The organism is Escherichia sp. WS568 (assembly GCF_046486085.1).
GTDB classification, from domain to species: Bacteria; Pseudomonadota; Gammaproteobacteria; order Enterobacterales; family Enterobacteriaceae; genus Escherichia; species Escherichia coli.
In genome coordinates this window covers 1-230,686 of the sequence record NZ_JBJQMC010000004.1, presented here as the reverse complement: position 1 = coordinate 230,686, position 230,686 = coordinate 1, and the positions used below count along the sequence as shown (strand labels likewise).

Annotated in this window: 215 protein-coding genes, 3 tRNA genes, 2 pseudogenes, 1 riboswitch and 1 other annotated feature (1 of these 222 cut by a window edge); of the genes and pseudogenes, 97 read left to right on the top strand and 123 right to left on the bottom strand. The window is 51.2% G+C overall.

Annotated features, from left to right (window positions below; translation table 11 throughout):
• The 15 genes from thpR to panC form a co-directional block, all read left to right on the top strand.
• Positions 1-162, top strand: partial view of an RNA 2',3'-cyclic phosphodiesterase gene (gene thpR, locus ACJHWR_RS06740; RefSeq protein ID WP_001294704.1) — the final stretch only. 369 nt of this gene lie to the left of the window's left edge; only the last 162 of its 531 coding nucleotides appear in the window; its start codon lies off the left edge, out of view; its stop codon occupies positions 160-162.
• A 14-nt stretch (positions 163-176) separates the two neighbouring features.
• Positions 177-881 (top strand): DNA/RNA nuclease SfsA, encoded by a 705-nt coding sequence (sfsA, locus tag ACJHWR_RS06735; RefSeq protein WP_000396038.1) that lies wholly within the window; start codon positions 177-179, stop codon positions 879-881.
• Between the two features lie 177 nt (positions 882-1,058).
• Complete coding sequence (dksA, locus tag ACJHWR_RS06730) at positions 1,059-1,514, top strand: RNA polymerase-binding protein DksA (protein ID WP_001155227.1); 456 nt, start codon at positions 1,059-1,061, stop codon at positions 1,512-1,514.
• 66 nt (positions 1,515-1,580) lie between these two features.
• Entirely contained in the window at positions 1,581-2,477 is an 897-nt protein-coding gene (gene gluQRS, locus ACJHWR_RS06725; protein WP_032189010.1) for a tRNA glutamyl-Q(34) synthetase GluQRS, read from the top strand.
• Between the two features lie 59 nt (positions 2,478-2,536).
• Entirely contained in the window at positions 2,537-3,934 is a 1,398-nt protein-coding gene (pcnB, locus tag ACJHWR_RS06720) for a polynucleotide adenylyltransferase PcnB (RefSeq protein ID WP_010723084.1), read from the top strand.
• Positions 3,931-4,410: a 2-amino-4-hydroxy-6-hydroxymethyldihydropteridine diphosphokinase gene (gene folK / locus ACJHWR_RS06715; protein WP_000215148.1), complete on the top strand. Its 480-nt coding sequence runs from the start codon at positions 3,931-3,933 to the stop codon at positions 4,408-4,410. Before pcnB ends, folK begins: the two co-directional genes overlap by 4 nt.
• A gap of 370 nt (positions 4,411-4,780) precedes the next feature.
• On the top strand, positions 4,781-5,365 hold the full coding sequence (locus ACJHWR_RS06710; protein ID WP_000038428.1) for a fimbrial protein: 585 nt from the start codon (positions 4,781-4,783) through the stop codon (positions 5,363-5,365).
• A gap of 97 nt (positions 5,366-5,462) precedes the next feature.
• Positions 5,463-6,203, top strand: coding sequence for a fimbrial chaperone (locus ACJHWR_RS06705; RefSeq protein ID WP_000479539.1), 741 nt, complete (start codon positions 5,463-5,465; stop codon positions 6,201-6,203).
• A gap of 46 nt (positions 6,204-6,249) precedes the next feature.
• Positions 6,250-8,838: an outer membrane usher protein gene (locus ACJHWR_RS06700; protein WP_369770121.1), complete on the top strand. Its 2,589-nt coding sequence runs from the start codon at positions 6,250-6,252 to the stop codon at positions 8,836-8,838.
• 16 nt (positions 8,839-8,854) lie between these two features.
• Positions 8,855-9,424: a fimbrial protein gene (locus ACJHWR_RS06695; RefSeq protein ID WP_024175789.1), complete on the top strand. Its 570-nt coding sequence runs from the start codon at positions 8,855-8,857 to the stop codon at positions 9,422-9,424.
• Positions 9,425-9,438: 14 nt separating this feature from the next.
• Entirely contained in the window at positions 9,439-10,044 is a 606-nt protein-coding gene (gene yadL / locus ACJHWR_RS06690; protein WP_000837847.1) for a fimbrial-like protein YadL, read from the top strand.
• A gap of 26 nt (positions 10,045-10,070) precedes the next feature.
• Positions 10,071-10,667, top strand: a complete 597-nt coding sequence (locus ACJHWR_RS06685; RefSeq protein ID WP_000953151.1) for a fimbrial-like protein — start codon at positions 10,071-10,073, stop codon at positions 10,665-10,667.
• Positions 10,668-10,702: 35 nt separating this feature from the next.
• Positions 10,703-11,992, top strand: coding sequence for a fimbrial-like adhesin (locus tag ACJHWR_RS06680; protein ID WP_223718407.1), 1,290 nt, complete (start codon positions 10,703-10,705; stop codon positions 11,990-11,992).
• A 111-nt stretch (positions 11,993-12,103) separates the two neighbouring features.
• Positions 12,104-12,898 (top strand): 3-methyl-2-oxobutanoate hydroxymethyltransferase, encoded by a 795-nt coding sequence (gene panB, locus ACJHWR_RS06675; protein WP_000805461.1) that lies wholly within the window; start codon positions 12,104-12,106, stop codon positions 12,896-12,898.
• An 11-nt stretch (positions 12,899-12,909) separates the two neighbouring features.
• Positions 12,910-13,761: a pantoate--beta-alanine ligase gene (gene panC / locus ACJHWR_RS06670; protein WP_000905377.1), complete on the top strand. Its 852-nt coding sequence runs from the start codon at positions 12,910-12,912 to the stop codon at positions 13,759-13,761.
• Between the two features lie 81 nt (positions 13,762-13,842).
• Here panC and ACJHWR_RS06665 read toward each other — a convergent pair whose 3' ends face one another.
• Positions 13,843-14,058, bottom strand: a complete 216-nt coding sequence (locus tag ACJHWR_RS06665; protein WP_000404130.1) for a hypothetical protein — start codon at positions 14,056-14,058, stop codon at positions 13,843-13,845.
• Positions 14,059-14,126: 68 nt separating this feature from the next.
• Positions 14,127-15,047: an Rpn family recombination-promoting nuclease/putative transposase gene (locus ACJHWR_RS06660; RefSeq protein WP_000339924.1), complete on the bottom strand. Its 921-nt coding sequence runs from the start codon at positions 15,045-15,047 to the stop codon at positions 14,127-14,129.
• Positions 15,048-15,320: 273 nt separating this feature from the next.
• On the opposite strand from ACJHWR_RS06660, the gene panD reads away from it, so the two are divergent.
• Positions 15,321-15,701: an aspartate 1-decarboxylase gene (panD, locus tag ACJHWR_RS06655; RefSeq protein WP_000621515.1), complete on the top strand. Its 381-nt coding sequence runs from the start codon at positions 15,321-15,323 to the stop codon at positions 15,699-15,701.
• A gap of 3 nt (positions 15,702-15,704) precedes the next feature.
• Here panD and ACJHWR_RS06650 read toward each other — a convergent pair whose 3' ends face one another.
• The 4 genes from ACJHWR_RS06650 to ACJHWR_RS06635 all read right to left on the bottom strand — a co-directional run bounded on the left by ACJHWR_RS06650 (position 15,705) and on the right by ACJHWR_RS06635 (position 19,236).
• Entirely contained in the window at positions 15,705-16,934 is a 1,230-nt protein-coding gene (locus ACJHWR_RS06650; RefSeq protein WP_000277887.1) for a polysaccharide deacetylase family protein, read from the bottom strand.
• Between the two features lie 63 nt (positions 16,935-16,997).
• On the bottom strand, positions 16,998-17,438 hold the full coding sequence (locus tag ACJHWR_RS06645) for a PTS sugar transporter subunit IIA (protein WP_000901977.1): 441 nt from the start codon (positions 17,436-17,438) through the stop codon (positions 16,998-17,000).
• A 104-nt stretch (positions 17,439-17,542) separates the two neighbouring features.
• Complete coding sequence (locus tag ACJHWR_RS06640) at positions 17,543-18,313, bottom strand: ABC transporter permease (protein WP_000972203.1); 771 nt, start codon at positions 18,311-18,313, stop codon at positions 17,543-17,545.
• Positions 18,310-19,236, bottom strand: coding sequence for an ABC transporter ATP-binding protein (locus tag ACJHWR_RS06635; RefSeq protein WP_000150637.1), 927 nt, complete (start codon positions 19,234-19,236; stop codon positions 18,310-18,312). The genes ACJHWR_RS06640 and ACJHWR_RS06635 overlap by 4 nt, the downstream gene beginning before the upstream one ends.
• Positions 19,237-19,344: 108 nt before the next feature.
• Here ACJHWR_RS06635 and can point away from each other — a divergent pair, with 108 nt between their 5' ends.
• The gene (gene can / locus ACJHWR_RS06630; RefSeq protein WP_000651599.1) at positions 19,345-20,007 is read left to right on the top strand and encodes a carbonate dehydratase; all 663 of its coding nucleotides are present in this window, start codon (positions 19,345-19,347) and stop codon (positions 20,005-20,007) included.
• A gap of 40 nt (positions 20,008-20,047) precedes the next feature.
• Here the strand turns inward: can and hpt are convergent, their stop codons facing one another.
• Positions 20,048-20,584 (bottom strand): hypoxanthine phosphoribosyltransferase, encoded by a 537-nt coding sequence (gene hpt / locus ACJHWR_RS06625; RefSeq protein ID WP_012311613.1) that lies wholly within the window; start codon positions 20,582-20,584, stop codon positions 20,048-20,050.
• Positions 20,585-20,789: 205 nt separating this feature from the next.
• On the opposite strand from hpt, the gene gcd reads away from it, so the two are divergent.
• The gene (gcd, locus tag ACJHWR_RS06620) at positions 20,790-23,180 is read left to right on the top strand and encodes a quinoprotein glucose dehydrogenase (protein WP_001306211.1); all 2,391 of its coding nucleotides are present in this window, start codon (positions 20,790-20,792) and stop codon (positions 23,178-23,180) included.
• A 46-nt stretch (positions 23,181-23,226) separates the two neighbouring features.
• On the opposite strand, the gene cueO is transcribed toward gcd, so the two are convergent.
• On the bottom strand, positions 23,227-24,777 hold the full coding sequence (cueO, locus tag ACJHWR_RS06615; RefSeq protein ID WP_001189628.1) for a multicopper oxidase CueO: 1,551 nt from the start codon (positions 24,775-24,777) through the stop codon (positions 23,227-23,229).
• A gap of 165 nt (positions 24,778-24,942) precedes the next feature.
• Between cueO and ACJHWR_RS06610 the strand changes: the two genes are divergently transcribed.
• The 3 genes from ACJHWR_RS06610 (at position 24,943) to speD (ending at position 27,072) form a co-directional block, all read left to right on the top strand.
• Positions 24,943-25,290: a YacC family pilotin-like protein gene (locus ACJHWR_RS06610; protein WP_001295568.1), complete on the top strand. Its 348-nt coding sequence runs from the start codon at positions 24,943-24,945 to the stop codon at positions 25,288-25,290.
• Between the two features lie 105 nt (positions 25,291-25,395).
• Positions 25,396-26,262: a polyamine aminopropyltransferase gene (gene speE / locus ACJHWR_RS06605; RefSeq protein ID WP_000818411.1), complete on the top strand. Its 867-nt coding sequence runs from the start codon at positions 25,396-25,398 to the stop codon at positions 26,260-26,262.
• A gap of 15 nt (positions 26,263-26,277) precedes the next feature.
• Positions 26,278-27,072, top strand: coding sequence for an adenosylmethionine decarboxylase (gene speD / locus ACJHWR_RS06600; RefSeq protein ID WP_000734287.1), 795 nt, complete (start codon positions 26,278-26,280; stop codon positions 27,070-27,072).
• Between the two features lie 37 nt (positions 27,073-27,109).
• Here speD and yacL read toward each other — a convergent pair whose 3' ends face one another.
• Complete coding sequence (gene yacL / locus ACJHWR_RS06595; RefSeq protein ID WP_012311899.1) at positions 27,110-27,472, bottom strand: protein YacL; 363 nt, start codon at positions 27,470-27,472, stop codon at positions 27,110-27,112.
• A gap of 174 nt (positions 27,473-27,646) precedes the next feature.
• Positions 27,647-30,244 (bottom strand): bifunctional aconitate hydratase 2/2-methylisocitrate dehydratase, encoded by a 2,598-nt coding sequence (gene acnB / locus ACJHWR_RS06590; protein ID WP_001303793.1) that lies wholly within the window; start codon positions 30,242-30,244, stop codon positions 27,647-27,649.
• 354 nt (positions 30,245-30,598) lie between these two features.
• On the opposite strand from acnB, the gene ACJHWR_RS06585 reads away from it, so the two are divergent.
• A complete protein-coding gene (locus ACJHWR_RS06585) occupies positions 30,599-32,356 on the top strand; it encodes a DUF3300 domain-containing protein (RefSeq protein WP_000784436.1) in 1,758 nt (585 codons plus the stop codon).
• A gap of 70 nt (positions 32,357-32,426) precedes the next feature.
• Here ACJHWR_RS06585 and lpdA read toward each other — a convergent pair whose 3' ends face one another.
• From lpdA to tssD, 10 genes are all read right to left on the bottom strand, one after another.
• The gene (gene lpdA, locus ACJHWR_RS06580; RefSeq protein ID WP_000102485.1) at positions 32,427-33,851 is read right to left on the bottom strand and encodes a dihydrolipoyl dehydrogenase; all 1,425 of its coding nucleotides are present in this window, start codon (positions 33,849-33,851) and stop codon (positions 32,427-32,429) included.
• Positions 33,852-34,058: 207 nt separating this feature from the next.
• A complete protein-coding gene (gene aceF / locus ACJHWR_RS06575; RefSeq protein ID WP_000963532.1) occupies positions 34,059-35,951 on the bottom strand; it encodes a pyruvate dehydrogenase complex dihydrolipoyllysine-residue acetyltransferase in 1,893 nt (630 codons plus the stop codon).
• A gap of 14 nt (positions 35,952-35,965) precedes the next feature.
• Positions 35,966-38,629, bottom strand: a complete 2,664-nt coding sequence (gene aceE / locus ACJHWR_RS06570) for a pyruvate dehydrogenase (acetyl-transferring), homodimeric type (protein WP_000003820.1) — start codon at positions 38,627-38,629, stop codon at positions 35,966-35,968.
• Positions 38,630-38,789: 160 nt separating this feature from the next.
• A complete protein-coding gene (gene pdhR, locus ACJHWR_RS06565) occupies positions 38,790-39,554 on the bottom strand; it encodes a pyruvate dehydrogenase complex transcriptional repressor PdhR (protein ID WP_000331776.1) in 765 nt (254 codons plus the stop codon).
• Positions 39,555-40,009: 455 nt separating this feature from the next.
• Entirely contained in the window at positions 40,010-40,300 is a 291-nt protein-coding gene (locus tag ACJHWR_RS06560; protein ID WP_000543775.1) for a bacteriocin immunity protein, read from the bottom strand.
• 53 nt (positions 40,301-40,353) lie between these two features.
• Positions 40,354-40,542, bottom strand: a complete 189-nt coding sequence (locus tag ACJHWR_RS06555; RefSeq protein WP_012311815.1) for a hypothetical protein — start codon at positions 40,540-40,542, stop codon at positions 40,354-40,356.
• A gap of 166 nt (positions 40,543-40,708) precedes the next feature.
• Complete coding sequence (locus ACJHWR_RS06550) at positions 40,709-40,999, bottom strand: bacteriocin immunity protein (protein WP_000271873.1); 291 nt, start codon at positions 40,997-40,999, stop codon at positions 40,709-40,711.
• Complete coding sequence (locus ACJHWR_RS06545) at positions 41,000-41,239, bottom strand: hypothetical protein (protein ID WP_001311382.1); 240 nt, start codon at positions 41,237-41,239, stop codon at positions 41,000-41,002.
• Positions 41,240-41,406: 167 nt separating this feature from the next.
• The gene (locus ACJHWR_RS06540; RefSeq protein ID WP_000471928.1) at positions 41,407-41,691 is read right to left on the bottom strand and encodes a bacteriocin immunity protein; all 285 of its coding nucleotides are present in this window, start codon (positions 41,689-41,691) and stop codon (positions 41,407-41,409) included.
• 2 nt (positions 41,692-41,693) lie between these two features.
• Positions 41,694-43,475: a type VI secretion system tube protein TssD gene (gene tssD, locus ACJHWR_RS06535; RefSeq protein ID WP_000502514.1), complete on the bottom strand. Its 1,782-nt coding sequence runs from the start codon at positions 43,473-43,475 to the stop codon at positions 41,694-41,696.
• Positions 43,476-44,000: 525 nt separating this feature from the next.
• Here tssD and aroP point away from each other — a divergent pair.
• A complete protein-coding gene (gene aroP, locus ACJHWR_RS06530; protein WP_000969915.1) occupies positions 44,001-45,374 on the top strand; it encodes an aromatic amino acid transporter AroP in 1,374 nt (457 codons plus the stop codon).
• Between the two features lie 42 nt (positions 45,375-45,416).
• Here the strand turns inward: aroP and ampE are convergent, their stop codons facing one another.
• Together ampE and ampD are read right to left on the bottom strand one after the other, a co-directional pair.
• A complete protein-coding gene (ampE, locus tag ACJHWR_RS06525; RefSeq protein ID WP_000172020.1) occupies positions 45,417-46,271 on the bottom strand; it encodes a beta-lactamase regulator AmpE in 855 nt (284 codons plus the stop codon).
• On the bottom strand, positions 46,268-46,819 hold the full coding sequence (gene ampD, locus ACJHWR_RS06520) for a 1,6-anhydro-N-acetylmuramyl-L-alanine amidase AmpD (protein WP_137494180.1): 552 nt from the start codon (positions 46,817-46,819) through the stop codon (positions 46,268-46,270). Before ampD ends, ampE begins: the two co-directional genes overlap by 4 nt.
• Before the next feature lie 87 nt (positions 46,820-46,906).
• On the opposite strand from ampD, the gene nadC reads away from it, so the two are divergent.
• From nadC to hofC, 4 genes are all read left to right on the top strand, one after another.
• Positions 46,907-47,800, top strand: a complete 894-nt coding sequence (gene nadC, locus ACJHWR_RS06515; protein ID WP_001135167.1) for a carboxylating nicotinate-nucleotide diphosphorylase — start codon at positions 46,907-46,909, stop codon at positions 47,798-47,800.
• A gap of 202 nt (positions 47,801-48,002) precedes the next feature.
• Complete coding sequence (gene ppdD / locus ACJHWR_RS06510; protein ID WP_000360914.1) at positions 48,003-48,443, top strand: prepilin peptidase-dependent pilin; 441 nt, start codon at positions 48,003-48,005, stop codon at positions 48,441-48,443.
• Between the two features lie 9 nt (positions 48,444-48,452).
• On the top strand, positions 48,453-49,580 hold the full coding sequence (locus tag ACJHWR_RS06505; protein WP_410226680.1) for an ATPase, T2SS/T4P/T4SS family: 1,128 nt from the start codon (positions 48,453-48,455) through the stop codon (positions 49,578-49,580).
• The gene (hofC, locus tag ACJHWR_RS06500; RefSeq protein WP_000157219.1) at positions 49,570-50,772 is read left to right on the top strand and encodes a protein transport protein HofC; all 1,203 of its coding nucleotides are present in this window, start codon (positions 49,570-49,572) and stop codon (positions 50,770-50,772) included. Before ACJHWR_RS06505 ends, hofC begins: the two co-directional genes overlap by 11 nt.
• Positions 50,773-50,806: 34 nt before the next feature.
• On the opposite strand, the gene guaC is transcribed toward hofC, so the two are convergent.
• The gene (gene guaC, locus ACJHWR_RS06495; protein ID WP_001217333.1) at positions 50,807-51,850 is read right to left on the bottom strand and encodes a GMP reductase; all 1,044 of its coding nucleotides are present in this window, start codon (positions 51,848-51,850) and stop codon (positions 50,807-50,809) included.
• A gap of 155 nt (positions 51,851-52,005) precedes the next feature.
• Positions 52,006-52,050 carry a protein YacM gene (locus ACJHWR_RS06490; RefSeq protein ID WP_120795372.1) on the bottom strand — a complete coding sequence of 15 codons (45 nt, stop codon included), beginning with the start codon at positions 52,048-52,050 and terminating at the stop codon, positions 52,006-52,008.
• A 24-nt stretch (positions 52,051-52,074) separates the two neighbouring features.
• On the opposite strand from ACJHWR_RS06490, the gene coaE reads away from it, so the two are divergent.
• Genes coaE through yacG form a run of 3 tightly spaced genes read left to right on the top strand, consistent with a single transcriptional unit; the run spans position 52,075 to position 53,645 of the window.
• Positions 52,075-52,695, top strand: coding sequence for a dephospho-CoA kinase (gene coaE / locus ACJHWR_RS06485; RefSeq protein ID WP_001269520.1), 621 nt, complete (start codon positions 52,075-52,077; stop codon positions 52,693-52,695).
• Positions 52,695-53,438 (top strand): cell division protein ZapD, encoded by a 744-nt coding sequence (zapD, locus tag ACJHWR_RS06480; protein WP_001194731.1) that lies wholly within the window; start codon positions 52,695-52,697, stop codon positions 53,436-53,438. Before coaE ends, zapD begins: the two co-directional genes overlap by 1 nt.
• Positions 53,439-53,447: 9 nt before the next feature.
• Positions 53,448-53,645 (top strand): DNA gyrase inhibitor YacG, encoded by a 198-nt coding sequence (gene yacG, locus ACJHWR_RS06475; protein WP_000005042.1) that lies wholly within the window; start codon positions 53,448-53,450, stop codon positions 53,643-53,645.
• Between the two features lie 88 nt (positions 53,646-53,733).
• Here the strand turns inward: yacG and mutT are convergent, their stop codons facing one another.
• The 23 genes from mutT to ilvI all read right to left on the bottom strand — a co-directional run bounded on the left by mutT (position 53,734) and on the right by ilvI (position 79,547).
• Entirely contained in the window at positions 53,734-54,132 is a 399-nt protein-coding gene (gene mutT, locus ACJHWR_RS06470) for an 8-oxo-dGTP diphosphatase MutT (RefSeq protein ID WP_000736040.1), read from the bottom strand.
• A gap of 59 nt (positions 54,133-54,191) precedes the next feature.
• Positions 54,192-56,897, bottom strand: coding sequence for a preprotein translocase subunit SecA (secA, locus tag ACJHWR_RS06465; RefSeq protein WP_000905789.1), 2,706 nt, complete (start codon positions 56,895-56,897; stop codon positions 54,192-54,194).
• A 61-nt stretch (positions 56,898-56,958) separates the two neighbouring features.
• A complete protein-coding gene (gene secM, locus ACJHWR_RS06460) occupies positions 56,959-57,471 on the bottom strand; it encodes a secA translation cis-regulator SecM (protein ID WP_000014324.1) in 513 nt (170 codons plus the stop codon).
• Positions 57,472-57,701: 230 nt separating this feature from the next.
• Positions 57,702-58,619, bottom strand: a complete 918-nt coding sequence (gene lpxC, locus ACJHWR_RS06455) for a UDP-3-O-acyl-N-acetylglucosamine deacetylase (RefSeq protein WP_000595482.1) — start codon at positions 58,617-58,619, stop codon at positions 57,702-57,704.
• Positions 58,620-58,719: 100 nt separating this feature from the next.
• Entirely contained in the window at positions 58,720-59,871 is a 1,152-nt protein-coding gene (gene ftsZ / locus ACJHWR_RS06450; protein WP_000462776.1) for a cell division protein FtsZ, read from the bottom strand.
• A gap of 61 nt (positions 59,872-59,932) precedes the next feature.
• Positions 59,933-61,195 (bottom strand): cell division protein FtsA, encoded by a 1,263-nt coding sequence (ftsA, locus tag ACJHWR_RS06445; protein ID WP_000588474.1) that lies wholly within the window; start codon positions 61,193-61,195, stop codon positions 59,933-59,935.
• Positions 61,192-62,022: a cell division protein FtsQ gene (gene ftsQ / locus ACJHWR_RS06440; protein ID WP_196600619.1), complete on the bottom strand. Its 831-nt coding sequence runs from the start codon at positions 62,020-62,022 to the stop codon at positions 61,192-61,194. Before ftsQ ends, ftsA begins: the two co-directional genes overlap by 4 nt.
• A gap of 1 nt (position 62,023) precedes the next feature.
• The gene (ddlB, locus tag ACJHWR_RS06435) at positions 62,024-62,944 is read right to left on the bottom strand and encodes a D-alanine--D-alanine ligase (RefSeq protein ID WP_000130047.1); all 921 of its coding nucleotides are present in this window, start codon (positions 62,942-62,944) and stop codon (positions 62,024-62,026) included.
• Positions 62,937-64,412 carry a UDP-N-acetylmuramate--L-alanine ligase gene (gene murC, locus ACJHWR_RS06430; RefSeq protein ID WP_001096048.1) on the bottom strand — a complete coding sequence of 492 codons (1,476 nt, stop codon included), beginning with the start codon at positions 64,410-64,412 and terminating at the stop codon, positions 62,937-62,939. Before murC ends, ddlB begins: the two co-directional genes overlap by 8 nt.
• Before the next feature lie 53 nt (positions 64,413-64,465).
• Complete coding sequence (gene murG / locus ACJHWR_RS06425; protein ID WP_000016559.1) at positions 64,466-65,533, bottom strand: undecaprenyldiphospho-muramoylpentapeptide beta-N-acetylglucosaminyltransferase; 1,068 nt, start codon at positions 65,531-65,533, stop codon at positions 64,466-64,468.
• Positions 65,530-66,774, bottom strand: coding sequence for a cell division protein FtsW (ftsW, locus tag ACJHWR_RS06420; RefSeq protein ID WP_001295532.1), 1,245 nt, complete (start codon positions 66,772-66,774; stop codon positions 65,530-65,532). The genes murG and ftsW overlap by 4 nt, the downstream gene beginning before the upstream one ends.
• Complete coding sequence (murD, locus tag ACJHWR_RS06415) at positions 66,774-68,090, bottom strand: UDP-N-acetylmuramoyl-L-alanine--D-glutamate ligase (RefSeq protein ID WP_000796455.1); 1,317 nt, start codon at positions 68,088-68,090, stop codon at positions 66,774-66,776. Before murD ends, ftsW begins: the two co-directional genes overlap by 1 nt.
• 2 nt (positions 68,091-68,092) lie before the next feature.
• Entirely contained in the window at positions 68,093-69,175 is a 1,083-nt protein-coding gene (mraY, locus tag ACJHWR_RS06410) for a phospho-N-acetylmuramoyl-pentapeptide-transferase (RefSeq protein ID WP_000964122.1), read from the bottom strand.
• Positions 69,169-70,527 carry a UDP-N-acetylmuramoyl-tripeptide--D-alanyl-D-alanine ligase gene (murF, locus tag ACJHWR_RS06405; protein ID WP_000626677.1) on the bottom strand — a complete coding sequence of 453 codons (1,359 nt, stop codon included), beginning with the start codon at positions 70,525-70,527 and terminating at the stop codon, positions 69,169-69,171. The genes mraY and murF overlap by 7 nt, the downstream gene beginning before the upstream one ends.
• Complete coding sequence (gene murE / locus ACJHWR_RS06400) at positions 70,524-72,011, bottom strand: UDP-N-acetylmuramoyl-L-alanyl-D-glutamate--2,6-diaminopimelate ligase (RefSeq protein ID WP_000785133.1); 1,488 nt, start codon at positions 72,009-72,011, stop codon at positions 70,524-70,526. Before murE ends, murF begins: the two co-directional genes overlap by 4 nt.
• Positions 71,998-73,764 (bottom strand): peptidoglycan glycosyltransferase FtsI, encoded by a 1,767-nt coding sequence (ftsI, locus tag ACJHWR_RS06395; RefSeq protein ID WP_000642212.1) that lies wholly within the window; start codon positions 73,762-73,764, stop codon positions 71,998-72,000. The genes murE and ftsI overlap by 14 nt, the downstream gene beginning before the upstream one ends.
• A 15-nt stretch (positions 73,765-73,779) precedes the next feature.
• Positions 73,780-74,145, bottom strand: a complete 366-nt coding sequence (gene ftsL / locus ACJHWR_RS06390) for a cell division protein FtsL (RefSeq protein ID WP_000625658.1) — start codon at positions 74,143-74,145, stop codon at positions 73,780-73,782.
• Entirely contained in the window at positions 74,142-75,083 is a 942-nt protein-coding gene (gene rsmH, locus ACJHWR_RS06385) for a 16S rRNA (cytosine(1402)-N(4))-methyltransferase RsmH (RefSeq protein WP_000970479.1), read from the bottom strand. The genes ftsL and rsmH overlap by 4 nt, the downstream gene beginning before the upstream one ends.
• A gap of 1 nt (position 75,084) precedes the next feature.
• Entirely contained in the window at positions 75,085-75,543 is a 459-nt protein-coding gene (gene mraZ, locus ACJHWR_RS06380; RefSeq protein WP_001295770.1) for a division/cell wall cluster transcriptional repressor MraZ, read from the bottom strand.
• A gap of 601 nt (positions 75,544-76,144) precedes the next feature.
• Positions 76,145-77,149 (bottom strand): catabolite repressor/activator, encoded by a 1,005-nt coding sequence (cra, locus tag ACJHWR_RS06375; RefSeq protein WP_000762401.1) that lies wholly within the window; start codon positions 77,147-77,149, stop codon positions 76,145-76,147.
• Positions 77,150-77,230: 81 nt separating this feature from the next.
• Positions 77,231-77,317, bottom strand: a complete 87-nt coding sequence (locus tag ACJHWR_RS06370) for a fruR/shl operon leader peptide (RefSeq protein ID WP_001303787.1) — start codon at positions 77,315-77,317, stop codon at positions 77,231-77,233.
• Between the two features lie 11 nt (positions 77,318-77,328).
• Positions 77,329-77,820, bottom strand: a complete 492-nt coding sequence (gene ilvN, locus ACJHWR_RS06365) for an acetolactate synthase small subunit (protein WP_001353460.1) — start codon at positions 77,818-77,820, stop codon at positions 77,329-77,331.
• 2 nt (positions 77,821-77,822) lie between these two features.
• Positions 77,823-79,547: an acetolactate synthase 3 large subunit gene (gene ilvI, locus ACJHWR_RS06360; protein WP_000425650.1), complete on the bottom strand. Its 1,725-nt coding sequence runs from the start codon at positions 79,545-79,547 to the stop codon at positions 77,823-77,825.
• Positions 79,548-79,665: 118 nt separating this feature from the next.
• Here ilvI and ACJHWR_RS06355 point away from each other — a divergent pair, with 118 nt between their 5' ends.
• On the top strand, positions 79,666-79,710 hold the full coding sequence (locus ACJHWR_RS06355; protein ID WP_120795371.1) for a protein YabR: 45 nt from the start codon (positions 79,666-79,668) through the stop codon (positions 79,708-79,710).
• A 154-nt stretch (positions 79,711-79,864) separates the two neighbouring features.
• Here ACJHWR_RS06355 and leuO read toward each other — a convergent pair whose 3' ends face one another.
• Positions 79,865-80,809 (bottom strand): transcriptional regulator LeuO, encoded by a 945-nt coding sequence (gene leuO / locus ACJHWR_RS06350; protein WP_001361829.1) that lies wholly within the window; start codon positions 80,807-80,809, stop codon positions 79,865-79,867.
• A gap of 658 nt (positions 80,810-81,467) precedes the next feature.
• Here leuO and leuL point away from each other — a divergent pair.
• From leuL to leuD, 5 genes are all read left to right on the top strand, one after another.
• Complete coding sequence (gene leuL, locus ACJHWR_RS06345; protein ID WP_001300467.1) at positions 81,468-81,554, top strand: leu operon leader peptide; 87 nt, start codon at positions 81,468-81,470, stop codon at positions 81,552-81,554.
• Between the two features lie 92 nt (positions 81,555-81,646).
• Positions 81,647-83,218, top strand: coding sequence for a 2-isopropylmalate synthase (leuA, locus tag ACJHWR_RS06340; protein WP_000082807.1), 1,572 nt, complete (start codon positions 81,647-81,649; stop codon positions 83,216-83,218).
• The gene (gene leuB / locus ACJHWR_RS06335) at positions 83,218-84,309 is read left to right on the top strand and encodes a 3-isopropylmalate dehydrogenase (RefSeq protein WP_000042358.1); all 1,092 of its coding nucleotides are present in this window, start codon (positions 83,218-83,220) and stop codon (positions 84,307-84,309) included. The genes leuA and leuB overlap by 1 nt, the downstream gene beginning before the upstream one ends.
• Before the next feature lie 2 nt (positions 84,310-84,311).
• Positions 84,312-85,712, top strand: coding sequence for a 3-isopropylmalate dehydratase large subunit (gene leuC / locus ACJHWR_RS06330; protein WP_001140652.1), 1,401 nt, complete (start codon positions 84,312-84,314; stop codon positions 85,710-85,712).
• A gap of 10 nt (positions 85,713-85,722) precedes the next feature.
• Positions 85,723-86,328, top strand: coding sequence for a 3-isopropylmalate dehydratase small subunit (gene leuD / locus ACJHWR_RS06325; protein ID WP_000818231.1), 606 nt, complete (start codon positions 85,723-85,725; stop codon positions 86,326-86,328).
• 107 nt (positions 86,329-86,435) lie between these two features.
• On the opposite strand, the gene sgrT is transcribed toward leuD, so the two are convergent.
• The gene (gene sgrT, locus ACJHWR_RS06320; RefSeq protein WP_001248768.1) at positions 86,436-86,567 is read right to left on the bottom strand and encodes a glucose uptake inhibitor SgrT; all 132 of its coding nucleotides are present in this window, start codon (positions 86,565-86,567) and stop codon (positions 86,436-86,438) included.
• 88 nt (positions 86,568-86,655) lie between these two features.
• Between sgrT and sgrR the strand changes: the two genes are divergently transcribed.
• Positions 86,656-88,314, top strand: a complete 1,659-nt coding sequence (sgrR, locus tag ACJHWR_RS06315) for a DNA-binding transcriptional regulator SgrR (protein ID WP_001138631.1) — start codon at positions 86,656-86,658, stop codon at positions 88,312-88,314.
• 229 nt (positions 88,315-88,543) lie between these two features.
• Here the strand turns inward: sgrR and espY2 are convergent, their stop codons facing one another.
• On the bottom strand, positions 88,544-89,113 hold the full coding sequence (gene espY2, locus ACJHWR_RS06310) for a T3SS effector EspY2 (protein WP_000868330.1): 570 nt from the start codon (positions 89,111-89,113) through the stop codon (positions 88,544-88,546).
• Positions 89,114-89,353: 240 nt separating this feature from the next.
• A riboswitch (TPP riboswitch) is annotated at positions 89,354-89,453 on the top strand.
• Positions 89,454-89,483: 30 nt separating this feature from the next.
• Here espY2 and thiB point away from each other — a divergent pair.
• Genes thiB through thiQ form a run of 3 tightly spaced genes read left to right on the top strand, consistent with a single transcriptional unit; the run spans position 89,484 to position 92,735 of the window.
• Positions 89,484-90,467 (top strand): thiamine ABC transporter substrate binding subunit, encoded by a 984-nt coding sequence (gene thiB / locus ACJHWR_RS06305; protein WP_012311838.1) that lies wholly within the window; start codon positions 89,484-89,486, stop codon positions 90,465-90,467.
• A complete protein-coding gene (gene thiP, locus ACJHWR_RS06300) occupies positions 90,443-92,053 on the top strand; it encodes a thiamine/thiamine pyrophosphate ABC transporter permease ThiP (RefSeq protein ID WP_000235673.1) in 1,611 nt (536 codons plus the stop codon). The genes thiB and thiP overlap by 25 nt, the downstream gene beginning before the upstream one ends.
• Positions 92,037-92,735 (top strand): thiamine ABC transporter ATP-binding protein ThiQ, encoded by a 699-nt coding sequence (thiQ, locus tag ACJHWR_RS06295; RefSeq protein ID WP_000916300.1) that lies wholly within the window; start codon positions 92,037-92,039, stop codon positions 92,733-92,735. The genes thiP and thiQ overlap by 17 nt, the downstream gene beginning before the upstream one ends.
• Before the next feature lie 69 nt (positions 92,736-92,804).
• Here thiQ and ACJHWR_RS06290 read toward each other — a convergent pair whose 3' ends face one another.
• The 5 genes and pseudogenes from ACJHWR_RS06290 to araC all read right to left on the bottom strand — a co-directional run bounded on the left by ACJHWR_RS06290 (position 92,805) and on the right by araC (position 96,360).
• Positions 92,805-93,569, bottom strand: coding sequence for a DedA family protein (locus ACJHWR_RS06290; protein WP_001148403.1), 765 nt, complete (start codon positions 93,567-93,569; stop codon positions 92,805-92,807).
• A gap of 154 nt (positions 93,570-93,723) precedes the next feature.
• Complete coding sequence (locus tag ACJHWR_RS06285; protein WP_000049680.1) at positions 93,724-94,146, bottom strand: hypothetical protein; 423 nt, start codon at positions 94,144-94,146, stop codon at positions 93,724-93,726.
• A gap of 6 nt (positions 94,147-94,152) precedes the next feature.
• Positions 94,153-95,001 carry a hypothetical protein gene (locus tag ACJHWR_RS06280; RefSeq protein ID WP_000044498.1) on the bottom strand — a complete coding sequence of 283 codons (849 nt, stop codon included), beginning with the start codon at positions 94,999-95,001 and terminating at the stop codon, positions 94,153-94,155.
• Between the two features lie 127 nt (positions 95,002-95,128).
• Positions 95,129-95,268, bottom strand: a pseudogene (locus ACJHWR_RS06275) (IS630 family transposase); the annotation flags it as partial.
• 246 nt (positions 95,269-95,514) lie between these two features.
• Entirely contained in the window at positions 95,515-96,360 is an 846-nt protein-coding gene (gene araC, locus ACJHWR_RS06270; protein ID WP_001361831.1) for an arabinose operon transcriptional regulator AraC, read from the bottom strand.
• Between the two features lie 338 nt (positions 96,361-96,698).
• On the opposite strand from araC, the gene araB reads away from it, so the two are divergent.
• From araB to rluA, 6 genes are all read left to right on the top strand, one after another.
• Positions 96,699-98,399 (top strand): ribulokinase, encoded by a 1,701-nt coding sequence (gene araB, locus ACJHWR_RS06265; protein ID WP_233336586.1) that lies wholly within the window; start codon positions 96,699-96,701, stop codon positions 98,397-98,399.
• 10 nt (positions 98,400-98,409) lie between these two features.
• Entirely contained in the window at positions 98,410-99,912 is a 1,503-nt protein-coding gene (gene araA, locus ACJHWR_RS06260) for an L-arabinose isomerase (protein WP_410226679.1), read from the top strand.
• Between the two features lie 199 nt (positions 99,913-100,111).
• Entirely contained in the window at positions 100,112-100,807 is a 696-nt protein-coding gene (gene araD, locus ACJHWR_RS06255; RefSeq protein WP_000888645.1) for an L-ribulose-5-phosphate 4-epimerase, read from the top strand.
• A 74-nt stretch (positions 100,808-100,881) separates the two neighbouring features.
• Positions 100,882-103,233 carry a DNA polymerase II gene (gene polB / locus ACJHWR_RS06250; protein WP_000035591.1) on the top strand — a complete coding sequence of 784 codons (2,352 nt, stop codon included), beginning with the start codon at positions 100,882-100,884 and terminating at the stop codon, positions 103,231-103,233.
• Between the two features lie 163 nt (positions 103,234-103,396).
• Positions 103,397-106,303 carry an RNA polymerase-associated protein RapA gene (rapA, locus tag ACJHWR_RS06245; RefSeq protein WP_001117001.1) on the top strand — a complete coding sequence of 969 codons (2,907 nt, stop codon included), beginning with the start codon at positions 103,397-103,399 and terminating at the stop codon, positions 106,301-106,303.
• 11 nt (positions 106,304-106,314) lie between these two features.
• The gene (gene rluA, locus ACJHWR_RS06240) at positions 106,315-106,974 is read left to right on the top strand and encodes a bifunctional tRNA pseudouridine(32) synthase/23S rRNA pseudouridine(746) synthase RluA (RefSeq protein WP_000525176.1); all 660 of its coding nucleotides are present in this window, start codon (positions 106,315-106,317) and stop codon (positions 106,972-106,974) included.
• Between the two features lie 117 nt (positions 106,975-107,091).
• Here rluA and djlA read toward each other — a convergent pair whose 3' ends face one another.
• Positions 107,092-107,907, bottom strand: a complete 816-nt coding sequence (gene djlA / locus ACJHWR_RS06235; protein ID WP_001200576.1) for a co-chaperone DjlA — start codon at positions 107,905-107,907, stop codon at positions 107,092-107,094.
• 254 nt (positions 107,908-108,161) lie between these two features.
• Here djlA and lptD point away from each other — a divergent pair, with 254 nt between their 5' ends.
• From lptD to ACJHWR_RS06195, 8 genes are read left to right on the top strand one after another with little or no spacing between them, the layout of a single operon-like run.
• Positions 108,162-110,519: an LPS assembly protein LptD gene (gene lptD, locus ACJHWR_RS06230; RefSeq protein WP_000746172.1), complete on the top strand. Its 2,358-nt coding sequence runs from the start codon at positions 108,162-108,164 to the stop codon at positions 110,517-110,519.
• Positions 110,520-110,571: 52 nt separating this feature from the next.
• Entirely contained in the window at positions 110,572-111,858 is a 1,287-nt protein-coding gene (gene surA / locus ACJHWR_RS06225; RefSeq protein WP_000800457.1) for a peptidylprolyl isomerase SurA, read from the top strand.
• Positions 111,858-112,847 carry a 4-hydroxythreonine-4-phosphate dehydrogenase PdxA gene (gene pdxA / locus ACJHWR_RS06220; RefSeq protein ID WP_000241224.1) on the top strand — a complete coding sequence of 330 codons (990 nt, stop codon included), beginning with the start codon at positions 111,858-111,860 and terminating at the stop codon, positions 112,845-112,847. The genes surA and pdxA overlap by 1 nt, the downstream gene beginning before the upstream one ends.
• A complete protein-coding gene (gene rsmA / locus ACJHWR_RS06215) occupies positions 112,844-113,665 on the top strand; it encodes a 16S rRNA (adenine(1518)-N(6)/adenine(1519)-N(6))-dimethyltransferase RsmA (protein WP_001065381.1) in 822 nt (273 codons plus the stop codon). The genes pdxA and rsmA overlap by 4 nt, the downstream gene beginning before the upstream one ends.
• A 2-nt stretch (positions 113,666-113,667) precedes the next feature.
• Positions 113,668-114,045, top strand: coding sequence for a Co2+/Mg2+ efflux protein ApaG (gene apaG, locus ACJHWR_RS06210; RefSeq protein WP_000610901.1), 378 nt, complete (start codon positions 113,668-113,670; stop codon positions 114,043-114,045).
• Positions 114,046-114,051: 6 nt separating this feature from the next.
• Entirely contained in the window at positions 114,052-114,900 is an 849-nt protein-coding gene (apaH, locus tag ACJHWR_RS06205; protein ID WP_000257195.1) for a bis(5'-nucleosyl)-tetraphosphatase (symmetrical) ApaH, read from the top strand.
• A 24-nt stretch (positions 114,901-114,924) separates the two neighbouring features.
• Positions 114,925-115,524 (top strand): DUF4291 domain-containing protein, encoded by a 600-nt coding sequence (locus ACJHWR_RS06200; protein ID WP_000796361.1) that lies wholly within the window; start codon positions 114,925-114,927, stop codon positions 115,522-115,524.
• A 35-nt stretch (positions 115,525-115,559) separates the two neighbouring features.
• Positions 115,560-116,009 (top strand): hypothetical protein, encoded by a 450-nt coding sequence (locus tag ACJHWR_RS06195; RefSeq protein WP_001248958.1) that lies wholly within the window; start codon positions 115,560-115,562, stop codon positions 116,007-116,009.
• Positions 116,010-116,125: 116 nt separating this feature from the next.
• Here ACJHWR_RS06195 and ACJHWR_RS06190 read toward each other — a convergent pair whose 3' ends face one another.
• From ACJHWR_RS06190 to ACJHWR_RS06150, 9 genes are all read right to left on the bottom strand, one after another.
• Complete coding sequence (locus ACJHWR_RS06190; protein WP_000998552.1) at positions 116,126-116,305, bottom strand: type II toxin-antitoxin system CcdA family antitoxin; 180 nt, start codon at positions 116,303-116,305, stop codon at positions 116,126-116,128.
• A gap of 20 nt (positions 116,306-116,325) precedes the next feature.
• On the bottom strand, positions 116,326-116,805 hold the full coding sequence (folA, locus tag ACJHWR_RS06185) for a type 3 dihydrofolate reductase (protein WP_000624375.1): 480 nt from the start codon (positions 116,803-116,805) through the stop codon (positions 116,326-116,328).
• A gap of 191 nt (positions 116,806-116,996) precedes the next feature.
• The gene (kefC, locus tag ACJHWR_RS06180) at positions 116,997-118,859 is read right to left on the bottom strand and encodes a glutathione-regulated potassium-efflux system protein KefC (protein ID WP_000377114.1); all 1,863 of its coding nucleotides are present in this window, start codon (positions 118,857-118,859) and stop codon (positions 116,997-116,999) included.
• The gene (gene kefF, locus ACJHWR_RS06175) at positions 118,852-119,382 is read right to left on the bottom strand and encodes a glutathione-regulated potassium-efflux system oxidoreductase KefF (protein WP_000600725.1); all 531 of its coding nucleotides are present in this window, start codon (positions 119,380-119,382) and stop codon (positions 118,852-118,854) included. Before kefF ends, kefC begins: the two co-directional genes overlap by 8 nt.
• A gap of 107 nt (positions 119,383-119,489) precedes the next feature.
• Entirely contained in the window at positions 119,490-120,821 is a 1,332-nt protein-coding gene (locus ACJHWR_RS06170; RefSeq protein WP_001183201.1) for an MFS transporter, read from the bottom strand.
• Positions 120,822-120,879: 58 nt separating this feature from the next.
• A complete protein-coding gene (gene fixX, locus ACJHWR_RS06165) occupies positions 120,880-121,167 on the bottom strand; it encodes a ferredoxin-like protein FixX (protein WP_000203741.1) in 288 nt (95 codons plus the stop codon).
• Entirely contained in the window at positions 121,164-122,450 is a 1,287-nt protein-coding gene (locus ACJHWR_RS06160; protein WP_410226678.1) for an FAD-dependent oxidoreductase, read from the bottom strand. The genes fixX and ACJHWR_RS06160 overlap by 4 nt, the downstream gene beginning before the upstream one ends.
• Positions 122,451-122,500: 50 nt before the next feature.
• Positions 122,501-123,442 (bottom strand): electron transfer flavoprotein subunit alpha/FixB family protein, encoded by a 942-nt coding sequence (locus ACJHWR_RS06155; protein WP_001091511.1) that lies wholly within the window; start codon positions 123,440-123,442, stop codon positions 122,501-122,503.
• A 14-nt stretch (positions 123,443-123,456) separates the two neighbouring features.
• Complete coding sequence (locus ACJHWR_RS06150; RefSeq protein WP_000692225.1) at positions 123,457-124,227, bottom strand: electron transfer flavoprotein; 771 nt, start codon at positions 124,225-124,227, stop codon at positions 123,457-123,459.
• 472 nt (positions 124,228-124,699) lie between these two features.
• Between ACJHWR_RS06150 and caiT the strand changes: the two genes are divergently transcribed.
• The 6 genes from caiT (at position 124,700) to caiE (ending at position 131,850) form a co-directional block, all read left to right on the top strand.
• Positions 124,700-126,214, top strand: a complete 1,515-nt coding sequence (caiT, locus tag ACJHWR_RS06145; RefSeq protein WP_000787109.1) for an L-carnitine/gamma-butyrobetaine antiporter — start codon at positions 124,700-124,702, stop codon at positions 126,212-126,214.
• 30 nt (positions 126,215-126,244) lie between these two features.
• On the top strand, positions 126,245-127,387 hold the full coding sequence (caiA, locus tag ACJHWR_RS06140) for a crotonobetainyl-CoA dehydrogenase (RefSeq protein WP_000347117.1): 1,143 nt from the start codon (positions 126,245-126,247) through the stop codon (positions 127,385-127,387).
• Positions 127,388-127,515: 128 nt separating this feature from the next.
• Entirely contained in the window at positions 127,516-128,733 is a 1,218-nt protein-coding gene (caiB, locus tag ACJHWR_RS06135) for an L-carnitine CoA-transferase (protein ID WP_000349942.1), read from the top strand.
• A gap of 73 nt (positions 128,734-128,806) precedes the next feature.
• On the top strand, positions 128,807-130,360 hold the full coding sequence (caiC, locus tag ACJHWR_RS06130) for a crotonobetaine/carnitine-CoA ligase (RefSeq protein ID WP_001361347.1): 1,554 nt from the start codon (positions 128,807-128,809) through the stop codon (positions 130,358-130,360).
• 108 nt (positions 130,361-130,468) lie between these two features.
• Positions 130,469-131,254, top strand: a complete 786-nt coding sequence (gene caiD / locus ACJHWR_RS06125) for a crotonobetainyl-CoA hydratase (RefSeq protein ID WP_001361348.1) — start codon at positions 130,469-130,471, stop codon at positions 131,252-131,254.
• 5 nt (positions 131,255-131,259) lie between these two features.
• Positions 131,260-131,850 carry a carnitine operon protein CaiE gene (caiE, locus tag ACJHWR_RS06120; RefSeq protein WP_000122898.1) on the top strand — a complete coding sequence of 197 codons (591 nt, stop codon included), beginning with the start codon at positions 131,260-131,262 and terminating at the stop codon, positions 131,848-131,850.
• Between the two features lie 118 nt (positions 131,851-131,968).
• Here the strand turns inward: caiE and caiF are convergent, their stop codons facing one another.
• The 11 genes from caiF to ACJHWR_RS06065 all read right to left on the bottom strand — a co-directional run bounded on the left by caiF (position 131,969) and on the right by ACJHWR_RS06065 (position 145,445).
• Entirely contained in the window at positions 131,969-132,364 is a 396-nt protein-coding gene (gene caiF / locus ACJHWR_RS06115; protein ID WP_000333125.1) for a carnitine metabolism transcriptional regulator CaiF, read from the bottom strand.
• A gap of 260 nt (positions 132,365-132,624) precedes the next feature.
• On the bottom strand, positions 132,625-135,846 hold the full coding sequence (gene carB, locus ACJHWR_RS06110; RefSeq protein ID WP_001126397.1) for a carbamoyl-phosphate synthase large subunit: 3,222 nt from the start codon (positions 135,844-135,846) through the stop codon (positions 132,625-132,627).
• 17 nt (positions 135,847-135,863) lie between these two features.
• Positions 135,864-137,012, bottom strand: a complete 1,149-nt coding sequence (gene carA / locus ACJHWR_RS06105) for a glutamine-hydrolyzing carbamoyl-phosphate synthase small subunit (protein ID WP_001445800.1) — start codon at positions 137,010-137,012, stop codon at positions 135,864-135,866.
• A 455-nt stretch (positions 137,013-137,467) separates the two neighbouring features.
• On the bottom strand, positions 137,468-138,289 hold the full coding sequence (gene dapB, locus ACJHWR_RS06100; protein ID WP_000543585.1) for a 4-hydroxy-tetrahydrodipicolinate reductase: 822 nt from the start codon (positions 138,287-138,289) through the stop codon (positions 137,468-137,470).
• A 166-nt stretch (positions 138,290-138,455) separates the two neighbouring features.
• Positions 138,456-139,370 (bottom strand): ribonucleoside hydrolase RihC, encoded by a 915-nt coding sequence (gene rihC / locus ACJHWR_RS06095; RefSeq protein WP_001239161.1) that lies wholly within the window; start codon positions 139,368-139,370, stop codon positions 138,456-138,458.
• A 65-nt stretch (positions 139,371-139,435) separates the two neighbouring features.
• Positions 139,436-140,386, bottom strand: coding sequence for a 4-hydroxy-3-methylbut-2-enyl diphosphate reductase (gene ispH / locus ACJHWR_RS06090; protein ID WP_001166395.1), 951 nt, complete (start codon positions 140,384-140,386; stop codon positions 139,436-139,438).
• A gap of 1 nt (position 140,387) precedes the next feature.
• Complete coding sequence (fkpB, locus tag ACJHWR_RS06085; protein WP_000004655.1) at positions 140,388-140,837, bottom strand: FKBP-type peptidyl-prolyl cis-trans isomerase; 450 nt, start codon at positions 140,835-140,837, stop codon at positions 140,388-140,390.
• 87 nt (positions 140,838-140,924) lie between these two features.
• A complete protein-coding gene (gene lspA / locus ACJHWR_RS06080; protein ID WP_000083369.1) occupies positions 140,925-141,419 on the bottom strand; it encodes a signal peptidase II in 495 nt (164 codons plus the stop codon).
• Positions 141,419-144,235, bottom strand: coding sequence for an isoleucine--tRNA ligase (gene ileS / locus ACJHWR_RS06075; protein ID WP_001286881.1), 2,817 nt, complete (start codon positions 144,233-144,235; stop codon positions 141,419-141,421). The genes lspA and ileS overlap by 1 nt, the downstream gene beginning before the upstream one ends.
• A gap of 42 nt (positions 144,236-144,277) precedes the next feature.
• Complete coding sequence (gene ribF, locus ACJHWR_RS06070; RefSeq protein WP_000767324.1) at positions 144,278-145,219, bottom strand: bifunctional riboflavin kinase/FAD synthetase; 942 nt, start codon at positions 145,217-145,219, stop codon at positions 144,278-144,280.
• Between the two features lie 7 nt (positions 145,220-145,226).
• A complete protein-coding gene (locus tag ACJHWR_RS06065) occupies positions 145,227-145,445 on the bottom strand; it encodes a DUF2575 family protein (protein WP_001300728.1) in 219 nt (72 codons plus the stop codon).
• A 102-nt stretch (positions 145,446-145,547) separates the two neighbouring features.
• Here ACJHWR_RS06065 and rpsT point away from each other — a divergent pair, with 102 nt between their 5' ends.
• The 3 genes from rpsT to ACJHWR_RS06050 all read left to right on the top strand — a co-directional run bounded on the left by rpsT (position 145,548) and on the right by ACJHWR_RS06050 (position 149,671).
• The gene (gene rpsT / locus ACJHWR_RS06060) at positions 145,548-145,811 is read left to right on the top strand and encodes a 30S ribosomal protein S20 (RefSeq protein WP_001274021.1); all 264 of its coding nucleotides are present in this window, start codon (positions 145,548-145,550) and stop codon (positions 145,809-145,811) included.
• A gap of 407 nt (positions 145,812-146,218) precedes the next feature.
• Positions 146,219-147,592 (top strand): MFS transporter, encoded by a 1,374-nt coding sequence (locus ACJHWR_RS06055; RefSeq protein ID WP_000099997.1) that lies wholly within the window; start codon positions 146,219-146,221, stop codon positions 147,590-147,592.
• Positions 147,593-147,631: 39 nt separating this feature from the next.
• On the top strand, positions 147,632-149,671 hold the full coding sequence (locus ACJHWR_RS06050; RefSeq protein WP_000008159.1) for a TIM-barrel domain-containing protein: 2,040 nt from the start codon (positions 147,632-147,634) through the stop codon (positions 149,669-149,671).
• 57 nt (positions 149,672-149,728) lie between these two features.
• Here ACJHWR_RS06050 and nhaR read toward each other — a convergent pair whose 3' ends face one another.
• The 5 genes from nhaR to ACJHWR_RS06025 all read right to left on the bottom strand — a co-directional run bounded on the left by nhaR (position 149,729) and on the right by ACJHWR_RS06025 (position 155,760).
• Positions 149,729-150,628 (bottom strand): transcriptional activator NhaR, encoded by a 900-nt coding sequence (gene nhaR, locus ACJHWR_RS06045; protein WP_001295755.1) that lies wholly within the window; start codon positions 150,626-150,628, stop codon positions 149,729-149,731.
• Between the two features lie 65 nt (positions 150,629-150,693).
• Positions 150,694-151,860, bottom strand: coding sequence for a Na+/H+ antiporter NhaA (nhaA, locus tag ACJHWR_RS06040; RefSeq protein WP_000681353.1), 1,167 nt, complete (start codon positions 151,858-151,860; stop codon positions 150,694-150,696).
• A 251-nt stretch (positions 151,861-152,111) separates the two neighbouring features.
• Positions 152,112-153,356: a hypothetical protein gene (locus tag ACJHWR_RS06035; RefSeq protein WP_012311863.1), complete on the bottom strand. Its 1,245-nt coding sequence runs from the start codon at positions 153,354-153,356 to the stop codon at positions 152,112-152,114.
• A gap of 129 nt (positions 153,357-153,485) precedes the next feature.
• The gene (locus ACJHWR_RS06030) at positions 153,486-154,979 is read right to left on the bottom strand and encodes a sulfatase (protein ID WP_001173013.1); all 1,494 of its coding nucleotides are present in this window, start codon (positions 154,977-154,979) and stop codon (positions 153,486-153,488) included.
• A 19-nt stretch (positions 154,980-154,998) separates the two neighbouring features.
• Positions 154,999-155,760 carry an outer membrane protein OmpK gene (locus ACJHWR_RS06025; RefSeq protein ID WP_001274824.1) on the bottom strand — a complete coding sequence of 254 codons (762 nt, stop codon included), beginning with the start codon at positions 155,758-155,760 and terminating at the stop codon, positions 154,999-155,001.
• A gap of 611 nt (positions 155,761-156,371) precedes the next feature.
• Between ACJHWR_RS06025 and mokC the strand changes: the two genes are divergently transcribed.
• A complete protein-coding gene (gene mokC, locus ACJHWR_RS06020) occupies positions 156,372-156,524 on the top strand; it encodes a type I toxin-antitoxin system toxin MokC (protein WP_000809168.1) in 153 nt (50 codons plus the stop codon).
• 103 nt (positions 156,525-156,627) lie between these two features.
• On the opposite strand, the gene dnaJ is transcribed toward mokC, so the two are convergent.
• Positions 156,628-157,758, bottom strand: coding sequence for a molecular chaperone DnaJ (gene dnaJ / locus ACJHWR_RS06015; protein WP_001118464.1), 1,131 nt, complete (start codon positions 157,756-157,758; stop codon positions 156,628-156,630).
• 88 nt (positions 157,759-157,846) lie between these two features.
• A complete protein-coding gene (dnaK, locus tag ACJHWR_RS06010) occupies positions 157,847-159,763 on the bottom strand; it encodes a molecular chaperone DnaK (RefSeq protein WP_000516135.1) in 1,917 nt (638 codons plus the stop codon).
• Between the two features lie 375 nt (positions 159,764-160,138).
• Here dnaK and ACJHWR_RS06005 point away from each other — a divergent pair, with 375 nt between their 5' ends.
• The 3 genes from ACJHWR_RS06005 to satP all read left to right on the top strand — a co-directional run bounded on the left by ACJHWR_RS06005 (position 160,139) and on the right by satP (position 161,996).
• Positions 160,139-160,543 (top strand): DUF2541 family protein, encoded by a 405-nt coding sequence (locus ACJHWR_RS06005; protein WP_000843576.1) that lies wholly within the window; start codon positions 160,139-160,141, stop codon positions 160,541-160,543.
• A 24-nt stretch (positions 160,544-160,567) separates the two neighbouring features.
• Positions 160,568-161,281 (top strand): acidic protein MsyB, encoded by a 714-nt coding sequence (gene msyB / locus ACJHWR_RS06000; protein WP_001102367.1) that lies wholly within the window; start codon positions 160,568-160,570, stop codon positions 161,279-161,281.
• Between the two features lie 148 nt (positions 161,282-161,429).
• On the top strand, positions 161,430-161,996 hold the full coding sequence (gene satP / locus ACJHWR_RS05995; protein WP_000528541.1) for an acetate uptake transporter: 567 nt from the start codon (positions 161,430-161,432) through the stop codon (positions 161,994-161,996).
• A 34-nt stretch (positions 161,997-162,030) separates the two neighbouring features.
• Here satP and mog read toward each other — a convergent pair whose 3' ends face one another.
• On the bottom strand, positions 162,031-162,618 hold the full coding sequence (gene mog / locus ACJHWR_RS05990) for a molybdopterin adenylyltransferase (RefSeq protein ID WP_001094685.1): 588 nt from the start codon (positions 162,616-162,618) through the stop codon (positions 162,031-162,033).
• Between the two features lie 114 nt (positions 162,619-162,732).
• Positions 162,733-163,686, bottom strand: a complete 954-nt coding sequence (gene tal, locus ACJHWR_RS05985; RefSeq protein ID WP_000130187.1) for a transaldolase — start codon at positions 163,684-163,686, stop codon at positions 162,733-162,735.
• Positions 163,687-163,964: 278 nt separating this feature from the next.
• On the opposite strand from tal, the gene ACJHWR_RS05980 reads away from it, so the two are divergent.
• Together ACJHWR_RS05980 and yaaA are read left to right on the top strand one after the other, a co-directional pair.
• Positions 163,965-165,395 carry an alanine/glycine:cation symporter family protein gene (locus tag ACJHWR_RS05980; protein ID WP_001112574.1) on the top strand — a complete coding sequence of 477 codons (1,431 nt, stop codon included), beginning with the start codon at positions 163,965-163,967 and terminating at the stop codon, positions 165,393-165,395.
• 69 nt (positions 165,396-165,464) lie between these two features.
• On the top strand, positions 165,465-166,241 hold the full coding sequence (gene yaaA / locus ACJHWR_RS05975; RefSeq protein WP_000906177.1) for a peroxide stress protein YaaA: 777 nt from the start codon (positions 165,465-165,467) through the stop codon (positions 166,239-166,241).
• A 39-nt stretch (positions 166,242-166,280) separates the two neighbouring features.
• Here yaaA and ACJHWR_RS05970 read toward each other — a convergent pair whose 3' ends face one another.
• The 7 genes from ACJHWR_RS05970 to yjjY form a co-directional block, all read right to left on the bottom strand.
• Positions 166,281-166,577: a DUF2502 domain-containing protein gene (locus ACJHWR_RS05970; RefSeq protein ID WP_000738728.1), complete on the bottom strand. Its 297-nt coding sequence runs from the start codon at positions 166,575-166,577 to the stop codon at positions 166,281-166,283.
• 213 nt (positions 166,578-166,790) lie between these two features.
• Positions 166,791-168,077, bottom strand: coding sequence for a threonine synthase (thrC, locus tag ACJHWR_RS05965; RefSeq protein ID WP_000781061.1), 1,287 nt, complete (start codon positions 168,075-168,077; stop codon positions 166,791-166,793).
• Positions 168,078-169,010: a homoserine kinase gene (thrB, locus tag ACJHWR_RS05960; protein ID WP_000241661.1), complete on the bottom strand. Its 933-nt coding sequence runs from the start codon at positions 169,008-169,010 to the stop codon at positions 168,078-168,080. It abuts the gene before it with no gap.
• Between the two features lies 1 nt (position 169,011).
• Positions 169,012-171,474 carry a bifunctional aspartate kinase/homoserine dehydrogenase I gene (gene thrA / locus ACJHWR_RS05955; RefSeq protein ID WP_001264706.1) on the bottom strand — a complete coding sequence of 821 codons (2,463 nt, stop codon included), beginning with the start codon at positions 171,472-171,474 and terminating at the stop codon, positions 169,012-169,014.
• Between the two features lie 26 nt (positions 171,475-171,500).
• Positions 171,501-171,620: a sequence feature (Thr leader region), on the bottom strand.
• Positions 171,556-171,621: a thr operon leader peptide gene (thrL, locus tag ACJHWR_RS05950; protein WP_001386572.1), complete on the bottom strand. Its 66-nt coding sequence runs from the start codon at positions 171,619-171,621 to the stop codon at positions 171,556-171,558. (Overlaps the previous feature by 65 nt.)
• Positions 171,622-171,834: 213 nt before the next feature.
• On the bottom strand, positions 171,835-172,521 hold the full coding sequence (locus ACJHWR_RS05945; RefSeq protein WP_001223135.1) for a tRNA/rRNA methyltransferase: 687 nt from the start codon (positions 172,519-172,521) through the stop codon (positions 171,835-171,837).
• A gap of 399 nt (positions 172,522-172,920) precedes the next feature.
• The gene (gene yjjY, locus ACJHWR_RS05940; protein WP_001303782.1) at positions 172,921-173,061 is read right to left on the bottom strand and encodes a protein YjjY; all 141 of its coding nucleotides are present in this window, start codon (positions 173,059-173,061) and stop codon (positions 172,921-172,923) included.
• 95 nt (positions 173,062-173,156) lie between these two features.
• Here yjjY and arcA point away from each other — a divergent pair, with 95 nt between their 5' ends.
• The gene (arcA, locus tag ACJHWR_RS05935) at positions 173,157-173,873 is read left to right on the top strand and encodes a two-component system response regulator ArcA (protein ID WP_001194358.1); all 717 of its coding nucleotides are present in this window, start codon (positions 173,157-173,159) and stop codon (positions 173,871-173,873) included.
• A 58-nt stretch (positions 173,874-173,931) separates the two neighbouring features.
• Here arcA and creD read toward each other — a convergent pair whose 3' ends face one another.
• From creD to creA, 4 genes are read right to left on the bottom strand one after another with little or no spacing between them, the layout of a single operon-like run.
• Positions 173,932-175,284, bottom strand: coding sequence for a cell envelope integrity protein CreD (creD, locus tag ACJHWR_RS05930; protein ID WP_000920325.1), 1,353 nt, complete (start codon positions 175,282-175,284; stop codon positions 173,932-173,934).
• Positions 175,285-175,341: 57 nt separating this feature from the next.
• Entirely contained in the window at positions 175,342-176,766 is a 1,425-nt protein-coding gene (creC, locus tag ACJHWR_RS05925; protein WP_001219590.1) for a two-component system sensor histidine kinase CreC, read from the bottom strand.
• A complete protein-coding gene (gene creB / locus ACJHWR_RS05920) occupies positions 176,766-177,455 on the bottom strand; it encodes a two-component system response regulator CreB (protein ID WP_001250764.1) in 690 nt (229 codons plus the stop codon). The genes creC and creB overlap by 1 nt, the downstream gene beginning before the upstream one ends.
• Positions 177,456-177,467: 12 nt before the next feature.
• Positions 177,468-177,941 (bottom strand): protein CreA, encoded by a 474-nt coding sequence (gene creA, locus ACJHWR_RS05915; protein ID WP_000875487.1) that lies wholly within the window; start codon positions 177,939-177,941, stop codon positions 177,468-177,470.
• Positions 177,942-178,151: 210 nt separating this feature from the next.
• Here creA and robA point away from each other — a divergent pair, with 210 nt between their 5' ends.
• Entirely contained in the window at positions 178,152-179,021 is an 870-nt protein-coding gene (gene robA, locus ACJHWR_RS05910; protein ID WP_000371666.1) for an MDR efflux pump AcrAB transcriptional activator RobA, read from the top strand.
• Here robA and gpmB read toward each other — a convergent pair.
• Complete coding sequence (gene gpmB, locus ACJHWR_RS05905; protein WP_000942344.1) at positions 179,018-179,665, bottom strand: 2,3-diphosphoglycerate-dependent phosphoglycerate mutase GpmB; 648 nt, start codon at positions 179,663-179,665, stop codon at positions 179,018-179,020. The two genes, robA and gpmB, sit on opposite strands and share 4 nt — an antisense overlap.
• A 51-nt stretch (positions 179,666-179,716) precedes the next feature.
• On the opposite strand from gpmB, the gene yjjX reads away from it, so the two are divergent.
• Positions 179,717-180,232 carry an inosine/xanthosine triphosphatase gene (yjjX, locus tag ACJHWR_RS05900; protein ID WP_001570904.1) on the top strand — a complete coding sequence of 172 codons (516 nt, stop codon included), beginning with the start codon at positions 179,717-179,719 and terminating at the stop codon, positions 180,230-180,232.
• Here yjjX and trpR read toward each other — a convergent pair.
• Together trpR and sltY are read right to left on the bottom strand one after the other, a co-directional pair.
• The gene (gene trpR / locus ACJHWR_RS05895) at positions 180,226-180,552 is read right to left on the bottom strand and encodes a trp operon repressor (protein WP_000068676.1); all 327 of its coding nucleotides are present in this window, start codon (positions 180,550-180,552) and stop codon (positions 180,226-180,228) included. The genes yjjX and trpR overlap by 7 nt on opposite strands.
• A gap of 89 nt (positions 180,553-180,641) precedes the next feature.
• Complete coding sequence (sltY, locus tag ACJHWR_RS05890; RefSeq protein ID WP_000409429.1) at positions 180,642-182,579, bottom strand: murein transglycosylase; 1,938 nt, start codon at positions 182,577-182,579, stop codon at positions 180,642-180,644.
• 210 nt (positions 182,580-182,789) lie between these two features.
• On the opposite strand from sltY, the gene ettA reads away from it, so the two are divergent.
• Positions 182,790-184,457 carry an energy-dependent translational throttle protein EttA gene (gene ettA / locus ACJHWR_RS05885; protein ID WP_000046754.1) on the top strand — a complete coding sequence of 556 codons (1,668 nt, stop codon included), beginning with the start codon at positions 182,790-182,792 and terminating at the stop codon, positions 184,455-184,457.
• A 106-nt stretch (positions 184,458-184,563) separates the two neighbouring features.
• Here the strand turns inward: ettA and nadS are convergent, their stop codons facing one another.
• Genes nadS through serB form a run of 4 tightly spaced genes read right to left on the bottom strand, consistent with a single transcriptional unit; the run spans position 184,564 to position 188,417 of the window.
• The gene (gene nadS, locus ACJHWR_RS05880) at positions 184,564-184,731 is read right to left on the bottom strand and encodes a NadS family protein (RefSeq protein ID WP_000007443.1); all 168 of its coding nucleotides are present in this window, start codon (positions 184,729-184,731) and stop codon (positions 184,564-184,566) included.
• Positions 184,732-184,764: 33 nt separating this feature from the next.
• On the bottom strand, positions 184,765-185,997 hold the full coding sequence (gene nadR / locus ACJHWR_RS05875; RefSeq protein ID WP_000093812.1) for a multifunctional transcriptional regulator/nicotinamide-nucleotide adenylyltransferase/ribosylnicotinamide kinase NadR: 1,233 nt from the start codon (positions 185,995-185,997) through the stop codon (positions 184,765-184,767).
• A 20-nt stretch (positions 185,998-186,017) separates the two neighbouring features.
• Positions 186,018-187,400 carry a DNA repair protein RadA gene (gene radA, locus ACJHWR_RS05870; RefSeq protein WP_001029698.1) on the bottom strand — a complete coding sequence of 461 codons (1,383 nt, stop codon included), beginning with the start codon at positions 187,398-187,400 and terminating at the stop codon, positions 186,018-186,020.
• 48 nt (positions 187,401-187,448) lie between these two features.
• Positions 187,449-188,417, bottom strand: coding sequence for a phosphoserine phosphatase (gene serB, locus ACJHWR_RS05865; protein WP_001132944.1), 969 nt, complete (start codon positions 188,415-188,417; stop codon positions 187,449-187,451).
• Positions 188,418-188,522: 105 nt separating this feature from the next.
• Between serB and ACJHWR_RS05860 the strand changes: the two genes are divergently transcribed.
• The 3 genes from ACJHWR_RS05860 to ACJHWR_RS05850 are packed head-to-tail and all read left to right on the top strand — an operon-like array spanning position 188,523 to position 190,506.
• Positions 188,523-189,167, top strand: a complete 645-nt coding sequence (locus ACJHWR_RS05860; protein WP_000124615.1) for a YtjB family periplasmic protein — start codon at positions 188,523-188,525, stop codon at positions 189,165-189,167.
• Between the two features lie 27 nt (positions 189,168-189,194).
• Positions 189,195-190,211 (top strand): lipoate--protein ligase LplA, encoded by a 1,017-nt coding sequence (gene lplA, locus ACJHWR_RS05855; RefSeq protein WP_000105851.1) that lies wholly within the window; start codon positions 189,195-189,197, stop codon positions 190,209-190,211.
• Positions 190,212-190,242: 31 nt separating this feature from the next.
• The gene (locus ACJHWR_RS05850; protein WP_000566145.1) at positions 190,243-190,506 is read left to right on the top strand and encodes a helix-turn-helix domain-containing protein; all 264 of its coding nucleotides are present in this window, start codon (positions 190,243-190,245) and stop codon (positions 190,504-190,506) included.
• 160 nt (positions 190,507-190,666) lie between these two features.
• Here ACJHWR_RS05850 and deoD read toward each other — a convergent pair whose 3' ends face one another.
• From deoD to deoC, 4 genes are all read right to left on the bottom strand, one after another.
• Positions 190,667-191,386, bottom strand: a complete 720-nt coding sequence (deoD, locus tag ACJHWR_RS05845) for a purine-nucleoside phosphorylase (RefSeq protein ID WP_000224877.1) — start codon at positions 191,384-191,386, stop codon at positions 190,667-190,669.
• A gap of 56 nt (positions 191,387-191,442) precedes the next feature.
• Positions 191,443-192,666, bottom strand: a complete 1,224-nt coding sequence (gene deoB / locus ACJHWR_RS05840; RefSeq protein ID WP_000816471.1) for a phosphopentomutase — start codon at positions 192,664-192,666, stop codon at positions 191,443-191,445.
• Between the two features lie 51 nt (positions 192,667-192,717).
• On the bottom strand, positions 192,718-194,040 hold the full coding sequence (gene deoA, locus ACJHWR_RS05835; RefSeq protein ID WP_000477811.1) for a thymidine phosphorylase: 1,323 nt from the start codon (positions 194,038-194,040) through the stop codon (positions 192,718-192,720).
• Between the two features lie 77 nt (positions 194,041-194,117).
• Positions 194,118-194,897, bottom strand: a complete 780-nt coding sequence (gene deoC / locus ACJHWR_RS05830) for a deoxyribose-phosphate aldolase (protein WP_001330391.1) — start codon at positions 194,895-194,897, stop codon at positions 194,118-194,120.
• Positions 194,898-195,154: 257 nt separating this feature from the next.
• Between deoC and ACJHWR_RS05825 the strand changes: the two genes are divergently transcribed.
• Complete coding sequence (locus tag ACJHWR_RS05825; protein WP_001143215.1) at positions 195,155-196,705, top strand: YjjI family glycine radical enzyme; 1,551 nt, start codon at positions 195,155-195,157, stop codon at positions 196,703-196,705.
• Positions 196,677-197,540: a YjjW family glycine radical enzyme activase gene (locus ACJHWR_RS05820; protein WP_001088365.1), complete on the top strand. Its 864-nt coding sequence runs from the start codon at positions 196,677-196,679 to the stop codon at positions 197,538-197,540. The genes ACJHWR_RS05825 and ACJHWR_RS05820 overlap by 29 nt, the downstream gene beginning before the upstream one ends.
• Positions 197,541-197,569: 29 nt before the next feature.
• Here ACJHWR_RS05820 and ACJHWR_RS05815 read toward each other — a convergent pair whose 3' ends face one another.
• The 8 genes from ACJHWR_RS05815 to holD form a co-directional block, all read right to left on the bottom strand.
• The gene (locus ACJHWR_RS05815; RefSeq protein WP_000563051.1) at positions 197,570-198,352 is read right to left on the bottom strand and encodes a metal-dependent hydrolase; all 783 of its coding nucleotides are present in this window, start codon (positions 198,350-198,352) and stop codon (positions 197,570-197,572) included.
• Positions 198,349-199,422, bottom strand: coding sequence for a patatin family protein (locus ACJHWR_RS05810; RefSeq protein WP_001298490.1), 1,074 nt, complete (start codon positions 199,420-199,422; stop codon positions 198,349-198,351). Before ACJHWR_RS05810 ends, ACJHWR_RS05815 begins: the two co-directional genes overlap by 4 nt.
• A gap of 121 nt (positions 199,423-199,543) precedes the next feature.
• Positions 199,544-199,705 carry a DUF1328 domain-containing protein gene (locus ACJHWR_RS05805; RefSeq protein WP_000490275.1) on the bottom strand — a complete coding sequence of 54 codons (162 nt, stop codon included), beginning with the start codon at positions 199,703-199,705 and terminating at the stop codon, positions 199,544-199,546.
• A gap of 126 nt (positions 199,706-199,831) precedes the next feature.
• The gene (gene osmY / locus ACJHWR_RS05800) at positions 199,832-200,437 is read right to left on the bottom strand and encodes a molecular chaperone OsmY (RefSeq protein WP_001385192.1); all 606 of its coding nucleotides are present in this window, start codon (positions 200,435-200,437) and stop codon (positions 199,832-199,834) included.
• Between the two features lie 392 nt (positions 200,438-200,829).
• On the bottom strand, positions 200,830-202,419 hold the full coding sequence (gene prfC, locus ACJHWR_RS05795; protein ID WP_000175940.1) for a peptide chain release factor 3: 1,590 nt from the start codon (positions 202,417-202,419) through the stop codon (positions 200,830-200,832).
• A gap of 90 nt (positions 202,420-202,509) precedes the next feature.
• Positions 202,510-203,187, bottom strand: coding sequence for a pyrimidine 5'-nucleotidase (yjjG, locus tag ACJHWR_RS05790; RefSeq protein ID WP_000870712.1), 678 nt, complete (start codon positions 203,185-203,187; stop codon positions 202,510-202,512).
• A 14-nt stretch (positions 203,188-203,201) separates the two neighbouring features.
• Positions 203,202-203,648, bottom strand: coding sequence for a ribosomal protein S18-alanine N-acetyltransferase (gene rimI, locus ACJHWR_RS05785; RefSeq protein ID WP_001092461.1), 447 nt, complete (start codon positions 203,646-203,648; stop codon positions 203,202-203,204).
• Positions 203,617-204,030, bottom strand: coding sequence for a DNA polymerase III subunit psi (holD, locus tag ACJHWR_RS05780; RefSeq protein ID WP_000204017.1), 414 nt, complete (start codon positions 204,028-204,030; stop codon positions 203,617-203,619). Before holD ends, rimI begins: the two co-directional genes overlap by 32 nt.
• A 102-nt stretch (positions 204,031-204,132) precedes the next feature.
• Between holD and rsmC the strand changes: the two genes are divergently transcribed.
• The 4 genes from rsmC (at position 204,133) to ACJHWR_RS05760 (ending at position 205,787) form a co-directional block, all read left to right on the top strand.
• Positions 204,133-205,164, top strand: a complete 1,032-nt coding sequence (gene rsmC / locus ACJHWR_RS05775) for a 16S rRNA (guanine(1207)-N(2))-methyltransferase RsmC (protein WP_001272340.1) — start codon at positions 204,133-204,135, stop codon at positions 205,162-205,164.
• Positions 205,165-205,464: 300 nt separating this feature from the next.
• Positions 205,465-205,551, top strand: a tRNA-Leu gene (locus tag ACJHWR_RS05770).
• A gap of 28 nt (positions 205,552-205,579) precedes the next feature.
• A tRNA-Leu gene (locus ACJHWR_RS05765) sits at positions 205,580-205,666 on the top strand.
• Between the two features lie 34 nt (positions 205,667-205,700).
• A tRNA-Leu gene (locus ACJHWR_RS05760) sits at positions 205,701-205,787 on the top strand.
• Between the two features lie 38 nt (positions 205,788-205,825).
• On the opposite strand, the gene ACJHWR_RS05755 is transcribed toward ACJHWR_RS05760, so the two are convergent.
• Positions 205,826-206,062 carry a DUF1435 domain-containing protein gene (locus tag ACJHWR_RS05755; protein WP_001577669.1) on the bottom strand — a complete coding sequence of 79 codons (237 nt, stop codon included), beginning with the start codon at positions 206,060-206,062 and terminating at the stop codon, positions 205,826-205,828.
• Between the two features lie 140 nt (positions 206,063-206,202).
• Between ACJHWR_RS05755 and fhuF the strand changes: the two genes are divergently transcribed.
• A complete protein-coding gene (gene fhuF, locus ACJHWR_RS05750) occupies positions 206,203-206,991 on the top strand; it encodes a siderophore-iron reductase FhuF (RefSeq protein ID WP_000331590.1) in 789 nt (262 codons plus the stop codon).
• Positions 206,992-207,029: 38 nt separating this feature from the next.
• Here fhuF and bglJ read toward each other — a convergent pair whose 3' ends face one another.
• Positions 207,030-207,707 carry a DNA-binding transcriptional activator BglJ gene (gene bglJ / locus ACJHWR_RS05745; protein WP_001361357.1) on the bottom strand — a complete coding sequence of 226 codons (678 nt, stop codon included), beginning with the start codon at positions 207,705-207,707 and terminating at the stop codon, positions 207,030-207,032.
• Positions 207,665-208,390, bottom strand: a complete 726-nt coding sequence (locus ACJHWR_RS05740) for a helix-turn-helix domain-containing protein (RefSeq protein ID WP_000936635.1) — start codon at positions 208,388-208,390, stop codon at positions 207,665-207,667. Before ACJHWR_RS05740 ends, bglJ begins: the two co-directional genes overlap by 43 nt.
• Before the next feature lie 617 nt (positions 208,391-209,007).
• Here ACJHWR_RS05740 and ACJHWR_RS05735 point away from each other — a divergent pair.
• From ACJHWR_RS05735 to opgB, 6 genes are all read left to right on the top strand, one after another.
• Positions 209,008-209,778 carry a threonine/serine exporter ThrE family protein gene (locus tag ACJHWR_RS05735; protein WP_024175786.1) on the top strand — a complete coding sequence of 257 codons (771 nt, stop codon included), beginning with the start codon at positions 209,008-209,010 and terminating at the stop codon, positions 209,776-209,778.
• Positions 209,769-210,242, top strand: coding sequence for a threonine/serine exporter (locus ACJHWR_RS05730; RefSeq protein ID WP_000538191.1), 474 nt, complete (start codon positions 209,769-209,771; stop codon positions 210,240-210,242). The genes ACJHWR_RS05735 and ACJHWR_RS05730 overlap by 10 nt, the downstream gene beginning before the upstream one ends.
• 106 nt (positions 210,243-210,348) lie before the next feature.
• Positions 210,349-210,888, top strand: coding sequence for a primosomal protein DnaT (gene dnaT, locus ACJHWR_RS05725; RefSeq protein WP_000098818.1), 540 nt, complete (start codon positions 210,349-210,351; stop codon positions 210,886-210,888).
• A 2-nt stretch (positions 210,889-210,890) separates the two neighbouring features.
• Entirely contained in the window at positions 210,891-211,628 is a 738-nt protein-coding gene (gene dnaC, locus ACJHWR_RS05720; RefSeq protein WP_000799912.1) for a DNA replication protein DnaC, read from the top strand.
• Positions 211,629-211,676: 48 nt separating this feature from the next.
• Positions 211,677-212,171 (top strand): DUF2501 domain-containing protein YjjA, encoded by a 495-nt coding sequence (yjjA, locus tag ACJHWR_RS05715; RefSeq protein WP_001361358.1) that lies wholly within the window; start codon positions 211,677-211,679, stop codon positions 212,169-212,171.
• A 253-nt stretch (positions 212,172-212,424) separates the two neighbouring features.
• Positions 212,425-214,716 (top strand): phosphatidylglycerol--membrane-oligosaccharide glycerophosphotransferase, encoded by a 2,292-nt coding sequence (gene opgB, locus ACJHWR_RS05710; protein WP_001292648.1) that lies wholly within the window; start codon positions 212,425-212,427, stop codon positions 214,714-214,716.
• A 137-nt stretch (positions 214,717-214,853) separates the two neighbouring features.
• Here opgB and lgoD read toward each other — a convergent pair whose 3' ends face one another.
• Complete coding sequence (gene lgoD, locus ACJHWR_RS05705; protein WP_000106033.1) at positions 214,854-215,876, bottom strand: L-galactonate oxidoreductase; 1,023 nt, start codon at positions 215,874-215,876, stop codon at positions 214,854-214,856.
• A gap of 138 nt (positions 215,877-216,014) precedes the next feature.
• Between lgoD and ACJHWR_RS05700 the strand changes: the two genes are divergently transcribed.
• Both ACJHWR_RS05700 and ACJHWR_RS05695 read left to right on the top strand, forming a co-directional pair.
• The gene (locus ACJHWR_RS05700; protein WP_000091572.1) at positions 216,015-216,929 is read left to right on the top strand and encodes a GntR family transcriptional regulator; all 915 of its coding nucleotides are present in this window, start codon (positions 216,015-216,017) and stop codon (positions 216,927-216,929) included.
• Positions 216,930-217,143: 214 nt separating this feature from the next.
• Positions 217,144-218,505, top strand: a complete 1,362-nt coding sequence (locus ACJHWR_RS05695) for an MFS transporter (protein ID WP_000410144.1) — start codon at positions 217,144-217,146, stop codon at positions 218,503-218,505.
• 48 nt (positions 218,506-218,553) lie between these two features.
• Here ACJHWR_RS05695 and tsr read toward each other — a convergent pair whose 3' ends face one another.
• Positions 218,554-220,218: a methyl-accepting chemotaxis protein gene (gene tsr, locus ACJHWR_RS05690; RefSeq protein ID WP_000919560.1), complete on the bottom strand. Its 1,665-nt coding sequence runs from the start codon at positions 220,216-220,218 to the stop codon at positions 218,554-218,556.
• 181 nt (positions 220,219-220,399) lie between these two features.
• On the opposite strand from tsr, the gene ACJHWR_RS05685 reads away from it, so the two are divergent.
• Complete coding sequence (locus ACJHWR_RS05685; protein ID WP_000331734.1) at positions 220,400-221,263, top strand: MurR/RpiR family transcriptional regulator; 864 nt, start codon at positions 220,400-220,402, stop codon at positions 221,261-221,263.
• Between the two features lie 9 nt (positions 221,264-221,272).
• On the opposite strand, the gene ACJHWR_RS05680 is transcribed toward ACJHWR_RS05685, so the two are convergent.
• The 3 genes from ACJHWR_RS05680 to ACJHWR_RS05670 all read right to left on the bottom strand — a co-directional run bounded on the left by ACJHWR_RS05680 (position 221,273) and on the right by ACJHWR_RS05670 (position 224,686).
• Positions 221,273-222,742 carry a sodium:solute symporter family protein gene (locus ACJHWR_RS05680; RefSeq protein ID WP_001084236.1) on the bottom strand — a complete coding sequence of 490 codons (1,470 nt, stop codon included), beginning with the start codon at positions 222,740-222,742 and terminating at the stop codon, positions 221,273-221,275.
• 102 nt (positions 222,743-222,844) lie between these two features.
• The gene (locus ACJHWR_RS05675) at positions 222,845-223,234 is read right to left on the bottom strand and encodes a RidA family protein (RefSeq protein ID WP_000023755.1); all 390 of its coding nucleotides are present in this window, start codon (positions 223,232-223,234) and stop codon (positions 222,845-222,847) included.
• Positions 223,235-223,243: 9 nt separating this feature from the next.
• Complete coding sequence (locus ACJHWR_RS05670) at positions 223,244-224,686, bottom strand: N-acyl-D-amino-acid deacylase family protein (protein ID WP_001195672.1); 1,443 nt, start codon at positions 224,684-224,686, stop codon at positions 223,244-223,246.
• Positions 224,687-224,886: 200 nt separating this feature from the next.
• On the opposite strand from ACJHWR_RS05670, the gene ACJHWR_RS05665 reads away from it, so the two are divergent.
• From ACJHWR_RS05665 to ACJHWR_RS05645, 5 genes and pseudogenes are all read left to right on the top strand, one after another.
• Positions 224,887-226,107 carry an amino acid deaminase gene (locus ACJHWR_RS05665; protein ID WP_000873757.1) on the top strand — a complete coding sequence of 407 codons (1,221 nt, stop codon included), beginning with the start codon at positions 224,887-224,889 and terminating at the stop codon, positions 226,105-226,107.
• Between the two features lie 267 nt (positions 226,108-226,374).
• Positions 226,375-228,525 (top strand): pyruvate/proton symporter BtsT, encoded by a 2,151-nt coding sequence (gene btsT, locus ACJHWR_RS05660; RefSeq protein ID WP_410226676.1) that lies wholly within the window; start codon positions 226,375-226,377, stop codon positions 228,523-228,525.
• Positions 228,526-228,574: 49 nt separating this feature from the next.
• Positions 228,575-228,778: a YbdD/YjiX family protein gene (locus tag ACJHWR_RS05655; protein ID WP_000467859.1), complete on the top strand. Its 204-nt coding sequence runs from the start codon at positions 228,575-228,577 to the stop codon at positions 228,776-228,778.
• A 10-nt stretch (positions 228,779-228,788) separates the two neighbouring features.
• Complete coding sequence (gene yjiA / locus ACJHWR_RS05650; protein WP_001297640.1) at positions 228,789-229,745, top strand: GTPase; 957 nt, start codon at positions 228,789-228,791, stop codon at positions 229,743-229,745.
• A 330-nt stretch (positions 229,746-230,075) separates the two neighbouring features.
• A pseudogene (locus ACJHWR_RS05645) lies at positions 230,076-230,576 on the top strand (nuclease-related domain-containing protein); the annotation flags it as partial.
• Positions 230,577-230,686: the final 110 nt, after the last annotated feature.

Here is a 230,686-nt window from a genome sequence, read left to right as displayed (position 1 = left end):
CCACATATCACCTTATTGCGCGACGCCAGCGAGGCGGTGACAATCCCGCCGCCAGGCTTTAACTGGTCGTATACGGTGACGGAGTTCACCCTTTACGCCTCCTCGTTTGCCCGTGGACGCACACGCTACACGCCGCTAAAACGCTGGGCGCTAACGCAATAACAAGGATTGTTGCAATGGAATTTTCTCCCCCTCTACAGCGCGCGACGCTAATTCAGCGTTACAAACGTTTTTTAGCCGATGTGATCACACCCGATGGTCGCGAATTAACGCTACACTGCCCGAATACGGGTGCGATGACCGGTTGTGCAACGCCTGGCGATACCGTCTGGTATTCAACTTCAGACAACACCAAACGGAAATACCCACACACCTGGGAATTAACTCAAAGCCAGAGCGGCGCATTTATTTGCGTCAATACACTTTGGGCTAACAGGCTGACGAAAGAGGCTATCCTTAATGAATCAATTTCAGAACTGTCAGGCTATAGCTCGCTGAAAAGCGAAGTAAAATACGGCGCAGAACGCAGCCGTATTGACTTTATGTTGCAGGCGGATTCGCGTCCAGACTGCTATATTGAAGTGAAATCGGTTACGTTAGCGGAGAACGAACAGGGATATTTTCCCGATGCGGTCACTGAACGAGGTCAGAAACACCTTCGGGAGTTGATGAGCGTAGCGGCTGAAGGCCAGCGTGCGGTTATCTTTTTCGCCGTGCTGCATTCAGCCATTACACGGTTTTCACCCGCGCGCCACATCGATGAGAAATACGCGCAACTATTGTCAGAAGCTCAACAGAGGGGGGTAGAAATTCTGGCTTACAAAGCGGAACTTTCTGCCGAAGGCATGGCTCTTAAAAAATCACTACCGGTTACATTGTAGTAGAGTAAGTAACTGGTTAATTTACATTCTGGTCGCGTGCGCAAATACGCTTTTCCTCACACAGTTGTCAAGTGTTACGTTTAGATAATTGCTATCCGGAAAAGCATCTGCTATTTATAGCGGCCTCATTTTTCCCCCGAACATGGGGATCGATAGTGCGTGTTAAGGAGAAGCAACATGCAAGAAGGGCAAAACCGTAAAACATCGTCCCTGAGTATTCTCGCCATCGCTGGGGTGGAGCCATATCAGGAGAAGCCGGGCGAAGAGTATATGAATGAAGCCCAGCTGGCGCACTTCCGTCGTATTCTGGAAGCATGGCGTAATCAACTCAGGGATGAAGTCGATCGCACCGTTACACATATGCAGGATGAAGCAGCCAACTTCCCGGACCCGGTAGACCGTGCAGCCCAGGAAGAAGAGTTCAGCCTCGAACTGCGTAACCGCGATCGCGAGCGTAAGCTGATCAAAAAGATCGAGAAGACGCTGAAAAAAGTGGAAGACGAAGATTTCGGCTACTGCGAATCCTGCGGTGTTGAAATTGGTATTCGCCGTCTGGAAGCGCGCCCGACAGCCGATCTGTGCATCGACTGCAAAACGCTGGCTGAAATTCGCGAAAAACAGATGGCTGGCTAATTACAGCCGTTCCATCACGTTTACCACAGGCGGGAAATGCTCCCGCCTTATTTTTTGTTCAAAGAGATGACAGACACACACTATATTGGCCGCTTCGCCCCCTCTCCTTCCGGCGAGCTTCATTTTGGTTCTCTGATTGCCGCGCTTGGCAGCTATTTGCAGGCTCGCGCCCGGCAAGGTCGCTGGCTGGTACGCATAGAAGATATCGACCCGCCTCGTGAAGTTCCCGGTGCCGCAGAGACTATCCTGCGCCAGCTGGAACATTACGGCCTGCACTGGGACGGCGACGTTCTCTGGCAATCGCAACGTCACCACGCCTATCGCGAAGCACTCGCCTGGTTATATGAGCAAGGACTAAGTTATTACTGCACCTGCACGCGTGCGCGTATTCAAAGCATTGGCGGTATTTACGACGGTCATTGCCGGGATTTGCATCATGGACCAGACAACGCGGCTGTGCGAATTCGGCAGTTGCATCCGGTCACGCAGTTTACTGATCAACTACGCGGAATTATTCACGCCGACGAAAAACTGGCGCAAGAAGATTTTATTATTCATCGTCGTGATGGTTTGTTTGCCTATAACCTGGCGGTGGTGGTCGATGATCACTTCCAGGGCGTCACAGAAATTGTTCGTGGGGCAGATTTGATTGAACCGACAGTGCGACAAATCTCGCTGTACCAGCTTTTTGGCTGGAAAGTGCCAGATTACATTCATTTACCGCTGGCGCTTAACACACAAGGCGCTAAACTTTCCAAGCAGAATCATGCGCCTGCGTTGCCGAAAGGCGATCCGCGCCCGGTGTTAATCGCGGCACTTCATTTTCTGGGTCAGCAGGTAGAAACACACTGGCAGGATTTCAGCGTCGAGCAAATCCTTCAGTCAGCCGTCAAAAACTGGACGCTGACTGCCGTGCCTGAGTCGGCAATTGTAAATTCAACATTCTCAAATGCGTCATGCTGAGCTATGATTAGCCGCTATTTTTTTGTCCTGAATGATGTTTGACACTACCGAGGTGTACTATTTTTACCCGAGTCGCTAATTTTTGCCGCAAGGTGCTAAGCCGCGAGGAAAGCGAGGCTGAACAGGCAGTCGCCCGTCCACAGGTGACGGTGATCCCGCGTGAGCAGCATGCTATTTCCCGCAAAGATATCAGTGAAAATGCCCTGAAGGTAATGTACAGGCTCAATAAAGCGGGATACGAAGCCTGGCTGGTTGGCGGCGGCGTGCGCGACCTGTTACTTGGCAAAAAGCCGAAAGATTTTGACGTGACCACCAACGCCACGCCAGAGCAGGTGCGCAAACTGTTCCGTAACTGCCGCCTGGTGGGTCGCCGTTTCCGTCTGGCTCATGTGATGTTTGGCCCGGAGATTATCGAAGTTGCGACCTTCCGTGGACATCACGAAGGTAACGTCAGCGATCGCACGACCTCCCAACGCGGGCAAAACGGTATGTTGCTGCGCGACAACATTTTCGGCTCCATCGAAGAAGACGCCCAGCGCCGCGATTTCACTATCAACAGCCTGTATTACAGCGTGGCAGATTTTACCGTCCGTGATTACGTTGGCGGCATGAAGGATCTGAAAGACGGCGTTATCCGTCTGATTGGTAACCCGGAAACGCGCTACCGTGAAGATCCGGTACGGATGCTTCGCGCGGTTCGTTTTGCCGCCAAATTGGGCATGCGCATCAGCCCGGAAACTGCCGAGCCGATCCCACGCCTGGCAACCTTACTGAACGATATCCCACCGGCACGTCTGTTTGAAGAATCGCTGAAACTGTTGCAAGCGGGCTACGGTTACGAAACTTATAAGCTGCTGTGTGAATATCATCTGTTCCAGCCGCTGTTTCCGACCATTACCCGCTACTTCACGGAAAATGGCGACAGCCCGATGGAGCGGATCATTGAACAGGTGCTGAAGAATACCGATACGCGTATCCATAACGATATGCGCGTGAACCCGGCGTTCCTGTTTGCCGCCATGTTCTGGTACCCATTGCTGGAGACGGCACAGAAGATCGCCCAGGAAAGCGGCCTGACCTATCACGACGCTTTCGCACTGGCGATGAACGACGTGCTGGACGAAGCCTGCCGTTCACTGGCGATCCCGAAACGTCTGACTACGCTAACTCGCGATATCTGGCAGTTGCAGTTGCGTATGTCCCGTCGTCAGGGAAAACGCGCATGGAAACTGCTGGAGCATCCTAAGTTCCGTGCGGCATACGACCTGTTGGCCTTACGAGCCGAAGTTGAGCGTAACGCTGAACTGCAACGTCTGGTGAAATGGTGGGGTGAGTTCCAGGTTTCCGCGCCGCCAGACCAAAAAGGGATGCTTAACGAACTGGATGAAGAACCGTCACCGCGTCGTCGTACTCGTCGTCCACGCAAACGCGCACCGCGTCGTGAGGGTACCGCATGACAGTGGCGTATATTGCCATAGGCAGCAATCTGGCCTCTCCGCTGGAGCAGGTCAATGCTGCTCTGAAAGCATTAGGCGATATTCCAGAAAGCCGCATTCTTGCTGTTTCTTCGTTTTACCGCACCCCACCGCTGGGGCCGCAAGATCAACCCGATTACTTAAATGCAGCCGTCGCGCTGGAAACCACTCTTGCCCCTGAAGAGCTACTCAATCACACACAACGTATCGAATTGCAGCAAGGTCGCGTCCGTAAAGCTGAACGCTGGGGACCGCGCACGCTGGATCTCGACATCATGCTGTTTGGTAATGAAGTAATAAATACCGAACGTCTGACCGTTCCGCACTACGATATGAAAAATCGTGGCTTTATGCTGTGGCCACTGTTTGAAATTGCGCCGGAGTTAGTGTTTCCTGATGGGGAGACGTTGCGTCAAATCTTACATACAAGAGCATTTGAAAAATTAAGCAAATGGTAATTTATTTATATTACGAATATAAATATTTTCTGAAAATCACACCGACTCTCTTTCCTTAATAACGATTTTAGTTTAAAAATTTTTTATAGAAACATAATATAAATTCCCGCTGAGAAATATCAATCCCATCGCCATACCCTAACTAATTGCACTTGTGAACTTAAATTTACTTAATCTTGAATTAAGTAAATTTAATTTGTTCAAAAGCTTCTAAAGTGCACAATAGGCAACCTAATGAACAATGGTTGTAAATTTTGGTAACAAACATCATTGCTCATTAATATCTAACATTTGTTTCTTATATTCGTGTCATGAATAGTTACTCTTCAAACATGTAGTCTGACTAATGGAATTTTATTCAAGGATTTTTATGTCTAAAAAATTAGGTTTTGCCCTGTCTGGTCTTATGCTGGCAATGGTTGCAGGTAATGCTTCTGCTGCACTGGACGGTGGCCAATTAAATATCAGTGGTCTGGTAGTTGATAACACCTGTGAAACCCGTGTTGATGGTGGCAACAAAGATGGCCTGGTGCTTCTGCAAACTGCAACTGTTGCTGAAATCAGTGCTGGCGTACTGAATGACACCGTAGGTGCTAAAGCTAAACCTTTCAGCATCACCGTTGACTGCAGCAATGCAAACCCGAATCCTGGTAGCACCGCAAAAATGACCTTCGGTTCCGTGTTCTTTGGCAACAGCAAAGGGACTCTGAACAACGATATGTCTATTAACACGCCTTCTGACGGCGTAAATATTGCCCTGCACAATATTGATGGTTCCACTATCAAACAGGTTCAAATTAACAACCCAGGCGATATTTACACAAAAACGCTGGACGCTACGACTAAATCTGCAACCTATGATTTTAAAGCATCCTATGTCCGTGCTGAAGCAAGCCAGGCACCAACTGCTGGTTATGTTAAAACCAACACTGCATATACCATTACTTACCAGTAATCCTTCGTTAGATTCATAAACTGAATATCTATGGGAGTAACTTTCTTAATAGTGGAATGTTACTCCCTATTTTAATTAACTCTGTCGGGAATGGTTTATGTTTTTAAACGCTAAACATACTGCAGCTGTATGCTTCGCCACTTGTATGAGCTTAAGCGCATCGGCAATAGCAGATATCGTAATTTCAGGAACTCGCGTAATTTATAAAAGTAATGAAAAAAGCGTTAATGTTCGGCTGGAAAATAAGGGGAATAATCCGTTACTCGTTCAGAGCTGGCTGGATACTGGCGACGATAGTGCTGAACCAGGGAGTATTACTGTCCCATTTACCGCCACCCCTCCTGTTTCGCGAATTGATGCCAAACGTGGTCAAACTATTAAATTGATGTACACGGCTTCCTCACCGCTGCCAAAAGACCGAGAAAGTGTTTTCTGGTTTAACGTACTCGAGGTTCCACCCAAACCTGACGCAGATAAAGTCGCCAACCAGAGTCTTCTGCAATTGGCATTCCGTACGCGTATCAAATTATTTTATCGCCCGGAAGGTTTAAACGGACTGCCATCAGATGCACCCGCAGCACTGAAATGGTCATGGGCAACCTCTGCTGGAAAAACTGCATTGCGCGTCGCAAATCCGACACCGTATCACGTCTCATTCAGTAGTGGTGATTTAGTCGCCAATGGCAAAACCTACCCCCTGGATGTAAAAATGGTAGCCCCGCTGAGTGAAGAAACCTTCGATATAAAAGGCATGAGTGGTAAAGCAAGTTCTGCCAAAGTGCATTTCTTCGCCATAAATGACTTTGGTGGTGCAATTGAAGGCAATGCCAGCCTGTAACTAAATCAGGAATAAACGCAGCAGGAAGCACAACGTGTCCCGAAAAATCATAAAAACGCATAATAACAAACTTACATATATAGCCTCGTTTTGCGCATTGCTATTAAGCCCCTGTGCCATAAGCGCTGAACACGTTGAATATGATAATACCTTTTTGATGGGGCAAGATGCTTTTAACATCGACCTTAGTCGGTATACCGAAGGTAACCCTACCTTGCCCGGCGTGTATGACGTCAGTGTTTATATCAATGATCAACCGGTTATCAACCAAAGCATTTCCTTTATTACCCTCGAAGGTAAGAAGAATGCGCAGGCTTGTATCACCCTGAAGAATTTATTGCAGTTTCACATTAATAAACCAGATATAAATGCCGAGAATTCCATCCTTCTACAGCGCGAAGGCGAACTCGGAGATTGTCTTGATTTAGCAAATATCATTCCTCAGGCCTCGGTTCATTATGACGTCAACGATCAACGACTGGACATCAATGTTCCTCAAGCCTGGGTAATGAAGAATTACCAAAACTATGTTGACTCTTCACTGTGGGAAAACGGTATTAACGCCGCAATGCTAGCCTACAACGTCAACGCATATCACAGCGAAATTCCGGACAGAAAAAACGACAGTGTTTACGCCGCATTTAACGGCGGTATAAATCTGGGGGCATGGCGACTTCGCGCAACCGGCAACTACAACTGGATGACCAATGTAGGCAGTGATTACGATTTTCAGAATCGCTATTTGCAGCGCGACCTGGCCTCTTTGCGTTCACAGTTAATAGTGGGTGAGTCATACACAACTGGGGAAACCTTTGATGCTGTCAGTATTCGCGGTATTCGTTTATACAGCGACAGCCGAATGCTACCGCCTGCGTTAGCTAGTTTTGCGCCTATTATTCATGGTGTCGCTAACACCAACGCAAAAGTCACCATTACCCAGGGCGGGTATAAAATATATGAAACTACTGTACCGCCGGGAGCATTTGTTATTGATGATTTAAGCCCATCAGGCTACGGCAGCGATCTCATTATCACAATCGAAGAATCTGATGGCATAAAACGAACTTTTTCCCAGCCATTTTCTTCGGTAATTCAGATGCAACGCCCTGGTGTTGGAAGATGGGACATCAGTGCTGGTCAGGTATTAAAAGACGATATTCAAAATGAGCCAAATTTGTTCCAGGCCAGCTACTACTATGGTCTGAACAACTATCTTACAGGTTATACCGGTATTCAAATTACCGATAATAACTATACTGCCGGGCTGTTGGGCCTTGGCCTGAATACCGCGTACGGTGCGTTTTCAGTCGATGTAACCCACTCGGATGTGCAAATTCCGGACGATAAAACCTACCGCGGGCAAAGTTATCGCATCTCCTGGAATAAGTTATTTGAAGATACCAGAACCTCGCTCAATATCGCCGCTTACCGTTATTCAACCCAGAATTATCTGGGGCTTAACGATGCACTGACATTGATCGATGAAGTAAAACATCCGGAACAGGACCTGGAACCTAAAAATATGCGTAACTATTCACGCATGAAAAATCAGGTTACGGTTAGTATTAACCAACCCCTCAAGTTTGAAAAGAAAGACTATGGCTCATTCTATCTTGCCGGAAGTTGGTCTGACTATTGGGCGGACGGACAAAATAATACTAACTACTCCATTGGTTATAGTAACAGCGCATCGTGGGGAAGCTACAGCATTAGTGCCCAACGGTCCTGGAGCCAGGACGGCGGTAATGAAGACAGCATCTATCTAAGCTTTAGCATTCCTATCGAAAAGTTACTGGGTTCAGAACATCGCGACTCTGGTTTTCAGAGCATTGATACTCAGTTAAATAGTGATTTCAACGGCAGCAATCAACTCAGTATCAGCAGTAGTGGTTATAGCACCGAAAACCATATCAGTTATAGCGTCAATACAGGCTATTCGATGATGAAATCCAGTGATGATTTGGGCTATATCGGCGGATATGCAAGCTATGAATCTCCCTGGGGAACTCTTTCCAGTTCAGTTTCCGCAAGCAGTGATAATAGCCGTCAAATCTCATTTAATACCGACGGCGGATTTGTTTTACATAGCGGCGGCCTGACCTTCAGTAATGACAGCTTTAGCGACTCAGACACTCTGGCCGTTGTACAAGCGCCAGGAGCTAAAGGGGCGCGTATTAACTATGGTAATAGTACGATAGATCGTTGGGGATATGGTGTTACTAACGCGCTCTCCCCTTATCATGAAAACCGAATTGCACTCGATATTAACGGTCTGGAAAATGACGTTGAATTGAAAAGTACCAGTGCTATTACTGTCCCCCGCCAAGGGTCTGTTGTCTTTGCTGGTTTTGAAACAGTTCAGGGACAATCAGCGATTATGAACATCAAGCGAACTGACGGTAAAAACATTCCGTTTGCCGCAGATATTTATGACGAGAACGGAAATATTATTGGCAATGTAGGGCAAGGTGGTCAGGCCTTTGTTCGAGGTATAGAACAACAAGGTAACATACGTATCAACTGGCTTGACGACGGTAAACCTGTCACTTGCCTTGCTCATTACCAGCAGAGCGCAGCACCAGAAAAAATAGCGCAAACTATTATTCTGAATGGAATTAGTTGTCAGATTCAGTAACAACAGGGAATTTCACATAATGAGAATAACACTGCATAAATTGGCAATACTGACTGGATTATTTTTATCATCCTCTGTACTTGCAACAGACATTAATGTTGATTTTACAGCAACCGTAAAAGCATCAACTTGTAACATTACGTTATCAGGCGACAATGTCACCCCTGATGGGAGTGACACCTACACATTAACTTTCCCAGGAACTATTGGTCTGGACAAAATTGCAAATAAAACGACTCAAGCACAGGCGAATTTTAATCTGGTTGCCAGCGGTTGTACCACAGGCGTCAGCAAAATCAATACCAGGCTCAGTGGGAATGCTTCCGGAACTACTCCCGCATTAATTGTTCCACTCTCTTCTGACACTACATCAACAACTAATTATATTGGTATGGGTATAAAAGCACTTGGTGAAGATGATTCGACATTCTTAATCCCAAACAGTGCGCCGAGTTTTATTCCATGGGAAATTAGTGATACAGACAAAACTCTTGAACTGACCGTTGCACTGCGCGAAACCACGGCTGGCAGTGGTGTTCCTGGCGATTTCCGCGCCCAGGCAACTTTCAATTTCATTTATGAATAACAGGGATGATAATAATGAAATCTAAAACATTATGTTATGGACTGCCCGCTGGTGTTTTTTTTGCGGCATCCCTATTCACCAGCCAATTGTTTGCAGCTACCGATAGCGTTAAGCTGAATGTTAAAGCAACCGTAGAGACGGGAACCTGTACCGCCAGCCTGGTGGATGACAATGATCAGCCTATTTCTGTTATTGCATTTGGGGATGCTTACATTCCTGAAATTGATGCCAAAACAAAAATTAAAATATTTAAGTTACAGTTTAAGGATTGTGCTGGTATTCCTAATAAAAAAGCACTCGTAAAATTAACTAAACGCGCAACTTGTGAAGGAGCAGCCAACGATGGGCCTGGTTTTGCAAACGGCTCCGCCGCTGCTGATAAAGCAAATGCTGTTGCGGTTGAAGTATGGAATACCACGACACCTGGTACAGACGGCAAGACTCAATTTAGCTGCGTAACACCAGTCGCTCAGGAAGTGAATATCTCCACTGCAACAGGAACTACGTCAGTATATCATCCTATGAGTGCACGCCTGGTGGTAGAGAAAAATAAAAGCAAAACCGACATCACTGCCGGTCCGTTTTCCGCACCTGCAACATTTTCTATCACCTATAACTAACAGGCCATTAAAGTCAGGGACCGATTATGCTTTCCTCTCAACTAAAAATTAAGATAAAAACAAGTCTGTTCCTGGCATTATTGTTTGCCACATCCAGTCCTGTATATGCAGGGCTGGATGTGGATATGGTTGCCAATATCAAGAACAGTACATGTAAAAGTGGCCTCAGTAACCTTGGTAATATCGACCTTGGTGTGGTTGGTGTGGATTATTTTTCTGGTAACGTCGCACCTGAAGATGATTATCCGGGTGGGAGAGAGTTCACTATCACTGTGACTGACTGCGCCATCCAGGGTTCTGGAAATGTGTTAAATCAGTTACATATTAACTTTAAACCGCTTAATGGCGTGATGGCGACAGGCTCTCAGCAAATTTTTGCAAATGAAAATGTCGCCGGCGCTCAAAACGTAGGTGTAGTAATATTTTCCACTCAGGACCCGGCTAATATATTTAATGTTCTTACCCCAGCGGGCAGTTCTCGTTCAATTTATCCGGTGATGACTGCTGATTTAAACAATTCATCCTGGAAATTCTATACACGGATGCAAAAAATCAACCCTGTATTAAATGTCATGCCCGGCCAAATCATAAGCCATGTATTAATTGATATTTACTACGAGTAACATACCAAAAACAAATTACTGCGACTATTACAGCAGTGGATGGTGGAGTGAAAATGAAGACATTCTTCAGATATTTTCTTTTTTTAATTCTGTGCTTGAGTTGTTATACCGCGAGTGCTGGCACTGATGATTTCGTAGGATATGTTGTTGGGAATAACTACGGCGTTGGTCCGTCAGATCAAAAATGGAGAGAAACCGGGCCAAATGGAGATGTGACAGTCGTGTTCAGGTATGGTACCAGTACAAATAATTTAGTATTTTATAAACCAACACAACTGGGTCCAACAGGGGTGAAATTACATTGGAGTCAGTTAGATACTGCTTCTGGCGGAGGCTTTCTTTATTGTAACAGAAGCAATAACACCAGTGGCGGGGCAATGCGTATCGAAAATGCAATGGTTGACTCTGGAAAAAGATATGGTAACCATAAACTATTCAATACATCTGTTCCCGGTTTGTATTATACAATATTAATTTCAAATATGTGGTCAGCTTACGGTACTGTAACTAACGTTAGTTCACCAGGAATATATATTGGTGATTCTGCAGAACAATATTTTTCATGGTACAATCCAAGCGAAAGCATATTATACCAAAGTTGTAACAATGCCAACACATCCAGCAAATATTGGGCTGTAGGCGGTATTTATCAAAATCTTACCATCGAATTTTATACAGATACCAACTTTGATCCAACAGTAACTCAACAAGTTTCATTATCGCGCTCATCAAACTATTTATATTCATTTAAAGCTTATGGTGCTGGTATCGGCATTAACGAACACAGCTATTTTCTTCGAGTTGATTTTGACCTACTAAATATTAAATTAAGTAATCCCACTTGTTTTACAGCTATGTTAAGTGGAACATCTGTTACTGGTTCTACGGTAAAAATGGGCGAGTATAGTGAAGCACAAATAAGAAACGGTGCCACACCGGTTCCTTTTGATATTTCACTTCAAAACTGCGTTCGTGTGACTAATATCGAGACAAAATTAGTTTCAACAAAGGTTGGTACTGAAAACAGGCAACTCCTTGGTAACACTCTCACAGGAAATGGCGCAGCAAAAGGCGTTGGGGTATTGATTGAAGGATTAGCAAACAGTAAAAGTGCCCTCATGATACTGAAACCTAATGATTCAACTTCTGTTTATAAAGATAATACGGGCCAGACGCAGAATAACGATTCAGATGCGATTTACCCGGAAGATGACGGTATAACGTATCCACTTCATTTCCAGGCTACATTAAAACAAGACGGGAATATTGCTATTGAACCCGGCGAATTTAAAGCCACCAGCACTTTTCAGGTTACCTACCCCTGATAACACTATCGCACCGCCAGACAACGGCGGTGCGATACGGATAAATCATTGCCCCCACCAATGTGACTGATAAAATGCGAGACAGCACAACATTATTTATCAGGATACGCTATGAAACCAACCACGATTGCTTCATTGCAGAAATGCAAGCAGGACAAAAAACGTTTCGCAACCATCACCGCTTACGACTATAGCTTCGCAAAACTGTTTGCCGAAGAAGGACTTAACGTCATGCTGGTAGGCGATTCACTGGGCATGACGGTTCAGGGGCATGACTCCACGCTACCGGTTACCGTTGCCGATATCGCCTATCACACCGCCGCTGTGCGTCGCGGCGCGCCAAACTGCCTTCTGCTGGCTGACCTGCCATTTATGGCGTATGCCACGCCGGAACAAGCCTTTGAAAACGCCGCAACGGTAATGCGTGCCGGAGCCAACATGGTCAAAATTGAAGGCGGTGAGTGGCTGGTGGAAACCGTACAAATGCTGACCGAACGTGCCGTTCCAGTTTGTGGTCATTTAGGCCTAACCCCACAGTCAGTAAATATTTTCGGTGGCTACAAAGTCCAGGGGCGCGGCGATGAAGCGGGAGATCAACTGCTCAGCGATGCATTGGCATTAGAAGCTGCTGGGGCACAGCTGCTGGTACTGGAGTGCGTGCCGGTTGAGCTGGCAAAACGCATTACCGAAGCACTGGCGATCCCGGTTATCGGTATTGGCGCAGGCAACGTCACTGACGGGCAAATCCTCGTGATGCACGACGCGTTCGGCATTACCGGCGGTCATATTCCTAAATTCGCCAAAAATTTCCTCGCCGAAACGGGCGACATCCGCGCGGCTGTGCGGCAGTATATGGCTGAAGTGGAGTCCGGCGTTTACCCGGGCGAAGAACACAGTTTCCATTAAGGAGTGACGTTGTGTTAATTATCGAAACCCTGCCGCTGCTGCGTCAGCAAATCCGCCGCCTGCGTATGGAAGGTAAGCGCGTGGCGCTGGTGCCCACCATGGGTAACCTGCACGACGGCCATATGAAGCTGGTTGACGAAGCCAAAGCCCGCGCCGATGTGGTCGTCGTCAGTATTTTCGTTAACCCGATGCAGTTTGACCGCCCGGAAGATCTGGCTCGCTACCCACGCACCTTGCAGGAAGACTGCGAGAAGCTAAACAAACGTAAAGTGGATCTGGTTTTCGCTCCCTCGGTAAAAGAGATCTATCCGAACGGTACAGAAACCCACACCTATGTCGATGTTCCAGGCCTTTCCACCATGCTGGAAGGTGCCAGCCGTCCAGGACATTTTCGCGGCGTTTCGACTATTGTCAGCAAGCTTTTCAACCTGGTCCAGCCAGATATCGCTTGCTTCGGTGAAAAAGATTTTCAGCAACTGGCGCTGATCCGCAAAATGGTTGCTGATATGGGCTTTGATATTGAGATTGTCGGCGTACCGATTATGCGCGCCAAAGACGGTCTGGCGCTGAGTTCCCGTAACGGTTATCTGACGGCGGAACAACGCAAAATTGCGCCGGGTCTGTACAAGGTCTTAAGTTCAATTGCCGACAAATTGCAGGCTGGCGAACGGGATCTCGATGAAATTATTGCTATTGCCGGGCAAGAACTGAATGAAAAAGGTTTCCGTTCCGATGATATTCAGATTCGCGATGCCGACACCTTGCTGGAAATCTCTGAAAACAGCAAACGAGCGGTGATCCTGGTAGCCGCCTGGCTTGGCGATGCTCGCCTGATCGACAACAAAATCGTAGAACTGGCGTAATATTTAACTGGCGCTACGGCTGATGGCGCCAGTTATTCATTGCCACGTCATCTGTAAGCAATTATTCATATCGTAGACAACTTAGTTAGAGTTAATTAGCTTATCAATCTCTGCAAGAGATAAAGCTGTCACCTCTGCAACGTCTTCCCGAGACATTCCTTTACTCAGAAGACGCTGGGCCAGTCTTACCTTCTGGAGTCCCTCTTTATATCCCTTCTGAAATCCCTTCTGAAATCCCTTCTCTTCAAACCACTGCGCCAACGTCTGCCAGGTTTCTCTCCGTGTCTTTATTTCCATATGTTCCCTTAATTATCTGGTCAGTTAACAATAACAATTATCTGGCTATAACTGATAATGCAGATAACTTAGCTAATCAGCTTATCAACCTCAGCAAGAGGTAAATTTGCCATCTCTGCAACGTCTTCCCGAGACATCCCTTTACTCAGAAAACGCAGGGCGAATTCCTGTCTTACTTCCTGTCTAACCTCTTGTATTACCTCCTGTCTTACCTCCTGCCTTTCCTCCTGTCTTCCCTTCTCTTCAAACCACTGCGCCAGCGTCATCATAGACTCCCCTCCCGTTTCCCTGTCTCTCAGCACACCATAAAACAAATCCGCTTGTTCAGTATGACCGCGTTGCAGCATATAGTTTTGCATGGCAACTAACTGACTTCCGCTAGTGTACCCTTCGTCTATCAGCGTGACCAGTTGCTCCAGCAATAACATTAAGTCGCGTTGGCGAATATGTTTTTGCAGCAGTTCGAGAATCGCAATCCGCCGATGTTGCATGATTTCGTCATCCGGTGTGATAGTGATATCCACCAGCGGGAAAGGACTGTTATAGACGCGTCGCGCCAGCTCCGGCGAGTAAAACATATCAAACCAGCACATTGAGAGTGGATAAGGCGTGGCCTCGCCCTGATAAAACAAAATCGGCACCACCAGCGGCAGCTTATCGTGATCTGCCTCCAGATGCCGGTGCATGGCAGCAATAGAATAACGCATCATGCGAAAGGCCATTTTTTTGTCCGGCTTGCTTTGGTGTTCAATTACAACATGTAGATAGCCCGTATTACCCTGCATTTGCACGGAATAGAGCACGTCAGTGCTGTGCCCTTTCAGGCTTTCTTCAATAAAACTCCCCGACTCAAGATGCAGCGTGTCGAGGTCACACAGTTCGCGTAGTTCCGCTGGCAAATGGATATCCAGAAAGTCACGAGCCGTTTCCGCATGCATTAAAAATTGTTTAAACACCGCATCATGCGGTGTGGTACTCGGTGCATCCATCTTCCCTGCCTTCTGTGTTGTCTTGCGTGAAGGCAGTATCCAGTCAAGGCGCGCCGTCGTCAGCCGCCTCTTTAGTGTTTACCGAGCAGCGTTCAGATAAATTTCAATTGGTTACAGGCATTACATGGCACGCTTCGGCACGGTTCGCAAACTGCTGATGCAAATGCCGTCAGATGAGTAGACACTAAACAAAAATCGGGCAATACTGCGTGAGAATTTCCTCAAAGCAGGCATCGCCTGCTTCGTTAACGACAGGGTAGAAAGGTAGAAGTTATGATTCGCACGATGCTGCAGGGCAAACTCCACCGCGTGAAAGTGACTCATGCGGACCTGCACTATGAAGGTTCTTGCGCCATTGACCAGGATTTTCTTGACGCAGCTGGTATTCTCGAAAACGAAGCCATTGATATCTGGAATGTGACCAACGGCAAGCGTTTCTCCACCTATGCCATCGCGGCAGAACGCGGTTCGAGAATTATTTCCGTTAACGGTGCGGCGGCCCACTGCGCCAGCGTCGGCGATATTGTCATCATCGCCAGCTTCGTTACCATGCCAGATGAAGAAGCTCGCACCTGGCGACCCAACGTCGCCTATTTTGAAGGCGACAACGAAATGAAACGTACCGCGAAAGCGATTCCGGTACAGGTTGCCTGATTGTTATCCCTGCGGCTGGTTACTCACCAGCCGCGACATCGTCTCCAGCGAATCCGTTCTTAAGATATAAAGTCGTTTTAGTAACAACGGATTATCCCCCGGTTTTACTTTGCCTTTCATGGTCGTCACCGCCAGGTGAAATCCGGCTTCTTTTGCTGCCTTCACGGCTTTGTCATTAAATCCGCCAAATGGATAAGAAAGATACAAAACATGTGGATTAAATTGCGCCAGAGCGCGGCGTGAACGTGCAAAATCAAACAGAATATTGTGCTCACTACGGCTCAGCAATATAGGCCGCCGATAACCATCTATCCGATGCAAAAAATGAGTATGTGACTGGAAATCAAATACATCGCGAATTTCGTTAAGTTCAGAAACGCTCATAAATTGCAGCGATTTTGGGTTCCATTTCTGCGGGTGACGTTTGATGCGCGAGGTAACAATAAACGCCGTCGCCTTCATACCATATTGTTTCAACACAGGATACGCATAGCGGCTCACCGACTTGAGGCCATCATCAAAGGTAATTACCACCGCTCGCGCAGGGAGATTGATCTTATTCTTCACGTAACCTTCCAACTGCGCCATGCTCAGTGTCGCGTATCCCCTGTCGCGCAGCCAGGCCATCTGGTTATTGAAAGCGCGTACCGAGGTGGTCGTCGAAGTATGGCGAAAACGGGTGTTTTCTTCGTCGCGCAAAATATGGTGATAGGTTAGCACCGGCAGGCCATTATCGGGTTGGGCATCCAGCGCGCTGATATAGGCCAGTCGATCGCCAATACGGATCTGATACCAGGTTTGATTTAACCTGTCTTTCAGTTTATGCAAAATCGGGTAGCGCAAATTGTCCGCCAGTACTCCAAATGGCGCACTGCCCACACTCGGTGCGTTATAAACCAGTGTATCTTTCCAGGTTATTAAGTTCTGATTACTCAGCGGCTTGTTGAGGTCACCCAAACCATCTTCAACTTTTTGTCGCCCCTGAACCGGCTCGAGATGGCCTTTATCGATAAACCCTTTACCAAAGCCAAAATTAAATGCGTAATAACTTGCGGCAGTGGGCTCCACGGCAATGATTTGCCCGGCCCGAATATTCCCTACCGTCACCATTTTGTCGCCAATTTGCGCCCAGACCGCGGCATTTTCGATGGTTTGCATATAACGGGCAGGTAATGCGGCACTGACGCTTGCGGTAAACAGCATCAGCAGGAGAATAACAGCTTGTTTGTACATGAAAAAATAACCGAGGGTGAAACAACGCTTTTATTGTAGCAAAAGCGTCATCAGGATCGCGGGTTAATACTCATACAAATTATGTTTGAGGACGAAAGGCGGATTTTTTTGTTGTTGGTGCCAAAGACTACTGACCTCCGGCGCACCCAGTTCGACAATTCGCTCGCGAAACTCAGCGCTGGATAATGTTTCACGGTAGGCCAGCATCTGTTCAACTAACGGTAACGTTACCCCAGAAATCACTTCACAGCGGGAGTGTTTGTGGCTTAATAGCGAAGCCACGCGGTACGGCGGCGCTCCGGCAATATCAGTTAAAAAGATCACCCCATCGCCAGAGTCTGCTTCATGCAGAGCATCGCACATCATACGGCTGAGCATATTAGAACTTAATCCGCGCCAGAAATTCACGGCCCGGCACTGAAGAAGCGCCCCGTGTTTTTTCTCCAGCGCATCCAGTATCTCTTGCGCCCGATCATCGTGACAGGTAATAACCCAACCTAGCATCGCCTTCCTCCTTAGCCGAAAATCAGTCTACCCTGACCATGGTTAATAAAGGGTGATAGTCGTCAAAACTCCTCTCCCCCGAATCCAGAGGAGAGGGAATAGCCTTAGCTACGTAGACCACGCCCACGTTGGATCAGCGACCAGCAAATCAAATAAAACGCCACAATAAAGACCACCAGTACGCCAAAGGTAGTGACCAGCGGCACATCATTGATACCGAGGAAGCCGTAGCGGAAACCACTGATCATATAAACGATCGGGTTCAGGTGCGACAGTCCCTGCCAGAACGGCGGCAGCAAAGTCAGGGAGTAAAAGACCCCGCCCAAATACGTGAGTGGCGTTAACACAAAGGTTGGCACCAGGCTGATGTCATCGAACGTTTTGGCAAACACGCCGTTCAGCAAACCCGCAAGGGAGAATAGCACCGCAGTGAGCACCAGGGTTAAGGCAACGAATACCCACGAATGCACCTGAAACGGCACAAAAAACAGTGAAATTGCCGTCACCAAAATACCAACAAACAAACCACGCGCCACGCCACCACCGACATATCCGGCAATAATGACATGAGTCGGAACCGGCGCTACCAGCAGCTCTTCAATATTACGCTGGAACTTGGCACCAAAAAATGATGACGCGACGTTGGCGTAGGCGTTGGTGATCACCGACATCATGATCAGCCCCGGTACGATGAACTGCATGTAGCTGAAGCCATGCATATCGCCAATACGCGAACCAATCAGGTTACCGAAGATAATAAAGTAAAGGGTCATGGTGATGACTGGCGGCACCAGCGTCTGCACCCAGATACGCATAAAGCGATGGATCTCTTTCGCCCAGATGCTTTTTAGCGCCACCCAGTAAAGATGCATCATGCGCGATCTCCTTGTTTTTCATTAACCAGTGAAACAAACAGCTCTTCCAGACGGTTAGCTTTGTTACGCATACTTAATACCTGAATGCCCTGCTCACTTAACTGCGTGAATACGCTGTTTATCCCCTGCTCACGCAACACTTCAACTTCCAGCGTCGCGGTATCGACCAGTCGATACTGATAGCCATCGAGCTTCGGTAACGGACTTTTCGGCGCGAGATCGAGAATAAAGGTTTCTGATTTCAGCTTCGCCAGCAGCGCCTTCATCGAAGTATTTTCCACCAACTCACCGTGTTGAATAATGCCGATATTGCGGCACAGCATTTCTGCTTCTTCCAGGTAGTGTGTGGTGAGAATGATGGTGGTGCCTTTGTCGTTTAAATCCTTCAAAAAGCCCCACATTGAGCGGCGAAGTTCAATATCCACGCCTGCGGTCGGTTCGTCGAGAATCAGTAGTTTAGGTTCATGCATTAACGCACGGGCAATCATTAAACGGCGCTTCATCCCGCCAGATAACATACGCGCACGTTCGTTGCGTTTTCCCCATAGATCGAGTTGTTTAAGATACTTTTCGCTGCGAATGTACGCTTCTTTGCGCTCCACACCGTAGTACCCTGCCTGATTCACCACAATTTGCTGCACGGTTTCAAACGGGTTGAAGTTAAATTCCTGTGGCACCAGACCCAACTGACGTTTAGCGTTTACGACATCTTTCTCGAGATCGTAACCAAATACGCTGACCCGCCCGGAGGTTTTATTTACCAGAGAGCTGATAATACCGATAGTGGTCGATTTTCCGGCCCCGTTCGGCCCGAGAAGCGCATAAAAATCACCCGCTTCGACCTGCAAATCGATTCCACGAAGCGCCTGAACGCCGCCTGGATAGGTTTTTTTAAGCTGTTGAAGTTCCAGTGCAATGGTCATAAATTTTTACTTACCTTACGTTCTTACACTTTATCTGTGGTTTAAATCGTCCCGGAGTTGCCCTATATTAGCCAAACGTAATTATTTGGTTACAGGTCGTTAACCTCCATGAAAGACATAGATACACTCATCAGCAACAATGCACTATGGTCAAAAATGCTGGTGGAAGAGGATCCCGGGTTTTTTGAGAAACTGGCACAAGCGCAAAAACCGCGCTTTCTATGGATTGGATGTTCCGACAGTCGCGTTCCTGCAGAACGTTTAACCGGTCTTGAGCCGGGCGAACTCTTTGTTCACCGTAATGTTGCTAACCTGGTCATTCACACCGACCTGAACTGCCTTTCCGTGGTTCAGTATGCAGTGGATGTACTCGAAGTTGAACACATTATTATCTGTGGCCACTACGGTTGCGGCGGCGTACAAGCCGCAGTTGAAAACCCGGAACTGGGGCTTATCAACAACTGGCTGCTGCATATCCGCGATATCTGGTTCAAACATAGCTCATTGCTCGGCGAAATGCCGCAAGAGCGCCGTCTGGATACCTTGTGTGAACTGAACGTCATGGAACAGGTGTATAACCTGGGCCACTCCACTATTATGCAATCAGCGTGGAAACGCGGGCAGAAAGTCACCATTCACGGCTGGGCCTACGGCATTCACGACGGCTTGCTGCGTGATCTGGATGTCACAGCGACTAACCGCGAAACCCTTGAGCAACGTTACCGTCACGGGATCTCCAACCTCAAGCTGAAACACGCCAACCACAAATAAAAATGCCATGCCGGATGCAACACATCCGGCAACTTCACACTTACTCGTCCAGCAGAATCACTTTGCCGATATACGGCAGATGACGGTAACGCTGTGCGTAATCAATGCCGTAACCCACCACAAACTCATCCGGGATCGAGAAACCGATAAATTCTACCGGGACGTTCACTTCACGACGGGACGGTTTATCCAGCAGCGTACAAATCGCCAGCGACTTCGGTTCGCGCAGGCTTAAGATCTCACGCACTTTCCACAGTGTATTACCCGAATCGATGATATCTTCAACAATCAGCACGTCCTTGCCACGGATATCTTCATCCAGATCTTTGAGGATTTTCACATCACGGGTGGTGGACATGCCGCTACCGTAGCTGGAGGCGGTCATAAAATCGACTTCATGAGATACCTGAACTTCACGGCACAGGTCCGCCATAAACATAAATGAGCCACGCAGCAGACCCACCAGCACCATATCGCTGCCGCTGTCTTTGTAACGCTCAGTAATCTGACGACCCAGTTCGGCGATACGCGCTTTAATCTCCGCTTCGGGGATCATTACTTCTACAGTATGTTTCATATCTCTAACCATATGATTTAAAAACAAATCACTTCGCACGGGCAGGTTTTGGCACCGCAACAAAGCGCAAGACACGCAGTATACCAGTAAAACTATTCATTCGCGGAATCTGTTAATAAAGCTCGAATTGTGATGACGATCACACATGTTAAAACCTATAATTAATTGCTACTAAAATATTAATGAATTGAAATGGTGTCTCTTTATGGCAATTAACAATACAGGCTCGCGACGATTACTCGTCACGCTAACAGCCCTTTTTGCAGCGCTTTGCGGGCTGTATCTACTCATTGGCGGAGGCTGGCTGGTCGCGATTGGCGGCTCCTGGTACTACCCTATCGCTGGCCTTGTGATGCTCGGCGTCGCCTGGATGCTGTGGCGCAGTAAACGCGCCGCGCTTTGGCTGTACGCCGCCCTGCTGCTCGGCACCATGATTTGGGGCGTCTGGGAAGTTGGTTTCGACTTCTGGGCGCTGACTCCGCGCAGCGACATTCTGGTCTTCTTCGGCATCTGGCTGATCCTGCCGTTTGTCTGGCGTCGCCTGGTCATTCCTGCCAGCGGCGCAGTTGCCGCACTGGTGGTGGCATTGCTGATTAGTGGCGGAATCCTCACCTGGGCGGGATTTAACGATCCGCAGGAAATCAACGGCACCTTAAGCGCCGATGCCACACCTGCCGAAGCTATCTCACCGGTTGCCGATCAGGACTGGCCTGCGTATGGTCGCAATCAGGAAGGTCAACGCTTTTCACCACTGAAGCAAATTAACGCCGATAACGTTCACAACCTGAAAGAAGCCTGGGTGTTCCGTACAGGCGATGTGAAACAGCCGAACGATCCGGGCGAAATCACCAATGAAGTGACGCCGATTAAAGTGGGCGATACGCTTTACTTATGTACCGCTCACCAGCGCCTGTTTGCGCTCGATGCCGCCAGCGGCAAAGAGAAATGGCATTACGATCCTGAACTGAAAACCAACGAGTCCTTCCAGCACGTAACCTGTCGTGGCGTCTCTTATCATGAAGCCAAAGCAGAAACGGCCTCGCCAGAAGTGATGGCGGATTGCCCGCGTCGTATCATTCTTCCGGTCAATGATGGTCGCCTGATTGCGATTAACGCTGAAAACGGCAAGCTGTGCGAAACCTTCGCTAATAAAGGCGTGCTCAATCTGCAAAGCAATATGCCGGACACCAAACCGGGTCTGTATGAGCCGACTTCGCCGCCAATTATCACCGATAAAACCATCGTGATGGCCGGTTCAGTCACCGATAACTTCTCAACCCGCGAAACGTCTGGCGTGATCCGTGGTTTTGATGTCAACACCGGGGAGCTGCTGTGGGCTTTTGATCCGGGCGCGAAAGATCCGAACGCAATCCCGTCTGACGAACACACCTTTACCTTTAACTCACCAAACTCGTGGGCACCAGCGGCCTATGACGCGAAGCTGGATCTGGTGTATCTGCCGATGGGCGTGACCACGCCGGATATCTGGGGCGGTAACCGTACACCGGAACAGGAACGTTATGCCAGCTCGATTCTGGCGCTGAATGCCACTACCGGGAAACTGGCGTGGAGCTACCAGACCGTTCACCACGACCTGTGGGATATGGATCTTCCGGCACAGCCGACGCTGGCGGACATCACCGTTAATGGTCAGAAAGTGCCAGTCATTTATGCTCCGGCGAAAACCGGCAACATTTTTGTGCTCGATCGTCGTAATGGCGAACTGGTGGTTCCGGCACCGGAAAAACCGGTTCCCCAAGGTGCTGCCAAAGGCGATTACGTAACCCCAACTCAACCGTTTTCTGAACTGAGCTTCCGTCCGACGAAAGATTTGAGCGGTGCGGATATGTGGGGAGCCACCATGTTTGACCAGCTGGTGTGCCGCGTGATGTTCCACCAGATGCGCTATGAAGGCATTTTCACCCCGCCATCTGAACAGGGTACGCTGGTCTTCCCGGGTAACCTGGGGATGTTCGAATGGGGCGGGATTTCCGTTGATCCGAATCGTGAAGTGGCGATTGCCAACCCAATGGCACTGCCGTTTGTTTCGAAACTGATCCCACGCGGTCCTGGTAACCCGATGGAACAGCCGAAAGATGCCAAAGGCACGGGTACGGAATCCGGCATTCAGCCACAGTACGGTGTACCGTATGGTGTCACGCTCAACCCGTTCCTCTCACCGTTTGGTCTGCCATGTAAACAGCCAGCATGGGGCTATATCTCGGCATTGGATCTGAAAACCAATGAAGTGGTGTGGAAGAAACGTATTGGTACGCCGCAGGACAGTATGCCATTCCCGATGCCTGTACCGGTGCCGTTCAATATGGGTATGCCGATGCTGGGCGGGCCAATCTCCACAGCGGGTAACGTACTGTTTATCGCCGCTACGGCAGATAACTACCTGCGCGCTTACAACATGAGCAACGGTGAAAAACTGTGGCAGGGCCGTTTACCAGCGGGTGGTCAGGCTACGCCAATGACCTATGAAGTGAATGGCAAGCAGTATGTGGTGATCTCCGCAGGCGGTCACGGTTCATTTGGTACGAAGATGGGCGACTATATTGTGGCTTATGCGCTGCCGGATGATGTGAAGTAACCATAATGCCCGGAGAGATCCGGGCATATTTCCGAATACGGTCTTTTTATACCGTAAACCCTAACATCATCCCCGTATCTTCATGCTCCAGCAGATGGCAGTGCGCCATATAAGCATGTTCTTTCGGTGCATCGTGATTAAACTTCACCAGCACTTCGCTGACATTACCTTCTACCTTAACGGTATCTTTCCAGCCTGCGCGATGAGTCGCTGGCGGTTTGCCATTTTCTGACAAGATACGGAACTGCGTACCGTGGATATGGAACGGATGCAGCATCATGTCGCCCACGCCAGAGATAACCCAACGTTCGTATTGCCCTTTCGCCGCCGCAAACATCGGCTTGTTCATATCAAACGCCTGACCGTTGATTTTATTGGCATGGTGGAAATCGAACTTCCCGCCGTGGTTCATATGATTCATATTGCCGTGCCCCATATGGCCCATCATCTGGCTGTGATCCATCCCGGCCATCGCCTGATCGCCATATTTCTCCATCAGCATCTGCATCCCCATCATATCGAGCATTGGGTCCATAGAAAGTTGCAGCTTGCGTACCGTCAGCCCTTCCAGCGAAGGTAACGCAGGCAGGCTACTTAATGTGTCTGGCAAAGCACCAGAGGCACTAATGGCAATCGGCTGAATCCGCATTACCGGATGCGGCTTGTCAAACGGCGCAATCGCCATCCCCATCTGGCTGACCGGCAGCGTCACCAGGTCAAAGGGTTTGTTGTCGTTAACTTCCACCAGCACTTCAAAACGCTCGCCCATCAGCACTGGCAGCTCGTTCACCTTCACCGGTTCAGGTAGCAGACCACCGTCGCTGGCAATCACATACAGCGGGCGATTGTCGCTGGTGGCGAAATTAAGCGAGCGGGCATTACAGCCATTGAGCAAACGCAGGCGAAGCCAGCCACGCGGGGCAGCGTGTTGCGGGTAGATAGCGCCGTTGGTCAGCAACGTATCACCAAACCAGCCCACGGCGGCGGTCATCACATCCAGTTGATAATCAATCTGCCCGTCAGCGTTAAATTTTTTATCCTGAACAATCACCGGGACATCATCAATACCCCACTGTTTTGGCAGCATTAATTTCAGGATCTCGTCATCTTCAATTACCACCAGCCCAGCCAGCCCCATCGCCACCTGTCGCCCGGTCTTGCCATGTTGATGTGGATGGAACCAGCAGGTAGCGGCAGGTTGATCAACGTTCAACGTCACCGAGCGCTTGCCACCTGGCGGAATAATTCCCTGCGGGCCGCCGTCGACTTCACCCGGTACTTCCAGCCCGTGCCAGTGCAGCGTCGTCTCTTCCGTCAGTTGGTTGTAGATATCAACCGTTACCGCTTTGCCGCGCTGTAATTTCACCGCCGGCCCCAGCAGATTGCCGTTATAGCCCCAGGTAGTTGCGGTTTTCCCGCCAAAGGTGGACTGACCTGCGCCAATAGTTAACTGAATGCGATTACGGGCATCGGTCGTGAGCAAATCAGGGATCGGTAACGTTGGGCGTTCTGCCGCAAATACTGCGCGGCTCCACAGCGGCAAAGCCGAAGCCACACCCAGCGCGACGGAATATTTTAAGAAATCACGACGTTGCATAGTTATTTCCTTATTCTTAAGCAGGCGAAACAAAATCAAACGTTGAGCATAGTCCTTCCCCTTACGGGAAGGTCAAGCCGCAGACACAATTTAATCGACAATAATGGTCGTCGCCTCGCTCGCAGTGTGCTAACGTTTATCTTCTTTAAGCCCCTGGTAGAAGCAATGAAGACGTTTTTCAGAACAGTGTTATTCGGCAGCCTGATGGCCGTTTGCGCAAACAGTTACGCGCTCAGCGAGTCTGAAGCCGAAGATATGGCCGATTTAACGGCAGTTTTTGTCTTTCTGAAGAACGATTGTGGTTACCAGAACTTACCTAACGGGCAAATTCGTCGCGCACTGGTCTTTTTCGCCCAGCAAAACCAGTGGGATCTCAGTAATTACGACACCTTCGACATGAAAGCCCTCGGTGAAGACAGCTACCGCGATCTCAGCGGCATTGGCATTCCCGTCGCTAAAAAATGCAAAGCCCTGGCCCGCGATTCCTTAAGCCTGCTTGCCTACGTCAAATAATCCCTGATACCTTTTTGTAGAAATATTGACCGTGCATCCGCGGTCAATGTTAGCTATTATGTTGCGCCCTTTTTTTACGGGTGTTAACAAAGGAGGTATCAACCCATGGCCGAAAAAAAACAGTGGCATGAAACGCTACACGACCAGTTTGGGCAGTACTTTGCGGTAGATAACGTTCTGTATCATGAAAAGACCGATCACCAGGATCTGATCATTTTTGAGAACGCTGCATTTGGTCGCGTAATGGCGCTGGATGGCGTAGTACAAACCACCGAGCGCGACGAGTTTATCTATCATGAGATGATGACCCATGTTCCGCTACTGGCCCACGGTCACGCGAAACATGTGCTGATTATCGGCGGCGGCGACGGTGCCATGCTGCGTGAAGTAACCCGACATAAAAACGTTGAGTCAATCACGATGGTGGAAATCGATGCGGGTGTCGTATCGTTCTGCCGTCAGTATCTGCCCAACCATAACGCCGGTAGCTACGACGATCCGCGCTTTAAACTGGTGATCGACGATGGCGTCAATTTCGTGAATCAAACCAGCCAGACCTTTGATGTCATTATCTCCGACTGCACCGATCCTATCGGTCCCGGCGAAAGTCTGTTCACCTCAGCATTTTATGAAGGCTGCAAACGTTGCCTGAATCCAGGCGGTATTTTCGTCGCACAAAACGGCGTCTGCTTTTTACAGCAGGAAGAAGCCATCGACAGCCATCGCAAACTCAGCCATTACTTCAGCGACGTTGGCTTTTATCAGGCGGCGATCCCGACCTATTACGGCGGCATCATGACCTTTGCATGGGCGACAGATAACGATGCCTTACGCCATCTCTCAACCGAAATTATTCAGGCGCGTTTTCTCGCTTCTGGCCTGAAATGCCGTTATTACAATCCGGCAATCCATACGGCAGCTTTTGCCTTACCTCAGTATCTGCAAGACGCACTGGCTTCACAGCCGTCCTAAGGAGAAGATAAGAAATTGAAAAAACTGAAACTGCATGGCTTTAATAATCTGACCAAAAGTCTGAGTTTTTGTATTTACGATATCTGCTACGCCAAAACTGCCGAAGAACGCGACGGTTATATTGCTTATATCGATGAACTCTATAATGCCAACCGTCTGACCGAAATCCTGTCAGAAACCTGTTCCATTATCGGGGCCAATATTCTTAACATCGCCCGCCAGGATTACGAACCACAGGGTGCCAGCGTCACTATTCTGGTGAGTGAAGAACCGGTTGACCCGAAACTTATCGACAAAACAGAACACCCCGGCCCACTGCCAGAAACGGTCGTTGCCCATCTCGATAAAAGTCATATTTGCGTACATACCTACCCGGAAAGTCATCCTGAAGGCGGTTTATGTACCTTCCGCGCCGATATTGAAGTCTCCACCTGCGGCGTGATTTCCCCGCTGAAGGCGCTGAATTACCTGATCCACCAGCTTGAGTCCGATATCGTAACCATTGATTATCGCGTGCGCGGTTTTACCCGCGACATTAACGGTATGAAGCACTTTATCGACCATGAGATTAATTCGATTCAGAACTTTATGTCTGACGATATGAAGGCGCTGTATGACATGGTGGATGTGAACGTCTATCAGGAGAATATCTTCCATACCAAGATGTTGCTTAAAGAGTTCGACCTTAAGCACTACATGTTCCACACCAAACCGGAAGATTTAACCGACAGCGAGCGCCAGGAAATTACCGCTGCGCTGTGGAAAGAAATGCGCGAGATTTATTACGGGCGCAATATGCCCGCTGTTTAACGTCTCAGGCGGAGCACGGAGGCTCCGCCTGATTTACTTACTTCTGCTGGACGAAATTACGGTAAGCCGCCACCACCTGAAGAAAATCCTCAACGCCGCATAGCGACAAGCTCTCTTCATCGTAGTAGTTCATCCCCTCTTCCATTTCATCGCCAGCGAATTCCAGTTGATTGGCGCGAACCATCACTTCTTCGCCGTCCATCCACAGGGTGTATTCATGCCCTGCCCGCTGCCAGGAACGTTCGCTGCCTTTGAGCGTGCGCGCTGCGTCTTCCACTTCATCAAGCAAGGCCAGGTTTTCTTTCACCTCTTCATTAAACCAGTGCCCGATGACTTCATGCCCCATGGACATGCGCACCTTTACCACTCCGGTTACATCACGCAGAAATTCGTAATCCATAGTGTGTTCCTCTGCTCCCGGCAATGCGCCGAAATCGCATTGCGCCATTGATGTAATTATCGCAGCCTTACCGGAGAAAAACAGCGGAACGGCGATGGTTTAGAAATAAAAAATGCCCGGGAATCTCATTCACCGGGCATTGTGTCGTTTATGCGCAGCGCGTGCGCTTACTTATTAAACCGCAGTCTGGAAAATCACCCCATCGGCTTTTTCGGTGTACTGAGAAAGCTGGTTGAAGTTCAGATAACGGTAAGTATCAACGGCGGTTTTATCTACTTGCGCCACGTAGGTCTGGTACTCTTCCGGCGTCGGCAGTTTGCCAATCAGCGCCGCAACAGCAGCCAGTTCAGCAGAAGCCAGGAAGACATTCGCGCCAGTACCTAAACGGTTCGGGAAGTTACGGGTAGAGGTGGAAACCACCGTCGCACCGTCTGCTACACGCGCCTGGTTACCCATACACAGGGAACAGCCAGGGATCTCGATACGAGCACCACTCTTACCGAAGACGCTGTAGTAGCCTTCTTCGGTCAGTTGCGCGGCGTCCATACGCGTTGGCGGTGCCACCCACAGGCGGGTCGGCAGTTGACCTTTGTGCGCATCCAGCAGTTTACCAGCAGCACGGAAGTGACCGATGTTAGTCATGCAAGATCCGATAAATACTTCGTCGATCTTCTCGCCCTGTACCGCAGACAGCGGACGTGCGTCGTCCGGGTCATTCGGTGCACAGAGGATTGGCTCTTTGATATCCGCCAGATCGATGTCGATCACTGCCGCGTATTCCGCATCTGCATCGGCTTCCAGCAGCTCAGGATTCGCCAGCCATTTTTCCATGCCCTGAATACGGCGTTCCAGGGTACGACGATCGCCGTAACCTTCCGCGATCATCCACTTCAGCAGGACGATGTTAGAGTTCAGGTATTCGATGATCGGTTCTTTGTTCAGCTTGATAGTACAACCAGCGGCAGAACGCTCAGCGGACGCATCGGTCAGCTCAAAGGCCTGCTCAACTTTCAGATCCGGCAGACCTTCAATTTCCAGAATGCGACCAGAGAAGATGTTTTTCTTGCCTTTCTTCTCAACGGTCAGCAGACCTTGTTTGATTGCATACAGCGGAATGGCGTGAACCAGGTCGCGCAGGGTGATGCCCGGCTGCATTTTGCCTTTGAAGCGCACCAGAACGGATTCCGGCATATCCAGCGGCATTACGCCTGTTGCGGCTGCAAATGCCACCAGACCAGAACCCGCCGGGAAAGAGATACCGATCGGGAAACGGGTATGGGAATCACCACCGGTACCGACGGTATCCGGCAGCAGCATACGGTTCAGCCAGGAGTGGATTACGCCGTCACCCGGACGCAGCGACACACCGCCACGGTTCATAATGAAGTCCGGCAGCGTGTGGTGCGTATTCACGTCAACTGGCTTCGGATACGCCGCGGTGTGGCAGAAAGACTGCATCACCAGGTCAGCCGAGAAGCCCAGGCACGCCAGGTCTTTCAGTTCATCACGGGTCATCGGGCCAGTGGTGTCCTGAGAACCAACAGAAGTCATTTTCGGTTCGCAGTACGCGCCCGGACGAATGCCTTTCACACCGCAGGCACGACCGACCATTTTCTGCGCCAGCGAGAAGCCGCGATCGCTCTCAGCGACATCTTTCGCCTGACGGAACACATCGCTGTGCGGCAGACCAAGTGCTTCACGCGCTTTGGTGGTCAGGCCACGCCCGATAATCAGCGGAATACGACCACCGGCACGCACTTCATCAATCAGCACGTCGGTTTTCAGTTCGAAGGTCGCCAGCAGTTCGCCGGTTTCGTGGTTACGCACTTCACCTTTGTACGGGTAAACGTCAATTACGTCACCCATGTTCAGGTTAGAGACGTCCACTTCAATTGGCAGTGCACCCGCATCTTCCATCGTGTTAAAGAAGATGGGTGCAATTTTACCGCCGAGGCACAAACCACCGCCGCGTTTGTTCGGCACATGTGGAATATCATCGCCCATAAACCACAGAACGGAGTTCGTGGCGGATTTACGCGATGAACCCGTACCCACAACGTCACCGACGTACGCCAGCGGGAAACCTTTCTGTTGCAGAGCTTCAATCTGTTTGATCGGACCAACAACACCAGGCTGATCTGGCTCAATACCTTCACGGGCGTTTTTCAGCATCGCCAGCGCGTGCAGTGGGATATCCGGGCGTGACCACGCATCCGGTGCCGGAGAAAGGTCATCGGTGTTGGTTTCGCCTGTGACTTTGAAGACGGTAACGGTCAGTTTTTCAGCCAGTGCCGGGCGATTCAGGAACCATTCGGCATCTGCCCAGGACTGCATTACCTGCTTCGCATATTCGTTACCTGCTTTGGCTTTCTCTTCTACGTCATAGAAGTTATCGAACATCAGCAGCGTGTGAGAAAGTGCTTTGGCAGCGATCGGTGCCAGTTTGGCATCATCCAGCGCATCGATCAGCGGATGAATGTTGTAACCACCCTGCATGGTGCCCAGCAGTTCGATGGCTTTTTCCGGAGTCAGCAGTGGGGATTTGGCTTCGCCTTTCGCGACAGCAGCCAGGAAGCCTGCTTTGACATAGGCGGCTTCATCGACGCCAGGGGGAACACGGTTGGTTAACAGATCTAACAGGAATTCTTCTTCGCCCGCGGGCGGGTTTTTCAGCAGCTCTACAAGTGCGGCCATTTGGTTTGCATCCAGGGGTTTGGGCGCAATCCCCTCAGCGGCACGCTCAGCTACGTGCTTACGGTATTCTTCTAGCACGACGGTTCTCCTCGCTCTCATTGTCATAGTGCGGCAGGCGATTCTCTTCACGCTCCTGTGAGACAGCAGTTTGTAGGGTAAATGCCCAGTACCGCAACGGGCAGAATAGCAGGATTTTGACGATGTGTTAATCTGTTTACAAAAAAGCAACATAAAAAAGTGGCTGAATCGTTAAGGATAGTCTAGAGAATGTTTCCCTCCGTAAAAACTTCGTTAATTCGCATGGTGATAATCACCTTTCTCAACGAATCCCAAGATTAGTCAAAATTTAAACTACGGCCTCTTTATACTCGGATTCACAGCACCTGCGGGTGGCAGTTCGCCGACCATTGCGATTTCCTTGAGATCCGAATTATGAAAATGACTTTGCCGTTTAAACCCCATGTGCTGGCGCTAATTTGCAGTGCCGGGCTTTGTGCCGCCTCTGCCGGGCTATATATAAAAAGCCGCACAGTGGAAGCGCCTGTGGAATCGCAATCGACACAACAGACTGCGCCTGACATCTCCGCAGTTACGCTTCCTGCAACGGTTTCCGCGCCTCCCGTAACGCCTGCCGTCGTCAAATCTACATTCAGCACTGCACAAATAGATCAATGGGTTGCGCCTGTCGCGCTGTACCCCGACTCTCTGCTTTCACAAGTGTTAATGGCATCAACCTATCCGGCAAACGTTGCGCAAGCAGTGCAATGGTCGCACGATAATCCACTTAAACAAGGCGATGCTGCTATTCAGGCGGTATCTGACCAGCCCTGGGACGCCAGCGTCAAATCACTGGTGGCCTTTCCACAGTTGATGGCATTGATGGGCGAAAACCCGCAATGGGTGCAAAACCTGGGCGATGCTTTTCTGGCGCAGCCGCAGGACGTGATGGACTCGGTACAACGATTGCGGCAACTGGCGCAACAAACCGGTTCGCTAAAGTCATCAACTGAACAAAAGATCATCACGACAACGAAAAAAGTCGTACCGGTAAATCAGCCCGCCAACGCCCCTGTTACACAATCAAATACCGTTTCTACGTCCAGCCCCGTCGTCGCAGAACCTGCACCGACCGTAATAACCATTGAGCCAGCCAATCCGGATGTGGTTTATATTCCGAACTACAACCCAAACGTGGTTTACGGCAGTTGGGCCAATACCGCTTATCCGCCAGTTTATCTGCCGCCGCCAGCCGGAGAACCGTTTGTTGACAGCTTTGTGCGCGGATTCGGCTATAGCATGGGCGTTGCTACCACATACGCACTATTCAGCAGCATCGACTGGGACGACGACGATCATGACCATCATCATCATGACGATGATGATTATCATCACCACGATGGCGGTCATCGTGACGGTAATGACTGGCAACACAACGGCGACAACATCAATATCGACGTCAACAATTTCAACCGTATCACTGGTGAGCATCTTACTGATAAGAATATGGCATGGCGGCACAATCCAAACTACCGTGATGGTGTGCCCTATCATGATCAGGATATGGCAAAGCGGTTTCACCAAACCGATGTCAACGGCGGCATGAGCGCCACGCAGTTACCTGCTCTATCGCGCGACAGTCAGCGTCAGGCAGCAGCAAGTCAGTTTCAGCAACGAACACACACTGCGCCAGTCATTACGCGAGATACTCAACGTCAGGCTGCGGCACAGCGATTTAATGAAGCGGAACATTATGGGAGCTATGACGACTTCCGCGAGTTCAGCCGTCGCCAACCACTGACCCAGCAACAAAAGGACGCTGCTCGTCAGCGTTATCAGTCGGCCTCGCCTGAGCAGCGCCAGGCAGTCCGCGAGAAAATGCAGACTAACCCGCAGAACCAGCAGCGAAGAGAGGTAGCGCGTGAGCGTATTCAGTCTGCAACTCCCGAACAGCGCCAGGTGTTTAAGGAAAAAGTACAGCAGCGCCCACTGAACCAACAGCAACGTGATAACGCCCGCCAGCGTATACAATCGGCATCACCTGAACAACGTCAGGTTTTTCGGGAGAAAGTTCAGGAGAGCCGCCCACAACGTCTAAACGACAGTAACCATACTGTCAGGCTGAATAACGAGCAACGGTCAGCAGTACGCGAACGTCTCTCTGAGCGCGGAGCAAGGCGACTGGAAAGGTAAATTACAGACGTAAAAAAAGCGGCGTGGCTAGCCGCTTTTTTAATTGCCGGATGTTCCGGCAAACGAAAAATTACTTCTTCTTCGCTTTCGGGTTCGGCAGGTCGGTAATGCTACCTTCGAACACTTCTGCCGCCAGGCCCACAGACTCGTGCAGAGTCGGGTGCGCGTGGATGGTCAGTGCGATGTCTTCAGCATCACAACCCATTTCGATTGCCAGACCGATTTCACCCAGCAGCTCGCCGCCGTTAGTACCGACAATCGCACCACCGATCACACGGTGAGATTCTTTGTCGAAAATCAGCTTGGTCATACCATCTGCGCAGTCAGAAGCGATAGCTCGACCAGAAGCAGCCCACGGGAAGGTGGCGGTTTCGTAGCTGATGCCTTTCTCTTTCGCTTCTTTCTCAGTCAGACCCACCCATGCAACTTCTGGTTCGGTATAGGCGATAGACGGGATAACTTTCGGATCGAAGTAGTGTTTCTTACCGGCAATAACTTCAGCGGCAACATGACCTTCGTGAACACCTTTGTGTGCCAGCATCGGCTGACCGACGATATCGCCGATAGCAAAGATGTGCGGTACGTTGGTACGCAGCTGTTTGTCAACGCGGATGAAACCACGGTCGTCCACTTCCACGCCAGCTTTGCCTGCGTCGAGGTTTTTACCGTTCGGCACACGACCAATCGCTACCAGCACGGCGTCGTAACGCTGCGGTTCAGCGGGTGCTTTTTTGCCTTCCATCGTCACATAAATACCGTCTTCTTTCGCTTCAACGGCGGTAACTTTGGTTTCCAGCATCAGGTTGAATTTCTTGCTGATACGCTTGGTGAAGACTTTAACGATGTCTTTATCAGCTGCCGGGATGACCTGGTCGAACATTTCAACCACGTCAATCTGTGAACCCAGCGCGTGGTATACGGTGCCCATTTCCAGACCGATGATACCGCCACCCATTACCAGCAGGCGTTCTGGTACTTCTTTCAGTTCCAGCGCGTCAGTGGAGTCCCAGATACGCGGATCTTCATGCGGAATAAACGGCAGTTGGATCGGGCGAGAACCCGCTGCAATGATCGCGTTGTCGAAGTTGATCACGGTTTTGCCGTTCTCACCTTCAACTTCCAGGGTGTTAGCCCCGGTAAATTTACCCAGACCGTTGACCACTTTGACTTTGCGGCCTTTCGCCATACCAGCCAGACCACCGGTCAGCTGATTGATCACTTTCTCTTTCCAGGTACGAATCTTGTCGATATCGGTTTTCGGTTCGCCGAAGACGATACCGTGTTCAGCCAGCGCTTTGGCTTCTTCGATAACTTTTGCTACGTGCAGCAGTGCTTTAGAAGGGATACAGCCGACGTTCAGGCAAACACCGCCAAGGGTGTTGTAACGTTCTACGATTACGGTTTCCAGACCTAAATCAGCGCAACGGAAGGCAGCGGAGTAACCTGCGGGGCCTGCCCCAAGTACCACGACCTGAGTTTTGATTTCAGTACTCATCATGACCTCTATATATTTATCTCCGGCGGGTCTGACGTTTTTTTTATGACGCCCATTATCCACCGGGTCGTTCTATCCGTCGGTATTTTACAAAATTGTTAACAATTTTTAAACAACAAACGGCAACCGATTTGTCTATTCGCTAATAACCTCAATACATTCATGAGATTACCAGAAAAAAGCCGGCCGTTGGGCCGGCTCTTTTACTTACATCACCAGACGGCGAATGTCAGACAGCGTGTTGTTAATGATGGTAATGAAACGGGCACCATCAGCACCGTCGATCACGCGGTGGTCGAAGGAGAGAGAAATCGGCAGCATCAGACGCGGCACGAACTCTTTACCATTCCACACCGGCTCCATCGCGGACTTGGAAACGCCGAGGATAGCCACTTCCGGCGCGTTCACAATCGGCGCGAAGTGGGTAGTACCCAGGCCGCCGATGCTGGAGATGGTGAAGCAACCGCCCTGCATTTCGCCCGCAGTCAGCTTACCGTCACGCGCTTTCTTAGAAATAGTCATCAGCTCGCGAGACAGCTCGATGATGCCTTTCTTGTTGACGTCTTTGAATACCGGAACAACCAGACCGTTCGGGGTATCCACCGCCACACCGATGTTGATGTATTTCTTCAGGGTCAGACGCTGACCGTCTTCCGACAGCGAACTGTTGAAGCGAGGCATCTGCTCCAGTGCCGCAGCAACGGCTTTCATGATGAAGACAACTGGGGTTATCTTCACATCCAGCTTACGTTTCGCCGCTTCTTCGTTCTGCTGTTTACGGAACGCTTCCAGCTCGGTGATATCGGTTTTGTCGAAGTGAGTAACATGCGGGATCATCACCCAGTTACGGCTCAGGTTCGCACCAGAGATTTTCTGGATACGGCCCAGTTCCACTTCTTCGATTTCACCAAACTTGCTGAAGTCCACCTTCGGCCACGGCAGCATGCCCGGGATACCGCCGCCAGTCGCCGCCGGAGCCGCTTCTGCACGTTTGATAGCTTCTTTCACGTAAGCCTGAACGTCTTCGCGCAGGATACGACCTTTACGGCCAGTGCCCTTCACTTTCGCCAGGTTAACGCCAAACTCGCGTGCCAGACGGCGGATCAGCGGAGTCGCGTGAACGTAAGCGTCATTTTCAGCAAATTCAGATTTGCCTTCCGCTTTCGCAGCCGGAGCTGCTGCCGGAGCTTCAGCTTTTGCTGCCGGAGCCGGCGCTGCCGCTTCCTGTTTCGCAGGAGCTGCCGCAGGCGCTGCGCCTTCAACTTCGAAGATCATAATCAGCGAGCCAGTTTTCACTTTATCGCCAACGTTGACTTTCAGTTCCTTCACGACGCCTGCAAACGGAGCCGGAACTTCCATAGAAGCTTTGTCGCCTTCTACGGTGATCAGTGACTGTTCAGCGGCAACTTTGTCGCCCACTTTCACCATCACTTCGGTCACTTCAACTTCGTCACCACCGATATCCGGAACGTTAACGTCTTTCACGCCAGCCGCTGATGCAGGGGCCGCTGCCGGAGCCGCTTCCTGTTTAGCCGCCGGAGCTGCCGCGCCTGCTTCACCCGCGACTTCGAAGACCATAATCAGCGAGCCGGTAGACACTTTGTCACCCACGTTCACTTTGATCTCTTTCACGGTGCCAGCAAACGGAGCCGGAACTTCCATAGAAGCCTTGTCGCCTTCTACGGTGATCAGCGACTGTTCAGCTTCAACTTTATCGCCAACTTTCACCAGGATTTCGGTCACTTCAACTTCGTCGCTGCCGATATCCGGAACATTAACGTCTTTTGCCGCCGCAGCCGCTGGTGCTGCTGCCGGAGCTGCTTCTTTCTTCTCTTCTGCCTGAGCAGGTGCAGCGTCTGCTGCACCGTCGGCGGAATCGAAAATCATAATCAGTGCGCCGGTCTGGGTTTTATCGCCAACAGAGACTTTGATCTCTTTAACGATACCCGCCTGCGGAGACGGAACTTCCATAGAGGCTTTGTCGCCTTCTACGGTGATCAGCGACTGTTCGGCTTCAACTTTGTCGCCCACTTTGACCAGGATCTCGGTGATTTCAACTTCATCAGCCCCGATGTCCGGTACTTTGATTTCGATAGCCATTATTCTTTTACCTCTTACGCCAGACGCGGGTTAACTTTATCTGCATCGATGTTGAATTTGGCGATTGCGTCAGCAACCACTTTCTTATCGATTTCGCCACGTTTAGCCAGTTCGCCCAGCGCCGCAACCACGACATAAGAAGCATCAACTTCGAAGTGGTGACGCAGGTTCTCACGGCTGTCGGAACGACCGAAGCCATCAGTACCCAGTACGCGGTAGTCGTCAGCCGGTACGTAAGTACGGACCTGCTCAGCGAACAGTTTCATATAGTCGGTAGATGCCACTGCCGGAGCGTCATTCATCACCTGAGCGATATACGGAACGCGCGGAGTTTCCAGCGGGTGCAGCATGTTCCAGCGTTCACAATCCTGACCATCACGCGCCAGTTCGGTGAAGGATGTCACGCTATAAACGTCAGAACCTACGCCGTAATCTTTCGCCAGGATCTCAGCTGCTTCACGGACGTGACGCAGGATAGAACCGGAGCCGAGCAGCTGAACTTTACCTTTGCTACCTTCAATGGTTTCGAGTTTGTAGATACCTTTACGGATACCTTCCTCAGCACCTTCGGGCATTGCCGGCATGTGGTAGTTTTCGTTCAGCGTGGTGATGTAGTAGTAAACGTTCTCTTGTTTTTCACCGTACATACGCTCCAGACCGTCATGCATGATGACAGCAACTTCGTAAGCGTAAGCCGGGTCGTAAGAGATACAGTTCGGGATAGTCAGCGACTGAATGTGGCTGTGACCATCTTCGTGCTGCAGACCTTCGCCGTTCAGGGTGGTACGACCGGAAGTACCGCCGATCAGGAAGCCACGCGCTTGCTGGTCACCAGCCGCCCAGCACAGATCGCCGATACGCTGGAAGCCGAACATCGAGTAATAGATGTAGAACGGAATCATCGGCAGATTGTTGGTGCTGTAAGAGGTCGCCGCTGCCAGCCAGGAACAACCTGCGCCCAGCTCGTTGATCCCTTCCTGCAGAATCTGACCTTTCTCGTCTTCTTTATAGTAAGCAACCTGCTCGCGGTCCTGCGGGGTGTACTGCTGACCGTTCGGGCTGTAAATACCAATCTGACGGAACAGACCTTCCATACCGAAAGTACGCGCTTCGTCGGCGATGATCGGCACCAGTCGGTCTTTGATCGACTTGTTCTTCAGCATCACGTTCAGAGCACGAACGAAAGCGATAGTGGTAGAGATCTCTTTGCTCTGCTCTTCCAGCAGCGCGCCGAAATCTTGCAGGCTCGGCAGCTCAAGCTTCTCGGTGAAGTTCGGCTGACGGCTTGGCAGATAACCGTGCAGTTTCTGACGCTGCGCGTGCAGATAGGTATGCTCTTCAGAACCTTCCGGGAAGGTGATGTACGGCAGTTTTTCGATATCGGCATCAGACACCGGCACATTGAAACGGTCGCGGATGTGACGCACGCCGTCCATGTTCATTTTCTTAACCTGGTGCGCGATGTTTTTACCTTCAGCCGCGTCGCCCATGCCGTAACCTTTAATGGTATGAGCAAGGATTACTGTCGCTTTGCCTTTGGTTTCCTGCGCTTTCTTGAATGCAGCGTAGATTTTCTTCGGATCGTGACCGCCACGGTTCAGTGCCCAGATCTGCTCGTCAGTCCAGTCTGCAACCAGTGCTGCGGTTTCAGGATATTTACCGAAGAAGTGTTCACGAACGTACGCACCATCTTTCGATTTGAAGGTCTGGTAGTCGCCGTCAACGGTTTCGTTCATCAGCTGGATCAGTTTACCGCTGGTATCTTTACGCAGCAGTTCATCCCAACGGCTACCCCACATCACTTTGATCACGTTCCAGCCAGCACCTTCGAAGATGCCTTCCAGTTCGTTGATGATCTTGCCGTTACCGGTGACCGGGCCGTCAAGACGTTGCAGGTTACAGTTGATAACGAAGACCAGGTTATCCAGTTTTTCACGGGTTGCGATGGTGATCGCACCTTTGGATTCCGGTTCGTCCATTTCACCGTCGCCGAGGAATGCGTAAACGGTCTGTTTAGAGGTATCTTTCAGGCCACGGTGTTCCAGATATTTCAGGAACTTAGCCTGGTAAATAGCACCAATCGGACCCAGACCCATAGATACGGTCGGGAACTGCCAGAATTCCGGCATCAGTTTCGGGTGCGGATAGGAAGAGAGGCCATTGCCGTGAACTTCCTGACGGAAGTTATCCAGCTGCTCCTGAGTCAGACGACCTTCCAGGAAAGCACGTGCGTAAACGCCCGGGGAGATGTGGCCCTGGAAGTAAACCAGGTCGCCGCCATCCTGCTCGTTGCGTGCACGGAAGAAGTGGTTAAAGCACACATCATAAATGGTTGCGGAAGACTGGAAGGACGCCATGTGGCCGCCCAGTTCGAGGTCTTTTTTCGACGCACGCAGAACCGTCATGATGGCGTTCCAGCGGATAGCTGAACGAATACGGCGTTCCAGTTCCAGATTACCCGGATACTCCGGTTGTTCTTCAACGGGGATGGTGTTGATGTAGTTGCTGATACCTGTGCCTGCGGCTACGTTGACACCGCCTTTGCGGGCTTCAGCAAGCAGTTGGTCGATCAGATACTGAGCACGCTCAACACCTTCTTCACGGATGACCGATTCGATCGCCTGGAGCCAGTCGCGAGTTTCGATCGGATCCACGTCATTTGGGAAACGTTCTGACATGGGTTATTCCTTATCTATCTAATAACGTTGAGTTTTCTGGAACCTGTCCCATTGAACTCTCGCCGGAAAGCTCAATAAGACAGGTTCTACGTTTAGTTGCCGCGCTTTTATATGCGCTTGATTTACAACATCTTCTGGATAATTTTTACCAGAAAAATCACTAATTCTTTCGTTGCTCCAGACGACGCAGAGAACGCTCACGGCGGCTCTCTTCACGGCTTCTGTCGAGCAAAATTTCTTCGATAAAGGCCAGATGGCGATGCGATGCTTCGCGCGCTTCTTCCGGCTTACCGGCCATAATCGCTTCAAATATGCGGGTGCGGTGACTACTCACCAGCGGCAGCATCTCGCGACGCGAATAGAGCAATTCGAAGTTCTGGCGGACATTCTGGGCCAACATCGGCTCCATACACCTTAGCAGATGAAGCAGAACCACATTGTGGGCCGCTTCGGTGACGGCAATCTGATACTGGAGTACGGCGTTTGATTCCGCGTCCAGATCGCCAGACTGCTGCGCCAGCTCTATAGCGTGGTGGAGTTCACGGATGCGTTCCTTGTCTTCATCGGTACTACGCAGCGCGGCGTAATAAGCGGCGATACCTTCCAGGGCGTGTCGTGTTTCGAGCAAGTCATACTGTGATTCAGGATGGTCGGAGAGCAGCTCCACCAGCGGATCGCTGAAGCTTTGCCATAGGCTGCTCTGGACAAAAGTGCCGCCACCCTGGCGACGAAGCAACAAGCCCTTCGCTTCGAGACGTTGAATCGCCTCACGCAAGGAGGGACGGGAGACGTCAAACTGTTTTGCCAGTTCGCGTTCCGGTGGGAGTTTTTCGCCCGGGCGGAGAGTGCCTTCGAGGATCAAAAACTCCAGTTGCTGCTCAATCACATCGGAGAGTTTTGGTTGGCGGATTTTGCTGTAGGCCATGAGTTCCTGTCTTAAGCCACTTGCCGAAGTCAATTGGTCTTACCAATTTCATGTCTGTGACGCTAAAGTAACAAAGTATTCACCTTATGTCCATACAGGTTTTGATTGAAATCATGAAACTGTGCACATTTTAACAACTTGACATATATAACGTTTCAAAGTTGTAACTATGCACAAATGTTAAATTTACCCACCACGGGTTATGATTAACAGAATTGAAACGAAAAAATATTTCTTCTGAACCGATTCACCAAGCAACAAAACGCATAACAATTCAATTATGTGAATTAATATGTAAAATGAATGTTCAGGGAAGGAGAGAAAGGTAGTATTTACCTATGTTTTCTTTTTACATTGCTTATTATCACTGCAATCGCCACCGTAACCTTCTCGTAGCGAAAATCATCACTTAACCAGAACGTGATGATTTTCAGGTGACAGATTCTGTTTAGAGTTCATTCTGAATCTTTGAACAAAGACAATCCTTGCGAACGCCGCCATTCTTTGACGATTTTCAGGATGTTTTCAGGTTTACCATCTTCTGGGGAATTAGGATAGAAAATGAGATCTCCCTTTTTAGGATGTTCAGTAATTTTAATGAAATGATCCACTAAGGTATCGAGATATTTTTCTAATTTTTTCCCTTTTAGGGATTTATCTTTGCTAGTTGCATTTACTATCTCCTCAAGCATTTCAAGAAATTCACCTTCTGTGTAAAAATATATTTTGTATTTTAAATCATGCATATACATTATCTCCTGTAGTGAATTTCATCATGTAGTCGAGGCGTAACAATCCTTTAATTATCAATATCATAAATTTCGCCACCACATTCAATCGCAACACTATGATATATATGGAATTCTTTAACAATTTCCTTAGAGCCATAATACCAACCTTCAAGAGGCGCTTTTGCGATTAATCCTTGTTTTATACGTGTTTGGTTACCAGTTGAAAACTGCGCTATCAACTCCGGATACTGACTCACCTCCAGCCAAAGGGTATCGGTGAAAGCGGGAAATTGATAAAATAACCTAATGAGATTTCAGTATTTTACCTGTTTTTTAAGAGCACCCACATTATTATTTTATGTTATTAACATCATCGCATTAGCCAGACGCGATGATGTTCCATATATAGTTTTATTATCTACTTTATTTAGAGTCTTTAAACAAGGGTAGCCCCTGTGAACGCCGCCATTCTTTGACAATTTTCAGGATGTTTTCAGGTTCATCATCTCCCTTCTTTGCAGGATAGTAGATAAGATCGCTCATCAACGGATGTTGTGTAATTCTGGTAAGATGTTCTTCTAGATCATCCCAATATTTGTCAAGCTCTTCCCCTTTTAATTGAGCGTTATCCCCGGTTGGATTTGTAAACTCGCCAAGCAACTCAATGAATTCCCGCTCTGTGTAATCTTCTATTTTATTTTTAAAATCATACATTTAACTATCTCCTGTAATAAATTTCATCATGCAAATGAGGTGTGCCCTCCTTAAATTATCAATATCGTAAATTCCGCCACTATATTCAATCGCAACACGATGATATATGTGGAATTTTTTAACGATTTCTTTAGTGCCATAATGCCAACCTTCAAGTGGTGCTTTTGCGATTAATCCTTGTTTTATACGTGTTTGATTACCGCTTGAAAACTGCGCTATCAACTCCGGATACTGACTCACCTCCAGCCAAAGGGTATCGGTAAAAGCGGGAAAATGATAAAATAACCTAATGAGGCTTCAGTATTTTTACCTGTTTTTTAAGAGCAATCACATTATTATTTTATGTCATTAATATCATCGCATTAGCCAGATGCGATGATGTTCCATATATAGTTTTATTATCTACTTTATTTAGAGTCTTTAAACAAGGGTAACCCCTGTGAACGCCGCCATTCTTTGACAATTTTCAGGATGTTTTCAGGCTTATCATCTCCTTGACTTTTAGGGTAGAAAATGAGATCGCTCCCTGACGGATGCTGTGTAATTTCAATAAAATGATCTACTAATGAATCCCAGTACATTTCTAGCTCCTTACCTTTTAAGGATTTCCCATCTTTCATAGATGATCTCAATCCGCCTAAAAAATTAAGAAATTCATCCTCGGTATAATCCTGGAGCTTTTCTTTAAACATATTTATCTCCTGTAGTGAATCTCATCGTGTAGTCTGGGGGTAACAATTCGTAAATTATCAATATCGTATACGCTGCCGCCATATTCAATTGCAACACGATGATGTATCTGGAATTTTTTAACTATTTCTTTAGGGCCATAATGCCAACCGTCAATAGGTGCTTTTGCGGTTAATCCTTGTTTTATACGTGTTTGGTTACCACTTGAAAACTGCGCTATCAACTCCGGATCCTGACTCACCTCCAGCCACAGCGCCTCGCGAAACTCATCAAAGGTTTTAAACTCCCGTCCGCGCAATTTATCAGCAATATGTGCCGGGATTGGTGCGCCGTTGCCGTTATTGGATACCGACATATCCAGCCAGCGAGTTCCTGGTGAAAGCGGGACGCCGCGCCCTGTTACAACACCAGGCAGCTTTCGCGGATCCTCCTTCAGGTAAACATAGATGGGCTTAATACCGGATCCCGCCGGAAAAACCAGAATATAATCGTTGAATTCTTTCGGATCAGGAACCGGGAATGGCGGCGTGCTATAGGTATCAGTGCCGTCCGGAATCGGCGTCACCAGAATGGTGGGCTGCTCCAGCGGCGGCCTGTCGTTACCGGTATGGCCCGGAACATTCCCATGTTCCGGATTTTCCGGCGTCCAGGTAATCAGGGGGCCATCGACATCGTGAGCGGGGGTAAATTCATAACGCTGCGTCTGCTCGTTCCACTGCATGTTCGCCACGCGGACGTTTTCATACGGCGTACCTTCACCCGTATGAACACCATACACCTGAGGCTTGCCGTGAATGTCAGTTCCCCAGAAAAAACGTACCCGGGTGGTGGCGGTACTGCCTGCTAGTGCTTTCTGCTGCAGTTCTTCCTCATACCAGAACTCATCACGTCCGGGCACGCGAGCACTGCCCTCGCCCGCAGAGGGAATATACAAAGCAGATGCCAACGCACCGATGTAAGAGCCGCGGGTTGCACTGAGTATGCCACTGAGCGACCATTTTCCCCATATTTGAGCCGCCAATACGCTACCCGGAAACAGTAGCATGGTTTGAGCTTCTGCGGGTTGCCCGACATCGTTAGCCTCGGGATGGTGGTATCCACAGCAGTCATCAACCACTGGCAGAGCAAAAATCGCTACTTGCCCGAAGTTTTCAGCGGGTTCTTCTGCCGTTCCGGCATCTGTACATCCCTTCTCCTTCAGACAGGATTTGGCATAGACCGGTTTAACCGCTGGTGGAGAGAGTGGAAGGTTAACAACTGGTAGAGGCTCAGGGTTAAGATTACTGGCAGGTGGGTTTTTAGGTGGAATAAATAAGCTATTATGGCCAGCAGGAAAGGCCAACCAGTCAAATTCCGTATTGGCTATTAGATGTTTACATAATATGTAGTCATAATCGACAGTTACACATTCGGTAGGAAGATTATTGTCAGAAATGTTTACATGAATAGCAGTTAATGAAGCATTTCTTAGCTGAATATAATAATACCGTTCCCAGCGCCCGCTTTTATTTATACGATACAAATCGATTTCAATAAATAACCGCTCATTCTGATTGATGGCATTAGACAGTAGCGGTGAGCTTTTATCAATGAGTTTGCAAAATTGTAGCCCCTGCAGATTAACGCCTTTACCAGTACTGGTAATGGTGTTGGTGAGTGCAAAGGCAAAAATTTCATCTTCATGGCCAACCTGCCAGCGATTACCAACCGACGCATACGTCCCACAGCCTGAAGAAATATCGCCCTGCTTCTCACCGATTATTCTCAGGTAAACAATATCGCCCACTTTATTTCATTCCAGTTTATCCTTAACTTATTTGCATTAAATAGAAAACTTATTTCTCGATCAATTATAAACGCTTTTAATGAAAATTTATTTCTTTTACTTAACGTTTTCACTCATCTCGCAATATTATATTTAAATACTTACGTTACAAGCCCACCGCATTATTAACATCTATTTATTTTTATATGACCTTTTGTAAGATTATTGTGCTGGTGGCTAAGGCATGGTGTTCAGCAGGCAGACAAATCCGGCATATAGCTAGTTAAAACAGTATGTTATCAGACTTAAAGTATCTATTAAATGTGATGAAAAACTTACAATTGCTTTTTTTTTATCCAGAAAATCAACACATCTACATAAAGCAGGTGCATTCTCGCGCACATACCATTATCTTGTGATAGTTAAAAGTAGCATTATCATAATTCAGTTACATGAAACGTAAAGAAATCAATACAATAAACGGAATTGCAAACTTACACACGCATCACTGCGTAGATCAAAAAAACAATCACCGCACGAGGTTTCATGATGGAAGGTCAACAGCACGGCGAGCAGCTAAAGCGCGGCCTTAAAAACCGCCATATTCAGCTTATCGCGCTGGGTGGCGCGATAGGGACCGGGTTATTCCTGGGTAGCGCCTCCGTAATACAGTCCGCAGGGCCAGGGATTATCCTGGGTTACGCCATTGCTGGTTTTATCGCCTTTCTGATCATGCGTCAGCTGGGTGAAATGGTGGTCGAAGAACCTGTCGCAGGCTCCTTTAGCCACTTTGCTTATAAATACTGGGGCAGTTTTGCCGGTTTCGCCTCTGGCTGGAACTACTGGGTACTGTACGTTTTAGTTGCCATGGCAGAGCTGACTGCCGTGGGTAAATACATTCAGTTCTGGTATCCGGAAATCCCAACCTGGGTTTCTGCCGCCGTGTTCTTTGTGGTGATCAACGCCATCAACCTGACAAACGTAAAAGTGTTTGGCGAGATGGAGTTCTGGTTTGCCATTATCAAAGTTATCGCGGTGGTAGCGATGATCATCTTCGGCGGCTGGCTGCTATTCAGTGGCAACGGCGGCCCGCAGGCGACCGTTAGCAACCTGTGGGATCAGGGTGGTTTCCTGCCGCACGGCTTCACCGGGCTGGTGATGATGATGGCGATTATCATGTTCTCGTTCGGTGGTCTGGAACTGGTGGGGATCACCGCAGCAGAAGCTGATAACCCGGAGCAAAGTATTCCAAAAGCGACTAACCAGGTTATCTACCGCATCCTGATTTTCTACATTGGTTCGTTAGCCGTTCTGCTCTCACTGATGCCGTGGACACGCGTTACCGCTGACACCAGCCCGTTTGTGCTGATCTTCCACGAGTTAGGCGATACCTTTGTGGCAAATGCGCTGAACATCGTGGTACTGACTGCGGCGCTCTCCGTGTACAACAGCTGCGTATATTGCAACAGCCGTATGCTGTTTGGTCTGGCACAACAGGGCAACGCGCCAAAAGCGCTGGCGTCTGTCGACAAACGCGGTGTACCGGTTAATACTATTCTGGTGTCTGCGCTGGTTACGGCATTGTGCGTGCTGATTAACTACCTTGCACCGGAATCCGCATTCGGCCTGTTAATGGCGCTGGTGGTATCTGCACTGGTCATCAACTGGGCGATGATTAGCCTGGCGCATATGAAATTCCGTCGCGCCAAGCAGGAACAAGGCGTGGTAACTCGCTTCCCTGCTCTGCTTTATCCGCTGGGTAACTGGATCTGCCTGCTGTTTATGGCGGCGGTATTGGTGATTATGCTGATGACCCCAGGAATGGCGATTTCGGTATACCTGATCCCGGTATGGCTGATCGTGTTAGGTATCGGCTATCTGTTTAAAGAGAAAACCGCCAAAGCCGTAAAAGCGCATTAATCTCTCTACGCCCTCACCCGTGCAGGGTGAGGGCAATAATCTTTACACCAACGCCCCGTAAATCGTCAGTAGCGCAATTACCACCACGACCACGAACGAGGTTTTCTTCGCCATGGAAACCGCTGCCTTCGGCGTCTCCACCTTATCGACATGCGGTTCACGCGCCAGAGAGAACTGTGCCAGACGCGTTAATACCTGATATTGCGAAGTATGGAAATCACCCAGCGAAGCAAACCAGGCCGGTAACGCTTTCTCCCCATGACCGATCAAGGCATATACCACACCCGCAAGACGAACCGGCACCCAATCCAGTACATGAAGCACGCCATCAATGCCGGACTGTAAACGATGATGCGGCGTCTGGTAACGCGCCAGCCAGTATTGCCATGCACGCAAAAACGCATACCCCATCAGCGTAACGGGTCCCCAGGTTCCCCCCACAATCAGCCAGAACAGCGGTGCAAGATAAAAACGAAAGTTAATCCACAGCAATGCATTTTGCAGCTCACGCAAATACTCACGTTCATCGCAGCCTGCCGGGACGCCGTGAATCATGGTGAGTTCGCCAGCCATCGTGGCACGGGCATGGCTATCATTACGTGAAGCAGCTGTCAGATAAGCATGATAATGAAGACGAACTTTACCTGCGCCAATACACAGCAAACCAATCAGCAGCCACACCAGCAGCGTGGGAACGTTGAATAATACTCCCTGCAATGTGCGTAACAGTAAAAAAGTCACGCCCATCGCAATAATGGTCATGCCTAATGTGCGCCCGAGAGAAAAATGTTTCACCCGCCGAAAGAACGCTTCAAGACGATGATCAAGCTGCCAGTGCTCGCCCAACTTAAACAGGCGCTCGAAAATTAACACCAGTAAGGTTGTAAATAGCGTCATGTTGTCTCCTTGCTGACCAGTGCACGAAACCGTGCCCAATCAAATGCAGGACCGGGATCGGTTTTCCGATCCGGCGCAATATCACAATGGCCCGTCATGTTATTAGCGATATCTGGATAGCGATCAATCAGTGCCCGCGTAACCGCCGCAAGCTGTTGATACTGCGCATCGGTATACGCCAGCGTATCGGTGCCTTCCAGCTCAATCCCAATAGAAAAATCATTGCAGCGTTCGCGCCCCTGATACTGAGAGACTCCGGCATGCCAGGCACGTTTATCGAAAGGAACATACTGGACTATTTCACCATCGCGGCGAATCAAACAGTGAGCGGAGACGCGCAAATGGGCGATCTCAGCAAAGAAAGGATGTGCCTGCGGCTCAATAGTTCCAGTGAATAATGCGTCGATCCACGGACCGCCAAACTCGCCTGGCGGCAGGCTAATATTGTGCACCACCAGCAGGGTGGGTGTTTCGTCATCCGGGCGGCAATCGTAATGTGGTGAGGGAACGCGGCGCGCGCCAGCCAGCCACCCCTGTTCTAACAACATGCAGGATCTCCTTATATGTGGTGCTAATACCCGGTTCAGAGTAGCATGTTTCTACCTTATGATTCGTTAGCTATCTGGAGTTTTAACATGCCGCCTCGCCGCTATAACCCTGACACCCGACGTGACGAGCTGCTGGAACGCATTAATCTCGATATCCCCGGCGCGGTGGCCCAGGCGCTGCGGGAAGATTTAGGCGGAACAGTCGATGCCAACAATGACATTACGGCAAAACTTTTACCGGAAAACTCTCGCTCTCATGCCACAGTGATCACCCGCGAGAATGGCGTATTTTGCGGCAAACGCTGGGTTGAAGAGGTGTTTATTCAACTGGCAGGCGACGATGTCACCATAATCTGGCATGTGGATGACGGCGATGTCATCAACGCCAATCAACCCTTGTTCGAACTTGAAGGCCCATCTCGCGTGCTGTTAACGGGCGAACGCACTGCGCTTAATTTTGTGCAAACCCTTTCAGGAGTTGCCAGTAAGGTACGCCACTATGTCGAATTACTGGAAGGCACCAACACGCAGCTGTTGGATACGCGCAAAACCTTACCCGGCCTGCGTTCAGCTCTGAAATACGCGGTACTTTGCGGCGGCGGAGCGAATCACCGCCTGGGGCTTTCTGATGCCTTCCTGATCAAAGAAAATCATATTATTGCCTCCGGCTCAGTGCGCCAGGCGGTCGAAAAAGCGTCCTGGTTGCACCCGGATGCGCCAGTAGAAGTCGAAGTAGAGAATCTGGAAGAACTTGATGAAGCCCTGAAAGCAGGTGCCGATATCATCATGCTGGATAACTTCGAAACAGAACAGATGCGCGAAGCCGTCAAACGCACCAACGGCAAGGCGCTACTGGAAGTGTCTGGCAACGTCACTGACAAAACACTGCGCGAATTTGCCGAAACGGGCGTGGACTTTATCTCCGTCGGTGCGCTAACTAAACACGTACAGGCACTCGACCTATCAATGCGTTTTTGCTGATTGCTGACAGATTTATCCGCTCCATCGCGGGCGGATAATCTCCCCTTTCCCAACTTTCTTCGTAACGCCTCGCAAATTTCTTGTCTTTCGCTGCAACGTAATAAAAAACTCCGGAAGCTGCTTTCCCGTTTCGTTTTTTGCCCCTCGCTTGTGCTGATGGCGTTTGCCAAAGTAGCGCCAACCAAATCAAGGAGCGAAACAAATGGACAAGCAACGCGGTTTTACACTTATCGAACTGATGGTGGTTATTGGCATCATTGCCATTTTAAGCGCCATTGGTATTCCCGCTTATCAAAACTACCTGCGCAAAGCCGCACTCACCGACATGCTACAAACCTTTGTGCCTTACCGTACCGCCGTAGAGTTGTGCGCGCTGGAACATGGTGGATTAAATACCTGCGACGGTGGCAGCAATGGTATTCCTTCGCCTACCACCACCCGCTATGTTTCAGCCATGAGTGTGGCAAAGGGCGTGGTGTCGCTGACCGGGCAAGAAAGTCTCAATGGGCTAAGCGTCGTCATGACGCCGGGTTGGGATAACGCAAACGGCGTCACCGGCTGGACGCGCAACTGCAATATTCAAAGTGACAGCGCATTGCAGCAAGCCTGCGAAGATGTCTTCCGCTTTGATGACGCCAACTAAGGAGCGGCAATGAATATTCCACAGCTCACCGCCCTGTGTCTGCGTTATCAGGGAGTCTTGCTGGATGCCAGCGAAGAGGTGGTTCATGTTGCGGTAGTCGATGCACCTTCGCATGAGCTACTGGACGCATTGCATTTCGCTACCACCAAACGTATTGAGATCACCTGCTGGACGCGCCAACAAATGGAAGGTCACGCCAGTCGCACACAACAGACATTGCCCGTAGCTGTTCAGGAGAAGCATCAGCCCAAAGCAGAGTTGCTGACTAGAACGTTACAGTCTGCGCTGGAACAACGCGCGTCTGATATTCATATCGAACCAGCGGACAATGCCTACCGCATCCGCTTGCGTATCGACGGCGTATTGCATCCTTTACCGGTCGTTTCACCGGATGCCGGAGTCGCATTAACCGCCAGATTAAAAGTGCTGGGAAATCTGGATATTGCGGAACATCGCCTGCCGCAGGACGGGCAATTCACTGTCGAACTGGCAGGAAACGCCGTCTCATTTCGTATTGCGACCTTACCATGTCGGGGTGGTGAAAAGGTGGTATTAAGGTTGTTACAGCAGGTGAGCCAGGCACTGGATGTTAACACGCTGGGAATGCAGCCGTTACAACTGGCGGACTTTGCTCATGCATTGCAACAACCACAGGGATTGGTGCTGGTAACTGGCCCTACAGGCAGCGGCAAAACGGTCACGCTTTATAGTGCCCTGCAAACGCTGGTACGTTTACAGCAAATGGGAGTCGCCCGCTGGATGCTATCATCGGCGCTTACGCTGGTAATAGCCCAGCGTCTGGTACGCAAACTTTGCCCGCATTGTCGCCGGCAGCAAGGGGAGCCCATCCATATTCCAGACAATGTATGGCCGTCGCCGCTGCCCCACTGGCAGGCACCCGGTTGTGTACATTGCTACCACGGTTTTTATGGTCGTACGGCCTTATTTGAAGTTCTACCCATAACACCGATCATACGCCAGCTTATTTCCGCTAATACCGACGTTGAATCGCTGGAAACACACGCCCGACAGGCGGGTATGCGTACGCTTTTTGAAAACGGCTGCCTGGCCGTGGAGCAAGGCTTAACCACCTTTGAAGAGTTAATCCGCGTATTGGGGATGCCGCATGGCGAGTAAGCAACTCTGGCGCTGGCATGGCATAACCGGCGACGGCAATGCGCAAGATGGGATGCTATGGGCTGAGAGCCGTGCTTTGCTGCTCATAGCACTACAGCAACAGATGGTTACCCCACTTAGCCTGAAGCGAATCGCCATCAATTCTGCGCAGTGGCGAGGAGATAAAAGCGCGGAAGTCATTCATCAACTGGCGACGCTACTCAAAGCCGGGTTAACGCTTTCTGAAGGGCTGGCACTGCTCGCGGAACAGCATCCCAGTAAGCAATGGCAAGCGTTGCTGCAATCGCTGGCGTACGATCTCGAACAGGGCATTGCTTTTTCCAATGCCTTATTACCCTGGTCAGAGGTATTTCCGCCGCTCTATCAGGCGATGATCCGCACGGGTGAACTGACCGGTAAGCTGGATGAATGCTGCTTTGAACTGGCGCGTCAGCAAAAAGCCCAGCGTCAGTTGACCGACAAAGTGAAATCAGCGTTACGTTATCCCATTATCATTTTAGCGATGGCAATCATGGTGGTTGTGGCAATGCTGCATTTTGTTCTACCGGAGTTTGCCGCTATCTATAAGATCTTTAACACTCCGCTACCGGCGCTAACGCAGGGGATCATGACGCTGGCAAGTTTTAGTGGCGAATGGGGTTGGTTGCTGGTGCTATTCGGCTTTCTGCTGGCGATAGCCAATAAGCTGCTGATGCGCCACCCAACCAGGCTTATCGCACGGCAGAAATTGCTGTTACGCATCCCGATTATGGGTTCACTGATGCGGGGACAAAAACTCACGCAGATCTTTACGATTCTGACGCTGACACAAAGTGCAGGCATTTCTTTTTTACAGGGCGTTGAGAGCGTCAGAGAAACAATGCGCTGCCCGTACTGGGTGCAACTTCTGACACAAATCCAGCACGATATCAGTAACGGTCACCCCATCTGGCTGGCGCTAAAAAATGCCGGTGAGTTTAGCCCGCTCTGTTTGCAATTAGTGAGAACAGGAGAGGCATCCGGCTCGCTGGATCTCATGTTAGACAACCTCGCCCATCATCATCGGGATAACACAATGGCGCTGGCGGATAACCTCGCAGCCTTACTGGAACCGGCGTTGCTGATCATAACGGGAGGAATTATCGGTACGCTGGTGGTGGCAATGTATCTGCCAATTTTCCATTTAGGCGATGCGATGAGTGGAATGGGATAACGCTGGCGTGTTGCTCCACGCCAGCGTTGGTATATTACAGGTTGTTGAAGATGCGGTTTTCTTGTTCCTGCACACGGATAAATGTGGTGCGCTTGGTCAGCTCTTTCAGGCGTGAAGCCCCAACGTATGTACAAGCTGAACGCAGGCCGCCCAAAATATCACGCGCGGTATTTTCAACCGGGCCTCGCAGCGGCAGCTTAACGGTTTTACCTTCTGCTGCGCGATATTCCGCAACGCAGCCAACGTGACGTTTCATCGCAGACTCTGAGCTCATGCCGTAGAACAGCATAAATTTCTCGCCGTTCTCCTCAACGATGCGACCGCCGCTCTCTTCATGGCCCGCCAGCATGCCGCCAAGCATGACGAAATCGGCACCGCCGCCAAAGGCTTTCGCGACATCGCCCGGCGTGGTGCAGCCACCGTCGCTGACGATCATTCCGCCCAGACCGTGCGCAGCATCGGCACATTCGATTACCGCAGAAAGTTGCGGATAACCGACGCCTGTTTTGACGCGAGTTGTACAAACAGAACCTGGGCCAATGCCAACTTTAACGATATCGGCACCGGAGAGGATAAGCTCCTCACACATTTCACCAGTCACTACGTTGCCAGCACAAATGGTTTTGGTCGGCCACGCTTCACGCGCTTTCGCAACGAACTGCACGAAGTGTTCGGAATAACCATTCGCCACGTCAATACAAACGAAGTTTAATGCCGGGTTCAGGTCGAGAATCTGTTTAGTTTTTTCGAAATCCGCATCAGACGTGCCGGTAGAAACCATCACATGTTTCAGCACATCAGCGGAAGAATTGTTGATAAACGCTTGCCACTCTTCGACAGAATAGTGTTTATGCACAGCAGTCAAAATATCAAAAGAAGCCAGCGCAGAGGCCATAGAAAATGTGCCTACGGTGTCCATATTTGCGGCGATAATCGGCACGCCGGACCAGCTCTGACCTGAATGTTTGAAGGTGAATTGACGTTCCAGTTCAACATCGGAACGGCTTTTAAGAGTGGAGCGTTTAGGGCGGATGAGAACGTCTTTAAAACCTAACTTCAGATCTTCTTCAATACGCATGTGCGGATTCCTGGGGTTAATGGCTATAAGGGTAAGAGCGCAACTCCAGTGACGCTATCATACGCACTAATCAATGCGGCGCAAGACTGCGAAATTGTCTTTTTTTACGCTACAATCCCATAAATTTACCTGGTAAATAGTGAGCGAACGTTTCATCAATTTCGCTTTCGTGCGCTCATTTTTAACGTTTTGATAATCATGATGAATTCCCGGGAATATAAATTATGAGGTATATAGTTGCCTTAACGGGAGGCATTGGCAGTGGCAAGAGTACCGTTGCCAATGCGTTTGCTGATCTCGGAATTAACGTCATTGATGCCGATATTATTGCGCGTCAGGTGGTTGAACCAGGTGCACCTGCGCTACATGCCATTGCTGATCACTTTGGCGCTAACATGATTGCTGCTGATGGAACATTGCAGCGCCGGGCCTTGCGCGAGCGGATCTTCGCCAACCCGGAAGAGAAAAACTGGCTTAACGCCCTGCTGCATCCGCTGATTCAGCAAGAGACGCAACACCAGATCCAGCAAGCAACTTCCCCCTATGTACTGTGGGTTGTGCCATTGCTGGTAGAAAACTCACTGTATAAAAAAGCGAATCGAGTGCTGGTGGTGGATGTCAGCCCAGAAACGCAACTTAAGCGCACCATGCAGCGCGACGATGTAACTCGCGAGCATGTCGAACAAATCCTTGCTGCTCAGGCAACGCGCGAAGCTCGCCTTGCCGTGGCAGATGACGTCATTGATAATAACGGCGCACCGGATGCAATCGCATCGGATGTTGCCCGCCTGCACGCACACTATTTGCAGCTTGCGTCGCAGTTTGTCTCACAGGAAAAACCGTAATGCAGACCCAGGTCCTTTTTGAACATCCACTAAATGAAAAAATGCGTACATGGCTGCGCATTGAGTTTTTGATTCAGCAACTCACCGTTAATCTACCCATCGTTGACCACGCTGGCGCGCTGCATTTCTTCCGTAATGTCAGTGAATTACTGGATGTTTTCGAGCGCGGCGAAGTCCGCACTGAGCTGTTGAAAGAACTTGACCGGCAGCAACGTAAACTCCAGACCTGGATTGGCGTGCCTGGCGTGGACCAGAGCCGTATTGAAGCATTAATTCAGCAGTTAAAAGCGGCGGGGAGCGTATTAATTTCCGCGCCGCGTATCGGGCAATTTCTGCGTGAAGATCGTTTGATTGCTCTGGTGCGTCAGCGACTGAGCATCCCAGGCGGCTGTTGTAGCTTTGATTTACCTACATTGCACATTTGGCTGCATCTACCCCAGGCGCAGCGCGACAGCCAGGTAGAAACCTGGATTGCCAGCCTGAACCCGCTCACCCAGGCACTTACCATGGTGCTGGATTTAATTCGCCAGTCGGCCCCCTTCCGTAAACAAACCAGCCTGAATGGTTTTTATCAGGATAACGGTGGCGATGCCGACTTGCTGCGCCTGAATCTGTCACTCGATTCACAGCTTTATCCGCAAATTTCCGGTCATAAGAGCCGTTTTGCCATTCGTTTTATGCCGCTGGACAGTGAAAACGGACAGGTACCAGAACGTCTGGATTTCGAACTGGCCTGTTGCTAAGGAGTAAAAATGTCAGAAACTATTACGGTGAATTGCCCAACCTGCGGGAAAACGGTGGTGTGGGGTGAAATCAGCCCGTTTCGGCCATTTTGTTCCAAACGTTGCCAGCTGATCGACCTCGGAGAATGGGCTGCTGAAGAAAAACGAATCCCCAGCAGTGGCGATCTTTCCGAAAGCGATGACTGGAGCGAAGAGCCAAAGCAGTGACATTTTGTCTGATGCGACGCTGGCCTGATAAGACGCGGGCAGCGTCGCATCAGGCATCGTGTGCAAATGTCGGATGCGGCATAAACACCTATCCGACGTACACGCGCTTAAGCTTCGCAATTACCGGTTCATTGGCTGGCGGAAACTCATCGGCATTAAGACCGACCAGCGACATCCACTTACCGGGTTGCCCTTCTTTACCCCACGGCTCCCCTTCCCAGCTTTCGACCAGCCAGAACCACAGAGTTATATGCCTGTCCGGGAATTCATATTCCAGTTTTTCAAATAGCGAAAAATGTTGTGGGGTAATCCCGACCTCTTCCTGAAGTTCACGCACCACCGCCTGTTCCGGCGTTTCGCTCATTTCAATTTTACCGCCGGGAAACTCCAGTTTATTCGCCATGTGCGCATCTGCTGCGCGACGGGTTATAAAGATTTCATTGTTCTCGTTGCGAATAATACCTACCGCAATTTGCAGCTTTTTCATTGTCTTAAACCTATAAAAAAGGCGCAGAATCCTGCGCCTTTTACTTCAACTGTTAGCTTTTATTGCAGGCGACCATGGCACTGCTTGTATTTTTTACCAGAACCGCACGGGCAAGGATCGTTACGTCCTACTTTGCGCTCACCGGTTTGCGCCGCCAGTGCAGCTGCAGCTGCAGAGTCGTCATCCTGATGGCTAAGCTGCTGCATTTGCGCTAAACGCTCGGCTTCCATACGACGCTGTTGTTCCAGCTCCTCAACCTCTTCAGGCATACGTACCTGAACTTTGCTCAGCGTGCTGATAACTTCATATTTCAACGACTCCAGCATCGCTGCAAACATGGAGAACGATTCACGTTTGTATTCCTGCTTCGGATCTTTCTGTGCATAGCCACGCAGGTGGATACCCTGACGCAGATAGTCCATCGCCGCCAGGTGCTCTTTCCACAGAGAGTCGAGAGTTTGCAGCATGACGCCTTTTTCGAAGTGACGCATCATCTCAGCACCAACCACTTCTTCTTTACGCTGATACACTTCGATGGACTGCGCCAGAATGCGCTCACGCAGCGTCTCTTCATGCAGTTCTGGTTCTTTATCCAGCCACTCGGCAATTGGCAAATCGAGGTCGAAATCGTTCTTCAGACGTTCCTGCAGTCCCGGAATATCCCACATTTCTTCCAGCGACTGTGGCGGAATGTAGGCATCAATGGTCGCTTTGAACACATCTTCACGAATGCTGTTGATGGTTTCGCTCACATCGCTGACATCCAGCAGTTCGTTACGCTGGGAGTAAATGGCGCGACGCTGATCGTTAGCCACGTCATCATATTCCAGCAGTTGCTTACGAATGTCGAAGTTACGACTTTCAACTTTACGCTGGGCGTTGGCAATCGCTTTAGTCACCCACGGGTGTTCAATGGCTTCGCCTGGCTTCATACCCAGTTTACGCATCATGCCGGATACTCGGTCGGAAGCAAAAATACGCATCAGCGCATCTTCCATCGACAGGTAGAAACGGGAAGAACCAGCATCCCCCTGACGACCAGAACGACCGCGCAACTGGTTATCGATACGACGGGATTCGTGACGTTCAGTACCGATGATATGCAGGCCACCTGCTTCCAGTACCGCATCGTGACGAACCTGCCAGTCGGCCTTAATTTTTTCAATTTGCTCTGCGGTCGGATTTTCCAGCGCGGCAACTTCTGCCTGCCAGCTACCACCGAGCACAATATCTGTACCACGACCCGCCATGTTGGTCGCGATAGTCACCGCAGCCGGATAACCTGCCTGAGCAACAATCGCCGCTTCGTTGGCATGGAATTTGGCGTTCAGGACGTTGTGCTTAATACCGGCTTTGGTCAGTTCGTTTGACACCAGCTCAGATTTTTCGATGGAGATAGTACCCACCAGCACCGGCTGGCCTTTCGCAGTACGTTCTTTGATATCTTCAATGATCGCCTGAATTTTTTCCGCTTCAGTCATGTAGACCAGGTCCGGCAGATCTTTACGAATCATTGGACGGTTGGTCGGAACAACGACGGTATCCAGCTTATAGATGGAGCTGAATTCGAAAGCTTCGGTATCAGCAGTACCGGTCATCCCCGCCAGTTTTTCATACAGACGGAAGTAGTTCTGGAAGGTGATCGACGCCAGCGTCTGGTTTTCGTTCTGGATCTGTACACCTTCTTTCGCTTCCACTGCCTGATGCAGGCCATCGGACCAACGACGTCCCTGCATGGTACGACCGGTGTGTTCGTCAACGATGATAACTTCACCATCTTTAACGATGTAGTCGACGTCTCGGGTAAACAGCGCATGAGCGCGCAGCGCCGCCGTTACGTGGTGCATCAGCATGATGTTTGCCGGAGAGTACAGAGACTCCCCTTCATCCATGATGCCTTCTTTCACCAGCAGTTCTTCAATCAGCACCAGACCACGTTCGGTCAGGTTCACCTGGCGAGATTTTTCGTCCACCGAGAAGTGGCCTTCGCCCTGGAAGGTTTCGGAGTCTTCTTTTTCCTGACGGATCAGGTGTGGAATAATTTTATTCACGCGTTTATACATTTCCGAGCTGTCTTCTGCCGGGCCGGAAATGATCAGCGGTGTACGCGCTTCATCGATCAGGATGGAGTCCACTTCGTCCACCAGCGCATAGTGCAGTTTACGCTGTACACGTTCTTCAGGACTGAACGCCATGTTGTCGCGCAGGTAGTCAAAACCGTATTCGTTGTTCGTACCGTAAGTGATGTCAGCTGCGTAAGCTTCACGCTTTGCCGGTGCTGGCATGCCCGGCAGGTTGATACCAACAGTCAGGCCAAGGAATTCAAACAGCGGACGGTTGTTTTCGGCGTCACGTTGCGCCAGGTAGTCGTTGACGGTAACTACATGCACGCCTTTACCGGTTAGTGCGTTCAGGTAAGCAGGCAGCGTTGCGGTCAGGGTTTTACCTTCACCGGTACGCATTTCGGCGATGCAGCGTTCGTTAAGAACCATACCGCCGAGTAACTGAACGTCGAAGTGACGCATACCAAAAACACGCTTACTGGCTTCACGCACCACAGCGAAGGCTTCCGGGATCAAGTTTTCCAGCACTTCGCCTTTTTCCAGACGCGCGCGGAACTCTGCGGTTTTCCCTTTCAGTTCTTCATCGGAGAGTTTTTCCATCTCCGGTTCCATGGCATTGATGATGTTGACCACTTTGCGCATCCGGCGCAGGGTGCGATCGTTACGACTACCGAAAACTTTAGTTAATAATTTGATTAGCATAATAAAATCTCAAACGCCCCGCGTTGCGGAGTCAATAAAATGAAGTAAAGGTTTATTGTTGTTAGCTGAGGCGTTGAGGGCCAGCACGGATGCCTTGCGCCTGGTTTATCCAGACGGGCGTGCTGAATTTTGCTTGCGGGGTAAAATGCGCATAATCAATGCGATAACCCTTTCCAGACGGCGTGCCTTCCTGGGTCAACAGCGCGCTGAGCGTATCCAGTAATGCAAGATGTTGCGCCTGAAGAGGCAAAGATTCTTCAGCAACGGGCAGCGTTTGCGGTGCCATTGCGAAGGAAAGATGGCGGATTACCGTGCGAATGGCATGTTGATGCCAGTAATCAACGGAATAGTTCGAATTCGGGCGGCGCGTGTTCGCTTCCAGCAAGGCCAATTGACCAAAGTTAACTTTGGCTGAAGGCTCGTGGTTGCGGGTTGTCGCTTTTGCGGGCGCGTTTGGTTCGGCGGCATTGCTGAGTGCAGGCAAACCTAAACTCGCCGCGACCATCCCTAATAAGAGATGCGGCCAGAAGTAGCGTTTACCAAACTGTCGCCAGCGCGTCAGTATTCCACTCACGTTATTGCCATCCCGATCGTATTCAAACGTATTTAGCGCACAAATCTTATCATTAAAGCCTGAAGTCCACAGCACGAATGAAGATAAGTTGTGCGTAAAAGTGCTTAATAAAACAGCGTTCGCACCGTTTTTTATAGCTCTTATAAAATTCAAAAAAAAACGACTGGTTCACCTGGCCGGAGAGAGTGCCAGATTTGCCAGTCGAATTTTATACGACAGTATAAATGTCGTTATGCCAGTACGGCTGAAGGCGCTTTGAAGGCCAACGGCAGTTCTGCGTCGTCCTGGAAGGTCACATATTCCCAGGCTTCCTGTTTTGCAAGGACAGCCTGCAGCAGTTTGTTATTCAGTGCATGACCAGATTTATAAGCGGTAAATGCACCAATAATATTGTGACCACACATGAACAAGTCACCGATCGCATCGAGCATTTTGTGACGCACAAATTCGTCTTCAAAACGCAGGCCGTCTTCGTTCAGTACGCGATAATCGTCAACAACGATGGCACAATCGAAGCTGCCGCCCAGGCACAAACCACGGGACTGCAGATATTCGATATCACGCATGAAACCGAACGTACGCGCACGGCTGATCTGGCGCATAAACGCATCAGCGGAGAAGTTCATCGCATAGCGCTGGTTGCTGGAATCAATAGCCGGATGGTTAAAATCGATGGTGAAATCCAGCGAAAAACCATTGTACGGCTTAAATTCAGCCCACTTATCGCCATCTTCGACACGAACAGTCTCTTTGATGCGAACAAATTTCTTGGCGCAGTTCAGCTCGTCGATACCGGCGTCAAGCAGCAGGTATACAAACGGAGCGGCGCTGCCGTCCATGATCGGGATTTCCGGCGCGTTAACTTCGATAACAATGTTATCGATGCCCAAGCCCGCGAGAGCAGCATTGAGGTGCTCTACGGTTGAAATCCGTACATCATGCTCGTTGACCAGACACGTACAGAGCATGGTATCACGCACAGATTTGGCATCGGCCGGGAAATCTACCGGTGGATTCAAGTCGGTGCGACGATAGATGACCCCGGTGTTGGCCGGCGCAGGGCGTAACGTCAGGGTGACTTTCTTGCCGGTATGTAAACCGACACCCGTCGCCTGAACGATACGTTTAAGTGTCCTTTGTTTGATCATCGTATTATCTCGCCAAATTACCTATCCAACCGAAGTGTACTATACATTCGGCGGGCCAGTTTAGCACAAAGAGCCTCGAAACCCAAATTCCAGTCAATTCTTAATCAGCTTGCTTACGCAGGAATGCTGGGATATCCAGATAATCTGGCTCTTTCGCAGTTTGCGGCGCATTGTCATTCACGACTTTAGCAACCGGCTTCTGCTCCTGGGTCAGCGGAGCCATCCCGTGCTGCTGGTAGCGATCCATCACTGGCTGCTGAACCTGCTTATTGGTCACCAGAGTGATTTCAGGACGTTTGTCCATGCCGATACCTGTCGCAACAACAGTTACGCGCAGCTCGTCATTCATATCCGGGTCAAGAGAAGTACCGATAACCACAGTCGCGTTGTCGGAAGCAAATGCACGGATGGTGTTACCTACCGTTTCGAACTCATCCAGACGCAGGTCGAAGCCCGCTGTGATGTTAACCAGCACGCCGCGCGCGCCAGACAGGTCGATATCTTCCAGCAGCGGAGAAGAGATAGCCATTTCAGCAGCTTCTTCCGCACGGTCTTCACCGCTCGCCACGCCAGAACCCATCATTGCGTAGCCCATTTCAGACATTACGGTGCGAACGTCTGCAAAGTCCACGTTCATCAAACCCGGACGCGTAATCAGTTCGGCGATACCTTGTACAGCACCTTTCAGTACATCGTTCGCTGCGCCAAACGCATCCAGCAGGGAGATACCGCGGCCCAGAACTTTCAGCAGTTTGTCGTTCGGGATAGTGATCAAAGAGTCCACATGCTTGGACAGTTCAGTGATCCCCTGCTCCGCGAATGCCATACGCTTCTTGCCTTCAAAGTTGAAGGGCTTAGTGACGACAGCAACGGTCAGGATACCCAAATCTTTTGCCACTTCAGCGACGACTGGTGCTGCACCTGTACCGGTACCACCACCCATACCCGCAGCAATAAAGACCATGTCTGCACCTTCCAGCGCCGCACGCAGTGCATCGCGATCCTCATCAGCCGCATTGCGGCCAACTTCTGGATTAGCGCCAGCTCCCAGTCCTTTGGTGATACCGCTACCGATTTGAATCGTCTGTCCAACCGCTGTTTTACGCAGCGCTTGTGCATCGGTATTTACCGCGAAGAATTCAACACCTTCAATGCGCTCGCGCACCATGTGTTCAACAGCATTACCGCCGCCGCCGCCGACGCCGATGACTTTAATCACCGCGTCATTGGTAAGTTCCATTGGTTCAAACATAGTTTCTCTCCGATTTGTGCCTGTCGCCTGAGGCCGTAATCATCGTCGGCCTCATAAAAAATTAAAACTCTTTTCGCAGCCAACTATTGAGTCGCTTGATCCACGAGCCAACTGATGCTGTAACACGTTTTTCTACTTCAGCTTCACCGTTAAGATGTGACTCTTTCCCATAGTGAAGCAATCCCACCGCCGTCGAATAATACGGCTCCTGAGCATAATCCGTTAAACCGGTAATGTTCAGCGGCGCGCCGATACGCACTTGCGTATGAAACACGCGCTGAGCACAGGCTGCAAGACCTTCGATCTGCGCTGCGCCACCGGTTAATACAATGCCTGCCGCCAGGTGATGTTTAACCCCTTGTTGGCGAAGCTTTTCCTGCAACTGCAATATCTCTTCGTTGACCAGATTGAGCAGCTCGGTATAGCGCGGCTCGATCACCTCTGCCAGGGTCTGACGTTGCAGACTCCGCGGCGGACGGCCGCCTACGCTCGGCACTTCCACGCTCTCATCTTTTCCAACGATGGAGCCCAGCGCACAACCGTGGCGAACTTTAATCGCTTCGGCGTCACTTGGCGGTGTGCCAAAGGCGTAAGCGATATCACTGGTCACGACATTGCCAGCATAAGGAATTACCTTCGTGTGGCGCAATGCCCCACCGGTATAAACGGCGATATCCATTGTACCACCACCGATATCGACAACGCAGACACCCAGTTCACGTTCATCTTCCGTCAATACCGAATAACTTGATGCCAGTCCGGCAAATATCAGTTGGTCAACTTTCAGCCCACAACGTTCAACCGCTTTGACGATGTTTTTCGCCATATCGTTGTGACATGTGATCAGGTGCACTTTTGCCTGCATCCGCACGCCCGAAAGTCCTACCGGATTCTTGATCCCTTCCTGATAGTCAATCGCATACTCTTGCGGGATCACATGCAGCACACGATGCTCATCGCGCACACGCACCGATTTCGCGGTATGGACGACGTTTTCCACATCTTCTTGCGTCACTTCTTCTTCAGAAATAGGCACCATACCAATTTCATTCTGGCAGCTGATGTGCTTACCAGAAAGCGCCAGATATACCGAAGAGATCTGACAATCTGCCATCAATTCTGCCTGGTCAATGGCGCGTTGTACGCACTTGACCACGGATTCGAGGTCGTTCACCCCGCCTTTATCCATACCACGCGACGGGCAGCTGCCCACGCCAATGATATTGACCATACCGTCGGGCAGAACTTCCCCTACTAAAGCGGCAACCTTCGCGGTACCAATCTCCAGTCCTACTACCAGTTTTCTGTCCGTCGCCTTGATCATTGTTGTTCTGCCTGTGCCTGATTTTGTTGCTGAGTAGATTCCTCTGGCGGCAAGGGCGCCCAGCCTACTGCCGCTCCAGAGTCATAACGCAAATCAACGTAGCTAATCCGTTTGCCATCGGTTTGCGCCTGCTGCTGTAAAACCGGATAAAGTTCTACAAAGCGAGCCAAACGTTTCATCGTATCGCCCCGGCCAAGATTGAGCTTAATATCGTTATTCAGCGTCAACTGCCAGGAACGCCGCGCGGTCATCGCCGCTTCCTTCAGAGTAAATCTGTCCTTTGCCAGCATCTGCCCCATTTCGCGATAGCCCTGCAACACTTCATTGGCGCTGCCTTCCGGGCCATACAGCATTGGAAGCACCTGCTTGCTGGTGCGATCTGGCGGCACGCTGAAAGTGTTTCCTTCCGCGTCTACCATATATTGATCATTCCACCGCGCAATCGGCACATATTCAACCAGATGAATCTTCAATTCATCAGGCCACTGCTTTCTGACGCTCACCTGCTTAATCCACGGCAGGCGTTGTTCTATTTGCGTCTGGATGATGTTGACATCCTGGGTCATAAAGGTACCTGGCTCACCCAATGCCAGGATCGACTGCCGGATATCGTCATTACGCGTGTAATGGCGTTCACCGGTCAACACCAGCTTTGAGAGCGGCAGGCGTTGCGCATCTTCCATCCAGCCCAACACGACCCAGCCGCTCACCAACACTGTCGTTAAAACGGTCAGCAGGAAAAGGATCCCCGCCAGACGCGTTCCATTATTGCGGCGAGAAGAAACCTCTTCTTCGCTATTTCGCGTGTTCAGAGCAGCCTGCGACATATTAGTCCGCCAGTTCCAGAATTCGTACTACCAACTGCGAGAAGCTCATACCTGCCTGACGTGCCGCCATCGGCACCAGACTGTGGCTGGTCATACCCGGTGAGGTATTGGCTTCCAGCAGATAAAACTGTCCATCACTGTCCAGCATAACGTCAATACGTCCCCATCCTTTGCAACCTAACGTCGTCCATGCTTTTAGCACTAATGCCTGCAAATTGGCCTCTTGTAACGCTTCCAGACCTGCGGGGCAGAAATACTGTGTCTCATCAGAGAGATACTTCGCCTCATAATCATAGAAGGTTCCGGCCGGTTGAATACGTATTGACGGTAAAATTTCTTCACCGAGTATCGCAACCGTGAACTCCGGCCCACTTAGCCATTTTTCAATCAATACTTCTTCATCGTGCTGAAATGCCAATCTTAATGCATCTTGTAGAGCATTTTCTGCTACTACTTTTGACATTCCCACACTGGAACCTTCGCGGCTCGGCTTAACGATAACCGGCAAACCCAGAGAAGAAATTTCTGCTAACTGCTGATCGTTAAGGCCTTTTTCAAACTCTGCGCGGGTTAACGCTACCCACGGCGCGACCGGTAAACCGGCACCCTGCCACAGAAGTTTGCTGCGTAGTTTATCCATTGAAAGCGCAGATGCCATCACTCCGCTGCCGGTATAAGGCAAGCCCATCAGCTCGAGCATTCCCTGCAGCGTACCATCTTCACCGCCGCGACCGTGTAGCGCGATAAACACTTTCTGAAAACCCATCGACTTCAGTTGCGTCACGTCGACTTCTTTCGGGTCGACAGGATACGCGTCAATACCGCCTTCACGCAGCCCGGCTAACACCGCTGCGCCAGAATTCAGAGAAACTTCCCGCTCAGCGGAGGTCCCGCCCAACAGGACCGCGATTTTATCAGTCATGTTGTTCTTCCTCCGGAGTTTGCGGCTTCAGTTTGATTTCAGCTAAAGAACGAGCAATTTTTCCGATATTACCAGCCCCCTGAACGAGAATCAGGTCGTTACCGGTTAATACCGGTGCCAGCATCTCGGCTACCTGCGCCGGGTCCGGCACCAGAATGGGATCAATTTTCCCACGTCCACGAATTGTGCGACACAGCGAACGGCTGTCCGCTCCCGGAATTGGCGCTTCACCAGCCGGATACACTTCCAGCATCAACAGGGTATCAACCTGCGTCAGCACATTGGCGAAATCATCATACAGGTCGCGCGTACGGGTAAAACGGTGCGGCTGAAACAGCATTACCAGGTTTTTATCCGGCCAGCCTGCGCGCGCCGCTTTAATAGTGGCGTCCACTTCCGTCGGGTGGTGGCCGTAGTCATCGACCAGCATTGCCGTACCGCTTTTTCCATTCACTGGCTCCAGCGGGAATTCACCGAGGAAATCGAAACGGCGCCCCGTCCCCTGGAAGCTCTCCAGCGCACGCAAAATAGCCTCGTCGTCAATTCCCTCTTCCGTAGCAACCGCAACCGCAGCTGCGGCGTTCAGCGCGTTATGACGACCTGGCGCATTCAGGGTGACGCGCATCGGCTCTTTGTCCTGGCGCAGCAGCGTAAAGTGCCCCTGCGGGCCAATCTGCTGATAATCTTCTACACGCACGTCGGCATCTTCGCTGAAGCCGTAAGTCGTGGTCTGACGTCCCACACGCGGTAACAATTCGCGGATCACCGGATCATCAACACACATCACCGCACGACCGTAAAACGGCAGGTTGTGCAGAAAATTAATAAAAGTCTGTTTTAAATTCTCAAAGTCGCCCTGGTAGGTATCCATGTGGTCGGCTTCGATATTGGTGACAATCGCCACCATCGGTTGCAGATGCAGGAACGATGCATCACTCTCATCTGCTTCGGCAATCAGGTACCGACCATGCCCCAAACGCGCATGAACCCCCGCCGCTTTTACCAGCCCGCCGTTAACGAAGGTTGGGTCGAGCCCCGCTTCTGCGTAGATGCTGGAAACCATCGCGGTGGTTGTCGTTTTGCCGTGTGTTCCGGCAATGGCGATGCCATGACGAAAACGCATTAACTCAGCCAGCATTTCAGCACGACGGATCACCGGAATACGCGCTTCATGAGCTGCAACAATTTCCGGGTTATCGGCAGAAATCGCGCTGGAAACAACGACCACGCTGGCATCACGTACGTTTTCCGGGCGATGGTTGAAATAAATCGTCGCTCCCAGATTCATTAACTGCTGCGTGACCGGATTTGGCGCTAAATCGGAACCACTGATCTGATAACCTTCATTGGCCAGAACTTCGGCAATACCGCCCATACCGGCACCACCGATGCCGACAAAATGTATGTGCCGAACGCGACGCATTTCGGGCACGATGGAACGCAGTTTTGCCAATTGTTGTGTATTCATTCTTTACGCCATTAACTTCTTAAATTCATACGATGCAAAAGGCATCGCTACAATTACGCCCGGGCAGCCCGGCTCACTTCATTTGCCACTCGCTCGGTGGCATCCGGAATGGATGCAGCCCGGGCGCGTTCTGCCATGGTTAATAAGGTTTCTCGCGACCACCCGGCCAGGGTGTTGGCGACAGCATCCACGCTAAGCTGTGGCTGCTCGATAATTTTGGCTGCGCCCGCTTTTTCCAGCGGTAGCGCATTCCAGTATTGCTGACGGTCTTTATGTTGAAACGGCACAAACAACGCCGGAAGTCCTGCCGCGGCGATTTCACTCACCGTTAACGCACCGGAGCGGCAAACAACGACATCCGCCCACGCATACGCCGCCGCCATATCATCAATAAATTCCGTCACTTTATGCTGCGGTTGTCCCGCTTCGGCATACGCCTGTTCAACGGATTGTTGCGAACCTTTGCCGCTCTGATGCCAGATAGTGACTGAATCACCCAGTTTTGCAGCAACCTGCGGCATTGTCTGATTAAGAATGCGTGCGCCCTGGGAACCACCCACTACCAACACACGAACCGGACCTTCACGTCCAGCCAAACGTTGCTGCGGCAACGGCAGCGCCAGCACATCGGTACGCACCGGGTTACCCACCACTTCCGCATTAGGGAAAGCGCCTGGAAACGCCTGCATCACTTTGGTAGCAATCTTCGCCAGCCATTTATTGGTTAAGCCCGCAATACCGTTTTGTTCATGAAGTACAACCGGAATGCCTAACGACCACGCAGCCAGACCACCTGGACCTGATACATAGCCGCCCATACCGAGCACCACGTCAGGTTTGTACGCTTTCATAATCGCCCGCGCCTGACGCCAGGCGTTGAAGATACGCAGCGGCGCAGCTATCAGTGCTTTTATACCTTTTCCACGCAGACCAGAGATACGAATGAAATCAATTTCGATGCCATGTTTTGGCACTAAGTCCGCTTCCATACGGTCGGCAGTCCCCAGCCAGCGAACTTGCCAACCCTGAGCCATTAGATGGTGCGCAACCGCCAGTCCCGGGAATACATGTCCACCGGTTCCGCCTGCCATCACCATTAATCGCTTTCCTTGACCACTCATCGTGAACCTCGTACAAACGCCTGCGCTTTCTCCAGACGCGTTTCATAATCAATACGCAACAGCATCATGATGGCTGTCGACATAATCAGTAAGCTCGAACCACCGTAACTGATCAGCGGCAATGTCAGACCTTTGGTCGGTAACATCCCCGCCGCCGCGCCTACGTTAACCAGCGCCTGGAAACTAAACCAGATACCAATAGAACAGGCGAGAAAACCGGAAAAACGGTGGTCAATTTCTAATGCTTTGCGGCCAATCGACATCGCGCGAAAAGCGACGAAGAATACCATTAAAAGTGCCAGCACCACACCGACATACCCCAGTTCTTCGCCGATAATGGCGAAAATAAAGTCAGTGTGCGCTTCCGGCAGATACTCCAGTTTTTGTACCGAGTTACCTAAACCTTGTCCCCACAGTTCACCGCGACCAAACGCCATCAACGATTGCGTTAACTGATAGCCGCTGCCAAAGGGATCTTCCCACGGATTCCAGAATGCGGTAACACGGCGGATACGGTACGGTTCGGCGAGGATCAGCAACACAACAGCTGAAATGCCCATACCGATAATGGCAATGAACTGCCACAATTTCGCTCCCGCCAGGAACAACATCGCCAGCGTAGTCACAAACAACACCACCACCGTACCAAGGTCTGGCTGTGCCAGCAGTAGCACTGCCAACACCAGAATTACGCCCATCGGTTTCAGAAAGCCGCGCAGGTTATTACGTACTTCGTCGCCTTTACGCACCAGATAGTTGGCGATATAGCAAAACAACGACAGTTTTGTCAGCTCCGCAGGCTGGATACGCAGCAAGCCGAGATCGATCCAACGCGATGCCCCTTTAACCGAGCTACCCACTACCAGAACGATCATCAGCAGGATGATAGATCCGAGCAGCATCGTGGCACTGTAGCGTTGCCAGAACTCCATCGGCAGACGCAGCGTAATGATCGCCAGAATGAATGCCAGGATCAGATAGACGCCATCACGCTTCGCGAAGAAGAACGGATCGTTGGTTAAGCGTTGCCCTATGGGCATTGACGCCGAGGTCACCATGATAAAGCCAATCGCCGCGAGGCCGAAGGTCAGCCACAGTAAGGTGCGATCGTACATGATCAGGCTGTCGGTATCTTTTTCCCGCGAGCCCATCACCCAGCCCTTTAGCGCCGTGGAGATCCAGACCAGAATACTGAATCCTGGCAGGCGCGGCATTTTCAGGCGAGGGAGAGATAAACGCATCAACCTAACTCCTTCGCCAGACGGGCAAACTCATTGCCTCGTTGTTCAAAGTTCTTGAACTGATCAAGGCTGGCACAGGCCGGGGAGAGCAGAACCATATCGCCCGGCTGAACACGCGGAGCCAGCAAGCGCATCGCCTGTTCCATGGTTTCGGTTTGTTCTGCCACTTCCGGGCGTAGCGCCGCCAGCTGCGCGCCGTCCCGACCGAAACAATACAGACGTACGTTATCGCCATTCAGGTAACGCGCCAGTGGGCTAAAATCTGCCGATTTACCATCGCCGCCCAGCAACAAATGCAGCGTGCCGTCTACGTGCAGGCCATTCAGTGCCGCTTCCGTACTGCCGACGTTGGTCGCTTTTGAATCGTTAATCCAGCGCACACCGTTATGCTCCAGCACAACTTCAAAGCGATGCGGCAGACCAGTGAATGTGGTTAACGCTTTCAGGCTGCTGGCGCGCGGCAAACCAGCGGCATCTGCCAGTGCCAGAGCTGCCAGTGCATTGGTGTAGTTATGCTGCCCGGAAAGTTTCATTTCTTTCACGTTCAGCACTTTCTCGCCCTTCACCCGCAGCCAGGTTTCACCCTGCTGATGATTCAGGTGATAGTCACCCATGTTGACGCCAAAGCTGACGCAGCGTTCATCCGCACCGCGAATCGGCATTGTTAAGGCATCATCAGCATTAACCACGCAAATTTTTGCGTTTTCGTAAATGCGCAGTTTTGCTGCACGATACTGTTGTAAACCAAACGGATAGCGATCCATATGATCTTCAGTTACGTTCAGAATGGTCGCTGCTACCGCCTGTAAACTGGAGGTGGTTTCAAGCTGGAAGCTCGACAGCTCCAGCACGTACAGTTCGCACTCATCATCCAGCAGCATCAACGCAGGCAGGCCAATATTGCCACCCACACCAACGTTAACCCCCGCCGCTTTCGCCATTTCACCCACTAGCGTGGTGACCGTGCTTTTGCCGTTAGAACCGGTGATCGCCACAATCGGTGCTTGTGCTTCACGACAGAACAGCTCGATATCGCCAACGATTTCGATTCCGGCATCAGCGGCAGCGCTTAAGGATGGATGCGCCAGTGCAATACCGGGACTGGCGACAATCAGATCGGCCGCCATCAGCCATTCATCATTCAGACCGCCCGTGTGGCGTTCTACAGCTTCGGGTAATTTATCCAGGCCAGGCGGTGTCATACGCGTATCCATAACGCGCGGCGTCACACCGCGAGCGAGGAAAAAGTCCACGCAAGAAAGCCCGGTGAGGCCCAGGCCGATAATGACGACATTTTTACCCTGGTAATCAGCCATGATTAACGTACCTTCAGCGTTGCCAGACCAATCAGGACCAGCATCAGCGAAATAATCCAGAAACGTACAATGACGCGCGGTTCCGGCCAGCCTTTCAGTTCATAGTGGTGATGAATCGGTGCCATGCGGAAAATACGTTGTCCGCGCAGTTTAAAGGAGCCGACCTGCAGGATGACGGAAAGTGTTTCTACCACGAACACGCCCCCCATAATCACCAGCAGGAATTCCTGACGCAGCAGTACGGCGATAATACCTAACGCACCACCTAACGCCAGCGAACCGACATCGCCCATAAAGACCTGCGCCGGATAGGTGTTAAACCACAGGAAGCCCAGCCCTGCCCCGACTATCGCGGTACAGACAATGACCAGTTCCCCGGCGTGTCGTAGATACGGTATGTGTAAATAGCTGGCAAAGTTCATGTTGCCGGTCGCCCACGCCACCAGCGCAAAACCACCGGCGACAAATACGGTCGGCATAATTGCCAGACCGTCAAGACCATCAGTCAGGTTTACCGCGTTGCCTGTACCCACAATGACGAAGTAAGCCAGCAGAATGTAGAACAGCCCCAGTTGCGGCATCACATCTTTAAAGAACGGAACCACCAGCTGCGTTGCGGGCGTGTCTTTGCCGGCAAGGTACAGCGCGAAGGCAACACCCAGCGCAATGACCGACATCCAGAAATACTTCCAACGAGCGATCAACCCTTTGGTGTCTTTACGCACCACTTTGCGATAGTCATCAACAAAGCCAATGATGCCGTAGCCTACCAGCACCACCAGTACGCACCAGACGTACGGATTGGATGGATAAGCCCACAGCAGTACGGAGATCACAATCGCTGTCAGGATCATAATCCCGCCCATGGTCGGCGTACCGCGCTTGCTGAAGTGTGATTCAGGACCGTCGTTACGCACCACCTGACCAAAGGAAAGTTTTTGCAAATGAGCAATCATGCGCGGGCCCATCCACAATGAGATGAACAGCGCAGTCAGCAGGCTGACGATGGCGCGAAACGTCAGATAGGAAAAGACGTTAAAGCCGGAATAATATTTGACCAAATGTTCGGCCAGCCAAACTAACATGTCCCATTCTCCTGTAAAGCGCGTACTACCTCTTCCATGGCAGCACTACGTGAACCCTTAACTAAAATCGTAATTACCTGTTGCTCAGCAATCAGTGATTTAAGACGCGCGATAAGCGCAGTTTTATCGGAAAAATGTTCGCCAACGCCGCTGGCGGTGCTGATAGCATGGCTTTGTTTGCCCACGCTTAACACGCGGTCAATACCAGCTGCTTTTGCCGCTTCGCCCACCTGTATATGGCAGGCTTCGCTTTCAGCGCCCAGTTCCGCCATATCGCCCACCACCAGCACGCGGTAGCCCGGCATTTCAGCCAGTACCTGGACTGCTGCAGTCATTGAACCAACATTGGCGTTGTAGGAGTCGTCGAGCAGCAACTGGTTTTCTACCAGTTGAATGGGGAACAGACGGCCTGGAACAGCTTTCAGATTTGCCAGCCCCGCTTTGATAGCATCAAGCGTTGCGCCCACGGCCATGGAGAGCGCAGCGGCTGCCAGCGCATTCGCAATATTGTGACGCCCCGGCAACGGCAGCAGAACATCCACGCTACCGGTTGGGGTTTGCAGGGTAAATTCCGTACCGTGCGAAGTCACATGGATATTGGTGGCGGTGAAATCGCTGTTGGCGGCATTGGGTGAGAAACGCCACACTTTGCGTGAGCCAATTACGCTCTGCCAGTTCAGCCAGTCGTTGTTGTCAGCGTTCATGATGGCGATACCGTTTTCCGGCAGGCCGCTAAAGATTTCACCTTTCGCTTTCGCGACACCCGCAAGCGAGCCAAAACCTTCCAGATGTGCCGCTGCCAGGTTGTTGACCAGCGCCGCTTCCGGGCGAGTCAGACTCACAGTCCAGGCAATTTCGCCCTGATGGTTCGCGCCAAGTTCAATAACTGCGTAATCGTATTCCGGCGTTAAGCGCAACAGCGTCATCGGTACGCCGATGTCGTTGTTGAGATTGCCTGCCGTATAAAGCGTGTTGCCGCACTGGCTTAAAATCGCCGCCGTCATCTCTTTAACGGATGTTTTGCCGGAGGAACCTGTCAGAGCAACCACGCGCGCCGGAACTTGCTGGCGAACCCATGCAGCCAGTTCACCAAACGCCAGACGCGTATCCTTGACGATTAACTGCGGCAGATCGATATCCAGCGGACGGCTAACCAGTAGTGCGCCTGCGCCGCCAGCTTTCGCCTGGTCGGCAAAATCATGAGCATCGAAACGTTCGCCTTTCAGGGCAACAAACAGGCAGCCCGGCGTCAGTTTTCGCGTGTCAGTGGTTACAGCATCAAGGGTAATATCTGCACCTTGCAGTTCACCGTTGAGAATATCGGTAAGTTGGCTAAGGGTTACGCTAATCATGCAATCACCCCCAGCAGACGCGCCACCGTGACGCGATCGGAGTAGTCCAGACGCTGATTGCCAACAATCTGGTAATCCTCATGACCTTTGCCCGCGACCAGTACCACATCATTCTCTTTAGCCTGCATAACGGCGCAAGTCACCGCTTCAGCACGGCCTTCCATCACTTTGGCATGTCCGGCATCTAACATTCCCGCCAGAATATCGTTGATGATGGCACGCGGTTCTTCGGTACGCGGGTTATCGTCCGTTACCACCGCCACGTCAGCAAACTCTTCAGCAATTGCGCCCATCAGTGGACGTTTGCCTTTATCACGATCGCCACCACAGCCAAAGACGCACCACAGCTTGCCCGCACAGTGCAGGCGCGCCGCCTGTAAGGCTTTTTCCAGTGCATCCGGCGTATGCGCGTAATCCACCACCACCGTCGGTTTGCCTGGCGCAGTGAACACTTCCATACGTCCGCAAACCGGTTGCAGACGCGCGGCGGTTTTTAACAGATCAGCGAGCGGGTAGCCGAGTGCCAGCAGTGTCGCCAGCGCAAGCAGCAGGTTGCTGACGTTAAAAGCGCCCATCAGATGGCTTTCAATTTCGCCATCGCCCCAGCTTGAGCTAAAGCGAATCGTCGCACCGCTGTCGTGATAGTTCACTTCGGTCGCTTTCAACCAGCGTCCGTGACAGTTCAGATTGATATGATCTTCCATTGATACCGCAACCGCGTCCGGCAGTTTTGCCAGCCAGCGGCGGCCCACTTCATCGTCGGCGTTAATAATCGCCTGACCGCAACGATGTTCAGAATAAAGCAGCCATTTCGCGGCTTCGTAGTGTTCCATATCACCATGATAATCAAGGTGATCGCGGCTTAAGTTGGTAAAGACCGATGCGGCAAATTTCAGCGCCGCCACGCGATGCTGTACCAGCCCGTGGGAAGAGACTTCCATTGCGCAAAAAGTCGCGCCCTGATCCACCAGCCCCGCCAGCTCATGCTGAACATCGACTGCCGAACCGGTGGTATTTTCTGTCGGGATCACTTTCCCCAGCAGGCCGTTACCAACGGTGCCCATTACCGCGCTGGTTTCGCCAAGCAGTTGGCTCCACTGTGCCAGCAGCTGGGTCGTCGTGGTTTTGCCGTTGGTGCCCGTTACGCCTACAAGACGTAAATTATCAGAGGGTTCATGGTAAAAGCGGCCCGCCAGTGCAGATAAACGCTCGTTGAGCTGGCTGAGATAGATGACCGGTACGCCGTGCATTTCACGGATTTCACCGTCGGTCGCCTCATCTTTCGCCTCTGCAATAATGGCAGCCACACCTTGCGCTATCGCCTGCGGGATATATCGACGCCCGTCCGCCTGATGACCTACTACAGCTACAAAGAGATCGCCCGCCGCAGCCACACGGCTGTCGAGTGTCATCTCTCGCAGTGCTCGCGAAGGTGCGTCTGGCACCCACGGAGCAAGAAGGTCGCGCAAATTACGATCTGCCACCTGTCCCCTCGCCTTGATTAATCACAAATTCATTTTTATCGCCCGTTGTCAGCGCATCCGGCTCGATGTTCATGGTACGCAATACGCCGCCCATGATGGCACCAAAGACCGGCGCGGAAACGGCGCCGCCGTAGTATTTACCCGCCTGCGGATCGTTGATAACAACAACCAGCGCGAAGCGCGGCTGACTCGCAGGCGCAACGCCTGCGGTATAAGCAATATATTTATTGATGTAGCGACCGTCCGGCCCGACCTTTTTCGCGGTACCGGTTTTAATGGCGATACGATAGCCTTTAATCGCCGCCTTCACGCCGCCACCGCCCGGTAGCGCCACGCTTTCCATCATATGCACCACGGTGCGAACAATGGATTCCGGGAAGACACGTTCACCGGGAACCGGGGGATCAACTTTGGTAATCGACAGTGGGCGATAAATGCCGTAGCTGCCGATAGTTGCGTAGACTCGCGCTAACTGTAACGGTGTTACCATTAGCCCGTAGCCGAAAGAGAAGGTGGCCCTCTCTATGTCAGACCACCGTTGTTTTTGAGGATATAAGCCACTGCGTTCTCCGACCAACCCCAAATTGGTCGCTTTTCCCAGTCCAAAACGTGAGTAAGTATCTACTAACGCTGAGGACGGCATCGCTAACGCCAGCTTGGAAACACCGACGTTACTCGACTTCTGTAATACCCCGGTCAGGGTTAATTCGCTGTAGCGTGCCACGTCTTTGATTTCGTGGCCGTTAATTCGATAAGGAACGGTATTCAGTACCGAGTTTTCCCGCACTACGCCACGTTGCAACGCGGTCATCACCACCATCGGTTTAACCGTTGAACCCGGTTCAAACACGTCAGTGATGGTACGGTTACGCATCGCCTCTTTCGGCGTGCCACTCAGATTGTTTGGGTTGTATGACGGGCTGTTAGCCATCGCCAGCACTTCACCGGTGTTGACATCCACCAGCACGGCGCTACCAGATTCAGCTTTGTTAAAGGCCACCGCGTTGTTCAGTTCGCGATAAACCAGCGCCTGCAGGCGTTCATCAATACTCAGCGCCAGGTTGTGCGCCGCCTGACTGTCGGTGGAAGAGATATCTTCAATTACGCGGCCATAGCGGTCTTTACGCACAATGCGCTCACCCGGCTGCCCGGTAAGCCATTTATCGAAACTCTTCTCGACGCCCTCAATCCCCTGACTATCGACGTTAGTAAAGCCGATGAGGTGAGCGGTCACTTCGCCGGATGGATAATAACGGCGAGATTCTTCACGCAGATGAATCCCCGGCAGTTTCAGTTTTTTGATGTACTCTGCCATGTCAGGGTTTACCTGACGCGCCAGATAAATAAAGCGCCCTTTCGGGTTGGCGTTAATGCGGGCTGAAAGCTGATCCAGCGGAATGTTGAGTGCGTTAGCCAGCGCCTTCCAGCGATCACCGACGCTGATACCGCCAGCGTCATGCACTTCTTTCGGGTCAGCCCAAATCGCTTTAACCGGCACGCTCACCGCTAACGGGCGACCAGAACGGTCAGTAATCATGCCGCGGGAGGTGGAAACTTGCTGAACGCGAAGAGAACGCATGTCGCCCTCTTTTACCAGCATATCCGGGGAGATAACTTGTAACCACGCTACGCGTCCGAGCAGAAAAGCCAGCGCCAGGAGAATACAGCCGCATAACAACGCAAAACGCCAACTGATAAAGTTGGCATGTTCTTCCTGACGTTTTGGTTTCTGCGTTTTCGCCGCTGCTTTCATGCGTCGCGTTTATCCTTATTTTTGCACTACGATATTTTCTTGTGACGGATCAACATGCTGCATTTGCAGCTTTTCCGTGGCTATCCTTTCCACCCGGCTATGGTCGCCGAGCGCATTCTCTTCAAGGATTAGGTTGCGCCATTCAATGTCTAAAGCATCTCGCTCCAGCACCAGTTGTTCGCGCTGAGCGGTCAGTAAACGGGTATGGTGCGCCGTGGTTACCACGGTCACCGCCGTCAAAATAATGCAAATGAACAGGCAGAGTGGCAGCTTCCCAAATCGCAAAAGATCGTCACCGATAACACCAGGCAATGCATGGCGCTCGTGGCTTCCCATCGATCCTTTAACTTTGCTTAGAGCTTCTGTCACTCTGCTGATCATGCGTTCGTCCTCTCTGCAATACGCAGAACTGAACTACGGGCACGAGGATTCTCAGCCACCTCTTCTTCGCCCGGCATTAACTTGCCTAGTGCTCGCAGCTGACGGCCACCCAGTTTTTTGAGCTGCTCTTCAGTCATCGGTAACCCTGCCGGAACTTGCGGACCGCGGCTGTTTTCACGCATAAAACGTTTCACAATACGGTCTTCCAGCGAGTGGAAGCTGATGATCGAAAGCCGCCCACCCGGGGCCAGCACGTTGAGCGAGCTTTTTAGCGCCTGCTCTATCTCCTCCAGTTCACTGTTTACCCAAATGCGCACCGCCTGGAAGGTCCGGGTCGCGGGATGTTTAAACTTATCTTTCACCGGCGTTGCAGCAGCCACGACTTCCGCCAGTTCTTTGGTGCGGGTCATCGGCTGTTCGCGGTTTCGCTCGACAATGGCGCGGGCAATGCGTTTGGCAAAACGCTCTTCACCATAGGTTTTCAATACCCAGGCGATATCGGCTTCTTCTGCGGTTTGTAGCCATTCAGCGGCTGACTGCCCACGGGTTGGGTCCATACGCATGTCCAGCGGACCATCGCGCATAAAGGAAAAACCGCGTTCAGCATCATCAAGTTGCGGTGAAGAGACGCCAAGATCGAGGAGAATGCCATCGATCTTGCCGATAAGATCGCGCTCGGCAACGTATTCGCCCAGCGCGGAGAAAGGTCCGTGGATGATGGAGAAGCGCGGATCATCAATAGTCTTCGCAACGGCGATAGCCTGCGGGTCGCGATCGATCGCCAACAAACGCCCCTCTTCGCCAAGCTGCGAGAGGATCAGACGTGAGTGACCACCGCGACCAAAAGTCCCATCAATGTAGATGCCATCAGGACGGATATTGAGGCCATTAACGGCTTCATCCAGCAGCACCGTAGTATGTTTATAGTTTTCCATCATTTTATAGAGACAAGTCCTGCAGTCGCTCCGATAAGTCTCCGGTAGCCAACTGCTCTGCGTCGATATCTTCCTTGACCTGTTGATGCCAGGTTGTTTCATCCCACAGCTCAAACTTGTTGAACTGTCCAACCAGCATCACTTCTTTTGTCAGCCCGGCATGTTGCCGCAGTACTGGCGCGATTAACAATCGACCTGCGCCATCCATCTGACATTCGCTGGCATGACCTAACAGTAGGCGCTGCACACGGCGCTCAACCGGGTTCATGCTCGACAGACGCGATAATTTTTGCTCGATAATTTCCCATTCAGGCAGGGGGTAAAGCAGCAGGCACGGGTGATGAATGTCAATGGTGCAAACCATTTGACCGGCAGCGTTCTCAAGCAGCTGTTCCCGATAACGGGTAGGCACTGATAAGCGCCCTTTGCTGTCGAGATTGACTAACGTTGCTCCCCGGAACATGCCAGCCTCACCCCTTATTCCCACTTTGCCCCACAATTTCCCACTGAAAGGAGTTTACGGAGCGGAGGAAAAGCTTGTCAAGCCAGTCACAAGGCATACCGAGGTAAAAAACCCGATGTTTACGGCTAATATCAGCGTTGTTTATTTTACGTCCAACGTGCGAAGCAAATTAACGTTATGAATAGCTGTAAGAAAAAATCCCTCATCGTCATCACCGTTTTAAAATGACTCACTATTTTCCACAGCAAATATAAAGTGTCAGTTTGCGACGCGAGCGGCATTTTAGGACATATCTTCCCCGGTTAACAGTCCCTGTTGCGTCTGTGTGACGCTTGATGCCAGCGGGTTTGCGCAAAAGCAAAGAAAAGTGTTTGTTAAATCGGCAATTCATCTCTGCATGTAACAAAATAATGCAAAAACGCGCTATCGATATCACTTAATTATTGTGAATTTCAGCTGGTGAGGTAATTAACGGGCAGGTTTAAAAGCATTTATCAATAATAGCCAGGAATAGTCTTATTTACTTTAAGGATATTGATGTCCATTCCCGTACTCAACGCGCCAGAGAGAAATTCACCTGGCGCGTATTTTTGTTCGCGGCTTAGCTACGGCTGAGCACGCCGCGGCGATAGAGATTACGTTTAATGCGCGTTAAACCAGGTTTTGGCTTACGCGGTTCGTCCAGGCTTGCCAGGACAATCTCCAGCACACGCTCTGCGACATCGCGGTGACGTTGAGCCACTGCCAGCACCGGGCACTGTAAGAAGTCGAGCAGTTCGTTATCGCCAAAGGTGGCAATTGCCAGGTCAGAAGGCAGTTTGCCGTCACGACGTAGCGTGACATCCATCACCCCTTGCAACAGCGCAAATGACGTTGTGAACAGCGCCTGCGGCATCGGATGCGTTTCCAGCCATTTTTCGAATAACTGGGCAGCTGCCTCCCGCTCATAGCTGTTGGCATAAAGGAAATGCACTTCGCGCGGATCATCTTTCCAGGCAGTACGGAAGCCTTGTTCACGCAGGAAGCTGACAGAAAGCTCCGGCAGCGCGCCAAGATAAAGCACCGTCTCGGCGGGAAACTTACGTAACTCTTCCGCCAGCATTTCGGCATCATCCTGATCAGCACCAACCACGCTGGTGAAGTGTTCACGATCGAGGGCGCGGTCCAGCGCGACAATCGGGAACGGGTCGTTAGCCCAGCGTTGATAAAAAGGATGCTCAGGTGGCAACGACGTCGAAACAATAATGGCATCAACCTGACGCTGTAAAAGGTGCTCAATGCAGCGCATTTCGTTGTCGGGCTGATCTTCCGAGCAGGCAATCAGCAGTTGATAACCCCTTTGCCGCGCCTGGCGTTCAAGATAGTTAGCGATGCGGGTATAGCTGGTGTTCTCCAGATCGGGGATCACAAGACCAATAGAACGTGTGCGTCCAGCACGAAGCCCAGCTGCCACGGCGTTCGGGTGGTAATTGTGCTCACGCACCACAGCCATGACTTTTTCAACGGTTTTGTCGCTCACACGGTATTGCTTCGCTTTGCCGTTAATAACATAGCTTGCAGTGGTCCGCGACACTCCCGCCAGCCGAGCGATTTCATCCAGTTTCACAATTGCCCCTTGCGTAAAATGTAAAAACCATAGCCATTGTACTGGTATGGGTTAAATTCATTAACATCTAAGCGCAGAAAATTAACTGCGGCAACTGCTTTTATTCCAGGTTCCCACTGATTTCGCAAAAAAAGCCCAACGTGACATGTTGGGCTGCAAATTGCGCATTGAGATCATTCTCAACGCATTATTTTTTCGCCGCGCGAAAGTCCGACCACACCAGAGCGAGCAACTTCCACAATTTTCGCCACATCGCGAATCGATGCTAAAAATGCATCAAGCTTATCGCTGGTACCTGCTAATTGAACGGTATAAAGCGAGGGTGTGACATCGATAATTTGCCCACGGAATATTTCCGTATTACGTTTCACTTCGTCACGCCCGTAGCCGCTGGCCTGAATTTTCACCAGCATGATTTCCCGCTCAACATGCGCCCCCTGCCCCAACTCGCTCACGCGTAATACATCGACCAGCTTGTGTAATTGCTTTTCGATCTGCTCAAGCACTTTTTCATCGCCCACGGTCTGGATGGTCATACGCGATAATGTCGGATCGTCGGTTGGCGCAACGGTCAGGCTTTCAATGTTGTAGCCACGCTGGGAAAAAAGGCCAATCACGCGGGATAACGCGCCTGATTCATTTTCGAGTAAGACTGATAATATCCGGCGCATAATCAGGTTCTCTCCGTTTTGCTTAACCACATTTCATCCATTCCGCCCCCGCGAATCTGCATCGGGTAGACGTGCTCACTGCCATCGACGGTGACATCAACAAACACCAGGCGATTATTGCGCACCTGTTCCAGCGCCTCGCTAAGTTTGCTTTCCAGTTCTTGCGGATGAGAAATCTGGATCCCGACGTGACCATAGGCTTCCGCCAGACGAACGAAATCGGGTAGCGATTGCATATAAGATTGTGAATGACGGCCGGAATAGATCATGTCCTGCCACTGTTTCACCATCCCCAGATAGCGGTTATTGAGATTCACCACCAGTACCGGCAACTCGTATTGCAAGGCGGTAGACAGTTCCTGGATGTTCATCTGAATACTGCCGTCGCCAGTGACGCAAACCACGGTTTCTTCTGGCAACGCCATTTTGACGCCCAGTGCCGCAGGCAAACCAAACCCCATCGTGCCGAGGCCGCCAGAGTTGATCCAGCGACGCGGTTTGTCGAATGGATAATAAAGCGCAGCAAACATCTGGTGCTGCCCGACATCGGACGTCACGTAAGCGTCTCCCTTCGTCAACCGCCAAAGAGTCTCGATCACCGCCTGCGGTTTAATCTTTTCACTGTGAGAGTCATATTTCAGGCACTGACGAGCGCGCCACTGTTCAATCTGTTGCCACCAGTCGCGGATCTCATCCAGCGGTTGATGGACGGATTCTTGCGACAGGAGTTCAAACATTTGTTCAAGGACCTGGCGAGCATCCCCCACAATCGGGATATCAGCAGTCACGGTTTTAGAAATGGAAGTAGGATCAATGTCGATATGCAGAACCGTGGCATTTGGGCAGTACTTCGCCAGATTGTTCGTCGTTCGGTCATCAAAACGCACCCCGACGGCAAAAATCACATCCGCGTTATGCATCGTCATATTGGCTTCGTAGGTGCCGTGCATTCCCAGCATGCCCAGTGCCTGACGATGCGTTGCCGGAAACGCCCCCAGCCCCATTAATGAGGAAACAACGGGCAGATTCAACGCCTCCACCGTTTCTTTTAGCTGCTGATGACAGCCCGCCGTGATTGCCCCACCGCCTACATAGACAACCGGTTTTTTTGCCGCCACCAGCGTTTGCAGAGCGCGCTTAATTTGCCCTTTATGCCCGGAGGTCGTGGGATTGTAAGATCGCATACTGACCGACTCCGGCCAGACGTAGGGTAATTTGTTCGCCGGATTAAGAATATCTTTGGGTAAATCAACGACCACGGGCCCAGGGCGACCACTTGCCGCCAGCCAGAAAGCCTTTTTCAGCACCTGCGGAATGTCTTCCGTTTGCTTAACCAGAAAACTGTGTTTAACCACCGGGCGAGAAATCCCCACCATGTCGCACTCCTGAAAGGCATCGTAGCCTATCAACGAGGTCGCTACCTGCCCGGAAAGGACAACTAAGGGAATGGAATCCATATAAGCGGTGGCAATGCCAGTAATCGCATTGGTCGCCCCTGGACCCGACGTTACCAGCACGACGCCGACTTCCCCGGTCGCGCGCGCCAGACCATCGGCCATATGCACCGCCGCCTGCTCATGACGAACTAAAACATGATCGATACCACCCACGGTATGCAATGCATCGTAAATATCAAGGACCGCGCCTCCGGGATAACCGAATACTTGTTTAACGCCCTGATCGATAAGCGATCGGACGACCATCTCGGCTCCAGACAACATCTCCATGGCCTGCCTCACTGTTTGACGGAAAAAATGTGTAAAACACATTAACCGTCCGATCTTGCTTAAGCAATTAGCAGACAGAGACATAAACACGGTGTAATAAGAATAAACAGGAGGAAAGGTGAAAAGAAACGATAAAATCCTCCATTACAGAGGATTAAATTGATAATAAATCGGCTGAATCCTACAACTTACAGCAATTTCTCTATTTTTTTAATTAATCCTAAAATAGAGAGAACACACATTCAGAATAAAATTCTACATTCAATAAAAAATGCAGAATAAACCAGACATTGATGTCTGACCTATTCTGCATTCAGTTAGCGTTTGCAAATTGAGACTAATTGCTCTTCCATCCACTGATGGCCTTTATCGCGCCCGGCAGCTTCATGCCAGGAGAGATAACAGGTTCTGCTGTTTTGTTTTAACGGCAGCGGTAATACCTGTAACTCTAAGGATTCAGCGAACTCTTCAGCCAACCAACGCGGCGCAATAGCGACCAGATGCGTTTGCGACACCACGCTCAGTACACTCATCATTGCCATGCCCTGATACGCGATACTGGCTTGTTTATCTACCGTGTCATACCACGGTTGACTAAATGACGCGAAACGATCGAGCGAAACTGCCGCATGTTGTTCGTTATAAACATCATGTTTCAGTAACGGGCCTTTAATTGTTGGATGATTTTTGCTGGCTACCAGCACCATTTCATCTTTAAATAATGGCACACTGGTAAATTCAGGACGATGGAAGTCTTCATAACTAATCACAAACTCCGTTTCCTGATAACGCAGTTGATGTTCAGTGTTCTGATTTAATGAAGACTTGAACATAACATGTATATTTGGCGCAGTTTGCTCAATGTGATTATAAATCTGCGAGGTCAGAATGCTGTCTAACGGACTGCAAACACAAAGATGAAATACACGTTCACTGCTCGCGGGTTCAAAACCTGAACCTGGCAATTCATTTTGTACTAATTGCAATGCCTGACGAACTGAACCAAAAAGTTGAAATGCGCGAGCAGTCGGTTGAATGCCACGGCCATAACGAACAAAAAGCTCGTCATTAAACATCACCTTCAGGCGTGCAACCGCGTTACTGACCGCAGGTTGCGACATCCCCAGAACATGAGCGGCACGGGTGATGTTTTGCTCCTGCATCACGGCATCGAAAACGGTTAATAAGTTGAGATCGACCATGCGTAGTTGTGGCTTGCTTAACTCCGCCGTCTCTGGTTGATCTGTTTGTACCTCTGGCATACTTAACTCCACTGTCACACTTAACTCCCTTTCCCTTATTGGAATGCAGAGAAATAATCCTCGAGAATATGATTTATCATGCATATAAAATAAGAAAAAGGAAAATGAGAAAAATTAGGAAAACATAAAGATACGGGTTCTTATAAAAACAGAACCCATTGCCGAGTAAAGAGTCATTTACCGCAGCATAATAATCCATAATGTTTTTGTTGCGAAAACAATCTAATCATAACTACCGCGAATACTCAATCATCCACAAAATGGATTAAATGTGCTTTTTTAATAATTAATTTATATGTTTAATGCATTAATTCTTAACATTAATCGAACAATAATATTCACCAAATGAATATCAAAAAATTAGCAAAACATATAATTCAATACAAATCATCAAGATAGGTTTTGTAACGCGTGCATTTTATCCCCCTTTTCCTCGTTGATTAGATGCAAAAATTTATTCTGAAATATGTCAACCGATGAAAAGCGTCGGTGGTTAAGCAGAAATTAATATCGCTTGTTTTAACCACCGCAGCACAATTAGCTAATTTGACGAATGCAGAACTCACTCTGGCGGAACGTTTTTGTTGCGTCAGGGTTGACATCCGTTTTTGTATCCAGTAACTCTAAAAGCATATCGTATTCATCTGGAGCTGATTTAATGACTCACATCGTTCGCTTTATCGGTCTACTACTACTAAACGCATCTTCTTTGCGCGGTAGACGAGTGAGCGGCATTCAGCATTAAGCCAGCACGCAGTCAAACAAAAAACCCGCGCCATTGCGCGGGTTTTTTTATGCCCGAAGCGAGGCGCTCAAAAAGAGACAAGGACCCAAACCATGAGCCAGCAAGTTATTATTTTCGATACCACATTGCGCGACGGTGAACAGGCGTTACAGGCAAGCCTGAGTGCGAAAGAAAAACTGCAAATTGCGCTGGCCCTTGAGCGTATGGGTGTTGACGTGATGGAAGTCGGTTTCCCCGTCTCTTCGCCGGGCGATTTCGAATCGGTGCAGACCATCGCCCGCCAGGTCAAAAACAGCCGCGTATGTGCGTTAGCTCGCTGCGTGGAAAAGGATATCGACGTGGCAGCTGAATCTCTGAAAGTTGCCGAAGCCTTCCGTATCCATACCTTTATTGCCACTTCACCAATGCACATTGCCACCAAGCTGCGTAGCACGCTGGACGAAGTAATCGAACGCGCTATCTATATGGTGAAACGCGCCCGTAATTACACCGATGATGTTGAATTTTCTTGCGAAGATGCCGGACGCACACCCATTGCCGATCTGGCGCGCGTGGTTGAAGCGGCGATTAACGCCGGTGCCACCACCATCAACATTCCGGACACCGTGGGCTACACCATGCCGTTTGAGTTCGCCGGAATCATCAGCGGGCTGTATGAACGCGTGCCTAACATCGACAAAGCCATTATCTCCGTACATACCCACGACGATTTAGGCCTGGCAGTTGGCAACTCACTGGCGGCGGTACATGCCGGAGCGCGCCAGGTGGAAGGTGCAATGAATGGGATCGGCGAGCGAGCCGGTAACTGTTCGCTGGAAGAAGTGATCATGGCGATCAAAGTTCGTAAGGATATTCTCAACGTTCATACCGCCATTAATCACCAGGAGATATGGCGCACCAGCCAGTTAGTTAGCCAGATTTGTAATATGCCGATCCCGGCAAACAAAGCCATTGTTGGCAGCGGCGCATTCGCACACTCCTCCGGTATCCACCAGGATGGTGTACTGAAAAACCGTGAAAACTACGAAATCATGACACCAGAATCTATTGGTCTGAACCAAATCCAGCTGAATCTGACCTCTCGTTCGGGGCGTGCGGCGGTGAAACATCGCATGGATGAGATGGGATATAAAGAAAGTGAATATAATTTAGACAACCTGTACGACGCTTTCCTGAAGCTGGCGGACAAAAAAGGCCAGGTGTTTGATTACGATCTGGAGGCGCTGGCCTTCATCGGTAAGCAGCAAGAAGAGCCGGAGCATTTCCGTCTGGATTACTTCAGCGTGCAGTCAGGTTCTAACGATATTGCCACTGCCGCCGTCAAACTGGCCTGTGGCGAAGAAGTCAAAGCAGAAGCCGCCAACGGTAACGGTCCGGTCGATGCCGTCTACCAGGCGATAAACCGCATCACTGACTATAACGTCGAACTGGTGAAATACAGCCTGACCGCCAAAGGTCACGGTAAAGATGCGCTGGGTCAGGTGGATATTGTCGCCAACTACAACGGTCGCCGCTTCCACGGCGTCGGCCTGGCCACCGATATTGTCGAGTCCTCCGCCAAAGCCATGGTGCACGTACTGAACAATATCTGGCGTGCCGCAGAAGTCGAAAAAGAGTTGCAACGCAAAGCTCAACACAACGAAAACAACAAGGAAACCGTGTGATGTCGAAGAATTACCATATTGCCGTATTGCCGGGGGACGGTATTGGTCCGGAAGTGATGACCCAGGCGCTGAAAGTGCTGGATGCCGTGCGCAACCGCTTTGCGATGCGTATCACCACCAGCCATTACGATGTAGGCGGCGCAGCCATTGATAACCACGGGCAGCCGCTGCCGCCTGCGACGGTTGAAGGTTGTGAGCAAGCCGATGCCGTGCTGTTTGGCTCGGTAGGTGGTCCGAAGTGGGAACATTTGCCGCCAGACCAGCAACCAGAACGCGGCGCACTGCTGCCTTTGCGTAAGCACTTCAAATTATTCAGCAATCTGCGTCCGGCAAAACTGTATCAGGGGCTGGAAGCATTCTGTCCGCTGCGTGCTGACATTGCCGCAAACGGCTTTGACATCCTGTGTGTGCGCGAACTGACCGGCGGTATCTATTTCGGTCAGCCAAAAGGCCGCGAAGGTAGCGGACAATATGAAAAAGCGTTTGATACCGAGGTGTACCACCGTTTTGAGATCGAGCGCATTGCCCGCATCGCATTTGAATCTGCCCGCAAGCGTCGCCACAAAGTCACCTCAATCGACAAAGCCAACGTGCTGCAATCCTCTATTTTATGGCGGGAGATCGTTAACGAGATCGCCACGGAATACCCGGATGTCGAACTGGCGCATATGTACATCGACAACGCCACCATGCAGCTGATTAAAGATCCATCACAGTTTGACGTCTTGCTGTGCTCCAACCTGTTTGGCGACATTCTGTCTGATGAGTGCGCAATGATCACTGGCTCAATGGGGATGTTGCCTTCCGCCAGCCTGAACGAGCAAGGTTTTGGTCTGTATGAACCGGCGGGCGGCTCGGCACCCGATATCGCAGGTAAAAATATCGCCAACCCGATTGCACAAATTCTGTCGCTGGCGCTGCTGCTGCGTTACAGCCTGGATGCCGATGATGCGGCTTCCGCCATTGAACGCGCCATTAACCGCGCATTAGAAGAAGGCATTCGCACCGGGGATTTAGCCCGTGGCGCTGCCGCCGTTAGTACCAATGAAATGGGCGATATCATTGCCCGCTATGTGGTAGAAGGGGTGTAATCATGGCTAAAACGTTATACGAAAAATTGTTCGACGCTCACGTAGTGTACGAAGCCGAAAACGAAACCCCGCTGTTATATATCGACCGCCACCTGGTGCATGAAGTGACCTCACCGCAGGCGTTCGATGGTCTGCGCGCCCACGGTCGCCCGGTACGTCAGCCGGGCAAAACCTTCGCCACCATGGATCACAACGTCTCTACTCAGACCAAAGACATTAATGCCTGCGGTGAAATGGCGCGCATCCAGATGCAGGAGCTGATCAAAAACTGCAAAGAATTTGGCGTCGAGCTGTATGACCTGAATCACCCGTATCAGGGGATCGTCCACGTAATGGGGCCGGAACAGGGCGTCACATTGCCGGGGATGACCATTGTCTGCGGCGACTCACATACCGCCACCCACGGCGCGTTTGGCGCACTGGCCTTTGGTATCGGCACTTCCGAAGTTGAACACGTACTGGCAACGCAAACCCTGAAACAGGGTCGTGCGAAGACCATGAAAATTGAAGTCCAGGGCAAAGCCGCGCCGGGCATTACCGCGAAAGATATCGTGCTGGCGATTATCGGTAAAACCGGTAGCGCAGGCGGCACCGGGCATGTGGTGGAGTTTTGCGGCGAAGCAATCCGTGATTTAAGCATGGAAGGTCGTATGACCCTGTGCAATATGGCAATCGAAATGGGCGCGAAAGCCGGTCTGGTTGCACCGGACGAAACTACCTTTAACTATGTCAAAGGCCGTCTGCATGCGCCGAAAGGCAAAGATTTCGACGACGCCGTCGCCTACTGGAAAACCCTGCAAACCGACGAAGGCGCAACTTTCGATACCGTTGTCACTCTGCAAGCAGAAGAGATTTCGCCGCAGGTCACCTGGGGCACCAATCCAGGCCAGGTGATTTCCGTGAACGACAATATTCCCGATCCAGCTTCGTTTGCCGATCCGGTTGAACGCGCGTCGGCAGAAAAAGCGCTGGCCTATATGGGGCTGAAACCGGGTATTCCGCTGACCGAAGTGGCTATCGATAAAGTGTTTATCGGTTCCTGTACCAACTCGCGCATTGAAGATTTACGCGCGGCAGCGGAAATCGCCAAAGGGCGAAAAGTCGCGCCAGGCGTGCAGGCACTGGTGGTTCCCGGCTCTGGCCCGGTAAAAGCCCAGGCGGAAGCGGAAGGTCTGGATAAAATCTTTATTGAAGCCGGTTTTGAATGGCGCTTGCCTGGCTGCTCAATGTGTCTGGCGATGAATAACGACCGTCTGAATCCGGGCGAACGTTGTGCCTCCACCAGTAACCGTAACTTTGAAGGCCGCCAGGGGCGCGGCGGGCGCACGCATCTGGTCAGCCCGGCTATGGCTGCCGCCGCGGCTGTGACCGGACATTTTGCCGACATTCGCAACATTAAATAAGGAGCACACCATGGCAGAGAAATTTATCAAACATACAGGCCTGGTGGTTCCACTGGATGCCGCCAATGTCGATACCGATGCAATCATCCCGAAACAGTTTTTGCAGAAAGTGACCCGTACGGGTTTTGGCGCGCATCTGTTTAACGACTGGCGTTTTCTGGATGAAAAAGGCCAACAGCCAAACCCGGACTTCGTGCTGAACTTCCCGCAGTATCAGGGCGCTTCCATTTTGCTGGCACGAGAAAACTTCGGCTGCGGTTCCTCGCGTGAGCACGCGCCGTGGGCATTGACCGATTACGGTTTTAAAGTGGTGATTGCACCGAGTTTTGCTGACATCTTCTACGGCAACAGCTTTAACAACCAGCTGCTGCCGGTGAAATTAAGCGATGCAGAAGTGGATGAGCTGTTTGCGCTAGTGAAAGCCAATCCGGGGATCCATTTCGACGTGGACCTGGAAGCGCAAGAGGTGAAGGCAGGTGAGAAAACCTATCGTTTTACCATCGATGCATTCCGCCGCCACTGCATGATGAACGGTCTGGACAGCATCGGCCTGACTCTGCAGCACGACGACGCCATTGCGTCTTATGAAGAGAAGCAACCGGCGTTTATGCGTTAGTTTGTACACCGTCCGGCACTCAATCGCCAAAAAGAAAAAAGCCAGCAGATAATCACTGCTGGCGTGGCGATTAGCACCAATACTCAGTCACACATGATGTCCGCAAATCAGTAGTCAGAATGACTCCCCTCCCACTGCATCAGTTCTTCAAGCATAGTTAATCGTTGTGGGACGCTTAACCAACGCAACCAGCACAACTTCGCTGTCGCGGTAAAATAGTGCTGATAAAACTGACGCATGGGGCACCTCCTTGCTTCATCGTTAGGAATTATTGACTTAATATAGGGAAAATAAAATTGCTGACTTTTGCGCAGGAGTTCCCCTTTTATGCCATCTGCTCGTCTGCAACAACAGTTCATCCGCCTGTGGCAATGCTGCGAGGGTAAATCGCAGGACACAACGCTCAACGAACTGGCAGCGTTATTGAGCTGCTCGCGTCGTCATATGCGCACCCTGCTCAACACCATGCAGGATCGCGGCTGGCTGACGTGGGAAGCGGAAGTCGGGCGCGGTAAACGCTCGCGTCTGACATTCCTCTATACCGGGCTGGCGCTTCAGCAACAGCGGGCGGAAGACCTGCTGGAGCAGGATCGTATCGATCAACTGGTGCAACTGGTTGGCGACAAAGCGACTGTGCGGCAAATGCTGGTTTCTCATCTGGGCCGCAGCTTCCGCCAGGGGCGACACATCCTGCGTGTGCTCTACTATCGTCCGTTGCGTAATCTGCTACCTGGCAGCGCATTACGCCGTTCCGAAACCCATATCGCCCGGCAAATCTTCAGTTCGCTAACGCGCATAAATGAGGAAAATGGGGAACTGGAAGCAGACATCGCCCACCACTGGCAGCAAATATCACCGCTTCACTGGCGTTTCTTTTTGCGTCCAGGAGTCCATTTTCATCATGGTCGTGAACTGGAAATGGACGATGTGATCGCCTCTTTAAAACGGATCAATACGCTGCCGCTCTATTCGCATATTGCTGAAATTGTATCGCCGACGCCCTGGACGCTGGATATCCACCTCACGCAGCCGGATCGCTGGTTGCCGTTACTGCTGGGGCAAGTTCCGGCGATGATCCTGCCGCGCGAATGGGAAACCCTCAGTAACTTTGCCAGCCATCCCATCGGCACCGGTCCGTATGCGGTGATCCGCAACAGCACCAATCAACTGAAAATTCAGGCATTCGATGACTTCTTCGGTTACCGGGCATTAATCGACGAAGTTAACGTCTGGGTTCTGCCGGAAATTGCCGACGAGCCAGCCGGAGGGCTGATGCTAAAAGGGCCACAGGGCGAGGAAAAAGAGATTGAAAGCCGCCTGGAGGAAGGTTGCTACTATTTACTGTTCGACAGCCGCACCCATCGCGGGGCGAATCAGCAAGTCAGGGACTGGGTAAGCTATGTGCTTTCTCCAACTAATCTGGTCTATTTCGCTGAGGAACAGTACCAGCAACTGTGGTTCCCGGCTTATGGACTGCTCCCCCGTTGGCACCATGCTCGTCCGACACATTGCGAAAAACCCGCCGGGCTGGAAAGCCTCACCCTGACCTTTTATCAGGATCATATTGAGCATCGAGTGATTGCCGGGATCATGCAGCAGATTCTGGCAAGTCACCAGGTCACGCTGGAAATCAAAGAGATCAGCTACGATCAGTGGCATGAAGGAGAGATCGAGAGCGATATCTGGCTTAACAGCGCCAACTTTACGCTGCCGCTGGATTTTTCGCTGTTCGCGCACTTGTGCGAGGTGCCGCTGCTCCAACACTGTCTTCCGATCGACTGGCAAGCCGACGCCGCCCGCTGGCGCAATGGCGAAATGAACCTGGCGAACTGGTGCCAGCAACTGGTCGCCAGCAAAGCAATGGTGCCGCTTATCCACCACTGGCTGATCATTCAGGGGCAACGCAGTATGCGCGGTCTACGTATGAACACCCTCGGCTGGTTCGATTTTAAATCAGCGTGGTTTGCGCCGCCGGATCCAGAGTAGCTTGCGCCTTTTGGCGGTCATGAGCGCGTTTTTTATATTCAGACGGAATGAATAAAATACATTACTTTTATATTTTCTCTGTTTTATGCATCGTCTGATTAGCGTCGCAAATAAGATTAAAGAAGGGGCACTCCAGCCCCTCTTTCATATTCTGAGTTAATCAATAACGGCGCAGTCTGGCCTTGTTCTGGCCGGAACGGTCAGCTTTTTCAGGTTAACCTCGCACAGGTCAGTCATACCATCTGCTATTGTTCATTTCAGCATTGCTCAGGTCAACCTCGAGACGGTCAATACCACAAATGACAACCCCGTTAAAGTAAGCATTACTCAGATCAATGCACCCGGTCCTGGTGTTCTCTTTCATCTGCAACTCCAGAGTAAATATCGCCTCATCGCCAATAAAAAAACTGACTCTTAACGTATCTTTTGGCGAGAGTGAGGCCTTCGCGGCCATATTTTCCGGATCTATTGCATGTTCTTTGAGTTTATTAAAATTTATCAGCCAGTGGGTAAACTTATCACGCGCATCCCCGTCGACAGCCCCGGTAAAGTATTTTGAGTAGTCATCACTATTATGGAAATAAAATGCATCCTTCAGAATTTGCCTTGCCGCAGCCTGGGAATGTTTATCTGACCGGAAGAGATTGCGTAACGTCTCCCATAGCGCTTCAAAGAGATTCATATTCTCGGTCTTTTTGACCAGGTTAAACATCCTCATAATCTGAGAATGAGTAAGGCCTGGATCTTTAGTGGTATTACTAGCAGAGATACTAATCTGTTCTGGGTTTCTTACTTTCATGCTGATAGCTCCACTCTGAGTTAAAAACTCAGAATAAGCGTCCTGAATAAGAATACTGTCAAAAATCGCTCATTCACGCAATAAGCCGTTGCATTACCGATTTTGACTGTGCTAAGGGATTCTTTCGGTTCAAAGCTTCCCAGCTATGCAAATACGTCCTTGATAGCTGAACGAATATTGGCTTTTTTAATACGCCTTCTCTATGGATTGCTGGTTGATAACAAAATCACTACACTAACGCCGTTCTCAACGGGGTGCCACGCTGCCGCGTGCGCTGAGAAAATACCCGTCGAACCTGATCCGGATAACGCCGGCGAAGGGATTTGAGGCTCCTTCTCAAGTCCTTTGCCACTCTTCTTTGAGGTGCAAAGTGTTAAAAAAATATCTTCCCCTGCTGTTGCTGTGCACAGCGCCCGTTTTCGCTAAACCCGTTCTGACCGTCTACACCTACGATTCCTTCGCCGCCGACTGGGGGCCTGGTCCGGTGGTTAAAAAAGCCTTTGAAGCCGACTGTAATTGCGAACTGAAACTGGTGGCTCTGGAAGATGGCGTTTCGTTTCTCAACCGTCTACGGATGGAAGGCAAAAACAGCAAAGCCGATGTGGTGCTGGGGCTGGATAACAATCTGTTAGATGCCGCCAGCAAAACCGGGCTGTTTGCTAAAAGCGGTGTGGCTGCGGATGCCGTTAACGTTCCCGGCGGCTGGAATAATGACACTTTCGTCCCGTTTGATTACGGCTATTTCGCCTTCGTCTATGACAAGAACAAACTGAAAAATCCGCCGCAAAGCCTGAAAGAGCTGGTTGAAAGCGATCAAAACTGGCGGGTGATTTATGAAGATCCACGTACCAGTACACCGGGGCTGGGTCTGTTGCTATGGATGCAAAAAGTCTATGGCGATAACGCCCCGCAAGCCTGGCAGAAACTGGCGAAGAAAACTGTCACGGTCACCAAAGGCTGGAGCGAAGCCTACGGCCTGTTTTTAAAAGGCGAAAGCGATCTGGTTCTGAGTTACACCACCTCTCCGGCTTATCACATTCTCGAAGAGAAGAAAGATAACTACGCCGCCGCGAACTTCAGCGAAGGTCACTATCTGCAGGTGGAAGTCGCCGCCCGCACCGCTGCCAGCAAGCAGCCAGAGCTGGCGCAAAAATTTCTCCAGTTTATGGTTTCTCCGGCTTTCCAGAATGCGATCCCAACCGGCAACTGGATGTATCCGGTGGCAAATGTCACGCTGCCTGCCGGGTTTGAACAATTGACCAAACCGGCAACCACGCTGGAGTTCACGCCAGCCGAAGTGGCGGCACAACGTCAGGCATGGATTAGCGAATGGCAACGCGCCGTCAGCCGTTAATTCCCGGCTGGTTAATTCCAGGTGTAAGCGCCGCTACGCTTGTGGTGGCGGTTGCGCTGGCGGCGTTTCTCGCCCTGTGGTGGAACGCGCCGCAGGGTGACTGGGTGGCAGTCTGGCAGGACAGCTATCTGTGGCATGTGGTGCGCTTCTCCTTCTGGCAGGCGTTTCTCTCGGCGCTGCTCTCTGTCGTTCCGGCGATATTCCTCGCCCGCGCCCTCTATCGCAGGCGCTTTCCAGGTCGGCTGGCGCTGTTGCGTCTGTGCGCAATGACCTTGATCCTCCCGGTGCTGGTCGCTGTTTTCGGCATTCTTAGCGTCTATGGTCGCCAGGGCTGGCTGGCCTCGCTCTGGCAATCACTTGGTCTGGAGTGGACCTTTTCGCCCTACGGCCTGCAAGGTATTTTGCTGGCGCACGTATTTTTTAATCTGCCGATGGCGAGCCGTTTATTACTTCAGGCACTGGAAAACATTCCCGGCGAACAACGTCAACTTGCCGCACAACTTGGGATGCGCGGCTGGCATTTTTTCCGCTTTGTCGAATGGCCGTGGTTACGTCGACAAATCCCGCCAGTTGCTGCGCTTATCTTTATGCTCTGTTTCGCCAGCTTCGCCACCGTGCTATCGCTGGGGGGCGGTCCGCAGGCGACCACTATCGAGCTGGCTATTTATCAGGCGCTGAGTTACGACTACGATCCTGCCCGCGCGGCGATGCTTGCGCTGATCCAGATGGTGTGTTGCCTTGGGCTGGTGCTGCTGAGTCAGCGATTGAGTAAGGCCATTGCGCCAGGCACCACGCTGCTGCAAGGCTGGCGCGACCCGGACGATCGTCTGCATAGCCGCATTTGCGACACTGTGTTAATTGTGCTGGCGCTGCTGCTATTGCTGCCACCGTTACTGGCGGTGATCGTCGATGGGGTAAATCGCCAGTTGCCGGAAGTGCTGGCACAACCGGTGCTGTGGCAGGCGCTGTGGACCTCGTTGCGTATTGCGCTGGCGGCAGGCGTATTGTGCGTAGTGCTGACCATGATGCTGCTATGGAGCAGTCGCGAACTGCGGGCGCGGCAGAAAATGCTGGCCGGCCAGGCGCTGGAGATGAGCGGCATGTTGATCCTCGCCATGCCGGGGATTGTGCTGGCAACGGGCTTCTTTTTACTGCTCAACAACACTATCGGCCTGCCACAATCTGCTGACGGCATTGTGATTTTCACCAATGCGTTAATGGCGATCCCTTATGCGCTGAAAGTGCTGGAAAACCCGATGCGCGATATCACCGCTCGCTACAACATGTTATGTCAGTCGCTGGGCATTGAAGGCTGGTCACGCTTAAAAGTGGTGGAGCTGCGCGCCCTGAAACGTCCGCTGGCGCAGGCACTGGCCTTTGCTTGTGTGCTGTCGATTGGTGATTTTGGCGTGGTGGCGTTGTTCGGTAACGATGATTTCCGTACCCTGCCGTTTTATCTCTACCAGCAAATTGGCTCCTATCGCAGCCAGGACGGCGCGGTCACCGCGTTAATTATGCTGCTACTCTGTTTTCTGCTGTTTACTGTGATTGAAAAACTACCGGGGCGAAATGTTAAAACTGACTGATATCACCTGGCTTTATCACCATTTGCCGATGCGTTTTAGCTTAACGGTAGAACGCGGCGAGCAGGTGGCGATCCTCGGGCCAAGCGGCGCGGGTAAAAGTACCCTGCTGAATTTGATCGCCGGTTTTCTGACGCCAGCCAGCGGTTCGCTGACTATCGATGGCGTTGATCACACCACGACGCCGCCGTCACGCCGTCCGGTGTCGATGCTGTTTCAGGAGAACAACCTGTTCAGTCACCTGACGGTCGCGCAGAACATTGGGCTGGGGCTAAATCCGGGATTGAAACTAAATTCGGCGCAGCAGGAGAAAATGCACGCTATCGCCCGTCAAATGGGAATTGATAATTTAATGGCGCGGTTACCGGGCGAGCTTTCCGGCGGTCAGCGACAGCGCGTGGCGTTAGCGCGTTGTCTGGTACGCGAACAGCCGATTTTATTGCTCGATGAACCGTTCTCTGCGCTCGATCCGGCGTTACGCCAGGAGATGTTGACGCTAGTGAGCACGAGCTGCCAACAGCAAAAAATGACGCTATTGATGGTGTCGCACAGTGTGGAAGATGCGGCGCGGATCGCCACGCGCTCGGTGGTGGTCGCCGACGGGCGCATCGCCTGGCAGGGTAAGACTGATGAGTTGTTGAGCGGTAAGGCGAGTGCTTCGGCACTATTGGGGATTACGGGTTAAAAGCGCACGGACAGCCCCCTCGCCCCTCCGGGGTGAGGGGAACAAACCAGCGCCGGTGCAAACTATCTCCTAAACCCCAACCACTTTACGCAAAATATCGATATACACCGGCATCAACGGGTGGCGAATTAACACCACCAGCGCCACCACGCCGATGGCAGAAATCAACGGCGTCAGCCACAACAAACGACCGCGCGACAAATAATGACTCAAACGGTCAGTCGCTTTACCGCTGCGCCATAACCGCCAGCACAGCCAGCCCCCAACCCACAAAAATACCGCCGTCGCCAGCAGCAACCATTTAAACTCACCACTCTGCATCCCGGCAGGAATATCGATCGCCGCACCCGCCAGAATCCCCGGCAGGAAGTAAAACGGTGGCCACAGCAGGCAGCCGATAATATTCGGCGTAATAAATTTTGCCACCGGGAGATCCAGCATTCCCGCCACCATTGGCACCAGCGGACGCGTCGGGCCAACAAAGCGACCGACCAGAATGGTGAACATGCTGTGTTGATGCAACGCATGTTCAGTTTTATCGAGTAATGCTTTGTTTTTCTTCAGAAATGACCAGCGATGCAATGGCTTTTTAAAACGCCAGCCCAGCCAGAAAGAGATCCAGTCGCCCAGCAGGCAACCGACGATCCCTGCCAGCCAGGCGTGCCAGAAACTTAACTCGCCACTGCCAATCAGCGCCCCCAGTCCCGCCATTAGCACCGTACCGGGTAAAATCAAACCGACCAGCGCCAGCGACTCCAGAAAGGCCACCAACACCACCGCCATCAATGAATACACGGTGGATTGGGTAATAAAGTGTTCCAGCAATGCTTGCATAATGTGCCTGTCAAATGGACGAAGCAGGGATTCTGCAAACCCTATGCTACTCCGTCAAGCCGTCAATTGTCTGATTCGTTACCAATTATGACAACTTGACGGCTACATCATTCACTTTTTCTTCACAACCGGCACAAAAGACACCCTCTGCCTATCATTCGATAGTCTCAAAATATTCCACCTGCAGAGAATCACGGTGCTCAATGATGCAATAACGCTGGAAATTATTTGCATAATCACTTTTATCATGAAAAAACCATATACAATCGTTTTGTAGACTCGGTCCCATTCCTTTCAAAAAATCTATTAGCTTTGCTTTCTGAAGAAAAATATTATCTATATTTCGCCATGTAACAATCACTCTTGTTTGCATATCATCAACATTATAGTAATAGCTATACTCGGCTACGTTTGATATATTTGGCAAATTTCGCAAACTCTCTGGCGTATAAAGGAAAAATGGGGAAAGTTCATGCTGTGTATAGTGATGTTCCTTTGACATCAATGAGATATAAGCATAGAAAAATATAAAGAATAAAACTAAAAATGATAATAAAATATAAATATATTTTGACATCTCTACTCACGACCTGTGCGGATAATGAGGGTTTAAGAAAAGAAAAAGCGGTCTTTCAAAGGGAGATTCTGAAAACTTTATAGCTCCCGAACTTGATAATGAACTATACAACTCATGATTTATTCTGTTTTTATCTTTATAATAATTAGTAATAGGTCTATTATTATATTGATTATATAACAATGTTGAAAAAGACTCATCTAATGGCTTTATATAATTTAACCATTCTGGAAGCTTCTTTTTTATTAGTTGATTTTTTTTAAAAGGAGGATGGGTTGTAAATAAGAATGGCGTAAACTCAGTATTTTTAAAATTCCCTGGCGCTCCATATGTATCCCATATTTGTAAGGCTTTTGTGTAAGATAAAGGTTTTGCCAATAAAAGTGGATCGGGGCCTGTTCCAAATACACGATAAAAACCAATCAAGTCTGAGACTAAATCTTCTGCACTAAATCCGCTATCAGTATACCAGTTAAAAATAAATGAGTTTTGCCATGCTTCAAACCTCTTCGCAGTTCCATACATTAACGTTAAGGCAACTCTTGCTTTAAGAGTGGGTGAAAGACATGAACGAACCATAACCTTCGTATAAACACCGGTATGAAATGTAAGATCTACTCCTAATATTTTTTCCCGAATTCCCATTTCCTGATGATAATCAACAGGAAAATACCAATCATGAAATTCATCGTAATATGTTGAAAAATGTTCTTGCTCCAATTTTCTTTTTAATATTCTGGCATCTTGTCCCTGAGCATGCCCCAAATCGATCCAACCTAACTCTTCGGTATAAACTAATCCATACTTTTTCGTTGTTGCAAATATTCCATCAGTAATATCGTTACGTTTGCTCATCACAATCTCCCCTCAAAAAAAACGTATAGCAAATAATATCAATAAGGAAAAATATTATTTTTCAATGTTTTTTTGTATACAATTCATTTTATGAATGAATTTACAAAGATAGCTGCGCCTGATACCGCTACACTTTTGCCAGACCATGTTCTCCTCTGAGGGAGTAACTGGCGCTTTTCATAGAATGCCGTACTTTTTTCAACAACTGCCACATCGAACGGCATTTATGGTGGCGTGAAGTGCCTGCCATAACCGCTCAATGTGGTGTTCCTACGATGAACAAACCGCTTGATATATTCTCCTGATGCAACCGGACAATATGTTCATGATGGGTATCCCGATACATAAGCCTTCGTTTTATTTTTACAAAAAGAAATCGTTGTCGATATTTTATCAAGAAAAAAATAATTCAGGTAAAACGATTCAACTAAAAATAACTAAAATTAATCCCCCGTGAAATATATAAATAACGTCAGATGAAGAAAGCAAGGGGGGCCCCCCCTTGCTTTCTTATTATTCACATCCAGCCCTAAACTCGCTCGGGCTGGCCCCGGTGCATTTTTTAAATACTCGCGAGAAATAGAGTTGATCGTCAAAACCAACATTGCGACCGACGGTGGCGATAGGCATCCGGGTGGTGCTCAAAAGCAGCTTCGCCTGACTAATGCGTTGGTCCTCGCGCCAGCTTAAGACGCTAATCCCTAACTGCTGGCGGAAAAGATGTGACAGACGCGACGGCGACAAGCAAACATGCTGTGCGACGCTGGCGATATCAAAATTGCTGTCTGCGAGATGATCGCTAATGTACTGACAAGCCTCGCGTACCCGATTATCCATCGGTGGGTGGAGCGACTCGTTAATCGCTTCCATGCGCCGCAGTAACAATTGCTCAAGCAGATTTATCGCCAGCAATTCCGAATAGCGCCCTTCCCCTTGCCCGGCGTTAATGATTTGCCCAAACAGGTCGCTGAAATGCGGCTGGTGCGCTTCATCCGGGCGAAAGAAACCCGTATTGGCAAATATTGACGGCCAGTTAAGCCATTCATGCCAGTAGGCGCGCGGACGAAAGTAAACCCACTGGTGATACCATTCGCGAGCCTCCGGATGACGACCGTAGTGATGAATCTCTCCTGGCGGGAACAGCAAAATATCACCCGGTCGGCAGACAAATTCTCGTCCCTGATTTTTCACCACCCCCTGGCCGCGTATGGTGAGATTGAGAATATAACCCTTCATTCCCAGTGGTCGGTCGATAAAAAAATCGAGATAACCGTTGGCCTCAATCGGCGTTAAACCCGCCACCAGATGGGCGTTAAACGAGTATCCCGGCAGCAGGGGATCATTTTGCGCTTCAGCCATACTTTTCATACTCCCGCCATTCAGAGAAGAAACCAATTGTCCATATTGCATCAGACATTGCCGTCACCGCGTCTTTTACTGGCTCTTCTCGCTAATCCAACCGGTAACCCCGCTTATTAAAAGCATTCTGTAACAAAGCGGGACCAAAGCCATGACAAAAACGCGTAACAAAAGTGTCTATAATCACGGCAGAAAAGTCCACATTGATTATTTGCACGGCGTCACACTTTGCTATGCCATAGCATTTTTATCCATAAGATTAGCGGATCCTACCTGACGCTTTTTTTCGCAACTCTCTACTGTTTCTCCATACCCGTTTTTTTGGATGGAGTGAAACGATGGCGATTGCAATTGGCCTCGATTTTGGCAGTGATTCTGTGCGAGCTTTGGCGGTGGACTGCGCCACCGGTGAAGAGATCGCCACCAGCGTAGAGTGGTATCCCCGTTGGCAGAAAGGGCAATTTTGTGATGCCCCAAATAACCAGTTCCGTCATCATCCGCGTGACTACATTGAGTCAATGGAAGCGGCGCTGAAAACCGTGCTTGCAGAGCTTAGCGCCGAGCAGCGCGCAGCTGTGGTCGGGATTGGCGTTGACACAACCGGCTCGACGCCCGCACCGATTGACGCGGACGGTAACGTCCTGGCGCTGCGCCCGGAGTTTGCCGAAAACCCGAACGCGATGTTCGTATTGTGGAAAGACCACACCGCGGTTGAAGAAGCGGAAGAGATAACCCGCTTATGTCACACGCCGGGCAACGTTGACTACTCCCGCTATATTGGCGGTATTTATTCCAGCGAATGGTTCTGGGCAAAAATACTGCATGTGACTCGACAGGACAGCGCCGTGGCGCAATCTGCCGCATCGTGGATTGAGCTGTGCGACTGGGTACCAGCTCTGCTTTCCGGTACCACGCGCCCGCAGGATATTCGTCGCGGACGTTGCAGCGCCGGGCATAAGTCGCTATGGCATGAAAGCTGGGGCGGCCTGCCGCCAGCCAGTTTCTTTGACGAACTGGACCCGATCCTCAATCGCCATTTGCCTTCCCCGCTGTTCACTGATACCTGGACTGCCGATATTCCGGTGGGCACGTTATGTCCGGAATGGGCACAGCGTCTCGGCCTGCCTGAAAGCGTGGTGATTTCCGGCGGCGCGTTTGACTGCCATATGGGCGCAGTTGGTGCAGGCGCACAGCCTAACGCACTGGTAAAAGTTATCGGTACTTCCACCTGCGACATTCTGATTGCCGACAAACAGAGCGTTGGCGAGCGGGCAGTGAAAGGTATTTGCGGTCAGGTTGATGGCAGCGTGGTGCCTGGATTTATCGGTCTGGAAGCAGGCCAATCGGCGTTTGGCGATATCTACGCCTGGTTCGGTCGCGTACTCGGCTGGCCGCTGGAACAGCTTGCCGCCCAGCATCCGGAACTGAAAGAGCAAATCAACGCCAGCCAGAAACAACTGCTTCCGGCGCTGACCGAAGCATGGGCCAAAAATCCGTCTCTGGATCACCTACCGGTGGTGCTCGACTGGTTTAACGGCCGCCGCACACCGAACGCTAACCAACGCCTGAAAGGGGTGATTACCGATCTGAACCTCGCCACCGACGCACCGCTGCTGTTCGGCGGTTTAATTGCCGCCACCGCCTTTGGCGCACGCGCAATTATGGAGTGCTTCACCGATCAGGGGATCGCCGTCAATAACGCGATGGCACTGGGCGGCATCGCGCGCAAAAACCAGGTCATTATGCAGGCCTGCTGCGACGTGCTGAATCGCCCGCTGCAAATTGTTGCCTCTGACCAGTGCTGTGCGCTCGGTGCGGCGATTTTCGCTGCCGTCGCCGCGAAAGTGCACGCAGATATCCCATCAGCCCAGCAAAAAATGGCCAGTGCGGTAGAGAAAACCCTGCAACCGCGCAGCGAACAAGCACAACGCTTTGAACAGCTTTATCGCCGCTATCAGCAATGGGCGATGAGCGCCGAACAACACTATCTTCCAACTTCCGCCCCGGCACAGGCTGCCCAGGCCGTTCCGACTCTATAAGGACACGACAATGACGATTTTTGATAATTATGAAGTGTGGTTTGTAATTGGCAGCCAGCATCTTTACGGCCCGAAGACTCTGCGCCAGGTGACGCAACATGCGGAACACGTTGTTAATGCACTGAATACAGAAGCGAAGTTGCCCTGCAAACTGGTGCTGAAACCGCTGGGCACCACGCCGGATGAAATCACCGCTATTTGCCGCGACGCGAATTACGACGATCGTTGCGCTGGTCTGGTGGTGTGGCTGCACACCTTCTCCCCGGCCAAAATGTGGATCAACGGCCTGACCATGCTCAACAAACCGTTGCTGCAATTCCACACCCAGTTCAACGCGGCGCTGCCGTGGGACAGCATCGACATGGACTTTATGAACCTGAACCAGACCGCGCATGGCGGTCGCGAGTTCGGCTTCATCGGCGCGCGTATGCGTCAGCAACATGCCGTCGTTACCGGTCACTGGCAGGATAAACAAGCACATGAGCGTATCGGCTCCTGGATGCGTCAGGCGGTATCTAAACAGGATACCCGTCATCTGAAAGTCTGCCGTTTTGGCGATAACATGCGTGAAGTGGCGGTCACCGATGGCGATAAAGTTGCCGCACAGATCAAGTTCGGTTTCTCCGTCAATACCTGGGCGGTTGGCGATCTGGTGCAGGTAGTGAACTCCATCAGCGATGGCGATGTTAACGCGCTGGTCGATGAGTACGAAAGCTGCTACACCATGACGCCTGCGACACAAATCCACGGCGAAAAACGACAGAACGTGCTGGAAGCGGCACGTATTGAGCTGGGGATGAAGCGTTTCCTGGAACAAGGTGGCTTCCACGCGTTCACCACCACCTTTGAAGATTTGCACGGTCTGAAGCAGCTTCCTGGTCTGGCCGTACAGCGTCTGATGCAGCAGGGCTACGGCTTTGCGGGCGAAGGCGACTGGAAAACTGCCGCCCTGCTTCGCATCATGAAGGTGATGTCAACCGGTCTGCAGGGCGGCACCTCCTTTATGGAGGACTACACTTACCACTTCGAAAAAGGTAATGACCTGGTGCTCGGCTCCCATATGCTGGAAGTCTGTCCGTCGATCGCCGTAGAAGAGAAACCGATCCTCGACGTTCAACACCTCGGTATTGGCGGTAAAGACGATCCTGCCCGCCTGATCTTCAACACTCAAACCGGTCCGGCCATTGTCGCCAGTCTGATTGATCTCGGCGATCGTTACCGTCTGCTGGTTAACTGCATCGACACTGTGAAAACACCGCACTCCCTGCCGAAACTGCCGGTGGCGAATGCGCTGTGGAAAGCGCAACCGGATCTGCCAACTGCTTCCGAAGCGTGGATCCTCGCTGGTGGCGCGCACCATACCGTTTTCAGCCATGCGCTGAACCTCAACGATATGCGCCAGTTCGCCGAGATGCACGACATTGAAATCACAGTGATTGATAACGATACCCGCCTGCCAGCGTTTAAAGACGCGCTGCGCTGGAACGAAGTGTATTACGGATTTCGTCGCTAAGTAGCCGCATCAGGTATGTAACGCCTGATGCGACGCTAACGCGTCTTATCAGGCCTACACGCTGCGATTTTGTAGGCCGGATAAGCAAAGCGCATCCGGCATTCACCGCCTGATGCGACGCTGACGCGTCTTATCAGGCCTACACGCTGCGATTTTGTAGGCCGGATAAGCAAAGCGCATCCGGCACGAAGGAGTCAACATGTTAGAAGATCTCAAACGCCAGATATTAGAAGCCAACCTGGCGCTGCCAAAACATAACCTGGTCACGCTCACATGGGGCAACGTCAGCGCCGTTGATCGCGAGCGCGGCGTCCTGGTGATCAAACCTTCCGGCGTCGATTACAACGTCATGACCGCTGACGATATGGTCGTGGTCAGCATCGAAACCGGTGAAGTGGTTGAAGGAACGAAAAAGCCCTCCTCCGACACGCCAACTCACCGGCTGCTCTATCAGGCATTTCCGTCCATTGGCGGCATTGTGCACACACACTCGCGCCACGCCACCATCTGGGCGCAGGCGGGTCAGTCGATTCCAGCAACCGGTACCACCCACGCCGACTATTTCTACGGCACCATTCCCTGCACCCGAAAAATGACCGACGCAGAAATCAACGGTGAATATGAGTGGGAAACCGGTAACGTCATCGTAGAAACCTTCGAAAAACAGGGTATCGATGCGGCGCAAATGCCCGGCGTCCTGGTCCATTCTCACGGCCCATTTGCATGGGGCAAAAATGCCGAAGATGCAGTGCATAACGCCATCGTGCTGGAAGAGGTCGCTTATATGGGGATATTCTGCCGTCAGTTAGCGCCGCAGTTACCGGATATGCAGCAAACGCTGCTGGATAAACACTATCTGCGTAAGCATGGTGCGAAGGCATATTACGGGCAGTAATGACTGTATAAAACCACAGCCAATCAAACGAAACCAGGCTATAATCAAGCCTGGTTTTTTATTGGATTTTCAGCGTGGCGCAGGCAGGTTTTATCTTAACCCGACACTGGCGGGATACCCCGCAAGGAACCGAAGTTTCCTTTTGGTTAGCGTCGGACAACGGGCCGTTGCAGGTTACGCTTGCGCCGCAAGAGTCCGTGGCGTTTATTCCCGCCGATCAGGTTCCCCGCGCCCAGCATATTTTGCAGGGTGAGCAAGGCTTTCGCCTGACGCCGCTGGCGTTAAAGGATTTTCATCGCCAGCCGGTGTATGGCCTTTACTGTCGCGCCCATCGCCAGTTGATGAATTACGAAAAGCGCCTGCGTGAAGGTGGCGTTACCGTCTACGAGACCGATGTGCGCCCGCCAGAACGCTATCTGATGGAGCGGTTTATCACCTCACCGGTGTGGGTCGAGGGTGATATACGCAATGGCGCTATCGTTAATGCCCGTCTGAAACCGCATCCCGACTATCGTCCGCCGCTCAGGTGGGTTTCTATTGATATTGAAACCACCCGCCACGGTGAGCTGTACTGCATCGGCCTGGAAGGCTGCGGGCAGCGCATCGTTTATATGCTGGGGCCAGAGAATGGCGACGCCTCCGCGCTCGATTTTGAACTGGAATACGTCGCCAGTCGCCCGCAGCTACTGGAAAAACTCAACGCCTGGTTTGCGACTCACGATCCTGATGTGATCATCGGCTGGAACGTGGTGCAATTCGATCTACGAATGCTGCAAAAACATGCCGAGCGTTATCGTATTCCGCTGCGTCTGGGGCGTGATAACAGTGAGCTGGAGTGGCGCGAGCACGGCTTTAAAAACGGCGTCTTTTTTGCCCAGGCCAAAGGGCGACTGATTATCGACGGTATCGAGGCGCTGAAATCCGCGTTCTGGAATTTCTCTTCATTCTCGCTGGAAACCGTCGCTCAGGAGTTATTAGGCGAAGGAAAATCTATCGATAACCCGTGGGATCGAATGGACGAAATTGACCGCCGTTTCGCCGAAGATAAGCCTGCGCTGGCAACTTATAACCTGAAAGATTGCGAGCTGGTGACGCAGATCTTCCACAAAACTGAAATCATGCCGTTTTTGCTCGAACGGGCGACGGTGAACGGCCTGCCGGTAGATCGACACGGCGGTTCGGTGGCAGCGTTTGGTCATCTCTATTTTCCCCGTATGCATCGCGCTGGTTATGTCGCGCCTAATCTCGGCGAAGTGCCGCCGCACGCCAGCCCTGGCGGCTACGTGATGGATTCGCGACCTGGGCTTTATGATTCGGTGCTGGTGCTGGACTACAAAAGCCTGTACCCGTCGATCATCCGCACCTTTCTGATTGATCCCGTCGGGCTGGTGGAAGGCATGGCGCAGCCTGATCCAGAGCACAGCACCGAAGGTTTTCTCGACGCCTGGTTCTCGCGGGAGAAACATTGCCTGCCGGAGATTGTGACTAACATCTGGCACGGGCGCGATGAAGCCAAACGCCAGGGCAATAAGCCACTGTCGCAGGCGCTGAAGATCATCATGAATGCCTTTTATGGCGTGCTCGGGACTACCGCCTGTCGCTTCTTCGATCCGCGCCTGGCATCGTCGATCACCATGCGTGGTCATCAGATCATGCGGCAAACCAAAGCGTTGATTGAAGCGCAGGGCTACGACGTGATCTACGGCGATACCGACTCAACGTTTGTCTGGTTGAAAGGCGCACATTCGGAAGAAGAAGCGGCGAAAATTGGTCGTGCACTGGTGCAGCACGTTAACGCCTGGTGGGCAGAAACGCTGCAAAAACAACGGCTGACCAGCGCATTAGAACTGGAGTATGAAACCCATTTCTGCCGTTTTCTGATGCCAACCATTCGCGGAGCCGATACCGGCAGTAAAAAACGTTATGCCGGGCTGATTCAGGAGGGCGATAAGCAGCGGATGGTGTTTAAAGGGCTGGAAACCGTGCGCACCGACTGGACGCCGCTGGCCCAGCAGTTTCAGCAGGAGCTTTACCTGCGTATCTTCCGCAACGAGCCATATCAGGAGTACGTCCGCGAAACCATCGACAAACTGATGGCGGGTGAACTGGATGCGCGGCTGGTTTACCGAAAACGCCTTCGCCGTCCGCTGAGCGAATATCAGCGTAATGTTCCGCCTCATGTACGCGCCGCTCGCCTTGCCGATGAAGAAAATCAAAAGCGCGGTCGCCCCTTGCAATATCAGAACCGCGGCACCATTAAGTACGTATGGACCACCAACGGCCCGGAGCCGCTGGACTACCAACGTTCACCACTGGATTACGAACACTATCTGACCCGCCAGCTACAACCCGTGGCGGAGGGAATACTCCCTTTTATTGAGGATAATTTTGCTACACTTATGACCGGGCAACTTGGGCTATTTTGAGCAAAAAAAGAGTTCGCCAGATACCATTTTGATGCGTGACGAATGCTTTGCCATCCAGTACCATAGCGCCCTTTCCATTCCTGGACCTGAATAACACCACTACCTCATAAGCACGGTAGCGGGTGGTTATTGCCTGCAATTAAAGATATAGAGCCGAACACATATGCCTTTTACACTTGGTCAACGCTGGATCAGCGATACAGAAAGCGAATTGGGACTTGGAACCGTTGTCGCGGTGGATGCGCGAACTGTCACTTTACTTTTCCCATCTACTGGTGAAAACCGTCTGTACGCACGCAGTGATTCCCCCGTGACCCGCGTGATGTTCAACCCTGGTGATACTATTACCAGCCATGATGGCTGGCAGATGCAAGTCGAAGAAGTAAAAGAAGAAAATGGCTTGCTGACCTATATCGGTACTCGCCTGGATACTGAAGAGTCCGGCGTGGCCCTGCGTGAAGTTTTCCTTGATAGCAAACTGGTGTTCAGCAAACCGCAGGACCGTCTGTTTGCCGGGCAGATTGACCGTATGGACCGCTTTGCGCTGCGTTATCGCGCGCGTAAGTATTCCAGCGAACAGTTCCGTATGCCGTACAGCGGCCTGCGCGGTCAGCGTACCAGCCTGATCCCGCACCAGCTCAACATCGCTCATGATGTTGGTCGCCGCCACGCGCCGCGCGTCCTGTTGGCTGACGAAGTGGGTTTAGGGAAAACCATTGAAGCCGGGATGATCCTGCATCAGCAACTGCTCTCTGGCGCTGCTGAACGTGTGCTGATTATCGTCCCGGAAACCTTACAGCATCAGTGGCTGGTAGAAATGCTGCGCCGTTTCAACCTGCGCTTTGCTCTGTTTGATGATGAGCGTTATGCCGAAGCTCAGCACGATGCTTACAACCCGTTCGATACCGAGCAGCTGGTGATTTGCTCGCTGGATTTTGCCCGTCGTAGCAAACAGCGTCTGGAACATCTCTGTGAAGCCGAGTGGGATCTACTGGTGGTCGATGAAGCGCATCACCTGGTGTGGAGCGAAGATGCGCCGAGCCGTGAATATCAGGCCATTGAACAACTGGCAGAGCACGTGCCGGGCGTTCTGCTGCTGACCGCAACCCCGGAACAGCTGGGGATGGAAAGCCACTTCGCCCGTCTGCGTCTGCTGGACCCGAACCGTTTCCACGATTTTGCGCAATTCGTTGAAGAGCAGAAAAATTATCGTCCGGTTGCGGACGCCGTTGCCATGCTGCTGGCAGGTAACAAACTGAGCAATGATGAACTGAACATGCTCGGTGAGATGATCGGCGAGCAGGATATCGAGCCGCTGTTGCAAGCAGCAAACAGCGACAGCGAAGATGCACAGAGCGCCCGTCAGGAGCTGGTTTCGATGCTGATGGATCGCCACGGCACCAGCCGCGTGCTGTTCCGTAACACGCGTAACGGTGTGAAAGGCTTCCCGAAACGCGAGCTGCACACCATTAAGCTGCCGCTGCCGACACAGTATCAGACGGCTATTAAAGTCTCCGGCATTATGGGCGCACGCAAAAGTGCGGAAGACCGCGCTCGCGATATGCTCTACCCGGAGCGTATTTATCAGGAATTTGAAGGTGATAACGCCACCTGGTGGAACTTCGATCCGCGCGTTGAGTGGCTGATGGGCTACCTGACCAGCCATCGCTCTCAGAAAGTGCTGGTGATCTGTGCCAAAGCTGCCACTGCGCTGCAACTGGAGCAGGTACTGCGCGAACGTGAAGGTATTCGCGCCGCGGTATTCCACGAAGGTATGTCGATTATTGAACGTGACCGCGCTGCCGCCTGGTTTGCTGAAGAAGACACCGGCGCACAGGTACTGCTGTGCTCGGAAATCGGTTCTGAAGGACGTAACTTCCAGTTCGCCAGCCACATGGTGATGTTTGACCTGCCATTCAACCCGGATCTGCTGGAGCAGCGTATTGGTCGTCTGGATCGTATCGGTCAGGCGCACGATATTCAGATCCATGTGCCTTATCTGGAGAAAACCGCTCAGTCGGTGCTGGTGCGCTGGTATCACGAAGGTCTGGATGCATTCGAGCACACCTGCCCGACCGGACGCACTATCTACGATAGCGTATACAACGATCTGATTAACTATCTGGCTTCACCGGATGAGACCGAAGGCTTTGACGATCTGATCAAAAACTGCCGCGAGCAACATGAAGCGCTGAAAGCACAGCTGGAACAGGGCCGTGACCGCCTGCTGGAAATCCACTCCAACGGTGGCGAAAAAGCCCAGGCACTGGCAGAAAGCATTGAAGAGCAGGATGACGATACCAACCTGATCGCCTTCGCCATGAACCTGTTCGATATTATCGGTATCAATCAGGACGATCGCGGCGACAACATGATCGTACTGACGCCGTCCGATCATATGCTGGTGCCGGACTTCCCTGGCTTGTCGGAAGATGGCATCACCATCACCTTTGATCGTGAAGTGGCGCTGGCGCGTGAAGATGCGCAGTTTATTACCTGGGAACATCCGCTGATCCGCAACGGTCTGGATCTGATCCTTTCTGGCGATACCGGTAGCAGCACGATTTCACTGTTGAAAAACAAAGCGTTGCCGGTAGGTACGCTGTTGGTGGAACTGATTTACGTGGTCGAAGCCCAGGCTCCGAAGCAGTTGCAGCTCAACCGCTTCCTGCCACCGACGCCGGTACGTATGCTGCTGGATAAAAACGGCAACAACCTGGCGGCGCAGGTGGAGTTTGAAACCTTTAACCGTCAGCTTAACGCGGTTAACCGTCACACCGGCAGCAAACTGGTTAACGCCGTGCAGCAGGATGTTCACGCGATCCTTCAGCTGGGTGAAGCACAGATCGAGAAATCTGCCCGTGCACTGATTGATGCCGCACGTAACGAAGCCGACGAAAAACTGTCTGCCGAGCTGTCTCGTCTGGAAGCTCTGCGTGCAGTGAACCCGAACATTCGTGACGACGAACTGACCGCCATTGAGAGCAACCGTCAGCAGGTAATGGAAAGCCTGGATCAGGCAGGCTGGCGTCTGGATGCCCTGCGTTTGATCGTTGTAACGCATCAGTAACGGAGCCGAAAATGGGGATGGAAAACTACAATCCACCGCAGGAACCCTGGTTGGTTATCCTGTATCAGGATGACCATATTATGGTGGTCAACAAGCCGAGCGGTTTGTTGTCTGTGCCGGGTCGTCTGGAAGAGCACAAAGACAGCGTGATGACGCGCATTCAGCGTGATTATCCGCAGGCAGAATCGGTGCATCGTCTGGATATGGCTACCAGCGGCGTGATTGTAGTGGCGCTGACCAAAGCCGCGGAGCGGGAGTTAAAACGCCAGTTCCGCGAGCGCGAGCCGAAAAAGCAGTATGTGGCCCGCGTCTGGGGGCATCCATCCCCTGCGGAAGGTCTGGTAGATCTGCCGCTGATTTGCGACTGGCCAAACCGCCCGAAACAGAAAGTCTGTTACGAAACAGGTAAACCTGCGCAGACGGAATATGAAGTGGTGGAGTATGCGGCGGATAACACGGCAAGAGTGGTGTTAAAACCGATTACCGGGCGTTCGCATCAGTTGCGTGTGCATATGCTGGCGCTGGGTCATCCGATTCTCGGCGATCGTTTTTATGCATCACCAGAAGCGAGAGCAATGGCACCGCGTTTGTTGCTACATGCAGAGATGTTGACGATTACCCATCCGGCATATGGCAATAGTATGACGTTTAAAGCACCAGCGGATTTTTAATAGTCACGCTGGCGAAGTTCGATAGGCCGGAGAAGGCGTTCACGCCGCATCCGGCAATTTTGCGCCGATTGCCTGATGCGACGCGGGCCGCGTCTTATCAGGCCTACACGTTGAAACTTATTTAAACCCTTTCTGCTGTTTTATCAGCTCATAGGCCTGCTGAATTTCCTGCGCTTTCTGCTTCGCCATCTCCATCATCTCTGGCGGTAAACCTTTCGCCACCAACTTATCGGGATGGTGTTCACTCATCAGCTTACGGTAGGCACGTTTGATGGTGGTCGCATCATCCGTCGGCTTCACGCCCAGCACATTACAGGCATCTTCCAGCGTCGGGCCACGCTGGGTTTGTTGCCAGTTACCACCGCCAGATTGCTGCTGATAACCGCCGCCAAACTGCGCCCCGCCCTGCATCATGCGCAAAAACTGGTCAAACTGGGCGCGGGAGATGCCTAACTCTTCGGCAATGACATACAGCACCGCCCGTTCATTCGGGTGCAGTGAACCATCAGCAAACGCCGCCTGAATCTGGATCTCCAGAAACATACGAATTAAGTCAAAACGACCAAAGCAAACACTGCGAAACTGGCGCATCTTTTCGCGCAGCGGGTAATTGTCTGATTTTCCCACCCGGAACGCGTTTTGCGCCGCAGTACGGGAAGCGCCATGCAGGTTCATTCGGTCCATCAACTGGCTGGCGATATGAATATCAGCCTCCGTGACGCGACCTTTGGATTTGGTTAAATGCCCCATCACTTCAAAAGTGGTGGCAAAAAACAGCGCCTGACGCTCACGCTGGTTGGCGAACCACGCCATTTTACGGCTACGGGCTTTATCAAACATATGGCCAATTAACAGGCCTAACACTACGCCCCAAAAGCCGCCGCCCATCAGTAAGGCCACGGCCACGCCAATGATTTTTCCCCAATACTGCATATATTCCCCAAATCGACACACGGATATCAGGGCTATCTCCCACAATATAAAGGTGCTTTTACCGTTTTCCGGCTGCGGTCAATTGTGGGACATCGCCTATAATTTGCATTATCATACCTGTCATTCAATGCCGTGCCTAACACCACTGACGCTATTCGGACAGGATTAACACTAGCGTAGAGATGACGAGTACGTTAGTCTCTGACCGTTTGTCACGCGCAACGTTACCGATGATGGAACAATAAAATCAACGTATGAAAAAACGTATCCCCACTCTCCTGGCCACCATGATTGCCACCGCCCTTTATAGTCAACAGGGACTGGCAGCCGACCTCGCCTCACAGTGCATGTTGGGCGTGCCAAGCTATGACCGTCCTCTGGTACAGGGCGATACCAATGACTTACCCGTGACTATCAATGCTGACCACGCGAAAGGGGACTACCCGGATGACGCCGTGTTTACTGGCAGCGTGGATATCATGCAGGGTAACAGCCGTCTGCAGGCCGACGAAGTGCAGCTCCATCAAAAAGAGGCACCAGGACAACCGGAGCCGGTACGTACCGTTGATGCGCTCGGTAATGTCCATTACGACGATAACCAGGTGATCCTCAAAGGGCCGAAAGGCTGGGCGAATCTGAACACCAAAGATACCAACGTCTGGGAGGGTGATTACCAGATGGTGGGTCGCCAGGGTCGCGGTAAAGCGGACCTGATGAAACAACGTGGCGAAAACCGCTATACCATTCTGGATAACGGTAGCTTTACCTCCTGTCTACCGGGTTCTGACACCTGGAGCGTGGTAGGTAGCGAAATTATTCATGACCGCGAAGAACAAGTTGCGGAGATCTGGAACGCCCGCTTTAAGGTGGGTCCGGTACCGATCTTTTATAGCCCATATTTGCAGTTGCCGGTGGGTGACAAACGTCGCTCTGGTTTCTTGATCCCGAACGCCAAGTACACCACCACCAACTACTTTGAGTTCTACCTGCCGTATTACTGGAACATCGCGCCAAATATGGATGCCACCATCACGCCGCATTATATGCATCGTCGTGGCAACATTATGTGGGAAAACGAATTCCGTTATCTCACCCAGGCGGGCGCAGGCTTGATGGAACTGGACTATCTGCCTTCGGATAAAGTCTATGAAGATGAACATCCAGAAGATAGCAATTCACGCCGTTGGTTGTTCTACTGGCAACACTCCGGAGTGATGGATCAGGTTTGGCGCTTTAACATCGACTACACCAAAGTCAGCGACCCGACCTATTTCAATGATTTTGATAATAAATATGGTTCCAGTACCGATGGCTACGCCACGCAAAAATTCAGCGTGGGCTATGCGGTGCAGAACTTTGACGCCACGCTTTCGACTAAACAATTCCAGGTTTTTGATGATACCAGTGGCAACAGCTATGCCGCTGAACCGCAGTTAGACGTCAACTACTACCATAACGATCTCGGCCCGTTTGATACCCGTGTTTATGGTCAGGCAGTGCATTTTGTTAATACAAACAGCAATATGCCGGAGGCTACTCGCGTTCATCTGGAGCCGACGATAAACCTGCCGTTATCTAACACCTGGGGCAGTATCAATACCGAAGCGAAGCTGCTGGCGACCCATTATCAGCAGACCAATCTCGACTGGTATAACAGCAACCCACAAAACAATAAGCTGGCTGATTCTGTTAACCGCGTAATGCCGCAATTTAAAGTTGACGGCAAAATGGTCTTCGAACGTGATATGGAAATGCTGGCGCCGGGTTATACCCAAACGCTGGAGCCGCGCGCGCAATACCTGTATGTACCGTATCGCGATCAGAGCGACATCTATAACTACGACTCCTCCTTGCTGCAATCCGATTACTCGGGCCTGTTCCGGGACCGGACTTATGGCGGTCTTGACCGTATAGCTTCCGCGAACCAGGTCACGACCGGTATCACAACTCGCGTATATGATGATGCAGCCGTTGAACGTTTTAATATTTCCGTTGGTCAAATCTACTATTTCACGGAGTCTCGCACTGGCGATGACAACATAACATGGGAGAATGACGACAAAACGGGCTCGCTGGTGTGGGCAGGCGATACTTACTGGCGTATCTCCGAGCGTTGGGGATTGCGTGGCGGGATTCAGTACGATACACGTCTGGATAACGTAGCGACCAGTAACTCCAGCATTGAATACCGTCGGGATGAAGACCGTCTGGTACAGCTGAATTACCGTTACGCCAGCCCGGAATATATTCAGGCTACGCTGCCTAAGTACTATTCCACAGCTGAGCAATATAAGAATGGTATTTCACAGGTAGGTGCCGTCGCCAGCTGGCCAATTGCCGATCGTTGGTCAATTGTTGGGGCCTACTATTACGACACCAATGCGAACAAGCAAGCCGACTCTATGTTAGGTGTGCAATACAGCTCCTGCTGCTATGCAATTCGCGTCGGTTACGAGCGGAAGCTGAACGGTTGGGATAACGATAAACAACATGCGGTATATGACAACGCAATCGGCTTTAACATCGAACTTCGCGGCCTGAGCTCCAACTACGGTCTGGGTACGCAAGAGATGCTGCGTTCGAACATTCTGCCGTATCAAAACACTTTGTGATTTGTTGATTTACCACGTAATCCGCAGTGCGGTTAATTGAAATGGAAAAAGTATGAAGAACTGGAAAACGCTGCTTCTCGGTATCGCCATGATCGCGAATACCAGTTTCGCTGCCCCCCAGGTAGTCGATAAAGTCGCAGCCGTCGTCAATAACGGCGTCGTGCTGGAAAGCGACGTTGATGGATTAATGCAGTCGGTAAAACTGAACGCTGCTCAGGCAAGGCAGCAACTTCCTGATGACGCGACGCTGCGCCACCAAATCATGGAACGTTTGATCATGGATCAAATCATCCTGCAGATGGGGCAGAAAATGGGAGTGAAAATCTCCGATGAGCAGCTGGATCAGGCGATTGCTAACATCGCGAAACAGAACAACATGACGCTGGATCAGATGCGCAGCCGTCTGGCTTACGATGGTCTGAACTACAACACCTATCGTAACCAGATCCGCAAAGAGATGATTATCTCTGAAGTGCGTAACAACGAGGTGCGTCGTCGCATCACCATCCTGCCGCAGGAAGTCGAATCCCTGGCGCAGCAGGTGGGTAACCAAAACGACGCCAGCACTGAGCTGAACCTGAGCCACATCCTGATCCCGCTGCCGGAAAACCCGACCTCTGATCAAGTGAACGAAGCGGAAAGCCAGGCGCGTGCCATTGTCGATCAGGCGCGTAACGGCGCTGATTTCGGTAAGCTGGCGATTGCTCATTCTGCCGACCAGCAGGCGCTGAACGGCGGCCAGATGGGCTGGGGCCGTATTCAGGAGTTGCCGGGGATCTTCGCCCAGGCATTAAGCACCGCGAAGAAAGGCGACATTGTTGGCCCGATTCGTTCCGGCGTTGGCTTCCATATTCTGAAAGTTAACGACCTGCGCGGCGAAAGCAAAAATATCTCGGTGACCGAAGTTCATGCTCGCCATATTCTGCTGAAACCGTCGCCGATCATGACTGACGAACAGGCCCGCGTGAAACTGGAACAGATTGCTGCCGATATCAAGAGTGGTAAAACGACTTTTGCTGCCGCAGCGAAAGAGTTCTCTCAGGATCCAGGCTCTGCTAACCAGGGCGGTGATCTCGGTTGGGCTACACCAGATATTTTCGATCCGGCCTTCCGTGACGCCCTGACCCGCCTGAACAAAGGTCAAATGAGTGCACCGGTTCACTCTTCATTCGGCTGGCATTTAATCGAACTACTGGATACCCGTAATGTCGATAAAACCGACGCGGCGCAGAAAGATCGTGCGTACCGCATGCTGATGAACCGTAAGTTCTCGGAAGAAGCAGCAAGCTGGATGCAAGAACAACGTGCCAGCGCCTACGTTAAAATCCTGAGCAACTAATGGTTAAAACCCAACGTGTTGTGATCACTCCCGGCGAGCCCGCCGGGATTGGCCCGGACTTAATTGTCCAGCTTGCACAGCGTGAGTGGCCGGTCGAACTGGTTGTTTGTGCCGATGCCACTCTCCTTACCGACCGGGCAGCGATGCTCGGTTTGCCGCTCACCCTCCGCCCTTATTCCCCCAACTCCCCTGCACAACCGCAAACTGCGGGCACATTAACGCTACTTCCTGTCGCGCTACGTGAATCTGTCACTGCGGGGCAGTTAGCGGTTGAAAATGGGCATTATGTGGTGGAAACGCTGGCGCGAGCGTGTGATGGCTGTCTGAACGGTGAATTTGCTGCGCTGATCACAGGCCCCGTGCATAAAGGCGTCATTAACGACGCAGGCATTCCGTTTACCGGTCATACCGAGTTTTTCGAAGAGCGTTCGCAGGCGAAAAAAGTGGTGATGATGCTGGCAACCGAAGAACTTCGCGTGGCGCTGGCAACGACGCATTTACCGCTGCGCGATATCGCAGATGCTATCACCCCTGCGCTTTTGCACGAAGTGATTGCTATTTTGCATCACGATTTGCGGACCAAATTTGGTATTGCCGAACCGCGCATTCTGGTCTGCGGGCTGAATCCGCACGCGGGCGAAGGCGGTCATATGGGTACGGAAGAGATAGACACCATTATTCCGGTGCTCGACGAGCTGCGGGCGCAGGGGATGAAACTCAACGGGCCGCTGCCTGCCGATACCCTGTTTCAGCCGAAATATCTCGATAACGCCGACGCCGTGCTGGCGATGTACCACGATCAGGGTCTTCCCGTGCTAAAATACCAGGGCTTCGGGCGCGGTGTGAACATTACGCTGGGCCTGCCCTTTATTCGCACATCAGTGGACCACGGCACCGCGCTTGAACTGGCGGGACGTGGCAAAGCCGATGTCGGCAGTTTTATTACGGCGCTTAATCTCGCCATCAAAATGATTGTTAACACCCAATGAATAATCGAGTCCACCAGGGCCACTTAGCCCGTAAACGCTTCGGGCAAAACTTTCTCAACGATCAGTTCGTGATCGACAGCATTGTTTCTGCCATTAACCCGCAGAAGGGCCAGGCGATGGTCGAAATCGGCCCCGGTCTGGCGGCATTGACCGAACCGGTCGGCGAACGTCTGGACCAGCTGACGGTCATCGAACTTGACCGCGATCTGGCGGCACGTCTGCAAACGCATCCATTCTTAGGCCCGAAACTGACGATTTATCAGCAGGATGCGATGACCTTTAACTTTGGCGAACTGGCCGAGAAAATGGGTCAGCCGCTGCGTGTTTTCGGCAACCTGCCTTATAACATCTCCACGCCGTTGATGTTCCATCTGTTTAGCTATACTGATGCCATTGCCGACATGCACTTTATGTTGCAAAAAGAGGTGGTGAATCGTCTGGTTGCAGGACCGAACAGCAAGGCGTATGGTCGATTAAGCGTCATGGCGCAATACTATTGCAACGTGATCCCGGTGCTGGAAGTACCGCCGTCAGCCTTTACACCACCACCCAAAGTGGATTCCGCCGTCGTGCGCCTGGTTCCTCATGCAACGATGCCTCACCCGGTTAAAGATGTTCGCGTGTTGAGTCGCATCACCACCGAAGCCTTTAACCAGCGTCGTAAAACCATTCGTAACAGCCTCGGCAACCTGTTTAGCGTCGAGGTGTTAACCGGAATGGGGATCGACCCGGCGATGCGAGCGGAAAATATCTCTGTCGCGCAATATTGCCAGATGGCGAACTATCTGGCGGAGAACGCGCCTTTGCAGGAGAGTTAACGATGATCAATTCGCCCCGAGTGTGTATTCAGGTTCAAAGCGTCTACATTGAGGCACAATCTTCACCTGATAATGAACGTTACGTTTTTGCTTATACCGTAACCATACGCAATCTGGGGCGAGCGCCAGTGCAGTTGTTGGGGCGTTACTGGCTGATCACCAATGGCAATGGCCGTGAAACCGAAGTCCAGGGCGAAGGAGTGGTTGGCGTCCAGCCACTTATCGCGCCTGGCGAAGAGTACCAGTACACCAGCGGTGCAATCATTGAAACCCCGCTGGGCACCATGCAGGGTCACTACGAAATGATCGATGAAAATGGCGTCCCTTTCAGCATCGACATTCCCGTATTCCGACTCGCCGTTCCCACACTCATTCATTAAAAGAATATGGCGACATACCTTATTGGCGACGTTCATGGTTGTTACGATGAACTGATCGCATTGCTGCATAAAGTAGAATTTACCCCTGGGAAAGATACCCTCTGGCTGACGGGCGATCTGGTCGCGCGCGGCCCGGGTTCGCTGGATGTTCTGCGCTATGTGAAATCCTTAGGCGACAGCGTACGTCTGGTGCTGGGCAATCACGATCTGCATCTGCTGGCGGTATTTGCCGGGATCAGCCGCAATAAACCGAAAGATCGCCTGACACCGCTGCTGGAAGCGCCGGATGCCGACGAGCTGCTTAACTGGCTGCGTCGCCAGCCTTTGCTGCAAATCGACGAAGAGAAAAAGCTGGTGATGGCCCACGCCGGGATCACGCCGCAGTGGGATCTGCAGACCGCCAAAGAGTGCGCGCGCGATGTAGAAGCGGTGCTGTCGAGTGACTCCTATCCCTTCTTCCTTGATGCCATGTACGGCGATATGCCAAATAACTGGTCACCGGAATTGCGGGGGCTGGGAAGACTGCGGTTTATCACCAACGCCTTTACCCGGATGCGTTTTTGCTTCCCGAACGGTCAACTGGATATGTACAGCAAAGAATCGCCGGAAGAGGCCCCTGCCCCACTGAAACCGTGGTTTGCGATTCCTGGCCCCGTCGCTGAAGAATACAGCATCGCCTTTGGTCACTGGGCATCGCTGGAGGGCAAAGGTACGCCGGAAGGTATTTACGCGCTGGATACCGGCTGCTGTTGGGGCGGGACATTAACCTGCCTGCGCTGGGAAGATAAACAGTATTTTGTCCAGCCGTCGAACCGGCATAAAGATATGGGTGAGGGAGAGGCGGCCGCGTCTTAACGCTTTACCATTCAGGGAGGAATAATGGCTGACTATTTTGAAATACGTGCTGATTACAATCAGCACACCATCACGGTTTATCAGGCTTACAATGATGCAATCGCTGACGTCGCCGTACGTGACGGGCGATTTGGCGCACCTTTTTCATTCAACCGCATGACCTGGATTAAACCCTCTTTTATGTGGATGATGGAGCGTAGCAACTGGGGACTGAAAAAAGATCAACAACGCATTCTCGCAATCCGAATCAAACGCACCTTCTTTGATACATTGCTGGAACAAGCGGTGCTAACCACGCCGGAAGCCCATGTCTATCCACATGCAGGAGTTTGGGAAACGTTATTTGCGCAAGCAAATGTATATGTTCAGTGGGACCCAGAACGCAGCATAAATGGCAAAAAACTGGAGCACCGATCATTACAGCTTGGTATTTCTCGTAACTTGATCAGTCAATTTAACGAAGACGCCATTGTTGCCATTGATGATCTGACGCCGCTGGTGCGAAAGTGTCATAACCTTTTGATAAACGGTAAAACAACACAGGCGAAATCCTTCCTGCCGCCAGAAAAAATTTATCCTGTTAGTGCAACTGCAAGAAAGGCTTGGGGAATGAAAAATTCCTGAGACAAATACGCGCCTATTAAGCGGAAAATATCTAAGTGCGACAAATCAACGCCGGGCTTAATACCAGAGAAATTATTCTGGAAATGATTGACGAAGCAGATGAACCCCCGTTTGCTGAGCAGCGAACCTGGCATCGCAGGCGAATCGCTTTTCTTTGTGAGTGCATCAGCGTTGCTGTCGACTACGGCTTCTTCTGTTCTGTCTCTCAGCAGTCAATAATGAACATAACCAGGATGGCTGAAGATGTATGGATAACAGAAAGTAAAACGACCCAACTCATTGATATCTGGCAGCAACTTAAGCAGCTTTATCCGCCAGAAACTATTCCCTATACCCAGCAGTTACCCGCTAAAGAATTGCTTGAACTGCTACTTTCCAGTCCTGACGATCTTCGAATAATTGAAATCCCTGACATCATCGGCGATGTTTTTGATGACCAAACCTGGATTCGATTATTCAAAAAACACTTTGCTGATGTTATCTAACTACGATGTGATGTGTAACAATCTAAAATACATCGCCAGACGACAGACCAAAAAGAAAGTATTTAGCAGATACTCAACATTCTGACTTCTGTACAGAAATAGCAGAGTTTAAAAACTTAAAATTTCCGGTACTCATCAGAGAAACATCCTGTTTCTTCTGCAAGTTCATTTAATGCCGAGATGGCATCCTCGTTTACTTCAGTCCACTGTAGAGTGGCTTGAGGGTTTAGACCTACGCAATGAGCGCGACTCACAAAATCGCGCTCACTGGTAAAATCAGACGTCTTATCGTTCAATTTGTAGTCATAGCAAAAACTTACCGCCGCTCCAGAATCTCAAAGCAATAGCTGTGAGAGTTCTGCGCATCAGCGTCGTGGAATTCGCTGAATACCGATTCCCAGTCATCCGGCTCGTAATCCGGGAAATGGGTGTCGCCTTCCACTTCTGCGTCAATATGCGTCAGATACAGTTTTTGCGCTTTTGGCAGGAACTGCTCATAAACGCGACCACCGCCAATCACCATGATTTCTGGTACGTCACCACACGCCGCGATGGCTTCATCAACCGATTTCACCCACGTTACACGATCGTCCGTACCCGGTTGACTGCTGAGGATAATATTTTTGCGTCCTGGCAGCGGACGACCGATGGATTCCCAGGTATGGCGGCCCATAATTACGGGTTTATTTAAGGTGTTGCGTTTAAACCAGGCGAGATCGGCAGGCAGGTTCCACGGCATGGCGTTTTCCATGCCGATAACGCGATCTACCGCTAACGCCGCAATCAGACTGATCATTGAGATTTCCCGATAAAAAAAATTGTCGCCACTATACGTAAAGCGTAAACCGTCGTCGACTGGTGCGAGGATGATGTTGAGGAAAATTTTATATTCTGCTGGCGAGTCCACGCTCTCCCACTGGACTCGCCGCATTACAATGAAATAAAAACAATTAGTTAGCTGTAAAGTGTGATTTACGTCACTCTTTATTAGGATGAGGGTTTCGTTTCCGGTTCATCCGCCATATTGCCAGTATGTTTCCCTTCTTCGGTTCCCTGCCAGCCATGTCGTTGAATTAATGACAGATGTTCACGGTCTTCGGTAATGATCTCACTTAACATCGCGCTGGTGCGTTTATAGACCGCCGCACGGGCTTTGGTGTCGTTCTCAACCATTGCCATCTCTTCCACCATCTGAATATTAAAGCGGCGGAACACATCGGCACGTTCTCGCGCTTCATACGGCCCCAGACCTAAACTTTCCAGTGCCAGACGCCCGGTTTTGAGCGCACCTTCGAAGGTTTCACGCTCCGGCTTTTCAACGCCTGCCTGACGCAAACGAATGTAGTGGTCGACATCGCGGGCGCGGGCAATAATCTGCAAATGCGGGAAATGTTCTTTCACCATCTCTGTCAGTTGCAGGTTGGTTTGCGGATCGTCGATGGCGTTAATCAGCACTTCCGCTTTCGCCGCTCCGGCAGATTCCAGTAAATCCATCCGCGTGGCATCGCCATAAAACACTTTCATACCAAATTTACGCAAGGTTTCGATATGGTCCGGATCGTGATCGAGCACCACCATTTTCACCCCGCTGGAGAGCAGTAAACGTCCGGTTATCTGCCCAAAACGACCGAATCCGGCGATGATTACCCGCGGCTGTTCTTCGTCGATCTCATCGGCTTCACGCGCCTCTTCAGTAGAAGATTGCTCAAGGCGATTGAGGATCACCAGCAGAATCGGCGTTGCCGCCATCGACAGCGCCACCGCCAGGGTCAGCGATTTCGCCCACTCCGGCTCCAGCACATTCGCCATTTGCGCCGCGCCAAACACCACAAAAGCAAACTCACTACCCTGCCCTAACAACACCGCAAACCAGCGACGCTGTTTATTCGGCACCTGCAACGGTCGGGCAATCAGCCACAGCATGGCGATTTTGATGATGAGGAAACCGAGCAGCAGAATGACAATACGCAATGGGTTTTCAATCAGCGTGCCAAAGTCTATCGACATGCCAACGCCAATGAAAAACAGCCCCAGCAGCAAACCTTTAAAGGGTTCGATATCGCTTTCCAGCGCATGACGATATTCCGAGCTTGCCAGCAGTACGCCCGCCAGAAACGCGCCCATCGCCATCGACAAGCCGACCTCTTCCAGCAGCAAACCAAAGCCAAACACGAGGAATAACGCCACGGCACTAAACACTTCCCGCAAGCCAGAGCGGGCTACAAAACGCAGCGCCGGACGCGTGACATAGCGCCCCAGCAATACCACCAGCACCAGCGCACCCGCCACTTTTAACGCCGAGAGAGCAAATGCGCCCATCGTCGTCGAGGCACTGCTCGCCGCCAGTAGCGGGATCATCGCCACCAGCGGGATCGCCGCGATATCCTGGAACAGCAGCACCGCAAAGGCACTGCGGCCCATCTGCGTCACCATCAGATTACGTTCATTCATCGCCTGCATGGCAATCGCCGTAGAGGAGAGCGCCAGCGTCATGCCGATCAGTTCCGCGACCTGCCAGCGCAGCCCAAGCAACATACAGAACAGCCCCAGCAGGCCGCCGCAAATCACCATCTGCAATGCGCCACCACCGAACACCGCCGCACGCAGCTTCCACAGCCTTTGTGGATCGAGTTCGAGGCCGATAATAAACAGCATCAGCACCACGCCAATCTCGGCAAAGTGCAGGATAGATTCGGCATCGGTCACCAGTCGCAGCCCCCACGGGCCAATAATACAACCCGCGATCAGGTAGCCAAGTACCGATCCCAGACCAAGACGTACCGCAATGGGGACAATCAGCGCCGCCGAACCGAGATAAATCAGCGCCTGAATCAGCGTATGGCTATCCATGATGTGCCTCCTGCCATTCCAGCAGACGTTGCTTATAGTGACGCGCCTGTCCTTCGAGGGTTTCGTCGTCACAAATAAAGGTGCAGTGCATGGCAAACGGTGGCAGCCAGTTCAGCCCGCAGTAGATTGCCGTCGCCTGTAGCGGCTGCGACAGCACATCAAAGCCCGGATGCGCACCAATCTCAAAATGGCTTTCCCCACCGCCGGTCGTCACCGCCCACAGCAAATGTTTGCCATGCAGCGCCGTGCCGCCGTGACCGTAAGCCCAGCCGTGCGAGAAGACTTTATCGATCCAAAGTTTGAGGAGCGGTGGAATGCTGTACCACTGCATCGGGTGCTGCCAGACGATCAGATCGGCGCGAGACAGCGCCTCCTGCTCGGCGGCAATATCGATATTGAAGTCAGGATAGAGTTGATAAAGAGAGCGAATTTCGACGCCTTCCAGCGTCCTTGCCTGTTCAAGCATCCGTTTATTCGCATGGGAATGATGCGGATACGGATGCGCATAAATTATAAGAATCATAGGTAGCCCGCGTGATTACGCCTTTGTTTTCCCACAAAGTGTAGTCATATATTCACGCGGCTTATAGTCAATAATATTGATTCAGAAAAGAGAGAAATCTGAACAAATTACCCCATTCTCTGCCCGCGGATCGTCATATTGCTGGTCTGCGCCAGTGACATCCCTCGAGTCTCCGGAGCAAACGCTACGGAAATCAACAAGCCAAATAGCGAGATACCCGCCCCCATCAGCATGGTGCTACTGATGCCGTAATTATTGATAAAGATTGGCAGTGCCCAGGTCGAAACAATGGTGCCAATACGGCTTAAGGACATAATCACGCCCACGGCAGAGGCGCGGATATCCGTCGGGAAGAGTTCATTAGGATAGAGCCACTGCAAATTACCCGGCCCGCCAGAGAAAAAGGCATACACCGCAAATGCCATCACTACCAGCCAGATCCCCATATCCGGGATCAGCCCCAAAACCGCCAGCGCCAGCGTCATCATGGCAAAACTGCCAATCAACAATGGACGCCGTCCGGCGGTGTTTAACCACAGCATCGGCGGAATACAGCCAAGCATAAAGAACAGGCTAATCACCACATTCCCCAACGCCGCGTTTTTGCCAACTCCCAATCCCAACAAACCAACGATTTGCGGGCCAAAGGTGTAAATGGCGAACATGGGGATCACCTGGCAGGTCCAGATGGCGGCAACAAACAGAACAAAAGGAAAATGGCGGCGATTAAACAGATCGCGAAAACGGGTTTGCTGCGGCTGCTCTTCATCGAAAGCCACCGGTTCGCCAAACAGTTTTATCATCATCTCTTCGCACTCTTTTACTCGCCCTTTGCGTAACAACCAGCGGGGAGATTCAGGCAGTTCGAATCGACCAATCAAAATCAACAAACAGGGGATCGCTGCGCTACCCAGCATCCAGCGCCAACCACCTTCCACATCATAAAGCCAGTAACCGACCAGATCGGCGCAGGTCGCGCCGACATACCACATCGCGGCAATAAAGCTGATGGAAAACGCCCGCTGACGGGTACTGGAGAACTCGGTGATCATTGAGGTGGCGATGGGATAATCCGCACCGATGACAATGCCGATAAGTACCCGCATCACCAACAGTTCGACGGGGGATGAGACAAACATCGTCGCCACAGATATCACGCCGATGGCGATGATATCAATGAGGAACATTTTGCGCCGTCCGACTTTATCGGAGATATAGCCAAACAGCGATGTGCCAACGAACAGCCCGGCGAGCGTTCCCGCGCCCAGCAAGCCAATCCAGTCAGCGTCCAGTTTCAGCGCCGGAGTCAGTTGCTCCAGCGCCACGCCAATCATTACCAGTACATAACCATCCAGAAACGGACCACCGCTTCCCCACAGCAAAATGCGGCGGTGAATAGAGGAGAATTTAAGATCGTCAAAGTTTCTGGACGGTTGCATGGGTTATTCCTGTTTTTTTGCAATGAGAGTCAGTACGGCGTTACGTATCAAACCAACATCAGCCGTAACGGAACTCCACACCAAAGGTGCCGCGCGGGTATTCCCACTGTTCCAGCGCCGACCCCAGCCCCAGAATGCGACAGGTGCCGCACTCCAGACATCCGGCGTAATCGAAGCGCACACTGCCGTCATCCTGCTTCTTGTACAGACCTGCGGGGCACGCTTTCACCAGCAGCTCCAGCGCCTGTTTATCGGCATCGGCCTTCACAACAATGTGCGGATGCTCTTCATCGACATTGAATTTATTGACGCCCAGTTTGACGTCCACATTGACGGGAGAAGTCATAAAACGGTCACTCCTTTCATGCCATCCTTGATCAGATTGATGAAGCCCACTTTCTTGCCGTGGCGGAGGATTTTCTTGCGCATCAGTTCCGGCGCACTGCCGTCAATGGTGAACAGGTCACGCGCCACGCCCACCACCAGTTCCGGGTAGCCGTTAAACATGCGTGGGTTATCAAGGAACGCCGGTAGTTTCTGGTACATGCGCATATCGCGCAGCGGGCCACTCTCAAGATGCTGACGATATTCCGCGAGTTTTTGCTTACTGAAATCGTCGCTTTTCATCGCTGAAAGCACAGTTTTTGCTGCTGCTTCCCCGGCGGCAATCGCCAGATCCATACCGCGAATGGTAAAACCGAGGTTCATACACATTCCGGCGGCATCACCGGCAATCAGTACGCCGTCACCAACCAACTCCGGCAGCATGTTGATGCCTGCTTCCGGCACTACGTGAGCGGAATATTCCACCAGCTTGCCGCCTGCGATCAGCGGTGCAACGGCCGGATGTTGTTTGAAATCTTCCAGCATTTGCGGCACCGATTTTTTTGCGTCATGCAGATGATGCAAACCACAAACCAGCCCCAGCGACAGGGTATTTTCATTGGTATAAAGGAAGCCACCGCCCATCAGGCCATCGGTGGGTGATCCCGCAAACAGGCAAGCCGCGCCCTGATTACCCTGCAACTGAAAACGGTCTTCGATAACCGACTTCGGTAACTCGATCAGTTCCTTCACGCCAACCGCCACATCCGTCGGTTTAACGCGTTTTGCCATCCCCAGCTTTTCGGCAAGGATGGAATTCACCCCATCAGCAAGGATCACCGTTTTCGCTTCAATCACATCGCCATCAGCTTCTACGCCGACAACTTTGCCATCGCGCTGTACGAGGTTATCGACGCGGATCCCGGTAATTAACTGCGCGTCCGCTTCTTCGGCCTGCTCCATCAGCCAGGCATCAAATTTACTGCGCAAAACGGAGTAAGAACGCTGGGATGGCGAGGTTTCGTCGCCATTGCAGTAGTCCATAGTCATCGCTGACTTTTCCGTCATAAACGCGAGTTTTTCATGGGTGATCAGGCGTTCTACGGGGGCGGAGTCAGCGAAACCAGGAATAATGTGTTCCAGACTGTGGGCATAGAGACGCCCGCCGGTGACGTTCTTGGCACCTGCGGAATTGCCTCGCTCGATAACTAACACTTGCGCACCTTCGCGGGCGAGCACCAGTGCGGCAACCGAACCGGCAAGCCCTGCACCGACGATGATGGCGTCAAAGATATCTTCGGACATAAGAGCTCCCTGTCAGCGGCAGGGCCAAAATGCAGCCCTGCCAGAGTGGATCAACGCGCTAAAGCTGCGGTCAGTGCCGGAAGGATTTTCACGGCGTCGCCAACAATGCCGTAATCCGCGTACTGGAAGATCGGCGCATTTTTATCTTTGTTGATGGCGAAAATGGTTTGCGACGCATTAGCGCCAACCATGTGCTGGATCTGCCCGGAGATCCCCACCGCCAGGTACAGTTCAGGTTTCAGCATCAGGTTGGAGATACCGACATAGCGTTCGTGCTCCATCCATTTTTCGTTTTCCGCCACCGGACGAGAACAGGCCAGCTCCGCACCTATCGCCTTACAAAGCTGTTCTGCCAGCGCAATGTTCTCTTTGCTGCCAATACCGCGACCGACGCTGACCACCAGTCGGGCTTTGTCGAGATCGACGCTGTTGCTCTGACGCGCCTGGGTTGCCGTGCGGGTAATCGCCACAGCCGGAGCCTGCCACTCCACGGTGTGCGTTTCGCCAGTGCGTGACGCGTCTGGCTGAGCCGCATCGAACGTGCCGCTGCTGATGGTCAGTACCGCATACGGCGTGGCAATGCGTTCTTCGCCAATCGCCAGACCGCCGTAAACCATGTGTTTCACTGTCGCTTTACCGTCCTGTACGCTGACGGTGCTGGCATCGTTAGACACCGCCGCTTTAAGGCGATAACCCAGTTTTGCCGCCAGTAATTTGCCGCGACGGGTGTTTGGCAACAGCACCAGACCGTCTGCGCCGTGCTGGCGAATAGTGTCAGCCATGACACCGGCGTAATCTTCGATCATCCGCTCGTCCGGTTTGCCGCTTAATTTCCAGACATGATTAGCGCCGAGCTGGATTGCCTGTGCGCCGTCGGCATCATTGAGGACAAAAGTGTTGATTTGATTAGCTAAAGCCTGCGCACCGTTCATCAGTTCCGGCAGACGAGAAGGGGTATCGCTGAATACCCAGACTTGAGAAAACGTGTTCATAGCATCCCCTGTAATTAAATGACTTTGCGAAGATTTTCAGCAAATGCGGCGATCTGTTCTTCGCCGTCGCCTTCAATCACGATGCGCTGACGCTCGCGCTGTTTCGGCGCGGCAACCTGTTGTTCTGACCAGGCTGCCTCTGCGTTAAAACCGATATCCGCCGCCGACCATACCTGGACTGGCTTTTTCGCCGCGCCGAGAATGGCTTTCATCGAAGGAATTTGTGGGGAGTTGATATCAGTGGAAACAGCAACAACCGCAGGCAGCGGAATGCTTAAGGTTTCGGTTTCATCTTCCAGTTCGCGCTCAACGGTGAGGGTATCTGCCGTCAGGGAGATAATTTTGCTGACGCCGTTAACTGCCGGAATATTGAGGATTTCGCCTACCAGCAAACCAACCTGCTGGGCATAAAGGTCGGAAGAACCATCGCCACAGAGGATCAAATCAAAGCCTGCTTTCTGGGCGGCGGCAGCCAGTGCGCTCGCCGTTTGTTGCGGCAGTGCCTGCTCGAACTGGTCATCAATCACCACAATCAGTTCATCCGGACCGCGCGATAGCACATCTTTACGCCCTTTGGCGTTGGTCAGGGCTTTTCCGCCCACACTTAAGGCCGTCACCTGCCCCTCTGCTGCCTGTTGCTTTAGCTGGCAAGCCGCTTCAATAGCGTTGAGATCGTATTGGCTTATTTTGGCATCGGCTTTACTGAAGTCTAACGAACCATCAGCATTATTGACCGCAATATCCTGTTCATCAGGCACGCACTTATAGCAAGTAATAATCTTCATTGCATCTCCAGAAATCATGAAGGAAACGTCGTTCATATCGGTGGTGTTAATTACAGATATCACGCCCTTTAATTCGGAAATAAAACTTTAATCACCAATATTGAAAATGTCACACGCAGATAAATCCAACTTTCAATATTGTTAAGCTCCTCACCAATATTGAAAACATGGCGTAGCAAAAAGAAATTTTCAATATTGTTTTATGGATCACCAATATTGAAAGTCAGATGCTATTTTTTTACTCACAATCAAACTCATCACATTGATAAACAATGAATATTTACACAAAAACGCCCTGTTTTTACCCGATAAAAAACTGTGACTAACATCACAGAATGCAGCCAATTGAATACCCATTATGAGTTAGCCATTAACGCGTCCACGAGGTTAATAATAATTATATTAAATGTTAACAAAAATAAAACAAACGGGAACGCAAAATAAATATTCGTTTTCACAGTGGAATTAACTCATGAAGAATGAAAAGAGAAAAACGGGAATAGAACCGAAGGTTTTCTTTCCGCCATTAATAATCGTCGGCATACTTTGTTGGCTTACAGTCAGAGATCTGGATGCGGCGAATGTCGTTATTAATGCTGTATTCAGTTACGTCACCAATGTATGGGGATGGGCATTTGAATGGTATATGGTAGTGATGCTTTTCGGTTGGTTCTGGCTGGTGTTTGGCCCGTATGCCAAAAAGCGTTTAGGTAACGAACCACCTGAATTTAGTACCGCCAGTTGGATCTTTATGATGTTCGCCTCCTGTACGTCTGCTGCCGTACTGTTCTGGGGATCGATTGAGATCTACTACTACATCTCCACCCCGCCGTTTGGCTTAGAACCGAACTCGACAGGGGCGAAAGAGTTGGGGCTGGCTTACAGCTTGTTCCACTGGGGACCTCTGCCGTGGGCCACTTACAGCTTCCTTTCTGTCGCCTTCGCTTACTTCTTCTTTGTCCGCAAAATGGAAGTGATTCGCCCCAGCTCCACCCTGGTGCCGCTGGTGGGTGAAAAACACGCCAAAGGGTTGTTCGGTACCATCGTCGACAACTTCTATCTCGTCGCCTTGATTTTCGCGATGGGTACCAGTCTGGGCCTTGCCACGCCGCTGGTGACCGAGTGTATGCAATGGTTGTTTGGCATTCCGCATACCCTGCAACTGGACGCTATCATCATTACCTGCTGGATTATCCTCAACGCCATTTGCGTCGCCTGCGGTCTGCAAAAAGGGGTACGTATCGCCAGTGACGTGCGTAGTTACCTGAGCTTCCTGATGCTGGGTTGGGTGTTCATTGTCAGCGGTGCCAGCTTCATCATGAACTACTTCACCGATTCGGTGGGGATGTTGCTGATGTATCTGCCGCGCATGTTGTTCTATACCGATCCCATCGCTAAAGGCGGCTTCCCGCAGGGCTGGACCGTGTTCTACTGGGCATGGTGGGTGATTTACGCTATCCAGATGAGTATCTTCCTCGCCCGCATCTCCCGTGGTCGTACCGTGCGTGAACTGTGCTTCGGCATGGTGCTGGGGCTGACAGCGTCAACCTGGATCCTGTGGACTGTACTCGGTAGTAACACTCTGCTGTTGATGGATAAAAACATCATCAACATTCCAAATCTGATCGAACAGTACGGTGTGGCGCGCGCCATCATCGAAACCTGGGCCGCTCTGCCACTCAGCACCGCCACCATGTGGGGCTTCTTCATCCTCTGCTTTATTGCCACCGTTACGCTGGTTAACGCCTGCTCTTATACCCTGGCGATGTCCACTTGCCGCGAAGTACGCGATGGTGAAGAACCACCGCTGCTGGTGCGTATCGGCTGGTCAATTCTGGTTGGCATTATCGGTATTGTTCTGCTGGCGCTCGGCGGCCTGAAACCGATTCAAACCGCCATTATCGCCGGAGGATGCCCGCTGTTCTTCGTCAACATTATGGTGACGCTCTCCTTTATTAAAGACGCGAAACAGAACTGGAAAGATTAATTAACCCCCAAAATATCAAGAGGTTGAAAGATGGATTTTAATTTAAATGATGAGCAGGAACTGTTTGTCGCCGGTATCCGCGAACTGATGGCCAGCGAAAACTGGGAGGCCTATTTTGCCGAGTGCGACCGTGACAGCGTCTACCCGGAACGTTTTGTCAAAGCACTGGCGGATATGGGTATCGACAGTCTGCTGATCCCTGAAGAGCACGGTGGTCTGGACGCGGGGTTTGTTACTCTCGCCGCCGTGTGGATGGAGCTGGGACGTCTGGGGGCACCAACCTATGTGCTGTACCAGTTGCCGGGCGGGTTCAATACCTTCCTGCGCGAAGGCACACAAGAGCAGATCGACAAGATTATGGCTTTCCGCGGCACCGGTAAGCAGATGTGGAACTCAGCGATTACCGAACCGGGTGCGGGCTCCGACGTGGGTAGCCTGAAAACGACTTATACCCGTAGAAATGGTAAGATTTATCTTAATGGTAGTAAGTGTTTTATTACCAGTAGCGCCTACACCCCGTACATCGTGGTGATGGCGCGCGACGGGGCTTCTCCGGACAAACCTGTCTACACCGAATGGTTTGTTGATATGAGCAAACCGGGCATCAAAGTGACCAAACTTGAAAAGCTCGGTCTGCGTATGGATAGCTGCTGTGAAATCACTTTTGACGACGTGGAACTGGACGAGAAAGACATGTTCGGTCGGGAAGGTAACGGCTTTAACCGCGTCAAAGAAGAGTTCGACCATGAACGTTTCCTGGTAGCCCTGACCAACTACGGTACGGCGATGTGCGCCTTTGAAGATGCGGCGCGCTACGCCAACCAGCGTGTGCAGTTTGGCGAGGCTATTGGTCGTTTCCAGTTGATTCAGGAAAAATTCGCCCACATGGCGATCAAATTAAACTCCATGAAAAACATGCTGTATGAAGCAGCGTGGAAAGCAGACAACGGCACCATCACCTCTGGCGATGCAGCGATGTGCAAATACTTCTGCGCCAATGCGGCATTTGAAGTGGTGGATAGCGCAATGCAGGTGCTGGGCGGTGTCGGGATTGCGGGCAACCACCGCATCAGCCGCTTCTGGCGTGACCTGCGTGTAGACCGCGTTTCCGGAGGATCTGACGAAATGCAGATCCTGACGCTGGGTCGCGCGGTGCTGAAGCAATACCGCTAAGTCCGTGCGCTGCCTGATGCGACGCTGACGCGTCTTATCAGACCTACGGGAGCACGAATGTAGGCCGGATAAAGCGTTTACGCCGCATCCGGCAGTCATTCGCTACATAAATTTTTCAGGAGCTAATAATGGATCATCTACCCATGCCGAAATTCGGGCCGTTGGCCGGATTGCGCGTTGTCTTCTCCGGTATCGAAATCGCCGGACCGTTTGCCGGGCAAATGTTCGCAGAATGGGGTGCGGAAGTTATCTGGATCGAGAACGTCGCCTGGGCCGACACCATTCGCGTTCAACCGAACTACCCGCAACTCTCCCGCCGCAATTTGCACGCGCTGTCGTTAAATATTTTCAAAGATGAAGGCCGCGAAGCGTTTCTGAAATTAATGGAAACCACCGATATCTTCATCGAAGCCAGTAAAGGTCCGGCCTTTGCCCGTCGTGGCATTACCGATGAAGTACTGTGGCAGCACAACCCGAAACTGGTTATCGCTCACCTGTCCGGTTTTGGTCAGTACGGCACCGAGGAGTACACCAATCTTCCGGCCTATAACACTATCGCCCAGGCCTTTAGTGGTTACCTGATTCAGAACGGTGATGTTGACCAGCCAATGCCTGCCTTCCCGTATACCGCCGATTACTTTTCTGGCCTGACTGCCACCACGGCGGCGCTGGCAGCACTGCATAAAGTGCGTGAAACCGGCAAAGGCGAAAGCATCGACATCGCCATGTATGAAGTGATGTTGCGCATGGGCCAGTACTTCATGATGGATTACTTCAACGGCGGCGAAATGTGCCCGCGCATGACCAAAGGTAAAGATCCCTACTACGCCGGTTGCGGTCTGTATAAATGCGCCGACGGCTACATCGTGATGGAACTGGTGGGCATTACTCAAATTGCAGAGTGCTTTAAAGATATTGGCCTCGCGCATCTGCTCGGCACGCCAGAAATTCCGGAAGGCACTCAACTTATACACCGTATCGAATGCCCTTACGGCCCACTGGTAGAAGAGAAACTCGATGCCTGGCTGGCGGCACATACCATCGCAGAAGTTAAAGAACGCTTTGCCGAACTGAATATCGCCTGTGCCAAAGTACTGACCGTACCGGAACTGGAAAGCAATCCACAGTATGTGGCTCGCGAATCAATCACTCAGTGGCAAACGATGGATGGTCGCACCTGCAAAGGGCCGAACATCATGCCGAAATTCAAAAATAACCCCGGACAAATCTGGCGCGGAATGCCCTCACATGGCATGGACACGGCTGCCATTTTGAAAAATATCGGCTACAGCGAAAACGACATTCAGGAGTTGGTCAGCAAAGGTCTGGCCAAAGTTGAGGACTAAACGCGTGGCGTCAGTCAGCTTGCCTGACTAGCGCCCGCCCAATAACAAACGAACAAAAATGGATAGAGGTGCAATGGATATCATTGGCGGACAACATCTACGTCAAATGTGGGACGATCTGGCGGACGTTTACGGTCATAAAACGGCGCTGATTTGTGAATCCAGCGGCGGAGTCGTTAACCGGTATAGTTATCTTGAGTTAAATCAGGAGATTAACCGCACGGCAAACCTGTTTTATACGCTGGGGATTCGCAAAGGCGACAAGGTTGCTCTACATCTCGACAACTGCCCGGAATTTATCTTTTGCTGGTTCGGGCTGGCAAAAATTGGCGCGATTATGGTGCCGATTAACGCCCGCCTGTTACGCGAGGAAAGCGCGTGGATCCTGCAAAATAGCCAGGCGTGCCTGCTGGTGACCAGTGCGCAATTCTATCCCATGTATCAACAGATTCAGCAGGAAGATGCCACGCAGTTGCGGCACATTTGCCTGACAGATGTGGCACTTCCCGCTGATGATGGCGTGAGTTCGTTTACTCAACTGAAAAATCAACAACCTGCCACCTTGTGCTATGCACCGCCGCTATCGACTGACGATACGGCGGAAATTCTCTTCACCTCCGGCACTACCTCCCGACCGAAAGGTGTGGTGATTACCCATTACAACCTGCGCTTCGCTGGATATTACTCCGCCTGGCAGTGTGCACTGCGTGACGATGACGTCTACCTGACGGTAATGCCTGCGTTTCATATCGATTGCCAGTGTACTGCGGCGATGGCGGCGTTTTCTGCCGGGGCCACCTTTGTGCTGGTCGAGAAATACAGCGCCCGCGCCTTCTGGGGACAGGTGCAGAAGTACCGCGCCACCATTACCGAATGTATTCCGATGATGATCCGTACCTTGATGGTGCAACCGCCTTCTGCGAACGATCAGCAACACCGCCTGCGGGAAGTGATGTTTTATCTCAACTTGTCGGCGCAGGAAAAAGACGCATTTTGTGAACGCTTCGGCGTTCGCTTGCTGACGTCTTATGGGATGACGGAAACCATTGTGGGCATTATCGGCGATCGCCCTGGCGATAAACGGCGCTGGCCGTCGATTGGTCGGGCGGGCTTTTGCTACGAAGCGGAGATCCGCGACGATCACAATCGCCCGCTCCCGGCAGGTGAGATCGGTGAAATCTGTATTAAAGGCGTACCAGGGAAAACCATCTTCAAAGAGTATTTTCTCAACCCGAAAGCCACTGCGAAAGTGCTGGAAGCCGACGGCTGGCTACATACCGGCGATACCGGATACCGCGACGAAGAGGGCTTTTTTTATTTCGTCGATCGCCGCTGCAATATGATCAAACGCGGTGGCGAGAATGTCTCCTGCGTGGAGCTCGAAAATATCATCGCCACCCATCCAAAAATTCAGGATATCGTGGTTGTGGGAATTAAAGATTCGATACGCGATGAAGCCATCAAAGCATTTGTGGTGCTGAATGAAGGTGAAACATTGAGCGAAGAGGAATTTTTCCGCTTCTGCGAACAAAATATGGCGAAATTTAAAGTGCCCTCTTATCTGGAGATCAGAAAAGATCTGCCACGTAATTGCTCGGGGAAAATAATTAGAAAGAATCTGAAATAAATGAAACGGCAGGGAACTACCCTGCCAGCTAATAATCACGCTCTAAAACAATATGCATTTTTTGCAGGGATGTTGTCGTCCCTGAAAAAGCAAAAATGGAGAAAAGGAATGAGTGAATCATTACATCTGACCCGCAATGGATCAATTCTGGAAATTACCCTTGATCGTCCAAAAGCGAATGCTATTGATGCAAAAACCAGCTTTGAAATGGGCGAAGTATTTCTAAATTTCCGTGACGATCCGCAATTACGTGTCGCCATTATTACCGGTGCCGGAGAGAAATTCTTTTCCGCGGGCTGGGATTTAAAAGCGGCAGCAGAAGGCGAAGCACCGGATGCTGACTTTGGCCCGGGAGGTTTTGCGGGATTAACCGAAATTTTCAATCTCGACAAACCGGTCATCGCAGCTGTGAACGGCTATGCCTTTGGCGGCGGCTTTGAACTGGCGCTGGCGGCAGATTTTATTGTTTGTGCCGATAACGCCAGCTTCGCCCTACCGGAAGCCAAACTGGGCATCGTTCCTGACAGCGGCGGCGTGCTGCGTCTGCCGAAGATCCTGCCGCCTGCCATCGTCAATGAAATGGTGATGACCGGCAGACGAATGGGCGCAGAAGAGGCGCTGCGTTGGGGGGTAGTCAACCGCGTGGTTAGCCAGGCGGAACTGATGGATAACGCCCGCGAACTGGCGCAGCAGCTGGTTAACAGCGCTCCGCTGGCGATTGCGGCGCTGAAAGAGATCTACCGCACCACCAGCGAAATGCCGGTAGAAGAAGCGTATCGCTATATTCGCAGCGGCGTGTTGAAAAACTATCCATCGGTTCTGCATTCGGAGGATGCCATTGAAGGGCCGCTGGCGTTTGCCGAGAAGCGCGATCCAGTGTGGAAAGGACGTTAACAACCGTGAGCTATTACGCCTTTGAGGGGTTAATTCCGGTGGTTCACCCGACGGCGTTTGTCCATCCCAGTGCAGTCTTGATTGGCGATGTGATTGTGGGAGCCGGTGTCTACATCGGTCCACTCGCCTCACTGCGTGGTGACTACGGGCGGTTGCTCGTGCAAGCGGGAGCCAATATTCAGGATGGCTGCATTATGCATGGCTACTGCGACACTGACACCATCGTTGGGGAAAACGGCCATATCGGGCACGGAGCGATCCTGCATGGTTGTGTGATTGGTCGCGATGCACTGGTCGGGATGAACAGCGTGATTATGGATGGCGCGGTCATTGGCGAAGAGAGCATTGTTGCCGCTATGAGCTTTGTCAAAGCGGGCTTTCGCGGCGAGAAACGCCAGTTGTTGATGGGTACGCCAGCCCGCGCTGTACGCAGCGTGAGTGACGACGAGTTACACTGGAAACGGTTGAATACTAAAGAGTATCAGGATCTTGTCGGGCGCTGTCATGCATCGTTACATGAAACGCAACCACTGAGGCAAATGGAGGGAAATCGCCCCCGTTTGCAGGGGACGACGGATGTTGCGCCGAAACGGTAACATCGTCGGATGCGGCATAAACGCCTTATCCGACCTGGCTGGAGAGCAACCGTAGGCCGGATAAGATGCGCCAGCATCGCATCCGGCGACCAGGTCGCACGGTATCATCGAAATGACATTAACGACGCATACTCTTTGACAACATCATCTGCCACTTCTGCTCGCGGTTAAGTTCCGTGAGCGGAACGGCAGGAATACGCGGCGTCTTTCTTACGCCGACTAATTTTTCCCGACTGTTATTGCGCAGGCGCGCGTAAATTTGCTCATCGATATCGACCACTTTAACCAGTCGCTGACACTGGCATCCCCGCCCTTCCAGCTTATTAGGGATCATCTTAACTTCGCAGCTTATTTCTGTGACTTCCGACAGAATATAAGTCAGGGTATTAACCGCCTTGCTGTGTTCAATATCGAAATGAATAGAGATCTCTCTTGCTATCACCCACCGATTTTCAGCCATCATCCATTCGGCGATTAACAAGTAGAGTGGTTTTTCAACATATCCTTCACACATACGAACTCCAGTTTCACAAATTAAAAGTCTGGCTATGACTCGTTTTGAAGCAATTAAACAAGGCCATATTAAAATTGTGGATATATCGATAGTATGCAACTTCACCGTCGATAAGTGTGAGCTAAATCCTGCTTATGTCATCAAAAATATCGATTCCCCAAAAGATTTACTTAATGGGCAAAAAAAACGGTCCTCATCAGAGAACCGTATTAGTTATTCGATCAAATTAGCGGATGAAAAATATCCGCCATGACACGCTATTATTTGATCTGCGCGTGCATTTCCTGCACCGAAATTACTTTTTCAGTCGCATCGGCATTCAGCGCCATCGCGGTAGCGAAACCACCGTTCAGGGTGGTGTCATAATGCACTTTATATTGCAGCGCACTGCGACGGATCACGCGGGAGTCTTCAATCGCACGACGGCCTGAGGTGGTGTTGATGATGTAGGTATATTCGCCATTCTTGATGCGGTCCTGAATGTGCGGACGGCCCTCATGCACCTTGTTTACCAGACGCGGATTGATACCCGCTTCGCCCAGCACAATCGCCGTGCCGTGGGTCGCATCCAGCTCGAAGCCCTGTTTCAGCAGTTTTGCCGCCAGGTCCACCACGCGTTCTTTGTCGCCTTCGCGCACGGAAAGCAGCGCACGACCGTGTTTCTTCATGGTGGAGTTGCTGCCCAGCTGCGCTTTGGCAAACGCTTCAGCGAAGGTGCGGCCCACGCCCATGACTTCCCCGGTAGAGCGCATTTCTGGCCCTAACAGCGGGTCAACGCCCGGGAATTTATTGAACGGCAGCACCACTTCTTTCACCGAGTAGTACGGCGGGATAACTTCTTTGGTTACGCCCTGCTCGGCCAGCGTTTTGCCTGCCATCACGCGCGCCGCCACTTTCGCCAGCGGTACGCCGGTGGCTTTGGAGACGAACGGAACGGTACGCGCCGCACGCGGGTTAACTTCAATCAGGTAGACTTCGTTGTTTTTCACCGCAAACTGCACGTTCATCAGGCCGCGCACCTGCAATTCGAAGGCCAGTTTCTGCACCTGCTGGCGCATCACATCCTGAATTTCCTGACTTAAGGTGTAGGCTGGCAGAGAACATGCGGAGTCACCGGAGTGCACGCCCGCCTGCTCAATATGCTCCATGATGCCGCCAATCAGCACCATTTCGCCGTCGCAGATGGCATCCACGTCAACTTCTACTGCGTCATCAAGGAAGTGGTCCAGCAACACTGGCGCATCGTTAGATACGCTGACCGCTGTCTGGAAGTAGCGACGCAGGTCAGCTTCGTCATAGACGATTTCCATCGCCCGACCGCCGAGAACGTAAGACGGACGCACCACCAGCGGGTAGCCAATCTCTTTCGCTTTCTCAACCGCCATTTCGATGGTGGTAACGGTGGCGTTCGCCGGTTGTTTCAGTTTCAGACGCTCAACCGCATGCTGGAAGCGTTCACGGTCTTCCGCACGGTCGATGGCATCCGGGCTGGTACCGATAACCGGTACGCCAGCCGCTTCCAGCGCGCGCGCCAGTTTCAGCGGGGTCTGACCGCCGTACTGGACGATAACGCCTTTCGGCTTCTCAATACGCACAATTTCCAGCACGTCTTCCAGAGTTACCGGCTCGAAGTAGAGGCGATCGGAAGTGTCGTAGTCGGTAGAGACGGTTTCCGGGTTACAGTTAACCATAATGGTTTCGTAACCGTCTTCGCGCAGCGCCAGCGAGGCGTGTACGCAGCAGTAGTCGAATTCGATACCCTGACCGATACGGTTCGGGCCGCCGCCGAGCACCATGATTTTTTCACGGTCGGTAGACGGATTCGCTTCGCACTCTTCTTCATAAGTGGAGTACATGTAAGCGGTGTCGGTGGCGAACTCTGCCGCACAGGTATCCACGCGCTTATAAACCGGGTGCAGGTCATACTGGTCGCGCAGCTTGCGGATTTCTGCTTCACGCACGCCCGCGAGTTTTGCCAGACGCGCGTCGGCAAAGCCTTTGCGTTTCAGCTGGCGCAGGAAGTCAGCGTTCAGGCCAGTGATGCCCACTTCTGCGACTTTCTCTTCCAGACGCACCAGCTCTTCAATTTGTACCAGGAACCAGCGGTCAATGTTGGTCAGGTTGAACACGCCGTCTACGGACAGGCCCGCGCGGAAAGCATCGGCGATATACCAGATACGCTCTGCGCCTGCATCTTTCAGTTCGCGGCGAATTTTGGTCAGCGCTTCCGGATCATCGAGGCTGACTTTCGGGTCGAAGCCAGTTGCGCCCACTTCCAGGCCGCGCAGCGCTTTTTGCAGGGATTCCTGCTGCGTGCGCCCAATCGCCATCACTTCGCCAACCGATTTCATCTGAGTGGTCAGACGGTCGTTCGCCCCGGCGAATTTCTCGAAGTTGAAGCGAGGAATTTTGGTGACCACGTAGTCGATGGACGGCTCGAAGGAGGCCGGAGTACGCCCGCCGGTGATGTCGTTCATCAGTTCGTCGAGGGTGTAACCCACCGCCAGTTTCGCCGCCACTTTAGCAATCGGGAAACCAGTGGCTTTCGACGCCAGCGCCGAAGAACGCGACACGCGCGGGTTCATTTCGATAACAATCAGGCGACCGTTTTTCGGGTTCACCGCAAACTGGACGTTAGAACCACCGGTTTCAACGCCGATTTCACGCAGCACCGCCATCGAGGCGTTACGCATGATTTGATATTCTTTGTCGGTCAGCGTTTGGGCTGGCGCGACAGTGATGGAGTCACCGGTGTGGATGCCCATCGCATCAAAGTTTTCGATAGAGCAGACGATGATGCAGTTGTCGTTTTTATCACGCACCACTTCCATCTCGTACTCTTTCCAGCCGATCAGCGACTCGTCAATCAGCAACTCTTTGGTCGGAGAGAGATCCAGACCGCGGGCGCAAATTTCTTCAAACTCTTCACGGTTATAAGCGATACCGCCACCGCTACCGCCCATGGTAAAGGATGGGCGAATAATGCACGGGAAGCCAACTTCAGCGGCAACCGCTAGCGCTTCTTCCATCGTGTGTGCGATACCGGAACGCGCGGTTTCCAGACCAATTTTCTTCATCGCTACGTCGAAACGGCGGCGGTCTTCGGCTTTATCAATCGCATCGGCAGTGGCACCAATCATGGTGACGCCGAACTCTTCCAGCACGCCCTGACGCTCAAGCTCCAGCGCACAGTTCAGCGCCGTCTGCCCCCCCATGGTTGGCAGCACCGCGTCCGGGCGCTCTTTTTCAATAATTTTGCGTACCACTTCCCAGTGAATCGGCTCGATGTAGGTTGCATCAGCCATTTCCGGGTCGGTCATGATGGTCGCCGGGTTGGAGTTCACCAGAATGACGCGGTAGCCCTCTTCACGCAGGGCTTTACACGCTTGCGCGCCAGAGTAGTCAAACTCACACGCCTGACCGATAACAATCGGGCCCGCACCCAGAATCAGGATACTTTTTATATCTGTACGTTTTGGCATGGCTCTTTTACTCCTGATTACTTAGCGGTTTTACGGTACTGCTCAATTAACTCGATAAAGTGGTCGAACAACGGCGCGGCGTCGTGTGGACCAGGGCTGGCTTCCGGGTGACCCTGGAAGCTGAACGCCGGTTTATCGGTGCGATGAATGCCCTGTAACGTACCGTCGAACAGGGATTTATGCGTGACACGCAGGTTTGCAGGTAATGTTGCTTCATCCACCGCAAAACCGTGGTTCTGGGCGGTGATCATCACCACGTTTTTCTCAACATCTTTAACCGGATGGTTGCCGCCGTGGTGACCAAATTTCATTTTGACAGTCTTCGCACCGCTCGCCAGCGCCAGCAGCTGATGACCGAGGCAGATGCCGAATACCGGAATATCGGTTTCGAGGAATTTCTGGATGGCGGTAATGGCGTAATCGCATGGGGCCGGGTCGCCAGGGCCGTTGGAGAGGAAGATGCCGTCTGGATTCATTTTCAACACATCTTCCGCAGAAGTTTGCGCCGGAACGATAGTCAGACGACAGCCTCTGTCCACCAACATGCGCAGGATGTTGCGCTTGGCACCAAAATCATAAGCCACAACATGGAACGGCAGCTCGTCTTCTTTCTTCGCTTCTGGCAGGCCGCCGGTCAGCGTCCAGCTCCCTTGTGTCCAGCTATACGTTTCTGCGGTGGTCACTTCTTTTGCCAGATCCATGCCGTTCAGACCTGGGAACGCGCGGGCTTTTTCTAACGCCAGCGCCGCATCCGGGTTATCGCCCGCGATAATGCAGCCATTCTGTGCGCCTTTCTCGCGCAGTAAACGCGTCAGCTTACGGGTATCGATATCGGCAATCGCCACGATGTTATGGCGCTTCAGGTAAGAAGAGAGGTCTTCGGTATTACGGAAGTTGCTGGCAATCAGCGGCAGGTCGCGAATCACCAGACCTTGTGCATGTACCTGAGAAGATTCTTCATCGGCGTCATTAGTGCCGACATTGCCAATATGGGGATAAGTAAGAGTAACGATTTGACGAGAATAGGAAGGATCAGTGAGGATTTCTTGATAACCGGTCATTGAAGTATTGAAAACGACTTCCCCAACCGCCGAACCTGTTGCCCCTATGGCCCGACCGTGAAACTGGGTTCCGTCTTCCAGAACCAATAGCGCTGACTTAATCAAAACACCCTCCAGAGAATATTCACTCACTTTATTTGCATATTAATTCACAATGATGACGTAAATCAATGCAAATCTGCTTACCGACGAATTTCTGGCAAACGGCGGCATTCTGGAGATATGGGAGCTAAAAGTCAACTTAATGGCGGGATTTTTTATATTATTTTGTGGCTCATGCATGTTTTACAGGCATTAAGCGACAAAAAGATCATATAACATGTTCTGGAAAACGCTTGCGCAGCAAGAAGATTGCATGAAATCAAAATGAGCAGAAAAAAGTGGACCAAATGGTCAAAATTTACATTAAAACAACAAAAACAGAATGCAAAACATGTAATTTTTGGCATTTACATTAAATTTAAAAGCATAACACTAAAAATAAAAGGGCCAAAAATTAAAGCCCTTTATATTCAATGGATTAAATGTGTTATTTTTGCATCACTATAAATATTTTGTGGTTACAGATTATTGAGATCAAGCACATCTCGCATATCAAAAAGACCACTTTCCTTACCACTCAACCACAAAGCCGATCTTACCGCACCGTTAGCAAATGTCATGCGGCTGGATGCCTTATGGGTGATCTCCAGACGCTCGCCAATATCGGCAAACATCGCGGTATGTTCGCCAACGATGTCACCTGCACGCACGGTGGCAAAACCAATGGTGCCAGGCACACGTTCACCGGTATGGCCTTCACGACTGTAGACCGCGCAATCTTTCAGATCTTTATCAAGAGCGTGGGCGATCGCCTCTCCCATTGCCAGTGCGGTGCCTGACGGCGCATCAACTTTATGTCTATGATGTGCTTCAATAATTTCGATATCGGTGTAGTCCCCCATCACTTTGGCTGCTTTCTCCAGCAGTTTAAGCATGACGTTAACGCCAACGCTAAAATTGGCGGCAAAGACAATCGCAATATCGGCGGCGGCGTCACGAATCGCCTGTTTACCGGCTTCGTCAAACCCCGTAGTGCCGATCACCATCCCTTTGCCATGCTGGCGACAAAAAGCGAGATGGTTCAGCGTACCTTCCGGACGGGTAAAATCGATAAACACATCAAAATCATCTTTTATCGCATCAAGGCTGCTTTGCACAGTAACGCCTGTTTTTCCTGCACCCGCCAGCTCACCGGCGTCGCTGCCCAGTAAAGAAGATCCTTCGCGCTCCAGCGCCGCGCCCAGCTGCACGCCTTCTAATGCCAGCGCCGCCTGAATCAACTGGCGGCCCATACGCCCCCCGGCTCCCGCGATGGCAACGCGGATGTTTGCATCATGCATAGCTATTCTCTTTTGTTAATTTGCATAGACCGTTTTCAGAGTAACCAGCGCATCGCTACGCCGCCAGCCAAAAACGCTGATAATTAGAAATTAATGATAAACAGGGAGGGATATCAGTGAAAGGCATGAGTCGATGAATGACTGCATGCCGATAACATGTGACAGGTTACGACGCCAGAGCCAGCACCTCAGCCACCCACTGCTGGAAACCTTTCACATCCAGATCCAGCGCCACCTGCACGTTTGCAGGTTTACTCAGGCAACCATCAATATCAACAACCGTAGTACCTGAGGTAAATTCACCCTGAGTTTCCACCGCCACAAAACACGGTTTGAGAGTGAACAAGTCTGGGCGCACCAGCCAGGCGATAGCGCAGAGATCGTGCATACGCAGACCGCTTTGCATACTGCCGCTACGGTAGTGGCTAAACAGGGCGTGCAACATTTTCCCGGTACGATTCAACTCCGGCAAAGTAGCGAGATAGTCAGGAGTTAATATTGCCTGATTGGTGACATCCAGACCGCACATAACGATTTCGATGCCGCTACGGAAGACACAGGCTGCCGCTTCTGGATCGGCAGCGATATTAAACTCGGCGTTTGGTGTACAGTTGCCGCGACCAGCAGAACCGCCCATGATCACCAGACGACGAATATACTGTTTACATTCCGGGCATTGTGAAAGTAACAGCGCAATATTGGTTAACGGGCCGATGGCCACCAGGGTAACAGGCTCTGGTGCACGCATCAGGGCATCACGAATCGCCAGAAATGCGGGTTTGTCCAGTGGGCTTCTGTTGTGCTCGACAAAGTCGTAGCCAGCCATTCCCGATTCACCGTGCACAGATGCTGCATTACGCGGTGCGCGTACCAGCGGCACAGCGGCTCCCTGGGCGAGCGGAATCTCCGCATTCCAGAAATGCAGCAGTTGCAGGGCGTTGCGGGTAGTTTTCTCTACCGAGACATTACCCGCGACGGTGGTCATCAGTTGCAGGTCAAGTTCCGGGGCAAAAATCGCGGCGGCAATGGCGACGGCATCGTCAATGCCGGGGTCAGTATCGAGGAAGATAGGTAAACGCATGTTTTCTCCATAAAAAATGCCGGTAACAAGACCGGCATTTTCGCATAACTTAGGCTGCTAATGACTTAATCGACTTCACGAATATCGACACGCAGCTCTTTCGGCACTTCGAAAACAATGTTTTCTTCACGGCCTTCCAGCGGAATGGCTTCACCACCACCCAGCTGCTGCAAACGTGCCACCACATTCTGCACCAGAATATCCGGAGCCGATGCGCCCGCAGTCACGCCGACGCATTTAACCTCTTTCACCCACTCTTCCTGGATATCTTTCGCATCGTCAATCAAAAACGCGCGTTTGCCCATACGTTGGGCCAGCTCCGCCAGACGGTTGGAGTTGGAGGAGTTTTTCGAACCGACCACCAGCACAACTTCCGCCTGTTCTGCCAGGGCGCGTACCGCTTCCTGACGGTTAGTCGTGGCGTAACAGATGTCATCTTTGCGCGGACCGACAATTTTCGGGAAGCGTTTACGCAGCGCGTCGATCACATCAGACGTGTCATCCACCGACAGCGTGGTTTGGGTCATAAAGGAGAGCTTCTCTTCGTTTTTGACCGTCAGTTTCCACACATCGTCTGGCGATTCGACCAGATACATTCCCCCTTCCGGGTTGCTGTACTGACCCATTGTCCCTTCCACTTCCGGGTGACCGGCGTGGCCGATGAGAATAGATTCTTCGCCACGGCGACTGGCGCGGGCGACTTCCATATGCACTTTGGTCACCAGCGGACAGGTGGCGTCGAATACCGTCAAATCACGGCTTTTCGCTTCGTTACGTACCGCCTGAGAAACACCGTGTGCGGAGAAAATCAGGATCGCGCCGTCCGGTACTTCGCTAATCTGCTCAATAAAGATAGCCCCACGCTCGCGCAGGCTATCGACCACGTAGCGGTTATGCACCACTTCGTGACGGACATATATCGGTGCGCCGTAAATGGCCAGCGCGTTTTCAACAATGCTGATAGCGCGGTCTACCCCGGCACAAAAACCACGCGGGTTGGCCAACAGGATCTGCATGTTACGCCTCCAGTGCCGGATCGATTTCCAGCACTTCAATATCAAAATGAACGGTCTGCCCGGCCAGCGGATGGTTGAAATCAACGGTAATGGAGTCGCCGTTAATTTCGCGGATCACGCCAGGCATCTCACTGCCATCCATTGCGGTAAAAAGCATGATTGCGCCAATTTCTGGCTCGCCTGCATCCATAAACTCACGGCGGGAGAAGTACTGAATCAGGTCTGGTGACGGCACGCCAAACGCCGCATCGGGCTCCAGCGAGAAAGTGGTTTTATCGCCCACTTTCAGCCCCAGCAGGTGTTGCTCCAGCCCTTCAGAAAGAGAAGCATCGCCCAGGCGGAACAGTGCCGGTTTACCATTGTTGCGGGTAGACTCGGCGGTGGTGCCATCGTCGAGTTTTAGCGTGAAGTGCACCAGGACGGCGCTATTGCTCTGTACAGATTCAGACATGCAGGTTTGCTCTTATATTTTGAGGATTTTTGCCGGATGCAGCCTACGATTTCGCAGCAATCTGTAGGCTGCATCCGGCAGGGTTTATTATTGTTTTTTCGCTTTAGAAGGCAAAAAACCTTCCAGCACAATCAGTGCCGCACCGACACAGATGGCAGTATCGGCAAGGTTGAAGGTAGCGAAGTGCCAGTCGCCGACGTAGAAGTCGATCATATCGACAACGAAGCCGTGCCACAGGCGGTCGAACAGGTTGCCCAGCGCACCGCCAATAATCAGCGCGTAAGCGATATTGTTTAGCTTCTGCGTGGCCTTCGAGCGATACATCATCACTGCCAGGATCACGCTAATACCAATCGCAATACCGGCAAAGAACCAACGCTGCCAGCCGCCGCTATCGGCAAGGAAACTAAACGCCGCGCCATAGTTACGCGCATAATGCAGATTAAGCGACGGGAACAGCGGGACCGTATCCCCCAGAGCAAAGTTCTGGAGGATCAGGTATTTGCTGCCCAGATCGATAATCAGCACGACTACCACCAGCCACAGCCAGCGTAGCCCTGTTGAACAGATCGATTGACTCATCAGGCAAACTTACGTTTTTCACCGTCACCGGCGACGTTGCTGACACAGCGGCCGCAGATTTCTGCGTGTTCCGCCACCTTGCCGACATCCTGGGTGTAGTGCCAGCAGCGTGGGCACTTCTCACCTTCGGCTTTACTCAACGCGACTTTCAGCCCTTTGAGTACTTCGCTCTGCTGAGCATCAGCAGGTGCATCGTTATAGTCTGCAACGGTAGCGCCGGAGGTCAACAGGACAAATCGTAATTCATCGCCCAGCGCGGTCAGTTTCGCCGCCAGTTCCGGTTCTGCATACAAGGTTACTGCCGCTTCCAGCGAGCCGCCCACTTTCTTGTCGGCACGCGCTTGCTCAATGACTTTGTTCACTTCGCCACGCACTTTCAACAGCTCGTCCCAGAACGCATCGTTCATCGCTTCACTGTCTGCCAGACCAAACAGGCCTTCGTACCACTCGCCGGTGAAGACGTATTTTTCACGTTCGCCCGGCAGGTAGCCCCACACTTCATCAGCGGTGAAGGAGAGGATTGGTGCCATCCAGCGCACCAGCGCTTCTGCGATGTGATACAGCGCAGTCTGGCAGCTACGACGCGCCACACTGTCAGCTTTGGCGGTATACTGACGGTCTTTGATGATGTCGAGGTAGAATGAACCCATCTCAACGGAGCAGAAGCGCATCAGACGCTGTACCACTTCGTGGAAATCGTATGCTTCGTACGCCTTGAGGATGTCTTCCTGTGCCGCTTTCGCACAACCTACGGCCCAGCGATCCAGTACCACCATCTCTTCCGGTTTCACCATATCTTTTGCCGGATCAAAACCGTTCAGGTTTGCCAGCAGGAAGCGCGCGGTGTTACGGATACGACGATAGCTGTCGGCAGCACGTTTCAGGATTTCGTCAGAAACGGCCATTTCACCAGTGTAGTCAGTTGATGCCACCCACAGACGCAGAATATCCGCGCCCAGTTTGTTCATCACATCCTGCGGCGAAACGGTGTTGCCGATGGATTTAGACATCTTGCGGCCCTGACCATCCACGGTAAAGCCGTGGGTCAGTACCTGACGATACGGTGCTTTGCCCTTCATCGCGGTAGAGATCATCAGAGAGGACATGAACCAGCCACGGTGCTGGTCTGAACCTTCCAGATACATGTCCGCAGCGTGACCGGCAAATTCCGGACGCACGTCAACAACGGAAGAGTGGGTAGATCCGGAGTCAAACCATACGTCGAGAGTATCCGGCACTTTCACGTACTGATCAGCTTCATCGCCGAGGATCTCTTTCGCATCGAGATCCCACCACGCCTGGATGCCGTCAACTTCCACGCGTTTAGCCACTTCTTCCATCAGTTCGAGGGTACGCGGATGCAGCTCTTCCGTGTCTTTATGCACGAACAGTGACATCGGTACGCCCCAGGTGCGCTGACGGGAGATACACCAGTCAGGACGGTTAGCAACCATCGACTCGATACGCGCCTGGCCCCAGTCCGGGATCCACTGCACGCCTTTGATCTCTTTCAGTGACTGCGCACGCAGACCTTTCTGATCCATGCTGACGAACCACTGCGGCGTCGCACGGAAGATGATCGGCGTTTTGTGACGCCAGCAGCACGGATAGCTGTGCTGCATTTTCTCAACGTGCAACAGCGCGCCTTTTTCCTGCAGCAGCGCAACAACGATGTCGTTCGCTTTGAAAACGTTCACGCCATCCAGCGTCGGGTAAGTACCCGGCAGATAAGTGCCGTCCGGGCCAACCGGGTTAGCGGTTTCCAGGCCGTATTTCTGACCGATCACATAGTCGTCCGGGCCGTGGCCAGGCGCGGTGTGAACGGCACCGGTACCGGCATCCAGGGTAACGTGATCGCCGAGGATTGCCGGAACGTCGAAGCCCATAAACGGATGGGTAAAGCGCAGCAGCTCAAGCTCTGCACCTTTTACCGTGCCGAGAATGGTGTAATCGGTCACGCCGATACGCTGCATTACGCTTTCAACCAGATCTTTTGCCAGAATCACGGCCTGACCGTCGATCTGCACCAGCACATAGTCGAAATCAGGTGCAATAGAGATTGCGCGGTTCGCAGGCAGAGTCCACGGCGTAGTGGTCCAGATCACCAGCGAGATTGGGCCGTTAACGTTGCTTACGGCAAATTTTGCTTTCAGTGCATCCTGATCGACCGCCTGGAAAGCGACGTCGATGGACGGAGAAGTTTTGTCGTAATACTCAACTTCCGCTTCCGCCAGCGCAGAACGGCAGTCAACGCACCAGTGTACCGGCTTCGCGCCTTTGTGCAGGTGACCGTTGCCGATGATTTTGCCCAGCGCGCGGATGATATTGGCTTCAGTTTTGAAGTCCATGGTCAGGTACGGGTGCGACCAGTCGCCCAGCACGCCCAGACGGATAAAGTCTTTGCGTTGACCGTCAACCTGGGTCGCAGCGTATTCGCGGCACTTGGCGCGGAACTCGGCAGCGGTGAATTTCTCACCCGGCTTACCGTATTCTTGCTCTACTTTCAGCTCGATCGGCAGACCATGACAGTCCCAGCCAGGCACATACGGCGAGTCATAACCGGAAAGCCCTTTGGACTTCACGATAATGTCTTTCAGAATCTTGTTAACCGAGTGACCAATATGAATGCTGCCATTCGCATAAGGAGGGCCATCATGCAGAATGAAGGTTTTTTTGCCTTTTTTAGCCGCACGGATGATGCCGTACAGATCATCATCAGTCCAACGCGCCAGCATTCCCGGTTCGCGCTTGGCGAGATCGCCACGCATCGGGAACCCTGTTTCCGGCAAATTCAGGGTTGATTTATAGTCACTCATCAGATTCTCGGTTCCGTGTTTCGGTTTGATTACATAACAGGCTTAAGCCGGTTTTGTTAGCCCAAAAAATTCGCGGGCGGTTAATTCATCACGCGCAATCTGCGCTTTCAGTTCGTCCAGCGACGCAAATCGCTGCTCATTGCGTATTTTTTTACGCAGCACTACTTGTATATGGCGACCGTAAAGGTCCATTGCAACATCTAACAAATGCACTTCCAGCTGCTGGCGAATACCGGCAACCGTTGGGCGTGTTCCGATGTTTGCCACGCCGGGTAACGGCTTTTCACCGAGGCCCAGCACTTCTACCGCATAAACCCCTTTCACCGGGGAAACCTGACGGCGTAGCGGTACATTCGCCGTCGGGAAACCTATAGTGCGCCCTAATTCATCACCGTGGACTACACGCCCGGAGATGGCAAACGGGTGCCCCAGTAAACTTTCTGCCAGAGCCAGATTGTCATCCGCCAGCGCCTGACGCACGGCGGTGCTGCTGATACGCACGCCACCTTCGCAAAAAGTTTGCGTACTGGTGATATCGAAGCCGTATTCCGCGCCAGCTTTCTGTAATAACAAGAAATCGCCTTCACGACCAGCGCCAAAGCGGAAATCATCACCTACGGCAAGAAATTTTACCCGCAAATGCTTCACCAGAAGATCGCTGATGAAATTTTGCGCGGTTAACGCCGCGAAACGCCTGTCGAAACGCACGCACAGCACGTAATCAACGCCACACTCTGCAAGGTAACGCAGTTTTTCCCGCAGCCGGGTCAGCCGTGCCGGGGCTTTATCGGTAGCAAACAGTTCCAGTGGTTGAGGTTCAAAAAGCATCACCATCACCGGTAAGTTGCGCTTGCGCCCTTCTTCCTGCAAGCCCTGTAACAGCGCGCGATGACCGCGATGCACGCCGTCGAAATTACCAATAGTCAGCACACACCCTTCTTGCGGGGCCTGGCTGAGATTATGTATGCCGCGTATCAGCTTCATGTCTGGCTCAAAACAGTGAAAATCGTCCGAGTATACCTTGTACAGCGGTCAAGGTTAACCGGCGATTGAGTACCGAAATCAGAAAGAAGTGGCTTTTCATTGCCATGGCGCAAATCACGGGAAGAAACTGACCGCCTGCTGCAATTTTTATCGCGGAAAAGCTGTATTCACACCCCGCAAGCTGGTAGAATCCTGCGCCATCACTACGTAACGAGTGCCGGCACATTAACGGCGCTTATTTGCACAAATCCATTGACAAAAGAAGGCTAAAAGGGCATATTCCTCGGCCTTTGAATTGTCCATATAGAACACATTTGGGAGTTGGACCTTGGCTAATATCAAATCAGCTAAGAAGCGCGCCATTCAGTCTGAAAAGGCTCGTAAGCACAACGCAAGCCGTCGCTCTATGATGCGTACTTTCATCAAGAAAGTATACGCAGCTATCGAAGCTGGCGACAAAGCTGCTGCACAGAAAGCATTTAACGAAATGCAACCAATCGTGGACCGTCAGGCTGCTAAAGGTCTGATCCACAAAAACAAAGCTGCACGTCATAAGGCTAACCTGACTGCACAGATCAACAAACTGGCTTAATTGCCAATTTGCTGAAGCTTTGTGAAAAAGCCCGCGCAAGCGGGTTTTTTTATGCCTGCACGCCTGGAAATTTCAAATGAAAGGCATATCTCTTTTACTTATTTCTGCCGCCATATATTTCCCCAAGTATAAAACATTTAACATTTCATCATAAAAGTTAAAATGTTTTATTCTCTGATAAAACGTGAACTGCATAACAAAATACAGAGAAACAAAGCCAAAAACGAATTAACGCAAACTTAAAACGAAAAATTATAATTGTCGCCATCACTCTCCTTAACTAACCTCATTCCCACAACGTTGTTTAAATCATTAATAAATATGCATTAAGGAAAGTCAGTATGTATTTGCTTAGAAAATAAAAGCTTTTTTTCTGAGACAGGCATTCTTGTTCTGGAGAGAATATAATGAGTTCCGTCATTGAAACTACTCAATCAACTTCATCCGATTCCTTACCTTTAATACAGCGGATTAGCTACGGCTCACTGGATGTTGCCGGTAATCTGCTCTACTGTTTTGGCTCTACCTACATTCTTTATTTCTACACCGACGTAGCAGGGATTAGTCTGGCGGTTGCAGGCATAATCCTACTGCTGGCGCGCATTGTAGACGGTATTGATGCGCCAGTGTGGGGAATCATTATCGATAAAACCCATTCGCGTTATGGAAAATGCCGTCCATGGTTTTTATGGTTACCATTACCTTTTGCTGTATTTAGTGCGCTTTCTTTCTGGTCACCCGATATCAGCATGACAGGGAAAGCTGTTTATGCAGCAATATCGTACATGTTAGCCAGCATTCTGTTCACTGGGTTGAATACACCATTAAGCGCTATATTACCGCTGATGACGCTGTCACCAAAGGAACGCCTGGTATTAAACTCATATCGCATGACTGGTGGGCAAATTGGCGTACTATTAATGAATGCGACAGCATTGCCATTGGTCGCTTTCCTTGGTAATGGTAACGATAAAGCAGGCTTTATATATACTGCCATAGTCTTTGCCGTAATATCCTGTGCCTTAACGTTGTTTGCCTTTAAAAATATTCGCGAACTGGATACCGATAAAATACAGCAAGAACCACGACTGCCGATGAAAAAGAGTTTTTCGGCAATGAAAGGGAACTGGCCGTGGCTCCTGATGGTAGTGGCGAACCTTATCTTCTGGATTGCCCTACAGCAGCGCAACACTACTATTGTTTACTATTTAACCTACAATCTGGATCGCAAAGATCTGGTCCCGCTGGTTAACAGCCTCGCCACCATTCAGATCCTGTTTATCATTGCCATTCCGTTCTTCAGTCGCTATCTCACCAAAACCTGGATTTGGATTACCGGGCTGCTGGTTGCGATGTTAGGCGGGGGCCTCATGTGGCTGGCTGCCGACAGCATCCCTTTGATGATCGCCGCCTGGGTACTCGCCAATATCGGCAGCGGTATCGCCTGTTCTATGCCTTTCGCGATGCTCGGTTTCGCCGTTGACTTTGGTCGCTGGAAAACCGGCATTAAAGCTACCGGCATTCTGATCGCCTTCGGCAGCACCTTCTGCATCAAGATGGGCAGTGGTATCGGTACAGCTTTCGCTGCCTTTATTATGGACAGCTTTGGTTATATCCCCAACCAACAACAGACGGCTGCGGGGTTGGAAGGTATCAGCCTGGCATTTATCTGGGTCCCTGCGCTGCTCTTTGCTCTCGCGGCTGTACCACTGCTCTTCTTTCGCCAGTATGAAGCGATGGAAGGTCGTATCCAACACGATCTGCAAGCCCACAATCGTTGAATTTAATCAACATGCCACTTGCTCCTGGGAGGAACAATTATGTCGTTTATTAAGCAAGATCCCCACCGTCTGGTCTGGCAACAAGACGATCGTTATCTCTGGATTGAAGCCTGGGGCGAAAACAGCTTACGCGTGCGAAGCGGCCGCCATTTACCGGTAATGCGCAATGAAAACTGGGCGTTAACTCAGGATCCTGGCGATGCTGTCGCTCATATCACCTGGGATGAAAAACAGGCAACGCTGAGAAATGGTAAAATCACTGCCATCGTAAATCTTCAGGGCCAGCTCTCTTTCTGGCGTAATGATGATAAATGCCTGCTGCAAGAGTTCTGGCGTCAACGTGGCGAAATTGGTGAAGATGAGTCAGCACACGGCCAATATGTGAGCGCTCTTAATCTACAGGCCCGTGAATTCAAGCCTATTCCTGGCGGGAAATTTACGATTAAGGCACGATTTGAAGCCAACGATGGCGAGAAACTCTTTGGCATGGGTCAGTATCAGCAACCAAACCTGGATTTAAAAGGTTGCATGCTGGAGCTGGCACAACGTAACTCGCAGGCTTCTGTTCCCTTCCTGCTATCAAATCAGGGTTATGGTTTTCTGTGGAATAACCCAGCAATTGGCCGCGTCACCTTCGCGCAAAACGGTACGGAATGGGTAGCAGAAGTCAGTGAACAACTGGACTACTGGATCACTGCGGGCGATACTCCGGCTGAGATCAGTGAAGCCTATGCACGAGTAACCGGTACGCCACCGATGATGCCTGATTACGCAATGGGGTTCTGGCAATGCAAGCTTCGCTATCGTAATCAACAAGAATTGTTAGAAGTCGCACGCGGCTACAAGCAACGCAATCTTCCGATCTCGGTGATTGTCATCGATTTCTTCCATTGGCCGAATCAGGGTGACTGGATGTTCGATCTGCGTGACTGGCCCGATCCCGATGCGATGATCGCCGAATTAAAAGAAATGGGTATCGAACTGATGGTTTCATTCTGGCCTACCGTAGATAACCGTACCGAGAGTTATCGGGAGATGAAAGAAAACGGCTGGCTAGTCCACACCGAGCGTGGTTTGCCTATCAATATGGATTTCCTTGGCAACACCACGTTCTTTGATGCGACACATCCTGGCGCACGGGAATATGTCTGGAACAAAGCCAAACGCAATTATTACGATAAAGGCGTGAAACTGTTCTGGCTGGATGAAGCCGAGCCAGAGTTCGGTGTTTACGATTATGACAACTATCGTTACTACGCAGGGCCAGTGCTGGAAGTCGGTAATATCTATCCGCGTATGTACGCCAAAACGTTCTTCGATGGCATGCAGGCAGCCGGAGAAAAGCAGGTGATCAATTTGCTACGCTGCGCCTGGGCCGGTAGTCAGAAATATGGTGCCCTGGTGTGGTCAGGCGATATCCACTCCTCCTTCCGTTCTCTGCGCAATCAGTTTGCTGCGGGGCTGAACATGGGAATTGCCGGGATCCCGTGGTGGACGACGGATATTGGCGGTTTCCACGGTGGCAACATACATGATCCAAAATTTCATGAACTGCTTATTCGCTGGTTCCAGTGGGGGGTATTCAGCCCAGTAATGCGTTTACATGGCAACCGCGACCCGCAAGTTTTGCCTGAACAACCCTATCGTGATGGCATCGCACAATGTCCGACTGGCGCGCCGAATGAAGTCTGGAGCTATGGTGAAGAAACCGGTGAAATTCTCACTTCCTGCCTGCAGTTGCGTGAGAAGCTGAAACCTTATATCAGTAAAATTATGGCTGAGACGCACGAGAAGAACAGCCCGGTAATGCGCACGATGTTCTTTGAGTTTCCAGACCAGGCAGAAAGCTGGAATATTTATGATCAGTACTGCTTTGGCCCGGACCTTCTCGTTGCCCCTGTAATGCACGAAGGTACACGTTCACGTGATGTCTGGTTGCCTGCCGGAGAGACATGGATCGATTTTTATACCCATGAACACTACGCGGGTGGGCAAAAGCTTCATCATTGCGCGCCGCTGCACCAGATACCGGTATTCATTCGTGAGAAAGGGAAATATCGCCAGTTATTACCCGTTTAAAGGACATCGTTTGTTCATTAGCACGCCCCGTATATAGCGGGGCGTGAGTTTTAATATCTATCGTGAGGCGGGAGAAAACAACGAAGAATAATCCGTATTGCAGATTCGCTGTACCGCCGGGTGCTGAATCATCCGCTCAGCAAAAATAGCATGGTACTCTTCCATCACATTTTCGACGCGACCAATTTCTACGACAGTTTTATCGGCATAAAAGTCATATGCATAAAGCGTTGGGGCAACGAAGATTGCATTGTGCATCGCACCAAAAGCTTTCATCAACGCGGCATCATCAAACTCGCCGAGGATTTCTACGTTTAATCCCTGGGAGTTAAACCAGTTAAGCAATTTGCGCCCTAACATTGAACGTCGCCCAGGAATCAAAAGCCGCCGTTCTTCCAGACAAGCCGGGAACGGTTTTTCCGGTGGTGGATTTGTACACCAGAAACTCACGCCACATTCGCCAATTCTCACGGAGAACAGACCTTCCTGCTGCGTAGAATCTATCGGACAGTCGGAAATGATCATATCCAGTTTATGCTGACTTAATTGCTCCAGCAGCATTTCGTGGGTGGATTCGAAGCAGCGAAGATGAATCGGCTCGCCTTCTACCACTGCGGCGTTAAGTACGCTACTGACCAGGCGTTTAGAAAGTGCATCAGCCACGCCAACGTCAAACAATAAATTGGATTCTTTGCGATAGTTCACGATATCCAGCATTTCCTGGCTTAAGGTGAACATTTTATCGGCATAGCGATAGACCAGCTCTCCCAGCTCGCTGGGCTCGAGGCCACGTCCCTTGCGCTTAAATAATTTGCCTTGCAGGCGCTCTTCCAGCGCCCGAATCTGTCCGGTAATGGTTTGTGGTGTTAAATAAAGCGCCTCCGCTGCGCCAACCACGGAACCTTCTTTATAGACATGCCAGAAGTAATACAAGTGGTTGTAATTGATATGAGACATGCTCATTTCTCTCCCTGATAACAATGAAAAGGGAGCCGTTTATGGCTCCCCGGTAAACCGTCCTGTCAAACTGATGGACGCAAACGAACGCGTAACCAGCTGTATCCAATTACCGCCGAAGAGATAGAACCGACCAGGATACCGAGTTTCGCCCAGTTAATCAGTTCTGGATCTACGCTACCAAAGGCAAGGCTGGCAATAAAGATAGACATAGTAAAACCGATACCGCATAGGATCCCCACCGCCATAATTTGCTGATAAGTCGTTCCCTCAGGCAGATGCGCCAGTTTCAAACGCAGCGCCAACCAGCAGAACAGACTAATACCCAGTGGCTTGCCAATCAGCAAACCGGCGATGATCCCTAATGGCAGAATGGAGGTCAGGCCATCCAGCGTCACGCCTTGCAGAGATACCCCCGCATTGGCAAACGCAAACAACGGCAAAATCAGATATGCCACCCACGGATGCAAAACATGCTCCAGACGTTTAGCCGGAGAGCGCCCATGCTTCTCTTTTAACGGAATAAAGAAGCCGACAATGACGCCAGCCAGCGTTGCATGGACACCTGATTTCAACACCGCTGTCCACAGTACCACGCCAACCAGAATATAAACGCCCGTGCGACGAACACCACAGATATTCAGTACCGCGAGTACGGCAATCGCTACTGCCGCAACGCCGAGAGACGCCATCGATAAGTCATTAGTGTAGAACAATGCGATGATAATGATGGCCCCAAGATCGTCGATAATAGCCAGAGCCATCAAAAAGATCTTCAGCGCTAACGGAACACGACTTCCCAACAGCGCCAGCACACCAAGTGCAAAGGCAATGTCAGTAGCCGCCGGGATCGCCCACCCTTCGCGGGTAATCGGATCGGCATAGTTAAAGGCCAGATAGAGCAATGCCGGCACAATCATCCCACCAATAGCGGCGATAACTGGAAATGCGGCCTGGCGTAAGCTGGCTAGCGATCCTTGCATCAGTTCACGTTTAACTTCCAGACCGACTAACAGGAAAAATACCGCCATCAGCGCGTCATTTATCCATAACAGCATGTTTTTGTTGATTTCGAGTGAACCAACCCGGAGCTGAACCGGCGTCTCCAGAAAGTCGTGATACCATCCACTGGTTGCGCCGCTATTGGCCATAATCATCGCCAGGATAGCGGCAATGATAAGAATAATGCCTCCCGAGGCATCACTGCTAAAGAATCGATGCAGATGTTTCACTTTTTATTTCTCTTTCAGGTGAATAGATCGTTTTTACTATTTTACCCCGCACGAATCATCGTTAAAATCAGATTATAGTGTAGGAATAATTCGTTTTTTACGAACCATTGAAGGATTTGTGCCATCAGCGATGAGATGATTTTTTGACGGCTGTAAGCGCTCACGAGTGACCCTAAGCCCTGATAATCATAGCTTAAGGTGAGGATTTCTGAGGGATTAATTAGGAAAAGTAATAATAAAATCGCACTGTGCTATAGCTGTTTATTCCAGAGATGCTTGAAAATATCTAATGTGGAGACAACATTGGCAGGCGACATTCGGTTTAATGAGGATAGAAAGGGATGAGACTCCAGGAAGTTGATAAAACGAGTCGCGCTTGCTAACGTCGAATACCGCATTTCATTTGCTTTCTTGTTTCCTGTAAGGTTACAAACAGCCATTGAATAATCACGGGCGGAAAATGTACGCCAAACATTATTTCTCACGCCACCACTCAAAAACAACCGCGGCGGCGTATCATAATGAGTCGTTTTCTCGCCGCGTTCTTTCACAAATGAAATATGGCACCGGCCTTGATGAATATGCTGTAAATTAGCCATCAGACAACCACCTAATATAAAGCACTCGTGATCAAGGTAGTGTTGAATATTTATAGAATATGCTTCAGTCAGTGCTCTAACCAGTTCAAAATGGCGATACGCCGGAAGAACCGGTTTCACCAACATCCCCGGATCGTTTTGATGTAATATCGCCCGACCATAATCAATATCAAATAAGGTATCACGCCGCATAGTAAGTAACTCCTTGCGTTGTACGTGATGCGCCAGTGTACCTGGAGACAAACGCTCTTCATAACTTGATGCATATTGATAATGCGACTCTACCGCTGATGGAGAATAATTTGTTGAAATAGCGACGACTCTACCGCTTTGTTCTTCTGCGGTAACAAGGCTATAAAGATAGTTATTACTACCGTTAAACTTTACGCGAAAAGCGCGGGTAGATAGAGAAATATCAGAAGCAGAAGAGTATTGGTAACTTTCTTTATAGTTTACTTCCCGGGCTAGTTTCATCAACTCACGGTTAAGCCCTGTGCTATTAAGAAGTAATAATTTACGGATATCTGCAAGTGAAGCGCCTTGATCAATCATCAATGCTAAATGTGTTCTTCGCGGCGTTGTATTTACATGATCCAGAGTGATAAAAGTTCTGGAACAATGATGACAATACATTCTCCTCTGCCCCTGAGCTGAATAGCCATACTTTTTCAGAGATGTGCTTCCGCAAGCTGAACATTGTGGAACCAACCCTCTCCATGAATGATTAACACGATTACGATAAATATTAAGAGATCGTTCAGATATCACAGGAAACAAGTAACCGCATTCCCGACATAAAATATTTTTTCCTTGTGCAATATAATCCTGGCTATTCAACAACCCCAGGTTTTTGCATCCTGGTGTTTTGCAACAATCAACATTTACGTTGGTAAACATATTCACTCCCTGCGAATACCCGGATATTATCGTCATATGTCAAAGAAAAGAACCTGACTCAATGTGTAACATTGAATCAGGCGGGCATGGCCCTGAAAGGCATACATTACATTTATTATGGTTATCAGATTAGCCCCAGGTTACCGCTTCCGGTTTATCACCTCTGGCTTTCATTAATGAATCATTATCAATATCGGCTTTATACTTTAAGAACTTACCATACATTTGTTTTTCAATGTCTGGATTTTTACCTATCTGATTAATGGTCTCAAAACGATCGGTTTTGAGGTTGTATAGGTACTTTGGCTTATTGTTACGATCGATGATCATTTTCCAGTCACCATCACGTATCGCCCATTCGTCGGTTGGATCATCCTGGAATGGCATGTCAATTCCGAAGATTAATGGCTTTTCACGTTTTAGCGCTTTGTTCTCAAGGACAGGAACCAACGATTCGCCATCAAAAGTCCGGTCCGTCGGTAATTTGAAGTTCATCATTTTCGCCAGCGTAGGCATCCAGTCCAGACCATAAACAGGCGTATCTGAAACCATTCCCTTTGGAAGATGCTTTCCGTATTTAATAATCGCCGGAACACGGATGCCACCTTCCCAGAGATTATCCTTGCGACCACGTAATCCATCAGTTTCCCCTGCCAAATTCAGTTCATAAACTTTGCGCGCTTCACGCGTTACTGGTCCGTTATCACTGGTAAAAATAACGATGGTGTTATCTTCTTCACCCATCGCTTTGATTTTATCCAGTACTTTTCCAACCTGAGCATCCAGATAACTGATGTTGGCATAATATTCTCCTGTACCACGCCAGGGTTTATCCGCCCAGTCGCCATAAAATAAATCAGGATGCTGCTTCTGATAGTCGCTCATATATTGTGAGTACATGTCGAGGTATTTTTTGGGCGAAGCCAGGGGACTGTGCACTTCGGTAAAAGCGACATAAAGGAAGAAAGGCTTACTGTCCTTTTTGTTATCCAACCAGTTGACGACTTCCGAACTGACATACTCACCACTCATTTTATCGGAACGTGGTGTGGGTTGCCCGTTACGCAACCAGCCCGTTGGATAGACCATGCCAAAACGGGGACGCTCCTTCGCATTATCCAGAGTAGCGTCGGTAACAAAACCCGCCGTATTAACCAGTGAGTAATCAAAGCCCATATCTTTTGCCTGCGGCTGATCGGTGCGATCGCCGCCTGCATTCAGATGCAGCTTACCCATCATGGCCGTGTCGTACCCTTGCGCTTTGAGTAGATTAGCAATCGTGAGTTCATTACGCCCTAATGCCACATCTTTTCCCGTTGGGATCCATGAGCGTATGCCGGTACGAAATGGCATCCGCCCTGTTAATAGTCCCGCCCGTGAAGGAGAACTTAAGGGGGCAGGTGCATAATAGTCGGTAAATTTGACGCCTTCCTGGGCAAGCCTGTCTATATTGGGCGTTTTAACGATCTGATGTCCATATGTTGCCAAATCACCATAGCCTAAATCATCCGCCATAATGATGACTAAATTGGGTTGTTTAGTTTCGGCGGCTACGGCTGGATTAAAAGCATTCCCTGTGCAAACTGCAAGGCCGATCAAACTGGCCATTAATGTTTTCTGCATAATTATTCCCTGATGAAAATTAGAAATCATAACCAAGCATATAAATCATTTGATCGCCAAAACCATCGTAGCCCAACTTATTATCGAAATAACGCCACGTCACACTGGCTTTCCAGCGAGGATAGAACTTCCAGGCCACTGTTAAACCGCCATTTAGCCCATTCCGACCAAATTGTTGTTCCGCATAGGCATCATTTCTGTCCAGTTCTATTTCATTCCAGTTAGATAAAACAAATTTTTCGTCAAATAACGTAAAAGGTAATACTGCTGTCCAGCCAACAACATAACCATTCCAGCCATTTGTTTGTCCATATTTGGCTGAGACGTAGTCTCCAGATTGATTATGTAATCCAATATACGGTTTAAAAAACCCCCATGAACCATTCCAGCCGAGGTAGCCCAAACCATAAAACATATCAAGATCGTCACCCCATGAGTTATCCCATTGACCATAGATCTTGCCAAAGAAAGTCATATTGGAGTCAAAGAGTCTGACATGTGTCATAGCAGAAACGGTATGATTACGCCCCGCTACGGCATGGTTAAGCACATTGCTTTCATAAAATGAGTAAAACTCGGCTTCTTTAAAATTCACACCAAAGTCTGCAGTCACTTTCCATACTTCACCACGATGAGTGTTAACGAAGCCACTATTCCAGTCAGCATAACCTGCATTTATTGAGCCAAAGGAACCTTTATATTCTAATGAAGAATATGCAGGAAGGTGATAGAAAATCGTTGTCAGGGCACACGCAATAAGAAGCCGTCTTTTGGCAGACATATAATATGCTCTCCATTCATTTTTTTTATGGTTCCATAGAAATCAATACATCAGATAATTCATTTTGATTAAGAACGACTCAGAAAGTATATTTAAAGGTGAATGGCAAAGCGTGATGGAGATCGCAGATTACTTTTACCCCCGGGTGTGGAGGTATCGTGTTTCAAAAAGTGTGTCGATTTTAAATATCACTCATTGATTTATAAACATTTTTCCTCACAAAAAGAAAATTCAATTCTGTACAAGAATATTTTGTATCTTCTATTACTTTCTCCAGTAATAACTCACCATTCAGGCATAACTTAAACCTCTTGTTCATAATCTCAACTTTTGTAAATGAAAACGCACATAAGAGTTAAAATAAACAATGTACTAAAGATTGATTACGCAAAAATGCGAGGCGTCTTCAGGATTAGAATCGATAAAACAGAATGGGTTAAAGAGAGCGATATAATAGCGGCGGGTGCTTGAGGCTGTCTGTCTCAGGCATTAGCTGAACGGCAGATAGAGAAAAGCCCCGAGTGATATTTTACCATCAACCCGAGGCCCCCTATATGCAGAACACATGTAGAGTGCCTCTTACTGACCGTAAGGTCAAGGAGAAGAGAGCAATGAAGCAGCATAAGGCGATGATTGTCGCCCTGATCGTCATCTGTATCACCGCCGTAGTGGCGGCGCTGGTAACGAGAAAAGACCTCTGTGAGGTTCACATCCGAACTGGCCAGACGGAGGTTGCTGTTTTCACGGCTTACGAATCCGAGTAAGAGCAACGGCGGGGAGTGATCCCCGCCACTTTACAGGTGCTCGCATATCTTCAACGCACCCTATTTTTACCCTGGCCTGCCCACGGGCAGGCTTTTGGGGAGGTTAGCGAGTCAGGTCGTCAAAAAACTTCTTCACACCATCAAAGAAGCTCTTTGAACGCGGGCTGTTGTGCTCGCCGGTTGGGCCACCGAAGCTTTCCTGCAGCTCTTGCAGCAGCTGTTTCTGCTTCTCGTTCAGACCTACCGGTGTTTCGACGACAACGCGGCACAGCAAGTCCCCTTGCGCACCGCCGCGAACAGACTTGACGCCTTTACCACGCATACGGAACAGCTTACCGGTCTGGGTTTCGCCAGGCACTTTCAGTTTGACGCGACCATCAAGGGTCGGTACTTCGATTTCGCCACCCAGCGCTGCCATCGCGAAGTTGATCGGGACTTCGCAATACAGGTTGTTACCTTCACGCTCGAAAATCGGGTGCTGTTTAACCTGAACCTGAACGTACAGATCGCCTGCCGGTGCGCCATGCTCGCCCGCTTCACCTTCGCCCGCAAGACGGATGCGGTCTCCAGTGTCCACCCCTGCCGGGATTTTAACGGACAGCGTTTTGCTGCGCTCAACACGACCATGACCATGACATTTGTTGCACGGATCTTTGATCAGCGTACCGCGGCCCTGACAGTGTGGACAGGTCTGCTGTACAGCGAAGAAGCCCTGGCGCATCTGCACCTGACCAGAACCATGACAGGTCGGACAGGTCTGCGGCTGTGTACCTGGTTTTGCACCGCTACCGTGGCAAACGTCACACTCTTCCAGAGTCGGAATGCGGATCTCTTTGGTCACGCCACGTACAGCTTCTTCGAGGGTGAGCTCCATGTTATAGCGTAAATCAGCACCGCGCGCCGCACGTTGACGACCACGTCCGCCGCCAAAAATATCGCCGAAAACGTCACCAAAAATATCGCTGAAGTCTGCGCCGCCGCCAAAACCGCCGCCGCCCATGCCGCCTTGCTCAAACGCAGCATGACCATACTGATCGTATGCCGCACGTTTTTGCGAGTCGGTCAGAACTTCATAAGCTTCCTTGATCTCTTTAAATTTCGCCTCGGCCTCTTTGTCACCCTGGTTACGGTCCGGGTGGTATTTCATGGCCAGGCGTTTGTAGGCCTTTTTGATTTCACGCTCTTCCGCTGTTTTGGAAACGCCTAAAATCTCGTAATAATCTTGCTTAGCCATCTTTTTTAAATTGCCCCTAGATGAATGCACGGGCGGAGAGGAAATTCCCCTTCGCCCGTGTCAGTATAATTACCCGTTTATAGGGCGATTATTTTTTGTCTTTGACTTCTTCAAATTCAGCGTCGACAACATCGTCATCTTTCGCGTTGTTTGCAGAAGCATCAGCACCGGCAGTCTGCTGCTGGGCATGTTGCTGCTGGGCGATTTCCATCAGTTTCTGGGAAACCTGTGCCAGTTCCTGCATTTTCGCTTCGATAGCGGCTTTGTCTTCACCTTTCAGAGCAGTTTCCAGTGCAGTCAGTGCAGACTCGATAGCAGTTTTGTCGTCAGCCGGCAGTTTGTCGCCTGCTTCTTCAACCTGCTTACGGGTGCTGTGCAGCAGATGGTCGCCCTGGTTGCGAGTCTGTACCAGCTCTTCAAACTTACGGTCAGCTTCGGCGTTAGCTTCTGCGTCGCGTACCATTTTCTGGATTTCATCTTCGTTCAGACCAGAAGAAGCCTTGATGGTGATCTTCTGCTCTTTACCGCTGTTTTTATCTTTCGCGGAAACGTGCAGGATACCGTCAGCATCGATATCGAAGGTAACTTCGATCTGCGGCATGCCGCGCGGTGCCGGGTTGATACCATCCAGGTTGAACTGACCCAGAGATTTGTTATCAGCCGCACGTTTACGTTCACCCTGCAGCACGTGGATGGTTACCGCAGACTGGTTGTCTTCAGCGGTAGAGAACACCTGGCTGTGCTTGGTCGGGATAGTGGTGTTTTTCGCGATCAGCGTCGTCATCACACCGCCCATGGTTTCGATACCCAGAGACAGCGGGGTAACGTCCAGCAGCAGTACGTCTTTCACGTCACCAGTCAGAACACCACCCTGAACAGCAGCACCGATTGCTACAGCTTCGTCCGGGTTAACGTCTTTACGCGGCTCTTTACCAAAGAATTCAGCAACTTTCTTCTGAACCATTGGCATACGAGTCTGACCACCAACGAGGATAACGTCGTCGATATCAGATACGGACAGGCCAGCGTCCTGCAGTGCAACTTTCAGCGGCTCAATGGAACGGTTTACCAGATCTTCAACCAGGCTTTCCAGTTTCGCACGAGTCACTTTGATGTTCATGTGTTTCGGACCGGTCGCGTCTGCAGTGATGTACGGCAGGTTAACGTCGGTCTGCTGAGCGGAAGACAGTTCGATTTTCGCTTTTTCTGCCGCTTCTTTCAGGCGCTGCATTGCCAGCGGATCGTTGCGCAGGTCAATGCCCTGATCTTTCTTGAATTCTTCAACCAGGTAGTTGATCAGACGGCTGTCGAAGTCTTCACCCCCCAGGTGGGTATCACCGTTGGTTGCCAGAACTTCGAAGGTTTTTTCGCCGTCAACTTCGTCGATTTCGATAATAGAAATATCGAAAGTACCACCACCCAGGTCATAAACCGCGATAGTACGGTTGCCAGTACCTTTGTCCAGACCGTAAGCCAGCGCAGCTGCGGTCGGTTCGTTGATGATACGTTTTACTTCCAGACCAGCGATACGGCCTGCGTCTTTGGTTGCCTGACGCTGAGCATCGTTAAAGTATGCCGGTACGGTGATAACAGCTTCAGTTACCGGTTCACCCAGGTAATCTTCAGCGGTTTTCTTCATTTTTTTCAGCACTTCAGCAGAGATCTGCGGCGGTGCCATTTTCTGGCCTTTAACTTCGACCCATGCGTCGCCGTTATCAGCAGCAATAATTTTGAACGGCATGATGGAAACATCACGCTGTACTTCTTCGTCCTGGAAGCGGCGGCCAATCAGGCGTTTAATCGCAAACAGGGTGTTTTGCGGGTTCGTCACTGCCTGACGTTTAGCCGGCTGACCAACCAGAGTTTCACCATCCTGGGTATAGGCAATGATAGAAGGCGTGGTGCGATCGCCTTCGGCGTTCTCCAGTACACGAGGAGTGGTGCCATCCATAATCGCTACACAAGAGTTGGTAGTACCCAGGTCGATACCAATTATTTTACCCATCTAAACGTCTCCACTATATATTCGGTCATCATGTGGTTGTGAGTCTGTAATAGGGGCGAAACGTCTGGTTTCAACTGCCCAATTTCATTTTTTTGCAGACTCACTCACTGCGGTTGACTACTAAATGGGGTCGTAACCCACGTCATCAAGGGGGAGATGCAAAAATTTTTTGTGCTTTTGCGCAGAAATTTCGCGATATGGCAGGACAAGACATGAAACTGACAGCAATTTTATTCATATAGAGAATGAATGACAGCCAAGACATTCATAGAAAAATTGTAATAAAAAGAAAATATTACGTACCTGAATCTTCTCTTTATCAGCAGTAAACTAGTGGGTATTCATCCCCTACCTCTCCCTACTAAGAGAATCCTTATGAAATCCGTTTTTACGCTTTCCGCCAGCCTGGCGATTAGCCTGCTGCTGTGCTGCACGGCGCAGGCAAACGACCATAAAATCCTCGGCGTCATTGCAATGCCGCGAAACGAAACCAACGATCTGGCGCTGAAACTTCCTGTTTGTCGCATTGTTAAACGCATTCAACTCACTGCCGACCATGGCGATTTACAGTTAAGTGGTGCATCGGTTTATTTCAAAGCCGCCCGTAGCGCCAGTCAGAGCCTGAATATTCCTTCAGAAATAAAAGAAGGGCAAACCACTGACTGGATCAACATTAACAGCGATAACGACAATAAACGCTGCGTCTCAAAAATCACCTTTTCCGGCCATACGGTGAACTCATCGGATATGGCCACGCTGAAAATTATCGGCGACGACTAACGCCAGAATATAGAAGCAAAAAAAATGAATGTTAATTACCTGAATGATTCAGATCTGGATTTTCTCCAGCATTGTAGTGAGGAACAATTGGCAAATTTCGCCCGGCTGCTCACCCATAATGAAAAAGGCAAAACTCGCCTCTCCAGCGTACTGATGCGCAACGAACTGTTTAAATCGATGGAAGGACATCCCGAGCAACACCGCCGCAACTGGCAGCTGATTGCCGGAGAATTACAACATTTTGGTGGCGATAGTATCGCCAACAAACTGCGCGGACACGGTAAATTGTATCGGGCCATTTTGCTCGATGTTTCAAAACGATTGAAGCTGAAAGCCGACAAAGAGATGTCTACGTTTGAAATTGAGCAACAGTTACTGGAACAATTTCTGCGTAATACCTGGAAGAAAATGGACGAGGAACATAAGCAGGAGTTTCTGCACGCGGTCGATGCCAGGGTGAATGAGCTGGAAGAGCTGCTGCCGCTGCTGATGAAAGACAAATTATTGGCAAAAGGCGTGTCGCATTTGCTTTCCAGCCAATTGACCCGCATTTTACGCACCCACGCAGCAATGAGCGTACTTGGGCATGGTTTGCTGCGCGGCGCGGGGCTGGGAGGCCCTGTAGGCGCGGCACTAAATGGGGTTAAAGCGGTCAGCGGCAGCGCCTATCGCGTGACGATTCCAGCCGTACTGCAAATCGCCTGCCTGCGCCGGATGGTTAGTGCCACTCAGGTCTGATACCGGAAACCGGGGAAAATTTTCATTTTCCCTTCAAAAGATCGTAGACACTGCCCCACTGGCTGATTATTATGCCGCGCCCTGAAAACACTACAGTTATTCAGGGAAATTATTTCACCATTCATTCGATGATGATTTTTGAGGAATTATGGGCAACACTAAGTTGGCTAATCCGGCACCGCTGGGCCTGATGGGCTTCGGCATGACCACCATTCTGCTTAACCTGCACAACGTGGGTTATTTCGCTCTTGACGGTATTATTCTTGCAATGGGCATTTTCTACGGCGGCATCGCGCAAATTTTTGCTGGTCTGCTGGAGTACAAAAAAGGCAACACTTTCGGTTTAACCGCATTCACCTCTTACGGTTCTTTCTGGCTGACGCTGGTTGCGATTCTGCTGATGCCGAAACTGGGTCTGACCGATGCGCCAAATGCACAGTTCCTTGGTGTCTACCTGGGTCTGTGGGGCGTATTTACGCTGTTTATGTTCTTCGGCACGCTGAAAGGCGCACGCGTTCTGCAATTCGTTTTCTTTAGCCTGACCGTGCTGTTTGCCCTGCTGGCGATCGGTAACATTGTCGGTAATGCCGCGATCATCCACTTTGCCGGCTGGATTGGTCTGATCTGCGGTGCCAGCGCAATCTATCTGGCGATGGGTGAAGTGCTGAACGAGCAGTTTGGTCGCACCGTTCTGCCGATTGGTGAATCGCACTAATTGTTTTGAGATCCCCCCGCCCGGGGGGATTTTTTTATTCGCTAACTTCGCGTCTTGCACTCTTCGGTCTGAATGCAGCAACCACTTCCGGTGCCGTTTCAACGTATGGCCCTTCCAGCAACTGAATGCAGTACGGTACGCTGGCAAAAATACCGTGCACCACAACGTTACCCTCAGCGTCCTTTACACCTTCCAGCGTCTCTTTAATCGACTTCGGCTGACCGGGTAAGTTAAGGATCAGCGCCTGTTTGCGAATCACACCCACCTGACGAGAAAGGATCGCAGTTGGTACAAAATGCAGGCTGATCTGGCGCATCTGTTCACCAAAGCCTGGCATCTCGCGGTCCGCTACTGCCAGCGTCGCATCGGGCGTTACGTCACGACGCGCCGGGCCAGTTCCGCCCGTGGTGAGCACCAGATGGCAACTCATTTCATCCACCAGCTCACACAACGTTTGCTCGATGATCGCCTGCTCATCGGGGATTAAGCGGGTTTCCAGTTCAAACGGCGTGGTTAGCGCCGATGTCAGCCATTCTTCCAGCGCAGGGATGCCTTTATCCTGATAAACGCCGCTGGATGCGCGATCAGAGATGGAAACTAAGCCAATACGTAAAGTATTCATCAAGATTTTTCCGTTTAAACAGTCTCGTTAAACAGAATGATACACTGCGAAGGGAGTGACAGACAGGCTTCAGAAGAGGTAGCGTGACCGACTTCCCGGTCACGCTAAGAATGATTACAGCAGATCGCCGATCATTTTTTCCAGTTTTTCCTGGTCAACAGCAAACTTACGGATACCTTCCGCCAGTTTATCTACTGCCATTGGATCCTGGTTGTGCTGCCACAGGAACTCGGACTCAGTGATACGCGCCGGACGCGCTTTCACTTCGCCGGTGTAAGACAGTTTACGTTCGATAGCCCCTTCGCTCTCCGCCAGCTCTTTCAGCAGTGCCGGTGCGATGGTCAGACGGTCGCAGCCTGCCAGTTCCAGAATTTCGCCGATGTTACGGAAGCTTGCGCCCATAACCACGGTTTCATAACCGTGCTCTTTGTAGTACTGGTAGATTTCAGATACAGAAACCACGCCCGGATCTTCTGCCGGAGCGTACTCTTTCTTATCGGTATTCGCTTTGTACCAGTCAAGAATACGGCCAACAAACGGCGAGATCAGGAACACGCCCGCTTCCGCACAAGCACGAGCCTGAGCAAAGGAGAACAGCAGGGTCAGGTTACAGTTGATGCCTTCTTTTTCCAGCTGTTCCGCAGCACGGATACCCTGCCAGGTAGAAGCCAGTTTGATCAGAATACGATCGTTGCTAATCCCTGCATCGTTGTAGAGTTTGATCAGGCGTTTTGCTTTCGCAATTGACGCTTCGGTGTCATAGGAAAGACGCGCATCAACTTCAGTTGAGATACGGCCCGGAACCAGTTTCAGGATTTCCAGACCAATATTTACTGCCAGTTTGTCGGTCGCGTCCACGATCTGCTGCGCGCGATCGTTGCTCTGCTGTTTCGCCCAGGCGACAGCATCATCAATCAACTTACGGTATTCCGGAATCTGCGCTGCGTTAAGAATGAGAGAAGGGTTGGTTGTGGCATCCTGCGGTTGATACAGCTTCATTGCCGCGATGTCCCCAGTGTCGGCCACTACGGTGGTGTACTGACGAAGGGAGGTCAATTTGTCCGTCATGATAGTATTTCTCTTTAAACAGCTTGTTAGGGGGATGTAACCGGTCTGCCCTGATGATATCACGACGCAACGTCAGCGCAACCGCCGACAAGACGGTTATCGCCAGGCGAGACTGTTTCGGATTTCTGACACTGCGTTGATATCGCCCGCCATTTTTATACAAAACCTCATGTATGCTACGCAGAAGTTATCAAGTACCTCGTAGCGTATATACTTCTTAAACAATTGGTAACGTTTACACAGGAAAGTCATCGCGACCGGCAATAAGAGGGATATGCATGCCAGATTTTTTCTCCTTTATTAACAGCGTCCTTTGGGGATCGGTAATGATTTACCTGCTCTTCGGCGCAGGTTGTTGGTTCACTTTTCGCACCGGATTTGTGCAGTTTCGCTACATCCGCCAGTTTGGCAAAAGTCTTAAAAATAGCATTCATCCACAGCCAGGCGGTTTAACCTCATTTCAGTCATTGTGTACCAGTCTTGCGGCGCGCGTGGGTAGCGGCAACCTGGCTGGCGTTGCGCTGGCTATTACCGCCGGTGGACCAGGTGCCGTCTTCTGGATGTGGGTTGCCGCGTTTATCGGCATGGCGACCTCGTTTGCCGAATGTTCCCTTGCACAACTTTATAAAGAACGTGACGTTAATGGGCAGTTTCGTGGCGGACCGGCATGGTATATGGCGCGCGGGCTGGGGATGCGCTGGATGGGCGTTCTGTTCGCCCTCTTTTTGCTCATCGCCTACGGCATAATTTTCAGCGGAGTTCAGGCGAACGCCGTTGCCCGAGCCCTGAGTTTTTCTTTTGATTTTCCTCCGCTGGTGACAGGCATTATTCTCGCTGTCTTTGCTCTGCTGGCAATCACTCGCGGTCTTCATGGCGTCGCCCGGCTCATGCAGGGGTTTGTCCCGTTGATGGCGATAATCTGGGTACTGACCAGCCTGGTAATTTGCGTAATGAATATCGGGCAACTTCCCCACGTCATTTGGTCTATTTTTGAGAGTGCTTTTGGCTGGCAGGAAGCGGCAGGCGGCGCGGCGGGATATACCTTAAGCCAGGCGATTACTAACGGTTTTCAGCGCAGTATGTTTTCCAATGAGGCGGGAATGGGGTCGACGCCAAACGCGGCAGCGGCAGCGGCGTCCTGGCCTCCGCATCCCGCAGCGCAAGGAATTGTCCAGATGATTGGCATTTTTATCGACACCCTGGTCATCTGTACGGCAAGCGCCATGCTGATATTACTGGCGGGTAACGGCACAACCTACATGCCGCTGGAAGGTATTCAGCTTATCCAGAAGGCGATGCGGGTGTTAATGGGTTCCTGGGGTGCTGAGTTTGTTACCCTCGTGGTTATTCTGTTTGCCTTCAGCTCCATCGTTGCCAACTACATTTATGCCGAAAACAATCTCTTCTTTTTACGCCTGAACAACCCTAAAGCGATCTGGTGTCTGCGGATCTGCACCTTCGCAACGGTCATCGGCGGCACCTTGCTAAGTCTTCCGCTGATGTGGCAACTGGCAGATATCATAATGGCCTGCATGGCTATTACCAATTTGACCGCCATATTACTGCTCTCGCCTGTGGTTCATACCATTGCCAGTGATTATCTACGCCAGCGTAAACTCGGCGTGCGCCCGGTGTTTGATCCGTTGCGTTATCCGGAGATCGGTCGCCAGCTTTCTCCAGACGCGTGGGATGACGTTTCGCAGGAGTAATCACAACTATCGATCAACTCATTCTCTTTTTTTGCTAAAGTCGGCATAAATTTCCTGCAAGGACTGGATATGCTGATTCTTATTTCACCTGCGAAAACGCTTGATTACCAAAGCCCGTTGCCCACCACGCGCTATACGCTGCCGGAGCTGTTAGACAACTCCCAGCAGCTGATCCATGAAGCGCGGAAACTGACGCCCCCGCAGATTAGCTCCCTGATGCGCATCAGCGACAAACTGGCGGGTATCAACGCCGCTCGCTTTCATGACTGGCAGCCAGATTTCACGTCGGAGAATGCCCGCCAGGCGATTCTGGCATTTAAAGGTGATGTCTACACCGGCTTGCAGGCCGAAACCTTCAGCGAAGACGATTTCGATTTTGCCCAACAGCATTTGCGAATGCTTTCCGGCTTGTATGGCGTACTGCGCCCGCTCGATTTAATGCAGCCTTATCGTCTGGAAATGGGGATACGTCTTGAGAATGCCCGAGGGAAAGATCTGTATCAATTCTGGGGAGATATCATCACCAACAAGCTGAACGAGGCGCTCGCAGCACAAGGCGATAATGTGGTGATAAATCTGGCGTCAGATGAGTATTTTAAATCGGTGAAGCCGAAGAAATTGAATGCCGAGATTATCAAGCCAGTGTTCCTCGATGAGAAGAACGGCAAATTTAAGATAATCAGCTTCTACGCTAAGAAAGCACGCGGTCTGATGAGTCGTTTCATTATTGAAAATCGGCTGACCAAACCAGAGCAACTGACTGGTTTTAATAGCGAAGGTTACTTCTTTGATGAAGCTTCCTCCAGCAATGGCGAACTGGTGTTTAAACGCTACGAGCAGCGTTAAGTTTGCAGTAAATGCCGGATGGCAATCCGGCATTGATATTTAGCGATGATGTTTGTCAGGCCCCGGACGATGATCGCCACGATGATCATTGTGCTTGTTATGGCGCGGCGATGGCGGCGGTCCGTGTGGGTGCCAGCGATTGCCTCGCCATTCATAATGTTGTTTCCACCAGCCGTGGTCGCGCCAGTGACCGCCATCCCAGTAATAGCCACGATTATCACGATCGCCTATCTGTAATTTTACTGACGGGACTAACGTAATTTCCGCAGCCTGTGCTGCCATGGGAGCGACCAGAACCAGGGAAAGTGCGAGTACGATAGATTGCATCTTTTTCACAGGTTACTCCTTTTATCATTGCCCGTTATGGGTCGATATCCGGAGATTACGCGATGAGAACGGCAGTTGTTATTCTCCGCAATCCTAATCTCTAAGTTACCGCATTTATTGAGAATTTCTCCTTTTTCCCTGTCGTTTTTCTCCATATTTTCTTCATAAAAAAGCCGGGCTGCATAAAAGCAAACCCGGCCTGATTGAGATAATGAATAGATGTTACTGATGATTCATCATCAATTTACGCAACGCAGCAAAATCGGCGGGCAGGTTATGCGAAAGCAAGGGTAAATCAGCACGTTCTGCCAGCTCTTTTGGCAGATCCAATGTTTCACCGAGAATCGCTTCCACGCTCTCTTTAAATTTCGCCGGATGCGCGGTGCCGAGGAACAAGCCATATTCGCCTGGATGCAACTGGTCACGCAGCGCACGATAAGCTACGGCAGCGTGCGGCTCCGAGGTATAGCCCAGTTCTTTTAACTCACGCATTGTCTGTTGCGTGGTTTCATCATCCACGGCTGCATACCCCAGCTCTTTCAGTTGCCAGATTTTGCGGCGGAACAACTCTTCCACACGCGGCCAGTTGTTTGGCTGGCTAACATCCATCGCATTGGATAACGTCGCCTGAGTCGCTTTGGGTGACCACTGACCGTCGTGCAGGAAACGTGGCACGGTATCGTTCACGTTGGTCGCAGCAATAAAACGTTTCACCGGCAGACCGAGTGACTTCGCCAGCAGACCCGCCGTCAAATCGCCGAAGTTTCCGCTTGGCACCGAGACAACCAGCTGGTTGCGCGCTTCCTGCGGCAGCTGCGCAACAGCTTCAAAGTAGTAGCAAATCTGCGCCAGCAAACGGCTGATGTTAATGGAGTTAGCAGAGTTTAGCCCCAGCGCCACTTTCAGTTCTTCATCATCAAACGCCTGCTTCACCAGCGCCTGACAGGCATCGAAATCGCCGTCGATGGCAACAGTTTCGATATTGCCGCCCAATGTACAGAACAGTTTTTCTTGCAGTGGACTGATTTTGCCTCGTGGATAGAGGATAACCACTTTCACATTCGGTAAACCGTAGAAAGCATGAGCCACTGCCGCTCCAGTATCACCAGATGTCGCGGTCAGAATGGTCACTGGCTTATCGCCCGCAATATGGGTCAGCATTTGTGCCATAAAGCGACCGCCGAAATCTTTAAATGCCAGCGTTGGCCCGTGAAACAATTCCAGACAACCGACATCGCTTTCAACATTGGCGACCGGAGCCGGGAAGGCAAACGCCGCGCGTACGCGCTCTTCCAGGATTTCCTGCGGGATTTCATCACCAATAAACGCCGAGAGGATCTTCGCACTGCGGGTGACAAAATCCAGCTTCAGCATCTCATCAATTTCAGTCAGGCTGAATTCCGGCAGGTCGTGCGGGAAAAACAGCCCCTGATTTTTGCCCAACCCCTGGGTTACGGCTTGCGCAAAGCTGACCTGCTCATTGTGATCTTTCAGATTGTAGAGTTTCATTTAGTTTTCCAGTACTCGTGCGCCCGCCGTATCCAGCTGGCAAATATGAACAAAACCTTCCTGATTTTGCAGGTAGTTCTTACCCAACCAGTCGGCAACGCGCTGGGCGGTTTCCGGCTTGTCACACAGAGCGAACAAGGTCGGGCCGGAGCCGGAGATACCGCTCGCTACCGCGCCGATTTCCGCGACCGCCTGCCGCGCCTGCCGGAAGCCTGGCAGTAACCGTTCACGGTAGGGTTCAGCGATAACATCTTTCATCAGCTTCGCGGCAAGCTCAGGCTGACGGGAATAGCAGGCGTGAATGAAGCCTGCCAGATGTCGCCCGTGCGCAATGCAATCCTGGCGGCGATACTGCGCCGGTAAAATAGCCCGGGCTTCTGCCGTCGAGACTTTAATCCCCGGATACGCCAGCACCCACAGCCACTCATCAAACCCTGGCACTTGCTGACTGATGATGTCGTTTTCTTCGATCATCAACTGCATACCACCAAGAAAACACGGTGCCACGTTGTCGTAATGAATGCTGCCGGAGATACGGCCTTCCAGCTCGCCCATCAAAGCCAGCAAACGAGTGTCATTAAGCGGCTTGCCGCAGTGTTCATTCATCGCCATCAGCGCCGCGACCACCGAACAGGCACTGGAGCCTAAGCCCGAACCGATCGGCATATTCTTTTCCAGGGTCATCGCCACTGGAATTTGCTTACCCAGTTCCTGGCAAAAACGCTCCCAGCACTGATAAACGATATTTTCCCGTGGTTCTGACGGCAGCTTATCGGCAAAGCGTCCGAGGTTGTTGAGACTGAATGTCTCTGCCGCCTCAACCGTGACTACATCTCCGAGCAATGCACCATCAACAGGTGTCACCGCCGCCCCGAGCACATCAAACCCGACGCTCATATTGGCACTGGAAGCCGGGGCATAAACTTTAACCATGTCAGACTCCTAACTTCCATGAGAGGGTACGTAGCAGATCGGCAAAGACACCAGCAGCTGTAACGTCATTGCCCGCGCCATATCCGCGCAGAACCAACGGCAGCGGCTGATAATAGTGGCTATAGAAGGCCAGGGCGTTTTCGCCATTTTTCACTTTGAACAGCGGATCATTGCCATCCACTTCGGCAATCTTCACGCGGCAGATGCCATCTTCATCAATATTGCCAACATAGCGCAAAACTTTGCCCTCATCACGAGCCTTCGCCACGCGTGCGGCAAAGAGATCGTCGAGCTGTGACAGATTCGCCATAAAAGCGGCAACATCACCCTCTGCGTTAAACTCTGCGGGCAGCACAGGTTCAATTTCAATATCCGCCAGTTCCAGTTCACGTCCCGTTTCACGGGCGAGAATCAATAGCTTACGCGCCACATCCATACCAGAAAGATCATCTCGCGGGTCCGGTTCGGTATAACCCATTTCCCGCGCCAGCGTGGTCGCCTCGGAGAAACTCATGCCTTCGTCTAACTTGCCGAAGATATAAGAAAGCGAACCAGAAAGAATGCCGGAGAACTTCATCAATTCATCACCTGCATTGAGCAGATTTTGCAGGTTCTCAATAACCGGTAATCCAGCCCCAACGTTGGTGTCATAGAGGAATTTACGCCGCGATTTTTCCGCCGCATAACGCAACTGATGGTAGTAATCCATCGACGAGGTGTTGGCCTTTTTGTTCGGCGTGACAACGTGGAAACCTTCGCGCAGGAAGTCGGCATATTGATCCGCCACTGCCTGGCTGGAAGTGCAGTCAACAATGACCGGGTTCAGCAGATGATATTCTTTCACGAGGCGAATTAAGCGCCCGAGATTAAACGGCTCTTTGGCTTGCGCCAGTTCTTCCTGCCAGTTTTCCAGATTAAGGCCATGTACATTGGTGAGCAGTGCCTTCGAGTTGGCAACACCGCAGACACGTAAGTCGATATGTTTATTCTTCAACCAGCTTTGCTGACGCTTCAGTTGCTCCAGCAGCGCACCGCCAACGCCACCGACACCAATCACAAACACTTCGATAACCTGATCGGTGTTGAACAGCATCTGATGAGTAACGCGCACGCCAGTGGTCGCATCATCGTTATTGACCACGACAGAGATTGAGCGTTCAGAAGATCCCTGAGCAATGGCGACAATGTTGATATTGGCGCGGGCCAGCGCGGCAAAGAATTTCGCCGAGATCCCACGCAAGGTGCGCATACCATCACCTACCACCGAGATAATGGCCAGCCGTTCCGTCACCGCCAGCGGCTCCAGCAAGCCTTCCTTCAGTTCAAGATAGAACTCTTCCTGCATCGCCCGTTCAGCTCGCACACAGTCGCTTTGTGGAACGCAGAAACTGATACTGTATTCAGAAGACGATTGCGTAATCAGCACCACGGAAATACGGGCGCGTGACATCGCTGCAAAGACACGCGCCGCCATGCCAACCATCCCTTTCATCCCCGGGCCGGAAACGCTGAACATTGCCATGTTATTCAGATTGGAAATGCCCTTGACCGGTAATTCGTCTTCATCACGGCTGGCACCAATGAGCGTACCTGGTGCTTGAGGATTTCCGGTATTTTTAATCAGGCAAGGGATCTGGAACTGGGCGATAGGGGTAATTGTGCGGGGGTGAAGAACTTTAGCGCCGAAGTAGGAAAGCTCCATCGCTTCCTGGTAGGACATCGACTTCAACAACCTCGCATCGGGCACCTGACGCGGGTCGCAGGTATAGACCCCGTCAACGTCCGTCCAAATCTCGCAACAATCGGCGCGTAGACAGGCAGCCAGCACCGCAGCAGAGTAGTCGGAACCGTTGCGTCCAAGCACCACCAGTTCGCCTTTTTCATTACCGGCGGTGAAACCTGCCATCAGCACCATGTGATCAGCCGGAATACGACTTGCCGCAATACGGCGGGTGGACTCAGCAATATCGACGGTAGATTCGAGGTAATGCCCCACTGCCAGCAGTTTTTCGACCGGATCGATAACGGTAACGTTGTGACCGCGCGCTTCTAATACGCCGGCCATAATGGCGATCGACATTTTCTCGCCACGGCAAATCAGCGCAGCGTTGATGCTATCCGGGCACTGCCCCAACAAACTAATGCCATGCAGGACATGTTTTATTTGGGCAAATTCCTGATCGACGAAAGTTTTCAATTGCGCCAGCGGGAACCCCGGCTGGGCGGCGGCGAGTCCCGTCAAAAGTTCGGCAAAAATACGTTCGGCATCGCTGATATTGGGTAAAGCATCCTGGCCGCTAATGGTTTTTTCAATCATCGCCACCAGGTGGTTGGTGATTTTGGCGGGGGCAGAGAGGACGGTGGCCACCTGCCCCTGCCTGGCATTGCTTTCCAGAATATCGGCAACCCGCAGAAAACGTTCTGCATTTGCCACTGATGTACCGCCGAACTTCAACACTCGCATGGTTGTTACCTCGTTACCTTTGGTCGAAAAAAAAAGCCCGCACTGTCAGGTGCGGGCTTTTTTCTGTGTTTCCTGTACGCGTCAGCCCGCACCGTTACCTGTGGTAATGGTGATGGTGGTGGTAATGGTGGTGCTAATGCGTTTCATGGATGTTGTGTACTCTGTAATTTTTATCTGTCTGTGCGCTATGCCTATATTGGTTAAAGTATTTAGTGACCTAAGTCAATAAAATTTTAATTTACTCACGGCATGTAACCAGTTCAGAAGCTGCTATCAGACACTCTTTTTTTAATCCACACAGAGACATATTGCCCGTTGCAGTCAGAATGAAAAGCTGAAAAATACTTACAAAGGCGTTTTTTATTTGGTGATATTTTTTTCAATATCATGCAGCAAACGGTGCAACATTGCCGTGTCTCGTTGCTCTAAAAGCCCCAGGCGTTGTTGTAACCAGTCGACCAGTTTTATGTCATCTGCCACTGCCAGAGTCGTCAGCAATGTCATGGCTCGTTCGCGTAAAGCTTGCAGTTGATGTTGGTCTGCCGTTGCATCACTTTTCGCCGGTTGTTGTATTAATGTTGCTAATTGATAGCAATAGACCATCACCGCCTGCCCCAGATTGAGCGAAGGATAATCCGCCACCATCGGCACACCAGTAAGAACGTCAGCCAACGCTAACTCTTCGTTAGTCAACCCGGAATCTTCGCGACCAAACACCAGCGCGGCATGGCTCATCCATGAAGATTTTTCCTCTAACAGCGGCACCAGTTCAACTGGCGTGGCGTAGTAATGATATTTCGCCCGACTGCGCGCAGTGGTGGCGACAGTGAAATCGACATCGTGTAACGATTCAGCCAGTGTCGGGAAAACTTTAATATTATCAATAATATCACTAGATCCATGTGCGACCCAGCGGGTGGCTGGCTCCAGGTGTGCCTGACTATCGACAATCCGCAGATCGCTAAACCCCATCGTTTTCATTGCCCGCGCCGCTGCCCCAATATTTTCTGCTCTGGCGGGTGCGACCAGAATAATCGTTATACGCATATTGCCACTCTTCTTGATCAAATAACCGCGAACCGGGTGATCACTGTCAACTTATTACGCGGTGCGAATTTACAAATTCTTAACGTAAGTCGCAGAAAAAGCCCTTTACTTAGCTTAAAAAAGGCTAAACTATTTCCTGACTGTACTAACGGTTGAATTGTTAAAAAATGCTACATATCCTTCTGTTTACTTAGGATAATTTTATAAAAAATAAATCTCGACAATTGGATTCACCACGTTTATTAGTTGTATGATGCAACTAGTTGGATTATTAAAATAATGTGACGAAAGCTAGCATTTAGATACGATGATTTCATCAAACTGTTAACGTGCTACAATTGAACTTGATATATGTCAACGAAGCGTAGTTTTATTGGGTGTCCGGCCCCTCTTAGCCTGTTATGTTGCTGTTAAAATGGTTAGGATGACAGCCGTTTTTGACACTGTCGGGTCCTGAGGGAAAGTACCCACGACCAAGCTAATGATGTTGTTGACGTTGATGGAAAGTGCATCAAGAACGCAATTACGTACTTTAGTCATGTTACGCCGATCATGTTAATTTGCAGCATGCATCAGGCAGGTCAGGGACTTTTGTACTTCCTGTTTCGATTTAGTTGGCAATTTAGGTAGCAAACATGCAGACCCCGCACATTCTTATCGTTGAAGACGAGTTGGTAACACGCAACACGTTGAAAAGTATTTTCGAAGCGGAAGGCTATGATGTTTTCGAAGCGACAGATGGCGCGGAAATGCATCAGATCCTCTCTGAATATGACATCAACCTGGTGATCATGGATATCAATCTGCCGGGTAAGAACGGTCTTCTGTTAGCGCGTGAACTGCGCGAGCAGGCGAATGTTGCGTTGATGTTCCTGACTGGCCGTGACAACGAAGTCGATAAAATTCTCGGCCTCGAAATCGGTGCAGATGACTACATCACCAAACCGTTCAACCCGCGTGAACTGACGATTCGTGCACGCAACCTGCTGTCCCGTACCATGAATCTGGGTACTGTCAGCGAAGAACGTCGTAGCGTTGAAAGCTACAAGTTCAATGGTTGGGAACTGGACATCAACAGCCGTTCGTTGATCGGCCCTGATGGCGAGCAGTACAAGCTGCCGCGCAGTGAGTTCCGCGCCATGCTTCACTTCTGTGAAAACCCAGGCAAAATTCAGTCCCGTGCTGAACTGCTGAAGAAAATGACCGGCCGTGAGCTGAAACCGCACGACCGTACTGTAGACGTGACGATCCGCCGTATTCGTAAACATTTCGAATCTACGCCGGATACGCCGGAAATCATCGCCACCATTCACGGTGAAGGTTATCGCTTCTGCGGTGATCTGGAAGATTAATCGGCTTTACCACCGTCAAAAAAACGGCGCTTTTTAGCGCCGTTTTTATTTTTCAACCTTATTTCCAGATACGTAATTCATCGTCCGTTGTAACTTCTTTACTGGCTTTCATTTTCGGCAGTGAAAACGCATACCAGTCGATATTACGGGTCACAAACATCATGCCGGCCAGCGCCACCACCAGCACACTGGTTCCCAACAACAGCGCGCTATCGGCAGAGTTGAGCAGTCCCCACATCACACCATCCAGCAACAACAGCGCGAGGGTAAACAACATGCTGTTGCGCCAACCTTTCAATACCGCCTGCAAATAAATACCGTTCATTAACGCCCCAATCAGACTGGCGATTATCCATGCCACGGTAAAACCGGTATGTTCAGAAAGCGCCAGCAAGAGCAAATAAAACATCACCAATGAAAGCCCCACCAGCAAATATTGCATTGGGTGTAAGCGTTGCGCGGTGAGCGTTTCAAAAACAAAGAACGCCATAAAAGTCAGCGCAATCAGCAGAATGGCATACTTAGTCGCCCGGTCAGTTAATTGGTATTGATCGGCTGGCGTCGTCACTGCGACGCTAAACGCCGGGAAGTTTTCCCAGCCGGTATCATTGCCTGAAGCAAAACGCTCACCGAGATTATTAGCAAACCAGCTGCTTTGCCATTGCGCCTGAAAACCTGACTCACTAACTTCCCGTTTGGCTGGTAGAAAATCACCTAAAAAACTGGGATGCGGCCAGTTGCTGGTTAAGGTCATTTCGCTATTACGCCCGGCAGGCACCACAGAAAGATCGCCGGTACCGCTTAAATTCAGTGCCATATTCAGCTTCAGGTTCTGCTTCCGCCAGTCCCCTTCGGGTAAAGGGATATGCACGCCCTGCCCGCCTTGCTCTAACCCGGTGCCGGGTTCAATGGTCAGCGCCGTTCCGTTAACTTCAGGCGCTTTCACCACACCAATACCACGCGCATCCCCGACGCTAATCACAATAAATGGCTTGCCAAAGGTGATATTTGGCGCGTCGAGTTCGCTAAGACGCGAAACATCGAAATCGGCTTTTAGCGTTAAATCACTGTGCCAGACCTGACCGGTATAAATCCCTATCTTGCGTTCTTCCACGTTCTGATTGCCATCAACCATCAATGACTCAGGTAACCAAAAATGGATAAAACTTCGTTTCCGCTCCACGGTTTTATCCTCTTCCTGCACCGTATAAAGCTCGGTCACAGGAATAGCGATGAGCGGCCCAACGAGTTTTTGCGGCCCGCTGGTACTTTGGCGAATCGCATCTTCCACATCGCTACGGTAATCGGCACGTTCGACAATCACCTGCCGAATCAGCATTATCGGAATCAACAACAGCAATACGGCACCAAACAGGGTGGTCATTTTCCAGAACAGGGGGGATTTCAACATAGTCTTCTCCTTTGCAATGGCAGCAGGATACGAAGGCTATGTGGGAAGAATTTGAAGCTATGTGAAGTGACGGTGAAGTCGAAGCGAGGCCAGCACGCCACCTTCCTGCACGTTGTGCAGCGTGACTTCGCCGTTAAACAAACGGGCGACCTCACTGACGAACGCCAACCCCAGACCGCTGCTTTTTTGCCCATTTGCACGCGGCAAAGAGTAAAAGCGTTCAAAAATACGTGAAAGCGCGTAGTCAGGAATACCACTACCGGTATCCAGCACCTTAAGCGTGACGTGTTCCTGCTCCACTTCGGCGCTTAGCGTTATACGACCGCTCTCGGGGGTAAAATCGATGGCGTTATCCAGTAAATTCCCCAGCGCCTGCTCCAGTAACGTCGGTTCAGCAGCAACGTTAACCTCGGTGGGCATAACATGCAGAGTGATTTTTTTTTCTGCCAACTGCACGGTGCGCGCTTCGCTGACGCGGCGGAATAATGCCGCCACATCAACAACAGTCAGAACGACTTCCTGACGATTCTCCAGTCTTGCCTGGCGTAGTAACGTTTCCACCAGTGCCTGCATACGCGCATTTTGCGTCAGAATGTTGTCAGTAAAACGAGCCACCACTTCCGGCGGCGGACCTTCGCGTAAAATTTCCGCCGCGCCACGAATCGCCGCCAGTGGGCTTTTTAGCTCATGGGTTAACGCATAAACATACTGCTCAATATAGTTTTTCCCTTCCAGCTTCACGCGCATACTTTCCAGCGCCTGCGCGAGTTTACGCAACTCGCTACTACCGAGATCGGGGAGAGGAACGGGCTTATTGTCAGTGACGGAATCAGCATAGCGAGTGAGCCGGGCAATAGAGCGGTTGATCCACCAAACCATGCCTGCGCCAATCACCAGTGCAATCCCCAACAAAATGGCGCTGGCCCATAAAATTCGCCGCTCGCTACGCTTAATGACCGGAGCCATCGCCGCGTTCGGTTTGCCTACGCTCAAAACGCCAATAAGCCGCGAGCCGTCCATAATCGGTGCGGCAACATACATCACAGAACTTTCGGGATCGGCAGGATTTTGCAACGTGCTGCGCGCACCATACTGACCACGCAACGTTAGCCAGACGTCATTCCAGCGCGAATAATCCTGTCCAACGGCTTTATTTGCCGAATCGAACAATACTTTGCCCTGCGCATCGGTCATATAGACATGATATTCATTGCGCACTTTGTTAATGCCACCGATATTGGCGCGAAACGGGCGATGTTGTAGCTGATTAAACGCCTGCGCCAGTTGCCCATGCGTTGGGTCCCCAGAGAGCAAATCGGGACGCGCCAGCTCCGCCAGCAACGTTGCGGTGTCGATCAACGTCCCCTCCGTTGCTCTTCGCACGCCCGGTTTAACTTCTTTGACAAAAATGGCCAGTACGAACCAGGCTGCCACCGCCACCAGTAAAAAATAGCCCAGCAACAACCGCATGCCGATACGCATTACAGGCCCCTCAGGCTATATCCCATGCCGCGATGAGTATTAATCGGTGAAAGATCGGGGTTGATGGCGCGCAGCTTGGCACGCAGCGTTTTAATGTGGGTATCGACGGTGCGATCGTAGGTGTCCTGCGCATCTTCCCACACGCTATCCATCAGTTGCTGGCGGGACCAGACGCGGCCTGGCGACTTGAGTAACGTCTTCAGCAATAAAAACTCATACCGCGTCAGCGTTAATGGCGTGTCAAACCAGCTGATCTGCGCCGCGGGTTCATTCAATTCAAAATGACCAATACGGATGACGGGAGACGGCGTCGAGAACTTCTTCACCCGACGCAGTAAGGTGCGCACCCTGGCGCACACTTCGCGGGGTGAAAACGGTTTAGCCACATAGTCGTCAGCGCCAATTTCCAGCCCAAGCAGGCGATCGACCTCTTCACTTCGGGCCGTCAGGAACAGTACAGGTAACGCCGGATGGAGCGCCAGTAACTGGCGGCACAATTCAAAGCCGCTGATATCCGGCAGACCAACATCGAGAATCATGACGTCGGGTACCTGCTGGCGAGCTTTATCCAGCACCGGCAAGCCTCGCTCAAAGACCTCGACAGCAAAACCTTCCTGCTGCAACATGTAGACCAGCGTGTCGGCTATCCCTTGCTCATCTTCCACTAACCAGACCGTTTCCCGTCGCATAAATCGCCTCTGTTATTGCCGCCACGGCATGACAGGAACCGCGCTAATCGCGTTTTTCGGCGAACCTTCTACAACTTTGTCGGAGTAAGCCAGATAAGCGAGCGCGTTGCGTTTAGCGTCATAAAAGCGCACGACCTGTAACGACTTAAAGACCAGGGACGTACGTTTTTTGAATACTACCTCGCCCTGAGCTTTGCCGTTTTTAATACGATCCGACAGTTCAATCGGCCCGACTTGCTGACAAGAAATGGCCGCATCGGAGGTATCTTCCGCCAGACCCAATCCCCCTTTAATACCACCGGTTTTCGCCCGGCTCACATAACAGGTGACATTTTTCACATCGGGATCATCAAAGGCTTCCACAACAATTTTGTGATCCGGGCCGATCATTTTAAATACGGTGTCGACCGAACCAATCTCTTCTGCATGAGCCAATGGCCCCAGCATTATCAGGCTTAAAGACAGGATCAAATGCTTGTATTTCATATTGTTACCATTTTTATCTATTACACGAGCAATTAGTTCGTCACGGTAAATAACATATTGATTAAGAACAAAATCTCAATACTTTTATTTCCGTCAAGTCCTAAAACATACTCTACTAAGAAAAAAACACTGAATGCTAAAACAGCAAAAAATGCTATTATCCAATTACCTGATGTCAGGTGCTCGTTGTTGAAAGGATGAGGATATTTTATGGATCAGGCCGGCATTATTCGCGACCTTTTAATCTGGCTGGAAGGTCATCTGGATCAGCCCCTGTCGCTCGACAATGTAGCGGCGAAAGCAGGTTATTCCAAGTGGCACTTACAGAGAATGTTTAAAGATGTCACTGGCCATGCTATTGGCGCGTATATTCGTGCTCGTCGTTTGTCGAAATCGGCGGTCGCACTACGCCTGACTGCGCGTCCGATTCTGGACATCGCGCTGCAATACCGCTTCGACTCTCAACAGACATTTACCCGCGCATTCAAGAAGCAGTTTGCCCAGACTCCTGCACTTTACCGCCGTTCTCCTGAATGGAGCGCCTTTGGTATTCGCCCGCCGCTACGTCTGGGTGAATTCACTATGCCAGAGCACAAATTTGTCACCCTGGAAGATACGCCGCTGATTGGTGTAACCCAAAGCTACTCCTGTTCGCTGGAGCAAATCTCTGATTTCCGCCATGAAATGCGTTATCAGTTCTGGCACGATTTTCTCGGCAACGCGCCGACCATTCCACCTGTGCTCTACGGCCTGAATGAAACGCGTCCGAGCCAGGATAAAGACGACGAGCAAGAAGTGTTCTATACCACCGCATTAGCCCAGGATCAGGCAGATGGCTATGTATTGACCGGGCATCCTGTGATGCTGCAAGGCGGTGAATATGTGATGTTTACCTATGAAGGTCTGGGAACCGGCGTGCAGGAGTTTATCCTGACGGTATACGGAACGTGCATGCCAATGCTCAACCTGACGCGCCGTAAAGGTCAGGATATTGAGCGATACTACCCGGCAGAAGATGCCAAAGCGGGAGATCGCCCAATTAATCTGCGCTGTGAACTGCTGATTCCGATCCGTCGTTAACGCTGCAGCTCATCTAATGCAGGGGCGTCCAGATGCGAGATGTCCCCTGCGGTTTCAACGACCCAGCCAGACGCCAGCCACAGGCTTTCCTGATAATCCACGCGCGAAATAGAACAGTTACGCAGACGTAAGCGACGCTCTGCCCATGCTGGTAATCCGAGAATCGTACTCACCAGGCATCCCAGTGCAATACCGTGGCTCACCAGCAGCGGTCGGCTTCCCTGCGGTAAGTCCCGGCAAGATTCCAGTGCCGCATTGACGCGATCGCTGAGCTCCTGCATTGACTCTCCTTCAGGAATACGCCCGTCAACGGTGCCATTGACCAGCTGCCGACGCCAGTTCTCTTCTTCTTCGGTCAGAGAATCGATATGTCTTTTTTCCAGCACCCCCATGTTTAATTCACGCAGGCGAGAATCAAAGATGATGTCACAGCCGCAGGCCTGGGCGATGATTTCCGCCGTACGCCGGGTGCGTCCTAAATCGCTACTGATGATATGCGTAATGCCAAGCTCTTTGGCACGGGTTGCCACCTGCATCGCCTGTTGCTCACCTTTGGCGGTCAGCGGGCTGTCAGACTGGCCCTGAATACGTCGCTCGGCGTTCCACTGCGTTTCACCGTGGCGGACTAGGTATACCTGTAACATGCTTTTTTTCCGTATACTGCTGTAACGTTAATTTTCTGAGTAATGCTGATTATGCACCAAGTTGTCTGTGCGACCACCAATCCCGCTAAAATTCAGGCCATTCTGCAGGCATTTCACGAGATCTTCGGCGAAGGATCCTGCCATATTGCATCCGTTGCCGTCGAGAGCGGTGTACCGGAACAACCCTTTGGCAGTGAGGAAACGCGCGCTGGCGCACGAAATCGGGTAGCAAATGCTCGCCGTTTACTTCCAGAGGCTGATTTTTGGGTGGCGATTGAAGCTGGCATCGATGGTGACAGCACTTTCAGTTGGGTGGTGATTGAAAACGCCAGCCAGCGCGGCGAGGCGCGTTCGGCTACTTTGCCGTTGCCTGCGGTGATTCTGGAAAAAGTGCGTGAAGGTGAGGCACTTGGTCCCGTGATGTCGCGTTATACCGGTATTGATGAGATTGGTCGTAAGGAAGGGGCGATCGGCGTGTTTACCGCCGGGAAACTCACTCGCGCCAGCGTCTATCACCAGGCGGTGATCCTGGCGCTGAGTCCGTTTCATAATGCGGTGTATCAGTGATCTTTCAGCAACACGTCTTCCAGCCACTGTCGCAGCTCGACGGGCGCGGCTTTCAGGCTGTTAGATCCACGCGTAATCGTCGCGATGCCCGCGCCGAGTTCATTTTTTAACTCACGCTGGCTCATTTCGCCGCGCAACAACTCTTCGACAATACGCACGCGAGTCCCCAACGCTTCGCGCTCATCTGGCGTCAGCATCAGGTTTAACAACGGTAAATGGAGATCGTTTTGGTAGGCATTCTTAAGCAGGTCGACAAAACGTAACCACTCCTGGTGACGCTGTTCTGCCATCGCTGCTGAATAGGGTGATTGTTGGGCCATAGTATGTCGCCATTGTTAGCGGGAGAAGCAAAATGCCTCCCCCGGTTGTACTCGCTAAAGAGTACGATAGCATATCATAAACGTGTGGATCAGTAACGACGTCCCCATTCCGTGGCGCTCATCAACGTCGGTTTATCCCCCATGAAATAGCGGTAGTAAGCGTCATAAGCCAGCACGTTTTTCACATAACCGCGCGTCTCGGAGAATGGAATACTCTCGACAAATGCCACTGCGTCGATACGCCCTGCGCTGTTGCCAAGCCAGGTTCGCACCCGCCCTGGTCCGGCGTTATAAGCTGCTGAGGAGAAAATACGGTTATTGCCAAACTGCTGATAAACATATTGCAGGTAACTGGTGCCAATGTTGATGTTTGTTTCCGGATCCAGCAATTGCCCAGGGCTGCTATAACCGGGAATAGAGAACATCTTCACCGTATGGGTCGCTGTACCCGGCATAATCTGCATCAGGCCGCTGGCTCCTACCGGCGATTTCACTTTCGGATTCCAGGCACTCTCCTGACGGGCAATCGCCATCGCATAGCTTTGCGGGATCTCCTTCCCACTGGTGTAACGTTTGAAAAGATCGTTGTAAGCCAGCGGGAATCTCTCTTCCAGATGATCCCACAGCTTCCCGGCGATCGTTGCCTGAACGCTGAGATCCCACCATTGGTTATTGAAAGCATACCGCGCCAGTTGCGCCTGCTCTGTTTTTGACTTGCTCTTCACCAGATTGGCCCACTCGCTACGCGCGGTGTTATCGAGATTCCAGTACATCAACTCGCGCACGCGCGCCATCTCCGGCCCCTGAGTCAGGGCGCTGTCAACATTCTGCGGCGCTTTATCAATCTTCAGCTCATACTCTTCGCCGATGCGTTGTGCAGCAACCATCGGGTAGAAACCACGCTGTTGCATGAGTTGATGCAAAATCTCTTTTGCTTCAGCTTCACGTCCGCGTTCAAGCAGTAAATCCGCCTGCCAGTAACGCCATTCATCTTTCTCTTTCGCCTCCATCGGCAGACGCGCCAGCCAGGTATTCAGGCCGCGACGATCGCCGGTGCCAAGCGCCATTCGCACACGGCGTTCAATAAGCGAAGTAGATTGCGAACGCATAATGGCGTCATCACGCCATTTCGCCTGTTCGTCGGTGACATCGTTGCCCATCAAACGCCAGGCGACGATATCGCGCAGTTCCTGAATCTGATCTTCATTAAGCTGCTGTGCCTGAGCAAGCGATGGAATCATCAGCCGTGCATTTTCAGCATCCTGCCGCGCCACGCTGGCAAACGCCACCGCCGCCATTTGACGGGTAAAATCGGTCGCGCCGGTTGTACGCGCGAAGGTCAGTACCGTATTAGGGTTGTTCGCCAGTGAAATGATTGCCGAAGCGATAGTCTGGTAATCGGCAGGCATCTGCCCTGCCAGCACTGTTACCAGGCCGGTGTTACCCGCTTTCATCGCCAGACGGATACGCTCTAAATACGCCAGCGGATCTTGTTTACCTGACGCACGCCAGACGCTAAATAACTTGTCACAGGCGTTAGGCTGGCTCTTGCCGGTTAGCCACAGCTCTTTCGCCCCTTGCCAGGCTTCTTCACTCTGCCCGGTGTTCCATTTCGCATAGTAGTAATTACATTGCGCTTCGGTAGTTCCGGGTTTTTCCGGGCTAAAGGCTAACAAGCCACGCCAGTCTTCACGCCGCGCCAGTTCATTGACGAAACGAGATTGCAGCGTGCGAGCGGGAGGAAGCGTGGGGTTAGCGCGAACAAAGTTAGTGACCGTCACCGCCGGTTGATTCATCAGGTCATCGGTGATCTGGCGGTATTCCAGATAGGGATAAAGTGGATAATCCTTCAATCCAGGCATCATTTGTTCGACCACATCCATTTGTCGATTATCCCAGGCCTGCTTAATTTGCGCGTAACGGCTACGCTGCTCATCCAGTGAGTCGGCTCGCGCCACGCTGCTGACCGTCAGCAGACAGACACCGACAGCCAACAGCCGCCAGGTAACGTGTTTGGCTTTTTCCACAAGCGCATCCTCTAAGTGTCAATACATCAATGCAGCGTCATGCCGCGTAATAGATTTATGCTAACCAGTCATTGCCGTTTACGCCACGTTACGGACACTTTTTTACTTTTACTGCGAGGGTGATCGACCGGCTGGGATTAGATAAGGAAAAAGGCTACACTTCGCCTTTGAAAACTCATCATCACGATAAACATAGAGGCGAAGTCCAACGTGGCTCAATTCGTTTATACCATGCATCGTGTCGGCAAAGTTGTTCCGCCGAAACGTCATATTTTGAAAAACATCTCTCTGAGTTTCTTCCCTGGGGCAAAAATTGGTGTCCTGGGTCTGAACGGCGCGGGTAAGTCTACCCTGCTGCGCATTATGGCGGGCATTGATAAAGATATCGAAGGTGAAGCGCGTCCGCAGCCAGACATCAAGATTGGTTACCTGCCGCAGGAACCTCAGCTGAACCCGGAACACACCGTGCGTGAGTCCATTGAAGAAGCGGTTTCTGAAGTGGTTAACGCTCTGAAACGTCTGGATGAAGTGTATGCGCTGTACGCCGATCCGGATGCCGATTTTGACAAGCTGGCCGCTGAACAAGGCCGTCTGGAAGAGATCATTCAGGCTCATGACGGTCATAACCTGAACGTTCAGCTGGAGCGTGCGGCTGATGCGCTGCGTCTGCCGGACTGGGACGCGAAAATCGCTAACCTTTCCGGTGGTGAGCGTCGTCGCGTGGCGTTGTGCCGCCTGCTGTTGGAAAAACCAGACATGCTGCTGCTCGACGAACCGACCAACCACCTGGATGCCGAATCCGTGGCCTGGCTGGAACGCTTCCTGCACGACTTCGAGGGTACCGTGGTGGCGATTACCCACGACCGTTACTTCCTCGATAACGTTGCAGGCTGGATCCTCGAACTTGACCGCGGTGAAGGTATTCCGTGGGAAGGCAACTACTCCTCCTGGCTGGAGCAGAAAGATCAGCGCCTGGCGCAGGAAGCTTCACAAGAAGCGGCGCGTCGTAAGTCGATTGAGAAAGAGCTGGAGTGGGTACGTCAGGGAACTAAAGGCCGCCAGTCGAAAGGTAAAGCCCGTCTGGCGCGCTTTGAAGAGCTGAACAGCACCGAATATCAGAAACGTAACGAAACCAACGAACTGTTTATTCCACCTGGACCACGTCTGGGCGACAAAGTGCTGGAAGTCAGCAATCTGCGTAAATCCTATGGCGATCGTCTGCTGATTGACTCCCTGAGTTTCTCGATCCCGAAAGGGGCGATCGTCGGGATCATCGGTCCGAACGGTGCGGGTAAATCGACCCTGTTCCGTATGATCTCCGGTCAGGAACAGCCGGACAGCGGCACCATCACTTTGGGTGAAACGGTGAAACTGGCATCGGTTGATCAGTTCCGTGACTCAATGGATAACAGCAAAACCGTTTGGGAAGAAGTTTCCGGCGGGCTGGATATCATGAAGATCGGCAACACCGAGATGCCAAGCCGCGCCTACGTTGGCCGCTTTAACTTTAAAGGGGTTGATCAGGGTAAACGCGTTGGCGAACTTTCCGGTGGTGAGCGTGGTCGTCTGCATCTGGCGAAGCTGCTGCAGGTTGGCGGCAACATGCTGCTGCTCGACGAACCGACCAACGACCTGGATATCGAAACCCTGCGCGCGCTGGAAAACGCCCTGCTGGAGTTCCCGGGCTGCGCGATGGTTATCTCGCACGACCGTTGGTTCCTCGACCGTATCGCCACACACATTCTGGATTACCAGGATGAAGGTAAAGTTGAGTTCTTTGAAGGTAACTTTACCGAGTACGAAGAGTACAAGAAACGCACGCTGGGCGCAGACGCGCTGGAGCCGAAGCGTATCAAGTACAAGCGTATTGCGAAGTAATGCGTAAAATGCCGGGTGCGGCGTGAACGCCTTATCCGGCCTACAAACCAAGAAATTTCAATACGTTGTGAATCTCCAGGCCTGATAAGACGCGGTAAGCGTCGCATCAGGCATTGAGCACCGAATGCGGGATGCGGCGTGAACACCTTTTCCGGTCTACAACAGCCTTAGCATCCTCAATTTCGTGGCGGGTCACCCGTGCAGGTTTTTTCAAACCTTGTTTAATCTCGACAGCCTCTTCCAGAGAGGTTTTCAACTCATCAAAAAAACTCATTTTATACCTCGCCTTTGAGCAGTTTCGTCACGGTTATCCTTGCTCCCCCATCATCTCCCGCACCAGCTCCACGCAGCGCAGGAAACGGCTGTCGTAATCGTCCTCTTCAACCCGCACGAATTCGATATTGTTCTCTTCCAGCATCTCCACCAGCAAGTTCTGGAACTCTTTGCGATCCACCGAACTGCCGAGGCTGCGTAAACCATCCGCCACCCACGGCGTGTTGTTCTCCAGCAGGATCACCAGATCGAAACGGTATTCATCAATCAGCGCCTGCACGAACGGATGCTCACGCCCTTCGTACTTTTTGCAGAACGCCTGGGTAGTGACAAAATCGGTGTCAATAAACGCCACTTTATTGGCGTATTTCACTGCAAAATCAATGTATTGTGCGTGGCCCAACGCGATTTTATCGTAGTCGGAATACTGCAATGCGATCTCATCACCGCCGAGGTGTGAAAAGACATAATCGCGGCCATATTCCCACGCACTGGTGGTGTTGAAGATATTGGCAAGTTTGTTTACCAGGGTGGATTTACCGCTCGACTCGCCGCCAAGGATCGCCACGGTACGCACAAAGAATGGCTTCACTTCCGTAGGAATATATTCCCAGTAGCGGAACGGGTTTTCGCGGATCTGCGCACCGCTGATACTCATAAAGGTGCGTTTCGGATCGACCAGCACCGTTTCGATCCCCAGATGTTCCATATACTGTGGCGCATCGGCTTCTTCCGAGGTGTAGATCAGGTCCGGCTGGATCCCCTTTTCAGCCATAAACTTTTTGATGCCGTTGCTCCACACATCCCAGCCGTGTGGATACGGCTCCATGCCCTCTTCGTTGAAGGCATGAATGCGAATATTTTTCTGATATTTAAAGGTTTGTAATAACCAGCGCAAACGATCCGGCACCGTGGGCTGCTGCGACATGGCACTGTCTTCAAACAACGCACGGTCACGGGTATCGTCAAAGCCCATAATGATATGCAGTTCGTCAACCTGGCTACAGGCGCGCTGGATAAGGTAGATATGTCCGGTATGCAACGGGTAGAACTTACCGAATACCACGCCAATGGTTTTCTTTTGGCGGGGAAACTCAAGCCCCAAAAAACGGTGCAACGCCTCCAGTTTTTGCGCGCTGGGGCTTTTAATTTTGGCATTCAGTAACTGGCTTAAATACCCTTTGGTCATACCGCTGGCATCAGCCACCTGCTGTAGCGTACAGCCCTGTTGCTTAATGGCAGTTTTCAGGTAATCAAATGACGACATATCTCCCTCCGTATCTCTCATTATAAGTCGTCGAACACGCTAAGCGCGTCGGAGAGTTTTTTAACGCCAAAAATCTGCATCCCTTCCGGCGCTTTTTTCGGCACGTTAGCCGCCGGAACAATCGCCCGCCGAAAACCATGTTTCGCCGCTTCTGAGATACGTTCCTGACCGCTGGGCACCGGGCGGATCTCCCCTGCCAGCCCGACTTCACCAAACACCACCAGATCCTGCGGCAGCGGTCTGTCGCGCAGGCTGGAAACCATCGCCAGCAGTAACGCTAAGTCGGCGCTGGTTTCCGTCACCTTCACGCCACCGACCACGTTAACAAACACATCCTGATCGGCCATTTGTAGACCACCGTGACGGTGAAGCACCGCCAGCAGGATTGCCAGACGGTTTTGCTCCAGCCCGACTGCCACGCGGCGTGGATTCGCCATCATCGAGTGATCGACGAGCGCCTGAATCTCCACCAGCAGCGGACGCGTTCCTTCCCACACTACCATCACTGAGCTACCCGAGGTCACTTCATCACCGCGGCTTAAAAAGATTGCCGAAGGGTTGCTGACTTCACGCAGACCCTGTTCGGTCATTGCGAAGACGCCCAGCTCATTCACCGCGCCGAAGCGGTTTTTATGGCTGCGTAAGGTGCGAAAACGGGAGTCGGCATCGCCATCCAGAAGCACCGAACAGTCGATACAGTGTTCCAGCACTTTAGGGCCAGCCAGCGAGCCATCTTTGGTTACGTGCCCAACCATGACAATCGCCACACCGCGCGTTTTGGCGAAGCGCGTCAGATAAGCCGCCGTTTCACGCACCTGCGCCACGCTGCCAGGCGATGATTGTACATCCGCCATATGCATCACCTGGATGGAGTCAATTACCATCAGCTTCGGTTGCTCTTCTTCGGCAATCAGGCAGATCTGCTCGATGCTGGTTTCCGACAACATATTGAGATTGTCAGTCGGCAGGCCAAGGCGATGAGCGCGCATTGCCACCTGTTGCAGCGACTCTTCGCCGGTGACATACAGCGTTTTCATCTGCTGGGCCAGTTTGCACAGCGTTTGCAACAGCAGCGTGGATTTCCCCGCACCTGGGTTACCGCCAATCAGAATGGCGCTTCCCGGCACCACCCCGCCGCCTAATACGCGGTCGAACTCTTTAAATCCGGTAGAAAAACGCGGCAGCTCCTCAAGGCTGATGTCGGAGAGTTTCTGGACTTTTGCCACTCCGGCGCTACCGGCATAGCCACTGAGACGCTCGTTACGCGCCACCGTTGGCGACGCAGCAAGACGCACCTCGGTGATGGTGTTCCAGGCATGACAGGCACTGCACTGCCCCTGCCAGCGCGGATAATCGGCCCCGCATTCATTACAAACAAAGGCGCGTTTTGGAGCTTTTGCCACGGTGTACCTCGTTAATGCTGTGCCGCCCGCAGGATGACGGGCAGGCAATTACTTCTGATTCAGGCTGCCAGAGAGGATGCAGAATACCCCCATCAGGTCAGCGTGACGGATGGTGACTTCCGTTTTTTCATTCACTTTTGGCTTGGCATGGTAGGCAATCCCCAGCCCTGCCGCTTTGATCATCGGCAGGTCATTGGCTCCATCGCCAATCGCCACGGTCTGCGCCAGCGGGATTTCATACTCCTGCGCGAGGCGAGTCAGAGTTTTCGCTTTGTACTGCGCGTCTACGATGTCGCCGATCACATTGCCGGTAAATTTACCGTCCATGATCTCCAGTTCATTGGCTACCACGGCTGTCAGGCGCAGCTTGTCGCGCAGGTATTCAGCAAAGAAAGTAAAGCCGCCGGAAGCAATCGCCACTTTCCAGCCCAGCGTTTCCAGCTTGAGCACCAGTTGCGTTAAGCCTGGCATCAGCGGCAGATTTTCACGCACCTGTTGCAGGATATTGGCGTCAGCGCCTTTCAGCGTCGCCACACGGCTGCGCAGGCTGGCGGTAAAATCGAGTTCGCCGCGCATCGCCCGTTCGGTTACCTCCGCCACCATCTCGCCGGTTCCGGCCAGTTTGGCAATTTCGTCAATACATTCAATCTGAATGGCGGTGGAATCCATGTCCATCACCAGCAAACCCGGAGAGCGCAGGTGCGGGATTTTCCCCAACGGCGCGACATCCAGTTGCGCTTCGTGGGCCAGGCGCGTAGCCCGCGCGGTGAGTGAACCTGCCAGACGAATCACCTGATAATCTTCCACGCACCAGGCGGCAACAATCACCATAGCCGCGCCCAGTTTGCTCTGGTATTGGGTCAGACGTTGTTTATCCAGCCCACGACCATACAGCAGCCAGCCGCTACGACCTGCGTGGTAATCCAGTGGCATCACTTCATCACCACTTAATGAAAGAGGCAGACCAGGCCATAAAGAGACATCTTCAGGCAGGTCGCACCAGGTAATGTTAGGCATTAAGGCTCCTGTAAAATCGTTCGAAGCAGGGAAAATAACGCATGAGGCTACCTTGTATCCATTGCTTCTGGCAACATTAAGTCTCAAATTTTCAAAGGGTGGAAGATGGCTCGCACAAAACTGAAATTCCGGCTGCATCGGGCAGTGATTGTCCTGTTCTGTCTCGCCTTGTTAGTGGCGCTGATGCAGGGGGCGTCATGGTTTAGTCAAAACCACCAGCGACAGCGTAATCCACAGCTGGAAGAACTGGCCCGCACCCTGGCGCGTCAGGTAACGCTGAATGTTGCACCGCTGATGCGTACCGACTCACCGGATGAAAAACGTATTCAGGCGATCCTTGATCAGTTAACGGATGAAAGCCGCATCCTCGACGCGGGCGTGTATGACGAACAAGGCGATCTTATCGCCCGTTCTGGCGAAAGCGTCGAAGTGCGCGACCGGTTGGCGCTCGACGGTAAAAAAGCGGGCGGCTATTTTAACCAGCAGATTGTCGAACCCATTGCGGGTAAAAACGGACCGCTCGGCTATCTGCGCCTGACGCTCGACACCCATACGCTCGCCACCGAAGCCCAACAGGTGGATAACACCACTAACATTTTACGCCTGATGTTGCTGCTCTCGCTGGCAATCGGCGTAGTGCTGACCCGTACGCTGCTACAGGGTAAACGCACCCGCTGGCAGCAATCGCCCTTCCTGTTAACCGCCAGCAAACCGGTGCCGGAAGAGGAAGAAAGCGAGAAAAAAGAGTGACCCATTACTACAAGAAAGGAAATCGTTATGTCCACATTACGCCTGCTCATCTCTGACTCTTACGACCCGTGGTTTAACCTGGCGGTGGAAGAGTGTATTTTTCGCCAGATGCCCGCCACGCAGCGCGTTCTGTTTCTCTGGCGCAATGCCGACACCGTGGTGATTGGTCGCGCACAGAACCCGTGGAAAGAGTGTAATACCCGGCGGATGGAAGAAGATAACGTCCGCCTGGCGCGGCGCAGCAGCGGTGGCGGCGCGGTGTTCCACGATCTCGGTAATACCTGCTTTACCTTTATGGCTGGCAAGCCGGAGTACGATAAAACTATCTCCACGTCGATTGTGCTCAATGCTCTGAACGCGCTCGGCGTCAGCGCCGAAGCGTCCGGCCGTAACGATCTGGTGGTGAAAACCGCCGAAGGCGACCGCAAAGTCTCAGGCTCAGCCTATCGCGAAACTAAAGATCGCGGCTTCCATCATGGCACCTTGCTACTCAATGCTGACCTTAGCCGTCTGGCAAACTATCTCAACCCGGATAAAAAGAAACTGGCGGCGAAAGGCATTACGTCGGTACGTTCCCGCGTGACCAACCTCACCGAGCTGCTGCCGGGGATCACCCATGAGCAGGTTTGCGAGGCCATAACCGAGGCCTTTTTCGCCCATTATGGCGAGCGCGTGGAAGCGGAAATCATCTCCCCGGACAAAACGCCAGACTTGCCGAACTTCGCCGAAACCTTTGCCCGTCAGAGTAGCTGGGAGTGGAACTTCGGTCAGGCTCCGGCGTTCTCGCATCTGCTGGATGAACGCTTCACCTGGGGCGGCGTGGAACTGCATTTCGACGTTGAAAAAGGCCATATCACCCGCGCCCAGGTGTTTACCGACAGCCTCAACCCCGCACCTCTGGAAGCTCTCGCCGGGCGACTGCAAGGCTGCCTGTACCGCGCGGATATGCTGCAACAGGAGTGCGAAGCGCTGTTGGTTGACTTCCCGGAACAGGAAAAAGAGCTACGGGAGTTGTCGACGTGGATAGCGGGGGCGGTAAGGTAACTCACTGATTTAAATATCCAGGGAAGGAAATATGATCGATCTGGAAAACCAGGAACGGGAGATTATCAATTTAATGTTCAGCCAGGGTATATCCTGGCTAACCGCCGTGCGTATCAGGCATAAACTATCACTTGCTGAAGTAAGTAAAATGTTAGGTATCTCCATTAATTCTCTAAAACAGATCGAAAAGACGGAACGGCTTAGTTCAAACATCAAAAGCAAAATGGCAGGAATTTATGGTTGTCCACCAGAGTTGCTGATATGCCCTTCCTGGATGACGGCTGAACATAAATGAATAGATTCGTGAATAGATACTTGAATGGATTTTATTTTCTATCCATATGAAAAATAATAGTAAATCTATAAATCAGTTGCTATTGATGAATAGATACTAAAAAGCCGGAGCAGTCTCCCGCTCCGGCTTCACAAGGCAATCGCCTTTCAGCGAAACACAATTACTCTTTATCGCCCAACAGAACGGATTCCAGTGCGATTTTGATCATGTCGTTGAAGGTGGTCTGACGCTCAGCGGCAGTGGTCTGCTCGTGAGTGCGGATGTGGTCAGACACGGTGCAGATGGTCAGGGCTTTCGCGCCAAATTCTGCAGCGACGCCGTAGATACCAGCTGCTTCCATTTCCACGCCGAGGATGCCGTATTTTTCCATCACGTCGAACATTTCGCCGTCCGGAGAGTAAAACAGGTCAGCGGAGAACAGGTTACCAACGCGAGCATCAATGCCCAGTGCTTTAGCTGCATCTACCGCGTTACGCACCATGTCAAAGTCAGCGATAGCGGCAAAGTCATGGTCTTTAAAACGGATACGGTTAACTTTGGAATCGGTGCAGGCACCCATACCGATAACGACGTCGCGCAGTTTTACGTGCGGCAGAACAGCGCCACAGGAGCCTACGCGGATAATTTTCTTCACGCCGAAATCGGTGATCAGTTCTTTGGTGTAGATGGAGCAGGACGGGATACCCATACCGTGCCCCATTACGGAAATTTTGCGGCCTTTGTAAGTACCGGTGAAGCCCAGCATACCGCGAACGTTGTTCACTTCACGGGCATCTTCAAGGAAAGTTTCAGCAATATACTTCGCACGCAGCGGGTCGCCTGGCATCAAAACTACGTCAGCGAAATCGCCCATTTCTGCATTAATGTGTGGGGTAGCCATTGTTTTATCCTTTTTGTGACATAACAAAGGCGGAGTCAACGCTCCGCCCAAATCCATCAGAACATGGCTTTGCCATATTCCATATCAGAAGTACCAAAATATTTTGCCAGCGTCTGGCCGATATCCGCGAAGGTTTCACGGTGACCCAGTGAGCCCGGTTTTACTTTCGGGCCGTATACCAGTACCGGAATGTGTTCACGCGTGTGGTCAGTACCGGTCCAGGTCGGATCACAACCGTGGTCAGCGGTGAGGATCAGGATGTCGTCATCGCGCAGCAGAGACATCAGCTCCGGCAGACGACGGTCGAACAGCTCCAGACCCGCAGCATAACCGGCAACGTCGCGACGGTGGCCCCAGGAAGAGTCGAAGTCAACGAAGTTGGTGAAGACGATAGTGTTATCACCCGCTTCTTTCATCTCTTTGATGGTGGCGTCAAACAGCGCGTCCAGGCCAGTCGCTTTCACTTTCTTGGTGATGCCGCAGTTAGCGTAGATGTCCGCAATTTTACCGACAGAAACCACCTGGCCGTGTTTTTCATCAACCAGTTTCTGCAGCACGGTCGGTGCTGGCGGTTCAACAGCCAGATCGTGACGGTTACCGGTACGCTGGAAGTTACCGGCTTTGTCGCCGATAAACGGACGAGCGATAACACGACCGATGTTGTAGCCGCCGTTGGTCAGCTCTTCACGAGCGATTTCGCACAGTTCGTAGAGTTTGTCCAGACCGAAAGTTTCTTCATGGCAGGCAATCTGGAACACGGAGTCAGCGGAGGTATAGAAAATCGGCTTGCCGGTTTTCATGTGCTCTTCGCCCAGCTGATCCAGAATGACCGTACCGGAAGAGTGGCAGTTACCGAGGTAACCCGGCAGATTAGCGCGTTCGACCAGTTTATCCAGTAGCTCTTGCGGGAAGCTGTTTTCGTGATCGGAGAAGTATCCCCACTCAAACAGAACCGGGACACCGGCGATTTCCCAGTGACCAGACGGGGTATCTTTACCGGATGACATTTCGTGCGCCCATGCGTACGCGCCGATAACTTCAGCGTTGCCGTCCATTCCCGCCGGAATGAAACCGGTAGAACCTTCGTGTGCTTTCGCCAGCCCCAGACGGGTCAGATTTGGCAGATTGAGCGGGCCTTTACGACCGTTATCAGCTTCGCCTTTGGCACAAGCTTCTGCGATATGACCCAGGGTGTCAGCCCCGACGTCACCAAAGCGTTCTGCATCTTCTGTAGCGCCGATGCCGAATGAGTCCAGCACCATAATAAATGCACGTTTCATATGTTCTCCGTACTCAGTGCTTCAAATTTAAATGATCAGATCAGTATACCGTTATTCACTGATACGACGATAGACAGTTGGTGTGCTTTCCGGTGCTTTATCGGCAAGTTTAATTGCCGCTTTCACCGCTTTCGCCGCTTCCTGCCAGCTGTTTTCGTCTTTCGCGTGGATAACTGCCAGCGGACGCTGACCGTCTACCTGGTCGCCCAGACGCGCCATATCAGTAAAGCCGACGCTGTAATCGATGGTGTCAGATGCCTGACGGCGTCCGCCGCCCATTGCAACCACTGCCATCCCCAGCGCGCGGGTATCCATTTCACTGACAAACCCTTCGGTATCAGCATAGACTGCTTTCGTCAGCATCGCTGTCGGCAGATACTTCGCGTAGTTCTCAACGAAGTCAGTCGGGCCTTTTTGTGCCGCTACCATACGACCAAAGACTTCTGCCGCTTTACCGTTGTCCAGCACCGCCTGCAATTTCGCGCGCGCTTCGGCGTCATCTTTCGCCAGTTTGCCGGAGATAAGCATCTCTACGCACAGCGCCATTGTGACATCAAACAGACGCGGGTTACGATACTCACCCGTCAGGAACTGCACCGCTTCACGAACTTCAACCGCGTTACCTGCACTGGAGGCCAGTACCTGATTCATATCGGTGAGCAGCGCGGTGGTACGCACGCCAGCGCCGTTAGCTACGCCAACAATCGCTTCGGCAAGGGCTTCAGAAAGTTCGTAGGTCGGCATAAACGCGCCGCTACCCACTTTCACGTCCATCACCAGCGCATCCAGACCTTCCGCCAGTTTCTTCGCCAGGATCGAGGCAGTGATCAGCGGGATGGAGTCCACGGTTGCGGTAATATCACGGGTCGCGTAGAAACGTTTATCCGCCGGAGCCAGTGAGCTGGTCTGACCGATAATCGCCACGCCGACGTCTTTAATAATTTCGCGGAAACGGTTGTCATCCGGGAAAATGTCGAAGCCAGGGATGGATTCCAGTTTGTCGAGCGTACCGCCAGTATGACCGAGGCCGCGACCGGAGATCATCGGAATATAGCCGCCACAGGCAGCGACCATCGGCCCCAACATCAGCGAAGTCACATCGCCGACACCGCCGGTCGAGTGTTTATCAACAATCGGGCCATTCAGATGCAGGCTTTTCCAGTCGAGAACGGTTCCTGAATCTCGCATCGCCATGGTCAGCGAGACACGCTCAGGCATTGTCATATCGTGGAAGAAAATGGTCATCGCGAGGGCGGCAATCTGCCCTTCGGAGATAGTGTTGTCGCGAATGCCGTTGATAAAGAAACGAATTTCTTCATCACTCAGCGCATGACCATCACGTTTTTTACGAATAATTTCTTGTGCGAGAAACAAGGTAACCTCCCGTGGAAAAGAGACGAGGTAATCGGGGAACCGGATGAGCATCGCTGCATCATCCGGCAAATCAAGCCTTAGTAGCTGCTGGCGCTCTTACCGTCGCCGTGGCCCAGAGCTTTCAGCAGGCTTGCCAGCAAGCTGGAAGCACCAAAGCGGTAGTGACGCGCATCAGCCCAGTCAGCACCGAACAGTTCATCGGCGATGGAGAGATATTTCTGCGCATCTTCCGCAGTACGCACGCCGCCCGCCGGTTTGAAACCAACGGTTTTTTCTACGCCCATATCGCGGATCACTTCCATCATGATGCGCGCGCTTTCCGGCGTCGCATTCACAGCCACTTTACCGGTAGAGGTTTTGATGAAGTCAGCACCCGCTTTGATGGAGATTTCAGACGCTTTACGGATCAGCGCTTCGTCTTTCAGTTCTCCGGTTTCAATAATCACTTTCAGCAGGACGTTCGCCGCAGCGCAAGCCTCTTTACAGGCTTTCACCAGGTCAAAACCAACCTGCTCGTTACCCGCCATCAGCGCGCGGTACGGGAACACCACGTCAACTTCATCGGCACCGTAGGCGATTGCCGCACGGGTTTCTGCCAGCGCGATTTCGATGTCGTCGTTACCGTGTGGGAAGTTAGTTACCGTAGCGATACGGATTTCCGGGGTGCCCTGCTCTTTCAGAGTTTTGCGAGCAATCGGGATAAAGCGAGGATAGATACAGATAGCGGCGGTATTGCCGACCGGAGTTTTGGCCTGATGACACAGGGCGATCACTTTCTCATCGGTGTCGTCGTCATTCAGGGTGGTCAGGTCCATCAATTTCAGTGCACGCAGGCTGCTTGCTTTCAGATCAGTCATTTCATTCTCCTGGCTTGTCGCCAATAAAATTCACCTTGCGAGTTTGTTAGTATTCTAACATCTACTCCGCAACACACTTCGATGTACATCACAATTAAGGAAATCTACTTACAAGTTTGCATCACTGTAATGCGATCTGGTTCAAATAATTCACTTTCAAATGAATGCGTCAGTGGTGGCAAACGCATCAGGATCAAAGTGAACATCACGAAACTTCTTACAATGGCGCATCACCTTCGGCATAAAAGGAAAAGAAGATGCCCACTTCTCATGAAAATGCACTGCAACAACGTTGCCAGCAAATTGTCACCAGCCCGGTACTTAGCCCGGAGCAGAAGCGCCATTTTCTGGCACTGGAAGCAGAAAACAATCTGCCTTACCCCGCGTTGCCTGCCGAAGCCCGCCGCGCGCTGGATGAGGGTGTAATCTGCGATATGTTTGAAGGTCATGCGCCGTACAAACCGCGCTATGTCTTACCCGATTACGCCCGTTTTCTGGCGAACGGTTCCGAATGGCTGGAGCTGGAAGGCGCGAAAGATCTTGATGACGCACTCTCTCTGCTGACCATTCTTTACCACCACGTACCGTCGGTCACATCGATGCCGGTCTACCTGGGGCAACTGGATGCGTTGTTGCAACCGTATGTTAGAATTCTAACACAAGACGAGATCGATATTCGAATAAAACGTTTCTGGCGTTACCTCGACAGAACCCTGCCAGACGCCTTTATGCACGCCAATATCGGCCCGTCTGATTCGCCCATCACCCGTGCAATCTTACGTGCAGATGCAGAGCTGAAGCAGGTTTCACCAAACCTGACCTTTATCTACGATCCTGAAATCACCCCTGATGACCTGCTGCTGGAAGTGGCGAAGAACATCTGTGAATGTAGCAAACCGCACATCGCCAACGGTCCGGTGCATGATAAAATTTTCACAAAAGGGGGCTACGGGATTGTGAGCTGTTACAACTCACTGCCGCTGGCGGGTGGTGGCAGCACGCTGGTACGCCTAAACCTGAAAGCCATTGCCGAGCGCAGTGAATCGCTGGAGGACTTCTTTACGCGCACTCTACCGCACTACTGCCAACAGCAGATCGCCATCATCGATGCGCGGTGTGAATTCCTCTATCAACAATCACACTTCTTTGAGAATAGCTTCCTGGTGAAAGAAGGGCTGATTAACCCTGAACGTTTTGTGCCAATGTTTGGCATGTACGGACTGGCGGAAGCAGTTAACTTACTGTGTGAGAAAGAAGGAATTGTCGCACGTTACGGTAAAGAAGCCACCGCAAATGAAGTGGGTTATCGCATCAGCGCGCAACTGGCGGAGTTTGTCGCCAATACCCCTGTGAAATATGGCTGGCAAAAACGCGCCATGTTACACGCACAGTCGGGGATCAGTTCCGATATCGGCACCACGCCGGGCGCGCGTTTACCATATGGCGATGAGCCAGATCCGATTACCCATCTGCAAACTGTCGCGCCGCATCATGCTTATTATTATTCCGGCATCAGCGACATTCTGACGCTCGACGAAACCATCAAACGTAATCCGCAGGCGCTGGTACAGCTTTGCCTCGGTGCCTTTAAAGCCGGAATGCGTGAATTTACCGCCAATGTCAGCGGTAACGATCTGGTTCGCGTTACCGGTTATATGGTGCGTTTGTCGGATTTAGAAAAATATCGCGCCGAAGGTTCACGCACCAACACCACCTGGCTGGGAGAAGAAGCCGCACGCAACACTCGTATTCTGGAACGTCAGCCGCGCGTGATAAGCCATGAACAGCAGATGCGCTTTAGTCAGTAAGATTATCCCCTTCTCCTGCGTTGACGGGCCAGGCAGTCGTCTGGCTCTGTTTTTGCAGGGCTGCAATCTGCGCTGCAAAAACTGTCACAATCCGTGGACGATGGGGCGCTGTAATGATTGCGGAGAGTGCGTGCCGCAGTGTCCGCATCAGGCGTTGCAGATTATCGAAGGCAAAGTGGCGTGGAGCGCGGCTGTTTGCGAGCAATGTGATACCTGCCTGAAGATGTGCCCGCAACATGCCACGCCAATGGCGCAATCCATGAGCGTGGACGAGGTGCTTAACCATGTCCGCAAAGCGGTGCTGTTTATTGAAGGGATAACGGTAAGCGGCGGCGAAGCCACGACCCAGTTGCCGTTTGTGGTGGCGCTGTTTACTGCCATCAAAAACGATCCGCAACTGTGCCATCTCACCTGCCTCGTGGACAGTAACGGCATGTTGAGCGAAACCGGCTGGGAAAAATTGCTCCCGGTGTGTGACGGCGCAATGCTCGATCTCAAAGCGTGGGGGAGCGAATGTCATCAGCAATTAACCGGACGCGATAATCAGCAGATCAAGCGCAGCATCTGTTTGCTGGCAGAGCGCGGTAAGCTGGCGGAACTGCGTTTGCTGGTAATCCCTGGCCAGGTGGATTATTTGCAACACATCGAAGAACTGGCGGCGTTAATCAAGGGACTTGGCGATGTTCCGGTACGCCTGAACGCGTTTCATGCCCACGGCGTGTATGGCGAGGCGCAAAGCTGGCCGAGCGCCACGCCGGAGGATGTGGAACAACTGGCTGATGCGTTACGGGAGCGCGGGGTGAGTCGGTTAATATTTCCGGCGCTATATTTGTGACATGCCGGATGTGGCCTACGAAGGGCAAACTACCCACGCATGTTAAACACCTCATTCGTATTATTAAGCAACACTTCGGCAATCTCATCCGCGGGTTCCGGTCGTAACTCGCATAGCACAGCAAACACACGGGCTGCCTGTTCAGGGCGATTAGGCTGCCCCTGAAAACCATTGAGCGGCATATCTGGTGCGTCGGTTTCCAGCAACAACGATGCCAGCGGCAGTTTTGCGATGACATCGCGGGTTTTACTGGCGCGTGGATAGGTGATAGTACCGCCTACGCCGATTTTGTAGCCCAGCTGTACAAACCGTTCAGCCTGTTGCTGGCTGCCAGAAAATCCGTGGACAACACCAGCACGCGATAAATCGTGGCGTTTAAGATGCATCGCCAGTTTGTCGTGCGTGCGCCGTGAATGCAGGATCACCGGCAGATCGTAGCGTTTCGCCAGTTTCAGTTGTTCATCAAGCAACCACTGCTGCCTCTCAAATTGCGGATCGTCACCAAAGAGATCCAGGCCGATCTCCCCCACCGCCACCACCTTCGCCGGATGCCTTTCCAGCGCCTGCTGTAGCTGATCAAGAGACACATCGCTATGTTTTTCCAACATACCAGGATGCAAGCCCAATGCGGCATACAGCGGTTGATATTTTTCCGCTAACGCCTGCACGCGGGCAAAATTTTCCGCCTCTGTCGCCGGAACAATGATCTTGCCTACGCCAGCTTGTGCCGCACGTTGCAGGCTGGCCTCTTCATCGCCACTAAACGGCGGGAAATCAAAATGGCAGTGGGTGTCGATAAAACGGCAAATCAAGCCAGATCCTCATTGTTAAATGTCGGGTCGTTCGCCTGCGGAGCGTCGCTCACTTCGGCAACCAACGTATCGTTGGCGACTGGCGCAGGCGGAATAACGATCGACTCCGGCGTCACCACCGGCACCAGATGGCGGCTCAGCGGCGCTTTTTCAGTCAATAATTTACCGACCGTTGCCAGAAAATAACGCCCACATAAACGCCCAAGTTTATAGTCTTCACGCAGCGCCGGAATCCGACTGCCGAGCGCAATACTATGCAATGGCTTCGGCGGATAAATTTCGAATATCCGCAGCTGGCCCGGTGGTTTCTCAATAAATTGCTGAATCTCACGATAGCTGGTTTCATGATGCTGCACCAGATTGACCAGCGGCTGCAGGCTACTGTCACCCAGCCAGCGTTCCATGCGTTTGAACCACTGCGGCGTGTAGTACATTTGTGACGGCACAGTGCGGATGACGACCAACGTTTTTGCTCCCTGCCTTGCCGCCTCTTTAACCGGGATCGCATCACTGATCCCGCCATCCAGGTAGTTAATGCCTTCCAGCGACACTCCGCTACGATAAAAGCCAGGTATCGCACTGGAGGCGCGAATCACATCCAGCCAGTTTTGTTTGGTTGGTAAAAAGTAATTCGGCGCGTAGTCATCCTGACGACAGGCGCACATATAAAACGATTTGCCGCTGTCAAACAACCGCGCGGCGGTATCCATTTGCAACGGCATCTGGCTTGCGGTGGCCTCCACCAGCCAGTCGAGATCGATAAGATTTCCTCCACGGACAAAGCGCAATGGATCGAAAAATTCGCGTTTTGTGGTATAGCGCATGATGACTTTGCGCGCGTAACCGGGCTGATTACAGATATACGCCGAGAGGTTCTGCGCCCCGGCAGATGTGCCGAGATAAAGATCGAAAGGATTAAACTGCGCGCGCATAAACTCATCCAGCACGCCAGCCGTGAAAATTCCACGCTGTCCGCCGCCTTCGCACACCAGAGCAATCCGTCCAGGCTGGAACGGCCTTAGCGACAACGGCGCAATATTACCAAGCGTTACAGGTATTCGCTGCCCCACCTCTGCCTTCCTGTTTTTGTTGTGAAAGAATGACAAAGTAACGCAATTTATTATTCGCTAAAACCGCAAAAGCCAGTCCGCTGGACTGGCTTTGGATAAAATTTTCTTAATGGTCTGAAATCTAGGGTCGTTTTCGGCCCATGAACAAACTCACCAGGAACAGAATAATCCCGACGACAAAGACAATTTTAGCTGCGCCTGCAGCAGTACCGGCCAGACCACCAAACCCAAGTGCGGCGGCGATTAACGCGATAACCAGAAATATGATGCCCCAACGAAACATAAGCGTCTCCTTTACCATAGTTAATGTCACCGCTTGATATGAGCGTGAAAATCACTCAATGCGATATTTTTAGTGTGGCGCACATCGCGCCTCCCGACAAAGTTCGGGAGATCGAATTACGACGAATTACTTAGTTTTCAGATCATTTTTAACGCTTTTCACACCATCTACCGCTTTGGCGATACTTTCAGCACGGTCGCTCTGTGCCTGAGAATCTACGGTACCGGAGAGCTGGACCACGCCATCGGTGGTTTCAACTTTCACATGACGGGAAGGGACGATATCGTCCGCCAGCAGTTTGGCTTTGATTTCACTGGTGGTGGCGGTGTCACCCGCGTAGCCTTTCACAGAACTTTCTTTAGCGTCGCGAACGTGCAGTTTGTCGCTGACAGAGGTCACGCCTTCAACGCCTTTCGCCACTTTCACTGCCTCTTCGGCCTGGGCCTGGCTTTCAACGAAACCGCTCAGGGTCACGACTTTTTGATCGGTTTTGACAGAGATATCGGTGCTCTTGATGTTGTCATGATCCACCAGGGCCGCCTTCACTTTCGCGGTGATGGCGCTGTCATCCATGAAATTACCGACTTTATTCATAGAGCTATCGACTTTTTGCCCTGCGCTTTCATTGGTAGTCTGCGCGTTGTTTTCCGCGTAGGCAGAGCCGGTCGCGACGGCAGAGGTCAACATTACAGCCAGCAAAGTTTTCGAAATCTTCAGTCTTGTCATAGTCATCGATTTATTCCTGTATGTTTGCTCGTAATTTGAGCCTGGCAACACGAGGTTGCATTGCTGAATAGGGAGAGACTTCACCCTCTACAAAAGTCAATGGCCGCCATCACAAAAGCGATGGGTGATGAATAACGACCATTACAGCCTCTGAATCAGTTATTAATATCGGTAGAATGACAATCGACGGCTTTAGATACTGATATCTACGCATTGAACGGTATTTAACGCCGTCAGAAATGTCATTACTTTGTTAAATATAGATCACAATTTTGAAACCGCTCGGGATATCAGCGAAAACATAAGCAAAAGTGAATGTTTTAAGAACATTCCGTAAGCGGCTAATAAGGAAGGAAAATTGACAGGGCGCAGCGGCTACCGCGCCCTGGAGGCAAGAATTAATGCTCGCGGGTCTGGTGGAACTGAACGTCCGGATAACGTTCCTGCGCCAGGCGCAGGTTGACCATGCTGGTAGCGATGTAAGCGAGGTTATCGCCGCCATCAAGCGCCAGTTGGCTTTCGTTCTTACGCTTGAACTCTTCGAATTTCTTCGCGTCCGCACATTCTACCCAGCGGGCAGTGGCAACGTTGACTGACTCATACACTGCTTCAACGTTGTATTCGCTCTTCAGGCGCGCTACCACCACATCAAACTGCAGCACACCAACTGCACCAACGATCAGGTCGTTGTTGGAGATCGGACGGAACACCTGCACCGCGCCCTCTTCGGAAAGCTGTACCAGCCCTTTGAGCAGCTGTTTTTGCTTCAGCGGATCTTTCAGGCGGATACGACGGAACAGTTCTGGCGCGAAGTTCGGAATACCGGTGAACTTCATCATCTCACCCTGGGTAAAGGTGTCGCCGATCTGAATGGTGCCGTGGTTGTGCAGACCAAGGATATCGCCAGGATACGCTTCTTCAACGTGCGAACGGTCACCCGCCATAAAGGTCAGCGCGTCGGAGATCACCACATCTTTCGCAGTACGCACCTGGCGCAGCTTCATGCCTTTTTCATATTTACCGGACACCACACGCATAAACGCCACGCGGTCGCGGTGTTTCGGGTCCATGTTGGCCTGAATTTTAAATACGAAGCCGGTAAATTTATCTTCGCTCGCCTCTACGGTACGGGTATCAGTCTGACGCGGCATCGGCGCTGGGGCCCACTCCACCAGGCCATCCAGCATATGATCAACGCCGAAGTTACCCAGCGCAGTACCAAAGAACACTGGAGTAATTTCGCCCGCAAGGAACAATTCTTTGTCGAACTCGTTAGACGCGCCTTTCACCAGTTCCAGTTCGTCACGCAGTTGCTGTGCCAGATCTTCACCAACCGCAGCGTCGAGATCCGGGTTATTCAGCCCTTTAACAATGCGGACTTCCTGAATGGTGTGGCCTTTACCGCTCTGATAGAGATAGGTTTCATCTTTATAAAGGTGGTAAACGCCTTTAAACAGCTTGCCGCAGCCAATCGGCCAGGTGATCGGTGCGCAGCCGATTTTCAGCTCGTTCTCAACTTCATCGAGCAGTTCCATCGGGTCGCGGATATCACGGTCAAGTTTGTTCATAAAGGTGAGGATCGGCGTATCGCGCAGACGGGTAACTTCCATCAGCTTACGGGTACGATCTTCAACACCTTTTGCAGCGTCGATAACCATCAGGCAGCAGTCCACCGCCGTCAGGGTACGATAGGTATCTTCCGAGAAGTCTTCGTGCCCCGGGGTGTCGAGCAGGTTAACCAGGCAATCGTGATACGGAAACTGCATCACAGAAGTAGTAATGGAGATCCCACGCTGCTTTTCCATCTCCATCCAGTCCGACTTAGCGTGCTGGTTGGAACCACGGCCTTTTACTGTACCGGCGGTCTGAATGGCCTGTCCGAACAGCAGCACCTTCTCGGTGATGGTAGTTTTACCGGCGTCCGGGTGAGAAATAATGGCAAAAGTGCGGCGCTTCGCCACCTCTTGCAAATAAGGAGACAACGTCATAATTCTTTCTTCTTGAGTAAGCGGCATCGCGCCGCGCTTGTTGAAAACGAAAAATTGCGGCTATTTTACCCATCAACGGGGGGGAGGCAATCAGTGTTTACACAGGAGCTGCTCCAGTTCGTGCAACGAAGAAACGGTCCAGGTGGGCGCGATGCCTTCTGGTTGCTCGCGATTGTGCGCATTCAGCCAGCAGGTCGCAAGCCCGGCGTTGATGCCACCGAGAATATCGGACTCGGCAGTGTCGCCAACCATCAGCACGCGTGAACGGTCAGGATTGCCCGCCTGTTCCAGCGCATAATCGAAAATTTTCTTATTCGGTTTGGCAACGCCAACTTCTTCGGAAATCACCAGCAAATCGAAATAATCACGCAGGCCCGTGCGTTCCAGACGCACCTGTTGCAAGGCGCTAAAACCGTTGGTGATGATGCCGATTTTGGCATTGCCACGAATGGCGTTAAGCAGAGAAACCGCGCCCGGCAACGGCGTACAGATTTCCGCCATCGCATTAATAAAGGCCTCGTTGAGTTTACCTGGCTCGACGTTCAGCCGTTCGGCCCAGCTCTCAAAACGCCCGTGCTGAAGCTGTAATGAAGTGATCGCGCCGTTTTGATAATCTACCCACAGGGGCTTGTTAACGGCCTGATAGTCCTGAAAATCTTCAGCGGTAAAAGTGACGCTGTAATCAAGAAACATCCGCTGCAGTCCGGTGAACGAGTCAAAGGTAAACAGCGTTTCATCGGCATCAAAGAAAATCCAGTCCCACTTCATTATTCCACCTTGTCTTACATACTGATTGGCAACGCCATGATGATGGCGTCTTCGCGACCGTCCGTGGTGGGGTAGTAATTGCGGCGAATTGTCGCCTCGTTAAAGCCTAAACTTTCGTACAGGGCAATGGCGGCAGCGTTTGAAGCACGGACTTCCAGCCATAGCGTCGCCACGCCGCGTTTTTCCAGTTCGTCGATCAGATGTTCCAGCAGCGCCCTTCCCAATCCCTGACGCTGATAGTCAGGATCGACCGCAATATTGAACAATGTAGCTTCATCCAGCACCACTTGCGTAATCGCAAACGCCGCCATTTTGCCGTTTTGCGTTAACTGAAAGTTGAGATAACGCTCGCCCTGATTACTGGCAAAGGTTTTTTCACTCCACGGAAAGGCGTGGGCGCGTTGTTCAATGTGGTAAGCCGCTGGTAAATCAGTCGTTTCGAGGGAAGAAATCGTGTTCATATGCGCAAATTTGTTGCCATAACGCGGCGCGTGCCGTTGGGTTTGCCCGTAATTCGGTGAGCGCCGGTGATGCCACCTGAGCGCCTTCCAGTGATAGCGGTTCGTCAGTACCCAACCGCCAGCTGTTGCAGCGACTGCCTTGCGGCAGCATCGCGATTTTTTCTGGCGTCAGTTGCAGCACTTGATCGGGGCTGACGGTTAATGCGCGCAGAACATCGCTCACTAAAGGATCAGTCAGGGCGGGAAGATCGTTTGCCACCATCACCAGACGGACGTGTGCCGGGATCGCAATGGCAATCTCCCCCTGCAACGCGCCAGGGCGACGCAGCGACCACTGGGTAATGCCCAGTTGCTGTAACTGCCAGTCTCGTCGGGATGTCATAGCGAATCGCTCCTGTTGTCAGGGGCGCAAATATAGCAAATTCGTCGATACCGCGCCAACATATGGCTATAATCGCCGCCAGTATCAATTGAGGAGCATTCCATGTCTGCATTTACCCCGGCAAGTGAAGTCTTGCTGCGTCACAGTGATGATTTCGAACAAAGCCGTATTCTGTTTGCCGGAGACTTACAGGATGACCTGCCCGCGCGTTTAGATACCGCGGCCAGCCGTGCTCATACCCAGCAATTCCACCACTGGCAGGTGTTAAGCCGCCAGATGGGGGATAACGCCCGTTTTAGTCTGGTCGCCACGGCGAATGATGTCGCAGATTGCGATACGCTGATTTACTACTGGCCGAAGAACAAACCGGAAGCCCAGTTCCAGTTGATGAATTTACTTTCTCTGCTGCCAGTGGGCACGGATATTTTTGTCGTTGGCGAGAACCGCAGCGGCGTGCGCAGCGCCGAGCAGATGCTTGCAGATTATGCACCGTTGAATAAGGTGGACAGCGCCCGTCGCTGTGGCCTCTATTTTGGTCGTCTGGAAAAACAGCCGGTATTTGATGCCAATAAATTCTGGGGCGAATATAACGTCGATGGCCTGACGGTCAAAACGCTGCCTGGCGTGTTTAGCCGCGACGGTCTGGATGTCGGTAGCCAGTTGCTGCTCTCGACGTTAACCCCGCACACGAAAGGTAAAGTGCTGGATGTCGGCTGTGGCGCGGGCGTACTTTCGGTTGCCTTTGCGCGCCACTCACCGAAGATTCGTCTCACGTTGTGCGATGTTTCTGCGCCAGCAGTTGAAGCCAGCCGTGCAACACTTGCGGCCAACGGTATTGAAGGTGAAGTCTTTGCCAGCAACGTCTTTTCTGAGGTGAAAGGTCGTTTTGATATGATCATCTCCAACCCGCCGTTCCACGATGGGATGCAAACCAGCCTCGATGCGGCGCAAACGCTGATTCGCGGCGCGGTGCGTCATCTTAATAGCGGCGGCGAGCTGCGAATTGTAGCGAACGCCTTCCTGCCTTACCCGGACGTGCTGGATGAGACATTTGGCTTCCACGAAGTGATCGCGCAAACCGGGCGCTTCAAGGTGTATCGCGCCATTATGACCCGCCAGGCGAAGAAAGGTTGAGTATCCCGCCGCAAGCCTTGCCGGATGCGGCGTGCTCGCCTTATACAACCTACAAAACCTGCAAGTTAGCCCTTCGTAGGCCAGATAAGACGCGCCCGCGTCGCATCTGGCATCTGCACCCAAATACCGTGTCGGATGCGGCGTGAACGCCTTATCCGACCTACAAAACCTGCACGTTAGTTTCCTGATGGACATTTTTCCAGCAATTACACCTCCGGCGATAATTAACTATTGACGAAAAGCTGAAAACCACTAGAATGCGCCTCCGTGGTAGCAATTCTTTTTAAGAATTGATGGTATGCGAAGGTGGCGGAATTGGTAGACGCGCTAGCTTCAGGTGTTAGTGTCCTTACGGACGTGGGGGTTCAAGTCCCCCCCCTCGCACCAAAAACCACGTTGATATTGCTCGCACTGGGCGAAGGTGGCGGAATTGGTAGACGCGCTAGCTTCAGGTGTTAGTGTTCTTACGGACGTGGGGGTTCAAGTCCCCCCCCTCGCACCAAACGAGGCGATATCAAAAAAAGTAAGATGACTGTGCGAAGGTGGCGGAATTGGTAGACGCGCTAGCTTCAGGTGTTAGTGTCCTTACGGACGTGGGGGTTCAAGTCCCCCCCCTCGCACCAATTATCTTTACTTCCTTTCTTGTTGCTTCCCTGTTTTATCATCCCTGCTTCAAATTCATTATCATCAGCATGATGCCAGCAATAAGCGCCAGGCACGATGGCAGCAAAACGTAATGCCGCAACTGTTTGTGATACAGCATCACCGGCGTCAATACTAATCCCATCAGAATGATAATCCGCCATTGATCCGGCGATAAATCCGCATACATCAGCCCTGCAATCAGCAATCCCGGCAGCAACACTCCCCAGCCACTGCCCAGCGTACGTTGCAACATGGTTTCATCTCTTTCATTGATAATGATAACTAATATCATATGATAATTTTTATCATTTGCAAGCCAGAGAAATCCCTTGCTATCGGGTAAACCTATCGCTAGGATTAGCAATCATTATCATTTAGATTACTATCGCGATTATGGCCTATCGTTCCGCACCGCTCTATGAAGATGTTATCTGGCGAACGCATCTCCAGCCGCAGGATGCTGGGCTTGCACAAGCCGTACGGGCGACGATCGCCGAACATCGTGAACATTTGCTGGAGTTTATCCGCCTGGATGAACCCGCTCCGCTTAACGCCATGACGCTGGCGCAATGGTCATCACCGAATGCGCTAAGTTCTCTACTCGCGGTCTATTCCGATCATATCTATCGCAACCAACCTTTGATGATCCGCGAGAACAAACCGCTGATCTCACTATGGGCACAATGGTATATCGGCCTGATGGTGCCACCATTAATGTTGGCGCTGCTGACGCAGGAAAAAGCATTAGATGTGTCGCCGGAACATTTCCACGTTGAGTTTCACGAAACCGGACGCGCCGCCTGTTTCTGGGTCGATGTGTGTGAAGATAAAAACGCAACACCACATTCGCCGCAGCAGCGAATGGAAACGTTAATCAGCCAGGCGCTGGTTCCGGTTGTGCAGGCATTAGAAGCGACGGGAGAGATCAACGGCAAACTTATCTGGAGTAATACCGGTTATTTGATCAACTGGTATCTCACTGAGATGAAGCAGCTGCTTGGCGAGGCGACGGTTGAATCGCTGCGCCATGCCCTCTTTTTTGAGAAAATGCTCACGAACGGTGAAGATAATCCACTCTGGCGTACCGTGGTACTGCGCGACGGCCTGCTGGTGCGCCGGACCTGCTGCCAGCGTTATCGCTTACCGGATGTGCAGCAATGTGGTGACTGTACGCTGAAATAGAAAAATTTGCCGGGGAAGTAAACCCGGCATTAAGCGTATTAATAGGGGTGCAACACGTTACTTGCTTCGCAATGACGCATACATAACAGAATGTCTGCGGCCTCCAACAACCCTGCATCAGAACTGACGCCCAGTTTCGACATCACATTAAATTTATGTGCACGGATCGTTTTGATATTGCGTTTAAGCTGCTCGGCAATTTGTGTCATTGAGTAGCCACGCGACATAAAGCGCAATATTTCTCTCTCCGTCGGGCTTAACGTCCGGCTTTGGTTAATGTACCACTGATTGTTCAGTCGATCGGTCGCCTGACGTACACCATTTAATGACAAAAAGAGTTCCTGATGAAAAATCTCCAGCGTTGACGCTTTACTTAATACACCGTCCAGCGGTGATGGCGACAATGAACCAATCAGCCGAGCTTCAATATCATCATCCGCAATAACTAAACGCCGGGTACGCGGAAACTTAATCGCCAGTTCAGTCAGGCAGGATAATCCCTCTCTGCGCGCACTTCTCATGGCAGAAAAAGAAAAAATGACCGCCGCAAACGAGATCCGCGACATGGCATCCTGAAATGACTCCTGACTGGTATAGGTATGGAGCTTATAAGGGTTACCCGCAAACTTTCTGAATAAACTCTCAATACCGATACTGCTCATGACGCATTTTTCTATGAGTGCGACATTTCTCTTCTTAATTCGGCTGTGTTCCATTCTGCGGCATCTCCATAAACAGAAGGCAAGTTAAGTTCTCTTGCACCCTGCGCGCTATTTATCCATGCATACATTTCAGCGTTGCTGTGAATTGCCAGTCGACGCATCGCACTGTTTTTTTGGGCGCTGATAGTTTTATTACTTTTCTTAAGCAATGAAGCTATCTGGTTGATGCCCCATCCTTTACCTAATAGCCGCAGCACTTTGCGCTCTGAAAGAGTGAGAATGACGGAGCGATAGCTAAAATCATGAGTTTCAGTCATTGCCGGAGAGGTCAGCATGGCGCTGATACGCTCTGCGTGCGTATTGCCGGAACGTACGGTCTTGACCAGATTCTCAATGGGTTCAACATCAGACAATAACGTCGCCGTAGGGCACATAAGCAGTTCTACTGCCTGGGAATACCAGGAGCGTGACACCATGAAAACCCAGTGAATTTCCCGATATTGCGAGATTAAAGAATAATAATGTTCACAAACAGAACGTGGATCTTCACTTTCACCGGCTAAATCAGCAATGACTAATCCGGAACGACGTAATTGTAATAAGGTAAGGTCCTCCGCAGAGGCGCTGGATATTATTTCATATTCAGGGAAGTGAGTCCTCATGACCTCTTTTAACCCTGCTTGCATAACAGGTATTTTACTGATAACAATTCCATTTTTGCAGCATCCTGGCAACATATTTCCTCCACATCCACTGTCTAAAAATCATGATGGTTTATTCAGGATATTCATTCCTTAAATGTTTCCAGCAAATTAATAGATTAAGCGAATAAATTATCCTTAGCATTCACTTTCATATCAGCATACTCCTGCTGCACAACAACTCCACTGCATGTGTCAGAAGGTTAGCATCAAATGATAACCTGGTGAAATAGCCTGGAGACATTTAAAATATCTACATTAAGTTGTTAGAAATACTTAATGAAAAACAGAATTCTCATTCACTTAATTTATAATTAACTGATATCCCTTCCCGCAGGATGCAAAATCACACAATCAATATTTATTCAATAAAATCTGATAGTTTTAACTTGTTAAAATTAAAAAACGCGCCCAGTTATCTTTTATCCTGATTCGTAAGGGCTAAACAATAAATTCATTATAGTGATAATATTCATGCGATAATTTGTTTGCGGCGAGAGATAATTCGCTTTTAACACCGAGCTTCTCCCGATAACCAGGATTAATCAGCGCAATTTTGATCTTAACCTGCCGCAAAACAACCGCGCTTCATGATACAAATGGATTCTCATTATCTGAACAATACGCAGCACGTCTATGACAAAGGGCGAGTTATGCAAACTGAGCAACAGCGAGCCGTAACACGGCTTTGTATCCAGTGTGGATTATTTCTTTTGCAACATGGTGCGGAAAGCGCGTTGGTTGATGAGCTTTCCTCACGACTGGGTCGGGCGTTGGGAATGGACAGCGTCGAAAGTTCTATCTCTTCGAACGCCATAGTGCTGACAACTATTAAAGATGGGCAATGCCTGACATCTACACGTAAAAATCACGATCGCGGCATTAATATGCATGTGGTGACTGAAGTCCAGCACATTGTGATTCTGGCGGAGCACCATCTGCTGGATTACAAAGGCGTAGAGAAACGATTTAGCCAAATTCAGCCATTACGTTACCCAAGATGGCTGGTAGCCTTAATGGTTGGCCTTTCCTGCGCCTGTTTCTGTAAACTCAATAAAGGTGGCTGGGATGGTGCCGTCATCACCTTCTTTGCCAGTACGGCCGCGATGTATAACCGCCAGCTACTGGCACAACGTCATCTTCATCCACAGATCAACTTTTGCCTCACCGCTTTCGCCGCCACCACCATTTCCGGATTGCTTTTGCAACTTCCCACTTTCAGCAATACCCCCACCATTGCGATGGCCGCCAGCGTTCTGCTGCTGGTGCCGGGCTTTCCGTTGATAAATGCCGTCGCCGATATGTTTAAAGGCCACATCAATACCGGACTGGCACGCTGGGCGATCGCCAGTCTGCTGACACTGGCTACCTGTGTCGGCGTAGTAATGGCACTGACGATTTGGGGGCTACGCGGATGGGTGTGATCGAATTTCTGTTAGCGTTGGCGCAGGATATGATCCTCGCCGCCATTCCAGCGGTCGGCTTTGCAATGGTGTTCAACGTTCCCGTGCGGGCGTTACGCTGGTGTGCGCTGCTTGGCTCGATAGGTCATGGTTCCCGAATGATCTTAATGACCAGCGGGTTGAATATTGAGTGGTCAACTTTTATGGCTTCTATGCTGGTCGGCACCATTGGTATTCAATGGTCGCGCTGGTATCTGGCACATCCGAAAGTGTTTACCGTGGCGGCTGTTATCCCTATGTTCCCTGGCATATCAGCTTATACCGCAATGATTTCGGCGGTAAAAATCAGCCAGCTAGGTTACAGCGAACCGTTGATGATTACCCTGTTAACCAACTTTCTTACAGCTTCATCGATTGTTGGTGCGTTATCCATCGGTCTTTCCATTCCTGGATTATGGTTGTACCGCAAGCGCCCTCGCGTATAAAATTGCCTCGCTTAAGCACACGGATGAGAGACAGCCTCCTCTCCTCCGTGTGTTACTATAAAAGTTATCTCCCTTCTCGTTCATCGTTCCATATTTGAGAAACAGTATGTCTTCCAGAGTTTTGACCCCGGACGTCGTTGGTATTGACGCCCTGGTACACGATCACCAAACCGTTCTGGCAAAAGCTGAAGGCGGTGTGGTTGCCGTATTTGCTAACAATGCCCCGGCGTTTTATGCTGTCACGCCTGCACGCCTGGCTGAACTGCTGGCGCTGGAAGAAAAGCTGGCGCGTCCGGGAAGCGATGTCGCTCTGGACGATCAACTCTATCAGGAACCGCAAGCCGCTCCCGTTGCTGTACCCATGGGGAAATTCGCCATGTATCCGGACTGGCAACCCGATGCCGACTTTATCCGCCTGGCGGCGCTATGGGGCGTGGCGCTAAGAGAGCCGGTGACCACCGAAGAACTGGCCTCATTCATTGCCTACTGGCAGGCGGAAGGTAAAGTCTTTCACCATGTGCAGTGGCAACAAAAACTGGCGCGCAGCCTGCAAATCGGCCGTGCCAGCAACGGCGGACTGCCGAAACGAGATGTGAATACGGTCAGTGAACCTGACAGCCAAATTCCACCAGGATTCAGAGGGTAACGATGAAAAACGTTGGCGACCTGATGCAACGCCTGCAAAAAATGATGCCTGCCCATATCAAACCTGCGTTCAAAACGGGTGAAGAACTACTGGCCTGGCAGAAAGAACAAGGAGCGATCCGCTCCGCCGCTCTCGAACGTGAAAATCGGGCGATGAAAATGCAGCGCACCTTTAACCGCTCCGGTATTCGTCCACTGCATCAGAACTGCTCCTTTGAGAACTATCGCGTTGAGTGTGAAGGGCAGATGAATGCGTTAAGCAAAGCGCGCCAGTATGTCGAAGAATTTGACGGCAACATCGCCAGCTTCATCTTTTCTGGCAAGCCCGGAACCGGCAAAAACCATCTGGCGGCGGCAATCTGCAACGAACTGCTGCTACGCGGTAAATCCGTATTGATCATCACCGTGGCTGATATTATGTCGGCGATGAAAGATACCTTCAGGAATAGCGGTACCAGCGAAGAACAACTGCTTAGCGATCTGAGCAACGTTGATCTGCTGGTGATCGATGAGATCGGCGTGCAGACCGAATCGAAATACGAAAAAGTGATCATCAACCAGATCGTCGATCGCCGCTCTTCTTCCAAACGCCCAACCGGGATGCTGACCAACAGTAATATGGAAGAGATGACCAAGTTGCTGGGCGAACGCGTGATGGACCGTATGCGCCTGGGTAACAGTTTGTGGGTGATCTTCAACTGGGATAGCTACCGTAGCCGGGTAACGGGTAAAGAGTATTAATCCCCGTTTCTGGCGGTATACTGCGACACAATTCCACCTTGAGTAATGATGATGAAAACTGTTAAACATCTTCTGTGCTGTGCCATTGCCGCCAGCGCATTAATTTCCACCGGGGTGCATGCTGCGTCCTGGAAAGATGCGCTCTCCAGCGCAGCCAGCGAACTTGGCAACCAAAACAGCACGACACAGGAAGGCGGTTGGTCGCTCGCTTCATTAACTAGCTTGCTTAGCAGCGGGAACCAGGCCTTAAGCGCAGATAACATGAACAATGCCGCAGGCATACTGCAATACTGCGCGAAGCAGAAGTTGGCTTCGGTAACCGATGCCGAAAACATCAAGAATCAGGTACTGGAAAAACTGGGCCTGAACAGTGAAGAGCAAAAAGAAGACACCAACTATCTGGATGGCATTCAGGGTTTGCTGAAAACCAAAGATGGTCAGCAACTCAATCTGGATAATATTGGAACGACTCCGCTGGCAGAAAAGGTGAAAACCAAAGCCTGCGATCTGGTGTTAAAGCAGGGGCTGAACTTCATTTCCTGAACCGCGAAACGCCGCGTTTTAGCTGTTACCCGGCTGACGCGGCTCTCTCCTGCCCTTTTCCCTGCTCCTGGACGGTTTTACCCCTGTTACACGGGAAGCGACCGTAATCAAAAAAGTCTGTTTATAAACTAATTCCTAACAACATCGCATTTTTTTGACACTAGAATTGCAGCAATATGGCGACGCCATTACATTGTGCTTTTCAAAAAGCTTAAACGTTGGCTAAACGGCCCGGTTTAGTGAGGATCGCCCGTTGTCAGAACTACTCTCTTTCGCCCTTTTTCTCGCCTCTGTGCTGATTTACGCATGGAAAGCGGGACGTAACACCTGGTGGTTTGCAGCCACGTTAACGGTGCTGGGGCTATTTGTCGTTTTAAATATCACCCTGTTTGCCAGCGACTATTTTACTGGCGATGGTATTAACGACGCGGTTCTCTATACCTTAACCAACAGCCTGACCGGTGCTGGCGTCAGCAAATACATTCTGCCGGGTATCGGCATTGTGCTGGGGCTGACAGCGGTGTTCGGTGCGCTGGGCTGGATCCTGCGCCGTCGTCGTCATCATCCGCACCATTTTGGTTACAGCCTGCTGGCACTCTTACTGGCGCTGGGTTCAGTGGATGCCAGCCCGGCATTTCGTCAGATAACGGAACTGGTGAAATCCCAGTCACGCGACGGCGACCCGGACTTTGCGGCTTATTATAAAGAGCCGTCGAAAACTATCCCTGACCCGAAACTCAACCTGGTTTATATCTACGGCGAAAGTCTCGAGCGAACCTATTTTGATAACGAAGCTTTCCCGGATCTCACGCCTGAACTGGGCGCGTTGAAAAATGAAGGCCTGGATTTCAGCCACACGCAGCAGCTGCCAGGAACGGATTACACGATTGCGGGCATGGTGGCTTCTCAGTGCGGCATACCGCTGTTTGCCCCCTTTGAAGGCAACGCCTCCGCCTCTGTCTCCAGCTTCTTCCCGCAGAACATCTGTCTGGGCGATATCCTGAAAAACTCGGGTTATCAGAACTATTTCGTGCAGGGCGCGAATCTGCGTTTTGCCGGTAAAGATGTGTTCCTGAAATCGCACGGCTTCGACCACTTATTCGGCTCAGAAGAGCTGAAAAGCGTGGTGGCCGACCCGCACTATCGCAACGACTGGGGATTCTACGACGATACCGTTCTCGATGAAGCGTGGAAAAAGTTTGAAGAGCTTTCCCGCTCAGGTCAGCGATTCTCACTGTTTACCCTGACAGTCGATACCCATCACCCGGATGGTTTTATCTCGCGTACCTGTAACCGCAAAAAATATGATTTTGACGGTAAGCCGAATCAGTCATTCAGCGCGGTAAGTTGCAGTCAGGAGAATATCGCGACGTTTATCAACAAAATCAAAGCGTCACCGTGGTTTAAAGATACTGTTATCGTCGTCTCTTCTGACCATTTAGCGATGAACAACACGGCGTGGAAATACCTTAATAAACAGGATCGCAATAACCTGTTTTTTGTCATCCGTGGCGACAAGCCGCAGCAAGAGACGCTGGCGGTAAAGCGTAACACGATGGATAACGGCGCGACGGTGCTGGACATTCTCGGTGGCGATAACTATCTCGGACTTGGTCGTAGCAGTTTATCCGGGCAGTCGATGTCGGAAATCTTCCTCAATATCAAAGAGAAAACATTGGCGTGGAAGCCGGATATCATCCGCCTGTGGAAATTCCCTAAAGAGATGAAAGAGTTCACCATCGACCAGCAGAAAAACATGATTGCCTTCTCGGGTAGCCATTTCCGTTTGCCGCTGCTGTTGCGGGTTTCAGACAAACGCGTGGAACCGCTGCCGGAAAGTGAATACTCAGCACCGCTGCGTTTCCAGCTGGCCGATTTCGCTCCACGCGACAATTTCGTCTGGGTTGACCGTTGCTACAAGATGGCACAACTTTGGGCTCCGGAACTGGCACTCTCCACCAACTGGTGTGTCTCGCAAGGGCAGCTTGGCGGTCAGCAAATTGTCCAGCATGTTGACAAAACAACATGGAAGGGCAAAACGGCATTTAAAGATACGGTCATCGACATGGCGCGTTACAAAGGCAATGTCGATACGCTGAAGATTGTTGATAACGATATTCGCTACAAAGCCGACAGTTTCATCTTTAACGTCGCCGGTGCGCCGGAAGAGGTGAAACAGTTTAGCGGGATTTCTCGTCCGGAGTCGTGGGGCCGCTGGTCCAACGCTCAGCTGGGCGATGAAGTAAAAATCGAGTATAAGCATCCGCTGCCGAAGAAATTTGACCTGGTGATTACCGCCAAAGCATACGGCAATAACGCCAGCCGTCCTATTCCGGTACGCGTAGGCAATGAAGAACAAACCCTTGTACTGGGCAATGAAGTGACCACCACCACGCTGCATTTCGATAACCCAACCGATGCCGACACGCTGGTAATTGTGCCGCCGGAACCTGTCTCAACCAACGAAGGGAATATCCTCGGACACTCGCCGCGTAAGCTCGGGATCGGCATGGTGGAGATTAAAGTGGTAGAACGTGAAGGGTAATTCCTGACTGATTTGTAGGTCGCATAAGGTGCGGCCTACACGCCTTCTCCGGCTTACAACACACTATTAAGAAACAAAAAAAACAGCGCCCAACACTTCCCCGGACGCTGCATGGCAACTTTAATAATCTCGCCTTATCAGAAAGTAATTACACCCTTAATCAACTCACGATTGTTAATCACATCACGTTCGTAGGTTTCTGCCAGCGTGGCGAACGGGTAGCGATGGGTTAACATCATGTCGGCAGTGATTTTCCCTTCCGCCATCAATCGACCGACTTTAGCGAAATCTTCCGGCGTGGCGTTGCGGCTGCCCATCATCGTCGTTTCTTTTTTATGGAATTCCGGATCGGAGAACTGCAACTCACCTTTAAACAGACCGACAAATACCACCGTGCCGCCGTGACGAATCAGATTTACGGTGTTATTCATCGCATGTTGATTACCTGTCGCGTCGATCACTTTCTGCGCCAGCGAACCACCAAACTGCGCCCGCAGCTGCGCGTCAAAATCTTCGGCTGACGGGTCCAGTACAGGTAATTCCAGACGCGTTGCCACATGTTCACGGCGCGCCGGACTGGTATCCGCCACTACCACCTGTGCGCCATCGGCTTTAGCGATTGCCGCCGCGCCCAGACCGATTGGCCCCGCCCCGACCACCAGCACCTGCTCGCCGGGAGCAATGGCTGCACGACGCACCGCATGTGCGCTAATAGCGAAAGGTTCAATCAATGCTGCCGCCTGCGGGTCAATACCGTCTGCGGGCAAAATGTTCGCCACCGGCACGCTCAAATACTCACTAAAACCACCATCCTGATGCACACCAATAACTGAAATTTTTTCACAGCAATTGGTACGACCGCTTTTACATGCAGGGCATTGCTGACAGGCAACATAAGGGATCACAGCAACTTGCTGACCATTTTTAAGATCAGCAATATTTTTACCCAGCCCAACAATCTCCCCACATATTTCATGGCCTAAAACACGTGGATAACTAAAAAATGGTTGATTTCCACCCCAGGCATGAATATCGGTACCGCAAATCCCGACAGACTTAATTTTTATTAATGCTTCATTGTCACCCGGAATAGGTATCTCGCGTTGTTTCCAGACTAATTCTTTCGGCTGCTGGCAAATTAAAACATTCATCGTAGACATGATTCGGCTCTCCATTTTTTGTTGCCTTAGATATCAATGAAAATGAAAAATGGCAGCGGAACGGAAAATCTGTTTTGTGAAAACACACGCATAAAAATGTTTTAAATCGGGTTTTAATGGACTCACAAGGAGGAAAATATGAGTCGCTCACAAAATTTACGCCACAATGTGATTAACCAGGTCATTGATGATATGGCGCGGGGTCATATCCCTTCCCCACTTCCATCGCAAAGTGCGCTGGCGGAAATGTACAACATCAGCCGCACCACAGTGCGTCATATTCTCAGCCACTTACGCGAATGCGGCGTCTTGACGCAGGTTGGAAACGATTATGTTATTGCGCGTAAACCTGACCACGATGACGGTTTCGCCTGTACTACCGCTTCAATGAGTGAACAAAACAAAGTGTTTGAGCAGGCTTTTTTCACGATGATAAACCAGCGTCAGTTACGCCCTGGGGAAACTTTTTCTGAACTGCAACTGGCGCGGGCCGCGGGTGTCAGCCCGGTGGTTGTAAGAGAATATCTTTTAAAATTCGGCCGTTATAATCTTATTCAAAGCGAAAAGCGCGGCCAGTGGAGCATGAAGCAATTCGATCAATCCTACGCCGAGCAGCTGTTTGAGCTACGCGAAATGCTCGAAACACATTCACTTCAGCACTTTCTCAACCTGCCTGATCACGATCCCCGCTGGCTGCAGGCGAAAACCATGCTCGAACGTCATCGGCTACTGCGTGACAACATCGGCAATAGCTTTCGCATGTTCTCGCAACTTGACAGAGATTTTCACTCCTTACTGCTTTCAGCTGCCGACAATATCTTTTTTGATCAATCGCTTGAGATCATCTCAGTCATCTTTCATTTTCACTATCAATGGGACGAAAGCGATCTTAAACAGCGCAATATCATTGCCGTCGATGAGCATATGACCATTCTCAGTGCTCTGATTTGCCGCAGTGACCTGGATGCCACCCTTGCGCTCCGTAACCATTTGAATTCAGCTAAACAATCAATGATTCGATCCATTAATGAGAACACGCGTTATGCTCATTAAGTACGGATTAAAAACAGCAAACTATTAGCGGGTGCACGGTTTTATCAAAAGATAAATACCGGGAAAATCCCGCTTACCTATGCTCACAATCAGTCGACTAAAAATGTTTTTGTGAGCGGTAGTAAAGTCCTAAAACTTTAACCTGCCGTTAATGTCAACCTTGCGTAATGCACAATTACGTAAACAATTAAAATTATAAATACAGGAGTCCGGCGTGGAAAAAGAAAATATCACCCTCGATCCGCGTTCTTCATTTACTCCATCTTCGTCGGCAGATATTCCCGTGCCACCAGATGGATTAGTTCAACGCAGTACCCGAATTAAACGCATTCAAACCACCGCCATGTTGTTATTATTTTTTGCGGCGGTAATCAATTATCTCGACCGCAGTTCGCTGTCGGTAGCAAATTTAACGATTCGTGAAGAATTGGGATTAAGTGCCACCGAAATCGGCGCTTTGCTCTCCGTGTTTTCACTCGCTTACGGGATTGCGCAACTTCCTTGCGGCCCACTATTGGATCGTAAAGGCCCGCGCCTGATGCTGGGACTGGGGATGTTCTTCTGGTCACTGTTCCAGGCCATGTCTGGCATGGTGCACAGCTTTACGCAGTTCGTGTTGGTGCGTATCGGTATGGGGATTGGTGAAGCGCCGATGAACCCATGCGGTGTAAAAGTCATTAACGACTGGTTCAACATCAAAGAGCGCGGACGCCCGATGGGCTTCTTCAACGCAGCTTCTACCATTGGCGTTGCCGTAAGCCCACCGATTCTGGCGGCGATGATGCTGGTGATGGGCTGGCGCGGGATGTTTATTACTATTGGTGTACTGGGGATTTTTCTCGCCATCGGCTGGTATATGCTCTATCGCAACCGCGAGCACGTAGAACTGACTGCCGTTGAACAAGCTTATCTCAATGCAGGTAGCGTCAATGCCCGCCGAGATCCGCTCAGTTTTGCCGAATGGCGCAGCCTGTTCCGTAACCGCACAATGTGGGGAATGATGCTCGGATTCAGTGGCATCAACTACACTGCGTGGCTGTATCTGGCCTGGCTTCCTGGTTACCTGCAAACAGCCTATAACCTGGATTTAAAAAGCACAGGGTTGATGGCGGCTATCCCTTTCCTGTTTGGGGCTGCCGGGATGCTGGTCAACGGTTACGTTACTGACTGGCTGGTCAAAGGGGGAATGGCTCCGATTAAAAGCCGTAAGATCTGCATTATTGCCGGGATGTTCTGTTCTGCCGCCTTTACGCTGGTCGTACCGCAAGCGACAACATCCATGACGGCGGTTCTGCTGATTGGTATGGCACTGTTTTGTATTCACTTTGCCGGAACATCCTGCTGGGGATTGATCCACGTCGCAGTAGCTTCTCGCATGACTGCGTCGGTGGGCAGTATCCAGAACTTTGCCAGCTTCATCTGCGCCTCTTTCGCGCCGATCATTACTGGTTTTATTGTTGATACCACCCATTCATTCCGTCTGGCACTAATCATCTGCGGTTGCGTCACTGCGGCGGGTGCACTGGCGTACATCTTCCTGGTTCGTCAGCCGATCAACGACCCACGGAAAGATTAATCTCCCTATGCCCGATAACATTTTGCTTATCGGGCATTTTTATGGCGATTAAAACGTTTCCCAGTTCTCCCCGCTATCTGCCACGGCCATTTTACGCGGCGCAGCTGGCGTCACGGTTTTTACCACAGCCGATGTTTCACGCTGATGTTGCTGCTGTTGCTGAATCCGGAACACTGCCACAGCTTCGGTCAGGCGACTGGCCTGCTCTTCCAGCGCGGCGGCGGCAGCGGCAGATTCTTCCACCAGCGCAGCGTTCTGTTGAGTTACCCGGTCCATCTCAGCAACCGCTAATCCAACCTGATCGATACCACGGCTCTGCTCATCAGAAGCAGAAGCTATTTCGCCCATAATGTCCGTCACGCGGGTCACAGCGCTGACAATCTCTGCCATGGTTTCCCCGGCGCTTTCGACCAGCGTAGAGCCAACATCCACTTTGCCCACCGAGTCTTCAATCAGGCTTTTAATTTCGCGAGCCGCCTGAGCGCTACGCTGGGCCAGATTACGCACTTCTCCCGCAACCACCGCAAAACCGCGCCCTTGCTCACCCGCGCGCGCTGCTTCAACCGCCGCGTTCAAAGCGAGAATATTGGTCTGGAAGGCAATGCCGTCAATTACGCTGATAATATCGGCGATTTTCTGCGAACTGGTGGAGATATCGCGCATGGTCTGCACCACGTTATCCACCACTTTGCCGCCGCGTTGCGCCGTTTCAGAAGCACTTAACGCCAGGTGGCTGGCCTGGCGCGCATTTTCGGCGTTCTGCTTCACCGTTGCGGTCAGTTGCTCCATGCTGGCTGCCGTCTCTTCCAGCGAAGCGGCCTGTTGCTCGGTGCGCGAAGAGAGATCGTTATTGCCGGTAGCGATTTCGCTGGCACCGCTATAGATGGCATTGGCCCCGTTGCGCACATCACCGACGGTACGCATCAGCTCTCCCTGCATATGGCGCAAACTCTCAGCCAGTTGCCCCATCTCATTAGAGCCATCCACCTCAATCGGTTTCACCAGATCGCCGCCTGCAATATGACGAATGCTGTCAATCAGGCGATTCATTGGCGCTACCAACGAGGCTTTAATACCGAACCAGACGGCGAAGATGACCGCCAGTACGACGATCATCACGCCCACCAGAATCCACATCGCCTGGCTGTAGGAGGCATTATTATCGCTGACGGCGATATCATAGAGCCGATCGTTTTGCTCCATGTAAGCCACATACTGCTTCTCGAAACCGTCCTGATATCCCTGGGTTGGCTGATCAAAGAACTCGTTGATTTTGCCTGCACCTAACAGTTGGATCAGCTCCGCCAGCGCATTGTGATAAATATCGTAATTACGTTTGATCTCTGCCGCTGCGGCGGTGCTCTGACGCGGGTCACGCGGCAACGCTTCGTAATCCGCCCAGTTTTTTTCCGCCTGTTTCAGCGAAATACTGGCACTCTGCATCAGCTCAGCAACGGTTGAACCGCTACCAATATTATTCTGATCCATCATGTAGCGGATACCCGCGCGGTTGAGGGTGTTACGCGTCTGCAACAACGCGACCCAGCTGCCATTCAGCGTGGATTGCTGCTGGCGAATGGTTTGTAAAACAGTGAAATTTTCTTTGTCATTCTTTAAGGCATTAAAGAACAGACCGCCTGATGTCAGTTGTAAAAGGCCAAAAACGGCCAAAACCAGCAGTAAGCTGGTCACGATCTTGATACGTTTTAACATGGTTTCTCTTTCCACTAGACAGATACACTGGTTGTCGGCCTGGTGGTGGAAAACTTTATGCTGTGGAAAAGCGTCGGCACTGCTTTTGTTGCAGCAAACTTGCGTTTTTTGTGAGGGTCACACTCTATAGCGGCAGTTTATGGTACAAAGTATCAATCTTCTTCGAACCAGTGATACTCCTATGGCTTATAGCATCGATATCATCTCCTGCATTACCGAACGGTTTATGGCGTTAACAGCCACTGAAAAGCGTATCGCACAATTTATTCTTGATGACGTCTCTGCCGCAGTAGAGTTGCCAATTGCTGAGCTGGCACGGTTAACGCAAACCAGTCAGGCGTCGGTGACGCGTTTTGCCCGTGCACTGGGGTGCAAAGATGTCCGCGAGTTGAAAGTCAAACTGGCGCAGTCACTGGCTGTCGGGCAGCGGTTTATTCTCGATGTACCGGATCTTGACGGTGTTCAGGGGATCTACGAAGCGATTATTAGCGTGCTGGAGACGCATCGTCGTTCGCTGGATATGAATGCCATCAGCCAGGCTGTAAGCTGGTTAAGTCAGGCGCGGCAAATTCTTGCGTTAGGAACTGGCGGCGGTTCCACTATCTGTTCACAGGAGATTCAGTACCGTTTATTCCGTCTGGGGCTACCGGTGGTCAGTCAGAATGATGCCCTGATGATGAGAATGATGTGCTCGGCAGTCATGCCGCAGGATGTGGTGATTGTGCTTTCGCTGGGCGGTTATACACCGGAAATCATCGAAAGTGCGGCAATCGCCCGTCAGTATGGCGCGCGTGTTATTGCCATTACGCCAGCACAAACACCGCTGGCGGAACAGGTGGATCTGGTATTGCCGTTACTGGTTCAGGAAAGTGATTACATCTTTAAGCCCACCCCTTCCCGCTACGCGATGTTAGCCATGGTCGATGTACTGGCAACAGAACTGGCAATGGCAAATAAAGCGCAGGCGAAAGATCGCCTGCGGCGGATAAAACTCGTGTTAGACAGCCACCGTGGGGGCGCTAACCGCCAGCCACTTGGCGATTAGCATTGTCGGTTATGCTTCTTCAGGTTTGGTGATCACGACACTCTGGTTTTCACGCTCATTGGTGATAATAGCCAAAGCTTCTTCCCGGCTGACCTGACTTGCTGGCGTTACCAACGTCACCAGTACGCCAGCGACCAGGCTGCCCAGCACTGACGGAATACACGGGTTACCCCAGTAAGCCAGCCAGTCGGCATTCATCAGCACCACAATTGACATCACCATACCACTCACTAACGCCGCCAGCGCGCCCTGCCAGTTAAAGCGTAGCCAGAAGCGACCGAGAATCGAGCAGATAAACAACCCGGACATCAGCATCGAAATCATTTTGGTAATGTAGCTGATGATGTCGTTAGAGGTCAGAGCAAAGACCAGCGCCAGGCCAATAACAAAGGTCAACATCCAGCGTGAGTAAGTGATTGCCTTATCCTCCGGCGGCATTCTGCCGGTAATCATGGTGTAGACGTCGCGCATCATAATCGCCACCGCCGCGATGGCATCGGAGCTGGCAGAAGACATGGTGGCTGAAAGCCCGGCAATCAGCACCACCAGCCCAAGAATGGCAGGTAAGAAACTGGTCGCGAACAAGAAGGCGTAGTTGCTGTTTTCCAGATTTGGGTTCATGGTGAACGCCGCCATGCCGATAATGGCAGGCAAAATCGAGAAGAACAGATATAACACCCCAGTAATAACAAACGAACGGCGTACAGAGGGAACATCTTTACCCGAGTAAATACGCTGGCGATAAGACGGTGTTGCCAGCACACCTACGCCAATAACCAGTGCCAGCGAAAGCGCAGGCAGCACGCCCATTTTATCAATCGCAAACAGGCTCATCGCTTTTGGGTCCATCGCCTGCTCAATCGCACTCCAGCCGCCAACGTGAACAACGGCAAGAATAGCCATTAATATAAAGCCAAAGAACAGAATTAGGGCCTGAATAGTATCTGTCCACACTACCGCCGAATAACCGCCGATAATAACGTAAATCGCAAAAGCTAAGGCAATAATTAATTTTGCCACCGTAAGATCAATACCTGTTGCCCAGGCAAGATACATACTTCCACCTAATATATGCGCCCCCAGCCAGCCAATAGAGGCAATAAATATCATCAGGCCGACAATATTTTTAATTAAATGGCTGCCGCCAGTATAATAAGATATTTCTTCACTCATGGTCATAAATCGTAATTTACGTACCGGTGCAAACAGCCACGCCACCAGTAATATACCTACGGCCCCACCGACGCCATAAAGCATTCCGGCCCAGCCATTGCTGTAGCCAAAGCCCACTGCGCCCATACTGGAACCCGTGCCAACCATCGTGGCAACGGTTGACCCCAGCGTCAGAAACAGCGGCAGCGAACGCCCGCCCAGCAGAAAATCTTCTCCGCTTTTCTGATTACGAGAAACAAACCAACCAAGCCAAATCATGGCGATGGCATAAATAATAAAGCCGACTAAAAAGATATGACTGTTCATAATTCACATCCTGCCAGTAGAGAGAAATTAATGTAAGAGTTCCCGGAGTGCTGAATGTATTCAGCACTCAATTGCGGTCTGTTTTTTTAATTCTTAAATTTATTAGCGGGTCGCGTTATAACAGGTCACATCGACTTCGACTTTACAATCGACAACCAGATCAGCCACACAACAAATACGTGCAGGTGGATTCTCGCCAAAAAATTCTCTGAATACTTTATTAAATGACTGGAAATAGCGGGCGTCGGTCAGGATCACTTTCACGTGAACCACATCCACCAGGCTATAACCGGCTTCAGTCATGATGTCGACACAGTTTTGAATCGCCAGTCGTGACTGTTCAACGATTCCGCCTTCTACCACTTCACCGTTTTTCATGGGTGTTTGCCCGGAGACGTACAGCCAGCCGCCCGCCTCAACCGCCCTGGCAAAAGGCAAATGCTGCCCGCCAGTGCCTGTTCCACCTTCCGTACCGTAACGTTTAATGCTCATATTCACTCCTTAATGTGAGGTCTGCCGGCGCAGGAAGCGTCCCGCACGGCCTGTAATATGTTTATCGGGACCATAGCTCATAACGCCGTTCACCATCACCGCCTCAATGCCATCTGCCGGGCGTTTGGGATCAGAAAAGCTGGCAACATCACGAATGGTTTGTGGATCGAACAACACCAGGTCCGCAAAATAGCCAACTTTCACCAGCCCACGCTGGGGCAGGCGAAAACGGCTGGCAGAAAGCCCGGTCATTTTGTGGATAGCCGTGGTCAGTGGGAATAAGCCTTCATCACGGCAATAGTGGCCCAGCACGCGAGGGAAGGCGCCCCATAAACGTGGATGCGGCATGGGATCATTGGGCAGGCCGTCAGAGCCAATCATACTGACCGGATAACTCAACACTCGGCGGACGTCGCGCTCGTCCATGTTGTAATAGATAGCCCCGGCAGGCATTAGCAGCTTCGCGGCCTCCAGCATACTCATCTGCCAGTCGATGGCGATTTGCGCCAGTGTTTTCCCGGCCTGCTGCGGATGTGTTTGTGACCAGGTGATCACAATATCGAATTCGTCGGTGACTTGTTTGAGATCCAGCGTTGAAGAGCTGGCTGAGTAAGGGTAGACATCGCAGCCAATTTCCTGGTGTTGACGCATTTGGTCAAAAAAGGCCAACGTTTCTTTTGTCCGCCCCCAGTTTTTCGCCCCGGCGCATTTATGGTGGGAAACCACGACAGGCACTTTGCCATGACGCCCAATACGAAACGCCTCATCCAGGGCATCGAGAATCGGTTCAAATTCAGAACGCAGATGGGTGGTATAAACGCCCTTCTCACCGGCTAATTCTTCCGCCAGCGCCATGACTTCTTCGGTAGTCGCCTGAAATGCCGTTGCATAGGCCAGCCCGGAACTTAACCCCAGCGCCCCCTGACTCAACGCCAGACGTAAGTCGGCACGCATAGCGGCAATTTCATCCACCGTCGCCGGGCGAAACAGGTCGTCCATATGGTTATTACGCAGCGCCGTATGACCAATCAGCGTGCCAACGTTCAGTGACGGCCTGGCTGCTTCCACTGCCTGGGCATAGCTTTCAACGGTAGGATAAATAAAGTGCTCTGCTTCCCCCAACAGATTCATCGGGTCAGGAACTTCACCTTTCATTTTCGCCGACGCCGCACTAATCCCGCAGTTACCGACAATCACCGTAGTGATCCCCTGGCTGATCTTTGGCAGATATTCCGGGATGCGAATAACGTTGATATCGTCATGGGTATGAACGTCGATAAACCCTGGTGCCAGCACCCGCCCTTCCCCGTCAATGACCTGCTGCGCCGTAACGTTAAGCGCAGGGGCAATATCGACAATCCGATCACCTGTTATTGCCACGTCACCGCGAAATTCAGGGCCGCCGCTACCGTCGATAACGGTCACATTTTTGATTAACCAGTCAACCTGCATGTTCGTCACTCCATTTCTGCAATGGTGACAAGTTAACCATTTACAAGGACGAAAAACAGTGGAAAACTACGCAAAACCCAGATGATTTTATGATACTTTTATTCATAAATAATAAGATAAATAAACTAAATATTTATATTTCATTTAGTTACAAATGATACTCACATCCGATACGGTGAAAAACTTAAAAGGTAAATGTTATGAAATACCACTCAGAACCTCTGGTTCCCCATAAATCTGCCCTGATGCAAATGCCCGCAAATCTCCTTGCCGAAGATGTCTGTTTACCTGCCGCGATCATTAAAAAGCAGGCCCTGGAGAACAACATTACGTGGATGCAACGCTACGCTGACGCGCGCGGCGTTTCACTGGCACCGCACGGTAAAACCACCATGACGCCGTGGATTTTTCAGGCGCAGCAGGCGGCTGGTGCCTGGGCAATAGGTGTCGGTAGCGCATGGCAGGCTGGTGCGGCAATGGCGAGCGGTATTCAGCGAGTGCTGATGGTTAACCAGCTGGTCGGCAAGGCGAATATGCAGTTGATTGCCCAGTTGCAACGACATTACCCGACGGTCGATTTTATCAGCTGTATCGACAGCATTGAGAACGCCCGCGCTTTGTCTGCCTTTTTTGCCAGTCAGCAACAGACACTGAACGTGATGATTGAGTTGGGTGTCCCCGGCGGGCGCTGTGGTTGCCGCTCAAGGGATGCCGCACTGACACTGGCTAAACAGGCAGCCCAATTACCGGGGTTACGCCTGCGGGGGCTTGAGTTATATGAAGGCGTTTTACACGGTGACGATCCACAACCGCAGGTAGAAGCTCTGCTGCGGGATGCCGCACAACTGGCCTGTGATATGGCAAGTCTGGTTGATGGCGAGTTTATTCTCACCGGAGCAGGCACGGTCTGGTATGACGTGGTGTGCAATATCTGGCTGGCGGCAGAAAAGCCTGATAACTGCCGCATTGTTATTCGCCCTGGCTGCTACATCACTCACGACACCGGGATCTACGACGCGGCACAACAACAGTTGCTTGCCCGTGATCCTGTGGCTTGCGATCTGGCAGGCGATCTCACATCTGCACTGGAACTGGTCGCCATGGTGCAATCGGTGCCGGAAGCTGATCGTGCGGTGGTTAATTTTGGTAAGCGTGATTGCGCCTTCGACGCCGGACTGCCGCAACCAGTCGCCCACTATCGCAACGGCAAATCACTGGCATTTGATCCACAGGCGATTCGCAGTACAGGCATTATGGATCAGCACTGCATGTTGCAGTTGGGTGCCGACAGCGACGTGCAAGTGGGGGATATTCTGGTGTTTGGCACATCGCATCCGTGCCTGACCTTCGACAAATGGAAAACGTTGTTATTGACTGATGACGACTACAACGTACTGGCAGAATTAGACACTCTCTTCTAAGAACGCCCCTTCGGTTAATTATCGAAGGGGCATTTTTATTGTGATCTCAATCACATATCCACCCGACGAATAATTCTTGCCCAACCGCTCACCGCCATTCCTGACCGCTTACATCCCTAAAATAACCACTCAGTTATTTACCTTACTTTACGCGCGCGTAACTCTGGCAACATCACTGCAGGATAGCGGTCAATTTACCTCCTCAAACGCAACGCAAACCTAGAACGGCTTCGGCCAACTATTAATCAATACATGCCAGGTTTTACTATGGATACTAAAAAGATATTCAAGCACATACCCTGGGTGATTCTCGGAATCATCGGTGCATTCTGCCTCGCGGTAGTTGCATTACGTCGGGGGGAGCACGTCAGTGCCCTGTGGATCGTGGTCGCCTCTGTGTCGGTGTATCTGGTGGCTTATCGCTACTACAGTCTGTACATCGCCCAGAAGGTGATGAAACTCGACCCCACGCGCGCGACGCCTGCGGTTATTAACAACGACGGTCTGAACTATGTTCCGACCAACCGTTACGTGTTGTTTGGTCACCACTTCGCCGCTATCGCCGGTGCTGGTCCGCTGGTTGGTCCGGTTCTCGCCGCGCAGATGGGCTACCTGCCTGGCACGCTGTGGCTGCTGGCGGGGGTAGTGCTGGCCGGTGCGGTACAGGACTTTATGGTGCTGTTTATCTCCTCTCGCCGTAACGGCGCATCTCTCGGTGAGATGATCAAAGAAGAGATGGGACCAGTACCGGGGACTATCGCGCTGTTTGGCTGTTTCTTAATCATGATCATCATCCTTGCCGTCCTGGCGCTGATTGTGGTTAAAGCCCTGGCCGAAAGTCCGTGGGGTGTCTTCACCGTTTGCTCAACCGTACCGATTGCGCTGTTTATGGGTATCTACATGCGCTTTATTCGTCCGGGGCGTGTGGGTGAAGTCTCTGTCATTGGTATCGTGCTGCTGGTTGCCTCTATCTACTTCGGTGGCGTGATTGCTCACGATCCGTACTGGGGTCCGGCACTGACCTTTAAAGACACCACCATTACCTTCGCGCTGATTGGCTATGCGTTTGTTTCCGCACTGCTGCCAGTGTGGCTGATCCTCGCACCGCGCGACTATCTGGCAACCTTCCTGAAAATCGGCGTTATCGTCGGCCTGGCGCTGGGTATCGTGGTGCTGAACCCGGAACTGAAAATGCCTGCGATGACCCAGTACATTGACGGTACTGGCCCGCTGTGGAAAGGCGCTCTGTTCCCGTTCCTGTTCATCACCATCGCCTGTGGTGCGGTATCTGGCTTCCACGCGCTGATCTCTTCCGGTACGACGCCGAAACTGCTGGCTAACGAAACCGACGCGCGTTTCATTGGCTACGGCGCAATGCTGATGGAGTCCTTCGTGGCGATTATGGCGCTGGTTGCTGCGTCCATCATCGAACCGGGTCTTTACTTCGCGATGAACACCCCGCCTGCTGGCCTTGGCATCACCATGCCTAACCTGCATGAAATGGGTGGCGAGAACGCGCCGATCATCATGGCGCAGCTGAAAGACGTTACCGCACACGCGGCAGCGACCGTCAGCTCCTGGGGCTTCGTGATTTCGCCAGAGCAGATCCTGCAAACAGCGAAAGATATTGGTGAGCCTTCTGTCCTGAACCGTGCAGGTGGTGCGCCGACGCTGGCGGTAGGTATCGCTCACGTGTTCCACAAAGTGCTGCCGATGGCTGACATGGGCTTCTGGTATCACTTCGGTATTCTGTTCGAAGCCCTGTTCATCCTGACCGCGCTGGATGCGGGTACCCGTTCTGGCCGCTTTATGCTGCAAGACCTGCTGGGTAACTTCATCCCGTTCCTGAAAAAAACCGACTCTCTGGTTGCCGGTATCATCGGTACTGCGGGCTGTGTGGGTCTGTGGGGGTACCTGCTGTATCAGGGCGTGGTCGATCCGCTGGGCGGCGTTAAGAGCCTGTGGCCGCTGTTCGGTATCTCCAACCAGATGCTGGCAGCCGTAGCGCTGGTACTGGGCACCGTTGTGCTGATTAAGATGAAGCGCACCCAATACATCTGGGTAACTGTTGTTCCGGCTGTATGGCTGCTTATCTGCACCACCTGGGCGCTGGGCCTGAAACTGTTCAGCACCAACCCGCAGATGGAAGGCTTCTTCTACATGGCAAGCCAGTACAAAGAGAAGATTGCTAACGGTACTGACCTGACGGCACAGCAGATTGCCAACATGAACCACATCGTTGTGAACAACTACACCAACGCGGGCCTGAGTATTCTGTTCCTGATTGTGGTGTACAGCATCATCTTCTACGGTTTCAAAACCTGGCTGAAGGTGCGTAACAGCGACAAACGTACTGACAAAGAAATTCCGTACGTTCCAATCCCGGAAGGCGGCGTGAAGATCTCTTCGCACCACTAACCGTGTTTAGCCCCGCTTCGGCGGGGCTTTGTTCTTATCAGAGTGAACTATGTTTGGTAACTTAGGACAGGCAAAAAAATATCTCGGCCAGGCGGCGAAGATGTTGATTGGCATTCCAGACTACGACAACTACGTCGAGCATATGAAGACCAACCATCCCGACAAGCCGTACATGAGCTATGAAGAATTCTTCCGCGAACGCCAGAACGCGCGCTACGGCGGCGATGGTAAAGGCGGTATGCGCTGTTGTTAATGGAGAGAGCATGAACCCGATTGCAGTTACCCTACTCACCGGTTTTTTAGGCGCGGGCAAAACCACCCTGCTGCGCCATATTCTTAATGAACAGCACGGCTACAAAATTGCCGTGATTGAAAACGAATTCGGCGAAGTCTCCGTTGATGATCAACTGATTGGCGATCGCGCCACGCAGATCAAAACGCTGACCAACGGCTGCATCTGTTGTTCGCGCTCCAACGAGCTGGAGGACGCGCTACTCGACCTGCTGGATAATCTCGACAAGGGCAATATTCAGTTCGACCGTCTGGTCATTGAATGCACAGGCATGGCCGATCCCGGCCCGATTATTCAGACCTTTTTCTCCCATGAGATTTTATGCCAGCGTTACCTGCTGGACGGCGTGATTGCGCTGGTGGATGCGGTACATGCCGATGAGCAGATGAACCAGTTCACCATCGCCCAGTCACAGGTTGGCTACGCCGACCGTATTCTGCTGACTAAAACCGACGTCGCAGGTGAAGCAGAAAAACTGCGCGAACGCCTGGCACGCATCAACGCCCGCGCACCGGTCTACACCGTCACCCACGGCGACATCGACCTGGGCCTGTTGTTCAACACCAACGGTTTTATGCTGGAAGAAAACGTCGTCAGCACCAAACCGCGTTTCCACTTTATCGCGGATAAACAAAACGATATTTCGTCGATTGTGGTGGAACTGGATTACCCGGTAGATATCAGCGAAGTTTCCCGCGTGATGGAAAACCTGCTGCTGGAATCGGCGGATAAACTGCTGCGTTACAAAGGGATGCTGTGGATTGACGGCGAACCTAACCGCCTGCTGTTCCAGGGTGTCCAGCGCCTCTACAGCGCCGACTGGGACAGGCCATGGGGCGATGAAAAACCGCATAGCACGATGGTGTTTATCGGGATTCAGCTGCCGGAGGAAGAGATTCGGGCGGCGTTTGCGGGGTTAAGGAAGTAATACCCTTAACCTACTAATACGAAGCGGACGAGGATAAAACCCTATCATTTTCCGTTCGCTTCACTATTTTATTTCGTTCCAACACCCATTAAAATTAAAAATATAATTCTGCCATAATTTCCTGAACACAGATGTAATTACATTGCCACCACTCATACTTTTAAAAATAATTTATATGATAGACGTCCTATTGAGGCGTAATAGATGTATTAATTTCCAAATACGCAAACATTCTGGTACAGTCCAAAAAAGAAAAATCATCAACCAAAACAATCAGCAAATAAATTAACAACGATTGAATCATAATCAACACGAATACAAGAGATTAACATGGCAACAATAATCCCAACAATCAGTAGCTGCAACGATAAAATTACTGCCGGAGAGAAAAGGCTGGCAAGAATTCTGGAAAGAGGACTAGGCGAAGAGTGCTGCTGTTGGTATGACATTCCCACGGGTGATAAGCATCTTCACCCAGATTTTATGATACTTTCGCCAGAAAAAGGCATTATTTTTCTCGAGGTAAAAGATTGGTTTATTACAAAAATAAAAAAAGCCAACAAGTCTAATGTGTTGTATGAGACACAAAATGGTATTCAATCTTTAAAGAATCCGATAGAACAAGTTAGGCGATATGCTTTCGAAGCTGTAAACCAGTTAAAAAAAGACCCCCTATTGTGCCAACAGGATGATCGTTACAATGGCAATCTTCTTTTCCCCTATGGATATGGCGTCTACTTTAGTAATATTACACGAGAAGCATTAAATAATAAATTTACTCAAGAAGAGCTGCTCGGGATCTTCCCATCAGATCTCATCATCTGCAAAGACTAGACTGGCCCCCTGAATCTCCAGACAACCAATATCACTTAAATAAGTGATAGTCTTAATACTAGTTTTTAGACTAGTCATTGGAGAGCAGATGATTGATGTCTTAGGAC

Coding starts and splice junctions, on each gene's coding strand:
- yacL (WP_012311899.1), bottom strand. CDS start 27,472: ATGGATTACGAATTTCTGCGTGATGTAACCGGAGTGGTAAAGGTGCGC.
- rapA (WP_001117001.1), top strand. CDS start 103,397: ATGCCTTTTACACTTGGTCAACGCTGGATCAGCGATACAGAAAGCGAA.
- rihC (WP_001239161.1), bottom strand. CDS start 139,370: ATGCGTTTACCTATCTTCCTCGATACTGACCCCGGCATTGACGATGCC.
- ACJHWR_RS05860 (WP_000124615.1), top strand. CDS start 188,523: ATGGCTCGCACAAAACTGAAATTCCGGCTGCATCGGGCAGTGATTGTC.
- ACJHWR_RS06550 (WP_000271873.1), bottom strand. CDS start 40,999: ATGTATGATTTTAAAAATAAAATAGAAGATTACACAGAGCGGGAATTC.
- ACJHWR_RS05825 (WP_001143215.1), top strand. CDS start 195,155: ATGCCCACTTCTCATGAAAATGCACTGCAACAACGTTGCCAGCAAATT.
- ACJHWR_RS05675 (WP_000023755.1), bottom strand. CDS start 223,234: ATGAGCATTAAACGTTACGGTACGGAAGGTGGAACAGGCACTGGCGGG.
- nadS (WP_000007443.1), bottom strand. CDS start 184,731: ATGAGTTTTTTTGATGAGTTGAAAACCTCTCTGGAAGAGGCTGTCGAG.
- leuC (WP_001140652.1), top strand. CDS start 84,312: ATGGCTAAAACGTTATACGAAAAATTGTTCGACGCTCACGTAGTGTAC.
- can (WP_000651599.1), top strand. CDS start 19,345: ATGAAAGACATAGATACACTCATCAGCAACAATGCACTATGGTCAAAA.
- sgrR (WP_001138631.1), top strand. CDS start 86,656: ATGCCATCTGCTCGTCTGCAACAACAGTTCATCCGCCTGTGGCAATGC.
- osmY (WP_001385192.1), bottom strand. CDS start 200,437: ATGACTATGACAAGACTGAAGATTTCGAAAACTTTGCTGGCTGTAATG.
- caiF (WP_000333125.1), bottom strand. CDS start 132,364: ATGTGTGAAGGATATGTTGAAAAACCACTCTACTTGTTAATCGCCGAA.
- kefF (WP_000600725.1), bottom strand. CDS start 119,382: ATGATTCTTATAATTTATGCGCATCCGTATCCGCATCATTCCCATGCG.
- fkpB (WP_000004655.1), bottom strand. CDS start 140,837: ATGTCTGAATCTGTACAGAGCAATAGCGCCGTCCTGGTGCACTTCACG.
- ACJHWR_RS06280 (WP_000044498.1), bottom strand. CDS start 95,001: ATGAGCAAACGTAACGATATTACTGATGGAATATTTGCAACAACGAAA.
- mutT (WP_000736040.1), bottom strand. CDS start 54,132: ATGAAAAAGCTGCAAATTGCGGTAGGTATTATTCGCAACGAGAACAAT.
- ACJHWR_RS06025 (WP_001274824.1), bottom strand. CDS start 155,760: ATGTCTGCCAAAAGACGGCTTCTTATTGCGTGTGCCCTGACAACGATT.
- ACJHWR_RS06285 (WP_000049680.1), bottom strand. CDS start 94,146: ATGTCAAAATATATTTATATTTTATTATCATTTTTAGTTTTATTCTTT.
- aceF (WP_000963532.1), bottom strand. CDS start 35,951: ATGGCTATCGAAATCAAAGTACCGGACATCGGGGCTGATGAAGTTGAA.
- murD (WP_000796455.1), bottom strand. CDS start 68,090: ATGGCTGATTACCAGGGTAAAAATGTCGTCATTATCGGCCTGGGCCTC.
- djlA (WP_001200576.1), bottom strand. CDS start 107,907: ATGCAGTATTGGGGAAAAATCATTGGCGTGGCCGTGGCCTTACTGATG.
- aroP (WP_000969915.1), top strand. CDS start 44,001: ATGATGGAAGGTCAACAGCACGGCGAGCAGCTAAAGCGCGGCCTTAAA.
- ACJHWR_RS06005 (WP_000843576.1), top strand. CDS start 160,139: ATGAAATCCGTTTTTACGCTTTCCGCCAGCCTGGCGATTAGCCTGCTG.
- yjjY (WP_001303782.1), bottom strand. CDS start 173,061: ATGACTAAAGTACGTAATTGCGTTCTTGATGCACTTTCCATCAACGTC.
- folK (WP_000215148.1), top strand. CDS start 3,931: ATGACAGTGGCGTATATTGCCATAGGCAGCAATCTGGCCTCTCCGCTG.
- gpmB (WP_000942344.1), bottom strand. CDS start 179,665: ATGTTACAGGTATACCTAGTCCGCCACGGTGAAACGCAGTGGAACGCC.
- sfsA (WP_000396038.1), top strand. CDS start 177: ATGGAATTTTCTCCCCCTCTACAGCGCGCGACGCTAATTCAGCGTTAC.
- ftsA (WP_000588474.1), bottom strand. CDS start 61,195: ATGATCAAGGCGACGGACAGAAAACTGGTAGTAGGACTGGAGATTGGT.
- trpR (WP_000068676.1), bottom strand. CDS start 180,552: ATGGCCCAACAATCACCCTATTCAGCAGCGATGGCAGAACAGCGTCAC.
- satP (WP_000528541.1), top strand. CDS start 161,430: ATGGGCAACACTAAGTTGGCTAATCCGGCACCGCTGGGCCTGATGGGC.
- cueO (WP_001189628.1), bottom strand. CDS start 24,777: ATGCAACGTCGTGATTTCTTAAAATATTCCGTCGCGCTGGGTGTGGCT.
- leuD (WP_000818231.1), top strand. CDS start 85,723: ATGGCAGAGAAATTTATCAAACATACAGGCCTGGTGGTTCCACTGGAT.
- ilvI (WP_000425650.1), bottom strand. CDS start 79,547: ATGGAGATGTTGTCTGGAGCCGAGATGGTCGTCCGATCGCTTATCGAT.
- gcd (WP_001306211.1), top strand. CDS start 20,790: ATGGCAATTAACAATACAGGCTCGCGACGATTACTCGTCACGCTAACA.
- ftsZ (WP_000462776.1), bottom strand. CDS start 59,871: ATGTTTGAACCAATGGAACTTACCAATGACGCGGTGATTAAAGTCATC.
- surA (WP_000800457.1), top strand. CDS start 110,572: ATGAAGAACTGGAAAACGCTGCTTCTCGGTATCGCCATGATCGCGAAT.
- panB (WP_000805461.1), top strand. CDS start 12,104: ATGAAACCAACCACGATTGCTTCATTGCAGAAATGCAAGCAGGACAAA.
- ACJHWR_RS06705 (WP_000479539.1), top strand. CDS start 5,463: ATGTTTTTAAACGCTAAACATACTGCAGCTGTATGCTTCGCCACTTGT.
- robA (WP_000371666.1), top strand. CDS start 178,152: ATGGATCAGGCCGGCATTATTCGCGACCTTTTAATCTGGCTGGAAGGT.
- ftsI (WP_000642212.1), bottom strand. CDS start 73,764: ATGAAAGCAGCGGCGAAAACGCAGAAACCAAAACGTCAGGAAGAACAT.
- ACJHWR_RS06585 (WP_000784436.1), top strand. CDS start 30,599: ATGAAAATGACTTTGCCGTTTAAACCCCATGTGCTGGCGCTAATTTGC.
- creC (WP_001219590.1), bottom strand. CDS start 176,766: ATGCGTATCGGCATGCGGTTGTTGCTGGGCTATTTTTTACTGGTGGCG.
- ACJHWR_RS06160 (WP_410226678.1), bottom strand. CDS start 122,450: ATGTCCGAAGATATCTTTGACGCCATCATCGTCGGTGCAGGGCTTGCC.
- ACJHWR_RS06650 (WP_000277887.1), bottom strand. CDS start 16,934: ATGTACAAACAAGCTGTTATTCTCCTGCTGATGCTGTTTACCGCAAGC.
- pdhR (WP_000331776.1), bottom strand. CDS start 39,554: ATGGCCTACAGCAAAATCCGCCAACCAAAACTCTCCGATGTGATTGAG.
- dnaJ (WP_001118464.1), bottom strand. CDS start 157,758: ATGGCTAAGCAAGATTATTACGAGATTTTAGGCGTTTCCAAAACAGCG.
- ACJHWR_RS05850 (WP_000566145.1), top strand. CDS start 190,243: ATGATCGATCTGGAAAACCAGGAACGGGAGATTATCAATTTAATGTTC.
- guaC (WP_001217333.1), bottom strand. CDS start 51,850: ATGCGTATTGAAGAAGATCTGAAGTTAGGTTTTAAAGACGTTCTCATC.
- ACJHWR_RS05655 (WP_000467859.1), top strand. CDS start 228,575: ATGTTTGGTAACTTAGGACAGGCAAAAAAATATCTCGGCCAGGCGGCG.
- dnaK (WP_000516135.1), bottom strand. CDS start 159,763: ATGGGTAAAATAATTGGTATCGACCTGGGTACTACCAACTCTTGTGTA.
- ribF (WP_000767324.1), bottom strand. CDS start 145,219: ATGAAGCTGATACGCGGCATACATAATCTCAGCCAGGCCCCGCAAGAA.
- bglJ (WP_001361357.1), bottom strand. CDS start 207,707: ATGGAACACAGCCGAATTAAGAAGAGAAATGTCGCACTCATAGAAAAA.
- creA (WP_000875487.1), bottom strand. CDS start 177,941: ATGAAATACAAGCATTTGATCCTGTCTTTAAGCCTGATAATGCTGGGG.
- dnaT (WP_000098818.1), top strand. CDS start 210,349: ATGTCTTCCAGAGTTTTGACCCCGGACGTCGTTGGTATTGACGCCCTG.
- arcA (WP_001194358.1), top strand. CDS start 173,157: ATGCAGACCCCGCACATTCTTATCGTTGAAGACGAGTTGGTAACACGC.
- ACJHWR_RS06035 (WP_012311863.1), bottom strand. CDS start 153,356: ATGTTTACCAACGTAAATGTTGATTGTTGCAAAACACCAGGATGCAAA.
- carB (WP_001126397.1), bottom strand. CDS start 135,846: ATGCCAAAACGTACAGATATAAAAAGTATCCTGATTCTGGGTGCGGGC.
- ACJHWR_RS06665 (WP_000404130.1), bottom strand. CDS start 14,058: ATGGAAATAAAGACACGGAGAGAAACCTGGCAGACGTTGGCGCAGTGG.
- kefC (WP_000377114.1), bottom strand. CDS start 118,859: ATGGATAGCCATACGCTGATTCAGGCGCTGATTTATCTCGGTTCGGCG.
- creB (WP_001250764.1), bottom strand. CDS start 177,455: ATGCGACGGGAAACGGTCTGGTTAGTGGAAGATGAGCAAGGGATAGCC.
- ampE (WP_000172020.1), bottom strand. CDS start 46,271: ATGACGCTATTTACAACCTTACTGGTGTTAATTTTCGAGCGCCTGTTT.
- ACJHWR_RS06640 (WP_000972203.1), bottom strand. CDS start 18,313: ATGATGCATCTTTACTGGGTGGCGCTAAAAAGCATCTGGGCGAAAGAG.
- ACJHWR_RS06635 (WP_000150637.1), bottom strand. CDS start 19,236: ATGACCATTGCACTGGAACTTCAACAGCTTAAAAAAACCTATCCAGGC.
- secA (WP_000905789.1), bottom strand. CDS start 56,897: ATGCTAATCAAATTATTAACTAAAGTTTTCGGTAGTCGTAACGATCGC.
- leuO (WP_001361829.1), bottom strand. CDS start 80,809: ATGCCAGAGGTACAAACAGATCAACCAGAGACGGCGGAGTTAAGCAAG.
- ACJHWR_RS05805 (WP_000490275.1), bottom strand. CDS start 199,705: ATGTTTCGTTGGGGCATCATATTTCTGGTTATCGCGTTAATCGCCGCC.
- thrB (WP_000241661.1), bottom strand. CDS start 169,010: ATGGTTAAAGTTTATGCCCCGGCTTCCAGTGCCAATATGAGCGTCGGG.
- ACJHWR_RS06660 (WP_000339924.1), bottom strand. CDS start 15,047: ATGGATGCACCGAGTACCACACCGCATGATGCGGTGTTTAAACAATTT.
- deoC (WP_001330391.1), bottom strand. CDS start 194,897: ATGACTGATCTGAAAGCAAGCAGCCTGCGTGCACTGAAATTGATGGAC.
- serB (WP_001132944.1), bottom strand. CDS start 188,417: ATGCCTAACATTACCTGGTGCGACCTGCCTGAAGATGTCTCTTTATGG.
- ACJHWR_RS06710 (WP_000038428.1), top strand. CDS start 4,781: ATGTCTAAAAAATTAGGTTTTGCCCTGTCTGGTCTTATGCTGGCAATG.
- apaH (WP_000257195.1), top strand. CDS start 114,052: ATGGCGACATACCTTATTGGCGACGTTCATGGTTGTTACGATGAACTG.
- rluA (WP_000525176.1), top strand. CDS start 106,315: ATGGGGATGGAAAACTACAATCCACCGCAGGAACCCTGGTTGGTTATC.
- apaG (WP_000610901.1), top strand. CDS start 113,668: ATGATCAATTCGCCCCGAGTGTGTATTCAGGTTCAAAGCGTCTACATT.
- caiB (WP_000349942.1), top strand. CDS start 127,516: ATGGATCATCTACCCATGCCGAAATTCGGGCCGTTGGCCGGATTGCGC.
- prfC (WP_000175940.1), bottom strand. CDS start 202,419: ATGACGTTGTCTCCTTATTTGCAAGAGGTGGCGAAGCGCCGCACTTTT.
- caiT (WP_000787109.1), top strand. CDS start 124,700: ATGAAGAATGAAAAGAGAAAAACGGGAATAGAACCGAAGGTTTTCTTT.
- thrC (WP_000781061.1), bottom strand. CDS start 168,077: ATGAAACTCTACAATCTGAAAGATCACAATGAGCAGGTCAGCTTTGCG.
- ACJHWR_RS05755 (WP_001577669.1), bottom strand. CDS start 206,062: ATGTTGCAACGTACGCTGGGCAGTGGCTGGGGAGTGTTGCTGCCGGGA.
- espY2 (WP_000868330.1), bottom strand. CDS start 89,113: ATGAAAGTAAGAAACCCAGAACAGATTAGTATCTCTGCTAGTAATACC.
- hofC (WP_000157219.1), top strand. CDS start 49,570: ATGGCGAGTAAGCAACTCTGGCGCTGGCATGGCATAACCGGCGACGGC.
- ddlB (WP_000130047.1), bottom strand. CDS start 62,944: ATGACTGATAAAATCGCGGTCCTGTTGGGCGGGACCTCCGCTGAGCGG.
- leuB (WP_000042358.1), top strand. CDS start 83,218: ATGTCGAAGAATTACCATATTGCCGTATTGCCGGGGGACGGTATTGGT.
- rsmH (WP_000970479.1), bottom strand. CDS start 75,083: ATGATGGAAAACTATAAACATACTACGGTGCTGCTGGATGAAGCCGTT.
- tal (WP_000130187.1), bottom strand. CDS start 163,686: ATGACGGACAAATTGACCTCCCTTCGTCAGTACACCACCGTAGTGGCC.
- mog (WP_001094685.1), bottom strand. CDS start 162,618: ATGAATACTTTACGTATTGGCTTAGTTTCCATCTCTGATCGCGCATCC.
- coaE (WP_001269520.1), top strand. CDS start 52,075: ATGAGGTATATAGTTGCCTTAACGGGAGGCATTGGCAGTGGCAAGAGT.
- mokC (WP_000809168.1), top strand. CDS start 156,372: ATGAAGCAGCATAAGGCGATGATTGTCGCCCTGATCGTCATCTGTATC.
- ACJHWR_RS06155 (WP_001091511.1), bottom strand. CDS start 123,442: ATGAACACGTTTTCTCAAGTCTGGGTATTCAGCGATACCCCTTCTCGT.
- ftsQ (WP_196600619.1), bottom strand. CDS start 62,022: ATGTCGCAGGCTGCTCTGAACACGCGAAATAGCGAAGAAGAGGTTTCT.
- murG (WP_000016559.1), bottom strand. CDS start 65,533: ATGAGTGGTCAAGGAAAGCGATTAATGGTGATGGCAGGCGGAACCGGT.
- caiD (WP_001361348.1), top strand. CDS start 130,469: ATGAGTGAATCATTACATCTGACCCGCAATGGATCAATTCTGGAAATT.
- ACJHWR_RS06290 (WP_001148403.1), bottom strand. CDS start 93,569: ATGCAAGCATTGCTGGAACACTTTATTACCCAATCCACCGTGTATTCA.
- fixX (WP_000203741.1), bottom strand. CDS start 121,167: ATGACTTCTCCCGTCAATGTGGACGTCAAACTGGGCGTCAATAAATTC.
- tsr (WP_000919560.1), bottom strand. CDS start 220,218: ATGTTAAAACGTATCAAGATCGTGACCAGCTTACTGCTGGTTTTGGCC.
- murF (WP_000626677.1), bottom strand. CDS start 70,527: ATGATTAGCGTAACCCTTAGCCAACTTACCGATATTCTCAACGGTGAA.
- thiQ (WP_000916300.1), top strand. CDS start 92,037: ATGTTAAAACTGACTGATATCACCTGGCTTTATCACCATTTGCCGATG.
- ACJHWR_RS06065 (WP_001300728.1), bottom strand. CDS start 145,445: ATGTGCCGGCACTCGTTACGTAGTGATGGCGCAGGATTCTACCAGCTT.
- aceE (WP_000003820.1), bottom strand. CDS start 38,629: ATGTCAGAACGTTTCCCAAATGACGTGGATCCGATCGAAACTCGCGAC.
- rsmC (WP_001272340.1), top strand. CDS start 204,133: ATGTCTGCATTTACCCCGGCAAGTGAAGTCTTGCTGCGTCACAGTGAT.
- ACJHWR_RS05680 (WP_001084236.1), bottom strand. CDS start 222,742: ATGAACAGTCATATCTTTTTAGTCGGCTTTATTATTTATGCCATCGCC.
- ACJHWR_RS05735 (WP_024175786.1), top strand. CDS start 209,008: ATGCAAACTGAGCAACAGCGAGCCGTAACACGGCTTTGTATCCAGTGT.
- mraZ (WP_001295770.1), bottom strand. CDS start 75,543: ATGTTCCGGGGAGCAACGTTAGTCAATCTCGACAGCAAAGGGCGCTTA.
- creD (WP_000920325.1), bottom strand. CDS start 175,284: ATGTTGAAATCCCCCCTGTTCTGGAAAATGACCACCCTGTTTGGTGCC.
- yaaA (WP_000906177.1), top strand. CDS start 165,465: ATGCTGATTCTTATTTCACCTGCGAAAACGCTTGATTACCAAAGCCCG.
- ACJHWR_RS05670 (WP_001195672.1), bottom strand. CDS start 224,686: ATGCAGGTTGACTGGTTAATCAAAAATGTGACCGTTATCGACGGTAGC.
- yacG (WP_000005042.1), top strand. CDS start 53,448: ATGTCAGAAACTATTACGGTGAATTGCCCAACCTGCGGGAAAACGGTG.
- ACJHWR_RS06050 (WP_000008159.1), top strand. CDS start 147,632: ATGTCGTTTATTAAGCAAGATCCCCACCGTCTGGTCTGGCAACAAGAC.
- holD (WP_000204017.1), bottom strand. CDS start 204,030: ATGACATCCCGACGAGACTGGCAGTTACAGCAACTGGGCATTACCCAG.
- sgrT (WP_001248768.1), bottom strand. CDS start 86,567: ATGCGTCAGTTTTATCAGCACTATTTTACCGCGACAGCGAAGTTGTGC.
- nadC (WP_001135167.1), top strand. CDS start 46,907: ATGCCGCCTCGCCGCTATAACCCTGACACCCGACGTGACGAGCTGCTG.
- ACJHWR_RS05740 (WP_000936635.1), bottom strand. CDS start 208,390: ATGTTGCCAGGATGCTGCAAAAATGGAATTGTTATCAGTAAAATACCT.
- caiA (WP_000347117.1), top strand. CDS start 126,245: ATGGATTTTAATTTAAATGATGAGCAGGAACTGTTTGTCGCCGGTATC.
- araA (WP_410226679.1), top strand. CDS start 98,410: ATGACGATTTTTGATAATTATGAAGTGTGGTTTGTAATTGGCAGCCAG.
- lpdA (WP_000102485.1), bottom strand. CDS start 33,851: ATGAGTACTGAAATCAAAACTCAGGTCGTGGTACTTGGGGCAGGCCCC.
- leuA (WP_000082807.1), top strand. CDS start 81,647: ATGAGCCAGCAAGTTATTATTTTCGATACCACATTGCGCGACGGTGAA.
- yadL (WP_000837847.1), top strand. CDS start 9,439: ATGAAATCTAAAACATTATGTTATGGACTGCCCGCTGGTGTTTTTTTT.
- ACJHWR_RS05685 (WP_000331734.1), top strand. CDS start 220,400: ATGGCTTATAGCATCGATATCATCTCCTGCATTACCGAACGGTTTATG.
- ACJHWR_RS06055 (WP_000099997.1), top strand. CDS start 146,219: ATGAGTTCCGTCATTGAAACTACTCAATCAACTTCATCCGATTCCTTA.
- ilvN (WP_001353460.1), bottom strand. CDS start 77,820: ATGCGCCGGATATTATCAGTCTTACTCGAAAATGAATCAGGCGCGTTA.
- pdxA (WP_000241224.1), top strand. CDS start 111,858: ATGGTTAAAACCCAACGTGTTGTGATCACTCCCGGCGAGCCCGCCGGG.
- leuL (WP_001300467.1), top strand. CDS start 81,468: ATGACTCACATCGTTCGCTTTATCGGTCTACTACTACTAAACGCATCT.
- lpxC (WP_000595482.1), bottom strand. CDS start 58,619: ATGATCAAACAAAGGACACTTAAACGTATCGTTCAGGCGACGGGTGTC.
- speE (WP_000818411.1), top strand. CDS start 25,396: ATGGCCGAAAAAAAACAGTGGCATGAAACGCTACACGACCAGTTTGGG.
- thiP (WP_000235673.1), top strand. CDS start 90,443: ATGGCAACGCGCCGTCAGCCGTTAATTCCCGGCTGGTTAATTCCAGGT.
- ACJHWR_RS06505 (WP_410226680.1), top strand. CDS start 48,453: ATGAATATTCCACAGCTCACCGCCCTGTGTCTGCGTTATCAGGGAGTC.
- gluQRS (WP_032189010.1), top strand. CDS start 1,581: ATGACAGACACACACTATATTGGCCGCTTCGCCCCCTCTCCTTCCGGC.
- hpt (WP_012311613.1), bottom strand. CDS start 20,584: ATGAAACATACTGTAGAAGTAATGATCCCCGAAGCGGAGATTAAAGCG.
- lptD (WP_000746172.1), top strand. CDS start 108,162: ATGAAAAAACGTATCCCCACTCTCCTGGCCACCATGATTGCCACCGCC.
- dksA (WP_001155227.1), top strand. CDS start 1,059: ATGCAAGAAGGGCAAAACCGTAAAACATCGTCCCTGAGTATTCTCGCC.
- murC (WP_001096048.1), bottom strand. CDS start 64,412: ATGAATACACAACAATTGGCAAAACTGCGTTCCATCGTGCCCGAAATG.
- nhaR (WP_001295755.1), bottom strand. CDS start 150,628: ATGTCTCATATCAATTACAACCACTTGTATTACTTCTGGCATGTCTAT.
- dapB (WP_000543585.1), bottom strand. CDS start 138,289: ATGCATGATGCAAACATCCGCGTTGCCATCGCGGGAGCCGGGGGGCGT.
- ampD (WP_137494180.1), bottom strand. CDS start 46,819: ATGTTGTTAGAACAGGGGTGGCTGGCTGGCGCGCGCCGCGTTCCCTCA.
- ACJHWR_RS06150 (WP_000692225.1), bottom strand. CDS start 124,227: ATGAAGATTATTACTTGCTATAAGTGCGTGCCTGATGAACAGGATATT.
- ftsL (WP_000625658.1), bottom strand. CDS start 74,145: ATGATCAGCAGAGTGACAGAAGCTCTAAGCAAAGTTAAAGGATCGATG.
- rimI (WP_001092461.1), bottom strand. CDS start 203,648: ATGAACACGATTTCTTCCCTCGAAACGACTGATTTACCAGCGGCTTAC.
- caiC (WP_001361347.1), top strand. CDS start 128,807: ATGGATATCATTGGCGGACAACATCTACGTCAAATGTGGGACGATCTG.
- ppdD (WP_000360914.1), top strand. CDS start 48,003: ATGGACAAGCAACGCGGTTTTACACTTATCGAACTGATGGTGGTTATT.
- msyB (WP_001102367.1), top strand. CDS start 160,568: ATGAATGTTAATTACCTGAATGATTCAGATCTGGATTTTCTCCAGCAT.
- ACJHWR_RS05700 (WP_000091572.1), top strand. CDS start 216,015: ATGAGTCGCTCACAAAATTTACGCCACAATGTGATTAACCAGGTCATT.
- ACJHWR_RS06540 (WP_000471928.1), bottom strand. CDS start 41,691: ATGTTTAAAGAAAAGCTCCAGGATTATACCGAGGATGAATTTCTTAAT.
- ispH (WP_001166395.1), bottom strand. CDS start 140,386: ATGCAGATCCTGTTGGCCAACCCGCGTGGTTTTTGTGCCGGGGTAGAC.
- ACJHWR_RS05820 (WP_001088365.1), top strand. CDS start 196,677: ATGAACAGCAGATGCGCTTTAGTCAGTAAGATTATCCCCTTCTCCTGC.
- ACJHWR_RS06685 (WP_000953151.1), top strand. CDS start 10,071: ATGCTTTCCTCTCAACTAAAAATTAAGATAAAAACAAGTCTGTTCCTG.
- yjjX (WP_001570904.1), top strand. CDS start 179,717: ATGCACCAAGTTGTCTGTGCGACCACCAATCCCGCTAAAATTCAGGCC.
- ileS (WP_001286881.1), bottom strand. CDS start 144,235: ATGAGTGACTATAAATCAACCCTGAATTTGCCGGAAACAGGGTTCCCG.
- ACJHWR_RS06645 (WP_000901977.1), bottom strand. CDS start 17,438: ATGCTAGGTTGGGTTATTACCTGTCACGATGATCGGGCGCAAGAGATA.
- mraY (WP_000964122.1), bottom strand. CDS start 69,175: ATGTTAGTTTGGCTGGCCGAACATTTGGTCAAATATTATTCCGGCTTT.
- yjjA (WP_001361358.1), top strand. CDS start 211,677: ATGATGAAAACTGTTAAACATCTTCTGTGCTGTGCCATTGCCGCCAGC.
- ACJHWR_RS05730 (WP_000538191.1), top strand. CDS start 209,769: ATGGGTGTGATCGAATTTCTGTTAGCGTTGGCGCAGGATATGATCCTC.
- ACJHWR_RS06030 (WP_001173013.1), bottom strand. CDS start 154,979: ATGCAGAAAACATTAATGGCCAGTTTGATCGGCCTTGCAGTTTGCACA.
- zapD (WP_001194731.1), top strand. CDS start 52,695: ATGCAGACCCAGGTCCTTTTTGAACATCCACTAAATGAAAAAATGCGT.
- ACJHWR_RS06560 (WP_000543775.1), bottom strand. CDS start 40,300: ATGCATGATTTAAAATACAAAATATATTTTTACACAGAAGGTGAATTT.
- ACJHWR_RS05980 (WP_001112574.1), top strand. CDS start 163,965: ATGCCAGATTTTTTCTCCTTTATTAACAGCGTCCTTTGGGGATCGGTA.
- ACJHWR_RS05665 (WP_000873757.1), top strand. CDS start 224,887: ATGAAATACCACTCAGAACCTCTGGTTCCCCATAAATCTGCCCTGATG.
- ftsW (WP_001295532.1), bottom strand. CDS start 66,774: ATGCGTTTATCTCTCCCTCGCCTGAAAATGCCGCGCCTGCCAGGATTC.
- ACJHWR_RS06200 (WP_000796361.1), top strand. CDS start 114,925: ATGGCTGACTATTTTGAAATACGTGCTGATTACAATCAGCACACCATC.
- lplA (WP_000105851.1), top strand. CDS start 189,195: ATGTCCACATTACGCCTGCTCATCTCTGACTCTTACGACCCGTGGTTT.
- araC (WP_001361831.1), bottom strand. CDS start 96,360: ATGGCTGAAGCGCAAAATGATCCCCTGCTGCCGGGATACTCGTTTAAC.
- thrA (WP_001264706.1), bottom strand. CDS start 171,474: ATGCGAGTGTTGAAGTTCGGCGGTACATCAGTGGCAAATGCAGAACGT.
- dnaC (WP_000799912.1), top strand. CDS start 210,891: ATGAAAAACGTTGGCGACCTGATGCAACGCCTGCAAAAAATGATGCCT.
- panD (WP_000621515.1), top strand. CDS start 15,321: ATGATTCGCACGATGCTGCAGGGCAAACTCCACCGCGTGAAAGTGACT.
- btsT (WP_410226676.1), top strand. CDS start 226,375: ATGGATACTAAAAAGATATTCAAGCACATACCCTGGGTGATTCTCGGA.
- ACJHWR_RS06370 (WP_001303787.1), bottom strand. CDS start 77,317: ATGCGCAATTTGCAGCCCAACATGTCACGTTGGGCTTTTTTTGCGAAA.
- deoD (WP_000224877.1), bottom strand. CDS start 191,386: ATGGCTACCCCACACATTAATGCAGAAATGGGCGATTTCGCTGACGTA.
- araB (WP_233336586.1), top strand. CDS start 96,699: ATGGCGATTGCAATTGGCCTCGATTTTGGCAGTGATTCTGTGCGAGCT.
- ACJHWR_RS05945 (WP_001223135.1), bottom strand. CDS start 172,521: ATGCGTATAACGATTATTCTGGTCGCACCCGCCAGAGCAGAAAATATT.
- nadR (WP_000093812.1), bottom strand. CDS start 185,997: ATGTCGTCATTTGATTACCTGAAAACTGCCATTAAGCAACAGGGCTGT.
- araD (WP_000888645.1), top strand. CDS start 100,112: ATGTTAGAAGATCTCAAACGCCAGATATTAGAAGCCAACCTGGCGCTG.
- yjiA (WP_001297640.1), top strand. CDS start 228,789: ATGAACCCGATTGCAGTTACCCTACTCACCGGTTTTTTAGGCGCGGGC.
- lgoD (WP_000106033.1), bottom strand. CDS start 215,876: ATGTCTACGATGAATGTTTTAATTTGCCAGCAGCCGAAAGAATTAGTC.
- deoB (WP_000816471.1), bottom strand. CDS start 192,666: ATGAAACGTGCATTTATTATGGTGCTGGACTCATTCGGCATCGGCGCT.
- ACJHWR_RS06610 (WP_001295568.1), top strand. CDS start 24,943: ATGAAGACGTTTTTCAGAACAGTGTTATTCGGCAGCCTGATGGCCGTT.
- ACJHWR_RS06170 (WP_001183201.1), bottom strand. CDS start 120,821: ATGCAACCGTCCAGAAACTTTGACGATCTTAAATTCTCCTCTATTCAC.
- yjjG (WP_000870712.1), bottom strand. CDS start 203,187: ATGAAGTGGGACTGGATTTTCTTTGATGCCGATGAAACGCTGTTTACC.
- fhuF (WP_000331590.1), top strand. CDS start 206,203: ATGGCCTATCGTTCCGCACCGCTCTATGAAGATGTTATCTGGCGAACG.
- lspA (WP_000083369.1), bottom strand. CDS start 141,419: ATGAGTCAATCGATCTGTTCAACAGGGCTACGCTGGCTGTGGCTGGTG.
- rsmA (WP_001065381.1), top strand. CDS start 112,844: ATGAATAATCGAGTCCACCAGGGCCACTTAGCCCGTAAACGCTTCGGG.
- folA (WP_000624375.1), bottom strand. CDS start 116,805: ATGATCAGTCTGATTGCGGCGTTAGCGGTAGATCGCGTTATCGGCATG.